At 74.3% G+C, this 230686-nt stretch carries 154 protein-coding genes, 1 tRNA gene, 1 pseudogene and 1 riboswitch (1 of these 157 cut by a window edge); of the genes and pseudogenes, 83 read left to right on the top strand and 73 right to left on the bottom strand.

Annotated elements, in window-relative coordinates; translation table 11 throughout:
* From ABD223_RS23265 to ABD223_RS23235, 7 genes are all read left to right on the top strand, one after another.
* Positions 1-394, top strand: the end of a protein-coding gene (locus ABD223_RS23265; protein ID WP_344038524.1) for a glycosyltransferase. The gene continues 752 nt to the left of window position 1, outside the view; the window shows 394 of its 1146 coding nt (coding positions 753-1146); its start codon lies off the left edge, out of view; the stop codon is at positions 392-394.
* A gap of 234 nt (positions 395-628) precedes the next feature.
* Complete coding sequence (locus tag ABD223_RS23260; protein WP_344038523.1) at positions 629-835, top strand: MbtH family protein; 207 nt, start codon at positions 629-631, stop codon at positions 833-835.
* Between the two features lie 38 nt (positions 836-873).
* Positions 874-15186 (top strand): non-ribosomal peptide synthase/polyketide synthase, encoded by a 14313-nt coding sequence (locus tag ABD223_RS23255; protein ID WP_344038522.1) that lies wholly within the window; start codon positions 874-876, stop codon positions 15184-15186.
* Positions 15183-25214, top strand: a complete 10032-nt coding sequence (locus tag ABD223_RS23250) for a non-ribosomal peptide synthetase (protein ID WP_344038521.1) — start codon at positions 15183-15185, stop codon at positions 25212-25214. Before ABD223_RS23255 ends, ABD223_RS23250 begins: the two co-directional genes overlap by 4 nt.
* Positions 25215-25275: 61 nt before the next feature.
* The gene (locus tag ABD223_RS23245) at positions 25276-25644 is read left to right on the top strand and encodes a nuclear transport factor 2 family protein (RefSeq protein WP_344038520.1); all 369 of its coding nucleotides are present in this window, start codon (positions 25276-25278) and stop codon (positions 25642-25644) included.
* A 32-nt stretch (positions 25645-25676) separates the two neighbouring features.
* A complete protein-coding gene (locus ABD223_RS23240; RefSeq protein WP_344038519.1) occupies positions 25677-26735 on the top strand; it encodes a branched-chain amino acid aminotransferase in 1059 nt (352 codons plus the stop codon).
* 165 nt (positions 26736-26900) lie between these two features.
* Positions 26901-27056 carry a hypothetical protein gene (locus tag ABD223_RS23235; protein ID WP_344038518.1) on the top strand — a complete coding sequence of 52 codons (156 nt, stop codon included), beginning with the start codon at positions 26901-26903 and terminating at the stop codon, positions 27054-27056.
* On the opposite strand, the gene mhpA is transcribed toward ABD223_RS23235, so the two are convergent.
* The 3 genes from mhpA to ABD223_RS23220 all read right to left on the bottom strand — a co-directional run bounded on the left by mhpA (position 27046) and on the right by ABD223_RS23220 (position 30477).
* On the bottom strand, positions 27046-28599 hold the full coding sequence (gene mhpA / locus ABD223_RS23230) for a bifunctional 3-(3-hydroxy-phenyl)propionate/3-hydroxycinnamic acid hydroxylase MhpA (protein ID WP_344038517.1): 1554 nt from the start codon (positions 28597-28599) through the stop codon (positions 27046-27048). The two genes, ABD223_RS23235 and mhpA, sit on opposite strands and share 11 nt — an antisense overlap.
* Positions 28596-29639, bottom strand: a complete 1044-nt coding sequence (locus ABD223_RS23225; RefSeq protein WP_344038516.1) for a type III polyketide synthase — start codon at positions 29637-29639, stop codon at positions 28596-28598. The genes mhpA and ABD223_RS23225 overlap by 4 nt, the downstream gene beginning before the upstream one ends.
* A 67-nt stretch (positions 29640-29706) precedes the next feature.
* Positions 29707-30477 (bottom strand): class I SAM-dependent methyltransferase, encoded by a 771-nt coding sequence (locus ABD223_RS23220; protein ID WP_344038515.1) that lies wholly within the window; start codon positions 30475-30477, stop codon positions 29707-29709.
* Between ABD223_RS23220 and ABD223_RS23215 the strand changes: the two genes are divergently transcribed.
* The gene (locus ABD223_RS23215) at positions 30442-31266 is read left to right on the top strand and encodes a UbiA family prenyltransferase (RefSeq protein WP_344038514.1); all 825 of its coding nucleotides are present in this window, start codon (positions 30442-30444) and stop codon (positions 31264-31266) included. The genes ABD223_RS23220 and ABD223_RS23215 overlap by 36 nt on opposite strands.
* 11 nt (positions 31267-31277) lie before the next feature.
* On the opposite strand, the gene ABD223_RS23210 is transcribed toward ABD223_RS23215, so the two are convergent.
* Together ABD223_RS23210 and ABD223_RS23205 are read right to left on the bottom strand one after the other, a co-directional pair.
* Positions 31278-32096: an SDR family oxidoreductase gene (locus tag ABD223_RS23210; RefSeq protein ID WP_344038513.1), complete on the bottom strand. Its 819-nt coding sequence runs from the start codon at positions 32094-32096 to the stop codon at positions 31278-31280.
* Between the two features lie 136 nt (positions 32097-32232).
* Positions 32233-32775, bottom strand: coding sequence for a hypothetical protein (locus ABD223_RS23205; RefSeq protein ID WP_344038512.1), 543 nt, complete (start codon positions 32773-32775; stop codon positions 32233-32235).
* 328 nt (positions 32776-33103) lie between these two features.
* Between ABD223_RS23205 and ABD223_RS23200 the strand changes: the two genes are divergently transcribed.
* The 4 genes from ABD223_RS23200 to ABD223_RS23185 all read left to right on the top strand — a co-directional run bounded on the left by ABD223_RS23200 (position 33104) and on the right by ABD223_RS23185 (position 36350).
* Positions 33104-33637, top strand: coding sequence for an EF-hand domain-containing protein (locus ABD223_RS23200; protein ID WP_344038511.1), 534 nt, complete (start codon positions 33104-33106; stop codon positions 33635-33637).
* Between the two features lie 29 nt (positions 33638-33666).
* Complete coding sequence (locus ABD223_RS23195) at positions 33667-34581, top strand: SAM-dependent methyltransferase (RefSeq protein WP_344038510.1); 915 nt, start codon at positions 33667-33669, stop codon at positions 34579-34581.
* 165 nt (positions 34582-34746) lie between these two features.
* Positions 34747-35589 carry a glycoside hydrolase family protein gene (locus tag ABD223_RS23190; protein WP_344038509.1) on the top strand — a complete coding sequence of 281 codons (843 nt, stop codon included), beginning with the start codon at positions 34747-34749 and terminating at the stop codon, positions 35587-35589.
* A 20-nt stretch (positions 35590-35609) separates the two neighbouring features.
* Positions 35610-36350 carry a thaumatin family protein gene (locus ABD223_RS23185; protein ID WP_344038508.1) on the top strand — a complete coding sequence of 247 codons (741 nt, stop codon included), beginning with the start codon at positions 35610-35612 and terminating at the stop codon, positions 36348-36350.
* A gap of 48 nt (positions 36351-36398) precedes the next feature.
* Here ABD223_RS23185 and ABD223_RS23180 read toward each other — a convergent pair whose 3' ends face one another.
* Positions 36399-38852: a VIT domain-containing protein gene (locus tag ABD223_RS23180; protein WP_344038507.1), complete on the bottom strand. Its 2454-nt coding sequence runs from the start codon at positions 38850-38852 to the stop codon at positions 36399-36401.
* A complete protein-coding gene (locus ABD223_RS23175) occupies positions 38849-39520 on the bottom strand; it encodes a MerR family transcriptional regulator (RefSeq protein WP_344038505.1) in 672 nt (223 codons plus the stop codon). Before ABD223_RS23175 ends, ABD223_RS23180 begins: the two co-directional genes overlap by 4 nt.
* A 151-nt stretch (positions 39521-39671) precedes the next feature.
* Here ABD223_RS23175 and ABD223_RS23170 point away from each other — a divergent pair, with 151 nt between their 5' ends.
* Complete coding sequence (locus ABD223_RS23170) at positions 39672-41369, top strand: M14 family zinc carboxypeptidase (protein ID WP_344038504.1); 1698 nt, start codon at positions 39672-39674, stop codon at positions 41367-41369.
* Between the two features lie 58 nt (positions 41370-41427).
* Here ABD223_RS23170 and ABD223_RS23165 read toward each other — a convergent pair whose 3' ends face one another.
* Together ABD223_RS23165 and ABD223_RS23160 are read right to left on the bottom strand one after the other, a co-directional pair.
* On the bottom strand, positions 41428-42096 hold the full coding sequence (locus ABD223_RS23165) for a hypothetical protein (protein ID WP_344038503.1): 669 nt from the start codon (positions 42094-42096) through the stop codon (positions 41428-41430).
* A gap of 109 nt (positions 42097-42205) precedes the next feature.
* Positions 42206-43177, bottom strand: coding sequence for a LacI family DNA-binding transcriptional regulator (locus ABD223_RS23160; protein ID WP_344038502.1), 972 nt, complete (start codon positions 43175-43177; stop codon positions 42206-42208).
* Positions 43178-43508: 331 nt separating this feature from the next.
* Between ABD223_RS23160 and ABD223_RS23155 the strand changes: the two genes are divergently transcribed.
* The 4 genes from ABD223_RS23155 to nrfD all read left to right on the top strand — a co-directional run bounded on the left by ABD223_RS23155 (position 43509) and on the right by nrfD (position 50091).
* The gene (locus ABD223_RS23155) at positions 43509-44678 is read left to right on the top strand and encodes an MFS transporter (protein WP_344038501.1); all 1170 of its coding nucleotides are present in this window, start codon (positions 43509-43511) and stop codon (positions 44676-44678) included.
* A gap of 78 nt (positions 44679-44756) precedes the next feature.
* Positions 44757-48032, top strand: coding sequence for a formate dehydrogenase (gene fdh / locus ABD223_RS23150; RefSeq protein WP_344038500.1), 3276 nt, complete (start codon positions 44757-44759; stop codon positions 48030-48032).
* Positions 48029-48979, top strand: a complete 951-nt coding sequence (locus ABD223_RS23145; RefSeq protein WP_380645825.1) for a 4Fe-4S dicluster domain-containing protein — start codon at positions 48029-48031, stop codon at positions 48977-48979. The genes fdh and ABD223_RS23145 overlap by 4 nt, the downstream gene beginning before the upstream one ends.
* Positions 48979-50091: an NrfD/PsrC family molybdoenzyme membrane anchor subunit gene (gene nrfD / locus ABD223_RS23140; RefSeq protein ID WP_380645823.1), complete on the top strand. Its 1113-nt coding sequence runs from the start codon at positions 48979-48981 to the stop codon at positions 50089-50091. Before ABD223_RS23145 ends, nrfD begins: the two co-directional genes overlap by 1 nt.
* A 29-nt stretch (positions 50092-50120) precedes the next feature.
* On the opposite strand, the gene ABD223_RS23135 is transcribed toward nrfD, so the two are convergent.
* From ABD223_RS23135 to ABD223_RS23125, 3 genes are all read right to left on the bottom strand, one after another.
* Positions 50121-51971, bottom strand: coding sequence for a SelB domain-containing protein (locus tag ABD223_RS23135; protein WP_344038498.1), 1851 nt, complete (start codon positions 51969-51971; stop codon positions 50121-50123).
* On the bottom strand, positions 51968-53245 hold the full coding sequence (gene selA / locus ABD223_RS23130; protein ID WP_344038541.1) for an L-seryl-tRNA(Sec) selenium transferase: 1278 nt from the start codon (positions 53243-53245) through the stop codon (positions 51968-51970). The genes ABD223_RS23135 and selA overlap by 4 nt, the downstream gene beginning before the upstream one ends.
* Before the next feature lie 108 nt (positions 53246-53353).
* A tRNA-Sec gene (locus tag ABD223_RS23125) sits at positions 53354-53448 on the bottom strand.
* A 63-nt stretch (positions 53449-53511) separates the two neighbouring features.
* On the opposite strand from ABD223_RS23125, the gene selD reads away from it, so the two are divergent.
* Complete coding sequence (selD, locus tag ABD223_RS23120) at positions 53512-54516, top strand: selenide, water dikinase SelD (RefSeq protein ID WP_380645888.1); 1005 nt, start codon at positions 53512-53514, stop codon at positions 54514-54516.
* Positions 54517-54541: 25 nt separating this feature from the next.
* On the opposite strand, the gene ABD223_RS23115 is transcribed toward selD, so the two are convergent.
* On the bottom strand, positions 54542-55474 hold the full coding sequence (locus tag ABD223_RS23115; RefSeq protein ID WP_344038495.1) for a S1 family peptidase: 933 nt from the start codon (positions 55472-55474) through the stop codon (positions 54542-54544).
* Between the two features lie 157 nt (positions 55475-55631).
* On the opposite strand from ABD223_RS23115, the gene ABD223_RS23110 reads away from it, so the two are divergent.
* The 4 genes from ABD223_RS23110 to ABD223_RS23095 all read left to right on the top strand — a co-directional run bounded on the left by ABD223_RS23110 (position 55632) and on the right by ABD223_RS23095 (position 62383).
* Positions 55632-58892: a GH92 family glycosyl hydrolase gene (locus ABD223_RS23110; RefSeq protein ID WP_344038493.1), complete on the top strand. Its 3261-nt coding sequence runs from the start codon at positions 55632-55634 to the stop codon at positions 58890-58892.
* A gap of 121 nt (positions 58893-59013) precedes the next feature.
* The gene (locus tag ABD223_RS23105; RefSeq protein ID WP_344038491.1) at positions 59014-60549 is read left to right on the top strand and encodes an extracellular solute-binding protein; all 1536 of its coding nucleotides are present in this window, start codon (positions 59014-59016) and stop codon (positions 60547-60549) included.
* Positions 60550-60578: 29 nt separating this feature from the next.
* Positions 60579-60866, top strand: coding sequence for a hypothetical protein (locus ABD223_RS23100; protein ID WP_344038489.1), 288 nt, complete (start codon positions 60579-60581; stop codon positions 60864-60866).
* Between the two features lie 362 nt (positions 60867-61228).
* Positions 61229-62383, top strand: a complete 1155-nt coding sequence (locus ABD223_RS23095; protein WP_344038487.1) for a class I SAM-dependent methyltransferase — start codon at positions 61229-61231, stop codon at positions 62381-62383.
* Here ABD223_RS23095 and ABD223_RS23090 read toward each other — a convergent pair.
* Positions 62374-63867: a twin-arginine translocation signal domain-containing protein gene (locus ABD223_RS23090; RefSeq protein WP_344038486.1), complete on the bottom strand. Its 1494-nt coding sequence runs from the start codon at positions 63865-63867 to the stop codon at positions 62374-62376. The genes ABD223_RS23095 and ABD223_RS23090 overlap by 10 nt on opposite strands.
* 83 nt (positions 63868-63950) lie before the next feature.
* Positions 63951-64370: a hypothetical protein gene (locus ABD223_RS23085; protein ID WP_344038485.1), complete on the bottom strand. Its 420-nt coding sequence runs from the start codon at positions 64368-64370 to the stop codon at positions 63951-63953.
* Positions 64371-64469: 99 nt separating this feature from the next.
* Here ABD223_RS23085 and ABD223_RS23080 point away from each other — a divergent pair, with 99 nt between their 5' ends.
* From ABD223_RS23080 to ABD223_RS23070, 3 genes are all read left to right on the top strand, one after another.
* Positions 64470-65114 carry a permease prefix domain 1-containing protein gene (locus ABD223_RS23080; protein WP_344038484.1) on the top strand — a complete coding sequence of 215 codons (645 nt, stop codon included), beginning with the start codon at positions 64470-64472 and terminating at the stop codon, positions 65112-65114.
* Between the two features lie 79 nt (positions 65115-65193).
* Positions 65194-66651: a peptide MFS transporter gene (locus ABD223_RS23075; protein WP_344038483.1), complete on the top strand. Its 1458-nt coding sequence runs from the start codon at positions 65194-65196 to the stop codon at positions 66649-66651.
* A 752-nt stretch (positions 66652-67403) separates the two neighbouring features.
* Complete coding sequence (locus ABD223_RS23070; protein WP_344038482.1) at positions 67404-69668, top strand: rhamnogalacturonan lyase family protein; 2265 nt, start codon at positions 67404-67406, stop codon at positions 69666-69668.
* Between the two features lie 101 nt (positions 69669-69769).
* Here the strand turns inward: ABD223_RS23070 and ABD223_RS23065 are convergent, their stop codons facing one another.
* Positions 69770-70867, bottom strand: coding sequence for a Clp protease N-terminal domain-containing protein (locus ABD223_RS23065; protein WP_344038481.1), 1098 nt, complete (start codon positions 70865-70867; stop codon positions 69770-69772).
* Between the two features lie 199 nt (positions 70868-71066).
* On the opposite strand from ABD223_RS23065, the gene ABD223_RS23060 reads away from it, so the two are divergent.
* From ABD223_RS23060 to ABD223_RS23045, 4 genes are all read left to right on the top strand, one after another.
* On the top strand, positions 71067-72398 hold the full coding sequence (locus tag ABD223_RS23060; protein ID WP_344038480.1) for a sensor histidine kinase: 1332 nt from the start codon (positions 71067-71069) through the stop codon (positions 72396-72398).
* Positions 72399-72402: 4 nt separating this feature from the next.
* Positions 72403-73062, top strand: a complete 660-nt coding sequence (locus tag ABD223_RS23055) for a response regulator transcription factor (RefSeq protein WP_344038479.1) — start codon at positions 72403-72405, stop codon at positions 73060-73062.
* Between the two features lie 63 nt (positions 73063-73125).
* Positions 73126-74034 (top strand): XRE family transcriptional regulator, encoded by a 909-nt coding sequence (locus ABD223_RS23050; RefSeq protein ID WP_344038478.1) that lies wholly within the window; start codon positions 73126-73128, stop codon positions 74032-74034.
* Between the two features lie 247 nt (positions 74035-74281).
* Positions 74282-75496 (top strand): S8 family peptidase, encoded by a 1215-nt coding sequence (locus tag ABD223_RS23045; protein WP_344038477.1) that lies wholly within the window; start codon positions 74282-74284, stop codon positions 75494-75496.
* A gap of 110 nt (positions 75497-75606) precedes the next feature.
* On the opposite strand, the gene ABD223_RS23040 is transcribed toward ABD223_RS23045, so the two are convergent.
* Genes ABD223_RS23040 through ABD223_RS23030 form a run of 3 tightly spaced genes read right to left on the bottom strand, consistent with a single transcriptional unit; the run spans position 75607 to position 78452 of the window.
* Positions 75607-76335, bottom strand: a complete 729-nt coding sequence (locus tag ABD223_RS23040; RefSeq protein WP_344038476.1) for a sulfotransferase-like domain-containing protein — start codon at positions 76333-76335, stop codon at positions 75607-75609.
* Positions 76332-77315, bottom strand: coding sequence for an aldo/keto reductase (locus tag ABD223_RS23035; RefSeq protein ID WP_344038475.1), 984 nt, complete (start codon positions 77313-77315; stop codon positions 76332-76334). Before ABD223_RS23035 ends, ABD223_RS23040 begins: the two co-directional genes overlap by 4 nt.
* Positions 77316-77333: 18 nt before the next feature.
* On the bottom strand, positions 77334-78452 hold the full coding sequence (locus tag ABD223_RS23030) for an argininosuccinate synthase domain-containing protein (RefSeq protein WP_344038474.1): 1119 nt from the start codon (positions 78450-78452) through the stop codon (positions 77334-77336).
* Positions 78453-78581: 129 nt separating this feature from the next.
* On the opposite strand from ABD223_RS23030, the gene ABD223_RS23025 reads away from it, so the two are divergent.
* The 11 genes from ABD223_RS23025 (at position 78582) to ABD223_RS22975 (ending at position 92309) form a co-directional block, all read left to right on the top strand.
* Positions 78582-78779, top strand: coding sequence for a hypothetical protein (locus ABD223_RS23025; RefSeq protein ID WP_344038472.1), 198 nt, complete (start codon positions 78582-78584; stop codon positions 78777-78779).
* 37 nt (positions 78780-78816) lie between these two features.
* Positions 78817-79035 carry a hypothetical protein gene (locus tag ABD223_RS23020; RefSeq protein ID WP_344038470.1) on the top strand — a complete coding sequence of 73 codons (219 nt, stop codon included), beginning with the start codon at positions 78817-78819 and terminating at the stop codon, positions 79033-79035.
* Between the two features lie 63 nt (positions 79036-79098).
* On the top strand, positions 79099-82176 hold the full coding sequence (locus ABD223_RS23015; protein ID WP_344038469.1) for a non-ribosomal peptide synthetase: 3078 nt from the start codon (positions 79099-79101) through the stop codon (positions 82174-82176).
* A gap of 5 nt (positions 82177-82181) precedes the next feature.
* The gene (locus ABD223_RS23010) at positions 82182-82358 is read left to right on the top strand and encodes an MbtH family protein (protein WP_344038468.1); all 177 of its coding nucleotides are present in this window, start codon (positions 82182-82184) and stop codon (positions 82356-82358) included.
* A 17-nt stretch (positions 82359-82375) separates the two neighbouring features.
* Positions 82376-85672, top strand: coding sequence for a non-ribosomal peptide synthetase (locus ABD223_RS23005; protein WP_344038467.1), 3297 nt, complete (start codon positions 82376-82378; stop codon positions 85670-85672).
* Complete coding sequence (locus tag ABD223_RS23000; protein WP_344038466.1) at positions 85672-86493, top strand: thioesterase domain-containing protein; 822 nt, start codon at positions 85672-85674, stop codon at positions 86491-86493. Before ABD223_RS23005 ends, ABD223_RS23000 begins: the two co-directional genes overlap by 1 nt.
* Positions 86490-87626, top strand: a complete 1137-nt coding sequence (locus ABD223_RS22995; RefSeq protein WP_344038464.1) for an acyl-CoA dehydrogenase family protein — start codon at positions 86490-86492, stop codon at positions 87624-87626. The genes ABD223_RS23000 and ABD223_RS22995 overlap by 4 nt, the downstream gene beginning before the upstream one ends.
* Positions 87623-88573 carry an acyl-CoA dehydrogenase family protein gene (locus tag ABD223_RS22990; protein ID WP_344038463.1) on the top strand — a complete coding sequence of 317 codons (951 nt, stop codon included), beginning with the start codon at positions 87623-87625 and terminating at the stop codon, positions 88571-88573. Before ABD223_RS22995 ends, ABD223_RS22990 begins: the two co-directional genes overlap by 4 nt.
* 70 nt (positions 88574-88643) lie before the next feature.
* Positions 88644-90080: an aspartate kinase gene (locus ABD223_RS22985; protein WP_344038462.1), complete on the top strand. Its 1437-nt coding sequence runs from the start codon at positions 88644-88646 to the stop codon at positions 90078-90080.
* A 96-nt stretch (positions 90081-90176) separates the two neighbouring features.
* On the top strand, positions 90177-91616 hold the full coding sequence (locus ABD223_RS22980) for an MFS transporter (protein WP_344038460.1): 1440 nt from the start codon (positions 90177-90179) through the stop codon (positions 91614-91616).
* An 81-nt stretch (positions 91617-91697) separates the two neighbouring features.
* The gene (locus ABD223_RS22975) at positions 91698-92309 is read left to right on the top strand and encodes a CGNR zinc finger domain-containing protein (RefSeq protein WP_344038459.1); all 612 of its coding nucleotides are present in this window, start codon (positions 91698-91700) and stop codon (positions 92307-92309) included.
* Positions 92310-92357: 48 nt separating this feature from the next.
* On the opposite strand, the gene ABD223_RS22970 is transcribed toward ABD223_RS22975, so the two are convergent.
* On the bottom strand, positions 92358-92963 hold the full coding sequence (locus ABD223_RS22970; RefSeq protein WP_344038458.1) for a GNAT family N-acetyltransferase: 606 nt from the start codon (positions 92961-92963) through the stop codon (positions 92358-92360).
* 289 nt (positions 92964-93252) lie between these two features.
* On the opposite strand from ABD223_RS22970, the gene cysD reads away from it, so the two are divergent.
* Genes cysD through ABD223_RS22955 form a run of 3 tightly spaced genes read left to right on the top strand, consistent with a single transcriptional unit; the run spans position 93253 to position 96751 of the window.
* Positions 93253-94143 carry a sulfate adenylyltransferase subunit CysD gene (gene cysD, locus ABD223_RS22965; protein ID WP_344038457.1) on the top strand — a complete coding sequence of 297 codons (891 nt, stop codon included), beginning with the start codon at positions 93253-93255 and terminating at the stop codon, positions 94141-94143.
* Positions 94143-95987, top strand: coding sequence for an adenylyl-sulfate kinase (gene cysC, locus ABD223_RS22960; protein WP_344038456.1), 1845 nt, complete (start codon positions 94143-94145; stop codon positions 95985-95987). The genes cysD and cysC overlap by 1 nt, the downstream gene beginning before the upstream one ends.
* 17 nt (positions 95988-96004) lie before the next feature.
* A complete protein-coding gene (locus tag ABD223_RS22955) occupies positions 96005-96751 on the top strand; it encodes an inositol monophosphatase family protein (protein ID WP_344038455.1) in 747 nt (248 codons plus the stop codon).
* A gap of 70 nt (positions 96752-96821) precedes the next feature.
* Here the strand turns inward: ABD223_RS22955 and ABD223_RS22950 are convergent, their stop codons facing one another.
* Entirely contained in the window at positions 96822-97949 is a 1128-nt protein-coding gene (locus tag ABD223_RS22950) for a hypothetical protein (protein ID WP_344038454.1), read from the bottom strand.
* A gap of 110 nt (positions 97950-98059) precedes the next feature.
* On the opposite strand from ABD223_RS22950, the gene ABD223_RS22945 reads away from it, so the two are divergent.
* Positions 98060-98935 (top strand): AAA family ATPase, encoded by an 876-nt coding sequence (locus ABD223_RS22945; RefSeq protein WP_344038453.1) that lies wholly within the window; start codon positions 98060-98062, stop codon positions 98933-98935.
* Positions 98936-98995: 60 nt separating this feature from the next.
* Positions 98996-99874 (top strand): DUF4082 domain-containing protein, encoded by an 879-nt coding sequence (locus ABD223_RS22940; RefSeq protein WP_344038452.1) that lies wholly within the window; start codon positions 98996-98998, stop codon positions 99872-99874.
* Positions 99875-100008: 134 nt separating this feature from the next.
* Here the strand turns inward: ABD223_RS22940 and ABD223_RS22935 are convergent, their stop codons facing one another.
* Positions 100009-100539, bottom strand: a complete 531-nt coding sequence (locus ABD223_RS22935; RefSeq protein WP_344038451.1) for an NlpC/P60 family protein — start codon at positions 100537-100539, stop codon at positions 100009-100011.
* A 185-nt stretch (positions 100540-100724) separates the two neighbouring features.
* Here ABD223_RS22935 and ABD223_RS22930 point away from each other — a divergent pair, with 185 nt between their 5' ends.
* Positions 100725-101198: a GNAT family N-acetyltransferase gene (locus ABD223_RS22930; protein WP_344038450.1), complete on the top strand. Its 474-nt coding sequence runs from the start codon at positions 100725-100727 to the stop codon at positions 101196-101198.
* On the opposite strand, the gene lepB is transcribed toward ABD223_RS22930, so the two are convergent.
* The 3 genes from lepB to ABD223_RS22915 form a co-directional block, all read right to left on the bottom strand.
* The gene (gene lepB / locus ABD223_RS22925; protein ID WP_344038448.1) at positions 101185-101730 is read right to left on the bottom strand and encodes a signal peptidase I; all 546 of its coding nucleotides are present in this window, start codon (positions 101728-101730) and stop codon (positions 101185-101187) included. The genes ABD223_RS22930 and lepB overlap by 14 nt on opposite strands.
* Before the next feature lie 355 nt (positions 101731-102085).
* On the bottom strand, positions 102086-103084 hold the full coding sequence (locus ABD223_RS22920) for an alpha/beta hydrolase (protein WP_344038447.1): 999 nt from the start codon (positions 103082-103084) through the stop codon (positions 102086-102088).
* A gap of 43 nt (positions 103085-103127) precedes the next feature.
* Positions 103128-104471, bottom strand: a complete 1344-nt coding sequence (locus tag ABD223_RS22915) for a cytochrome P450 (protein ID WP_344038446.1) — start codon at positions 104469-104471, stop codon at positions 103128-103130.
* A gap of 176 nt (positions 104472-104647) precedes the next feature.
* Between ABD223_RS22915 and ABD223_RS22910 the strand changes: the two genes are divergently transcribed.
* Positions 104648-105475, top strand: coding sequence for an SAM-dependent methyltransferase (locus ABD223_RS22910; protein WP_380645807.1), 828 nt, complete (start codon positions 104648-104650; stop codon positions 105473-105475).
* A gap of 1 nt (position 105476) precedes the next feature.
* Positions 105477-107588, top strand: a complete 2112-nt coding sequence (locus ABD223_RS22905; protein WP_344038444.1) for a putative bifunctional diguanylate cyclase/phosphodiesterase — start codon at positions 105477-105479, stop codon at positions 107586-107588.
* Here the strand turns inward: ABD223_RS22905 and ABD223_RS22900 are convergent.
* Together ABD223_RS22900 and ABD223_RS22895 are read right to left on the bottom strand one after the other, a co-directional pair.
* A complete protein-coding gene (locus ABD223_RS22900; protein ID WP_344038443.1) occupies positions 107578-109659 on the bottom strand; it encodes a glycosyl hydrolase in 2082 nt (693 codons plus the stop codon). The genes ABD223_RS22905 and ABD223_RS22900 overlap by 11 nt on opposite strands.
* A gap of 328 nt (positions 109660-109987) precedes the next feature.
* Positions 109988-110866 carry an SDR family NAD(P)-dependent oxidoreductase gene (locus ABD223_RS22895; protein ID WP_344038442.1) on the bottom strand — a complete coding sequence of 293 codons (879 nt, stop codon included), beginning with the start codon at positions 110864-110866 and terminating at the stop codon, positions 109988-109990.
* Positions 110867-110957: 91 nt separating this feature from the next.
* On the opposite strand from ABD223_RS22895, the gene ABD223_RS22890 reads away from it, so the two are divergent.
* On the top strand, positions 110958-111554 hold the full coding sequence (locus ABD223_RS22890) for a TetR/AcrR family transcriptional regulator (RefSeq protein ID WP_344038441.1): 597 nt from the start codon (positions 110958-110960) through the stop codon (positions 111552-111554).
* Between the two features lie 43 nt (positions 111555-111597).
* Complete coding sequence (locus ABD223_RS22885; protein ID WP_344038440.1) at positions 111598-114666, top strand: ATP-binding protein; 3069 nt, start codon at positions 111598-111600, stop codon at positions 114664-114666.
* Here ABD223_RS22885 and ABD223_RS22880 read toward each other — a convergent pair.
* From ABD223_RS22880 to hisG, 3 genes are all read right to left on the bottom strand, one after another.
* Positions 114651-115493 carry an ABC transporter permease gene (locus ABD223_RS22880; protein WP_380645804.1) on the bottom strand — a complete coding sequence of 281 codons (843 nt, stop codon included), beginning with the start codon at positions 115491-115493 and terminating at the stop codon, positions 114651-114653. The genes ABD223_RS22885 and ABD223_RS22880 overlap by 16 nt on opposite strands.
* Positions 115490-116458, bottom strand: coding sequence for an ATP-binding cassette domain-containing protein (locus ABD223_RS22875; RefSeq protein WP_344038439.1), 969 nt, complete (start codon positions 116456-116458; stop codon positions 115490-115492). Before ABD223_RS22875 ends, ABD223_RS22880 begins: the two co-directional genes overlap by 4 nt.
* 292 nt (positions 116459-116750) lie before the next feature.
* On the bottom strand, positions 116751-117614 hold the full coding sequence (gene hisG, locus ABD223_RS22870; RefSeq protein ID WP_344038438.1) for an ATP phosphoribosyltransferase: 864 nt from the start codon (positions 117612-117614) through the stop codon (positions 116751-116753).
* A gap of 299 nt (positions 117615-117913) precedes the next feature.
* Here hisG and ABD223_RS22865 point away from each other — a divergent pair, with 299 nt between their 5' ends.
* A complete protein-coding gene (locus ABD223_RS22865) occupies positions 117914-119083 on the top strand; it encodes an MFS transporter (RefSeq protein ID WP_344038437.1) in 1170 nt (389 codons plus the stop codon).
* A gap of 19 nt (positions 119084-119102) precedes the next feature.
* On the opposite strand, the gene ABD223_RS22860 is transcribed toward ABD223_RS22865, so the two are convergent.
* From ABD223_RS22860 to ABD223_RS22850, 3 genes are all read right to left on the bottom strand, one after another.
* Complete coding sequence (locus tag ABD223_RS22860; protein WP_344038436.1) at positions 119103-119822, bottom strand: GNAT family N-acetyltransferase; 720 nt, start codon at positions 119820-119822, stop codon at positions 119103-119105.
* Between the two features lie 179 nt (positions 119823-120001).
* Positions 120002-120580: an FMN reductase gene (locus ABD223_RS22855; protein ID WP_344038435.1), complete on the bottom strand. Its 579-nt coding sequence runs from the start codon at positions 120578-120580 to the stop codon at positions 120002-120004.
* Positions 120577-121665: an LLM class flavin-dependent oxidoreductase gene (locus ABD223_RS22850; RefSeq protein ID WP_344038434.1), complete on the bottom strand. Its 1089-nt coding sequence runs from the start codon at positions 121663-121665 to the stop codon at positions 120577-120579. The genes ABD223_RS22855 and ABD223_RS22850 overlap by 4 nt, the downstream gene beginning before the upstream one ends.
* 132 nt (positions 121666-121797) lie before the next feature.
* On the opposite strand from ABD223_RS22850, the gene ABD223_RS22845 reads away from it, so the two are divergent.
* Positions 121798-122838: an acyl-CoA dehydrogenase family protein gene (locus ABD223_RS22845; protein WP_344038433.1), complete on the top strand. Its 1041-nt coding sequence runs from the start codon at positions 121798-121800 to the stop codon at positions 122836-122838.
* A 33-nt stretch (positions 122839-122871) separates the two neighbouring features.
* Here the strand turns inward: ABD223_RS22845 and ABD223_RS22840 are convergent, their stop codons facing one another.
* The 5 genes from ABD223_RS22840 to ABD223_RS22820 form a co-directional block, all read right to left on the bottom strand.
* The gene (locus ABD223_RS22840; RefSeq protein ID WP_344038432.1) at positions 122872-126024 is read right to left on the bottom strand and encodes an NACHT domain-containing protein; all 3153 of its coding nucleotides are present in this window, start codon (positions 126022-126024) and stop codon (positions 122872-122874) included.
* Between the two features lie 102 nt (positions 126025-126126).
* Positions 126127-127134 (bottom strand): serine hydrolase domain-containing protein, encoded by a 1008-nt coding sequence (locus ABD223_RS22835; RefSeq protein WP_344038431.1) that lies wholly within the window; start codon positions 127132-127134, stop codon positions 126127-126129.
* Between the two features lie 23 nt (positions 127135-127157).
* Positions 127158-127829: a hypothetical protein gene (locus ABD223_RS22830; protein ID WP_344038429.1), complete on the bottom strand. Its 672-nt coding sequence runs from the start codon at positions 127827-127829 to the stop codon at positions 127158-127160.
* Positions 127830-127859: 30 nt separating this feature from the next.
* On the bottom strand, positions 127860-131402 hold the full coding sequence (locus ABD223_RS22825) for a DNA topoisomerase (ATP-hydrolyzing) (protein WP_344038428.1): 3543 nt from the start codon (positions 131400-131402) through the stop codon (positions 127860-127862).
* Positions 131403-131421: 19 nt separating this feature from the next.
* Positions 131422-134424 carry an ATP-binding protein gene (locus tag ABD223_RS22820; RefSeq protein ID WP_344038427.1) on the bottom strand — a complete coding sequence of 1001 codons (3003 nt, stop codon included), beginning with the start codon at positions 134422-134424 and terminating at the stop codon, positions 131422-131424.
* 254 nt (positions 134425-134678) lie between these two features.
* On the opposite strand from ABD223_RS22820, the gene ABD223_RS22815 reads away from it, so the two are divergent.
* The gene (locus ABD223_RS22815) at positions 134679-136865 is read left to right on the top strand and encodes a hypothetical protein (RefSeq protein ID WP_344038426.1); all 2187 of its coding nucleotides are present in this window, start codon (positions 134679-134681) and stop codon (positions 136863-136865) included.
* 106 nt (positions 136866-136971) lie between these two features.
* On the opposite strand, the gene ABD223_RS22810 is transcribed toward ABD223_RS22815, so the two are convergent.
* Complete coding sequence (locus ABD223_RS22810; protein ID WP_344038425.1) at positions 136972-138021, bottom strand: polysaccharide deacetylase family protein; 1050 nt, start codon at positions 138019-138021, stop codon at positions 136972-136974.
* Between the two features lie 148 nt (positions 138022-138169).
* On the opposite strand from ABD223_RS22810, the gene ABD223_RS22805 reads away from it, so the two are divergent.
* Together ABD223_RS22805 and ABD223_RS22800 are read left to right on the top strand one after the other, a co-directional pair.
* Complete coding sequence (locus tag ABD223_RS22805) at positions 138170-139726, top strand: putative glycoside hydrolase (RefSeq protein WP_344038424.1); 1557 nt, start codon at positions 138170-138172, stop codon at positions 139724-139726.
* On the top strand, positions 139723-140538 hold the full coding sequence (locus ABD223_RS22800) for a DUF3152 domain-containing protein (RefSeq protein ID WP_344038423.1): 816 nt from the start codon (positions 139723-139725) through the stop codon (positions 140536-140538). The genes ABD223_RS22805 and ABD223_RS22800 overlap by 4 nt, the downstream gene beginning before the upstream one ends.
* Before the next feature lie 39 nt (positions 140539-140577).
* Here the strand turns inward: ABD223_RS22800 and ABD223_RS22795 are convergent, their stop codons facing one another.
* Together ABD223_RS22795 and ABD223_RS22790 are read right to left on the bottom strand one after the other, a co-directional pair.
* The gene (locus ABD223_RS22795) at positions 140578-141084 is read right to left on the bottom strand and encodes a GNAT family N-acetyltransferase (protein WP_344038422.1); all 507 of its coding nucleotides are present in this window, start codon (positions 141082-141084) and stop codon (positions 140578-140580) included.
* Positions 141081-141884, bottom strand: a complete 804-nt coding sequence (locus ABD223_RS22790) for a class I SAM-dependent methyltransferase (RefSeq protein WP_344038421.1) — start codon at positions 141882-141884, stop codon at positions 141081-141083. Before ABD223_RS22790 ends, ABD223_RS22795 begins: the two co-directional genes overlap by 4 nt.
* A 53-nt stretch (positions 141885-141937) precedes the next feature.
* On the opposite strand from ABD223_RS22790, the gene ABD223_RS22785 reads away from it, so the two are divergent.
* A complete protein-coding gene (locus ABD223_RS22785) occupies positions 141938-142525 on the top strand; it encodes a TetR/AcrR family transcriptional regulator (RefSeq protein WP_344038420.1) in 588 nt (195 codons plus the stop codon).
* A gap of 24 nt (positions 142526-142549) precedes the next feature.
* Positions 142550-142630: riboswitch (ZMP/ZTP riboswitch) on the top strand.
* Between the two features lie 22 nt (positions 142631-142652).
* Entirely contained in the window at positions 142653-143501 is an 849-nt protein-coding gene (locus ABD223_RS22780) for a bifunctional 5,10-methylenetetrahydrofolate dehydrogenase/5,10-methenyltetrahydrofolate cyclohydrolase (protein ID WP_344038419.1), read from the top strand.
* A 49-nt stretch (positions 143502-143550) separates the two neighbouring features.
* Here ABD223_RS22780 and ABD223_RS22775 read toward each other — a convergent pair whose 3' ends face one another.
* The 4 genes from ABD223_RS22775 to ABD223_RS22760 are packed head-to-tail and all read right to left on the bottom strand — an operon-like array spanning position 143551 to position 147980.
* Positions 143551-144927, bottom strand: coding sequence for a GH1 family beta-glucosidase (locus ABD223_RS22775; protein ID WP_344038418.1), 1377 nt, complete (start codon positions 144925-144927; stop codon positions 143551-143553).
* Positions 144924-145802 carry a carbohydrate ABC transporter permease gene (locus ABD223_RS22770; RefSeq protein WP_344038417.1) on the bottom strand — a complete coding sequence of 293 codons (879 nt, stop codon included), beginning with the start codon at positions 145800-145802 and terminating at the stop codon, positions 144924-144926. Before ABD223_RS22770 ends, ABD223_RS22775 begins: the two co-directional genes overlap by 4 nt.
* Before the next feature lie 13 nt (positions 145803-145815).
* A complete protein-coding gene (locus ABD223_RS22765; protein WP_344038416.1) occupies positions 145816-146736 on the bottom strand; it encodes a carbohydrate ABC transporter permease in 921 nt (306 codons plus the stop codon).
* Complete coding sequence (locus ABD223_RS22760) at positions 146736-147980, bottom strand: ABC transporter substrate-binding protein (protein ID WP_344038415.1); 1245 nt, start codon at positions 147978-147980, stop codon at positions 146736-146738. Before ABD223_RS22760 ends, ABD223_RS22765 begins: the two co-directional genes overlap by 1 nt.
* A gap of 255 nt (positions 147981-148235) precedes the next feature.
* Between ABD223_RS22760 and ABD223_RS22755 the strand changes: the two genes are divergently transcribed.
* Entirely contained in the window at positions 148236-149270 is a 1035-nt protein-coding gene (locus ABD223_RS22755; protein ID WP_344038414.1) for a LacI family DNA-binding transcriptional regulator, read from the top strand.
* A 254-nt stretch (positions 149271-149524) separates the two neighbouring features.
* On the opposite strand, the gene ABD223_RS22750 is transcribed toward ABD223_RS22755, so the two are convergent.
* The 5 genes from ABD223_RS22750 to ABD223_RS22730 form a co-directional block, all read right to left on the bottom strand.
* The gene (locus tag ABD223_RS22750; RefSeq protein WP_344038413.1) at positions 149525-150028 is read right to left on the bottom strand and encodes a hypothetical protein; all 504 of its coding nucleotides are present in this window, start codon (positions 150026-150028) and stop codon (positions 149525-149527) included.
* A 49-nt stretch (positions 150029-150077) separates the two neighbouring features.
* The gene (ctaD, locus tag ABD223_RS22745; RefSeq protein WP_344038411.1) at positions 150078-151841 is read right to left on the bottom strand and encodes an aa3-type cytochrome oxidase subunit I; all 1764 of its coding nucleotides are present in this window, start codon (positions 151839-151841) and stop codon (positions 150078-150080) included.
* Positions 151842-151926: 85 nt separating this feature from the next.
* Positions 151927-152091 carry a hypothetical protein gene (locus ABD223_RS22740; protein ID WP_344038409.1) on the bottom strand — a complete coding sequence of 55 codons (165 nt, stop codon included), beginning with the start codon at positions 152089-152091 and terminating at the stop codon, positions 151927-151929.
* Positions 152092-152183: 92 nt separating this feature from the next.
* Positions 152184-152402 (bottom strand): hypothetical protein, encoded by a 219-nt coding sequence (locus ABD223_RS22735; RefSeq protein ID WP_344038408.1) that lies wholly within the window; start codon positions 152400-152402, stop codon positions 152184-152186.
* Positions 152399-153115, bottom strand: coding sequence for an AfsR/SARP family transcriptional regulator (locus ABD223_RS22730; RefSeq protein WP_344038406.1), 717 nt, complete (start codon positions 153113-153115; stop codon positions 152399-152401). Before ABD223_RS22730 ends, ABD223_RS22735 begins: the two co-directional genes overlap by 4 nt.
* Before the next feature lie 203 nt (positions 153116-153318).
* Here ABD223_RS22730 and ABD223_RS22725 point away from each other — a divergent pair, with 203 nt between their 5' ends.
* Together ABD223_RS22725 and ABD223_RS22720 are read left to right on the top strand one after the other, a co-directional pair.
* On the top strand, positions 153319-154182 hold the full coding sequence (locus ABD223_RS22725; RefSeq protein WP_344038405.1) for a manganese catalase: 864 nt from the start codon (positions 153319-153321) through the stop codon (positions 154180-154182).
* Between the two features lie 75 nt (positions 154183-154257).
* A complete protein-coding gene (locus ABD223_RS22720; protein WP_344038404.1) occupies positions 154258-155490 on the top strand; it encodes an Nramp family divalent metal transporter in 1233 nt (410 codons plus the stop codon).
* Here the strand turns inward: ABD223_RS22720 and ABD223_RS22715 are convergent.
* The 3 genes from ABD223_RS22715 to ABD223_RS22705 form a co-directional block, all read right to left on the bottom strand.
* Complete coding sequence (locus ABD223_RS22715; RefSeq protein ID WP_344038403.1) at positions 155480-156289, bottom strand: MBL fold metallo-hydrolase; 810 nt, start codon at positions 156287-156289, stop codon at positions 155480-155482. The genes ABD223_RS22720 and ABD223_RS22715 overlap by 11 nt on opposite strands.
* Positions 156290-156323: 34 nt before the next feature.
* On the bottom strand, positions 156324-159563 hold the full coding sequence (icmF, locus tag ABD223_RS22710; RefSeq protein ID WP_344038402.1) for a fused isobutyryl-CoA mutase/GTPase IcmF: 3240 nt from the start codon (positions 159561-159563) through the stop codon (positions 156324-156326).
* Positions 159564-159697: 134 nt separating this feature from the next.
* Positions 159698-160882: an IS701 family transposase gene (locus ABD223_RS22705; protein ID WP_344038401.1), complete on the bottom strand. Its 1185-nt coding sequence runs from the start codon at positions 160880-160882 to the stop codon at positions 159698-159700.
* Between the two features lie 745 nt (positions 160883-161627).
* On the opposite strand from ABD223_RS22705, the gene ABD223_RS22700 reads away from it, so the two are divergent.
* The 5 genes from ABD223_RS22700 to ABD223_RS22680 all read left to right on the top strand — a co-directional run bounded on the left by ABD223_RS22700 (position 161628) and on the right by ABD223_RS22680 (position 165875).
* Positions 161628-161792: a hypothetical protein gene (locus ABD223_RS22700; RefSeq protein ID WP_344038400.1), complete on the top strand. Its 165-nt coding sequence runs from the start codon at positions 161628-161630 to the stop codon at positions 161790-161792.
* A gap of 62 nt (positions 161793-161854) precedes the next feature.
* Positions 161855-162469: an alpha-ketoglutarate-dependent dioxygenase AlkB gene (locus ABD223_RS22695; protein WP_344038399.1), complete on the top strand. Its 615-nt coding sequence runs from the start codon at positions 161855-161857 to the stop codon at positions 162467-162469.
* A 266-nt stretch (positions 162470-162735) separates the two neighbouring features.
* Positions 162736-163416 carry a phosphatase PAP2 family protein gene (locus ABD223_RS22690; RefSeq protein WP_344038398.1) on the top strand — a complete coding sequence of 227 codons (681 nt, stop codon included), beginning with the start codon at positions 162736-162738 and terminating at the stop codon, positions 163414-163416.
* 281 nt (positions 163417-163697) lie between these two features.
* Positions 163698-165206, top strand: coding sequence for a sensor histidine kinase (locus tag ABD223_RS22685; protein ID WP_344038397.1), 1509 nt, complete (start codon positions 163698-163700; stop codon positions 165204-165206).
* A 15-nt stretch (positions 165207-165221) separates the two neighbouring features.
* Positions 165222-165875: a response regulator transcription factor gene (locus ABD223_RS22680; protein WP_344038396.1), complete on the top strand. Its 654-nt coding sequence runs from the start codon at positions 165222-165224 to the stop codon at positions 165873-165875.
* Positions 165876-166032: 157 nt separating this feature from the next.
* On the opposite strand, the gene ABD223_RS22675 is transcribed toward ABD223_RS22680, so the two are convergent.
* Both ABD223_RS22675 and ABD223_RS22670 read right to left on the bottom strand, forming a co-directional pair.
* The gene (locus ABD223_RS22675) at positions 166033-166491 is read right to left on the bottom strand and encodes a winged helix-turn-helix transcriptional regulator (protein ID WP_344038395.1); all 459 of its coding nucleotides are present in this window, start codon (positions 166489-166491) and stop codon (positions 166033-166035) included.
* 833 nt (positions 166492-167324) lie between these two features.
* Positions 167325-167816, bottom strand: coding sequence for a MarR family winged helix-turn-helix transcriptional regulator (locus tag ABD223_RS22670; RefSeq protein ID WP_344038394.1), 492 nt, complete (start codon positions 167814-167816; stop codon positions 167325-167327).
* A gap of 94 nt (positions 167817-167910) precedes the next feature.
* Between ABD223_RS22670 and ABD223_RS22665 the strand changes: the two genes are divergently transcribed.
* Together ABD223_RS22665 and ABD223_RS22660 are read left to right on the top strand one after the other, a co-directional pair.
* Positions 167911-168450 carry a YceI family protein gene (locus ABD223_RS22665; RefSeq protein WP_344038393.1) on the top strand — a complete coding sequence of 180 codons (540 nt, stop codon included), beginning with the start codon at positions 167911-167913 and terminating at the stop codon, positions 168448-168450.
* A 421-nt stretch (positions 168451-168871) separates the two neighbouring features.
* Positions 168872-169369 (top strand): ATP-binding protein, encoded by a 498-nt coding sequence (locus ABD223_RS22660; RefSeq protein WP_344038392.1) that lies wholly within the window; start codon positions 168872-168874, stop codon positions 169367-169369.
* 192 nt (positions 169370-169561) lie between these two features.
* On the opposite strand, the gene ABD223_RS22655 is transcribed toward ABD223_RS22660, so the two are convergent.
* Complete coding sequence (locus ABD223_RS22655; protein WP_344038391.1) at positions 169562-170491, bottom strand: EamA family transporter; 930 nt, start codon at positions 170489-170491, stop codon at positions 169562-169564.
* A 177-nt stretch (positions 170492-170668) separates the two neighbouring features.
* On the opposite strand from ABD223_RS22655, the gene ABD223_RS22650 reads away from it, so the two are divergent.
* The 6 genes from ABD223_RS22650 to ABD223_RS22625 all read left to right on the top strand — a co-directional run bounded on the left by ABD223_RS22650 (position 170669) and on the right by ABD223_RS22625 (position 200930).
* Positions 170669-171286, top strand: a complete 618-nt coding sequence (locus tag ABD223_RS22650) for a GTP pyrophosphokinase (RefSeq protein WP_344038390.1) — start codon at positions 170669-170671, stop codon at positions 171284-171286.
* Between the two features lie 431 nt (positions 171287-171717).
* Positions 171718-172992: a serine hydrolase domain-containing protein gene (locus tag ABD223_RS22645; RefSeq protein ID WP_344038389.1), complete on the top strand. Its 1275-nt coding sequence runs from the start codon at positions 171718-171720 to the stop codon at positions 172990-172992.
* Positions 172993-173090: 98 nt separating this feature from the next.
* A complete protein-coding gene (locus ABD223_RS22640; protein WP_425564008.1) occupies positions 173091-180755 on the top strand; it encodes an amino acid adenylation domain-containing protein in 7665 nt (2554 codons plus the stop codon).
* Between the two features lie 8 nt (positions 180756-180763).
* A complete protein-coding gene (locus tag ABD223_RS22635) occupies positions 180764-199510 on the top strand; it encodes a non-ribosomal peptide synthase/polyketide synthase (protein WP_380645886.1) in 18747 nt (6248 codons plus the stop codon).
* Positions 199507-200742, top strand: a complete 1236-nt coding sequence (locus tag ABD223_RS22630; RefSeq protein WP_344038385.1) for an MFS transporter — start codon at positions 199507-199509, stop codon at positions 200740-200742. The genes ABD223_RS22635 and ABD223_RS22630 overlap by 4 nt, the downstream gene beginning before the upstream one ends.
* A complete protein-coding gene (locus ABD223_RS22625; RefSeq protein WP_033432963.1) occupies positions 200739-200930 on the top strand; it encodes an MbtH family protein in 192 nt (63 codons plus the stop codon). The genes ABD223_RS22630 and ABD223_RS22625 overlap by 4 nt, the downstream gene beginning before the upstream one ends.
* 221 nt (positions 200931-201151) lie before the next feature.
* Here the strand turns inward: ABD223_RS22625 and ABD223_RS22620 are convergent, their stop codons facing one another.
* On the bottom strand, positions 201152-201643 hold the full coding sequence (locus ABD223_RS22620; protein ID WP_344038384.1) for a metallophosphoesterase family protein: 492 nt from the start codon (positions 201641-201643) through the stop codon (positions 201152-201154).
* A gap of 13 nt (positions 201644-201656) precedes the next feature.
* Positions 201657-201899 carry an acyl carrier protein gene (locus ABD223_RS22615; protein ID WP_344038383.1) on the bottom strand — a complete coding sequence of 81 codons (243 nt, stop codon included), beginning with the start codon at positions 201897-201899 and terminating at the stop codon, positions 201657-201659.
* Between the two features lie 180 nt (positions 201900-202079).
* Between ABD223_RS22615 and ABD223_RS22610 the strand changes: the two genes are divergently transcribed.
* Complete coding sequence (locus ABD223_RS22610) at positions 202080-203267, top strand: glycosyltransferase (RefSeq protein ID WP_344038382.1); 1188 nt, start codon at positions 202080-202082, stop codon at positions 203265-203267.
* A 46-nt stretch (positions 203268-203313) separates the two neighbouring features.
* Here the strand turns inward: ABD223_RS22610 and ABD223_RS22605 are convergent, their stop codons facing one another.
* Positions 203314-203730, bottom strand: coding sequence for a DUF6292 family protein (locus ABD223_RS22605; RefSeq protein WP_344038381.1), 417 nt, complete (start codon positions 203728-203730; stop codon positions 203314-203316).
* Positions 203731-203886: 156 nt separating this feature from the next.
* The gene (locus tag ABD223_RS22600; RefSeq protein WP_344038380.1) at positions 203887-204330 is read right to left on the bottom strand and encodes a DUF4383 domain-containing protein; all 444 of its coding nucleotides are present in this window, start codon (positions 204328-204330) and stop codon (positions 203887-203889) included.
* A 143-nt stretch (positions 204331-204473) separates the two neighbouring features.
* Here ABD223_RS22600 and ABD223_RS22595 point away from each other — a divergent pair, with 143 nt between their 5' ends.
* Together ABD223_RS22595 and ABD223_RS22590 are read left to right on the top strand one after the other, a co-directional pair.
* Positions 204474-205148 (top strand): DUF1990 family protein, encoded by a 675-nt coding sequence (locus ABD223_RS22595; RefSeq protein WP_344038379.1) that lies wholly within the window; start codon positions 204474-204476, stop codon positions 205146-205148.
* Position 205149: 1 nt separating this feature from the next.
* Complete coding sequence (locus ABD223_RS22590) at positions 205150-206196, top strand: NAD-dependent epimerase/dehydratase family protein (protein ID WP_344038377.1); 1047 nt, start codon at positions 205150-205152, stop codon at positions 206194-206196.
* 103 nt (positions 206197-206299) lie between these two features.
* Here ABD223_RS22590 and ABD223_RS22585 read toward each other — a convergent pair whose 3' ends face one another.
* A complete protein-coding gene (locus ABD223_RS22585; RefSeq protein ID WP_344038376.1) occupies positions 206300-206821 on the bottom strand; it encodes a MarR family winged helix-turn-helix transcriptional regulator in 522 nt (173 codons plus the stop codon).
* A gap of 39 nt (positions 206822-206860) precedes the next feature.
* On the opposite strand from ABD223_RS22585, the gene ABD223_RS22580 reads away from it, so the two are divergent.
* Entirely contained in the window at positions 206861-207838 is a 978-nt protein-coding gene (locus ABD223_RS22580) for a DMT family transporter (protein ID WP_344038375.1), read from the top strand.
* On the opposite strand, the pseudogene ABD223_RS22575 reads toward ABD223_RS22580, so the two are convergent.
* Positions 207819-209390: pseudogene (locus ABD223_RS22575) on the bottom strand (IclR family transcriptional regulator domain-containing protein); the annotation flags it as partial. The gene ABD223_RS22580 and the pseudogene ABD223_RS22575 sit on opposite strands and share 20 nt — an antisense overlap.
* A 59-nt stretch (positions 209391-209449) precedes the next feature.
* Here ABD223_RS22575 and ABD223_RS22570 point away from each other — a divergent pair.
* The gene (locus tag ABD223_RS22570; RefSeq protein ID WP_344038374.1) at positions 209450-210910 is read left to right on the top strand and encodes an aldehyde dehydrogenase family protein; all 1461 of its coding nucleotides are present in this window, start codon (positions 209450-209452) and stop codon (positions 210908-210910) included.
* Positions 210911-211081: 171 nt separating this feature from the next.
* Here ABD223_RS22570 and ABD223_RS22565 read toward each other — a convergent pair whose 3' ends face one another.
* Positions 211082-211621, bottom strand: a complete 540-nt coding sequence (locus ABD223_RS22565; RefSeq protein WP_344038373.1) for an ArsR/SmtB family transcription factor — start codon at positions 211619-211621, stop codon at positions 211082-211084.
* Between the two features lie 97 nt (positions 211622-211718).
* On the opposite strand from ABD223_RS22565, the gene ABD223_RS22560 reads away from it, so the two are divergent.
* A complete protein-coding gene (locus ABD223_RS22560; protein ID WP_344038372.1) occupies positions 211719-213575 on the top strand; it encodes a S9 family peptidase in 1857 nt (618 codons plus the stop codon).
* Positions 213576-213600: 25 nt separating this feature from the next.
* On the opposite strand, the gene ABD223_RS22555 is transcribed toward ABD223_RS22560, so the two are convergent.
* Together ABD223_RS22555 and ABD223_RS22550 are read right to left on the bottom strand one after the other, a co-directional pair.
* Positions 213601-214599 (bottom strand): YdcF family protein, encoded by a 999-nt coding sequence (locus ABD223_RS22555; RefSeq protein ID WP_344038371.1) that lies wholly within the window; start codon positions 214597-214599, stop codon positions 213601-213603.
* Between the two features lie 10 nt (positions 214600-214609).
* Entirely contained in the window at positions 214610-215929 is a 1320-nt protein-coding gene (locus ABD223_RS22550; RefSeq protein ID WP_344038370.1) for an APC family permease, read from the bottom strand.
* Positions 215930-216044: 115 nt separating this feature from the next.
* Between ABD223_RS22550 and ABD223_RS22545 the strand changes: the two genes are divergently transcribed.
* Positions 216045-216431, top strand: a complete 387-nt coding sequence (locus ABD223_RS22545; RefSeq protein WP_344038369.1) for an ATP-binding protein — start codon at positions 216045-216047, stop codon at positions 216429-216431.
* An 87-nt stretch (positions 216432-216518) separates the two neighbouring features.
* On the opposite strand, the gene ABD223_RS22540 is transcribed toward ABD223_RS22545, so the two are convergent.
* The 7 genes from ABD223_RS22540 to ABD223_RS22510 all read right to left on the bottom strand — a co-directional run bounded on the left by ABD223_RS22540 (position 216519) and on the right by ABD223_RS22510 (position 225569).
* Positions 216519-217046: a YflT domain-containing protein gene (locus tag ABD223_RS22540; RefSeq protein ID WP_344038368.1), complete on the bottom strand. Its 528-nt coding sequence runs from the start codon at positions 217044-217046 to the stop codon at positions 216519-216521.
* 78 nt (positions 217047-217124) lie between these two features.
* Positions 217125-218564, bottom strand: coding sequence for a family 43 glycosylhydrolase (locus tag ABD223_RS22535; RefSeq protein ID WP_344038367.1), 1440 nt, complete (start codon positions 218562-218564; stop codon positions 217125-217127).
* Between the two features lie 14 nt (positions 218565-218578).
* Complete coding sequence (locus ABD223_RS22530) at positions 218579-219061, bottom strand: AbfB domain-containing protein (RefSeq protein ID WP_344038365.1); 483 nt, start codon at positions 219059-219061, stop codon at positions 218579-218581.
* 1 nt (position 219062) lies between these two features.
* Positions 219063-220433 (bottom strand): AbfB domain-containing protein, encoded by a 1371-nt coding sequence (locus tag ABD223_RS22525; RefSeq protein WP_344038363.1) that lies wholly within the window; start codon positions 220431-220433, stop codon positions 219063-219065.
* Between the two features lie 76 nt (positions 220434-220509).
* A complete protein-coding gene (locus ABD223_RS22520; protein WP_344038362.1) occupies positions 220510-221967 on the bottom strand; it encodes a family 43 glycosylhydrolase in 1458 nt (485 codons plus the stop codon).
* A 180-nt stretch (positions 221968-222147) separates the two neighbouring features.
* Complete coding sequence (locus ABD223_RS22515) at positions 222148-223245, bottom strand: acetate/propionate family kinase (RefSeq protein WP_344038361.1); 1098 nt, start codon at positions 223243-223245, stop codon at positions 222148-222150.
* On the bottom strand, positions 223242-225569 hold the full coding sequence (locus ABD223_RS22510; protein ID WP_344038360.1) for a phosphoketolase family protein: 2328 nt from the start codon (positions 225567-225569) through the stop codon (positions 223242-223244). The genes ABD223_RS22515 and ABD223_RS22510 overlap by 4 nt, the downstream gene beginning before the upstream one ends.
* Positions 225570-225822: 253 nt before the next feature.
* Here ABD223_RS22510 and ABD223_RS22505 point away from each other — a divergent pair, with 253 nt between their 5' ends.
* On the top strand, positions 225823-226326 hold the full coding sequence (locus tag ABD223_RS22505; RefSeq protein ID WP_344038359.1) for a SigE family RNA polymerase sigma factor: 504 nt from the start codon (positions 225823-225825) through the stop codon (positions 226324-226326).
* Positions 226323-227369 carry an LCP family protein gene (locus ABD223_RS22500; protein WP_344038358.1) on the top strand — a complete coding sequence of 349 codons (1047 nt, stop codon included), beginning with the start codon at positions 226323-226325 and terminating at the stop codon, positions 227367-227369. Before ABD223_RS22505 ends, ABD223_RS22500 begins: the two co-directional genes overlap by 4 nt.
* 84 nt (positions 227370-227453) lie before the next feature.
* Here the strand turns inward: ABD223_RS22500 and ABD223_RS22495 are convergent, their stop codons facing one another.
* Positions 227454-228467, bottom strand: a complete 1014-nt coding sequence (locus ABD223_RS22495) for a Gfo/Idh/MocA family protein (RefSeq protein ID WP_344038357.1) — start codon at positions 228465-228467, stop codon at positions 227454-227456.
* Between the two features lie 296 nt (positions 228468-228763).
* On the opposite strand from ABD223_RS22495, the gene ABD223_RS22490 reads away from it, so the two are divergent.
* Complete coding sequence (locus ABD223_RS22490; protein ID WP_344038356.1) at positions 228764-230440, top strand: DEAD/DEAH box helicase; 1677 nt, start codon at positions 228764-228766, stop codon at positions 230438-230440.
* The last annotated feature ends 246 nt before the right edge of the window (positions 230441-230686 follow it).

The raw sequence follows: 230686 nt of genomic DNA, 5'->3' as shown, positions 1-230686 counted from the left end.
CACCGGTCCGAGCGTCGCGGTGGGCGAGCTGGGCGAGGTTCCGGACAACGTGGCCGTGCGGTCGTGGCTGCCCCAGGCGGAGCTCCTGGCGCACGTCGACCTCGTGGTGCACCACGGCGGCGCCGGCGGGACCATGGGCACGTTCGCCTCGGGCGTGCCGCAGCTGGTCCTGCCGCAGGGCGCCGACCAGTTCAGCAACGCCGACGTGGTGACCGCCGCCGGGCTCGGTGACCAGGTGTTGGCCGCGGACCTGACCGCCGAGGCCGTCGCGGCCAAGGCCCACCGGCTGCTGACCGACCCGGCCGTGCTCGACGCCGCCAGGGCGATGGCCGCCGAGGTGGCCGCCATGCCCTCACCGCACGACGTGGCCCTCGCGCTCCCCGAGCACGCCTGACGCCCCTCACCCTTCCCGGGCACGCCCGGCGCCTCCCCACCACCCGACCGCGCCCCCCGACCACCCGCCGGGGGCGCGGTCGGTCGTGTTCGGGCCTGACCAGGCACGGCCGAGGCGCGGTGAACCTGCCGCCGAGCTGCCCCTCGCACTGCCGGAAACGCCTCCTCCCCGGGCCTAGCTTCTCCAGTGTCGCTGAACGCGAACCTCTTGTCCCACAAGCGGAGGAGCCCCGACATGACCAACCCCTTCGACGACCAGGACGCCGAGTTCCTGGTGCTGGTGAACGAGGAGCGGCAGCACTCGCTGTGGCCGGCTTCGATCGCCGTGCCCGCGGGGTGGGAGGTGGCGCACGGCCCGGACGCCCGCGCCGCCTGCCTGGAGCACATCGAGACCCACTGGACCGACCTGCGCCCGGCGAGCCTCGCCGCGCTGCGCGGCTGACCCGACCGACGAACGCGACGACTGGGGAGCTGATCGCGGTGACCACGACACACCCGAACGGCGCGGCCCTCCCGGGGGCGCACGAGCTGTTCGCCCGGCAGGCCGAGCGCACGCCCGCCGCGACCGCGCTGGTGTCCGGCGCGTCCCGGACGAGCTACGCCGAGCTGGACGCGCGGGCCAACCGGCTCGCCCACCACCTGGTCGACCTCGGCGTGCGGCCGGGTGAGGTCGTCGGCGTGCGCCTGCCGCGCGGGGTGGAGCTGGTCGTCGCGGTGCTGGCGGTGCTGAAGGCGGGTGGCGCGTACACCGTGCTCGACCCGCGCTTCCCCGCCGCGCGACTGGCCTCGGTGTGCGACCGGGCCGGGGTGCGGGTGGTGGTCCGCGCGGACGACGGCGTCGCCGCGGACGGCCTGCTCACCGCCGACCCGGTCGCCGCCGAGGTCGCCGCGCGGCCCGCGACGCCGCCGGATGTCGCGGTCTCCGCCGAGGACGTCGCGTGCGTCATGTTCACCTCCGGCTCCACCGGCGAACCCAAGGGCGTCCTGGCGCCGCACCGCGCCCTGGTCGGCACCCTGACCGGCCAGGACTACGCGCGGTTCACCGCCGACGAGGTGTGGCTCCAGTGCTCACCCGTGTCGTGGGACGCGTTCGCGCTGGAGCTGTTCGGGCCCCTGCTGCACGGCGCGACCTGCGTGCTCCAGCCGGGTGAGGCCCCCGACCCCGCGGTCATCGCGGACCTGCTCGCCGAGCACGGCGTGACCACCGCGCACGTGTCCGCGAGCCTGCTGAACTTCCTGGTCGACGAGCACCCCGGCGCGTTCGCCGGGCTGCGGGTGCTGATGACCGGCGGCGAGGCGGCCTCGACCCGCCACGTGGCGCGGCTGCTGGACCGGCACCCCGGCCTGCGGCTGGTCAACGGCTACTCCCCCGTCGAGAACATGATCTTCACGCTGTGCCACGACATCCGGCCGGCGGACACCGACCGGCCGATCCCGGTCGGCCTGCCGCTGGCGGGCAAGCGCGTCGCGGTGCTCGGGCCGGACCTGCGGCCGGTGCCGGCCGGCGAGGCGGGCGAGATCTACATGAGCGGCGTCGGCCTGGCCCACGGCTACCTGGGGCAGCCGGGCCTGACCGCGCAGCGGTTCGTGGCCGACCCGGCCACGCCCGGCGGGCGCGCGTACCGCACGGGCGACCTGGGCCGGGTGCGCGAGGACGGCGCGGTGGAGTTCCTGGGCCGCGCCGACGACCAGGTCAAGATCCGCGGTTTCCGGGTGGAGCCCGCCGAGGTGCAGGCCGCGCTGACCGGGCACCCCGGCGTGCGGCAGGCGGCGGTCGTGGTGCGCGAGGACCGGCCCGGTGACCGGCGCCTGGTCGGCTACGTGGTGGGCGAGGCGGAACCCGCGGCGGTGCGGGCGCACGTCGCCGCGCTGCTGCCCGAGCACCTGGTGCCGGCCGCGGTGGTGGTGCTGGGCGCGCTGCCGCTGACCGCCACCGGCAAGCTCGACCGCGCCGCGCTGCCCGCGCCCACCGTCGAGCCCACCTCGGGCGGTGCGCCGCGCACCGCGCAGGAGGAGGTGCTGTGCGGGCTGTTCGCGCGGGTGCTCGGCCTGCCGTCGGTGGGCGCGGAGGACGACTTCCTGGACCTGGGCGGCCACTCGCTGCTGGTCGCGACCCTGGTGAGCCGGGTGCGGGCCGCGCTGGGCGTGGAGCTGCGCGTCGCCGACGTGTTCACCGCCCGCACGCCGCGCGCCCTGGCCGCCGCGCTCGGCACGGCGTCGGCCGCCCGGACCCCGCTGACCGCCGCGGCGCGGCCGGAGGTGCTGCCGCTGTCGTTCGCGCAGTCCCGGCTGTGGTTCCTCGACCAGGTCGAGGGCGGCGCCACCTACACGATCCCGGTCGCGGTGCGGCTGCGCGGCGCGCTGGACGCCGGGGCGCTCCGCGCCGCCCTGGCCGACGTGGTGGGCCGGCACGAGGCGTTGCGCACGGTGTTCCCGGTGGTGGCCGGTGAGCCCGCGCAGCGGGTGCTGGAGGCCGTCACGCCCGCCTGGACCGAGTGCGACACCACCGCCGACGAGCTGGACGCCGTGGTGCGCGAGCTGGCCTCGACGCCCTTCGCGCTGGCCGACGAACCGCCGCTGCGCGCCCACCTGCTGAGGCTCGCCGGACAAGAGCACACCGGGGAAGACCACGCCGCAGAGGACCACGTGCTGCTGCTGGTGCTGCACCACATCGCCGGCGACGGCTGGTCCACCGCGCCGCTGCTGCGCGACCTCGCCACCGCCTACCGCGCCCGGTTGTCCGGGAACGCGCCCGACTGGGCCCCGCTGCCCGTCCAGTACGCCGACTACGCGCTGTGGGAGCGCGAGACCTCGGGCGACCTGGACGCGCGGGTGCGCCACTGGCGGGAGGCGCTGGCGGGCCTGCCCGAGGAGTCCACCCCGCCCGCCGACCGCCCCCGGGCCGCGGCGCGCGGCGCGCACGGCGACACCGTGCCGCTGGTGCTGGACGCCGCGCTGCACCGGGCGCTGCGCGAGCTGGCCGGGCGCACCGGCTCCACGCTGTTCATGGTGCTGCACGCCGGCCTGGCCGCCCTGCTGACCCGGCTGGGCGCGGGCACGGACCTCGCCGTCGGCTCCCCGGTCGCGGGCCGCTCCGACGAGGCCCTGGACGACCTGGTCGGCTTCTTCGTCAACACCCTCGTCCTGCGCACCGACACCTCCGGCGACCCCACCTTCACCGAACTGCTGGAGCGCGTGCGGAAGGCCGACCTCGCCGCCTACGACCACCAGGACCTGCCGTTCGAGCGGCTGGTCGAGGAGCTGAACCCGGCCCGCTCGCTGTCCCGGCACCCCCTGTTCCAGGTCATGCTGGTGCTCCAGAACACCCCGCCGGCCGCGCCGGACTTCGGCGGGCTCGACGCCCGGCACCGGGTCGTGGACCTGGACGTGGCCAAGTTCGACCTCACCGTGGACGTGACCGAGACCGCCGACGGGGTCGCCGGCGCGGTCAAGTACGCCACCGACCTGTTCGACCGGGCCACCGCCGAGCGCTTCGCCACGGGCCTGACCCGGCTGCTGAGCGCGTTCGCCGCCGACCCGGACACCCCGATCACCGCCGCCGACCTGCTCGACGACGCCGAGCGGGAGCGGGTCCTGGTGACCTGGAACGGCGCCGAGGGCCCCGAGGACCGCTGCGCCCACGAGCTGATCGCCGACCAGGCGCGGCGCACGCCGGGCGCGACCGCGCTCGTCTCCGGCGACGCCTCCGTGACCTACGCCGAGCTGGACGCGGCGGCCAACCGCCTGGCGCACGCCCTGGTCGACGCGGGCGTGGAGCCGGGCGACGTGGTCGGCGTGCTGCTCGACCGCGACCCCTCGCTGGTGGTCGCGGTGCTGGCGGCGCTCAAGGCGGGCGCCGCGTACACCGTGCTGGACCCCCGCTTCCCGGCCGGTCGGCTGGCCGCCGTGGCCGCGCGGGCCGGGCTGCGGCACGTGGTGTCGACACCGGGCTGCACGCTCGACGTGACCGTGGTCAACCCCCACACCGCCACCGAGGGCCCCTGCGCCGCGCCGGACGTCGCGGTCGACCCCGCCGACGTGGCGTGCGTGATGTTCACCTCCGGCTCCACCGGCGAGCCCAAGGGCGTCCTGGCGCCGCACCGCGCCCTGGTCGGCACCCTGACCGGCCAGGACTACGTGGACTTCGCGGCCGGCGACGTCTGGTTGCAGTGCTCCCCGGTGTCCTGGGACGCGTTCGCGCTGGAGCTGTTCGGCCCCCTGCTGCACGGCGGCACGTGCGTGCTCCAGCCCGGCCACGTCACCGACCCCGCCGTCATCGCGGACCTGCTCGTCGCGCACGGCGTGACCACCGCGCACCTGTCCGCGAGCCTGCTCAACCACGTCCTCGACGAGCACCCCGGCGCGCTGGCCGGCGTCCGGCAGCTCATGACCGGCGGCGAGCCGGCCTCCGTGGCGCACGTGCGCCGGCTGCTGGAGCTGCGGCCGGACGTGCGGCTGGTCAACGGCTACTCCCCCGTCGAGAACATGATCTTCACGCTGTGCCGGCGGATCACGCGGGCGGACACCGACCTGCCCGCCATCCCGGTCGGCTCGCCCATCGCGGGCAAGCGCGTCTACGTGCTCGACCACCGGCTCCGGCCGGTGCCGGTCGGCGTGCCCGGCGAGGTCTACATGGGCGGCGGCCTGGCGCACGGCTACCTGGGCGCGCCCGGCCCGACCGCCGAGCGGTTCGTGGCCGACCCCTTCCGGGACGGCGAGCGCATGTACCGCACCGGAGACCTGGTGAGGTGGCGCGCCGACGGCTCCCTGGACTTCCTCGGCCGCGCCGACGACCAGGTCAAGATCCGCGGTTTCCGGGTCGAGCCGGCCGAGGTGCGCACCGCCGTGGACCGGCACCCGGCCGTGCGGCAGAGCGCGGTCGTGGTGCGCGAGGACCGGCCCGGCGACCGGCGCCTCGTCGCCTACGTCGTGGGCGACGCCACCGCGGACCAGCTGCGGGCCCACGTCGCCGACCTGCTGCCCGAGCACCTGCGGCCGAGCGCCTGGGTGCCGCTCGACTCGCTGCCCCTGACGCCCAACGGCAAGCTGGACCGCAAGGCGCTGCCCGCGCCGGAGCACACCGCGGGCGCCCGCCGGACCGCGCGCACCGCCCGCGAGGAGATCCTGCGGACCCTGTTCGCGGACGTGCTGGGCCTGCCCGCCGACCGCGTGGGTCCCGACGACGACTTCTTCGCCCTCGGCGGCCACTCGCTGCTGGCCGCGAAGCTGACCGGCCGGGTGCGCGCCGCGCTCGGCGTGGAGCTGGGCGTGCGCGACGTGTTCGCCGCGCCGGTGGTCGCCGACCTGGCCGCCCGGCTGGACGGCGCGGCCGCCGCCCGACCCCCGCTCGTGGCGGGCGAGGTCCCCGCCGAACCGCCGCTGTCGCCCGCCCAGGCGCGGCTGTGGTTCCTCGACCAGGTCGAGCGCGGCGGCGCCGCCTACACCGTGCAGTTCGCGGCCCGGGTCACCGGACCGGTGGACACCGCGGCCCTGGACCTGGCCGTCCGCGACGTGGTGGGCAGGCACGAGGCGCTGCGCACGGTCTACCCGGACGTGGCCGGCACGCCGCACCAGCGGGTGTTGCCCGCCGACGAGGTCGGCCGGGTGTTCGCCGCCGGGGCGACCGGCGACGTGGCCGCCGCGGTGCGCGCCGAGGCCGCGCACGCGTTCGACCTGGCGGCCGAACCGCCGATCCGGGTGCGCCTGCTCACCGAGGCCGCCGAGGACCACGTGCTGCTGGTGACGCTGCACCACATCGCGGGCGACGGCTGGTCGCTGCGCCCCCTGCTGGACGACCTGGCCACCGCCTACCGCGCCCGGCTGTCCGGGAGCGCCCCCGGCTGGGCCCCGCTCCCCGTGCGGTACGTGGACTACGCGCGGTGGCAGCGGGACCTGCTGGACGAGCTGGGCGAAGGGCAGCTGGAGTTCTGGCGCGCCGCGCTGGCGGACCTGCCCGAGGGCCTCGACCTGCCCACCGACCGCCCGCGGCCCGGCCACCCCGGCCACCGCGGCGAGTCGTTGCCGCTGCGGGTGCCCGCCGACGTGCACCGGGCGCTGACCGACCTGGCGCGCGCCAACGGCGTCACGCTGTTCATGGTCCTCCAGGCCGCCTTCGCCACCCTGCTGACCCGCCTGGGCGCGGGCGTCGACGTGCCGCTGGGCACGGCCGTCGCCGGGCGCACCGACGAGGCGCTGGACGACCTGGTCGGGTTCTTCGTCAACACCCTCGTGCTGCGCACCGACACCTCCGGCGACCCCACGTTCCGCGAGCTGCTGGAGCGCGTGCGGGAGACCGACCTGGCCGCGTTCGACCACCAGGACCTGCCGTTCGAGCGGCTGGTCGAGGAGCTGAACCCGGTGCGCAGCCCAGCGCGGCACCCGCTGTTCCAGGTGATGGTGATCCTCCAGAACAACGCCGCCGCGGCGGTGGACCTGGCGGGCGCGGCGTGCGCGCCCGAGCCGGTGCCGAACACCGCGGCCAAGTTCGACCTCACCCTGGCCGCGCACGAGACCCCCGAGGGGCTGGGCGGCTACCTGGAGTACGCCACCGACCTGTTCGACCGCGACACCGCCGAGCTGCTGCTCGACCGCTTCACGTGGCTGCTGGCCGCGGCGGCGGCCGACCCGGACCGGCGCATCGGCGAGTTCGACCTGCTCACCTCCGCCGAACGGCACGACGTGCTGGTCAACTGGAGCGACGGCGGGCCGGCCGCGCCGGCCGCGACCGTGCCCGAGCTGGTCGCCGCGCGGGCCGCCGCCGCGCCGGGCTCCACCGCCCTGGTGTGCGGCGGGACCCGGGTGACCTACGCCGAGCTGGTCGAGCGGGCCAACCGGCTGGCGCACCGCCTGGTGGCCGCCGGGGTGCGGCCGGGCCACGTGGTCGGCGTGCTGCTGGAGCGCGGGCCGGACCTGGCCGCGGCCGTGTTGGCCGCGCTGACCGCCGGCGCCGGCTACACCGTGCTGGACCCGAAGCACCCGGCCGCCCGGATCGCCGACCTGGTGGCGCGCACCGCGCCGCCGGTGGTGCTGACCGGCGGCGACCTCGCCGGGGTGGTCGCGGGCGCGCCCGTCCTGCTGGTGGAGGACGTCACCGGGGGCCCGACGACCGCGCCGGACGTGGCGGTCGGGCCCGAGGACGTGGCGTGCGTGATGTTCACCTCCGGCTCCACCGGCGCGCCCAAGGGCGTCGTCGCGCCGCACCGGGCGCTGGTGGGCACGCTCACCGGCCAGCGGTACGCCGGGTTCGGCCCCGGCGAGGTGTGGTTGCAGATCGCGTCGGTGTCGTGGGACGCGTTCGCCACCCAGCTGCTCGGGCCGCTGCTGCACGGCGGCACGTCGGTGCTGCTGCCCGACCGGGACGTGGACCCGGCGGTCGTCGCGCGGCTCGTGGTCGAGCACGGGGTGACCGTGTTCGACGCCTCCGCCAGCCTGTTCGACCACGTGCTGGACGAGCACCCCGAGGTGTTCGCGACCGTGCGGCGGGCGATGACCGGCGGCGAGCCCGCCTCGCCCGCGCACGTGGGCCGCGCCCTGCGCGAGTTCCCGGGCGTGGCGCTGGTCAACGGCTACGGCCCGGCCGAGAGCATGGGCTTCACCACGGTGCACGAGATCACCGGGGTGGGCGGCGCATCGGTGCCGATCGGCTCGCCGATCGCGGGCAAGCACGCCCACGTGCTGGACGACCGGCTGCGGCCCGTGCCGCCCGGTGTGCCCGGCGAGCTGTACGTGGGCGGCGCGGGCCTGGCGCACGGCTACCTGGGCGCGCCCGGCGCGACCGCCGAGCGGTTCGTCGCCCACCCGTTCCGGGCCGGCGAGCGCGTGTACCGCACCGGCGACCTGGCCCGCTGGCGCGCCGACGGCTCCCTGGAGTACCTGGGCCGCGCCGACGACCAGGTCAAGATCCGCGGCTTCCGGGTCGAGCCGGGCGAGGTGCGCGCCGCGGTGCTCGCCCACGCCGGCGTGGCGGACGCGGCCGTGGTGGTGCGCGAGGACCGGCCGGGCGACAAGCGCCTGGTGGCCTACGTGGTGGGCGCGGTCGCGCCGGCCGAGCTGCGGGCCCACGTGGCGGGCGCGCTGCCCGAGCACCTGCGGCCGAGCGCCTGGGTGCCGCTGGACGCGCTGCCGCTGACCGCGAACGGCAAGCTGGACCGCCGGGCGCTGCCGGCGCCCGACCTGGCCGTGGCGCGCCGCGGCGCCCGCACCCCGCGCGAGCAGATCGTGGTCGGCCTGTTCGCCGACGTGCTGGGCCTGCCCGAGGACCGGGTGGGGCTCGACGACGGCTTCTTCGACCTGGGCGGGCACTCGCTGCTGGCCGCGAAGCTGGTCGGGCGGGTGCGCGGCGCGCTGGGCGTCGAGCTGGGCGTCCGCGACCTGTTCGACGCGCCGACGCCCGCCGGCCTGGTGACCCGCCTGGACTCGGCCGCCGCCGCGCGCACCCCGTTGCGGCCGGTGGCGCGCCCGGAGTGGACGCCGCTGTCGCCGGCGCAGGCGCGGCTGTGGTTCCTGGACCAGTTGCAGGGGCCGAGCGCGACCTACAACGTGGCGCACTCGGTGCGGTTGCGCGGCGCGCTCGACGTGGGCGCGCTGCGCGCGGCGCTGGCGGACGTGGTGGGCAGGCACGAGGCGCTGCGCACGGTGTTCCCGCCGGTCGACGGCGAACCGCGGCAGGTGGTGCTGCCCGCGGGCGGGGCGGACCTGCCCGTGCGGCCGACGCCGGAGTCCGAAGTGGACGACGTGGTGGCGTCGGGCGCGCGCGAGGTCTTCGACCTGACGGCGGAGCCGCCGGTGCGCGCGACACTGCTGCGCGTCGCCGAGGACCACCACGTGCTCCTGCTGGTGCTGCACCACATCGCCGGCGACGGCTGGTCCATGGGACCGCTGCTGACCGACCTCGCCACCGCCTACCGCGCCCGGCTGTCCGGGGACGCGCCCGGCTGGGCGCCGCTGCCCGTCCAGTACGCCGACTACACCCTGTGGCAGCGGGACCTGCTCGACGCGCTGGCCGCGCCGCAGCTGGAGTTCTGGCGGACCGCGCTGGCGGACCTGCCGCACGAGCTGCCGCTGCCCACCGACCGGCCGCGGCAGGTCGGGGCGGGGCGCGGCGACAAGGTCGAGGTCGCGTGGGGCGCGGACCTGCACGCCGCGCTGCTGGACCTGGCCCGCGCCAACGGCGTCACGCTGTTCATGGTCCTCCAGGCCGCCTTCGCCGCCCTGCTCACCCGGTTGGGCGCGGGCACGGACGTGCCGCTGGGCGGGCCGGTGGCCGGGCGCACCGACGAGGCCCTGGACGACCTGGTCGGCTTCTTCGTCAACACCCTGGTGCTGCGCACCGACACCTCCGGCGACCCCACCTTCACCGAACTGCTCGCCCGCGTCCGCGAGTTCGACCTCGCCGCGTTCGACCACCAGGACCTGCCGTTCGAGCGGCTGGTCGAGGAGCTGAACCCGGTGCGCGACCCGGCCCGGCACCCGCTGTTCCAGGTGGCGTTCGTGGTGCAGAACAACACGGGCGCGCGGCCCGTGCTGCCCGGCCTGGAGCTGGAGGTCGCGCCGGTCGACACCGGCACCGCCAAGTTCGACCTGACCCTGAGCCTCGCCGAGGAGTACGACGCGGAGGAGCCCGACGCCGGCGGCATCACCGGCGGTCTGGAGTTCAACGCCGACCTGTTCGACCGGGCCACCGCGACCGCCCTGGTCGAGCGGTTGGGCCTGGTGCTGGCGGCCGTCGCCGCCGATCCCGGGACCCGGGTCGGGGAGCTGGACGTGCTCACCCCGGCGGAGCGGTCGCGACTCACGGCCGGTTCGCCGGGCGGACCGGCACGGGCGGTGGAAGACCGCTGCGCCCACGAGGTCGTGGCCGGTCACGCGGTCGCCGCCCCGGACGCCACCGCGCTGCTGTTCGGGGGTGCGCGGCTGACCTACGCGGAGCTGGACGCGGCGGCCAACCGCCTGGCCCACCACCTGCTCGGCTCGGGCGTGCGCCCCGGCGACCTGGTCGGCGTCCTGCTCGACCGCGGGTTCGACCTGGTGGTGGCCGTGCTCGCGGTGCTCAAGGCGGGCGGCGGGTTCACCCTGCTCGACCCGACCACCCCGGTCAACCGGATGGCCGCGGTCCTGCGCGCCGCCGACGCGGCCGCGGTTGTCACCGACGCGCACGGCGCCGAACGCCTCCGCGACGTGGGCGTGCCGCGGTTCGTCGACATCGCCACCGACGTCGGCGGCCTGCCCGCGCACGCGCCGGACGTGGCCGTGGACCCCGCCGCGCCCGCGTGCGTCATCTTCACCTCCGGCTCCACCGGGCGGCCCAAGGGCGTGCTCGCGCCGCACCGCGCGATCGTGCGCACCCTGATCGGCCAGGACTTCCTGGACGACGCCGCGGGCCAGGTGTGGTTGCAGTCCGCGCCGCTGCCCTGGGACGGGTTCGTGCTGGAGCTGTTCGGCCCGCTGCTGGCCGGCGCGGCGTGCGTGCTGCACCCCGGCCCGACCCCGGAGCCCGCGCGGATCGCGCGGCTGGTCGCCGAGCACGGTGTGACCACCACGTTCCTGTCCGCGAGCCTGCTCAACTTCATGCTCGACGAGCACCCGGCCGTGTTCGACGTGCTGCGACACGTGATGACCGGCGGCGAGGCGGCGTCCGCGCCGCACCTGGCGCGGCTGCTGCGCGACCACCCGGGCGTGCGGGTGGTCAACGGCTACGGCCCCGCCGAGCACATGATCTACACCAGCCACCACGACGTGCGGCCCGAGGACACCGCCGCGGCGGCCGTGCCGATCGGCCTCGCCCTGGCCGACAAGCGCTCCTACGTGCTGGACGACCGGTTGGCGCCGGTGCCGCCGGGCGTGCCGGGCGAGCTGTACGTGACCGGTGTCGGCTCCGCCCTGGGCTACGCGGGCGAGCCGGGCCTGACCGCGGAGCGGTTCGTGGCCTGCCCGTTCGAACCCGGTGCGCGCATGTACCGCACGGGCGACCTGGTGCGGTGGCGATCCGACGGCCGGCTGGAGTTCGTCGGCCGCGCCGACGACCAGGTCAAGATCCGCGGGTTCCGCATCGAGCCCGGCGAGGTGCGGGCCGTCCTGGACGCCCACCCGGACGTGCGGCGCAGCGCGGTCGTGGTGCGCGAGGACCGGCCCGGCGACCGGCGCCTGGTCGCCTACGTGGTCGCCGAGCCGGGGACCGCACCCGACCTGGCCGCCCACGCCGCGGGCCTGCTGCCGACGCACCTGCGGCCCGGCGCGTACGTGCTGCTCGACCGCATCCCGCTCAACGCCAACGGCAAGCTCGACCGCGCCGCGCTGCCCGCGCCGCAGGTGGCGGCCGGCGAGCGCCGTGCGCCGCGCACGGCCCGCGAGCAGATCCTGGTCGGCCTGTTCGCCGACGTGCTGGGCCTGCCCGAGGACCGGGTGGGGCTCGACGACGGCTTCTTCGACCTGGGCGGCCACTCGCTGCTGGCCGCGAAGCTGATCGGCCGGGTGCGGGCGGCGCTGGACGCCGAGGTCGGCGTCCGCGACCTGTTCGACGCGCCGACGCCCGCCGCGCTGAGCGGCCGGCTCGACCGGGTCGCGCAGGGCCGGCCCGCGCTCACCCCGGCGCCGCGGCCGGACGAGGTGCCGCTGTCCTACGCCCAGGCCCGCCTGTGGTTCCTCGACCAGCTCGAAGGGGCGGGCGCCGCCTACAACGTGCCGCACGCGGTGCGGTTGCGCGGCGCGCTCGACGCGGAGGCCCTGCGGGCGGCGCTGACGGACGTGGTGCGCCGGCACGAGGCGCTGCGCACGGTGTTCCCGTCCCTCGACGGCGTGCCGCAGCAGGTGGTCCGCCCGGCCGAGGACGTGCTGATCGGCCTGCCGGTCCGGCACGTCGACGAGTCCGAGGTGGACGGCATCGCGCGGCGGGCGGCGCGGGAGGCGTTCGACCTCACCGCGGAGCTGCCGGTGCGCGCGACCCTGCTGCGCGTCGCCGACGACGACCACGTGCTCCTGCTGGTGCTGCACCACATCGCCGGCGACGGCTGGTCCATGGGACCGCTGCTGACCGACCTGACCACCGCCTACGCGGCCCGCCTCGCGGGCGCCGCGCCCGACTGGGCGCCGCTGCCCGTCCAGTACGCCGACTACACCCTGTGGCAGCGCGAGCTGCTGGGCGACCCCGACGACCCGACCAGCCCGCTGGCCCGCCAGCTGGAGTTCTGGCGGCAGGCGCTGGCCGGCGTGCCCGACGAGCTGCCGCTGCCCGCGGACCGGGCCCGCCCGGTCACCGCGAGCGGCCGGGGCGAGTCGGTGCCGGTCACCCTGGGCGCGGCGCTGCACCGCGACCTGCTCGACCTGGCCCGCGCCGGCGGCGCGACGCTGTTCATGGTGCTCCAGGCGGGTTTCGCGGCCCTGCTGACCCGGCTGGGCGCGGGCACCGACGTGCCCGCGGGCTCCCCGGTCGCCGGGCGGGCCGACGAGGCGCTGGACGAGCTGGTCGGCTTCTTCGTCAACACCCTGGTGCTGCGCACGGACACCGGCGGCGACCCCACGTTCCGCGAGCTGCTGGCCCGGGTCCGCGACACGGACCTGGCCGCCTACGACCACCAGGACGTGCCGTTCGAGCGGCTGGTCGAGGAGCTGAACCCGGTCCGCTCGCTGTCCCGGCACCCGCTGTTCCAGGTCATGCTGGTGCTCCAGAACAACGCCGAGGCGCGCATCGAGGTGCCGGGACTGGCCGTCGAGGTGCACCCCGTGGACACCGGCGCGGCCAAGTTCGACCTCACCCTCGGCCTGCGCGAGGAGCACGACGAGACGGGCGCGCCGGCGGGCATCACCGGCAGCCTGGAGTTCGCCACCGACCTGTTCGACCGGACCACGGCGGCGGCCCTGGCCGCCCGGCTGGGCCGGATGTTCGCCGCGGTGGTGGCCGACCCGGACACCCGGATCAGCCGCCCCGAGCTGCTGGAGGAGCGCGAGCGGCGCGGCCTGCTGGCCGCGTGGACCGACACCGCGGCGGACGCGCCGGTCGACCGCTGCGCCCACGAGCTGGTGGCGGCGCAGGCCCGGCGCACGCCGGACGCGGTGGCCCTGGTGCACGGCGACGCCACCGTCACCTACGGCGAGCTGCTGGAGCGGGTGAACCGGCTGGCCGCCGAGCTGGTGGCCCGGGGCGTGCGCACCGGCCAGGTGGTCGGGGTGCTGCTGGACCGGGACGTCGACCTGGTGGTGTCCGTGCTCGCCGCGCTCACCGCGGGCGCCGGGTACACCACGCTGGACGCGCGGTTCCCGGTGCGGCGGCTGGCCGAGCTGGTGGAGCGCACCGGCGCGCCGCTGGTGATCACGCGGCGGCGCCTGGCCGACCGGCTGGCGGACGTGCCGCGGCTGGTGCTGGACGACCCGGTCGACGCCGGCCTGGTCGCGGCCCGGCCCGCCACCGCGCCGGACGTGCCGGTGGACCCCGCCGACGTGGCCTGCGTGATGTTCACCTCCGGCTCCACCGGCACGCCCAAGGGCGTGGTCGCGCCCCACCGGGCCCTGGTCGGCACCCTGCTCAGCCAGGAGTACGTCGACTTCTCGCCCGAGCAGGTGTGGTTGCAGTGCTCGCCGGTGTCGTGGGACGCGTTCGCGCTGGAGCTGTTCGGCCCGCTGCTGTCCGGCGCGACCTGCGTGCTCCAGCCCGGACCGACCCCGGAGCCCGCGCTGGTCCGCGACCTGGTGGCCCGGCACCGGATCACCACCGTGCACCTGTCCGCGAGCCTGCTCAACCACCTGCTCGACGAGTACCCGGACGCGCTGGTCGGCGTCGAGCAGATCATGACCGGCGGCGAGCCCGCGTCAGTGGCGCACCTGCGCAAGCTGCTGGACCGCCACCCCGGCGTGCGGCTGGTCAACGGCTACTCCCCGGTGGAGAACATGATCTTCACGGTGTGCCACCAGGTGCGCCTGGAGGACACCGAGCTGCCGTCGATCCCGGTCGGCAGGCCGATCAGCAACAAGGGCTTCTACGTGCTCGACGCCCACCTCAACGTCCTGCCGCCGGGTGTGGTCGGCGAGCTGTACATGACCGGCGTCGGCCTGGCGCGCGGCTACCTGCGCGCGCCGGCGCAGACCGCCGAGCGGTTCGTGGCCTGCCCCTTCGCCGCGCCGGGCGAGCGCATGTACCGCACCGGCGACCTGGTGAAGTGGCGCACCGACGGCGTGCTGGAGTTCCTGGGCCGCGCCGACGACCAGGTCAAGGTCCGCGGGTTCCGCGTGGAGCCCGGCGAGGTGGTCAACGCCCTGACGAAGCACCCGCGGGTGCGGCAGGCGGCGGTCGTGGTGCGCGAGGACCGGCCCGGCGACAAGCGCCTGGTCGCCTACGTGGTGCCCGAGCCCGGTGAGACGCCCGAGGCGGCGGCGCTGCGGGCGCACGCCGAGGAGCACCTGCCCGAGCACATGCGGCCCAGCGCCTACGTGCGGCTGGCCGAGCTGCCCCGCAACGCCAACGGCAAGCTCGACCGGGCGGCCCTGCCACCGCCGGACTACCTCGACCGGCCCGCCGGCCGCAAGCCGGGCACGCCCCGGGAAGAGGTGATGTGCGGGTTGTTCGCGGAGGTGCTCGGCCTGGACGGCGAGGTCGGCGCGGACGACGACTTCTTCGCCCTCGGCGGGCACTCGCTGCTGGTGACCCGGCTGATCAGCCGGGTGCGGTCGGCCTTCGGGGCCGAGCTGTCCATCAAGTCGGTGTTCGAGAACCGCACCGTGGCCGCGCTCGTGGAGCGCCTCGGCCAGGCGGAACAGGCTCGTCCCGCGCTGCGGCGCCGGACCCGCTCGGAGGAGGTCCAGTGAGCGAGGCGATCCCCCTGTCGTTCACCCAGCGGCGGTTGTGGTTCCTCAGCCGGGTCGAACCCGGCCCGACCTACAACATCCCGCTGGCGCTGCGGCTGCGCGGCGCGCTGGACGTGCCCGCGCTGCGCGCCGCCCTGGCCGACGTGGTCGACCGGCACGAGGTGCTGCGCACGGCCTACCCCGAGGTGGGCGGCGAGCCGCGCCAGGAGGTCCGGCGGGACGTGCCCGAGCTGCCGGTGGTCCCGGTCCCGCCCGACGGGCTGACCGGCGCGCTGGACGCCGCCGCCCGGCACACCTTCGACCTGACCGCCGCGCCGCCGGTCCTCACGCGACTGTTCGAAGTGGACGAACAGGACCACGTGCTGCTGGTCGTGCTGCACCACGTCGCGGGCGACGGCGGTTCCACCGGCCCGCTGACCCGGGACCTGGCGGCCGCCTACGCCGCGCGGCTCGCCGGTCGCGCGCCGGAGTTCGCCGAGCTGCCGGTGCAGTACGCCGACTACACGTTCTGGCAGCAGGACGTGCTGGGCGACCCGGACGACCCGGGCAGCCGGTTCGGCGCGCAGGTGGCGCACTGGGCGCGGGCCCTGGCCGACCTGCCCGAGGAGGTGGGCTTCCCGGCCGACCGGCCCCGCGCCGCGGTCGCCGGGCACCGGGGCGACTCGGTGCCGGTGGACGTGCCCGCGGCCGTGCACCGGGCGCTGCTGGACCTGGCCGCCGACACCGGCGCGTCGCTGTTCATGGTGGTGCAGGCCGCGGTCGCGGCGCTGCTGACCCGGCACGGCGGCGGCACGGACGTCCCGTTCGGCACGGCCGTCGCCGGGCGCACCGACGAGGCGCTGGAGGACCTGGTCGGGTTCTTCGTCAACACCCTGGTCCTGCGCACCGACACCTCCGGCGACCCCGCGTTCCGCGAGCTGGTGGCGCGGGTCCGGGAGGCCGACCTGACCGCCTTCGCCCACCAGGACGTGCCGTTCGAGCGGGTGGTGGAGGAGCTGAACCCGCCGCGGTCGCTGTCCCGGCACCCGCTGTTCCAGGTCATGCTGGTGCACGCCGCCGAGGGCGACGGCCGGCTCGACCTGCCCGGCCTGGAGGTCGAGGCGGTGCCGCTGGGCACGGGCGCGGTGAAGTTCGACATGACGCTCGGCGTCCGCGAGCGCCCCGCGGCGGGCGGCCTGCGGGTGAACTGGGACTACGCCGCCGACCTGTTCGACCGCGGGACCGTCGCGGCGCTCGGGCGGCGCCTGGTCCGGCTGCTCACGGCGGTGGCGGCCGACCCCGACGCGCCGATCAGCGCGCTGCCCCTGCTCGACCGGGACGAGGTGGCGGAGCTGACCAGGCCGGCCGGGGACCCCGTGCCGGGGTGCGTGCACGAGCTGTTCGCCGCGCGGGCCGCCCGCACGCCCGACGCCACGGCCCTGGTCGGTGACGACGGCCGGGTCACCTACGGCGAGCTGGACCGGTGGGCCAACCGGGTCGCGCACCACCTGCTGGAGCTGGGCGTGCGTCCCGGCGCGGTGGTCGGCGTGCACCTCGACCGCGGGCCGGAGCTGGTCGCCGCGCTGCTCGGCGTGCTCAAGGCCGGCGGCTGCTACACCCTGCTGGACACCGCGTTCCCGGCCGACCGGCTGCGCTCGGCGGCGCGCCGGGCGGGCGTGGGCGTCGTGGTCGGCGCGCCGGTCGACGGCCTGGGCGCGCGGTGCGCGGACGCCGACCCGGCGGGCCCCGACCACGACCCCGGTGTGGCGGTGGACCCGCGCGACCCGGCGGTGGTCATGTTCACCTCAGGCTCGACCGGCGAGCCCAAGGGCGTGCTCGCGCCGCACCGCGCCGTCGTGGCCACGCTCACCGGCCAGGACTACGCGGAGTTCGACGCCGACCAGGTGTGGCTCCAGGCCGCGCCGGTGTCGTGGGACGCCTTCGGCACCGAGCTGTTCGGCCCGCTGCTGCACGGCGGCACGTGCGTGCTGCACCCGGCGGGCCCGCCGGACCCGGACGCGATCGCCCGCCTGGTCGCCGAGCACGGCGTCACCGTGTTCAAGGCGTCGGCCAGCCTGTTCAACCACGTGCTCGACGAGCACCCCGGCGTGTTCGCGACCGTGCGGCGGGCCATGACCGGCGGCGAGCCCGCGTCCGCGGCGCACGCGGCCAAGGCGCTGCGCGAGCACGGGCACGTGCGGCTCACCAACGGCTACGGCCCGGCCGAGAGCATGGGCTACAGCACCGCGCACGAGATCACCGCCGCAGACCTCGACCGCCGGTCCGTGCCGATCGGCCGCCCGGTGGCGGGCAAGCACGGCTACGTGCTCGACGCGCGGCTGCGCCTGGTGCCGCCGGGCGGCGTCGGCGAGCTGCACCTCGCGGGCGCGGGCCTGGCGCTGGGCTACCTGGGCGCGCCGGGCGCGACCGCCGAGCGGTTCGTGGCCGACCCGTTCCGGGCCGGTGAGCGCATGTACCGCACCGGCGACCTGGTGCGGCTGCGGCCGGACGGCGTGCTGGAGTACGCGGGCCGCGCCGACGAGCAGGTCAAGATCCGCGGTTTCCGGGTGGAGCCGGCCGAGGTGCAGGCGGCGGTGCTCGCGCACCGGGGGGTGACCAGCTCCGCGGTCGTGGTGCGCGAGGACCTGCCCGGTGACAAGCGCCTGGTGGCCTACGTGGTGGGCGCGGTCGCGCCGGCCGAGGTGCGGGCGCACGTGGCCGGGCTGCTGCCCGAGCACCTGGTGCCCGCCGCGGTGGTCGTGCTCGACGAGCTGCCCCGCACCCCCAACGGCAAGCTGGACCGCCGGGCGCTGCCCGCGCCGGACTACGCGTCGGTGGGCTCCGGCGACGAGCCGCGCACACCGCGCGAGGAGATCCTGTGCGGCCTGTTCGCGCGGGTGCTCGGCCTGGCCCCGGTGGGTGCCGAGGACGGGTTCTTCGACCTGGGCGGCCACTCGCTGCTGGCCACCCGCCTGATCAGCCGGGTGCGCGCGGCGCTCGGCGTGGAGCTGGGCATCCGCGACCTGTTCACCGCGCCGACGCCGCGCGGCCTGGCCGCGCGGCTGGGGTCCGCGGGCAGCGCCCGGCCCGCGCTGCGCCCGGCGGAGCGGCCCGACCCGCTGCCGCTGTCGCACGCGCAGCAGCGGCTGTGGGTGCTCGACCAGGTGCACCGGGGCTCCACCGCCTACAACTCGCCGTGGGCGCTGCGGCTGCGCGGCGCGCTGGACGTGGACGCCCTGCGCGCCGCCCTGACCGACGTGGTGGACCGGCACGAATCGCTGCGCACGGTGTTCCCCGAGGTCGACGGCGCGCCCGTGCAGCGGGTCCTGGGCGCCGCGCCCGACCTGGTCGTCGCCCCGGTCCCGGCCGACGAGGTGGACGCCGCGGTCGCCGCCGCCTCCGCGCACGCGTTCGACCTGGCCGCCGAACCGCCGCTGCGCGCCCACCTGCTGGCGGTCGCGCCGGGGGAGCACGTGCTGGTGCTGGTGCTGCACCACATCGCCAGCGACGGCTGGTCCAAGGGCCCGCTGCTGCGCGACCTCACCACCGCCTACGCGGCCCGCCTCGCCGGCGCCGCGCCCGACTGGGCGCCGCTGCCCGTCCAGTACGCGGACTACGCGCTGTGGCAACGGGAACTGCTCGGGGTCGAGGACGACCCGGACAGCCTCGTCGCGGGCCAGCTGCGGTTCTGGCGCGAGGCGCTGGCGGGCGCGCCCGACCAGCTCGACCTGCCCACCGACCGGCCCCGGCCCGCGGTGCCGTCCGGGCGCGGCGGCCTGGTGGTCACCGAGTTCGGCGCGGAGGTGCGCGGCGCGGTGCGCGAGCTGGCCGCCGCGACCGGCAGCACGGCGTTCATGGTGCTGCACGCGGGCCTGGCCGCCCTGCTGACCCGCCTGGGCGCGGGCACGGACCTGCCGATCGGCTCACCGGTCGCCGGGCGCACCGACGAGGCCCTGGACGACGCGGTGGGGTTCTTCGTCAACACCCTCGTCCTGCGCACCGACACCTCCGGCGACCCCACCTTCACCGAACTGCTCGCCCGCGTCCGCGACACCGACCTCGCCGCGTTCGACCACCAGGACGTGCCGTTCGAGCGGGTCGTGGAGGAGCTGAACCCGGTCCGCTCGCTGTCCCGGCACCCCCTGTTCCAGGTCACGCTGGTGCTCCAGAACGCGGGCGGCGGCGACGGTCCGGCGCTGCCCGGCCTGGACGTCGACCCGGTGTCGGCGTGGACCGGCACGGCCAAGTTCGACCTCGCGCTGGCGGTCGCCGAGGACGAGGTCCTCACCGCGAACCTGGAGTACTCGGCCGACCTGTTCGACGAGGGCACCGCGCGGTCGCTGCTGGAGCGGCTGGGCCGCCTGCTCACCGCGGCGGCGGCCGACCCTCAGACGAGGTTGGGCGCGCTGGACGTGCACGCCCCCGGCGAGCGGCGCCGGCTGCTGGAGGGCTGGAACGACACCGCCGTCCCGGCGGGCGACTGGGTACCCGTGCCGGACCAGGTGGCGCGCCGCGCGGCCGAGACCCCGGGCGCGTTCGCGGTGGACGAGCTGACCTACGCCGGGCTGGACGCGGCGGCGAACCGGGTCGCGCGACACCTGCTCGACCTCGGCGTGCGGCCGGGCGACCCGGTCGGCGTGTGCCTGCGCCGGTCCCCCACCGGGATCGCGGCGCTGCTCGGCGTGCTCAAGGCCGGCGCGGCGTACCTGCCGCTGGACCCCGACTACCCGGCCGAGCGGCTGGCGTACGTGCTCGCCGACGCCGCCGCGCCGGTGGTGCTGACCGAGCGGGCGCTGCGCGACCGCGTCACCGCGCCCGAGGTGGTGTGCCTGGACGAGCTGCCCACCGCGCCGACCGGGCCGGTGGCGGTCCCGGTGGGCCCCGCCGACGCGGCTTACGTCATCTACACCTCCGGTTCCACCGGCCGCCCCAAGGGCGTGGTGGTCGACCACGGCGGCCTGGCCGACCTGTGCGCCTGGCACGTGCGGGAGTACGCGATCACGCCCGCGGACCGCGCCGCCCAGGTGGCCTCGCAGGGCTTCGACGCCGCAGTGTGGGAAATCTGGCCGTACCTGGTGGCGGGCGCGCGGCTGCACCTGCCCGACGCGCGCACCCTCGCCGACGGCGACGAGCTGGTGCGGTGGATCGCGCGGCGGCGGCTGACCGCGTGCTTCCTGCCGACGCCGCGCCTGGAGCTGGTGCTCGACGACCTGGCCGCCGCCGGCACCTCGCTGCGCGTGGTGCTGACCGGTGGTGACGCGCTGCGCCGCCGCCCGCCGGCCGGCACGCCGTTCCGCCTGGTCAACCACTACGGGCCGACGGAGTTCTCGGTGGTCGCGACCGGGGCGGTGGTGTCCCCGGAGGATCGCGCCGACGTGCCGCCGCCGATCGGCGGGCCGGTGGACAACACGCGCGCCTACGTGCTCGACGCGCGGCTGGAGCCGGTGCCGGTGGGCGTGGTCGGCGAGCTGTACCTCGCGGGCGCGGGCCTGGCCCGCGGCTACCACGGCCGGCCCGGTCTGACCGCGGAGCGGTTCACCGCCTGCCCCTTCGGCGCGCCGGGCGAGCGCATGTACCGGACCGGCGACCTGGTGCGGCGGCGGGTCGACGGCGCGCTGGAGTTCGCGGGCCGCGCCGACCAGCAGGTGAAGGTCCGCGGTTTCCGCATCGAACTCGGCGAGGTGGAGGCGGTGCTCGCCGGTCACCCGGCCGTGGCGCACGCGGCGGTCGTGGTGCGCGAGGACCGGCCGGGGCTCAAGGCCCTGGTGGGCTACGTCGTGCCGCGCGGGCCGCTGGACGTCGCGGAGCTGCGGGCGCACCTGGGCGCCGTGCTGCCCGAGCACATGGTGCCCGCCGCGCTGGTGGTGCTCGACGCGCTGCCGCTGACCGCCAACGGCAAGCTCGACCGCAAGGCCCTGCCCGCGCCGGACCCGACCACCGGCAGCCGCCCGCCGCGCACGCCCCGCGAGGAGATCCTGTGCGGCCTGTTCGCCGAGCTGCTCGGCGTGCCCGGGGTGGGCCTGGACGACGACTTCTTCGACCTGGGCGGCCACTCGCTGCTGGCCACCCGGCTGGTCAGCCGGGTCCGCACCACCCTGGGCGTGGAGCTGGCCGTGGCCGACCTGTTCGCCAACCCCACGGTCGCGGGCCTGGGCTCGTGCCTGGACCGGGGCGTCGCCGCGCGCACCGCGCCCCGCCCGGTCGACCGGCCCGACGCGGTGCCGCTGTCGTTCGCCCAGCGCCGGCTGTGGTTCGTCAACCGGCTCGACGACCGCAACCCCAGCTACGCGGTGCCGGTGGCGCTGCGGTTGCGCGGCGAACTGGACGTGGACGCCCTGCGCGCCGCCCTCGCCGACGTGGTGGACCGGCACGAATCGCTGCGCACGGTGTTCCCCGAGGTCGACGGCGCGCCCGTGCAGCGGGTCCTGGACGTCGTGCCGCCGCTCGCGCTGCTCGACCGCGCGCCGGAGGACCTGGCCGCGGCCCTGCGCCCGCTGGTGGCCACGCCGTTCGACCTGACCTCGGACGTGCCGCTGCGCACCGCGCTGGTGCGGTTGGGCGCGGAGGAGCACGTGCTGGCGCTGGTGCTGCACCACATCGCGGGCGACGGCTGGTCCCTGGGCCCGCTGCTGCGGGACCTGACCACCGCCTACACCGCCCGGGTCGGCGGCGCCGCGCCCGGCTGGGAGCCGCTGCCCCTCCAGTACGCGGACTACGCGCTGTGGCAGCACGAGGAGCTGGGGTCCGAGGACGACCCGGGCAGCCCGCTGGCCCGGCAGCTCGCGTTCTGGACCGGCGCGCTGGCCGGCGCGCCCGACGAGCTGGAGCTGCCCGCCGACCGGCCGCGGCCCTCCTCGTCCGCGCAGACCGCCGGGCACGTGCCGGTGCGGTGGGATGCGGAGCTGCACCGCGGGGTGCTGGCGCTGGCCCGGCGGACCAGGACCACGCCGTTCATGGTGTTCCAGGCCGCGTTCGCCGCCCTGCTCACCCGGTTGGGCGCGGGCACGGACGTGCCGATCGGCACACCGGTCGCGGGCCGCCCGGACGAGGTGCTGGACGACCTGGTCGGGTTCTTCGTCAACACCCTCGTCCTGCGCACCGACACCTCCGGCGACCCCACCTTCACCGAACTGCTCGCCCGCGTCCGCGAGTTCGACCTCGCCGCCTACGCCAACCAGGACGTGCCGTTCGAGCGGCTGGTCGAGCGGCTGAACCCGCCTCGGTCGCTGGCCAGGCACCCGCTGTGCCAGGTGCTGCTGACCGTGCAGAACACCGGGGACGCCGCGCTGGAGCTGCCGGGCGTGGCGGTGGAGCCGACGCCGGTGTCGTCCGGGACGAGCGCGTTCGACCTGAGCCTCGGCCTGCGCGAGACCCGGGACGCCGACGGCGCGCCCGCCGGGCTCGACGGGGCGCTGGCCTACCGCGAGGACCTGTTCGACGAGGCCACCGCGCGGTCGCTGGTCGACCGGCTGGCACGGGTGCTGGCCGCCGCGGTGGCCGATCCCGGTGCGCGGCCGGGCGAGGTGGACGTGCTGGGCGCCGACGAGCGCGGGCACGTGCTGGACACCTGGAACGACACCGCCCGCCCCGTGCCGGACGTGACGCTGCCCGAGCTGTTCGCCGCGCAGGTGCGGCGCACGCCCGACGCGGTCGCCCTGGTCGCCGACGACGGCACGGCGCTGACCTACGCCGAGTTCGACGCCCGGGTGGACCGCCTGGCGCGGGCCCTGCGCGGGCGCGGCGCGGGACCGGAGCGGGTGGTGGCCGTGGTGCTGCCCCGCTCGGTGGACCTGGTGGTGGCGCTGCACGCGGTGCAGCGGGCGGGCGCGGCGTACCTGCCGGTGGACCCGGACTACCCGGCCGACCGGGTGGCGTTCATGCTGGCCGACGCCAAGCCGGTGCTGGTGCTCGACGAGGAGGCGTTGCGCGGCCTGGGCGCCGGGGTGGCCGGCCCGCTGCCGACCGTGCTCGGCGACCACCCGGCCTACGTCATCTACACCTCCGGCTCCACCGGGCGGCCCAAGGGCGTGGTGGTCACGCACCGCGCGATCGTCAACCGGCTGCTGTGGATGCAGGACGAGTACCGGCTGACCCCGGACGACCGGGTGCTCCAGAAGACGCCGTCGAGCTTCGACGTGTCGGTGTGGGAGTTCTTCTGGCCGTTCCAGGTCGGCGCGGCGCTGGTGGTCGCCCGGCCGGACGGGCACCGCGACCCGGCGTACCTGGCGGAGCTGGTGCGGCGGGAGCGGGTCACGACCGCGCACTTCGTGCCGTCGATGCTGGAGGCGTTCACCGCGCACCTGGAGGAGTCGGGCGAGCGCTGCCCCGGCCTGGCGCGGGTGGTGTGCAGCGGCGAGGCCCTGCCGACCGCGCTGGCGCGCCGGTTCGCCGCGGTGTGCGGCGCGGGGCTGCACAACCTCTACGGCCCCACCGAGGCCGCGGTGGACGTGACGGCGCACGCCTTCGCCGGCGCGGAGGCCACCGCGACCGTCCCCATCGGACGTCCGGTGTGGAACACCGCGGTGTACGTGCTCGACGAGCGCCTGCGGCCCGTGCCGCCCGGCGTGCCCGGCGAGCTGTACCTGGCGGGCGTGCAGCTGGCGCGCGGCTACCACGACCGGCCGTCGCTGACCGCGCAGCGGTTCGTGGCCTCGCCGTTCGGCGCGCCCGGCTCGCGGCTCTACCGCACCGGCGACGTGGTGCGGTGGTGCGGCGAGGGGGTGCTGGAGTACCTGTCGCGGGCCGATGACCAGGTCAAGATCCGTGGCCTGCGGATCGAGCCCGACGAGATCGCCGGGGTGCTCCAGGACCACCCGGACGTGGCGCGGGCCGCCGTGGTGGCGCGCCCGTTCGGCCCCGGCGACCTGCGCCTGGTCGCCTACGTCGTGGGCACGGCCGACCCCGCCGCGCTGAAGGCGCACGCGGCGTCCCGGCTGCCCGCGCACATGGTGCCGTGGGCGGTGGTGGAGCTGGACGAGCTGCCGCTGACGCCCAGCGGCAAGCTCGACCGCAAGGCCCTGCCCGCGCCGCCCTCGGTCGCGGCGGCGCCGGGCCGGGAGCCGTCGACGCCCGCCGAACGCGTGCTGGCCGGGCTGTTCGCCGAGGTGCTCGGCGTGCCGGTGGTGGGCGTGGACGACGGGTTCTTCGACCTGGGCGGCCACTCGCTGCTGGCCACCCGGCTGGTGGCGCGGATCGGCGCGGAACTGGGCGTGCGGCCGGCCGTGCGGGTGGTGTTCGAGGCGCCCACGGTCGCCGCGCTCGCCGAGCGGTTGGGCCGCGATCGACCGGGCGCCGGCGACCCGCTCGCCGTGCTGCTGCCGCTGCGCGAGGCGGGCACGCGCCCGCCGCTGTTCTGCGTGCACCCGGCCGCCGGCATCGGCTGGGTCTACACCGGGCTGCTGCGGCACCTGCCCGACCGGCCGGTCCACGCCCTCCAGTCCCGGGGCCTGTTCCAGCCCGACGCGCTGCCCGCGAGCCTGGACGAGGTGGTCAAGGACTACCTGGAGCAGGTCCGCGCGGTGCAGCCGACCGGGCCGTACTCCCTGCTGGGCTGGTCGTTCGGCGCGAACGTCGCGCACGCCATGGCCGCCGCGCTGCGCGAGGAGGGCGAGGAGGTGGCCCTGCTGGCGCTGCTGGACGGCTACCCGACCCGGTCGACCGGCGAGGTGTTCTCCCCGCGCGACCCGGAGGTGCTCGCCGCGCTGCTGCGCTCCCTCGGGCACCGGGCCGAGCCCGCGCCCCGCTCGCCCGCCGAGTTCCGGGACCGCCTGGCGGGCGGACCCCTGGCCGACGCCGACCCCGACCGGTTGGCGGAGGTCTTCGCCGCCAACCTGACCCTGATGACCACGGGCACCACCGCCCGCTTCGACGGTGACGTGCTGTTCTTCACCGCCACCGCCGACAAGGCCGACGGCTCGCCCGTGCCCGCCGACTGGCTGGCGCACGTCACCGGCGGCGTCGAGGAGCACCGCGTCGACTGCCGCCACGGCGAGCTGACCCGCCCCGAACCGCTGGCCGCGGTCGCGGCCGTGCTCGCCGACCGCCTCTGACCCGTTTCACCTGCCGCCCTGTCGCCGACCACCCTCGTTCGTCCACTGTGGAGGAATCGCCATGACCACCGCCCTGACCCGCGAAACCCACCTGGTCCAGGACTTCTACCGATTCGTCGACTCCGGCGACGTGCCCGCGCTGGTCTCGATGTTCACCGAGGACACCGTCTACCACCGCCCCGGCTACCCGCCGGCCGTCGGCCAGGAGGGCGTGGCCCACTTCTACACCAGCGTCCGCGTCATCAAGGAGGGCACGCACCGCGTCGAGTCGGTGGTGCGGGAGGGCGACCAGGTCGCGGTGCGCGGTTCGTTCGAGGGCGTGCTGCGCGACGGCACGCCGACCAGCCTGCGCTACGCCGACTTCTTCACCCTGGCCGCCGACGACCGCTTCCGCCGGCGCGAGACGTTCTTCTTCGCCCCCCTCGCCTGATCCGCCACCCCTGCCGCAAGAAGGAGCCCGTCATGACCTCCGTCCTGGACAAGACCACCGCCGTCAAGGCGCCCGGCCACGGCGACGCGTTCACCAGCCACCTCTACAGCCTGCGCTACTCGCCCGACCTCGGTTGGCACGACGGCGGCCTCCAGCCGCTGGCGGACCTCTCGCTGCACCCCGCGACGCTGGGCCTGCACTACGGCCAGGTGATCTTCGAGGGCATGAAGGCGTTCCGGCAGCAGGACGGCTCGGTCGCGGTGTTCCGGCCGTGGGAGAACGCGCGCCGCTTCAACCGGTCGGGCGCGCGACTGGCCATGCCGGAGCTGCCCGAGCACCTGTACGTCGAGGGCGTGGACGCGGTGGTCGCCGCCGACCACGGCGAGCTGTCCGACGACCCCGACCACAGCCTCTACCTGCGCCCGCTGATGTTCGGCACGGACGCCAACCTGATGCTGCGGCCGTCCGAGGAGTACCTGTTCCTGGTGATGGCGTTCGTCGCGGGCGGTTTCTTCGGCGACGTGGTGCGCCCGGTGTCGGTGCTGGTGTCGCGGGACCAGGCGAGGGCCATGCCCGGCGGCACGGGCGACGTGAAGTGCGCGGCGAACTACGGTCCCTCGTTCGTGGCCCAGCGCCGGGCGCAGCAGGCCGGGTGCCAGCAGGTGGTGTGGCTGGACTCCGCCGAGCGCCGCTGGGTCGAGGAGATGGGCGGCATGAACCTGTTCTTCGTGCGCGGCAACGGCCCGGGCGCCGAGGTCTTCACCACCCCGCTGACCGGCACCCTGCTGCCCGGCGTGACGCGCGACTCCCTCATGCGCGTGGCGGCCCGCCTCGGCTACCGCGTCGCGGAGCGCCCGGTCTCGGTCGACGAGTGGCGGGCCGGGTGCGAGGCCGGTGAGATCACCGAGGTGTTCGCCTGCGGCACCGCGGCGGTGGTCACGCCGGTCGGGCACGTCAAGGACGTCGAAGGCGACTTCACCGTGGGTGACGGCGAGATGGGGCCGGTGACCCGCACCCTGCGCGAGGCTCTCGTCGACCTCCAGCGCGGCCGGGTCGCGGACGTGGACGGGTGGCTGCACCGGGTGTGCTGAGGTCCCGGGCGACGCGGGTCGGGGCCCCGCCCCGACCCGCCCGCTCCTCCGCTTCGCACTTGCTCCCCCACTTCGGAATTGCTTCACGGCAACCGAGGTGTCCGGAGCGCGGCGAACGGGTACCTCCGGTGGGACGAGAGCCACCTGACGAAGCCGGGAGCAGCCATGCCTTGGGTCCAGCGCCACCGCCGCCGCCTGCCGTACAGCTTCTTCCGCACCACCACGGTGCAGAGCCACCACCGCAGGCGTCCCGGCAGCGTGCCGATCGTGCCGATCGCCATCGTCGCCGGCATCATGCTGCTGCTCATCCTCATCTTCTGACGCTCCGCTCGCCGCGGCGCGCGACGGGCAGGGGGCCGGGCAGGTCGGCGCACAGCGCCGCCAGGTCCCGGCCCGCCCGGAGCACCGCGCCGTCGGGGCGGACCACCGCCGCCGTCGCGCGACCACCGCGCAGCCAGGCGTGCAGGTCCTCCCCCGGCCGGGTCGCCACGAGGACCGCACCGCGCCGCTCCACGGCGGCGCGCCGCGCCGGTGTGACGTCGACCGACGTGACGACGGCGAAGCGGTCCGCGACCAAGTCGTCGAAGCGGCGGCCGTCGCCGAGCACCGCGTTCGGGCACAGCCGGCCGGCCAGGCCGCCGCGCAACCGGGACCGCACCACCAGGTCGGACCGGCGCAGCGGCGGCGTTTCGCTGTCCAGCGCGCGATTCCTGAGGCCCGGCAACGATCCCAGCCTCGGCACGACCGCGCCGCGCACCAGGTCGCCCGCCCTGCCGCCGCCGGTCATGGCGATGCCGACGAGCTTGGCCAGGCCGATCATCGCGCGGGCGTGGGGCGCGCGTTCGACCTCGTAGGTGTCCAGCGCGACGCCGGGCAGCGCCCCGCCGAGGACACCGGCGAGCTTCCAGCAGAGGTTGGCCGCGTCGCGCAGCCCCGCGCCCAGGCCCTGCCCGGTGAACGGCGGCATGAGGTGGGCGGCGTCGCCGAGGAGGAACACCCGGCGGTCGCGCCACCGCTCGGCCACCCGCGCGCGGAACTCGTACTCGGCGACGCGGACCAGCTCCAGCTCCTCGACCGGGACGGCCCCGGTCCACGGCGCGATCAGCGGGTGCAGCGCGGCGACGTCGCGGTGCTGCTCCGCGCCCTCGCCGGGCCGGAGCCGGAACTCCCAGCGGTAGCGGTCCCCGCCGATCCGCATGTAGGTCGCGGCGCGGTGGCCGTCGCAGACCTGGTGCACGCCCTCCCACTGGTCCAGTTCGGCCCGCGTGGCGACGTCCACGACCAACCAGCGCTGGGTGAAGCCCAGGTCGCGCACGCCCACGCCGGTGTGGGACCGGACGAGGCTGTTCGCGCCGTCGCAGCCGAGCACGTACCGAGCGCGGACCACGCCCGGCTCGCCGGTGGCGAGGTCGGTGAACGCCACCTCCGCCTCGTCGCCGTCCTGCGCGAGAGCGGTGACCTCGACGCCGCCGCGCACCCGGACGCCCCGGTGCCGCGCCAGGTTCGCGCGGAGGACCCGTTCCAGCTCGGGCTGGTCGAACATGTTCGCCTCGGGGTGGCCGTGCCTGCCCGGCTCGGCGCCCCGCCGGAACTCGGCGAGCACCCGCAGGTCGCGGTCGAGCAGCCGCAGGCCCCGGGCCGGCCGGGAGATGCCGGCGAACCCGTCGCCCGCGCCCAGCCGGACCAGGACCCGGCGCACCTCGTCGTCGAGGTGCACCGCGCGGGGCAGCGGGTGGACCTCGGTCCGGCGCTCCAGCACCAGGCACTCGACGCCGTGGCGGGCCAGCAGCGTCGCGGCGGCGAGCCCGGTGGGCCCGGCGCCGACGACGACCACCGGCAGCACCCGGGTGTCCACGGCGGTCACGTGGCGCGCAGCAGGGCGGCGCACAGGGTCAGGCCGGGGCCGAAGGCCATGGCGACCACGGGGTCGCCGGGTCGCAGGCCGCCGCGGGCGAGCAGGTCGCCGAGCACCAGCAGCACGGTCGCCGAGGAGCAGTTGCCGTGCTCGCGCAGCACCCGCCGGGAGTGTTCCATCGCGGTGGCGGGCAGGTCGAGCTCCCGCGCCACCGTGTCGAGGATGCGCGGCCCGCCGGGGTGCACGGCCCAGCCGCGCACGTCCGCCGGCGCGAGGCCGTGCCCGCCGAGCAGGTCCTCGATGGCGCCGCGCACGTGCTTGCCCAGCACCTCGGGCACGTGCGGCGACAGCTCCATCCGGAACCCGTGGTCGGTGATCCGCCAGGTCATGTGGTCCTGGGTGGTGCTGTCGGTCAGGGTGGTCGTGCCGAGCAGCTCCAGGCCGCCCGGCGCGTCCCCGGGTCTCAGGACGATCGCCGCGGCGGCGTCGCTGAACAGGGCGTGGGACACGATCTGCTGCACGTCGCGGGTCGGCGGCTGCACGTGCAGGGAGGTGAGCTCGACGCACAGCAGCACCGCCGGCCGCTGGTGCGCCGTGACGTAGTCGGCGGTGGCGGCCAGGGCGGGCAGGGCGGCGTGGCAGCCGGTGTGGCCGACGAGCAGGCGCCTCGCGTCGGCGGGCAGGTCGAGCGACGCGGCGAGCCGGACGTCCAGGCCGGGCGCGGTGTAGCCGGTGCAGGAGGCGACGGTGAGCTGGCCGACGTCGGCCGGGGTGAGCCCGGCGTCCTCGACGGCCGCGGCCACCGCGGCGTGCCCGAGCGCGGGGGCGTGCTGCTCGTAGCGCCGCATCCGGACGCCGGTCGACGCGCCGGACAGGTCCTCGTCCAGGGGGCTCACCGCGCCGTGGCGGCGCTCCACCCCGGCCGAGCGGAAGATCCTCTCGGCGGCGCGGCTGCCGCCGAAGTGGGCGCGGAAGTACCGGTCCCACACGTCCCGCTGCTCGAAGGCGCGGGGCAGCGCCGTGCCGATGCCGGTGATGCGCGCGGTCACCACCCGCCCTCCCCCGTCGTGCCGCCGGTCGTTCGGGTCGTCCCGTAGTGCGCAGGAGCGTTCAAGCTCAACCTCTCTCACCGCGGGTCTTGGTGCCGCGGCCCTGGAACAGCACCGCTGTCGTGCGGGTGGGCACCATCGCCACGTCGTCGGTCCGACCGGTCAGCCAGGCCAGCAGCCCGGTCACCGAGGGCCGGATACCCCGCAGCGCGAGCCGGACACCGTGACGTGCGCACTCGCGCACCAATGAGGAGCGGTCGACCAGCAGGGCGGGGTCGTGCACCCCGCGCGGGGCCAGGCCCGGCACGCGTTCGGCCACGCCGATGGCCACCAGCCGGCACGCGGCGGTCGCGGCCAGCGAGTCCAGCACCAGCAGGCCGCCCGGTCGCAGCACGCGGCACGCCTCCGCGACGGCCGTCGGCAGGTCCGGCACGTGTTCCAGCACCTCACCCGCCACCACCACGTCGGCGACGCCGTCCGCCAGGGGCACGGCGAGGACGTCGCCCCGCACCGCCTCGACGCCGTGCTCGCGCGCCTGGCCGAGCGACGAGGGCGAGACGTCCACGCCGACGTGCCGGTAGCCCTTGCCGCGGAGGTGCGGCGCGAGCAGGCCCGCGCCGCAGCCGAGGTCGACCAGCACCGCGCCGGGCCGGGCGGCGGGCGGCACGAGTTCGGCGCGGGCCGCGGCGAGCCAGTGCAGCATCGCGAACGCGCCCCGCGGCCGCCACCACTCGTCGGCCAGCACCTCGTAGAGCCGCCAGTCGTTCAGCGGAAGTTCGCCGGGCCGGCAGAGTGGTGTCCCGTGCTGAGCGTCCCGGCCCTGATCCGTGCGTGCCACCCCCTGCCCGCCCTCGCCGTCACCGCGGTGGCCGCCGCGCTGGCCGTCACCACCGGCCGCGACGGGTGGGGCGTCGTCGCGGTCACCACGGCCGTGCTGGTCGGCCAGCTGTCGGTCGGGTGGCTCAACGACGCCCTCGACGCCCGGCGCGACGCCGCGTCGAACCGGGGTGACAAGCCGGTGGCCACCGGCGCGATCAGCAGGACGGCGGTCGCCGTCGCCGCCGGGGTCGCGATGCCCCTGGCCGTCGTGCTGTCGCTGCTGTCCGGGTTCGTCGCCGGTGCGGCGCACGTGGTCGCGCTCCTCTCCGCCTGGGCCTACGACCTGGGCGTGAAGGGCACCGCGTTCTCGGTGGCCCCCTACGCCGCGTCCTTCGGGCTGCTGCCCGCCTTCGTGGTGCTCGGCGCGCCGGGCCACCCCTGGCCGCCGGTGTGGCTCGTGGCCGCCGGGTCGGTGCTGGGCAGCGCCGCCCACTTCGCGAACGCCATCCCCGACATCGACGACGACCTCGCCACCGGGGTGCGCGGCCTGCCGCACCGCCTGGGCGCGGGCGCGAGCGCCGTCCTGGCCTCGGTGCTGGTGCTGGTCACCTCGGCGATCCTGGTCCTCGGCCCGCCCGGACCGGTCTCGCTCGCCGGGCTGGTGGCCCTGCCGCTGTCCGTCGCTGTCCTCGTGGTCGGCCGGCTGCGCGCCCGCCGCCCCGGCTCGCGGGCGGCGTTCAACGCCCTGCTGGTGGTCGCCGTGATCGACGTGGTCCTGCTGATCGCCACCGGTGCCGTCGTGGTGTGACGCGCGGACCGTCACAGGCGCTTCCCGTACCCGGCGACCGCGCGCGCCAGCGACGGCGCGACCGGCGTCAGCACCGCGTCCAGGACGCGGCTCACCGGCGGCACGGCGGCCAACCGCGTGACGCCCCACCAGCGCGGCACCGCGGCGGTGCGCGACCACCGGCCGGTCAGGCACCGCTCCACCGCGGCGGCGACCCGCTCCGGGGCCGCGCCGAACGACACCTTGCCGGGCGCCTCGGTCTCGCTGGGACGTCCCTGCTGGTCGCGGGCCAGCCACTCGGTGCGCATCGGCGCCGGGCACAGCACGTGCACGCGCACCCCGCGCGGCACCTCGCGGCGCAGCGCCGCCGAAAGCCCGTTCACCCCGGCTTTCGTCGCCGAGTACAGCGACAGCGGCGGCACCGGGGCCCAAGCGCCCACCGAGGAGATCATCACCACGTCGCCGCCCCGGTCCGCCAGGTGCGGCAGGACGAGGCGCGTCACCTCCGCGACCGCGGTGAAGTTGACGGCGACGAGGTCGGCGACGGTCGCGGCGTCCAGGTCGACCAGCCTGCCGACCGCGCCGCGCCCCGCGTTGTTGACCACCGCGTCGACCCGGCCCCAGCGCTCCACCGCGGTGCGCACCAGGCGTTCGCGGTCGTCGGCGTCGGTCACGTCGCACCGGACGGGCAGCATCCCGGGCGCCCCGGCGACCGCGGCGTCGAGCCGGTCCCGGTCGCGTCCGCAGATCACGACGCGAGCCCCGCGGGCGGCCAACCGCCGCGCCGTCACCCGCCCGATGCCGGCCGAACCGCCGGTGACGAGCACGACCCTGTCGTGGAGTGAGCGCATGGTCCCGAGTACCCGGTCCGGCCGGAAGCACACGGGCCGTTGCGCGCCGAGGCGGTTCCCGTCGCAGGTCGCGGGCCGTGGCGAACGCCGCGCCGGTGGTCGTGGCCGGGAGCGGCGCCGGTCCGCGCGGACCGCGTCAGTCCTCCCCCTCGGTCGCGTCGCTGCCCCAGGGGCCGATGACGCCGAGCGAGCCCTCGCCCGCGTCGAACGCCGAGAACAGGTCGGCCTCCCACGCGGGCCCGTCCTGGAACAGCAGGACCAGGGGCTGTTCGTCGCCGTCCTCGGTGGCGGGGTCGAAGTCGGTCACCACCTCCCGGCGCAGCAGGAGCACCCCGTCCTCCACCAGCGGCGCGGCGCGCAGGGACGCGGTGGCGGCGACCAGTTCCCCACCCCTCGCGGACACCGTGTCGTCCAGTAAGCCGGGGGTGGTCAGCAGCAGCACGGCCAGCCGGTCGCCGTCGCGCTCGTAGCGCACGCCCAGGTCGAACGGGAGCAGGTAGAACACGCCCTCCTCGCCCTCGTGGCCGCGGTCCATGAGGACGTCCAGCACCTGCTGGGCCGGGTCGTCCGGGCTCGGGTCGATCGCCAGCACGACCAACTCGGCCTGGTCCTCCTCATCGGTGTCGTCGTCCTCCAGCGCCGGCACGACGGTGATCCACATCTGCTCCGCATCGCCCATGCCGGGATCCAAGCACCACCCCACTACCCGGTGAACCGCGGACCACCACCGGACCACGCCGGTTGCTCCGGGTACCGCCCGCACAGCGCAACAAGACCACCTGTTCGGGCGGACAAGTCCACGTTCGCGGGAACAGCCGCCCACGCACGGGTGCTCCGAGACCGATCAGGCGATTCCCGACAGAGGCCGGACCGCCACCAAGGAGGGAGGCCTGGCGACGCTGCGCTGCGCAGCCCCGTGCCGTATCGATCACCCGAGTGGTCACACGACCGGGGCGTGGCACAGTGGCCCACTTCCCACGACCCACCCGATGGAAGGACCCACCCGCGTGCACACGGAAGCGCAGGCCCGGATCAGGCTCGTCTTCTCGCTCTTCGACGTCAACGGCAACGGCCGGGTCGAGGCCGCCGACTTCGAGGCGATGGCCGACCGCGTCGACGCGGTGGCCACCGGCTCCGACGACGCGGCGCGCGAGAGGATGATCGCCGCTTTCCGCCACTACTGGGAGACCCTGGAAGCCGAGCTGGACGTCGACCGCGACGGCTCGATCTCCGTCGAGGAGTTCGAGGCGTGCACGTTGTCGCCGGAGCGGTTCGGCGACACCGTCGAGGAGTTCGCGGAGTCCCTGGCCGCGCTGGGCGACCCCGACGGCGACGGCCGGATCGAGCGCCCGCTGTTCACCGCCCTGATGACCGCGATCGGCTTCGACCCGGCGAACACCAACGCGCTGTTCGACGCGTTCGGCCCCTCGGCGGCGGACGAGGTCGAGGTGCGCACGTGGGTCGAGGCCATCAAGGACTACTACCGGCCCGACAAGGCCGGGATCTCCGGCGACCTCCTGGTCGGCGGCGACGCCGGCTGAACGCCCCGACGGCAGGAGGAGCGAACCACGTGCCCACCACCGAGGGCGGGATCGACGCCGGGGTCGGCCGGACCGCGTTGATGGTCGCCGCGGCCCGCGCCATCGAGACCCACCGCGCCGACTCCCTGGCCCGGGACGAGTACGCCGAGCACTTCGTGCGGGCGGCGCGCGCCTCGGCCGACTGGCCGGTGCGCCCCGACCAGGTGACCGACGACGACCCGCTGTGGGGCAGGTTGGCCCGCTACTTCGGCCTGCGCACCAGGGTGTTCGACGACTTCCTGCTGGGGTCGGCGCACGCGGGCACGCGCCAGGTCGTGCTGTTCGGCGCGGGGCTGGACTCGCGGGCGCTGCGCCTGGACTGGCCCGCCGGCGTCACGGTCTTCGAACTCGACCGCGAACCGGTGCTGGCGTTCAAGCAGCGGGTGCTCGACGACCTGGGCGCGAGCCACCGCGCCACCCGCGTCCCGGTCGCCGTGGACCTGGGCCACGACTGGTCCCCGGCGCTGGCCGCCGCCGGCTTCGCCCCGGGGCTGCCGACGGCCTGGCTGGCGGAGGGCCTGGTCATGTACCTGACGCCCACCGCCGAACGGCGGCTCGTGGACGCCGTCGACCGGCTCTCGGCCCCCGCCGGCGCCCTGGTCTACGAGACCAAGCAGCGCCCGACTGCGCCGAACATCGTCCACCACCCGCTCTACACCGGGACGAGGACCAGGATCGGCGTGGACCTGATCTCCCTGTTCGACGCCGGTCCCCGCCCCGACTCGGCGGCCGACCTCACCGGGCGCGGCTGGTCCACCACGACCCGCGTGCCGTTCGAGTTCACCACCCGGCACGGTTTCAGGCTCCGGCGGGAGGCGAACGACCCGCTCGACGACAACCGCTGGGTGTTCGCCGAGAAACCGCGGGAGTCGCGGGGGCCGCAGGAGTCGGAGCGGCCGGGGTAGTCGGGGTAGCCGGAGAGACACAGGGGCCGGGCGGGAGCGGGCGGGTGCCCCGCCCGGCCCATTGACACCGGTCCAGACCACCTCCATGCTGATGAGAGCGCTCTCACGTCCGTCGCCGCGCACGTGGTTCCCGCCGGTCGGCACGATCATGGAGGAACGAGGCGCATGCGAGGCCCACGACTGCTCACCCTCGCCCTGGCGGCGCTCACCGCCGCGGGCCTGCTCACCGGACCGGCCGCGGCGGCCACCGCACCGGCCGCGACGACCACCGCACCGGCCGCCGCGACGAAGAAGGGCGTGAGCGTCAACAACCACCCCGGTGTCGCCGCCGCGCTCGCCGACGTGCGGGCCGGTTGGTACTACACCTGGGCGTCCGACACCCAGGGCGTCACCACCCCCGCCGGGGTCGAGTTCGTGCCGATGATCTGGGGCGCGGGCGCGGTCACCGACGCCCAGCTGAACCGGGCCCGCTCGTCGGGCACCACCCTGCTCGGCTTCAACGAGCCCGACATGGCCGGGCAGGCGAACATGTCGGTCGAGCAGGCGCTCTCCCTGTGGCCCCGGCTCCAGGCCACCGGCATGAGGCTCGGCGCGCCCGCCGTCGCGTTCGGCGGCGACCGGGCGGGCGGCTGGCTCGACCGGTTCATGAGCGGGGCCGCCGCGCGCGGCTACCGGGTCGACTTCATCCCGTTGCACTGGTACGGCAGCGATTTCTCGACCGCCGCCACGGGGCACCTCCAGAGCTACGTCCAGGCGGTCCACGACCGGTACCGCAAACCGATCTGGTTGACCGAGTACGGGCTGATCGACTTCACCGGCCCGCAGCCCAGGTACCCCGACCAGGCCCGGCAGTCGGATTTCGTGCGCCGCTCCAGCGCCATGCTCAACGGCCTGCCCCACGTCGAGCGGTTCGCGTGGTTCTCGCTGTCCACGCGCACCAGCCCGACCGGCCTCTACGACGGGACCACGCCCAACACCACCGGCGTGGCCTACCGGTCCGTGCCCTGACCCCGCCCGGAGGAGGAGCGATGCGCAGGTTCCTGTGCGCGGTGATCACCGTGGTCGCCGCCCTCGCCGTCGTCACACCGCCGGTCGCCGCCGCGGCCGACCACACCGTCACCTTCGTCAACCGGTCCGGTCGGCCCGTGTGGGTCGGCAGCACCGTCAACGCCGACGGCTCCCGTCCCCTGACCGGCCTGCCCACCCTGCACAACGGCCAGTCGGCCACCATCACCATCCCGGAGTCGAGCGCCCCGAACCACTGGCGCGGCACGTTCTTCGCCCGCCAGGACTGCACCGGCGCGTCCGGCAGCACGTTCCGCTGCCGGGTCGGCGACTGCGGCCCGCTGTCGGACCGCTGCACCACCGGGGAGCGGCCGGCGAGCCTGGCGGAGTTCAACTTCGACCGCGGGGACTGGCTCGCGCCCTGGTACAACGTCAGCTACGTCAACGCGTTCTCGCTGCCGATCACCATCGAGGCGCGCGACGGCGTGACCCCTCCGGGCTCCGCCGAGTGCACCGCCGTGGGCTGCCCGGAGGACCTGCTGCCGCACTGCCCGCCGGAGAACCTGACCCGCTGGGCGGACGGCAGGCCGATGCTGTGCACCAACCCGAACCGCGACGCGCGGACCGCCTACAGCAACGCCCTGTCCTCCCGCTGCCCCAAGGCCTACGCGTGGTCCCGGCACGACACCGAACCGGGCAACCAGGTCGTCCGGCAGTGCCGCCGGTGCACCGGGTTCACCGTCACGTTCCACCCGGTGGCCTGACGCCGGGGTGGGAGGCGGGCGACGCCTCCCACCCCGGGTCCGCAGGGGTCACCGCTTCCAGAACGGCTTGCGCCGGCGTGGCTCGACCAGCCCCTCCAGGGTCTTGACCGCGAGCCGCAGGCGGCGTTCGACCTCCGCCCGGTCGGTGGTCGGGACGGCCAGCTCGGCGGTCAGGCCGGTCAGCGCCCCGGTCAGCTCGGCGGGCGCGCCGGCCGCCTGCCACGCGGGCAGGTGGCGGGTGATCGCCTCGTGCAGGCGGGTCAGCAGGAGTGCGTGCCCGCGCGAGTCGTCCGCGCCGCGCAGCTTCGCCAGCACGTCGATGAGGAACGCGGCCACGTCCGGGGTGGTCGGGTCCGGGGCGGCCGAACCCGGTGCAGCGGGCGCCGGTGCGACCGGCCTCGGCACAGCGGACCGGGGCACACCAGACTCGGGCACACCGAACTCGGGCGCGGCGAGCTTGGGCGCGCCGGGCCTGGGAGCGGGCGGCGGCGGTCCCGCCGGGGCCCGGCCCGCGCGCTTGCGCGGCATGTCCTGCAACCGGGCGGACATCGGGGCGGGCGCGGCGGCGAAGGCGGCCACCGGCATCCCGGCCGGCGCCCCGAAACCACCCGCCGCCGGGGCGAAGCCGGCGTCCGGCGCGGCCCAGCCGTCGGGCAGCTCGACCGGCTGCGTCACCCGCCGCACCCGACCGCCCTCGTTGACCACCCGCTCGTCCACCGCCACGAACGCGGTGAACCGGGACAGCACGCCGAAGCGCAGCGACGTCTCCACGATCCGCCGCTCCAGCTCGCCCCGGTCGCCCCCGCCCACCACGTACCGGTCCTCCAGGTCGCGCACCCGCGCCCTGGCCCACAGGGCGGCCAGGCCGGCGTTGTCGCTCGCGGCGGCGGGCACCCGCTGCCGCCAACCGCCCGAGCCGGTGACCTCCACCGCGCCGGTCGGCTCGCCCGCGTACCGGCCGGTGACCACGACCGGCGCGCCGGGGAACAGGTCCGGCAGCGGCGCCGGCGCCAGCGACCCGTCCTCCACGGCCAGCCCCGCGGGCCGCACGTCCAGGCCGGTCAGCACGGGCGCGCCGATGCGGTGGTGGATCTGCCTCATGGCCTCGTCCAACCGGTCCTCGGACTCCACCAGCTCGCAGCGGCCGGCGCCGCCGGCGAGCCGCTGGAGGAACGCCGCGTTGACCGCGCGGTCGATGCCCACGGTGTGCACGCGCACGCCCGCCAGGCCGGTCGCGACCTCGCGCAGCAACCGGTCCTCGTCGCCCACCTGCCCGTCGGTCACCAGGACCAGCACGCGCTCCCGCTCGCCCGCGCCGCCGAGCAGCTCCGCCGCCCGCCGCAGCGGTGCGAGCATCTCGGTGCCGCCCCGCGCGTCCAGGCCCGCCAGGAACTCCACCGCGCGGAAGCGGTTGCGGTCGGTCGCCTCGACCAGGCCGTCCGGCAGGGTGGTCGGGCTGTCCAGGTGGTTGTCGAACGCCAGCACGGCGAACCGGTCGCCCGAGCCGAGCGAGTCGACCACGCGGCTCGCGGCCCGGCGCGCCGCGACCACCTTCCAGCCGTGCATGGAGCCCGACCGGTCCAGCACGAGCACCACGTCCCGGCCCTTCGCCGGCCCCGTGCCCGCGGGCGGCAGCACGGTCAGCGCGAACGTGCCACCCCGACCGCCCTCGTCCGGGCGCACCGCCAGCGACGTGCGGACCGCGCCCGCGTCGGCGAACCGCAGGCGCAGCAGGAAGTCCCGGTCCACCCGCGCGCCCGGCTCGACGCGGACCCGGTACCCGGTGGCGGTCTCCTCGGTGACGGTCGCGTGCAGGCTGGCCGACGGCTCGGCGCGCGGCAGGCCCGCCGGGTCCACGTCCACCACCAGGGACAGGCGGACCGGGTTCGGGAAGCCCGGCAGCAGCACCGGCGGGCTGATCCGGGAGGCGTCCGGCACCGCGTCGGTGTCCGGGACCACGCCGTCGCCGACCTGGCCGCCGGGCAGCGGCGTGCCCGGGACGTAGCGGGGCGCGACGACCAGCGGGAGGCGGTACTCGGCGGCGTCGTCCTCGTAGGCGAGCACGCCGGCCAGGGTGAGCCGCACGGTGACCCGCTCACCGGGGACGATGTTGCCGACGCGCGTGGTGAACACGCCTGGCCGCTCCTCCTCGGCGATGGCGGCGCGCTTGCCCTCGGACACGGCCTGGTCGTAGTCGGCCCTGGCCTCGCCGCGCTCCTTGAGCACGCCCTCCACCACGCGGCCGTCGGCCTCCACGCGCAGCGCGGTCACGGCCGCGCGGGCGGGCAGCGGGAAGACGTAGGTGGCTTCGAGCGGTTCGTCGTGCGGGTTGTGGAAGACCTGGGTGACGGTGGTCAGCGAGGCGAGGCCGGTGATGGCCGCGTGCACGTCCACGGCCTCCAGCGGGAGGTTGCCGCGCTCGGTGCGCAGGCAGCCGAGGCCGTCGTCCTCGGTGGGCCGGCGGTCCCCGGTGACTTCGACGACTCCGATGCGGGTGGTCATCCCTTGTCCTCTCCAGTGGTCGGGGCCAGACCCGTGCGGGCGAGCAGGTCGAGCAGTGGCGCCGCGGCGGCTTCGATCGCGGCGAGTTCGGCGGGGGTGGGGGCGCGGTCGGCGCGGTGGAGCACGAGGGTCACGCCGTCCGCGAGGCCCAACGCGGGCGAGACCTTCGCGGCGGGCTCGGCAGCAACGGGCCTGTCGCCAGCAGGCGCAAGACCAAGACCAGCGGCAAGACCAAGACCAGCGGCAGGGGCAGGCGGGACCTCGGGCCGTTCGCGCCAGAACTCCCGGCTCCGCGCGGGTTCCGGCGCACCCCCCGTCACCCGGTCCGGTCCCCCGGCCCCGTCCGCCCCCGGCACACCCGCCAGTTCGGCCAGCCTCCGGTCGGACGCGCCGACCGTCATCGCCTGGATCTCGGCGAGCGCGTGCCCGGCCGCCTGGAGCTTCTTCACCGCGACGACCTGGAGCAGGTGCCGCCGCCCGTACAGCGCGGCGCGCCCCCGGTTCGCCACCGGCCGGTCCACCAGCCCGATGGTCGTGTACCACCGGATGGCACGGCCGTTCGGCAGCTCCCGCACCCGGCCGCTGCGCTGACCGCCGTAGTTGTCGGCCAGCAGCGCGGCGACCCGGTCCGGCAGCTGCCCGATCGTCCACAGCTCCTCGTCGCCCACCCCACCACCCTACCTGACACTGTCAACCTGACACTGTCACATGAGTACTTACAGGCACTCTTCACCTTCCTGTCGTGATCGACAGCTCCCGCGCCGAAGATCGCTGGAAGGGTGATCGCCACCGCCACCTCCCCTGTCGAGGAAGGACTCGATGAACCGCAAGCGATCAGCGATCGCCGTGCTGTGCGCCGGCGCCCTGCTCACCGCGACCGGCCCGACGACGGCGAGCCCCGACGACCGGGCCTACCTCTACGAGGTGCGCGCCCCGCTCGGCGCCGAGCAGGGCCTGTTCACCCGGGGCTTCGACGTGATGGAGCACCGCGAGGGCGACAGCCTCTTCGTGCTGGGCGACTCGACCACGGGCGCCGCGCTCGAACGGGCCGGGTTCGACGCCGCCGTCGACCAGGTGCTGCCCGAGCCGCCCGAGCGGTTCGAGGCCACCGCCGACACCTTCCACGGCGGGTACCGCACCGCCGGCGCCCACCAGCGGCACCTGGACCAGGTCGCCCGCGACCACCCCGACCTGGCCACCGTCGTCGACTACGGCGACTCCTGGCTGAAGACGCAGGGCCGGGGCGGGCACGACCTGCGCGCCATCTGCATCACCCGCAAGCGCCCCGGCGACTGCGCCCTGAGCCCCGACGCGCCCAAACCGCGCTTCTTCGTGATGGGCCAGCTCCACGCCCGCGAGCTGACCACCGGCGAGATCGCCTGGCGCTGGATCGACCACCTCACCGCCGGCGCCGACCCGGAGGTCGCCGCCCTCCTCGACACCACCGAGTTCTGGGTCGTCCCCATCGCCAACCCCGACGGCGTCGACGACGTCCAGCGGGGCGGCGACTCCCCGGTTCCCCACCGCAAGAACGGCAACGACACCGACCACCAGGGCACCACCTGCGGCACGGCGTCCCACAGCCACCACGGGGTCGACCTCAACCGCAACACCGGCTCCAACTGGGGCCTCCAGAACGCCTCCGAGCGGCAGTGCGACCAGACCTTCCGGGGAACCGGGCCCGAGTCGGAGCCGGAGACCCGGGCGCTGGAGGCGCTGTGGCGCTCCCTGTACCGCGACCGCCGCGCGGCCGACCCCGCCCAGCCCGCGCCCACCGACACCACGGGCCTGGTGCTGTCCCTGCACAGCTACGGCAACTACGTGCTGTTCCCCTGGAGCGGCGGCGCGGTCGACCGGCGCACCGGCAACGACGCGGCGCTGCGGGACCTCGCCCAGGAACTCGCGGACATGGCGGGCCCCGGCTGGCAGTACGGTCAGTCCGGCCAGGTGCTCTACGCCGCGTCGGGCACCACCGACGACTGGGTCTACGACGACCTCGGCGTCGCCTCCTTCGTGTGGGAGCTGGGCTCTCCGCCGGAGCAGGCGTGCGGTGGGTTCTTCCCCGCGCACTCCTGCCAGGACGGGTTCTTCTGGCCGAAGGCGCTGCCCATGCTGCTGCACTCGGCGCGCCACGCCGCGAACCCCTACGCGCCGGTCCCCGAACCGCCGACCCCGTGCGCCAGGACCGACGACACCGACACCCCGGTGGTCACCCGCACCCCGCCGGTGACCGTGACCATGGCCGTCGCCGGCTGCGAGGGCAACGCCCGGTCCGCCTCGCGCGTCGAGGTGCGCTTCAAGAACCTCTCGGGCTCCCTCATCTCCCTGGACCTGATCGCCCCGGACGGCACGGCCTACCGCCTCCAGCACCAGCGCGTGAGCACCCTGCCGGACCCGGGTGGCTCCTTCACCGTCGACCTGTCCCGCGAGTCCCGCGCCGGCACCTGGCAGCTCCGGGTGCACAACGTCATCTGGGTGGGCACGGGCGACCTCGACCGGTGGACCCTGGAGCTGTAGCCGGCGACCGGGCCCCGCGACGCGTCACGGAACCAGGCGCGTCACAGGGCCCGGCGCGTCACGGGAGCGCGGCGGGGTCCTCGGCCGGGGCGGCGAAGTCGCGGCCGAGGTACCTCGCCCAGTGCTCCAGGTAGTGCGCGCCCCGCGCCTTCGCGCGGCTGTGCCGTTCGGTCCAGTCGGCCAGCTCCGCCAGGCCGCGCCGCAGCATCTCGCCCTCGTCGCGCGCGATCGCCCGGTCCCACCAGAGGGCGTGCACGCCGACCAGCTCGTGCAGGAGCCCGAGGTCGACGATGCCGGCGACCCGCGCCGCGTTGACGCGGTCGAAGTGCCGCAGCACCACGTTGGCGTCCCGCAGCGGCCTGCCGTGCGCCGGGTCGGTGTAGGCGGCGAACCGCTCGTCGGTGCGCAGCCGGGTCAGCGACACCGGCTCGACCTTCCCGTCCGCGCGGCTGCCCTGGAGGTGCAGGAGCAGGCGGACCCGCGCGGTCTGCACGTCGCCCGTCGTCAGCTCGGCGTGCAGGCCCAGCGCCCGGTCGACCTTGCGGTCCCGGCTGTCGGACAGGAGCGTGCCCGCGCCGAAGACCAGCGCGACGGTGACGCCCAGCGCCTGCACCCCCGTTGCCAGCGCCTGGTACTGGTCCGCGTTCAGGAACCGGATCGGCACGACGAGCAGGACCGCGGTGACGCCGACGAGGACGCCTGCCGCCCACAAGAGGCTGCGCTGCATGGTTCTCGCTTCCGGACGGGGACTCGGGCGGGGACTCGGACAGGTGTTCGGACGGGTGCCCGAACGGGTCGAGTATCGGGGATCGCCCGCGCTCCCGGGCGCGGAACGCTCAGGCGCTGTCGCGCAGCACCAGCGTCGACGGGTACAGCCGCCGGGGATCGCCGCGGTACCGGTCCAGCACCGCCGCGGCGGCGCCGGCGGCGATCTCCTCGACCGGGTTGGTGCTCGTGGTCAGGCGGTTCGGCGACGCCGCGGCGAGGTCGTCGAACCCCGCGACGGCCACGTCACCGGGCACGTCCACGCCCGCCCGCCGCAGGGCCGTCAACGCGCCGAGCGCGCTCAGGTCGCCCAGGGCGTAGACCGCGTCGGTGTCCGGCCAGCGGGCCAGGACCTCCAGCGCCGCCGCCTCGCCCCGGGACGCGGTGAAGTCACCCGGCACCAGCCTGACCGGGCAGCCGGCCGCGCCCACCGCCCGCTCGTAGGCGGTCACCGCGCGCCGGACGCACGGCAGCCACGTAGCACCGGTGACCATCGCGACCCGCCGCCGGCCGGAGGACAGCAGGTGCGCCACCACGCCGGCGGTGCCGCCGCCGTTGTCGACGTCGAACGAGGGCACGTCGCGCGTGCCGACGCCGATCGCCGCGACCCGGCCGCGCGCCGCCCTCGGCACGGCCGCCAGCAGCTCCGCGGTCGGGTTGACCACCACGATGCCGCCGACGCCCCGGTTCTCGCCCAACCGCGCCAGCTCGCCGGGGTCGTGCAGCGGCAGCCAGTGCAGCGACACGCCGGCCTCGTGCGCACCGGCCACCGCGGCCGCCGCGGCGACCACGCGCCCGACGTAGGGGTCGGCCAGCACGTGCGCGGTCCGACCGCCGACGGCGACCGCGACCCGCGGACCGCCCCGGGTGGCCAGGGCGCGGGCGGCGGCGTTCGGCACGTAGCCGAGTTCCCGCGCGACCGAGGCGACCCTCGCCCGCGTGACGGGTGACGCGGAGCCGCGACCGCTCAACGCGCGGGACGCCGTCGCGGCCGACACGCCCGCGACGCGCGCCACGTCCTCCAGCACCACCTTGCGGACCACCGGGCCAGTGTGCCACCTGCGTGGGAGCGCTTCCAGGCTTGAGGTGGCGGGGCCGGGGTGCTCGCCGTGGTCGGCCGGCACAGGCCGGCCCTGGCACTGGTCCCGACCCCGGCACCGGCCCTGGCACCAGTCCTGGCCCTGGCACCGGCCCTGGCTCTAGCACCGGCACCGGCACCGGCACCGGGATGGTCCCGCCGCTCCCCGAGCCGCACCCGCCCGGGACCACCGCTCGCGGTGGAAGCGGCGGCGCCGGGCGAGGCGGCCCGACACCACCACTTGCGGTGGAAGCGCTTCCAGGCGTGGAGTTCCCCTGACCACCGAGAGGAGCGCCATGCCCGTCACCACCCCGGCTCCCCCGCGCCGACTCGTGATCGGCGTGGGCGCCACCTTCGGCCTCAACGGCCTGGCCGTGGCCACGTGGTTCGCCCGCGTGCCCGCCGCCCGGGACGCGCTCGGGCTGGGCGCCGGCGCGCTCGGCCTGGTGCTGCTGGCCCTGTCCGCGGGCTCCGTGCTGGCGATGGTCACCGCCGGCGCGGTCACCCACCGCCTCGGGACCCGCCGGACCGTCCGGCTGTCGACCGGGGTGGTCGCGGCCGGCCTGGTGGTCGCCGGCACGGCCGTGGGCGCGGCGCCGTCGGTCGCGGGCGCCGCGGTCGGACTGTTCGCCCTCGGCTGCGGCACGGGCACGTGCAACGTGGCGATGAACGTGGAGGCGGCCGAGGTGGAACGGCTGCTGGGTCGGGCGATCATGCCGCGCTTCCACGGCCTGTGGAGCCTGGGCACGGTGGTCGCGGCGGGGTTGGCGGCGCTCGCCGCCCACGCGGCCGTGCCGGTCACCGCGCACCTGGCGGGCGTGGCCGCGGTGGTGCTGGCCGGCACGGTGGTCGCGGCCCGGCCGTTCCGGTCCCGGGACGGCAGGTCGGGCGGCAGCGGCGTCCTGGCGGCCTGGCGGGAGCCGCGCACGCTGCTGATCGGGCTGCTGGTGATGGTGCTGGCGCTCACCGAGGGCACCGCGAACGACTGGCTGGCGGTGGCGTTCGTGGACGGGCACGCGTTCGGGCCGGCGGCGGGCGCGGCGGTGTTCGGGGTGTTCGTGGGCGCGATGACGCTGGGCCGCGTGGCCGGCGCCGGCGTCCTGGACCGCTGGGGGCGGGTGCCGGTGGTGCTGGGCGGGATGCTGCTCGCGGTCGTCGGCGTGGTGGCGGCGGTGCTGGGCGGCCCGGCGGTCGCGGTGGCCGGGGTCGCGCTGTGGGGCCTGGGCACGTCGATGGGCTTCCCGGTGGGCGTGAGCGCCGCCGCGGACGACCCGGCGCGGGCGGCGGCGCGGGTGAGCGTGGTGGCGCTCATCGGGTACACCGCGTTCCTGGCCGGCCCCCCGGTCGTGGGCCTGCTGGGCGACCACGTCGGCGTGCTGCGGGCCCTGCTGGTCGTGCCGCTGCTGCTGGTGCCCGCGCTCGCCCTGACGCCGGTCCTGCGCCCCGCCACCTCCCGGCCGGGGTGAGCCGGCGCGCCCGCGCCGACGTGCGCCCACCACCCCGAGGTGCCAGCATGGTTCCCGGGCCGTGGTGAGGAGGTGGGTGTGAACCTCAGGCGGTGGTTGTCGTCGTGGCCGGTGTTCCGGCAGCTCACCGGGTCCGACCCGCTGGGCCGGGGCGAGGCCGCCCGTTCCGGGGTCTCCGCCGGGTTGCGCGCCCGCACCGCCGACGCCGACCGCGTCGCCAAGTCCGTCTGCCCCTACTGCGCGGTGGGCTGCGGCCAGCGGGTCTACGTGGCCGACGAGCGGGTGGTCCAGGTCGAGGGCGACCCGGACAGCCCGATCTCGCGCGGTCGCCTGTGCCCCAAGGGCTCGGCCAGCACCCAGCTGGTCACCGGGCCGCAACGCGCGCAGAAGGTCCTCTACCGCCCGCCCTACGGCGCCGAGTGGCAGGAGCTGGACCTCGACCGGGCCCTGGAGATGGTCGTCGACCGGGTCCTGGACGCCCGCGCCAAGGGCTGGCAGGACGTCGACGAGGACGGCAGGCGCGTCCGCCGCACGCTCGGGTTCGCGAGCCTCGGCGGCGCCACCCTGGACAACGAAGAGAACTACCTGATCAAGAAGCTGTTCACCGCGCTCGGCGCCCTCCAGATCGAGAACCAGGCGCGCATTTGACACTCCGCCACGGTTCCCGGTCTGGGAGCCTCCTTCGGTCGCGGCGGCGCGACGGACTACCAGCAGGACCTGATCAACTCCGACGTCATCGTCATCATGGGCTCCAACATGGCCGAGGCCCACCCGGTGGGCTTCCAGTGGGTGATGGAGGCCAAGGAGCGCGGCGCGAAGGTCCTGCACGTCGACCCGCGCTTCACGCGCACCAGCGCGCACGCCGACCTGCACGTGCCGCTGCGCGCGGGCAGCGACATCGCGTTCCTGGGCGGGGTGATCAACCACGTCCTGACCGAGGAGCCGGACTTCCGCGAGTACCTGGTGGCCTACACGAACGCGTCGTTCCTGCTCAGCGAGGACTACCGGGACACCGAGGACCTGGACGGGCTGTTCAGCGGCTACGACGACGCGACCGCGTCCTACGACCCGGCGTCGTGGCAGTACGAGACCGTCGACCGGGAGGGGTCCGCCGAGCAGCACGCGGGCGCGTCGGCCAAGGAGACGTCGACGCCCCACCAGCACGGCAGCGGCGGGCCGAAGGTCGAGGGCGGCAGCGACCGGATCGCCGCCGACCCCACCCTGCGGCACCCGAGGTGCGTCTACCAGGTCCTCAAGCGGCACTTCAGCCGCTACACGCCGGAGGTCGTGGCGCGCGTCTGCGGCGTGTCCGAGGAGCTGTTCCGGGCGGTCTGCGACCTGTGGACGGCCAACTCCGGCCGCGAGCGCACCGGCGCGCTGGTCTACAGCGTCGGCTGGACCCAGCACAGCACGGGCGCCCAGTGCATCCGCGCGGGCGCGATCATCCAGCTGCTGCTGGGCAACATCGGCCGGCCGGGCGGCGGCGTGTTCGCGCTGCGCGGCCATGCCGGCATCCAGGGCTCCACCGACATCCCGACGCTGTTCAACCTGCTGCCCGGCTACCTGCCGATGCCGACGCCCGAGCACACCGACCTGGAGTCCTACGTGGACTCCATCCGCGCCGACCGCCAGAAGGGCTTCTGGCGCAACGCCGACGCCTACGCCGTCTCGCTGCTCAAGGAGTACTGGGGCGACAACGCCACCGCCGAGAACGACTACTGCTTCGACCACCTGCCGCGCATCACCGGCGACCACGGCACGTACCGCACGGTCATGGACATGGTCGACGGCAAGGTCTTCGGCTACTTCCTGCTCGGCCAGAACCCGGCGGTCGGCTCCGCGCACGGCAGGCTCCAGCGCCTGGGCATGGCCAACCTCGACTGGCTCGTGGTCCGCGACCTGACCATGATCGAGTCGGCGAGCTTCTGGAAGGACTCGCCCGAGGTCGAGACCGGCGAGATCGCGCCGGAGCGGTGCCGCACCGAGGTGTTCTTCTTCCCCGCCGCCTCGCACGTGGAGAAGGAGGGCACGTTCACCCAGACCCAGCGGATGCTCCAGTGGCGCGAGAAGGCCGTGGAGCCGCGGGGCGACCAGCGCTCCGAGCTGTGGTTCTTCTACCACCTGGGCCGGCTGCTCAGGGAGCGGCTGGCCGGCTCGACCGACGAGCGCGACCGGCCGCTGCTGGACCTGTGGTGGGACTACGAGGTCGTCGGGGACGAACCCCAGGCGGACGACGTGCTGCGCCGGATCAACGGCGTCGACCTGACCACCGGCCGCCTCGTCGACGGCTACACCGGGTTGAGGGCCGACGGCACCACCGCCGCGGGCTGCTGGATCTACAGCGGCGTCTACGCCGACGGCGTCAACCAGGCCGCCCGCCGCAAACCCGGCCAGGAGCAGGACCTGTACGCCACCGAGTGGGGCTGGGCGTGGCCGATGAACCGCCGCGTGCTCTACAACCGCGCCTCCGCCGACCTTGAGGGGCGGCCGTGGAGCGAGCGCAAGGCGCTGGTGTGGTGGGACGCCGAGCGCGGCGAGTGGACCGGCCACGACGTGCCGGACTTCGAGCGCACCAAACCCCCGGGCCACGTGCCGCCGCCGGGCGCGGTCGGCCCGGACGCGCTGCGCGGCGACGACCCGTTCATCATGCAGGCCGACGGCAAGGGCTGGCTGTTCGCGCCCAGCGGCCTGTCGGACGGGCCGCTGCCCACCCACTACGAGCCGCACGAGTCGCCGGTGCGCAACGCGCTCTACCTCCAGCAGGGCAACCCGGCGCGCAAGGTCTACGGGCGGCCGGACAACCCGTCGAACCCGGCGCCTCCGGAGGCGCGCGGCGAGGTGTTCCCGTACGTGCTGACCACGGCCCGGCTCACCGAGCACCACACGGCGGGCGGCATGAGCCGGACCCTGTCTCACCTGGCCGAGCTCCAGCCGGAGCTGTTCGTCGAGGTGTCGCCCGAGCTGGCCCGGGAACGCGGGCTGGAGCACCTGGGCTGGGCGCACGTGATCACCAGCCGCGCCGCCGTGGAGGCGCGCGTGGTGGTCACCGACCGGATGCGGTCCCTACCGGTGCACGACCGCCTGGTGCACCAGGTGTGGCTGCCCTACCACTGGGGCGCCACCGGCCTGGTGACCGGCGACTCGCCCAACGACCTGTTCGGCGTGGTGGTCGACCCGAACGTGTTCATCCAGGAGTCCAAGGTCGCGACCTGCGACGTGCGGCGGGGACGCCGGCCGCGCGGGCCCTCGCTGCTGCGGTACCTGGAGGACTACCGGCGGCGGGCCGGGATCACCGCCGAGACCGGCACGCACGTCCGCACCACCGGTCCGGCGCACACCGAGGAGGACCCGTGACCGAGAACCTGCCGACCGGGAACCTGCCGACCGGGAAACAGCTGTTCCGGAACCGGCTGTCCGGTCCGCTGCCCGACGTGGCGGGCGAGGCGGGCCACGAGGCCGACCACCCGCCGCGCGTGGGGTTCTTCACCGACACCTCGGTGTGCATCGGCTGCAAGGCCTGCGAGGTGGCGTGCAAGGAGTGGAACCACGTGCCGGACGCGGGCTTCGACCTGCTCGGCATGTCCTTCGACAACACCGGGCACCTCGGCGCGGACGCGTGGCGGCACGTGGCGTTCATCGAGCAGCAGCGGCCCGCCGCACCGGTCCGAGGGGCGCAGGACCTGGGGATGCCGTCGTTCGACCGGCCGGGCACGCGGACGGGTCCGGAGGCGCGCACCGACTTCCGGTGGCTGATGGCCTCGGACGTGTGCAAGCACTGCACGCACGCGGGCTGCCTGGACGTCTGCCCGACCGGTGCGCTGTTCCGCACCGAGTTCGGCACGGTCGTGGTGCAGCAGGACATCTGCAACGGGTGCGGTTATTGCGTGTCGGGCTGCCCTTACGGGGTGATCCAGCGCCGCGAGGGCGACGGGCGGGCGCAGAAGTGCACGCTCTGCTACGACCGGCTGCGCGTGGGCGAGGAACCCGCGTGCGCCAAGGCGTGCCCGACCGACTCCATCCAGTTCGGCGAGCTGGACGAGCTGCGCGCGCGGGCCGCCGAGCGGGTCGAGCGGCTGCGGGAGCGCGGCGAGGCGGGCGCCCGGCTGTACGGGGCGGACCCGGAGGACGGGGTGGGCGGCAACGGGGCGTTCTTCCTGCTGCTGGACGAACCGGAGGTGTACGGGCTGCCGCCGGACCCGGTGGTGCCGACCCGCGACCTGCCGGCGATGTGGAAGCGGGCGGGGTTGGCGGCGGTGGCGTTCGCCGCCGCGGCGGTGGTCGCGTTCGCGGGAGGCCGCTGATGGGGCGGGGTGGGCGAGACGGCGGGCAGGGCGGGCAGGGCGACGGGCAAGGCGGTGGGCGGGACGGTCGAGGCGGTGGGCGGGACGGCCGAGGCGGTGGGCGGGACGGCCGAGGCGGTGGGCGGAGCGACGGTCGAGGTGGTGGGCGGGGCGACGGGTCGGTGGTGCCGGACGCGGAGTTCCGCTCCTACTACGGCCGGCCGGTGCTCCAGCGACCCGCGTGGGAGTGGCCGGTGCCCGCCTACCTGTTCGCGGGCGGGCTGTCGGCGGGCTCGACGCTGCTCGCGGTGGGCGCGGACCTCACCGACCGCCCCGCGCTGCGCCGGACCGGCAGGCTGGGCGCGTTGGTGTCGCTGGGCGCCGGGCTGGTGTTCCTGGTGATGGACCTGGGGCGGCCGGAGCGGTTCCTGCACATGCTGCGGGTCGCCAAGCCGACCTCGCCGATGAGCGTGGGCACGTGGTTCCTGGTCGCCTACGGCCCCGGCGTCGGCGCGGCGGCGGCAGCCGAGGTGCTGCCCGCGCGGTGGCGGCTCGGCAGGCTGCTGCGGTGGGCGGCGCGACCGGCGGGCATCTCGTCGGCGGCGCTCGCACCCGCCGTGGCGTCCTACACCGCCGTGCTGCTGTCCCAGACGGCCGTGCCCGCGTGGAACGAGGCGCACCCGCACCTGCCGTTCGTGTTCACCGGGTCGGCGGCGGCCGCGTCAGGGGGGTTGGGCATGGTGTGCGCGCCGGTGGCGCAGGCCGGTCCGGCACGGGCGTTCGCCGTGCTGGGCGGTACCGCGGAACTGGTGGCGTCGAGGGTGCTGGAGTCCCGGTTGGGACTGGTGCGCGAGACCTACGAGTCCGGTCGGGCGGGTCGGCTGCGGCGGTGGGCGGAGCTGCTGACCGCCGGTGGCGTGCTGGGTGCGGCGCTGGGCGGGCGGCGCAGCCGGGCGGTGGCCGTGCTGTCGGGGCTGGCGCTGCTCGCGGGCAGCGCGTTGCAGCGGTTCGGGGTGTTCGAGGCCGGGGTGGCGTCGACGGAAGACCCGAGGTACGTGGTGGTGCCGCAGCGGGAACGGGCGGCGCGGCGGGACGCGGACCTGGTTCGGGAGGCCATGGGACGGGTCGAGTAGGGCGGGCAGGGCAGGGCGGGTCCCGGGCGTTACGGCACCACCCGGGTGTGGTCCGGCAGGCGACGGGTGAGGCCCAGCGAGTCCAGCAGCTCCAGCAGCGGCACCGCCACCCTCCGGGTGGTGCCCAGTGCCTGCTTGGCCCGGGCGGCGGTGAACGGCGCGGGCAGCGCGGCCAGCACGTCGGCCGCGCGGTGCGGCGCGTCGGGGGCGAGCACGACGCCGTCGGCCACGCGCAGCAGCCTGCCCACCCGCACCGCCGCCGCGATCTCCCGGCTCCCCAGGCCGAGTTCCGCGAGCCGCGCCGCGTCGGGCGCCTGGAAAGGCTCGCGCGCCAGGTCCGCCTCCACCGCCGCGACGGCCCGTTCCACGCCCGGCGGGAGGTTCGACGCGCCGGGCACGCGGCCGGCCACGACGTTCGGCGCCAACCGCTCGACGACCTCCGGCGGCGCGCCCAGGCGTCGGGCCAGCACGTCCACCGGCACGCCGGGGTCCAACGGGTGCTCGTGCCGCCACTCGGCGACCGCCTCGGGAACGCGCCGCGCCAGTTCGGCCCGGTGAGCGGGGTCGACCCGCCACTCGCCCACCGGCTCGCCCACGTCGCCGAAGCCCAGCACGCGCAGCTCGCGCGCGGCGACCACGCCCCGCGCCCGCAGGTGGGCCGCCGCCACGTCGCCGGCCAGGTCAAGGCCCCGCTGCCGGGCCGCGCCGCGCCTGGTCAGCGCGGGCGGGCGCACGTCGAGGACGACCAGGCCGGCGGTGATCCGGTGGCGGCCCGGGTCGCGCAGCAGGCCCCGGTCACCCGGGCGCAGCGGGAGGGGGCGCGCCAGGACGAGCCGGGCGGTGTCCGGGCCCAGGGGCCGGACGTGCACGGGCACGGCCGCCGAACCGACGTGCAGCACCAGGCGGGCGGGCATCACCCCCGAGAGGCCGGGTCTCGCACCCGCCCCGCCGGCCGCTCGCCCGTCCACCTCGCCGGCCACCGCGCGCCCGCCACGCCGCACCTCCACCCCGCCGCCCGCTGCCCCGCCACCCGCCACACCCTCGCCCGCCACACCCTCGCCCACCCACGCGGCAGCCACCCGCACGTCCACCTCACGGGTCGCGGCCCACTGCCCCGGGGTCAGCAGCGCGTCCCCACGCCCCACCCGGTCCCGCTCCACACCGCGCAGGTTCACCGCGACCCTCGCGACGCCCCGCACCACCTCGACCGGCTCGCCCAACGCCTGCAAGCCCCGCACCGGCACGCGCGCCCCACCCAGGTCCAGCTCGTCGCCGACCCGGATCGTGCCCGCGCCGAGCGTGCCGGTCACCACCGTGCCGGCACCGCGCACGGTGAACGAGCGGTCCACCCACAACCGCACGTCGGCGTCCGGGTCCGGTTCGGGCAGCGCCCGCGCCACCTCGTCCAGCCCGGTCCGCAGCTCCGCCAGCCCCTCCCCGGTGCGCCCGCTGACCGCCAGCGACCGCACGCCGGCCAGCGAGGTGGCCGCCAACCGCCCGCCCGCCTCGGCCAGCGCCGGCCCGGGGTCGGCCAGGTCCGCGCGGGTCACCACGAGCAGGCCGTGGCGCACCCCGAGCGCGTGCAGCGCGGCCAGGTGCTCGGTCGACTGCGCCCGCCACCCCTCGTCCGCGGCCACCACGAACAGCGCGGCGGGCACCGGTCCCACGCCCGCCAGCATGTTGGCGGTGAACCGCTCGTGACCCGGCACGTCCACGAACGCCACCGGCCCGGAGGCCAGGCGCGTCCACGCGAAACCCAGGTCGATGGTCAGCCCGCGCCGGCGCTCCTCGGCCCAGCGGTCCGGTTCCATCCCGGTCAGCGCGCGGATCAGCGTGGACTTGCCGTGGTCCACGTGGCCCGCGGTCGCGACCACCCTCACCCCGGCGCCCCGCACCGCAGCACGGCCTCGCGCAGCCGGTCGTCGTCGGCCGGGTCCACGGTCCGCAGGTCGAGCAGGCACCGGCCGCGCTCGACCCGGCCCACCACGGGCGGCCGTCCGGCGCGCAGGGCCCGCGCGTACCGCTCGGGCAGGCTCACCGCCGCGCTCGGCAGCTCCACGCCCGGCGCTCCCCCGCCGCCGACGGCCGCCGCGCTGGGCGTCGCCTCCGCGTCCACGCCGCGGTCGGCCAGTGCCCGCGCCAGGTCCCGGGCCCGCGCGAGCAGGTCGGCGACGTCGGCGCCCAGGGCGAGCGCGACCGGGGGTGGCGGGCCGAGGAGGGTCGCCTCCAGGGCGGCCAGGGTCAGCTTGTCCACGCGCAGCGCGCGGGCCGCCGGGTGGCGGCGCAACCGGCGCACCACGTCGGCGTCGCCCAGCAGCAGCCCGGCCTGCGGACCGCCCAGCAGCTTGTCGCCGCTGGCCGTCACCACCGCGGCCCCGGCGCGCAGCGCGCCCGCCGCGTCCGGCTCGTCGGGCAGCAGCGGGTGCGGCGCGAGCAGCCCCGAGCCGATGTCCACGACCAGCGGCACGCCGAGGCCGGCCAGCTCGCCGACGTCGGGCGCGCTGGTGAAGCCGGTGACGCGGAAGTTCGAGGGGTGCACCCGCAGGACGAAGCCGGTGTCGGGACCGATCGCGTCGGCGTAGTCGCGCAGGTGGGTGCGGTTGGTGGTGCCGACCTCCCGCAGCCGGGAACCGGTCGACGCCAGCAGGTCGGGGATGCGGAACCCGTCGCCGATCTCCACCAGCTCGCCGCGGCTGACCACGATCTCCCGACCGGGCGCGAGGACCAGCGCGCACAGCAGCAGCGCGGCGGCGTTGTTGTTGACCACGTGCGCGTCACCCGCGTCCGGCACGGCCGCCGCCAACGCGGCCAGCGCACCGCGCCCGCGCCGGGCCCGTTCGCCGCCGACGAGGTCGAACTCCACGTCGGTGCAGCCGGCCGCGTCGGTGATCGCGGCGACCGCGGCGGCCGACAGCGGAGCCCGCCCGAGGTTCGTGTGCACGACGACGCCGGTCGCGTTGACCACCGGCCGCAGCGACGACGCGCCGGAGGGCAGCGCGGTGAGCACGGCGTCGACCACCGAGGCCGGTGCGATCAACCCCTCACGCGCCCGCTGCTGGGCCTCCACCACGGCGGTCTTGACCAGGACCCGCCCCAGGGCCGCCACGGCGGGGGCCAGGCGCGGGTCGGCCAGGACGTGGTCGGTGCGCGGGATCGCACGCCTGGGGTCGGCGGCCGGGCGGGCGGCAGCCGAACCACCGGCAGCCGGGCCGCCGGCCACCGCCCCAGCCCCCACCAGGCGATCGGTCACCGGGCACCGCCCTGGCGGAGGCGGACGGGAATCGAACCCGCCAGCGACAGGTCCTGCCGCTCAACGGTGTTGAAGACCGCGCCGGCCACCAGGCCGGATACGCCTCCTCGTGCCATCGCCCAATCCTGCCGGCGGCCCCCGCGGTGCGCGAGGCGGGTCGGTCGATCAAGCTGACCCGCGTGACTCGACCCAGGCTGACCCAGTACGCCCGCGGCGGCGGGTGCGCGTGCAAGATCCCTCCCGGCGAGCTGGAGGAGGTGGTGCGCGGCCTGACCGGCGCGGTGCCGCGCGACCCGCTCGGCGAGCTGGTCGTCGGCCTCGACCACGGCGACGACGCGGCCGTGGTCACCGTCCGGGACGGCCTGGCGCTCATCGCCACCACCGACTTCTTCACCCCCGTGGTGGACGACCCGTTCGACTGGGGGCGCATCGCCGCGGCGAACGCGCTGTCCGACGTCTACGCCATGGGCGGCCGGCCGGTGCTGGCGGTCAACCTGCTGGCGTGGCCGCGCGAGGTGCTCCCGTTCGAACTGGCGGCCGAGGTGCTGCGCGGCGGGCTGGTGGTGTGCGCGGAGGCCGGCGCCCACCTGGCGGGCGGGCACAGCGTGGACGACGCGGAGCCCAAGTACGGGCTGGCGGTGACCGGGGTCGGCGACCCCGACCGGTTGTTGCGCAACGACGCCGGCCGACCGGGGGTGCCGCTGTCGCTGACCAAGCCGCTGGGCACCGGGGTGCTCAACAGCAGGCACAAGGCGACCGGCGAGGTGTTCCCGGAGGCGGTGGCGACGATGGCGCGGCTCAACCGGGACGCCTCGCTGGCCGCGCTGGGCGCGGGCGCGGTGTGCGCCACGGACGTCACCGGGTTCGGGCTGCTCGGTCACCTGCACAAGCTGGCGCGAGCCAGCGGCGTGACCGCGGTCGTCGACTCCGCCGCCGTGCCCTACCTGGGGGGTGCGCGGGAGGCGTTGCGCGACGGTCACGTCAGCGGCGGCACGCGGCGCAACCTGGACTGGGTGCGCCCGCACGTCGACCTGGGCGCCGTCGACGAGGACGAGGCGCTGCTGCTGGCCGACGCGCAGACCTCGGGCGGGCTGCTGGTCGCGGGCGAGGTGCCCGGCGCGCCGGTGATCGGGGAGCTGGTGCCGCGGGGCGAGCACACGATCATCGTCCGCTGACACCCGCTCCCCGACGCGACGACCCTCAGCGCACCCCGCCGCCCACCACCGACCCCACCCACTCGGCATAGGAGCTGACCAACGTGTAGATCCCGCCGTCCCCGCACGGCCGAACCGAGTTGTCCGTGGCCCGCGACGTCGCCCCGGCCAGCAACCACCCCTCGCCGACGCGCACGTACGCCGGCCCGCCGCTGTCCCCGTTGCAGCTGTCGCGGTCGAGGTTCGGCGCGCCCGCCACGAACTCGGTGCCCGGGTCCGCGCCGTACCCCGGCAGGTTCCCGGCCAGCGGGACATCCACCTCGCGCCTGCGCCCGTACCCCGTCCGGCCCTGGAAGTCGGTGTTGCCGTACCCGACGAGCCGGACGAACGACGCGCCGCCCAGCGCACCGGCCGGCGCGATCGCCCGGGGCGCGGTGCCGAGGGGTTCGGCCAGCAGCAGCACGGCGATGTCGCCGTGCGGCCCGGACGCGCCGTACGAGGGGTGGACCACGGCCTCCCGCACCGCGACGACGCGCCCCGGCGCCCGGACGTCCTCACCCGAGAACACCCGCTGCCCGCACCCGCCCCGCGCGCAGTGCGCCGCGGTCACCACGGCGTCGGGCGCGACGAGCGTGCCCGAGCAGCACCACCCGGTCGCGCTGCCGACGGCCACGCAGTCGGGGAAGTCGGACGTGGGCGTCCCGCCGACGATGCGCTCCCGGTCGGCGACCACCTCGCGGAGGTTCGCCAGGTACGCGGTGTCGGCGTAGAGGTCGGGCACGGGCAGCGGCGCGCCGCGCCCGGTGAGCCGGTCGGCGTACTCCTTGGCCAGCCGCACCGGGTCGTCGGTCGCCGCGAAGCCCGCGGCCTGGTTGAGCAGGGCCTGGAACGCCAGGGCGAACCGGGTGTCGTCGTCGCCCGCGACGGCGCGCGCCAGCTCGGCGGCCGGCCCGCGCAGGGCATCGGCATCGTCGGTCACGGTTGGGCTCCCTCCGTCGAACAACACCCGGTTGAGGTACCCCGTTGGTCGCCAAGCCGCACGCGTTCGGTCGCCGACCCGCACGCGTTGTCCGGTTGACGACAGGAATCGCTCACGCAGTGGGGTTGACCGACCACGCTCAGTACGGTCGTGGACCATGCAGCGAACAAGCGTCCTGGCCCTCGTGGCCACCCTGCTGGCGCTCGGCGCGGTACCCGCCACCGCGCAGCCCGCCGCGCAGGTGGTCCCCGACCCCGCGGCCCACGTCGACCCGCTCATCGGCACCAGCAACCAGGGGAACACCTTCCCCGGCGCGGTCGTGCCGTTCGGCATGTTCTCCTTCAGCCCCGAGGGCACCCGCGGCAACACCCTGCGCGCCGCGGCGCCCGGCGGCTACCGGCACGACGCCACCCGCCTGCGCGGTTTCAGCCTCACCCACATGTCCGGCACGGGCTGCGCGGGCGGCTCGGGCGACGTGCCGATCTTCCCGCACGTCGGCGCGGTCACCACCAGCCCGACCACCGACGCGAAGGACGAGGTCTACGCGAGCGACTTCGCCCACGCCGACGAACTCGCCAAGCCCGGCCGCTACGACGTGGCGCTGAAGTCCGGCGCGAAGGCCGAGCTGTCCGCGACCACGCGCACCGGCGCGGCCCGCTTCACCTTCCCCGCCGGGAAACCGGCGACCGTGCTGGTGCACACCTCCAAGTCGCAGGTGGGCAGCAGCGACGCCGAGACCACCGTCGACCCGGCCGCGCGCACCGTCACCGGCTCGGTGACCAGCGGCAACTTCTGCGGCTACATCAACCAGGAGGGTCGCCGCAGCTACTACACGCTGCACTTCGCCCTGGAGTTCGACCAGCCGTTCACCGAGGTCGGCACGTGGCGCGACGACGTGGTCACCCCCGGGTCGACCACCACGGGCGGCGGCACCACCTACGGGAAGAACGGCTGGCCCGTGCTGGGCAAGGGCTCCGGCGCGTACCTGGGCTTCGCGCCGGGTTCGACGGTCGACGCGCGCGTGGGCATCTCCTACGTCAGCGCGGACAACGCCCGGCTCAACCTGCGCGCCGAGAACGACGGCCTGGCCATCGAGGACGTGCGCGACAACGCCTACCGCGCGTGGCAGGAGCAGTTGCGGCGCATCGAGGTCGGCGGCGGCTCGGACGGTGACCGCACGAAGTTCTACACCGCGCTCTACCACTCGCTGCTGCACCCCAACGTGTTCAGCGACGTCAACGGCGAGTACGCGGGCATGGACGGCAGGACGCACCGCGTGCAACGGCCCCAGCGCGTCCAGTACGGCACGTTCTCCGGCTGGGACGTGTACCGCTCGCAGCTCCAGCTGCTGACCCTGCTGGAGCCCGGGGTCGGTTCGGACATCGCGCAGTCCCTGCTCAACCAGGCCGAGCAGAACGGCGGCGTGTGGGACCGCTGGACGCACGCCAACGGCGGCACCCACGTGATGAACGGCGACCCGTCGCCCCCGGCGCTGGCCGGGATCCTCGCCTTCGGCGGCGAGCGGTTCGACGTGCGGCGGGCGCTGGCGTCGCTGGTGCGCGCGGCGACGGAGCCGACGCCGCTGGACCTGAGCAAGGACGGCTGGGCGGTGATGTCGGTGGGCCAGCGGCCGTCGCTGGACAAGTACCTGCGGCTGCGCCACATGCCCTCGGTGTCCAACGCCTGGGGCGGCGCGGCGGAGACGCTGGAGATGTCCGGCGCGGACTTCGCGATCAGCCAACTCGCCGCGCGGGTCGGCGACCGCCGCACCCGACGCGAGTTCGCCGACCGCGCCCAGTGGTGGCAGCACAACTACGACCCGGTCGCCGACGAGACCGGCGGCTACCTGCGCAACAAGGACGAGGACGGCACGTGGGCGGAGGACTTCGAGCCCGACACCGGCCACGGCTTCGTCGAGGGCAGCAGCGCGCAGTACACGTGGATGGTCCCGCACAACGTGGCCGGCCTGGTCGCCGCGCTGGGCGGCCCGGAGCGGGCGAACGCGCGGCTGGACGACTTCTTCCACCACGAGGACGGCAGCTGGGCGCTGTCGCGGGCGGGCGGCACGAAGTCCGCGCTGGACAACGAGCCCTCGCTGAACGTGCCGTGGCTCTACAACTACACCGGTCAGCCGCACAAGACCCAGCGGACCGTGCGCGAGGTGGTGAACTCGCTGTGGACCACCGGTCCCGGCGGCATCCCCGGCAACGACGACCTGGGCGCCATGTCCTCGTGGTTCGTGTTCGCCTCGATCGGGCTGTACCCGCAGGTGCCGTCGCGGGCCGAGCTGGTGGTCGGCAGCCCGCTGTTCACCTCGGTGCGGATCAACCGCGGCGGCGGCCGGGACATCACGATCACCGCGCCGGGCGCGTCGCCGCGGGCGATGTACGTGCGGGGGCTGGAGGTGAACGGCCGGGCGAGCACGAGGGCGTGGCTGCCGGAGTCCTTCGTGGAGCGCGGCGGCCGACTGGCGTTCACCCTCGGCGAGTCGCCGAACACCGCGTGGGGCTCCGCGCCCGGCGACGCGCCGCCGTCGTTCCGCGAGGGCGAGCGACCGGTCCGGCACGACCAGCCGTACCACCTCAAGGTCGAACCCGGCGACCCCGTGGTGGCGCCCGGCGCGACGCTGGCCGCGCGGGTGGTGCCCACCAAGCTCTACGAGGGCGACCCGGCGGCCACGTACACCGTCACCGGGCCGCCGACGCTGTCGTTCGACCCGCCGTCCGGCGCGGTGCCGGGCGGGTTCTCGATCACCGCCGCGCCCGGCGCGCCGCAGGGCTTCCACCCGGCGTCGGTGGTGGTCGCGGTCGAGGGCGCGGACCCGGTGGAGCTGCCGCTGGTGGTGAAGGTGGCCCCGGAGGGCAGCATGCTGGCCGCGGTCGACAACACCGGCACCTCCGACGACGAGACCGGTGACGGCGACTTCGACGGCGGCGGGTACAGCTACTCGAAGCAGGCGCTCGCCGCGGCGGGCCTCGCGCCCGGCGGCACGGGCGCGGTGGACGGCCTGACCTTCCGCTGGCCCGACTCGCCCGCCGGGCGGCCGGACAACGCGGTGGCCGACGGGCAGCGCCTGGACGTCACCGGGACCCGGCTGGCCTTCATCGGCGCGGCCACCAACGGCGCGCGGGCCGGCGCCGCGACGGTGACGTTCACCGACGGCGGCACGGCCCGGGTCGAGCTGGGTTTCAGCGACTGGACGCTGGGCGGCGGCGGCAGCGCGCCCGCCTACGGCAACGCGGTGGTCGCGACCACGCCGTACCGCAACCAGAGCGGTGGCGGCGCCGAGGAGGTGGCCACGCACATCTTCGCCACGAAGACCTTCACCGCGCCGGAGGGCAAGGTGCTGCGCTCGGTCACCCTGCCCACCGACGACGGCCTGCACGTGTTCGCGATCGCCGCGGAGGGGAATTCCTGACCGGCATTCTTCAATTCCGCAATTTTACGGCCTGAGTAATTCACCGGAATGGGGGGTTGCCGTTGTTTGACACACCCCCCGGCCAGTGTTATCCATGGGATCACACCAACCGGGGGGTGGTATGTCGGATTCGACGGGCCAACGGCGGCCCCCTTATCGAGTTGCGCTCATAATCCTGTTCCTGCTCGTCACCGTCGTGGTCGCCTCGCTGTCCGCGGTGCTGGTCGCGAACGTGACCTCGTGGTGGCGGCCCGACGGGGTCGTCTACCTGGCGGCGACCGCGGTGATGCTGGTCCTGTCCGGTGTGCTGATCAACGCCGTGCCGAAGGTGGTCGGCGACCTCTGGCGGTGGGACGGCCCGGTCGCCAAGGCGGCCTCGCAGTTCACGGCCGTCCTGAACGGCCCGCGGAACCGGATCGGGATCCCCGTCGTGGTCGTCGCCCTGGCCGCGGGCAGCTACTTCCTGGTGCCCGCCGAAGGGCTGGAGCCCGGCGAACTGGTCATCATGGCGGGAGAGGACGTGAGCCCGGATGACCCGCGCAGGACGCTGCTGGACCTGTGGAACGCGACCCACCCCGCCAATCCGGCCAGGTTCGTGACAGCGGTGGGCGAGGCCGAAGAGCAGTTCGAGCACATGGTCAACGACGCGAAGGAGGGCGGTCGGCACGAGGCCGACGTCTACCTGCTCGACGTGGTGTGGATGACGCGGTTCATCGAAGACCGCTACATCCGCCCGCTGGACCGGTCCCGGCTGCCGGACCGCGACCTGGACGACTTCGTGGACAAGGTGCGGAGCACCGGCGAGGGGGACGACGGCGAGCTGTGGGCCCTGCCGCTCAACACCGACGTCGGGCTGATCTACTACCGCACCGACGTCCCCGGCGTCGACGCGCCGACCAGCTGGGACGACCACTCCGGCCCCGGCCCGCGCACCGCGCCGACGCCGCTCCACGCGTTCCAGATGGCCGGCGAGATGGCGACCATCACCTCGCTGGAGGCCGTCTGGGCGGCGAACGGCGCCGTGGTGCAGGAGGACGGCCGCGTCAGCCCCACCACGGACGGCAGGCAGGCGCGCTTCGACGACAAGGACCACTCGGGGCTGCGGAAGCTCAACACCGCGGTGCAGGACCCCGCCCTGTTCCCCGGCGACCCCGAGCCCGAGGACGCGAACTCCGAGGAGGCCGTGGAGCAGTTCATCGACGGGCGCGCGCTCTACATGCGGAACTGGGCGGTGGCGCACGAGCAGCTGACCAGCCGGCAGCGGGAGCTGGACGAGGCGGGCATCGCCTTCCGGGCCGCCCCACCGCCCACGCCGAGCGTGCTGGGCGGGCAGAACCTGGCGATCTCGGCCAAGAACGACGCGCCCCGCGCCGCGCAGGCGCTGATCGAGTTCCTGACCAGCGCGCAGAGCCAGCTGATCCTGTCGGAGATCGGCGGGTTCGCGCCGACCCGCGACTCGGTGTACGAGCGGCTCGGGGGCGAGCAGTTCAGCAGCGTCCGCGACGCCCTCCGGGACGCCCGGCCGCGACCCGCGATCCGGTGCTACACCGAGTGGAGCCGGGATTTCCGCGACGGCGTCAAGGACGTGCTGGACGAGGACGACGAGGTGTCGGACGAGACCGCCGAGAAGCTGATGGGTGATTGCCCGGAGGGGTGAACCGGTCGCGCACCGGGTACGCCAGGGGGGTGACCGAACGAGAGCCGCTGGACCTGGGCGCCACCGAGCTGCCCGCCGAGGAGGAGGCCCGCCTCCGGCGGGACCACGACCTGGACCGACCCGAGGTCTTCGACCGGCGCAACGGCGTGGACGAGCGGGCGGGGACGCGGGCCACCCTGCTGCCCGAGGAGCGGTCGGCGGGCAGCGCCGACCCGGAGGCGCAGGCCCGCGAGGTGCTGCGCGACTCCGACGTGCGCACCGAGATCCCCGAGTCCGCCCCGGACACCGCGTTCGAGCGCCGCGACTCCGACGACTGACCGGACCACCGGGCCACTGACCCGGCCTCCGGGCCACTGGACGGGCCGCCGGGCGACCGACCCGGCGGCTCCCCCGAGCGGACCCCGACCCGTCACATCACTCGAACGTATTACCGCCCTCCGGCTAACGCGGCGACGACCGCGCACGACCTAGGGTCAGCGCGGCTCGGCGCCGCGCCCGGTCGTGCCACCGGTGGAGCGCCCCGCGCCGTCCGGCGGCGGTGGGGCGGCGCCCGCCACCGCGAGCCGGAACGGCGTCGATCGGCGAGGATCGGACCGTCGCGGCCGGGCACCGCGTCGTGCTCCTCGTGCGTGGCGCCGGCCGTGCCGCCCGCTGCCTCCGGCACACGTGAGGGGTCCCCGTGAACGACGTCGCCACCATCAGGCCGATCGCCCGTCGCCACCGCGACTACCGCGCCAAGCGCCCGGCGGCCTCCTTCGCGGTGCGGGTCGCCTCCGGCCGGACCTTCGAGGTCGGGCCGGGCGAGCCCCGCTTCACGCTCGTGGCGCGCGACCACCGCGGCGAGGAGGCGCTGGCCTCGCTGGACCAGTTCCGGGTCGCCATCGCCTACCTGGAGGGTTGGCTCGACGTCGAGGGCGACCTGGTGTCCGCGCTGGCGATGCGCGGGTTCTTCCGCGACTTTCACCCGGTGGTGTGGTTGGGGAAGTTCGCGCCGAGCCTCCTCGGCGCGGGTGAGGCGGACGACCGCAGGACGATCTCCGCCCACTACGACCGGGAGAGCGACTTCTTCCTGACCTTCCTCGACCGGCGGCACCGGTGCTACACGCAGGGTTCGTTCGCCCGCGACGACGAGCCCCTCGAAGACGCCGTGACCCGGAAGCTGGACGTCGCGCTGGCGTCGCTGGACCTGCCGCCGGACGCGCACGTGCTGGAGGTCGGCGGCGGCTGGGGCGCGTTCCTGGAGCACGCCGGCCGGCGCGGCGTCGAGGTCACCGCGCTCACCCTCGCGGCCGAGTCGGAGCGGTACCTCAAGGCCCTGGTGGCGCGCGAGGACCTGCCGGTCTCGGTGGTGCGCAAGCACTTCCACGAGTACCGGCCCGGTCGGCGGTTCGACGCGGTCGTCAACATGGGCGTGACCGAGCACCTGCCCGACTACGGCCGGTCGCTGCGCCGGTACGCGGCACTGCTGCGGCCGGGCGGCCGGGTGTACCTGGACGCGTTCGCGATGCGCTCGCGCCACCGGCTGTCCACGTTCATGACCAGGCTGGTGTACCCGGGGCGCTCGACACCCCTGCTGCTGCACCGCTACCTGGCGCACGTGGCCCGCTCGCCGTTCCGGCTCGTGGAGCTGCACGACGAGCGGCACAACTACTTCCTGACCTGCCGGGAGTGGGCGCGCCGGCTCGACGCCGCGAGGGACGAGGTGGTCGAGCGGTGGGGCGCGGCGCTGCACCGCCGGTTCCGGCTGTTCCTGTGGGCGTCCGCGCTGGGTTTCGACAGCGACCTGCTCCAGGCCTACCGGTGGACCCTGGAGCTGCCCGCCGATCACCGCTGAGGTCGGTGGCGCATCACGATGAAGTCGCCGTGCCCGCCGTAGCCGAGGACGGGTTCGGCGTACTGCGTGCCGTCGAAGGTGAGCAGCCACCACTCGCGGCCGACGGGCAGCAGCACCGGGTGCGGGATGTTGGTGCCGTAGGGCGCGTCCAGGGTGCCGAGCTTGCGCATCGACAGGTCGTAGACGGGGTATTCGCGCGCGTCGCCGTCACTGGCGAACACGTACCAGTCGCGGCCGACGCGCTGGATGATCGTGCCCTCGGTCTGGTCCACGGTCCGGTCGGCCCCGACCAGCTCCAGCGACTCGGCGTAGTCCGCGCCGCGCGGCCCGACCGCGAGCGCCGGGTGGAACACGAACGCGGGCTGCTGCGCCTCGCTCTCCACGAACGCCAAGTGCCACCGGCCGTCGATCCTGGTCAGCGCCGGGTCCCACGAGCTGACCGCGGTCGGCAGCGGCACCCGCTCGGTGCGCAGCACGTGGACGCCGCGCAGGACGTCGGCGGTGGTCGTGGCGTGGCGGATGTGCACGCCGCGGAAGTCGAAGTCGCCCCACGAGCTCATCAGCAGGATGAACCGGCCGGTGCGGTCGTCGTACACGATGTGGCCGGCGTGGTCGCCGAGCACCACGCCGTCGCGCTCGAAGAACAGGACGGCGACCTGCTCCAGCTTCGTCGGGTCGGCCAGGTCGAGGGTCCACACCGCCCAGTGCGCCTGCTGGAAGAACCCGAGGCCGGCGTTGGTCATGGTCAGGTAGAGCTTGCCGCCGCGGGTGAACGGCCGGCCGTCCGCGTGCTGCACCACGTGCGGGTCGCGGACCCCGGCCTGGCCGAAGTACCCGGCCCGCACCCGGCCGAGCCGCACCGACCCGTCGCCGCGCCCGCCGTAGGCGTACTCCAGCGCGCCGAGGACTGCGGGGACCCGCAGGTCGACCAGCGCCCGCACGGCGTCGCGCGCGGTGACCACCGGCTGCCAGCCGGTGCCCGTGCCGGTGGTGTCCACCAGCACCGTGACGGCGTTCTCGTTGACGACCACGCCGACCCGGAACGCGCCGCGGACCTGCACGGGCGCGGACGCGACCACGGTCGTGGCGCCGCCCGCGGTGACCTCGATCGAGGCCCGGCCGGCGGCGGGGTCGACCACGCCGAGCACCGACGTGCCGCCGCCCGCGAGCCCGGCGACCACGGCGCCCGGCCCGTCCACCCCCACCACCTCCACCAGCACCGACGCGAACGGCGCCCGGGGTCGCGCCCCGGTGCCGACCAGGGTGACGAGGGTGGACGTGGGGCGGTCGACGGCGCTGTCGTACTGCACGAAGCGCGGCGCGACCAGGTCGAACGGGCGGAACTTGTGGGCGACCGAGAAGTGCAGGTCGAACGGCGTCGCCACGGGGGTGGCCGCGCTCGCGGGGAGGGGCCCGAGGAGGGCCGACGCCGCCCCGACCGCTCCCGCCGCGCCCACGTGGCGCAACAGCTCCCGTCGCTCCATGCCCGACCTCCCAGTCCACCGTTGGTCACCGAGTAACCACGTGTTACCCGGTCCGGTGGGAAAACGCCAGGGCCGGTCGGCGGTCACGCGCCCGTCGTCGAGCCGGGTCGGACGATCATCAGCACCACGACGACCGCCCAGAGCAGGTTGAACGCGCCGGTGAACCCGGCCAGCCGGGCGGCGAGCCCGTCCCGGCCGGCCAGGACGTCCCGCTGCGCGGGCAGGATGACCAGCGCCAGCAGGCCGGCGGCGACCGAGGTCAGCGCGATCGACACCAGCAGCCACGCGTCGCCGAGGACGCCCATCGACGCGCCGGTGGCCAGCCCGAACACGGGCACGGCGACGCCGACCGCCGCGTACGTGCGGCAGGTGCGGTGCAGGAAGGCCGCGACGCCGTTCGCCGGCCCGCGCGCGACGCGGGGGAACAGCGAGGCGGCCACGGTGATGGGCCCCACGGCCAGGACGGCGGCGAGCACGTGCAGGGAGAGCAGGAACTTGGACACCGGCGTGCCTCCTGGGAACGATCCACATGTAGACAGCCAATGCATACCAGGCGCGTGCGCCTCTTGTGTAGGCTGCCTACCCATGAAGGGGACTGCGACGTGAGCGCCGACCCGGTGGCGGACTACGTCACCGCCCTGGCCGGGGCCCTGCGCGGCCCGGCGCGGGTCAAGTCCGCCATGATGCGCGAGGTCCACGACGGCCTCACCGACGCGGTCGAGGCGCAGACGCGCGCCGGCGTGCCCCGTGCCCACGCGGCCCGGCACGCGCTGCGCGAGTTCGGCGCGACGGACGAGCTGGCGCCGCTGTTCCAGCGGGAGCTGGCCATCGCCCAGGCGCGCCTCACCGCGCGGGTGGTCGGCGTCACCGCGCCCGTGCTGGTCGTGTGCCGGCTCCTCGTGCACACCGCCTCGCCGGGTGCGGACTGGCGGCTGGGCGCCCTGGCCGCGCACCTGGCCGCCGTGGCGACCACCGCCGGGCTGCTCGCCGTCACCGCGCTGGCCGCCACCGGCCCGCTCACCCGCCTGCTGCCCGCGCCGCACCGGCTGCCGCGCGCCGTCGCCTGGACCGCGACCGCCGCCTCCGCCGGCATGGCGCTCGCCGCACTGGCGCTGGCCGTGGTCTCGGCCCTGTCCGCGAACTGGCCGCTGACGTCCCTGGCCTGCGCGCTCGCCGCCGTGTCGCACGGTGCGGTCGCGACGTCCGCCCGCTCCTGCCGAGAGTGCGCGAGGGCCGTCAACCGGTAACACCCGTCAGTGGCACTTACGCCGCGCCCCACCGGGTACCCGCGGTGGTGCGGCCGGACCGAGGCGGGGAGGACCGGACATGAGCGCCGCCCCTGAGCGGAGCGGGGTCGGGGGGTTCTTCGGCCACCCGGGTTCCCTGGCCACCCTCTTCGGCGTCGAGATGTGGGAGCGGTTCTCGTTCTACGGGATGCAGGCCATCCTGACCATCTACCTCTACCACTCGGCGACCGAGGGCGGGCTCGGCCTGTCCGAGACCACCGCGACGAGCATCGTCGGCGCGTACGGCGGCCTGGTCTACCTGTCCACGGTCGTCGGCGCCTGGGCGGCCGACCGCCTCGCCGGACCCGAACGGGTCCTGTTCGCCGGCGCGAGCCTGGTCATGCTCGGCCACGTGGCCCTGGCGCTGCTGCCCGGCTTCCTCGGCGTGGGCGTCGGCCTGGGCGCGGTCGCGCTGGGCAGCGGCTGGCTCAAGGCCAACGCCACCGTGCTGGTCGGCTCGCTGTACGCGGAGGGCGACGAACGCCGCGACGCCGGGTTCTCCCTGTTCTACCTGGGCGTCAACCTGGGCGCGTTCATCGGGCCGCTGCTCACCGGCCTGGCGCAGGTGCGACTGGGCTTCCATTACGGCTTCGGCCTGGCCGCGATCGGCATGGCCGCGGGCCTGACCCAGTACTGGTTCGGCCGCAGGAGGTTCCCGCCGGGGTCCGACGAGGTGCCGAACCCGCTGCCGGCCGCGCGCCGGCCGTTGCTCGCCGCGGGCGTGGTGGCGGCGGCGGCCTTGGTCGTCGTGCTCGTGCTCACCGACGTGGTCCGACCGGACAACCTCGCCGACGTCACCGTGGTGCTCATCACCGCGGTGGCCGTCGCCTACTTCGCGATCATCCTGCGCAGCGGGCGGATCACCGCCGTGGAGCGCAGGCGCGTCTGCTCCTTCATCCCGATGTTCCTGGCGAGCTTCGTGTTCTTCGCCCTGTTCCAGCAGCAGTTCACCGTCGTGGTGATCTACGTGGACCAGCGCCTGGACCGCACGCTGCTCGGCCGGGAGATGCCGGTGGCGTGGGTCAACTCCCTCAACCCCGTCTTCATCATCCTGCTGGCCGGGGCGTTCGCGGCGCTGTGGACGAGGCTGGGGCCGCGCCAGCCGTCGACCCCGACCAAGTTCGCGCTGGGCACCGGGCTCATGGGCGTGGCGTTCCTGATGTTCCTGCCGATGTCGGGCGGCACGGGCAACACCTCGCCCCTGGCGATGATGGCGCTCATCCTGCTGGTGTTCAGCGTGGCCGAGCTGATGCTGTCACCGGTAGGCCTGTCGCTGTCCACCAAGCTGGCCCCGAAGGCGTTCCCGAGCCGGTTGGTGGCGCTGAATTACCTGTCCGTCGCGCTGGGCACGGCCACCGCCGGTTCGCTGGCCGAGCACTACGACGTTCGAAACGAGGCGCCGTACTTCGCGCTGGTCGGCGGCGCGGCCGTCGTGTTCGCCCTGCTGCTGGTCGCGGCCGGGCCGTTCATCCGGAAGCTGATGAGCGGCGTGCGCTGAGGGCGCGTGGCGGGCGCGCGACGGGCACTGAGACCGAGGACACGTCCCTGGGGTGAAACAACAACCCCCTCACCTCCGTTGTAACAGGTGGTCGGCGCGGTCCGTGTCCCCCGGGCCTCAACTACAAAGCCTTCGCGGAAAACCGTTCGGCTGGAGCCGCGTCGTGCCACTCGCCGAGAGGCGACCGCCGCGCCGACCACTGAACTCGCCCCCGGCCGCACCTCCCCCCAGCGCGGCCGGGGGCTGCCACGGTCCCGAGCCGCTCCCCCCGCGCGGCCGGGACCGCCCCTTCTCCCCCCGGCAGCGGTGGCGGTCCTTCGGACCACCCCGCGACCCACGTTCCTGGTAACGCTCCCAGATCACCACCACGATCGCACTAGGCCATTCGGTCGACGGACCACACCTTCACCGCCGGCGCCACCACCCAGGGAGCGCACCGCCCGCCGCCGGCGTCGAAACTTTCCCGAAACAACTGTTGACACCGGCACAGCGGCGTTCGTACGGTCTACCTCACCTGCCGCTGGCGATCGAACATCATGAGCGCCAAAGAGATCCGTTGAAAGCCACAGCACGGCGAACAACCTCATCGACCACGTGACCTCTACTTGGATAGCGCTTTCCGTGGAGACGTCCGCCAGTTATTGAATCGTTTCAATCACACTGGCGAACAGCTCGGCCGACTCCACGACCACAGGACACATCGACCCGCGTCTGGGAGCGCTCCCAGGCGCGGATGAGTGAATGGAGCAACGGTGCCCATCAACTCAAGAGCGCGAATGGCCGCCGCCGCCACGGCGATCAGCGCGCTGACGGGCGGCTTCGTGATCGCGGGGTCGGCGTCGGCCGCCCCCGGTTGCGGGGTCGACTTCACGGTGCAGAACAAGTGGCAGGGCGGGTTCTCCGCCAACGTCACGATCAGGAACCTGGGCGACCCGGTGGACGGCTGGCGACTGGCCTGGACGTTCCCGGGTTCGGAGCGGTTCGGCCAGGGTTGGAACGCGGAGTTCGCCGCGTCGGGCGCGAGTGTGACGGCGTCCAACGTGGACTACAACCGGGTGATCCCGACGGGTGGTTCGGCGACGTTCGGGTTCAACGGCACGATGAGCGGCACCGACGTCGGCACGCCGTCGTCGTTCACGCTCAACGGGACCGCGTGCACGGGTGGCGTCGACCCGACCACCACGACCACCACCACAACCACGACCACGACCACGACCACGACCACCACGAATACGACGACCACGACGACCACCACGGATCAGGGTCCCGGGCCGGGACCCGGTGACCCGACGGGTCGCAAGCAGGTGGAGCGGTTGGACCGCGGTGTGGTGAGCGTGCGGTCGGGCAGCGGGAACCTGGTGAGCTGGCGGTTGTTGGCCGGTGACCCGCAGAACGTGGGGTTCAACGTCTACCGGGGTGGCACGAGGCTGAACTCCTCCCCGATCACCTCGTCGACGAACTACCTCGACGGCGGTGCGGCGGCGGATGCCTCGTACACGGTGCGCGCGGTGGTGAACGGGTCGGAGCAGGCCGCCTCGCCCGCCTCGTTGTCGTTCGGGTCGGGCTACCGGGACGTGCCGATCTCCTCGCCGGGCTCCGGTTACGTCGCCAACGACGCGAGTGTGGGCGACCTGGACGGTGACGGCGATTACGAGTTCGTGCTCAAGTGGGATCCGGACAACGCGAAGGACAACTCCCAGTCCGGTGTGACGGGCAACGTCTTCATCGACGCCTACACCCTTCAGGGCACCCGGTTGTGGCGCATCGACCTGGGTCGCAACATCCGGGCCGGCGCGCACTACACGCAGTTCCAGGTCTACGACTACGACGGTGACGGCAAGGCCGAGGTCGCGATGAAGACCGCGGACGGCACCAGGGACGGTCGGGGCACGGTGATCGGCAACGGTTCCGCGGACCACCGCAACTCCGGCGGCTACATCCTGGCGGGCCCGGAGTTCCTGACCATGTTCAACGGCCAGACCGGCGCGGCGATGTCCACGGTCAACTACGACCCGCCGCGCGGCAACGTCGGCTCCTGGGGCGACACCTACGGCAACCGTGTCGACCGCTTCCTCGCGGGCACCGCCTACCTCGACGGCGCACGACCGTCACTGATCATGGCCCGCGGCTACTACACCCGCGCGGTCATCGCCGCCTGGGACTTCCGCGACGGCCGGCTCACCAAGCGGTGGACGTTCGACTCCAACGCCTCCGGCAACGGCACCTACGCCGGTCAGGGCAACCACTCCCTGACCGTCGGAGACGTCGACGCCGACGGTCGCGACGAGATCGTCTACGGCGCGGCCACCATCGACGACAACGGCCGCGGCCTGTGGAACACCCGGTTCGGCCACGGCGACGCCGGTCACCTGGGCGACCTCGACCCGTCGCGTCCGGGCCTGGAGTACTACAAGATCTCCGAGAACGGCAGCCAGCCCGGCACGTGGTTCGCCGACGCCCGCACCGGCCAGGTGCTGTGGCGGACCTCGCCGGCCGGTGACAACGGCCGCGGCGTGTCGGCCGACATCTACGCCGGCAACCCCGGCGCGGAGTCCTGGTCCAGCGCCGACACCCAGATCCGCGACACCCGCGGCACCGGCGTCGGCCGCAAGCCGTCCTCGGCGAACTTCCTGGCCTGGTGGGACGGCGACCCGTCCCGCGAGCTGCTCGACGGCACCCGCATCGACAAGTACGGCACCGGTGGCGACACCCGACTGCTCACCGGCAGCGGGGTGGCCTCCAACAACGGCAGCAAGTCCACGCCGGCGGTGAGCGCGGACCTGTTCGGCGACTGGCGCGAGGAAGTCGTCTGGCGCACCAGCGACAACCGCGCCCTGCGCATCTACTCCACCCCGCACCAGACCGACCGGCGCATCCCGACGCTGATGCACGACACCCAGTACCGGGCCGCCATCGCCTGGCAGAACACCGCCTACAACCAGCCCCCGCACCCCAGCTTCCACATCGGCGGCGGCATGGCCACCCCGCCCTGGCCGGACGTGCACTACGCCGGCTGATCCCCCTCACCGAAGCGCTCGCGCGTGCCCGTGCCCACCGGCTCGGCCACCCGCGAGCACCCGGCGGTCGCCCCGCAGGCGAGGGGTGTGCGGGGCCGCCGTCACTCCCCCAGCGACGCGCGCAGCCCGGCCGGGTCGACGCCGAGGCCGCGCAGCGCGGGTCCGATCGGGTCGGCGGGGTCGTCGAGCAGGGCCACGAGCAGGTGCTCGGCGCCCACCACGGCGTCACCCCGGCGGGCCGCCACGAGCCTCGCCCCCGCCGAGGCCCGTTCCAGCTCGCCCTCCGCCGGCTGGACGTCCGCGCCCAGCAGCGCCACCGGGTCCACCCCCGCCGCGCGCAGCGCGACCGCTCCCCCGGACTCGTGCTCCGGGCGCAGCCGCAGGCCGGCGGACGCCAGCTGGTCGTCCAGCGCCAGCACCGCCGCCACGAGGTCGATCGCGGCGGGCGCGGACCGGCCGGCCCGCACGGCGTGCCGTTCCGCCTCGTTCCGCACCACCACGAGCACCGGACCGCCGAGACCGTTGCCCCGGGCGAAGACCCGGAACATCCAGCGCACGTGCCCGCGACCGGCCTCACCCCTCAGCGCCCCGCCCTTGCGCAGCAACCCCACGGCGGGCGCGTCCTCCGGTTCCGCCGCCGCGCGCACGGCCGCGACCGCCGCCCCGACGTCCACCCGCCGCACGGTGAACAGCTCGGCGGCCCGCCCGGACGGCGCGCGCAGCAGGGCCGACGCGAGGTGGGCGGTGGTCAGCACGCCACCCCGGGCGTCGGCGATCGCCTGGCCCAGGCACTCGCGCAAGGCCCCGCTCCCGGGCAGGGCGGTCTGCTGACGGGCGCGATGGCGGGCGCTGTGGCGGGCTCGGTGGTGGGCTTCCCGCAGCAGGGCCGTCACGGCGTCGTCCGGCGCACCACCGGGACCAGCGCCGTCCGGCGCGCTACCGGGACCAACGCCGTCCGGCGCACCACCGGAACCGGCGTCGTCGCCGGCCCAGTGGTCCGAGCCCCGGGCCGCCGCCTCCGCCCGCAGCATGCCCCGACCGAGCACGCGACCCGCGCCGTCCGCGTCGATCAGGGCGATCAGCAGGTTCTCGGTGCCCACGAACGGGAAGCCCAGCCGGGCGGCCCGGCGCACGGCGGCCGCCAGGACGTTGACCACCTGCGGCGACGGGGTGGCGGTGCGGGCGGTGCGTCCGGTCACGGGCTCCTCCTCGGTGCGGGGTTGGCGCCGACGCTACGAACGACCACCGGCCCGGCGCTGCTGCCAACCGGCCACCCCCGCCGGCCGACCAGCCACCCCCGCCGGCCGGTCGGCCTGGAACGCCGGCCGACCGGCGCAAGCCGGTGACCGACCGGACCGGGGAGGATGGGCTCGCCGCCGAACCACCCTGGAGAAGCCCGTGCACCCCCGGCTCCACGACACCGCCGCCGCGATCCGGCGCACCCCGCCGCGCGACGTGCTGCTGTCGTCATTGGTCGTCGTGGCGGGTGCGGTGTCGCCGTGGCTGGTCGCCACGCACGTCGTGGTGGCGGTGGCCGCCCCGGTGGTCAGCGCGGCGCTCGTCCTGGCGCGCCACCGCCGGCCCGTGCCCGCGTTCCTCGGCTCCGCCCTGCTCGGCGCCGCGTCGCCGCTGGGCGCGCTGATCGGCGCGGTGGTCACCGCCGTGACGGCCGGTCGGCGGGTCCGCCCGGTCGGGCGGGCCCTGCTCGTCACGGGCGCGGCGGTCGCGGTGTCGACCGGGGCGGGCGTGCTGCTGGACCCCTCCGGGGAGCCCCTGGGCCTGCTGCTCCTGGTGCACGGGGCGGGTTCGGCGGTGCTGCTGGGCCTGCCCGCGCTGGCCGGCGCGCTGCTGGGCGGTCGACGCCCGCTGACCCGGTTGTTGCGCGAGCGCAACGAGTACCTGGAGCGCGCCGCCCTGCTGACCGCCGCGCACGCCCGCGCGCGGGAACGCGCCCGCATCGCCGGGGAGATGCACGACCTGCTCGGTCACCGGCTCAGCCTGATCTCGATGCACGCCGGCGCGCTGGAGTACCGGACCACGACCAGCGCGCCGCAGCTCAGCGCGCAGGCGGAACTGCTGCGCACGACCGCGGGGACCGCGCTGGACGAGCTGCGGCAGATCCTCGCGGTGCTGGGCGTGCCCGGTGGCGGCGGCGCGGAGGACGCCGAGCTGACCGGCACGCGGGCCGACGTGGCGGCGCTGGTGGAGCACTCGCGCGCCGCGGGCGTCGACGTGCGGCTGGTGTGGCGCGGTGACGACCTGTCCGGCGTGGACGCGCGGACCCGCCGGGCGGTGCACCGGGCCGTGCGCGAGGGGCTGACCAACGTGCACCGGCACGCGGCGACGGCGACCGCCGCGGTGGAGGTCGACGCCGGGGGCGACCGGGTCCGGGTGGCCGTGACCAACGGCCCGGCGCGCGCGCCGCGGGCGCTGCCCGGCACCGGGCGCGGGCTCGTCGCGCTCGGCGAGCGGGTGGCGCTGCTGGGCGGCGGGTTCTCGGCGAAGCCCGAGGCGGGCGGGTTCGCGGTGCGGCTGGACCTGCCCCGGCGACCGCCGGACGTGCCCCTGCTGCCGACGCCGGAGGACGTCGGCGAGGAGGTGCCGCCGCCGCGCGGGACCGACGTGCTGACGGTGCCCCGCGTCCTCGGCATCGGCTGCGTCGCGCTGGTGGTGGGGTTGGCGCTGGTGGCGATGATCGGCGGGTTGGCCGTGCTGCTCGCCGTAAGGTGAGCCGGTGATCCGCGTGCTCATCGCCGACGACGAAGCCCTCATGCGCGCCGGGATCGGCCTGATCCTGGCGAACGCGCCCGACGTCGAGGTGGTGGCGGAGGCGGGCGACGGACCGGCCGCGGTGCGCGCGTGCCGGGAGCACGAGGTGGACGTGGCGCTGCTGGACATCCGGATGCCCGGCGGCGACGGCCTCGCCGCGACCGGTGAGATCTCCCGGCTCAGCCCGCGCACGAACGTCGTGGTGCTCACCACGTTCGGCGAGGACCGCTACGTGGCCGAGGCGATGCGCGCGGGCGCGACGGGGTTCCTGCTCAAGGACACCGGGCCCGCCGACCTGGTGCACGCGGTGCGCACGGCGGCGCGGGGCGAGTCCGTGCTCGCGCCGCAGATCACCCGCAGGCTGGTCGAGCGGCACCTCGTGCCCGGTGACGGCGCGGAGGACGCGCGGCGGCGGGTCCGGGAGCTGTCGCCGACCGAGCGGGACGTGCTGCGGCTGGTGGGCACGGGCGCGTCCAACGCGGAGATCGCCGCCGAGCTGTTCCTCGGCGCCGGCACGGTGAAGGCGCACCTGAGCCGCGTGCTGACCCGGTTGGGCTGCGCGAACCGGGTGCAGGCGGCGATCGTCGCGCACGAGGCGGGCCTGCTCGCCGAACCACCCGGCTGACGCCGACCTCCGGGGTTGACCGCGCGGGTTACCTTTGCGGAGGACGGCGGAAGTGGGTACGGGATGGGGGCCGAACGGCGCAGGCTCGACGACCGGGTGGCGGCAGGCCCGTTCCCCGTGGCGCTGCGGGCGGCCATCGACGGCAGCGGGCTGGGGTTGGAGCGGGTCCGCTACCGGCTCGCGCAGCGCGGCACGCCGGTCAGCGTGGCCACCCTGAGCCAGTGGCAGTCCGGGCGCAGCACACCGACCCGGCACGACTCGCTGGTGGCGATCGGCGTGCTGGAGGAAGTGCTCGGCGTCGTGCCGGGTTCGCTGTCCTCGCTGGTCACCCCGGCGCGCAGGCGCGGGGCCGCGGGCCCGTTGACGCGTGAGGCGGTGTGGCCGCAGGAGCCGCTGGTGCCCCGGCTGCTGAGCCGGTTCGACCGCGACGACGAGCACCTGACCCGGATCGGCCAGCACGACCTGGTCCGCCTCGGCCCGGACCACGACGAGCGGTCGTTGCGCGTCCGGCAGGTGCTGCGCGCCGAGCGCGACGGCGTGACCAGGCTCAGCGCGGCCTACCGGTTCGAGCGGCCGCACCCGGTCGCGCCGCGCGTCAAGCCGCTGCGGCACTGCGCGGTCGAGCACGAGCTGTACCGCCCGGAAATCGGCACGCTGATCGCGTCCCTCGTTTTCGACCGGGTCCTCTCGGCGCACGACGCGATCCTCATCGAATACGAGTTCCTGGTGCCGCCGATGACCGGCAGGTCCTTTTTCGTGGAGCGCAAACTGCGTTTCCCGGTGGGCGACTACGTGCTGGAGGCGGCGTTCGACCCGCGGTCGGTGCCGTCGGCGTGCCGGTGGGAGCTGCGCACCGGCCCGGAGGACACCGTGGCCCGCACCGGGCCCGTCCCGCTCGACTCCTCGGGCTGCGCGCAGCTGGTGGTGCCCGGTGCGGAGCCCGGCCGCTACAGCCTTCACTGGGACCGCTGACCCGGCCCGCACACCGCTGAACGGGTGGTCCGCTTCAAGTTGAGCGGACTCCGGCGGGGAAAAACGCCCGACGCCCGACGTCTTGTCACCATCGCGGGGAAAAGGCGAGACTGAATCCGCTCCCGGGGCCTGGGTGGTCACGAGCCATTCCCGGGACGCGCCTCTTCCGGCGGCGCCCACCGAACACGCGAGGGCATCACGTCATTCGGTGAGCGCTGCCCACACCCTGCGAAGTCGAGGAATTCCCATGCGCTTTTCTTCTCGTGGGCTGCGCCGCGGGCTGACGGTGGCCGCGCTGGCCGCCGTGGTCTCGCCGCTGCTCTCCCTGCCCGCCACCGCCCAACCCGGTGGGACCGTCCACGGCGCGGACAGCCCCGACGCCGTGCCCGGCCGCTACATCGTCACGTTCAAGGACGGCACGTCGGCGCCCGACACCGCCGCGGCCCTGGTGCGCCGGCACGGCGGCGGCCTGCGCCACACCTTCGGCGCGGTGATCCAGGGCTTCTCGGCCTCCCTGACCGAGGCCCAGGCCAGGGCGGTCGCCGCGAACCCCGCGGTGGCCCGCGTCCAGCAGGCGCAGTACGTCCGCGCGCTCGACACCCAGACCAACCCGCCCAACTGGGGCGTCGACCGCATCGACCAGCGGGCCCTGCCGCTCGACGGCTCGTTCACGTACCCGGCGAACCCGGGTCGGGGCGTGCGCGTCTACGTGCTGGACAGCGGCATCAACGCCGGGCACGCCGAGTTCACCGGTCGCGTGGCGCCCGGCCGCGACCTCGTGGACAACGACTCCTCCCCGACCGACTGCCACGGCCACGGCACGCACGTCGCCGGCACCGCGGTGGGCGCCCGCTTCGGCGTGGCCAAGAAGGCGACCGTGTCGGCGGTGCGCGTGCTGGACTGCCGGGGCAACGGCGCGGACGACGACATCATCGCGGGCATCGAGTGGGTGCGCGCCAACGCGGTCAAGCCGGCCGTGGTCAACTACAGCATCGGCTGCCGCAGCCGGTGCTCCAGCCCCGCGATCGACACCGCGGTGAAGAACCTGGTCGGCAGCGGGGTGCAGTTCGTGCAGGCGGCGGGCAACTCCGGTGACGACGCCTGCCACTACAGCCCGCAGTACGTCACCGCCGCCATCACCGTCGGCAACAGCACCAGGAACGACCAGCGGCACAGCGGCACCGGCCCGAGCAACTACGGTTCCTGCCTGGACATCTGGGCGCCGGGCACCGGCATCGTCTCGGCCTCCTATTCCAGCAGCACCGGCGCCGCGACGATGACGGGCACGTCCATGGCCTCGCCGCACGTGGCGGGCGCGGCGGCGCTGTACCTGTCGCGGTACCCGTCGGCGACCCCGGCGCAGGTCCGCAACGCCCTGGTGGACAACTCCTCCACGGGTCGGCTGACGGGCATCGGCAGCACGTCGCCCAACGCCCTGCTCAACACCGGCTTCCTCAACTAACCGCCCGGAACCGACCTCTCGGGACCAACCGCCGACGACCAACCGCCCGACGACCCCCGCCCGGCGCCGACTCTCCCCGGCGCCGGGCGGAGCTCCGCGCGGCGACGGGCCTAGACGGCGACGAGGCGGTGTCGCGCGAGCTCGTCGTAGAACGGCTGGTGGTGCTCGGCGACGCGGCGCAGGTGCTCGTTGGTGTCGGGCGTCTCGCGCCGCTCCGGCGCCTTGGCCACCAGCCCGCTGCTCTCGGCCACTTCCGCGTGCCAGCGGCCCGTGCGCCGCCAGTTCTCCTGCTCACCCGGTTTCCAGCTCAGCGCCTCGGGCATGAACTCCAGCCCGACCCGCTCGCAGTACGCCCGGACCACCGCCTCCGGGTTGGCCACGAGGTCGTCGCCGTCGATCACCAGCGGCACCTCCCCGGTGGTCGACCGCACGGCGTCGAAGATGGCGTGCAGGTACTCGAACCCGTACTCGTCCAGGGCGGCGTCCGGGTTCATGGCGTAGTGCGAGGAGATGGCGCCCTTCGGTTCCCGGATCATGAAGGTGTTGATGACGTCGGTGAACAGGCGGTCGTCCTCCAGCAGCGGCGCGTACCGGTAGTCGGAGGTGTCCTTGGCGAACACCCGGCGCTCGGTGGCGTTGACGTCGAGCAGCGCGTCGAGCAGCTCGACCGGCGACGTGGCTCGCCGGCCCGCGAACTCGAAGTGGCCGTCCACCTGGAGGTACGAGAACGGCTCGTGGGCGACTTCGAGGTCGCCGCGTTCGAGCATGATCCGCAGGAACGCGGTGGACCGCGAGCGGGGCACCGCCCACAGCACCACGGGCTTCGGCGCGGCGCTCACTGCGACCACTCCGTCGGCTTGCGGTCCCAGCGGTGTTCGCGCAGTCGGGTCATCAGCTCCTCGCTCAGCGGTTCGGCGTCACTGGTGGCGATGTTCGCCCGGACGTGCGCGGGGTTGCGCATCCCGGGGATCACGGTGGAGACGTCGGGGTTCTGGAGGATGAAGCGCAGCGCGAGCTCGGGCATGGTCATGCCCTCGGGCACGATCCGGGCCAGCTGCTCGGCCCGCTCCACGCTCGCCTCCAGGTTCTCCGGGACGAAGTAGGTGTTGCGCCAGTCGCCCTCGGGCCAGCGGGTCTCGCGGGTGAGGGTGCCGGTGAGCGTGCCCTCGTCGAAGGGCACCCGGGCGATCACCGCGACGTCCAGCTCGCGGCACGCCGGGAACAGCTCGTCCTCGGGCGCCTGGTCGAAGATGTTGTAGATGACCTGCACCGAGTCGATGAGCCCGGTTTCCAGCGTCCGCAGCACGTTCCAGGGCTCCCACCGGTTGACGCTGATGCCGACGCCCTTGACCAGCCCCCGCTCCTTCATCTCGGCGACGGTGTCCTGCCAGGCCGGGTCGTTCGCCCAGGCGTCCTCCCAGACGTGGAACTGGAACAGGTCCACGGACGGCGCGCCGAGCCCTTCGAGGCTGCGGCGCAGGTACTCCCAGAGGTGGTCCGGCGGGTACACGTCGGACAGCCGCGACTCCCGGGTGGACGGCCACCGGCGGTCCTTGGGCGGCGGTTTGGTCGCGGTCCGGAGCCTGCGCTCCGGGTGCCGCCGGACGAGCCTCCCGAGCATCTCCTCGCTGTGCCCGCGGCCGTAGATCCAGGCGGTGTCGAAGAACGTGCACCCCAGCCCCACGGCCTCGTCGAGCGCCGCCTCACCCGTCTCGTCGTCGGCGCCGGTCCACCCGCCCTCCCCGCCCGCGACGCCCCACATGCCGCAGCCGATGTCGCCGACCCGCCAGTCCAGGCGGCCGAATCGTCGCTCACGCATCGGTTCCTCCTCCCACTCCTAGACGGTGGCCACCCGGCTCCAGCGGTTGCCGCCCGAGCCGAACCTGGTCTGCTGCACCACTCCGCCGGCGACCTTCACCCGCTCGACGCGGGCGATGCCCCGGTGGACGGACAGGGTCACGCTGCCGCCGACCTCGTCGAGGAGCCGGTCGACGCCGTCCCGCGCCGCGCGCGCGGCCGGTTCGAGCCACCGCCCCTCGTACATCGCGGCGCCCAGGGCGGCGCCCAGCCGGTCGTAGAGCTCGCGCCCGGCGGCGTCGAGGCAGGCTTGCAGGATGCGGGTCCAGGCGCGTTCGAGCAGTTCCAGGCCCGGCGCCTCGTAGATGCCCCGGCAGACGGTGCCGATGATGCGCCGCTCGACCACGTCGCGCAGCCAGACGCCCTGCCGCGCGCCGACCTCGTTGGCGCGCGCCATCCAGTCGACCGGGTCGGGTCCGCTGCCGTCGACGTCGACGACCCGTCCGTCGCGGAAGGTGATGGTGACGGTCTCGGGCTCGGCCGGGGCCTGCTCGGGCCACCGGCTCCACCGGGGGTCGAGCCGGGTGACCGGCGTGTCGAGGTCCTCCAGCTCGGCCGACTCGTGCGAGGCGCCGGCGAGGTTGGCGTCGGTGGACCGCTCGGTCCCGCTGCCCGGGTCGAGGCGCAGCCCGTGCCGGACGACGGCTTCGGTCATGGCGGCGCGGTCGGGGAACCGCTCCAGCGCCCGCGGGTCCGTCCAGGGTTCGAGGACGGTCAGCTCCGGCGCGACCTGGGCGCTGTAGCGGGCGAAGCGCCGCTGGTCGTTGCCGCCGCCGACGCAGCCGTGGGCGAGCACCCGGCAGCCGTCCTCCCGCATCAGCGGCGCCAGCTCGTTGACGAGCACGAAGCGCGCGGCGCCGGTCGTGTTCCAGTAGCCGCCGTCGTGGCGGGCGCGGTACCGCAGCAGGTCCGACGCCACGGCGGCCATCGACGACCTCAGGTCGACGAGCACGACCTCGGCGCCGAACGCCCGCAGGGAAGAGACGAGCGCGTCCAGTTCCGCGCGATCCGATTGCCCGATGTCGGCGACGTAGTGCTTCGTCGGGGCGGACAGCTCGTGGAGCCAGATCCCGACGGCCAGGGAGGAAAGACCTCCCACTTGAAATAACCCGGTACGTTCGTTTTCACCGGCCCGAAGCACGCGCTCCTCCTCGCGTAGAAGAACAGGGGGATTCGACGATCAATACGTCGACGTCCACCGACCTTAACGCGCGGCCGGCGATCCGACATGTTGATCAGGGCCCACTTCGGCATTACGCAAAGTAATAACACCCTGATCGACGTGATCTACCCCGGCGTGCTTTCAGGTGCATTCTTCCTGGTGGCGGCGGGAGCGCGCGGGCCGATCGGGGCGGCGAACTCGAAGATCATCGTCCACAATGGGCAAAGGAAACTTTACTCTGTTCGAGTGACGGCGGCATGGTGACCAGGACGTCGGGTACCCCTGTGACATGGGATTACAGGTGCAGATGATCGAGCACCCGCTGATCCTCCGCCACCACCCCTGCGGAACCACCACTGGCGGCACGACATTCGGCATTGAGCGGATCAACACCCGACTGCTCGGCACTGGGGCCCCGGAGGATGCGGTGACGAGGGCGTTCGCCCCCGTCACCGATTGGCGCACGCACACCCGCAACACCGGATTTGCACATCGACTTCGGCATTCCACGAATACTTGACCGGATCAGCTGCCGATCCACGTGAAAGAGGCACCTCCCGCCAGTCGAGACTATGGGGACTCGATGCGAAGCCATGAGCACACGCACTCGAACGACCACGACCTGAGCCCTGTCCACTTATCCCTGGGGCCGCGGCACGCGTTCCCGCGGGACAGCACCGTCCTCGACCTGTTCCGCGAGCAGGCGCGCGCCGCGCCGGACCGTCCCGCGATCCGCTACCGGGACGTCACGATGACCTACGCCGACCTCGACGCCGCGTCCGACGTGGTGGCCAACCGGTTGATCGGCCGCGGCGTGGCGGCGCGGCAGCTCGTGCCCGTGCTGGTGGCGGACGGACCCGAGTTCCCGACCGCGCTCTTCGGGGTGATGAAGACGGGCTCGGCGTTCGTGCCGCTGGACCCGGCCTGGCCGCTCGACCGCCTCGGCGCGATCGTGGCCGAGCTGGCGCCGCCCGCCGTCGTGGTGTCGCCCGCGACCGCGGGCACGGCCGCCGAGCTGGGGCCGTCCGTGTCGGCCGTCGTCGTCGACTGCGCGGAGCCGCCACCCGGTCCCGCCGGCTCCGCGCCCCTGCCGCCGGGCCGCGACCCCGGACCCCTCGACCTGATCTACGGGTTCTACACGTCCGGTTCGACCGGTGCGCCCAAGTGCGCGCTCAACCACCACCGCGGCCTGGTCAACAGGCTGACCGCGATGTCGCGCCGGTTCGGCGACGGGTCCGGCCACGTGACGCTCCAGAACAGCCGGTCCACGTTCGACTCCTCGATGTGGCAGGTGCTGTGGCCGCTGGTGTCCGGCGGGCAGGTCGTGCTGCCGCACCGCGACGGCATCCTCGACCTGGAGGAGACCGCGACGACCATCGGCCGCTACGGGGTCACGGTCACCGACTTCGTGCCGTCCGTGCTCGCGGCGTTCGTCGCGCTGCTGGAGCTGCGCGAGGACCTGCGCGACGCGACGTCGAGCCTGCGGCGGATGCTCATCGGCGGCGAGGCGGCCAACGCCGGCGTCGTGCACCGGCTGCGCGCGCTGCTGCCCGGTGTCGAGGTCACCAACACGTTCGGGCCGACGGAGTGCTCGATCGGGTCGGTGTTCCACGACGTCACGGACGCCGACGTGGACCGGATCCCGATCGGGCGCCCCATCGACAACACCGCCGCGATCGTGCTCGACGAGGACCTGCGACCCGTCCCCGTCGGCACGCCCGGCGAGATCCACCTCGGCGGCGAGTGCCTCGGCGCGGGCTACCTCAACGACCCCGAGCGCACCGCGCGGGCGTTCGTGGACAACCCGGTCCCCGGCGTGCCCGGCGACCGGCTCTACCGGACGGGCGACCTGGGACGGGTCGACGAGGACGGGCTGCTGCACTTCATCGGCCGGGGCGACGAGCAGGTCAAGCTCGGCGGCGTGCGGGTGGAGCTGGGCGACGTCGCCTCCGCCCTGTCCGACCACCCGCTCGTGGGCAGCGCGATGGCGGTCGTGCTCGGCGAGGCGCCGGAGTGCGCGCTGGTCGGCTGCGTCACGCCGCGGTCGGCGGACGAGCCGCCGTCGGTCGAGCAGCTCCGCGAGCACGCGGCGGGGAAGCTCCCGGCGGAGCACGTGCCGCAGCGCATCGTCGTGCTCGACGCCTTCCCGCTCAACCGCAACGGCAAGGCCGACCGCAAGGCGCTGACCGCGCTCCTGGCGAACGGGGCCGGGTCGGCGGAGGGCCCGGTGGAGGACGTGGAGCCGCCCGCCGACCCGATGGAGGAGCTGATCTGCTCCGCGTGGTGCGAGGTGCTGGAGCGGGACCGGGTCTCGGTGACCGTGCCGTTCCCCGACTACGGCGGCAACTCGCTGGCCGCGTACCGGCTCACCGTCGCGGTCAGCGAGCGGCTGGGCAGGCCGGTGCGGCCCAGGGACTTCCTCGTCGCCTCGACCGTGCGCGCCCAGGCGCAGCGGCTGACCGGCGACGGCGACGACGACAGCGCCGAGCTGGCCTACATGAGGCACGACCTGGAGTGGAGCCCGCCGCGGTCGCTGCTGCTCACCGGCGTGACCGGGTTCGTCGGCGCGCACGTCCTCGCCGAGCTGCTGGTGCGCTCCAACGCCGACCTGATCTGCCTGGTCCGGTGCTCCGACCCGGCCGACGGCGCCCGGCGGCTGGACGAGGTCCTCGACCGGTACCGGCTGACGTCCGCCCGCCGGCAGCTGCCCGAGGCGATCAGGAGCGGGCGGGCCGAGGTGGTCCCCTGCGACCTGGGCAGCGAGCTGCTCGGCCTGTCGCAGGAGCGGTTCGACGAGCTCGCGTCGACCGTGTCCGGCATCGTCAACGCCGCGGGCGCGGTCAACTTCCTGACCGACTACCTGGACCACCGGCCGACCAACGTGCTCGGCGTGCAGGAGCTGATCAAGCTCGCCGCGGGCGGCGCGCGCGTGCACACCCTGTCCACCCTGAGCATCTTCCCGGCCGCCGGGCCGACCGACCCGCTCATCACCGAGGACCAGGTCCCGGAGCCGGAGCAGGTCGCCGAGGACGGCTACAACCGGTCGAAGTACGTCGCGGAGTGCCTGCTGGCCACCGCGCGCAAGCAGGGCGTCGAGTCGGTGGCGTACCGGCTCGGCGAGGTGTGGCCGCACCGGTCGACGGGCGTGGCGAACCCCGGTTCGCTGGCGCACAACCTGCTGTACGCGTGCGTCCGCACCGGGTGCGTCTTCCCGACCGGGGCGGCGACCGACCTGACGCCGGTGGACGTGGTGAGCCGGTTCGTGGCCCGCGCCGCCACCGGCGACGTCGAGGTGCCCGACGGCGCGGTGCACGTGCTGTGGCCCGTGTCGCTGCGCTTCGCCGAGGCGTTCGAGGCGCTGGCCGAGCGGTGCCGGCTCGACCGGGTCGGCTACGCGGAGTTCCGCGCCCGCCTGGAGGCCGTCGCCGAGCCCGACGAGCGGCTCGTCCGGCTCAGCCTGCTGCTGCCGCCACCGGTCGACGGCAGCGACGAGGCGCCACCCGAGTTCGACGGGATGTTCACCGACAGCTCCCGGCAGTTCGACACCGAGCGGTTCGGCCGCTCGGCCCCGTCGGCGCGGCCGGCGGCCGGGCTCGAAGCGCTCGACCGCTACCTGACCGAGCTGGCCGACGTTCCCGCCCTGGTAGCACAGGAGAGGTAAGCGCTATGGAGGAGAAGTTCGTCGTGGTGGTGAACCACGAGGAGCAGTACTCGATCTGGCCCGCCGGCAGGGACATCCCCGACGGCTGGCGCGAAGCCGGCGCCGAAGGCGACAAGGACGAGTGCCTGGCGCACATCGCGCAGGTGTGGACCGACTTGCGCCCGTTGAGCGTGCGAAGGTGAAGGAGGAGACCGAGACCATGAGCACCACACCAGAGGGCGGCAACGTCGCCGACATCCGGCGCGCCTTGCTGGAGATGAAGGTCCGCCAGCGCGTGGCGGAGAAGGCCGAGCGGGAGCGGATCGTCGCGGTGCCCCGCACCGAGAAGATGGCCATCGCCGAGCAGCAGCGGTTCCTGTGGTTCCTGCACCAGATGGTCGCGGGCGCCCCGGTGTACAACGTGCCGTTCGCGATGCGCCTGCGCGGGCAGCTCGACGTGGACGCGCTGTCCGGCGCGCTGCGCGGGATCGTGTCGCGGCACGAGAGCCTGCGCACCCGGTTCGGCGACGAGCACGGCGTGCCGTTCCAGCGGGTCGACCCGCCGCCCTCGACGTGGGAGCTGCCGGTCGTCGACGGGTCCGAGGAGTCCGTCCAGGACTGGATCGACGAGCACGTGCGCGAGGAGTTCGACCTGCGCAACGAGCCTCCGTACCGGTTCGGCCTGCTGCGCCTCGGCCCCGACGACCACGTGCTGTCCATCGTGTGGCACCACATCGTCATCGACGGCTGGTCGTCGCGCCAGTTCGCCGAGGAGCTGACGGCCCGCTACACCGACCCGGACGGCGCGGAGTTCCCCGAGCTGACCCTCCAGCCCGCCGACTACGCGGCGTGGCAGCGGCTGTGGCTGCTCAGCGAGGAGCCGACCAAGCAGATCGACTACTGGCACTCCGCCGTGGACGGCATGGAGCCGCTGGAGTGGCGCAGCGACCACCAGCGGCCGGCCGCGCCCACCGGTGCGGGGCGCATCCACGAGGCCCGCCTGCCCGACGACCTCGCGCGCGGCATCCGCGAGCTGGCGAAGAGCGAGAACGTCTCGCTGCTCGCCCTGACGATGGCCGCCTACCAGGTCGTGCTGGGCCGCTACACCGGTCAGGAGGACATCGCGCTCGGGTCGGTCCTGTCCGGCCGGACGCGCTCCGAGACCGAGTCCATGATGGGCTTCTTCGCCAACACGGTGATCGTCCGCGGCGACCTCCAGGGCAACCCCACGTTCCGCGACCTGGCGCAGGCCGCCAACAACAACGTCATCGAGGCGATGGCGAACCAGGACGTGCCGTTCGGCCGCCTGGTCGAGGAGCTGAAGCCGGAGCGGGTGCCGGGCCGCAACCCGGTGGTCGCGCACCTGTTCACCCTGCTGCCGGAGTCGATGATCGCGCGCTGGAGCTTCCCCGGCGTCGAGGTCGAGATGCTGACGCCGCAGCCCGAGACGTGCCGGTTCGACTGCACCTTCCAGATCAACGACCTGCCGGACGGCGGGCTGGGCGTGTGGATCGAGTACTCCTCGGAGCTGTTCGAGCACGAGAGCATCGAGCGGCTGGTGCGGCACTTCAGCACGGTCATGGCCGACGCGCTGAGCCGCCCGGACGCCCGGCTGGACGAGCTGGGCATCATGTCCGAGGACGAACAGCGGCGCGTGCTCACCGAGTGGAACCCCGAGCAGGGCGAGGTCGACGGCCGCCTGCTGCACGAGCTGGTCGCGGCGCGCGTCGCCGAGGCGCCCGACGCGGTCGCGATGCGCTTCGGCGGGGAGGACCTGACCTACGCGCAGCTCGACGAGCGGTCCAACCGGCTGGCGAACGCGCTCGTCGAGGACTTCAAGGTGGAGCCGGGGCGCGTGGTCGGCGTGCTGCTGGAGCGCGGGTTCGACCTGCCGGCCGCCGAGCTGGGCGTGCTCAAGGCGGGCGGCGCCTGGCTGGCGCTCGACCCGCAGTACCCGGCGGACCGGCTCGCCTACCAGCTGGGCGACGCCGACGTGGCCGCCGTGGTGACGACGTCGGACCTGGCCGACAAGGTGCCCTCGGAGATCGGACGGGTCCTGCTGGACACGGACGCCCTCGACGGCCGCGAGGTCTCGCCCCCCTCGGTGAGCGTGGGGCAGGAGGACGCGGCCTACGTCATCTACACGTCGGGTTCGACCGGCACCCCCAAGGGCGTCATCGTCCCCCACCGGGCCGTGGTCAACTTCTGCACCACCTTCCAGCGGATGTTCTCCGTGACGCCGGACGACCGCATCGTGCAGTTCTCCAACCCGGCCTTCGACGTGAGCGTGTCGGACGTGTTCTCGACGCTGACCGCCGGCGGCACCATCGTGGGCGCGCCGCGCGCCGAGCTGCTCGACCCGGAGAAGCTCCAGGCGCTGCTGTCGCAGGAGCGGGTGACCATGGTGGACATCCCGCCCGCCGTGCTCGGGCTGCTCGACCCGTCCGAGCTGGACGACCTGCGGGTGTGCTTCATCGGCATGGAGCCGTTCGGCCCGGAGCTGGTCAACCGGTGGAGCAAGCCGGGGCGCGAGTTCCACAACGGGTACGGCCCCACCGAGGTCACCGTCACGTGCGTCGACTACCTGTGCCCGCCGGAGCCGCTGGACGGTCCGCCGCCGATCGGGCGGGCCATGGCCAACCAGCGCGCCTACGTGCTCGACAGCGCGTTGCGGCCGGTGCCGGTCGGCGTGCCCGGCGAGCTGTTCATGGCGGGCGCGGGCCTGGCGACCGGCTACCTCGGCCGCCCCGACCAGACCGCCGCGAAGTTCCTGCCCGACCCGTTCGCCGCGAACCCGGGCGAGCGCATGTACGCCACCGGCGACCTGGTGCGCTGGAACACCGACGGCAACCTGGAGTTCCTGGGTCGAGTCGACCGCCAGGTGAAGCTGCGCGGCCTGCGGGTCGAGCTGGGCGAGGTCGAGCACGCCATCGAGGGCTTCGAGGGCGTGCGGCAGTGCGTCGTGACCGTGCGCGAGGCGGGCACGCCGTCGGCCTGGCTCGCCGCCTACGTCGTCGGCGAGTTCGAGCAGGACGCGCTGCGCGAGCACCTGACCGGGCGACTGCCCCTGCACATGGTGCCGACCGACTTCGTGGAGCTGGAGCAGCTCCCGCTGACCTCGACCGGCAAGGTCGACCACGCGAAGCTGCCCGACCCGCGGCCCGGCGGCGACGAGAAGCCGGTCGAGCTGACCACCGAGACGGAGCGCCGGATCGCCGAGATCTGGACCGGCCTGCTGAGCCTCGAACCGGGCAGCGTCGGCGCGCAGGACAACTTCTTCGTCCTCGGCGGCAACTCGCTCCAGGTGACGCAGATGATCTCGCGGGTGCGCGACGCCTTCCAGGTCACCCTGGACCCGCGGCGGCTGTTCAGCTACCCGCTGCTCAGCCAGTTCGCCGAGAAGGTCGACGACGCGCAGCGCGCGCTGCTGGGCGACGACGAGGTGGCGCAGCTGGAGGCCCAGATCGCCGAGATGTCGGAGGAGGAAGTCGACCGGCTGCTGGGGAAGTCCAGCTGATGGACGCCGCACGGCCGACCACCCTGGAGGAGAAGCGGAGCGCGTTGCTGCGGCTCCGGTTGCGGGACAGGCGGGAGGAGGCCCTCGCGCGAAGCGGGGCCGCCCCCGTCCCCCCGGGACCGGGCTCGCCGCGACGGGCGGTGTCCCCGCTCGTGCCGCTCAAGCCCGAGGGCACGCGGCCCCCGCTGTTCCTCGTGCACGCGGTGGGCGGGTCGGTCGCGCCCTACGTCGCGCTGGCCGCGCTGCTGGGCGACGACCAGCCCGTGCACGCGCTGGAGAGCCCCGGCCTGGACGGCGGCCCGGTCGAGCAGCGGTCGCTGCCCGACACGGCCGCCGCCTACCTGGCCGCGGTGCGCGAGGTCCGGCCCGACGGGCCGCTGGTCCTGGGCGGCTGGTCGGCCGGCGGCGCGGTGGCGCTGGAGATGGCGCGCCAGGACGGTGACGTCGGGGTGGTGCTGGTGCTCGACACCGGCATCCCCGACGCGCCGTCCGCACCCCGCGACGACGAGCTGCGCGCCTGGTTCGACGCCGACGTCGCGGGGATGGGCGTCGAACCGGGCGGGTCCGAGCTGGCGACGCGGTTCGAGGTGTTCTCGGCCAACGTGCGCGCGTTCCTGGCGCACCGGCCGTCGCGCGTCGACGCGCGGGTGGTGCTGCTGTCCTCGGAGGACTCCGGCTCCGCGTACGTCGAGCGGTGGCGGCCCCTCGCCGACGCCGTCCGCGTGGTGTCGGGCGACCACTACACCATGCTCCAACCCCCACACATCGATGCGCTGGCGGAAGCGATGCGCGACGAATTGAGCGAGGTGAGTGCACGATGATGCCGGCCTGCACGCCGGAACAGGAAGAATTCCGACGAGAAGTCTGCAAGCTGCTGTGCGAGGACCCGGTGCGCGACGAGATCGCGCGGTCCCGGCGGATGCCGTTCGGGCAGGAGACCGGTCTGCTCGACGTGCACCGGCGGCTGGGCAAGCTCGGCTGGCTCGCGATCAACTGGCCGGAGCGCTACGGCGGGTCGGGCGGCACGATCGTGGACAAGGCGATCGTCACCGAGGAGATGATCCGCCACGGCGTGCCCGAGAACGTGCACTCGCTGGGCGTGGACATCGTCGGCAACGCCATCAACCTGTTCGGCACCCCGGAGCAGAAGGAGCGGTTCCTGCCGGGCCTCGCGCGCGGTGAGACCACGGCCAACGTGCTGTTCAGCGAGCCGGACGTCGGCTCCGACCTGGCGTCGCTGACCACGCGCGCCGAGCCGGACGGCGACAACTGGCGCCTGCGCGGCCGGAAGATCTACAACATGAAGGCGCAGCACAGCGATTTCGCGCTGTGCGCGGCCCGCACGTCGACCGGTCCGGTGAACTTCTTCGGCATCACGCTGTTCCTGGTGCCGCTCCAGAGCGTCGGCGTGGTCATCGAGCCGGTGTGGAACCTGTCCGAGGAGCGGTTCGACCTGGTGACGCTCGGCGGGATCCGCGTCGGGCCCGAGGACGTGCTCGGCGACGTCGACGACGGGTGGCAGGTGCTCAACAACGTGCTGCCCCTGGAGCGCACCGGGCTCGACCACTCGGCCAAGGCGGAGCGCACGCTGGCCGCGCTGCGCGAGCACGCGCCGCCCGGCTCCGAGGAACGCCTGGTGGAGCTGGAGACGCGGGTGCGCGCGGCCCGGCTGCTGGCCTGGCGGTGCATCGCCAACCTGCACGAGGGGAAGCCCGACGAGGTGCACTCGGCGACCGCCAAGTGGTACACGTCCGAGACGGCCAAGGCGCTGTCGGTGGCGGCGGTCGAGCTGCTCGGGCCGCAGGCGCTGCTGGACGCGCGCGACCCCTCGTCGATCGCCGAGGGCCTGTTCGACTCCTCGCTGCGCGAGGCGCCGGGCCTCACGCTCGCCCAGGGGTCCTCGGAAGTGATGCTCTACTTCGTCGCCACGTCGAAACTGGGGTTGCCGTCATGACGGACAGGGGAACCGCGGCCATCGCGGACTTCTTCGACGAGGAACTGGCGCCGATGGTGCGCCGGATGGCCGACCGGCCGCGCACGGGCGCGGAGGACGGCGAGGACGGCCGCGAGATCCGCTCGATGGTGTGGCAGGGGCTGGTCGGGCTCGGCGCGCTCGACGAGCCCGACGGCACGCGGGTGGCCGAGCTGCTCGGGTCGGTGCTGTACCAGGGGCCGCTGCTGGACACGCTCACCGCGCGGGAGCTGTTCCCGGACGGGGGCGTCGGGCACTCGCCGGTGGCGCTGGCGGTCTCGGACGAGCCGCTGACCGCCGGGGGCGACTCGATCACCGCGCGGCGGTCCTTCGTCGGGTTCGCGACGGAGGTGGACCACTTCGTCGTCGGCGGCGCCGGCGACGACGGCACGAGCCTGGCGCTCGTGCCCGCCGACCACCCGTCCATCCAGGTGCGGCGGCACGAGGAGACCGGCCGGGGCGAGGCGTACGAGGTGGAGTTCGCGGACACGCCCGTGACCGCGTGGGCCGGCTCCGCCGAGTGGGGGCCGGCGCTGGCCACCGCGCGCGTCCGCCAGGCCGCCTACCTGGTGGGGCTGTCGCAGGCCGCGCTCGACCACGCCGTCGAGTACGCCAAGGCGCGCCGCCAGTTCGGCCAGCCCATCGGCAAGTTCCAGGGCGTGGCGTTCCGGCTCAGCGAGCTGTCCATGCACGTCGACGCGACGCGCCTGCTGGTGCACGACCGCGACGCGGTCGCGCACGCGGCGGCCGTCCTCGCCGCGGCGGCGGAGCTGGCGCTCCGCCTGACCGTGCAGACGATGCAGGTCAACGGGGCGGCGGGCATGGTCTCCGACAACGACGCCCAGCTGTACTACCGGCGGGCCGCGGTCGAGTCGGTGCGGCTCGGCACCCCGTCCCGGCTGCGGCGCGACGGTCGGGGGACGCCATGACGGTGGAGCCGACGACGGCCGGCCGGGGGCAGGTGGTTCGCGGGGGGTTACCGGGGGCAGGTGCGGACCGATGAGCCTGGTGGTGCAGAAGTACGGCGGCACCTCGTTGGGCGACGCCGGCAAGATCAGCCGGGCGGCCCGGCGCATCGCCGCCGAGGGCAGGTCCGTGGTGGTCGTGGTGTCCGCGATGGGCGGCACGACCGACACGATGCTCGGCCTGGCGCACAACCTCACCGACGACCCGCACGGCCGGGAGCTCGACCTCCTGCTCAGCACCGGTGAACAGGCCTCCGCGGCGGCGCTCGCCATCGCGCTGCGCGAGCTGGGCGTGCCCGCCCGCTCGTTCAGCGGCCGCGACGGCGGCATCATCACCGACGGGGTGCACGGGTCGGCGCGGATCGTCGACGTCGACCCCGCGCAGGTCCTGGAGTGCGTCCGGGCCGGCCTGGTGCCGGTGGTGACCGGTTTCCAGGGCGTCGCCGCGGACAGCGGCGAGCTGACCACCCTGTGCCGGGGCGGCTCCGACACCACCGCCGTCGCCCTGGCCGCGGCGTTGCGGGCCGAGGTGTGCGAGATCTTCACCGACGTGGAGGGCGTGTTCACCGCCGACCCGCGGCACGTGGCCGAAGCGCGCAAGGTGGACCACCTGTCCTATGCGGACATGGCGGAGCTGGCGGCCCACGGCGCGGCGGTGCTGGCCCACCCCAGCGTGGAGTACGCCCGCGCCCACGGCGTCCGCGTCCACGTCCGGTCCAGCGCGACCGGGGCCTCGGGCACGTGGGTGACCGAGGCCCACCCGGCCGGCCCGCCCGACGACGACCGGTTCTCCGCCCTCGGCATCGCCCACCTGACGGGTCAGCTGCGCTGCCGGCTCGACGGGGTCGACCCCGACGCCCTGACCTCGGTCACCGCCGCGCTGTCCGACCCGGCGCTGCCGGTGGACGTGCTCGACCACCCCGCCGGTGACGTCCCGGTCGCGGGTTCGCTGCGCTTCACCACGTGCGCCGACGACCGCGCGCAGGTCGACGCGGTGCTCGCCGGCCTGCGCGCGGCGGGCGCCTTCACCGGGTTCCGCTGGTCGGGGCCCGTGGGCAAGGTGTCGTTGGTGGGGCGGGGTTTCCGCACCCACCACCCGCTGGTCCTGGACGCGCTCAGGACCCGCCGCGTCGCGGTGCGGGACACGGCCGTCCGCGCCAGGAGGATCTCCGTCACCTGCGCCGAGCACGACGTGCTGGACGCCGTGTCCCACCTCCACCGCGCGTTCCTGGCCCCGAGGTCCCCTCGTCCGCCCGGTCCCGCGCGGGAGGTCGCGTCGCGGGACACCGCGTTGCCGCAGCAGGACTCCGGCGGGGTGGAGCAGCGCAGGGGGCACGGCCACGTCGGCACCAGCGCCAGGTCCACGCCTCCCGGACCGTCACCGGGGGCGGCTCCCCCGCCGCGGTCGACCCCCATCGCTTCGAGTAGCGGGCGGACACGATCCGTGAGTAACCTAATAACGTGTTGTTAAGAGTTACCCATCGGCCCGTGGCGCCGTGCCCCGGGATCACCCGGACCTGTCCGTCGCGCCCCAACTGACGGTCGACAGAAGTGGGAGGAACGCGGAATGACCGAAGCATCGCTCCACCCGGACAAGACGAGCGAGAGCAGATTCCGGTCACGCCAGTTCTGGCAGCTCGCCGTCATCTGCGGGACCCAGTTCCTGGTGGCCCTCGACTACTCGATCATCAACGTCGCCGCGCCGAGCATCCAGGAGGGCATGGACTTCGGCTCCGGGGGCGGCGTCGCCTGGGTCCTCTCGACCTACCCCCTGGCCTTCTGCGGCTTCCTGCTCCTCGGGGGCAGGGTCGCCGACCTCTACGGCCGGAAGCGGGTGTTCATCTGGAGCCTCGTCGGCTTCATGCTCGCCTCGCTCCTCGCGGGCCTGGCCTGGTCGCCCGAGGTCCTCATCGCGGGCCGCGCCCTCCAGGGCATCGCCGCCGCGTTCATCGCGCCGGCGGGCCTGGGCCTCCTCCAGGCGACCATCCCGGAAGGACCGCAGCGCCAACGCGCCCTGGGCATCTACGGCTCGGCGCTGTCGGCGGGTTTCGTCTCCGGCATGGTGCTCGGCGGCGTGCTCACCGAGTTCGCCGGGTGGCGCTCCACCTTCCTGATCAACGTCCCGATCGTGCTGGCCGCCTGCCTGCTCGCGCGGGCGTACCTCGACGAGAGCCGGGACGAGCGCGCCTCGCGCAACCTCGACCTCGCCGGCGCGGCCCTGGCCACCACCGGCATGGTCGCGATCGTGTTCGCCCTCACCGAGGGCGAGAAGTACGGCTGGCTGTCGGCGCCGATCCTCCTGTGCGCCGCGATCGCGGTGCCCGCGGCCATCCTGTTCGTCCGGGTGGAGTCGCGGAAGGAGAACGCCCTCGTGCCGATCTCCATCTTCCGCGTCTCCGCCATCGGCGCGGCCAACCTGGTCAACCTCCTGCTGATCTGCTCCTACGGCGGGATGCTGTTCATCCTCACGCTCTACCTCCAGTCGCACCTCGGCATGAACGCGCTCGCGACCGGCCTGGCGTTCGCGGTCTCGGGCGCGATCGCGATCATCACCGGCATCTACGCGGGCAAGCTCACCGAGCGCTTCGGGCTCTACCGCGTGCTGCTGTGCGCGATCGTCGTCGAGACGGCCGGCCTCCTGGTCATGGTGGGCCTCCCGGCGGACAACGGGCTCACCCTCGTCCTGATCGGCACCTCGGTGAACGCCTTCGGGCACATCGTCGCGCTGATCACGACGAGCATCGCCGGCACGAACGGTGCCGACGAGGGCAGGCAGGCCACGGCCGGCGCCCTGATCAACGTCTCCCAGCAGCTCGGGCTGGCGATGGGCGTGGGCGTCCTGACCTCGGTCGCGGCCCACTTCACCGCCACCGCGGGCGGCTCGGGCGACCCCGCCGCCGTGCTCGTCGGCTGGCGCTGGGCGATGTGGTTCGCGGTCGGGTTCGCGGTGGCGGCGATCATCGCGACCGTCGCGTTCCGCAAGCGCTTCAAGGGAGAGGTCACCTGATCCCGGAGGAGGGGTGGTCGACGGCCGGTGCGCGCGCACCGGCCGTCGACCACCCCCTGAGAACCAGTTAGGATGGTTTCAATGGTTACCCTCACGGCCACCGGGGTGCGTCCGCCCTGGCAGGAAGCCCACTTCATCGGCGGCCACCCCGTCCTCGACCTCTCGAACACCGTGTTCAGCCGGGCTCACCCGGTCGAGGACGGCGAACTGCTGCGAGCGCCCTCCGACGTCCTGACGTGGTGCGCGTCCGCGGGGCTGTTCGAGGAGTCGCCCCACCTGGCGGAGGCGACCGCGAGCGGTCTCGTGCCGGAGGTCCGGGCCGTGCGCGAACGGGCGTGGGCCGTGTTCAGCGCGGTCGCCCGAGGCGAGGCCGCGCCCGCCGAACCCCTCGGCGCGCTCCTCGAACGGGCCGGGACGGGCGTGCGGTCCGGGCGCGTCCGGCAGGTCGACGCCGGCCTCGGCCGCGTCACCGCGGACTGGGCGTCGCCGGGCGCGATCCCCGAGGCGCTGTCGCTGCTGGCGGTGCACGCGCTGTTCACCCTCCCGGTCGAGCGGGTCAGGGCGTGCGGCAGGTGCGGCTGGCTGTTCCTGGACTCGTCGCGGGGCGGGCGTCGCCGCTGGTGCAGCATGAGCACCTGCGGCAATCGCGAGAAGGCCAGCCGGCACCGCCAGGTGGAACGCGCCGCCGACTGACCTCCCGCTGTTCACGCCATCAGCCGAACATCATTCCTTGGCGTGACGTCATTTCTTGGCTCGGAGCTCGCGCCGCATGATCGGGCGATCGCCACGGGGTCGGGCCACCTCGGAGAAACCGGCGTCGAGAAAAGCGCTCGCAATTCCGGTCATCGCCGTGTCCGCACCCGCCCGCTTCCCCTTGCCGGGTTCGATCGGATAACCCTCGGCGATCTTGTAGCCCTGGGAGGCCGCGTGCTTGCAGACTGCGTCGAGAATGTCCGACAACAACCCGTCGCCGCGGTGCTCCTTCTGGACGTAAATGCACGCGATCGAGCAGACGGGCTTGTCGTCGAGCTCCGAGAGCAGGGGTGAGCGCTCCAGTCGCGGGAACTGGTCGCGCGACCCGAGCGAGCACCACGCCACCGGCTCGTCGTCCCGGTAGACGACGACGCCGGGCGCAGGATCTCTCTGGGACAGGCGTTTCATCGTCTTCTTGTTCCCGTCGCCCTTGCCCTCCATCCACTCCGAGGTGGACAGCCGCCAGTGCATGCACCAGCACCCGCGGGCTCCCCCGTTCGTGCCCATGACCGCTTCGAAATCGTTCCAGGTCTCCTTGGACAACTCCTTCACGGCCAGGGAGCCGGACGTTTTTCGACCGCTGCGGGTGGTCATCTCTGCACCGCCAATCGGGTGTCGGGGGTTCGCTGTGCACAGGTCTGGCAACCCGCATCCGCGGGCTTCTTTCCGGGTTGCCGGCAAGGCTGAACCATAAACCCGGTTCTTGTCCCGCGACGGTGCGGGGTGCCGATGATCGTTCCCGCCTGCGCGTTATGCGGTGCTAGCCTGGGCTAACCTGTAAAAAATCGCAGACTGCTCATCGGGGCCATTTGGTCCACTCGGTTCATCATCCCCCTGCGATTCAGTCCATCTGCGACAGACAGTGATGGTGGAGGGCCGACACTTGGCTGAAGAAGGCGTGTTGGACGTGCTGGAAGCCGAGGCGATCCACGTGCTGCGTGAGGTCGCCGGGGCGTTCCGCCGGCCGGTGCTGATGTACTCGATCGGCAAGGACTCCTCGGTGCTGCTGCACCTGGCGTCCAAGGCGTTCGCGCCGGGGCGCATGCCGTTCCCCGTGCTGCACATCGACACCGGCTGGAAGTTCCGCGAGATGATCAGCTTCCGGGACGAGACGGCCGAGAGGCTGGGGCTCGACCTCCGGGTGCACACCAACCCGGAGCGGGTGTCGCCGTTCACCCACGGGCCGCACGAGCACACCCGGATCATGAAGACCGTGGCGCTGCGCCAGGCGCTCGACGACAACGGGTTCGAGGCGGCGATCGGCGGCGCGCGGCGCGACGAGGAGCGGTCCCGCGCCAAGGAGAGGATCTTCTCGCTGCGCGAGCCGGGCCACCGCTGGGAACCGCGCTCGCAGCGGCCGGAGTTCTGGTGGCGGGCGAACACGGAGCTGGCCGACGGCCAGTCGATGCGGGTGTTCCCGCTGTCGAACTGGACCGAGCTGGACGTGTGGCGCTACATCAAGCGCGAGAACATCCCCGTGGTGCCGCTGTACTTCGCCGCGCCGCGCCCGGTCGTCGAGCGGAACGGCTCGTTGGTCATGGTGGACGACGAGCGCTTCCCCCTGGAGCCCGGCGAGCAGCCGGAGCTGCGCCGCGTGCGGTTCCGCACGCTCGGCTGCTACCCGCTCACCGCGGCCATCGAGTCCAAGGCCGAGAACCTCGACGAGATCATCGACGAGATGCGGCTCGACCGGAGGTCCGAGCGCGCCGGCCGGCTCATCGACGGCGAGGGCGGCACGTCCATGGAGAGCAAGAAATCGGAGGGGTACTTCTGATGTCCTCGGTGCTTCGGGTGGTCGCGTGCGGCTCGGTCGACGACGGCAAGTCCACCCTCATCGGTCAGCTGCTCGCCGCGACCGGCGGCGCGACGGACGACCAGCTCGACTACGCGCGGCGGACCAGGCGCGGCGGTTCCACCGTCCCGGCCGGGACGGTGGACTACTCGCTGCTGACCGACGGGTTGGAGGCGGAGCACGAGCAGGGCATCACCATCGACGTCGCCCACCTCTTCCTCGACCTGCCGTCCGGGCGTCGGGTGATCCTCGCCGACGCGCCGGGCCACGAGCAGTACACGCGCAACATGGCGGTGGCGGCGTCCACGGCGGACGTCGCCGTGCTCCTCGTCGACGCCACCAAGGGCGTCCGCGAGCAGACCCACCGGCACCTGTCGATCTGCGCGCTGATGGGCGTGCGGACCGTCATCGCGGTGGTCAACAAGCTCGACGCGGTGGACTACGACCAGGCGGTGTTCGACAGGCTCGCGGACGAGGTGAGGGCGGCGGCGACCGCCCTCGACGTGTCGGCGGGCGTGATACCGGCCAGCGCGCTCGGCGGGGACAACGTCGTCGCGCCGTCGCCGAACCTGCCCTGGTACGACGGTCCGACGCTGCTCGACGCGCTGGTGGCGTGGGAACCACCCGACCAGCCGAGCCAGGAGGGGCACGACGGCTACCGCTTACCGGTCCAGTACGTGATCCGCGCGGACGACCTGCGCGGTTTCGCGGGCACGGTGGTCGGCGGCGAGGTCCGGCCGGGCGACGCCGTCGCGGTCGCGGGCAGCGGCGTGGCGTCGAAGATCGACCGGGTGCTCGGCCCCGGCGGCGGCGAGCTGGACCGGGCCGGTCCCGGCACCCCGGTGACGGTGACGCTGGCCGACGAGGTCGACATCCGCCGCGGCGACCTGCTGACCACGCCGGACGCCCTCGGCAACGGGTTGTCGCCGGCGAGGGCGTGCTCCGCCACGCTGGTCTGGACGACCGAGGAGCCGCTGCGGCACGGCCGCTCCTACCTGCTGCTGGCCGGGTCGCGGACCGTGCCCGCCGTGGTCACCACCGTGCGCGGCAAGCTGGACGTGGTGTCCGGCAAGCAGCTCGCCTCGCGCACCCTCGGCCTCAACGACATCGGCACGGTGGAGCTGACCACCGACACCCCGCTCTGCCTGGACAGCTACCAGGCGCACCGGGACACGGGCAGCTTCCTGCTGGTGGACCGGGTCAGCAAGGAGACCGTGGCGGCGGGCATGGTCCGGTACGCGCTGCGGCGCGGCCGCAACGTCGTCCCGCACGCCTACACCGTCGACCGGGAGGCCCGGCAGCAGCTCAAGGGGCAGCGGGGCAAGGTGCTGTGGCTGACCGGCCTGCCCGGCGCGGGCAAGTCGACGCTCGCCGACGCGCTGGAGCGGCGGCTGCACGCCATGGGGCTGCACACCTACGTCCTCGACGGCGACAACGTCCGGGGCGGGCTGAACAAGGACCTCGGGTTCACCCCGGGCGACCGCGCGGAGAACGTGCGCCGGGTGGCCGAGGTGAGCCGCCTCCTGCTGGACTCCGGCCTGATCGTGATCGTCGCGCTGGTCTCGCCGTTCCGGACGGACCGGGCGGTGGCCAAGGGCCTGTTCCAGCCGGGCGACTTCGCCGAGGTCTGGGTGGACACGCCGGCCGAGGTGTGCGCGACCCGCGACCCGAAGGGCCTGTACGCCAAGGCGAAGGCGGGCGCGCTGCCGAACATGACCGGCGTCGGCCAGGGCTACGAGCCCCCGGAGAACGCCGACCTGGTGGTCGACGGCTCCGGTTCGCTCGACGACGCGACGGCCGAGCTGTGCGCGTTGCTGAACGTGTGAGGCGGAGGGGCGGACCGGTGGACGACCACGTGCTCGCCCGGCGCCTCGCCGGCAGGGCCCGCGACCTGTTGCGGCGCCTGCGGCGGGAGCGGACCGACCTGGAGGGCGCGGACCTGGGGCGGGAGGGCGACCGCCAGGCTCACGCCCTCCTGCTCGACGCGCTGCGCGACGAGCGGCCAGGTGACCCCGTGCTGTCCGAGGAGGGCGGCCGGCCGGAGGAGCGGCGCTCGGGCCGGCTGTGGATCGTGGACCCGCTCGACGGCACGCGCGAGTACTGCGACCGGAACCGCGGGGACTGGGCGGTGCACGTGGCCCTGGCCGACGGCGGGGAGCTGGTGGCGGGCGCCGTCGCGCTGGCCTCGGGCCGCACGCACGACACGGCCGAGCCGGCGCCGCTGCCCGGACCCCGCCGCCGCGACCGCCCCAGGGTGGTGGTGAGCCGCAGCCACCGCCCGGCGCTGGTCGACGCCCTGGCCGAGGTGCTGGACGTGGACCTGGTCCCGATGGGGTCGGCGGGCGTCAAGGCGGTGGAGGTGTGCACGGGCGCGGCGGACGCCTACGTGCACGACGGCGGCCAGTACGAGTGGGACAGCGCCGCGCCGGTGGCGGTGGCGCGGGCGGCCGGTGCGCACGCGTCCCGAGTGGACGGTTCGCCGCTCGTCTACGGCAACCCGGGCGCGAGCATCCCGGACCTGCTGATCTGCCGGCCCGACTTGGCGGAGGCGCTGCTGGCCGCCCTGTCGACCGCCCGCGCCGCCGGGTGATCGGCGGGCGGGGTGGAGGCCTGCCCCGCCTCCACCCCGCCTGCCTCGTCCGCCCCTCACCACCCCGCCGTCACGGCCACAACAACGCGCGTCCCCCTGCCTCACCCACCACCACACCCCGGTCGTTCACGTCCGAGGCGAAGATCGCGCTGCGCGGCGACGGCGGCGACGGGAACGGCAGCGCGGTGACCTCACCGGACGCCGACCAGCGCACCGGCTGCCGCTGGGCGCTGATCGCCACGCCGGCGGTCGCGCCGTGCGCGTTGAGCGCCAGCACCTGACCGCTGCCGTAACCCTCGGGCAGCGCCTGCACGACCACCTCGCCACCGGCCGTCCACCGCGCGGGACGACCGCCCACCATGCCGAACGCGGTGCCCTCCGCGTCCACCTCCGCCAACCTGTTCGTCCCGCCGCCCGGCACCTCGGCGCGCTCCGAGCCGTCCCAGCGCAGCGCGTAGCCGGACCGGTCGACCGGCCGGTGGGTGCCGATGACGTACCGGCCGTTGATCCCCTGCACGGAGGCGTGGGTGTTGCCGGGCACGGTGCCCAGGTCGGTGAGCGCGCCGTCGTCCCAGCGCACGTAGTGCAGGTCGTCGGACAGGTCGTGCTCGACGGTCGAGATGCCCGCGACCGCGCCGCCCTCGTCGATGGCCTGCGCCTCGGTCCACCGCGCGCCCTCGACGCCCGGCAGCGCGGTGGCCGCGCCCGAGGCGTCCCACCGCACCGCCACCTGGCTCTGCCCGACGGTGTAGGCGTGGCCGACGACCGTGCCGCCGTCGTTCACCGCGAGCGCGCGGGTGCGGGTGTGGCCGGGCGGCAGGTCCAGGACGGTGGTCGAGCCGTCCGGGTTCCACCGGACCGCCCTCTCCCAGCCGTCCGGGCCGCCGGTGTTGCCGAACGCCGCGCCGGACGCGTCGACCCCGAAGACGGTCGCGTACCGGGCCTGCGGCGGCAGGGGCAGTTCGGCGATGCGGTGGTCGGCGTCCCAGCGCACGGGCCGCGACAGCCCCTGGGCGTCCTTCGCGCGACCGACCACCACGCCGTCGTCGTTGATCGCGACCGTCGAGCTCTCCGACCCGCCGGGCAGCGTGCCCAGGTCCACCACGGCCGGTTCGGCGTTCACCACGGGCGCACCGGGCGCCACCGAGCCCCACATCACCAGGCCGAGCGCCAGCACGGTGCCAACCGCACGTCGCATCTTCGCGTCCTTCCGGTAGCTCCCGCCCACCACCGAGCCAATCAGCTCCTCCCGCCGCGCGCTGTCGTCCGATCGGCGGGGCCGCCTGCTCCTCCCGCTACCCTCGGCCGGTGGACGACCTCCCCCTGCACCCCTCCGCCGAGGCCGCGATCGGGACCGACGAGGTGGTCCGGGACCTGTTCGCCGCGGTGGCCGGCGCGGGCGGCACCGCGGCGGAGCTGTTGGACCGGCTGGCCCCGGCCTCGTCGGGCGCGGTGGCGCGGGCCGACCTGGTGACGGCGGCGTCGCTGGAGTCGGACCGGCTCGGCGACGTGCTCGTGCGGCCCGAGCACCTGGTGCTGGGCTGGGCGCGGGTGACCGGCTCCGGGCCGGCGCACGTGCGCGAGGAGCTCCAGCTGCTGATGGCCGACCGCGCGCAGGCCCGGTACGAGGCGTTGCGGCCGCTCCCCCGCGACGACGGCGCCCGGCCGCCCAGGGCGGTGCTGCTGGCCGGCGTGCCCGGCACCGGCAAGAGCACCCTCGCCGAGGCGCTGGCGCGGCGGCTGCGGGCCCCGGTGTTCTCCGTGGACTGGCAGCTGGGCGCGCTGGTCCCGTTCGGCGCGCTGCGCTTGGACAACACGATGCCGCTGGCCGAGACGAACCTGGTCGCGTCGTCGGCCCGCCAGCTCCAGCTGGGCCTGGACGTGGTCGTGGACGCGACCGGGCACCGCCGGCAGCTGCGCGACCGGCTGCGGTCGGTCACCGAGCGCCTGGGCGGCGCGTTCGTGGGCGTGGAGTGCGTGTGCTCCGACGAGGAGGTCCAGCGGCGTCGGGTCGAGGGCCGGGAGCGGGGCATCCCGGGCTGGCACGCGACCGTGTCGTGGGAGCACGTGCTGCGCGTGAAGTCGCTGTGGGAGAGCTGGGACGAGCCGCACCTGGTCGTCGACTCGGCCGTCGAGACGCCCGGGAGCGCGCTGCTCAAGGTGGTGGAGGCCGTGGGGGCGTAGCGGGGAGCCGGTTCGGGACGATCTCGTCAGCGGGTTGCCACTACCCCCGGAGGAGAACGCGTGTCCCGTTTGCCGAAGCTGCTCGCGGCGGTCGCCGCCACCACCCTGCTCCTGACCGGCCCGGCGCACGCCCAGGACGAGCCGTCGGCCGCCGTGTTCACGCCGACGACCCGCGCGGGCGTCGAGGTCGGCGTGCCGCTGCTGGTCACCGGCAGCTCGTTCAGCACCACCCCGGAGGCGGTCGTCGCCACCGAGCTGACCTTCGACGGCGGCGCGACGTGGGTGACCACCGAACGGGTCCGCGTGCTGCCGGGGTCCCGCACCGACTGGCGGCACACCCACACGCCGCGGGTGGCCGGTGACCTGACCATCGCGGCACGGGCGGTGACGGCGGCGGGCGCGGGCGCGACCGGCCCGGCGGTGACCGTGCACGTCGGCGGTGCGACCGTGCCGCAGCCGCTGAACTGCCCGGTCCGGTGCGAGTTCGTCTCGCACCACGCGCCGGAGGTCGACGACACCGACACCAGCCCGGTCGAGGTGGGCGTGCGGGTGCGGTTCGACCGGCCCGGCCTGGTGCTGGGCGCGTCCCTGCTGCGCGGCGCGCACCGGGGGCCGATCGCCCTGCGGATGTGGTCGGGCGACGGCGGGCTGCTGGCCGAGCGGGAGTGGGACCACCCCGGCCGGATGGCCGAGATCGACTTCCCGACCCCGGTGCCGGTCGAGCCCGGCCGCGACTACGTGGTCTCGTACTACACGCCGCAGGGCGGCTACGCGACCTCCGAGCACTACTTCACCGGCACGGTGGTGCGCGCGCCGTTCACCGCGCCGCACGACGGCACGCACGGCGCGGGCGTCTACCGCTACGGCGTCGGCGGTGGTTTCCCGATCGACAGCTGGCACGACAGCACCTACTGGGTGCAGCCCGAGTTCCGGGGCTGAGCGCGAGCGCCACGGCACTGCCCGCTCCCCGACCGTTCGGGGGGCGGGCAGTGCCGTGGCGGGCGCCGACCCGGGCGCGCCGCGAACCCGCTCCCGCGTCGCGGGGGCTCGGCGCGCCCGCCGACCGCCCTCCGTCACCCCGCGATCTTGTCGTAGCGGATCGGCGTGTACCCGGCGGCGGTCTCCGGCGACCACGAGCGCTCGACCACCGGCTCGCCGTCGGGGCCGGTGTGCTCGCGCACGACCGGCCGCGTCCGCGCCTGGTCCTCCCAGCGGACGAACAGCGCCACGTGCCCCGCGCTGTTGAGCGCGTCGCCCGGCATCAGCTCCTCGCGCGGTATCTCACGGCTGACCTCGGCGAGGCCGCTCGTGGGGCGGGAGCGGTCCAGGCCCCACGCCAGGGAGACGTACCCGGAGCAGTCGGTGCGGTAGCTGCCGTGCTCGTTCTCGTGGCAGGTCCGCTGGCTGTAACGCACCCGCGAGTCCAGCCAGGTCTGCGTCCTGGAGAGGGTCTCGTCCCGGGACGTCGAGCGGTCCTCGGCGTACGTGCCGCACGCCTGGAGCGCGTCGGCGAGCGCGGTCGGCGCGGTGAGCAGCGCGGCGCAGGCGAGGACGGCGGCTGTGGTGGTGGCCGTGGTGGTGGTGGTGGTGGTGCGGGTGGTCATCGTGCCCTCCGGTCGTGGTGTGCGGCCGCGAACCGGGAGGGTTCGCGGCGCTGCGTGACCAGGGGGCTTCCCGCCACTCGGCCGGGATTGCCCCAAACCACCTGCCCGGGTGCTCGTCCACGGCGGTTCCGGCAGGGGGCGGCGAAGGGCATCCTGGGCACGTCGACCACCGGGGAGGACCTGACATGACGGCGCCGGGCGTGCACCTGCGGGAGATCACCGACGAGAACCGGGACGCCGTGCGCGCCTTGGGCGTGCGCCCCGACCAGGAGCTGTTCGTCGCCTCGGTGGCCGACTCGCTGGAGGAAGCGGCGGCCACGCCCGAGGGCGCGCCGTGGTGCCGCGCGGTGTACGACGGTGACGAGCCGGTGGGGTTCGTGATGCTCAGCTGGGACGTGGAGCCCGCGCCCGGCGTCCTCGGCCCGTATTTCCTGTGGCGGCTGCTGGTCGACGCGCGCCACCAGGGGCGCGGGATCGGCCGCCAGGCGCTGACCCGGGTGGTGGACCTGGTGCGGGCGGACGGCGCGACCGAGCTGCTCACCAGCTACCAGCCGGGGAACGGCGAGCCGTGGCCGTTCTACCGCGCGTTCGGCTTCGAGCCCACCGGCGAGCTGGACGGGGGCGAGGTCGTGCTGCGGCTGCGCCTCACGGACCGCTGACGGCCGTCAGCGAGGGCGAGGCGACGCCGCCGAACTCCGGCAGCGGCCAGACGCGCCGCCACACCACCCCGGTCACGTCCGAGGCGGGCACGAAGCCGTGCTCGCGCGAGTCGGTGGACATGGCCGGGTTGTCGCCGAGCACGAAGAAGCTGTCGGGAGGGACCACCGCGACCGCGTCCGTCCCACCCCGGCCGTCGGCGGCGCAGCACACCCCGGGGTTGCCGTCGGGGGTCATCGCCACCCACTCCCCCGCCGCCGGGCGCACGCGGACCTGCGAGCCGGTGATGCGCACCTCGTCGCCGGGCAACCCGACGACGCGCCGGACCGCTGTGACGCCACCACGGGTACGGAGGGTGACCAGGTCGAGCCGCTCCGGAGTGCCGCCGAAGGCGAGCACCCGGTCCCCGGACCGCAGGCTCGGGTTCATCCCGTCACCGGCGACCGGAGCCGCCAGCACCACCGCCGCCAACACCGCGACCAGCAGGAGTGACACGCCGCCACCGAGCAGCGCGGCCACGGGCCGTCCGCGCACCTGGTGCTCCTCCCGCCGGCCCCGACTGCTGCGCGGGCCACCTTTGCGGAGACCCGAAGTTCACGCAGGGTAACTCACGACAGGGTGAAGCCGCGTGAATGGGGGTATGGCGGGGGCACGGTGGTGGCGGTGGCGATGGAGGAGGGGGCGGGCCGACAGGCGGACCCGGACCCGGGTCGGGCCAAGCGGGCCGGGCCAGGCCGGCTAAGCCGGGTGGGCCCGGCCCGCTAAGCCAGGCCCGCCCGGCCAGGCCGGGCGGTCGATCAGAGCCGTCGACATCAGAGCCGTCGCTCAAGGCAGCCGGCCGGCAGGTGGTGGTGCGGGGCCCGAGGCGCGGCGGACCCCGCACCACCTCTCAACGGCCGACCTCTTCGAGCGCCCACTCGGCGACCGCTGAGTAGTAGTCCCGCGCGTTGGGCGCGAGGTTGATCGAGTGCCCGTACCCCGGCAGCACGAAGGTCCGCAGCGGGGCCGCGTAGTACGGCGCCTCGTCCTCGTGCAGCGCCGCCGCCGACGAGCAGTCCGTGGCCAGCGGGCCGCACACCGCCCCGTCCCGGCTCCCCACCACCGACAGCACCGGCACGTCGATCAGCAGGCTGTACGGCAGCAGCACCGCCACCCCGAGCCCGTCCACCGCCTCGACCGGCGAGAACACGTCCTTCAGCGACTCCTCCAGCTCCGCCACCCGCTTCACGAAGGCGCCGGGCGCGTGAAAGCCGGCATACCGGGTCCCGGGAGCCGTGGTCAGGTAGCCGAGCGGGTGCAGCAGGCCGAACTTGGGGTCCAGGTTCGCGGGCCGGAAGTTGGCGAACGCGCCCACCACCCCGGTGGGGTTCACCCGGTGCGTCATGCCGGTCACCAGCACGCCGTCCACGTCCCGGTAGGTCCCCGCCTCCAGGACGGCGATCGCCGAGCCGAGCGAGTGACCGCCGATGACCACCTTGTCGAACCGCGGCCCGAGCGCGCCGCTCCGCAGGTGCTGCACGACCTGGTGCATCGCCTCGGCCTGGACGAACGCGGTCAGCACCGCCGCCAGGGGCTTGGAGCTGCGCCCGGTGCCCAGCCGGTCGACGGTGAGGGTGGCGAAACCGGCCTCGTTCTGCGCCGACCGGAACGAGTGGCCGGGGAAGTCCCAGTAGGAGCTGTTGTAGGTGGAGCCGGGGATGAGCAGCTGGACGGTGCCCGCGCCGGCGGGCGGGGCGCAGAGGGTGCCGTGGACGACTTCGCCGTGGCCGAGCACGGTCACCGGCACGTCGACGTCACGGCAGGCCGCCGGGCCGGTCGCGGCCGAGGCGGGCGTCAGCGACGACGCCACCAGCAGGGCCACCAGGCCGACGGCGAGTGTGTACCGCAAGGGGGAACGACCTCCATCTTCATCGAGGGGGCGGCGCCGCTCGTCAAGGGCGGGACCGCGCGGTCATCGGCAGCCGGCTGGGGTACAGCAGGCCGAAGACCTTGGGGCGCACCGGTTCGCCCGGCACGGGGACGAGCCGCCAGCGGGCGGCGATGGTGGCGGCCACGATCACGATCTCCTGGCGCGCGAACGCGTGGCCGGGGCAGAGGTGCAGGCCGCCCGCGAACGGCACGTAGGCGCCGTCGGGCAGGGCCGCGGCGCGCTCGGGCAGCCACCGGTCGGGGTCGAACAGGTCGGGCCAGTCGTGGTAGCGCGGGTCGTGGTGCAGGGCGTGCGGGCTGAACCCGACCTCCGTGCCCGCGGGCAGCTCCACGTCGCCCAGCCGGACGGCGGCGCTGGTGCGCCGCAGCGTCAGCCACAGCGGGTACGCGCGCAGCACCTCGTCCACGACGCGCCGGGTGTACGGCAGCGAGCGCAGGTCGTCGACCGTGGCGGCCCGGCCGTCGAGCACGCCGTCCACCTCGGCGTGCAGGCGGTCGGCCACGTCCGGGTTGCGGGCCAGCTCGTGGAACAGCCAGGCCAGCGCGGCGCCGGTGGTCTCGGAGCCCGCGGTGAGCAGGGTGACCACGTGGTCGCGGACCTGCTGCCCGCTCATCGGCTCGCCGGTGTCCTCGTCACGGGCGGCGAGCAGGACCGACAGCAGGTCTTCGCGGTCGCCGCGGGAGGAGCCGACCACCTCGTCCACGACGCGGTGCACGCGCGCGACCGCCTGGTCGAACCGCCGGTTGGCCCGGATCGGCAGCCTCTCCAGCAGCGCCGGCGACAGCGCCCGGACCACGCCGAGCCGGATGAGGGTGGGCGTGTGCTCCCGGATCTCCGCGCTGATCCGCGCGTCGAAATCGGTCGAGAACAGGGTTCTGCCGACCACGGAGATGGCGATGTCCTGCGCCAACCGGTCCACCTGTACCACAAGTCCATCCCGCCAAGAATTCGCGGTCTCGTCGGCGAGCGCGCTCATGGTTTCCGAATAGCGCACGAGGAACCGGCGGTGGAAGGCGGGCTGGATCATCCGGCGCTGCCGGCGGTGGAAATCCCCGTTGGTGCTCACCAGGCCATCGCCGAAGGCCCGGCGGAGTTTGTCGACGAAGATGCCCTTCTCGAACGCTTCGCCGACCAGCACGCCGTGCGCCAATTCCGCCGTGGTGACGAAGTGCAGGGGCAGTCCTCCCAGGTAGACCCGCACGACGGGGCCGTGGTGCCGCAGCCCGGCGGTGAACGCGAGGCGTTGTCGCAACAGGGCCGCGGTGTGGCCCAGCACGGGTAATCGGCCGGGAACCGCAGGAACCTCGCGTTTTCCGGCGCCGCCGGTTTTCGGGCTGGCGGTCATCGCGTGCCGCTCCTCCTCCGACCGGGCATTGCCTCCGGAGCACTCTATGCGCCGTTCGGAGGCCCGCGGGATCGCGCATTCGAGTTAAGTTGTTGACTCCCCTGGTGCCGACGGCCCACAGGCGGTTGGATGTCATGGATCCACCCACACCTCAGCGTGAAAGTCCGGAGTGCGCCGTGAGCGACCTCGATTGGGTCCCGGAAGGCATCGACACGTCAGTGCCGAGCATCGCCCGCACCTACGACTACCTGCTCGGCGGTGCGCACAACCTGGCCGTCGACCGCGCGATGGCGGAGAAGGTCGTCGCGGCGCTGCCCGGCACCCGCGACCTGGTCCGGCTGAACCGGGCGTTCCTGCGCCGCGCGGTGAGCCACCTGGTGGAGAGCGGGGTGCGCCAGTTCCTGGACGTCGGTTCGGGCATCCCGACCGTGGGCAACGTGCACGAGGTGGCCCAGGCCCTGGACCCGCGGTGCCGGGTGGTCTACGTCGACAAGGACCCGGTCGCCGTCGCGCACGGCGAGCTGCTGCTGGCGGGCGACCCGAACTCCACCGCCGTGCAGGCCGACCTGCGCGACCCCGAGGACCTGCTGGGCAGACCCGAGATCACCCGGATGCTCGACTTCGACGAGCCGGTGGCCCTGCTGCTGCTGCTGGTCGTGCACTTCCTGACGCCGGGCGACGAGCCGGGCGCGCTGCTGGCCCGCTACCGCGACCGGATGGCGCCGGGCAGCTGCCTGGTCGTCTCGCACGCCACCGCCGACGGCCGCCCCGGCACCATGCGCCGCGCGGCCGACCAGGTCCGGGAGAGCAGGTCGAGGGACAACCTGGTCTACCGCACGCACGAGGAGGTCACCGCGTTGTTCGACGGCTACGAGCTGGTCGAGCCGGGCGTGGTCGGGTGCGCGCTGTGGCGGCCCGCGGGCGCGGGCGACGTGGCGAACAGGGCCGAGGACAACACCCAGGTCTGGGTGGGCGTCGGTCGCAAGCCCCTCGACGGCGGCTGACGTGACCGCGCCGCTGCCGCGGGACCCGGACGCGCTGCGGGCCCGCACGAAACTGGCCAAGAAGTGGGCCTACCTGCTCAGTTCGAGGACGTTCGTCCCGATGTCGACCGCCGAGCTGGAGCACCGGCTGGCCGGCCTGGTGGACCGGCTGTGCGCCGGCGTGGCCGTCGAGTCCCTGGCGCAGCACGCCGGCCGGGACGTCGGCGAGGCGCTGGTCGCCCTGAACTGCACCACGCCCGAGGGGCTCCAGATCTCGATCGAGGTCGTCAGCAAGGGCCTGCTCGGCATGTCGTCGCTCGCGCCCGACGACCGGCTGCGCAACCGGGTGGTGGACGTGGTCGCCGCGCTGTCGGCGTCGTTCGTCGAACGCGTCCGGCAGGCCACGATGGAGCAGCAGGAGCACCTGGGCCGCTCGCTCTACAAGGCGATGCGCGAGGCCCAGGTGGAGCTGCGGCTGAGCCGGGCGCGGGTCGAGCTGCTGGAGACGCACTCGTCCACCGGCATCGCGACCGTCGAGCCGGACGGCGTGCTGGTGCGCGCGAACGAGGCGCTGGCCCGCATCCTGGACCGGTCGCCCGACGAGCTGACCGGCATGTCGCTGTTCGACCTGGCGCACCCCGACGAGCGGGCCGGGTTGCGCGCCGACGTCGCCGGGCTGGCGGGCGGCGCCGCGCGGGACGGGGCGCGGACCGTCACGCAGCCGTGCCGGCTGCTGCGCGCGGACGGCGAACCGGCCTGGGTGATGCTCACGCTGTCGCCGCTGCACCGGGTCGAGGCGCCGCCGCAGGTGGTCGTGCTCGCCGAGGACGCCACCGACGTCAACCTGCTCCAGGGCCAGCTCAACCACCAGGCGCTGCACGACGTGCTGACCAGGCTGCCGAACCGGCAGTACTTCACCAGCCGCCTGGAGCAGGCCCTGCGCACGGCCGACCCGCGCACCGGGGTCACCGTGTTCCACCTCGACCTGGACGGCTTCTCCCGCTTCACCGGCGGGCTGGGCCGCGAGGTCGGCGACCACGTGCTCAAGGTGGTGGCCGGGAAGCTGGAGGCGGTCGTCGCGGGCGAGAACGCGATGGTGGCCCGGTTCGGCCACGACGAGTTCGCGATCCTGGTGGAGAACTCGCCGGGCACGCCGGACGTGGTCACCACGGTGCGGCGGATCAACGAGGTGCTGTCCGCGCCGTTCACCTCGCACGGCCACCGGGTCGCGGTGTCGGCGACCATCGGCGTGGTGCACCGCCCGCCGCGCGGCTCGTCGCCGCTGGACCTGCTCGACTCGGCGGACCTGGCGCTGCGGCGCGCCAAGGGCGGCGGCCCCCGGCAGTGGGAGCTGGCCGACCCGGAGCAGGACGACCTCGACCGGCGCGCGTTCAGCCTGGCCGCCACCATGGCCGGCGCGTGGGAGGAGGACGAGCTGCTGGTGCGGTACCGGCCGGTGGTGCGGCTGGCCGACGGGTCGGTGGAGTCCGCCGAGGCGCTGCTGCTGTGGGACCACCCGGGGCTGGACGAGCTGCCGCACGAGCAGTGCGTGGCGCTGGCCGAGGACACCGGGTTGGCCGTGCCGCTGGGCTCGTGGGTGCTGCGGGACGCGTGCGGCCAGGCGGTGGCGTGGCGGGAGCGGCTGGGCCGGGACCTGCCAGTGCGCTGGGCGCTGTCGCCGAGCCAGGCCGCGGACCCGGACCTGGTCGGCGTGGTGCGCGGCGCGCTGCGCGACACGGGGCTCGCGCCGTCGTCGCTGCGGCTGGGCGTGACCGGCCGGTCGCTGTTCTCCGGGCGCGGCGAGGTGGCCGACAACCTGGAGGTGCTGGCCGAGGGCGGGGTGGGGCTCGAACTGGAGGGGTCCACCGGCGCGCCCGAGGACCTGCTGCGCGTGGTGGACGGCCCGCCGGTGCGGGCGGTGCGGCTGGGTCAGGCGCCCGCGGCCGGGCCGGGCACCGCCGCGGCCCGCGCGCTGGCGGGCGTGCTGGGCGTGGTGCGTGACGCCGGCATCGGCCTGACCGCGGCCGGCGTCACGACACCCGAGCAAGCCCGGTGGTGGCGGGAGGTGGGTGCGGACACCGCGTCCGGTCCCCTGTTCGCCCCCGCCGGTCCACCGGACGACATCACCCGATAGCGCAAGTCAGCGCAGGCGCTGTCGGGGAGCCACTGGCCAGGAACCCGAACGTGGTGCTGCCGCCGGGCTTCACGGCGCCGTTCCACGGCAGGTTCACGGCCGTCGCCACGGAGCCGCTGGTGGTGATCTTCGCGTTCCACTGGTTCTCGACCCGCTGGCCCTCGCCGAGCTGCCAGCTCACCTTCCAGCCGTTGGACGGCGAGTTCTCCGGGTGGCGGACGGTGATCTCGGCGTGGAACCCGCGGCCCCACCGGGCGACCACGCGCAGGGTGGCTTCGCACCGGCCGGGCGTGGTCTTGAAGTCGGGCAGCTCGTCGAGCGTGACCACCCGGTCGTGGCCGTAGACGCGGCGCACGAAGTCCAGCGGGTTGACCACGCCGTCCTGGATGAACGAGCCGCTCCAGGTGACGAACCAGCTCCAGCGGGCCTCGTACGCGGCCAGCAGGTCGGGGTCCGGGATGGAGCCGACCTCGCCCAGGGCCACGAGCTTGCGGTCCTGGCCGAGCTGCACCAGCCGCTCGTACGGGCCGATCACCGGGCCGTGGTCGCCCTGCGGCGGGTAGGAGTCCATGCTGACCACGTCGACGACGTCGTCACCGGGGTACCACTCGGGCGCGACGGAGTTCCACACCCAGATCAGGTTGTGCAGCCCGTGGTGGCCGACCAGGCGCTGGTGCAGCAGCCGGTACAGCTCCTTGGCGGGCTCGGGACCCTTGGCGCCCCACCAGAACCAGCCGCCCTCGGCCTCGTGCAGCGGGCGCCACAGCACCGGCACCTTCGCGTCGGCCAGGCGCTTGAGCTGCACCGCGATCGCGTCCATGTCGCGGATCAGCAGCCGGTAGTCCTCCGAGGCGGGGTCGGCCAGCGCGGCGGCCAGGTCGAACGTCGTCGCGTCGGTGTAGAAGCCGCGCCACCACTCCTTGCCCGGCTGGTCGATCAGGCCCGACGGCGCGTTCCAGTGCCAGGCCAGGGTGACGATGCCGCCGCGCCGGTCCCAGGCGAGGGCGTGGTCGGTGTCCCGGCCGACGGTGCCGCGCTCGACTCGGCTGGGCGAGTAGTCCATCAGGTCGTAGCCGCCGACGGCGGGCGCCTCGCCGACGTTCTGCTCGACCCAGTCGATGCTGGCCTGGTCCTGCTGGCCGGAGAGGATCGCCTCGCCGTAGTTGGCGGCCAGGTACCGCATGAGGCCCTTGGCCTCCGGCGTGGCGGCCGGGTCGGTGAGCGCGCCGGTGACCTGGTGCGGGCCGCGGGGCGCGCTCGGGGTCACCTTGATCGCGTCGATCAGGTACCAGCCCCAGTTGTTGGTGATGGTCACCGTGTTGTCGCCCTCGACCAGCAGCACCTTGCCCGCGCCGATGGAGGCGAACGCCGGGTTCTCCGGGAACCGGACGTCACCGAGGCCGCTGCCGTTGAGCGACAGGGAGGCGGTCTTCGCCCCGTAAGGGGTGGCGTAGAGGATCGTCAGGTCGTGCAGGCCGCCGGGGCTGTCCGGGATGGTGATGGTGACGCTGTCGGCGCCGGCGTCGAAGCCCGCCACGTAACCGCGGCCGGAGAACCCGGGCACCGCGCTCTCCACGACGGTGCCGTTCAGCTCGCCGTCCTCGGCCTCGTGGACGCCGGGCTCGGGCGGCGCGCTCGGGGTCACGCTGATCGCGTCGACCAGGTACCAGCCCCAGCCGGTGCCGAAGGTGAGGGTGTTGTCGCCCTCGGCCAGCAGCAGCTTGGAGCCGCTCGCCTCGGTGAACGAGGCGTTCTCGGGCAGCGGGACCTCGCCGATCGCGACGCCGTTGAGCGCCAGGGCCGCGTTCTTGGGCCCGTGCGGGGTGGCGTAGCGGATGGTGAGGTCGTGCAGGCCGCCGGGGCTGTCCGGGATGGTGATGGTCAGGGTGTCGCCGGGCTCGTCGAACCCGGCGACGTAGCCCGTGCCGGAGAAGCCCTCGACGCCCGACTCGACCACCGTGCCGGACAGCGCGCCGTCCTCGGCTTCGAGCCAGGGCCCGGGTGCGGCCCCGGCCGTGCCGGGCGCCACCAGGGTGGCCGCTATCAGCGAGACGAGCAGCAACAACCTCACGTCTTCTTGTCCCTTCACCGCCGTTGGCAGGGGCAACAGGCGCGCTCGCCCTTGTTCTGGGAGCGCTCCCAGCGAGCATAGGCGGGCGAATCGCGTTCGACAAAGAGTTGTTCTCCCGCGCTCCTCCCGCCCCTCGGCAGCCCGGCCGCCCGCTCAGCCACCCACACCTGGGCCGCCCACCCCTCGGCCACCCACCTCCTGGCCACCTGACGGCCTCGGCCGCCCACCCTTCAGCCGTCCACCCCCGGGCCACCCACCCCTGGGCCAGCCACCTCCTGGGCCGCCCGACAACCTCACCCGCCGACCTCTCGCCAACGACCCAGCGGCCTCACGCCGTGCGGCGCTCCGCGCCCGTGATGCCGCACAGCTCGTCGGCGGCGGCCCACAGCTCCTCCTCGCGCCGCTCGTCGTAGGACTCCGCCGACGACCGGACCACCTCGCCCCGGTCGACGTACGACCCGCTCGGGCCGGGCCGGGGCCCCGCCATCGCCTCCGCCAGCAACCGCCCCGCCTCCTCGGGCCCGGTGGCGACGGGCGTGGCGCGCAGGAGTCGCCCGACGCCCGCGAACACCGCCCGCGCCACCGGGTTCGCGTCGCGCGCCAGGCCCGTGCCCGGCACGAGGCCGGGGTTGTAGGTGTAGGCGTCCACGCCCTCCGGCAGCCGGCGCGCGAGCGCGTGCACGAGGTAGAGCACCCCGAGCTTGCTGGTGGCGTACGCGCGCCTGCCCTCCTTGCCGCCGCCGTCCGCCGGCCTGGCCAGCTCGTGCGGCGAGGTCCAGCGCGGCGGCGGGATCAGGCCCATGCTGTTGTGCGCCGAGTCGTGCACGTCGCTGCCCACCACCACGATCCGCGCCGGCGCGGCGAAATTCGGCAGCAGCAGGTTCAGCAGCAGGTGGTAGGCGAGCACGTTGACGCCGAAGGTCGCCTCGACGCCGTCGGCGGTGGTCTCGCGGGTGGACTGCATCTGGAGCCCGGCGTTGCCCAGGAACCCGCTCAGCGGCCGGTCCACCTCGGCGGCCGCGCGCCGGACGTCGGCGAAGGACGCCAGGTCGCAGGTGATCTCCGAGACGTTGCGGTTGCCGGTGCCCGCGGCCAGCTCGGCGGCCAGGCCGGGCCTGCGGTTGAGCACCAGCAGGTGGCGGTCGGGGTGGTGGCGCAGCAGGTGCTCGGCGGCGTGGCGGCCCAGGCCCCGGCTCGCTCCCGTCATCAGAATTGTGGACACGGTTCCTCCAGGTACCCGATTCTAAGTGGTACTGAGTACCATACCGAACGCCGTGCCGGCCCGTTATGCTGCCGCCGTGCCCGAACGCCCCCCGCTGCGCCAGCGCAAGCGCCAACGAGCGCGTGAGCAGATCGTGGAGGCGGCGTACGCCCTGTTCGCCGAGCGCGGGTTCGGCGACGTGACCGTGGCCGACATCGCCGAGCGCGCCGAGGTCGGGCGCACCACGTTCTTCCGCTACTTCGGCGACAAGCAGGAGGTCGCGTTCTCCGACGAGCAGCGGATCGTCGAGCGGCTCACCGAGCTGCACCGCGCGCTGCCACCGGTGGACGACCTGGCGGGCGCGCTCGCGCAGATCCGCGAGGTCGTGGTGCTGCTGTGCGGCGAGCTCGCCGCCGACGGGGAGCACTACCGCGCCCACGAGAGGCTCGTGCGGGAGAACCCCGAGCTGCGCGACCGCGCGGCGCGCAAGTTCCACCTCCTCTGCGAGGTGTTCCGGGACAACATGCTGGCTCGCGGCGCACCGCGCGAGGTGGCGGTGCTCGCGCCGCAGCTGGCCCTGGCGTGCTACCGCGCGGGGCAGGAGCTGTCGGACGGCGACCCGGCCGCGCTGACCGGCGCGGTGGACTCGGCGTTCGCACAGGTGAGCGAATCTTTCCGGTCCGAAGTGACCTGAACGCCGGGTTCCTGTCGGTCCCGTGGGCTAAGTTCCACCTGCCATGCGACTCATCGGACGTGACCACCCAGCCGGGGTGCTGCACGCCGAGGTCGACCGCGCCACCCGCAGCCACGGCGGGCTGGTGCTGGTCGCCGGCGAACCCGGGATCGGCAAGACCACCCTGGTGACCGGAGCGGCCGAGCAGGCGCGGCAACGGGGCGCGCTGGTGCTCGCCGGGTCGTGCTGGGACTCCGACAGCGCGCCGGGCTACTGGCCGTGGGTGCAGGTGGTGCGGGCGCTGCGCCGGGCCGCCACCGCCGAGGAGTGGGCCGCGGTCGACCGGGCGCCCCTGGCCGTGCTGCTCGGCGAGGCGCCCGTCGAGCAGCCGCCGGAGAACTTCCCGCTCTACGACGCGGTGACCACCGCGCTGGTCGCCGTGTCGCACCACCGACCGGTGGTGGTCGTGCTGGAGGACCTGCACTGGGCCGACCCGGCTTCGTTGAAGCTGCTGGAGTTCGCCGCCCGGCACACCTGGTTCGAGCGGCTGCTGCTGGTCGGCACCTACCGCGACGCCGAGGTGGACGCCGAGGAGCACCCCGCGCGCCCGCTGCTGACGCCGCTGCTCGGCCGCGCCACCACCCTCGCGCTGACCGGGCTCGACCCCTCCGGGGTCCGCGAGCTGATGACCCGCACGGCGGGCCGGGAGCCGGACCCGGAACTGGTCGCCGAGGTGCACCGGCGCACCGGCGGCAACCCGTTCTTCGTCGAGCAGACCGCCCGCCTCTGGCACGGCGACGGCCCGGTGACCGCGGTCGCGCCGGGCGTGCGGGACGCGGTGCGGCGGCGGCTGTCGCTGCTGCCCGACCCGGTCGGCGAGCTGCTGGCCGCGGCGGCCGTGCTGGGGCGCGAGTTCGACCGGCGGGTGCTGGCCGCGACCGCGGCCCCGCCGACACCCCGGGCCCTGCCGACGCCCGAGGCCCTGCCGACGCCCGGGGCCCTGCCAACACCTACGGCCCCGCCGACACCCGGGGTCGACCGGCTGCTGGAGCAGGCCGTGCGGGCGCGGCTGGTGCACGACGTGGGCGGCGGGCGGTTCGCCTTCGCCCACGACCTGGTGCGCGAGGCGCTGTACGACGCGCTGCCCGACGCGGGCGAGCGGCACGCCGCCGTGGTGCGGGCGCTGGAGGGCGACCTGGCCGAGCTGGTGCTGCCCGCGGACCTGGCCCGGCACGCGCACCTGGCGGGCGACCGGCTGCCCGCCGACCGCGCGGTCGACGTGATCGTGGCGGCGGCCCGGGACGCGGGCAGCCGGTTCGCGTTCGAGGAGGCGGTGGGCCACTACCGACGGGCGTTGGCGCGGGCGCGCGGTCCGCTCCGGCGGATAGCCGTGGCCGTCGAGCTGGGCGCCGAGCTGTGGCACGTGTCCGACCACGCCGTCGCGCACCGCGTCTTCGACGAGGCCGCCGACCTGGCCCGGTCGCTCGCCGACCCGGAGCCCCTGGCCCGCGTGGCGCTGGCCTGCTTCCGGTTCGGCGACCAGCGGGAGGCGAGCGAGCGGCTGCTGCGCGAGGCGTACGGCCGGTTCATCGGACCGCCGCCGGACGTGCCGGTGGAGGAGCTGGCCCGCCGGATGGGCGTGCGCGCCGCGGAGGTGGCCGCCGACGACACCGCGCTCGCCTCGGGCCTGTGGGTGGCGCACGACACCTCCGCCGGCATCGCCGACGCCGAGCAGCGGCTGGCGCTGACCGACGAGCTGATCACCGTGGCGCGCCGCAGCGGCGACCACAACGCCGAGCAGTTCGCGTCCTCGCTGCGCTGGGTGGCGCTGGTGGAGCTGGGCGACCCGCGCTACCTGGACCAGCTGCACGCGTTCGTGGCCCTGGCGGACCGGTTGGGCGCCACCAGGTACAGCTTCTCCTCCGCCATCGACCAGTCGATCATCTGCACCCTGCACGGCCGGTACGCCGAGGCCGAGGCGATGCTGGCCAAGGCCGTCGACCTGGGCGCGCGGGGCCACTCCTGGTTCGCGGTGATGTACCTGCACCTGCGGTGGGCGCTGCTGCTGCCGCAGGGCCGGTTCGCCGAGCTGGACGAGCTGACGGCGGAGTTGGCGGCGGAGTTGGCCGCCAGCACGCACCCGGCCGCCGGGCTGCTGCTCGGCCTCACGGCGCTGGAGCGCGGCGACGTCGAGGCGGCCCGCGTCCACCTGGACCCGCTGGACCCGTCCGCGCCGGACGAGCGGCACCGGCTGGCGCTGGGCTCGCTGCGGCTGCGGTTCCTGGCCCAGTTCGCCGCCGCCGCGGGTGACCGCGCACTGGCGGCGCGGGCGCGCGAGCTGCTGGCGCCGCACCGCGGCAAGTGGCTGGTGTCGCTGTACGGGTGCGACATCAGCGGCCCGGTCGACCTGTGGCTGGGCGTGGCGGACCTGGTGCTGGGCCGGTGCGACGAGGCCGTGGCGGAGCTGACCGCGGCGCGCCGGTCGGCCGAGCGGATGCGGGCCCGGCCGTGGGCCGAGCTGGCGGACCGTCACCTCGCCGCGGCGGCGCGCGTGCGGCACGGCGCGGCGCCCGGGGTCGTGCCGACCCTGGCGCGGCACGCCGACGCCGGACCGGCCGACGAGTTCCGCCGCGACGGCGAGGTGTGGGCGCTGTCGTTCGGCGGGGTGACGGTGCGGGTGCCGGACTCCAAGGGGCTGCGTGATTTACACGTGCTCCTCGGCAAACCCGGCGAGGCGGTGCCCGCGGCGGCGCTGCTCGCGCCGGACGCGGTGGCGTTCGCGCGGCTCGGCGGCGACCCGGTGCTCGACGACGAGGCCAAGGCCCGCTACCGGCGCCGCCTGGCGCTGCTGGACGAGGAGATCGACCGGGCGCCCGACGACGACCGGGCCGCCGCGCTCGACCGGGAGCGGGCGGCCCTGCTGGAGGAGCTGCGCGCCGCGGCCGGGCTGGCCGGGCGCACCAGGAGGCTCGGCGACGAGGCCGAGCGGGCGCGCAAGACCGTCACCGCCCGCATCCGCGACGCGCTGCGCAAGCTCGACGCGCGCCACCCCGGTCTCGCGGCCCACCTGCGGGAGACCGTCTCGACCGGGGCGACGTGCGTCTACTCAGGACGGGTTCACTTCTTGTTGTAGAGGCGCATGGTCAGCGAGCCGAACACCACGGTGAAGGCCACGCAGTAACCCAGCGTCCACAGCATCGCGTCGGCGTTGAACTCGCCCCCCATCAGCGCGCGCACCGCGTCGACCAGCTTGGTGATCGGGTTGACGTTGACGAACGCCTGGAGCCAACCGGGCATCGTGGTGGGCATGACGTAGACGTTGGACAGGAACGTCAGCGGGAACAGCACCAACATGCTCACGCCCATCACGGACTTCTCGCTGCGCATCAGCAGGCCGAACATGGTCCAGACCCAGGAGAACGCGAACGAGAAGGCGACCAGCAGCGCGACGCCGAGCACGACGCCGACGAACCCGCCGCCGGGCCGGAAGCCGAGGATCAGGCCGACGACCACGATCGTGGTGGAGGCGAGCACGTAGCGCAGCAGGTCGCCCAGGATGTAGCCGACCATCGGCGCGGGCCGCCAGATCGGCAGCGTCCGGAACCGGTCGAACACGCCCTTCTCGATGTCGGTGTTCACCGCGAGACCCGTGTACATGGTGATCATGACGACGCTGGTGACCGTGATGCCGGGCAGCAGGTACTGGATGTACTCGCCCGGCGAGCCGGCCAGCGCGCCGCCGAACAGGTACGTGAACATCAGGATCATCATGATCGGGAACGCGGTCACGTCGAACAGCTGCTCGGGCACGTGCTTGATCTTGAGCACGGCGCGCCAGCCGAACGTGAGCGACGCCGACAGCGCGGACGGCCGCGGCGGGCGCTCGGTCTCCAGCAGGACCGCGGCCAGGTCCTCGGTCTTGGGCGCGGACAGCGGTTCCGCGTCCTTGGTGACGGTCACGCCGCCGCCTCCTCGTTCTCGTTCTTGCTCTTCTTCTTGTCGGTCAGGGCGAGGAAGACCTCGTCCAGGCTGGGCTGGCCCAGGGAGAAGTTGTCCACGGTGATGCCCTCGCGGGCGAGCCGGGACAGCACCTCGGCGGCCTGCTCGGTGGCGTGGCCGGACAGCCGGGCGGTGAGCGCGAGCGGGTCGTGGTCGAGCAGCACCTCGGCGCCGAGCACGTCGGCCAGCACGCGCTGGGCCGACGGGCGCTGCTCGGCGTCGCGCAGGCGCAGGTGCACCGCGCCGACGCCCACCGACGCCTTCAGCTCGCCCTTGGTGCCCTCGGCGATGACCCGGCCGTGGTCGATCACCGCGATGCGGGAGGCGAGCTGGTCGGCCTCGTCGAGGTACTGGGTGGTGAGCAGCACGGTGGTGCCGTGGGCGACGACCGCCCGGACGATGTCCCACACCTGGTTGCGGCTGCGCGGGTCGAGGCCCGTGGTGGGCTCGTCCAGGAACAGCAGCTTCGGGGTGTTGAGGATGCTGGCCGCGATGTCCAGCCGGCGGCGCATGCCGCCCGAGTAGTGCTTGACCTGCTTGCCGGCCGCGTCGGTGAGGCCGAACGCCTCCAGCAGCCGCTCCGCGCGGCTGCGCGCGTGCGCCCGGCCGTGGCCGAGGAGCCTGGCGAGCATGACCAGGTTCTCGGTGCCGGTCAGGTCCTCGTCGACCGAGGCGTACTGGCCGGTGAGGCTGACCAGCGAGCGCACGGCGTTCGGGTCGGCGCGCACGTCGTGGCCGAAGACCCGGGCCTCTCCCCCGTCGGGCCGCAGCAACGTGGCCAGCATCCGCACCGTCGTGGTCTTGCCCGCCCCGTTGGGGCCGAGCAGGCCGTACACCGTCCCGGCGGGCACGGTCAGGTCGACGCCGTCCACCGCGCGGGTGTCGCCGAAAACCTTGACCAGGCCCGACGTTTCGATGGCGTTCATCTTGTCCTCTCCAGGATGTCACGGGGCCCAAGACCCCACCCCTCAGTCGCGAGTTCCCCGCTAGACCAGACCTAGCACCGCGTGTCCTCCACTCAGGCATCGCGTGTCCTCCACTCAAGCATCGCGAGTCGAACACTCAGGACCACCGTGTCGCACACTCAGGACCACCGAGTTCTACGTTCGGAAACGACGAACTCCACGTTCGCGCACACCGGGGGCGTGCGTGAACGTGGAGTTCGTGGTGTCCGAGTGGACGACACGCGATGTCCGAGTGGAGGACACGCGGGGGTTTTTAGATGCGGCAGGTGTCCAGGGAGCTGACCAGGATGGCGCGGGCGCCCACGCGCCACAGTTCGTCCATGATGAACGGGGCGTCGTCGCGCGGCACCAGCGAGCGGACCGCGACCCAGCCCTCGCGGGCCAGCGGCGAGACGGTGGGCGACTCGATGCCGGGCACCAGCTTGAACGCCTCCTCCTGCGCCTCCGCCGGGCAGTCGAAGTCGAGGATCACGTAGCGGCGGGCGATCAGCACGCCCTGGAGCCGCCGGTGCAGGATCTCCACCGCGCGCACCGACTCCGGCGTGTCGGCGACGGTGTCGCCCTGGATCAGCACGGCCTCCGACTTGAGGATCGGCGTGCCGAACGTCTCCAGGCCCGAGGTCTTCAGCGTGATGCCGGTCTCCACCACGTCGGCGATCGCGTCGGCCACGCCCAGCTCGACGGCCGTCTCCACCGCGCCGTCCAGCCGCACCAGGTGCGCCTTGATGTTCAGGTCGTCCAGGTGCTGCTCGACCAGGTTCGGGTAGCTGGTCGCGATCCGCTTGCCCTCCAGCCCCGCCGCGTCGTCGATGGTGCCGGGCTTGGACGCGAAGAAGAACTTCGCCCGCCCGAAGCCGAGCGGCAGGATTTCCTTGGCGGACACCGTCGAATCGAGCAGCAAGTCGCGGCCGGTGATACCGACGTCCAACGACCCCTCCCCGACGTACACCGCGATGTCCCGGGGCCGGAGGAAAAAGAACTGCACATCATTTGCCGGGTCCGCCACGATCAGCTCACGGCCGGACCTGTTCACCCGGTAGCCCGCTTCCGCCAGCATTTGCGCCGCGGGAGCACTCAACGAACCCTTGTTGGGCAGGGCGAAGCGAAGAGGAGCCATGGCGCGCAGTCTCCCACACCGGGCACCGCTTCCCCGTCCCGGGCACACCCCGTCGTCCCACGGTGTGGAAACCACGCGGTGTCGTGGCACGATCACCCGTTCGCGGCTCCCACCGGTTGAGCGGGGGTCACCCGGGCGCGCTTTCCGCGCCACCCCGGCCGATTCACCGGGCGACACACCCCGAAAAGCCACGAAACCCGACAGCACGCCCGATCGGAAATGTCCGAATTGCATTATCGCGTGATCGCGCGGGGCTATTCCACTACCCTGTGGCGATCACCCGATCGGGAGGTTCGCCCGTGCGCAGACCCGCGGTGCTCCTCGCCTACGCGGCGTTCGCGCTCATCGGCGCCGGCACCGGCGCGGGCGGCGTGCTGCTGGTCGAGCAGATCGGCGACTACGGCGTGGACCGGGCCACGATCGGCCTCACCTTCTTCACCGGCTCCGCGGGTTTCGTGGCCGCCGGCGCCAGTGCGGGCGCGCTGCTCCACCGGTTCGGCTACCGCGCCACGCTCGTCGCCGGCGGCTCGCTCTACGCCCTCACCGCCCTGGTCACGGCCGCGCGCCCGGCGTTCGCGGTGCTGGTGCTGCTCCAGCTGGCCGTCGGTTACGCCACGGGCCTGCTGGAGTCCGCCCTCAACGCCCAGCTCGCCGCCCTGCCCGGCGCCACCGGGCTGCTCAACCGCCTGCACGCGTTCTTCGGCGTCGGCGCCCTGCTCGGCCCCGTCCTGGCCACCCGGGTGCTGGCGCACGCGCCGTGGCCCGCGGTCTGGCTGGTCCTCGGCCTGGCGAGCGTGCCGCTGGTGGTGGGCTTCCTGCTGGCGCACCCGCGGTCGACGGCGCCGGGCGCGTCCCGGGAACGCGCCCCCGGCGGCCTGGCCACGACCGCGCTGCGGCAGCCGGGGGTGCTGCTGGGCGCGATCCTGCTGACCGTCTACGTAGGACTGGAGCTCGGTGTCGGCAACTGGGCGTTCAGCCACCTGGTCGACTCGCGCGGCCTGTCCGACCAGTTCGCCGGGTACGCGGTCGGCGGCTACTGGCTGGGGCTGACCCTGGGCCGCTTCCTGATCAGCCCGCTGGGCGCGAGGCTGGGGCTGACCGACACCGGCCTGATGACCACCTGCCTGGTCGGCGTCGCCGCGGCCGCGGTCGTCTGGTCGCTGCCCGGCGCCGCGGTGGTCGGCCTGGTGCTGCTGGGTTTCTTCCTCGGCCCGGTGTTCCCGACCACGATGGCGTTCGTGCCGAGGCTGACCACCGAACGGCTCGCGCCCGCCGCCATCGGCGTGGTGAACGCCGGTTCGGTGGTGGGCGGAGCCGCCCTGCCGTGGCTGGCCGGCGCGCTGGCGCAGGGCGCGGGCGCGTGGGCGCTCGTGCCGTTCGCGGCGGCGCTGGCCGTGGTCCAGCTGGTCGTCTGGTGGCCGCTCGCGACCCGTGCCCGTCGAGGGACCGGGTCGGCCCGGCGGTCGTGAGCACCGGGCCGGAGCCGGGTCAGTCGTTGGACCACCAGGTGGCTCGGGCGACGACGGAGAAGCCGAGCGAGTCGTAGAGCGGGCGGCCGGCCGCGGTGGCGGTCAGGGTCATCGGCACGGGGAACTCGTTGAGGACCGCGTGCACCAGGGCGCGGCCGACGCCGCGCGAGCGGTGCGCGGGCAGGGTGGCCACCCAGTACACGCCGCCGACGCCCTCGCCGACGACGGTCAGGCACGCGCCCGCGGGTTCGCCGGCGCGCCGGGCCAGGTGCAGGTGGAACCCGTCGGCGTCGAGGAGGCCGGCGGGCAGCGCCTGGCCGGGAGGGAAGCCGGACATCGGGAACCCGTCGACCACGACCCGCTCCGCCACCGCGAGCTCGGCCGCGGTGCGGACGCGCGTGACCTCGACGGCGGGAGCGGGCAGCGGTCCGGGCTCCCGGACCATGACCGGCAGGTGGCCGGCGGTCAGGCCGAGCGCGGTCAGGCCGAGCGCGGCGCCGTCGACGGCGCCGAAGGAGTCCTCCACCACCACCCGCGCCTCGGCCCGCCCGACCAGCGACCGGATCTCGTCGAGGTCGTCGGCCGCCGGGTCGGGCCGGCGCACCAGCACGCGCGACAGGCTCGGCCCGGTCATCGCCAGGAAACCGGGGCGGGTCACCAGCTCGTGGCCGCGGGTGCGGGCGAGCGCGGTGGTCAGCGCTTCGGCGTTGCGCACCGCGAGGTGGAGCGAGGCTGACATGATCGGCACCCTACGTGCGGCGCGGGCGGGCGGTCAGGCCTGTTTCCGCGGGGCGCGCCCTGCTCTGCTCGGCGGAGCCGGGCGGTCCGCGACACTGCCACCGGTCGCGGACCACACCCGGCACACCTCCGGCGAACGCCCGTCCTCAACCCCGCCGGCAACGCCCGCCCGCGGACGGCTCACCGCTCGGCCAACAACCGGTCGAACGGCACGAAGTCCATCGCGGGCTCGGCCGCGGGCGCGCGGCCGGCCACCAGGTCGGCCAGTTCGCCGCCCGCCCGCTCGATCCGCGCCGGCAACCCCTCCGCGCCCCAGTCCGACGACGCCGCGTACACACCGGTCGGCACGACGACCGCCCGCAGGTAGGCGAACAGGGGCCGGAGGGCGTGGTCGAGGACCAGGGAGTGCCGCTCGGTCCCGCCGGTCGCCCCGAGCAGCACCGGCTTGCCGGCCAGCGACTCCGGCTCCAGCACGTCGACGAACGACTTGAACAGCCCGCTGTAGGACGCGTTGAACGTCGGCGTCACCGCGATCAGCCCGTCGGCGCCGACGACGTCCTCCACCGCCGACCGCAGCCTCGGCCCGGGGAACCCGGTGACGAGGTTGTCGGCCACGTCCCGGGCCAGGTCGCGGAGGTGCACCGTGCGCACCTCCGCACCCGGCAGGCGGGCCGACACCGCGCCGGCCAGCCGACCGGCCAGCAGCTCGGTCGACGACGGCGAGCCGAGGCCCGCGTGCACCACCGCCAGCGTCGTCATCGCGCGTCCGCCTTCCCGGCGCGGGCCTCGACCAGCGAGGCGTGGGTGGGCGCGTCGGGCACGTCGGCGGGCCGCCCGATCGCGAACTCGCGGCGCAGCGCGGGCAGGATCTCGCCCAGCAGGTCCAGCTGCTCCAGCACGGTCTTCAGCGGCAGGCCGGCGTGGTCCATCAGGAACAGCTGCCGCTGGTAGTCGCCGAAGTGGTCGCGGAAGGTCAGGGTCTTCTCGACGACCTCCTGCGGGCTGCCGACGGTCAGCGGGGTCTGCTCGGTGAACTCCTCCAGCGACGGCCCGTGCCCGTACACCGGCGCGTTGTCGAAGTACGGCCGGAACTCGCGCACCGCGTCCTGCGAGTTGCGGCGCATGAACACCTGGCCGCCCAGGCCGACGATCGCCTGGTGCGCGGCGCCGTGCCCGTGGTGCTCGTAGCGCTCCCGGTAGAACGTGATCAGCCGCTGGAAGTGCTCCTTGGGCCAGAAGATGTGGTTGGCGAAGAAGCCGTCGCCGTAGTAGGCGGCCTGCTCGGCGATCTGCGGGCTGCGGATCGAGCCGTGCCACACGAACGGGGGCACGTCGTCGAGCGGGCGCGGTGTGGAGGTGAACGACTGGAGCGGCGTGCGGTGCTTGCCCTCCCAGTCCACGACGTCCTCCCGCCACAGCTTGTGCAGCAACGCGTAGTTCTCGATCGCGAGGTCGATGCCGTCGCGGATGTCGCGACCGAACCACGGGTACACGGGAGCGGTGTTCCCCCGGCCCATCATCAGGTCCACCCGGCCGTCGGCCAGGTGCTGGAGCATCGCGTAGTCCTCGGCGATCTTGACCGGGTCGTTGGTGGTGATGAGGGTGGTGGCGGTGGACAGGAGCAGCCGCTCGGTCCGGGCCGCGATCCAGCCGAGCATGGTGGTCGGCGAGGACGGCACGAACGGCCGGTTGTGGTGCTCGCCGGTCGCGAACACGTCGAGGCCGACCTCCTCGGCCTTGAGCGCGATCGTGACCATCGCCTTGATGCGCTCGGCCTCGGTCGGCGTCCGGCCCGTCGTGGGGTCGGGCGTCACGTCACCGACGGTGAAGACACCGAACTGCATGACCACTCCTCAAGTAGTTGCACTTTCAACTAACTTGCCCAACCGTACCCGACGCCCCGCTATTCCGTGCTTGCCGGGTGGCGTGGCCCACGCCAAGGTGGGAGACCAACGCGAGAACTGGGGGAGGCTGCGGTGGACGAGCTCGTCCGGCGGGCCGCCGCGATCGTCCCGGTGCTGCACGCCCGCGCCGACTGGGGCGAGCGGCACCGCCGCCTGCACGACGAGGCGCTGGAGGCCATGGCCGACGCGGGCGTGCTCCGCCTGCGCGCGCCCGCCGGGCACGGCGGCCACGAGGCCGACCTGGGCACGGTGCTGCGGGTGGTCGCCGAGCTGGCCCGCGGCGACGGGTCGGCGGCCTGGACGGCGGCGGTGTGGGCGGTCTCGACGTGGGTGGCCGGCCGGTTCCCCGACCACGTGCGGGAGGAGGTCTTCGCCAAACCCGACGCGCGGGTCACCGGCATCCTCAGCCCGACCGCGACCGCCGCGCCCGTGCCCGGCGGGGTGCTGGTCAACGGGCGGTGGGCGTTCACCACGGGCGCGCCGCAGTGCGACTGGACCACCAACGCCGCCCTGCTGGCGCCGCACCGGGAGCCGGTGGTGCTGGCCCTGCCGGTGGCCGACCTGGAGGTCGTGGACGACTGGCACACCACCGGCCTGCGCGCCACGGGCAGCGTGACCACGCTGGCCAGGGACGTGTTCGTGCCCGCGGACCGCGTCCTGCCGCTGACGCCGCTGCTGGAGGGCGACCCGACGCGGGCGGAGGCGCTGTTCCGCGCCCCTTACACGCCGGCCGCGTGCGCGACGGTCGGCGGCCCCGCGGTCGGCCTGGTCCGCGCGGCGCTCGGGCTCGCGACCGACGGTCCCCGCACCAGGGAGGCCGCGGTGCTCGCCGACGGCGCGGAGCTGCACGCGAACCGCGCCGCCTCGGTGGTCGACGCGAAGGCGACCGCCCGCGGCACGTGGACGCCCAAGGAGCGGGCGTGGGTGCGGCAGGACCTGATCGAGGCGTGCCTGCGGGCCAAGGACGCGGTCGACGTGCTGACGGGCGACGACCCGGTGCTGCACCGCGTCCGGCGGGACGTGCACGCGCTGAGCCTGCACGCCGTGCTGCACCCCAACGCCAACCTGGAGCGGTACGCGCAGGTCTTCGTCGGCGGACCGGACGGGGGCTGACCGGGGTCGGCCGACGCCGCGCCGGGCGGGCAGCTAGTCGAGGTGGAGGAACAGGTCCGCCCGGCTGCCCTCCGGCGACTTCCTCGGCACGTCCTCGCCCAGGAGCCGGGTGCGCAGCTCGGTCCACCGCCGGAACAGCGCGGGGTCGAGCCGCCCGTCCGCGTAGGCCCAGTCCATGATGAGGTGCAGGTCCTCGCGCCGGCGCCCGTAGAAAGCGGGGTCCTGCCACTGCGGCACCTCCAGGAGGACGGCCGGGTGGAAGTAGACCACCGCCAGCACGGTCTCCACGCTCACCCTGAACGGCTCCGGGTACCGGGCCAGGCTCTGGGCCACCTTGGTGATGAACTCCCTGGGCAGCTCCTTCACGCGCACCCGCAACAACAGGGACAGCGCGCCGCCCACCTCCTCGACGTCCCCGTCGCGGACGCCCCGGGGCGGGTCCTCGACGACCGACGTCGACACCTCCCAGGCCGACACCAGGGCCGGCACGATCCACCTGAGCGCCTCCCCGGCCCAGTTCGAACCCTGTTCGAGGAAGACGTGCCCGTCGACCAACCCCAGGCCCCAGCGGACCCGCGAGGCGTGCACCGGGTCGGCGCCGACGCGGGCCAACCAGTACTCCTCCATCCCCGCCGGCGAGGGGTGCGGGGGTGTCCGCGTCGGGCGCAGGGTGGTCGCGTCGACGGCGCTCAACGAGAACAGCAGGGCCTGCCAGCTGTCGGGGTCGAGGCCGGAGCGCCACAGGAACAGGGCGGACCGCCAGTTCGCCAGCGCCTCCTCCCGGTCGTCGCCGAAGGGGCCGACCAGGCTGAAACCGGTGTCCTGGGCGCCGCACCAGATCGCCAGCGTGGTCAGGTTCGCCGAGTACACCGCCGCCTGGCGGATGAAGTCCACGGGTGTCGGCCGGTAGCCGTCGTACCGGTTGGAGCGCCGCCGCCCCCGGTGGGACCGGAGGAGTTGTTCCAGGGCGCGCCGGACGTCCCGCAGTTCGCCGGCGGGCGCGGTGGTGAGGATCTCCACCGCGAACTGGGCGATCGAGGGGCGGGCGGCCCAGACCTGGTGGCAGAGCAGCGCGAACAGCATCTCGTCGTCCAGCGGGCGGTCGCCGTAACGACCGCCGTACGCCGCGTCCGCCAGCGCGGCCAGCTCGCCCACCACGTGCCGGGCGACCAGGTACTCCCCGAACGTGGAGTGCAGGAACTCGTAGGACCGCTCCTTGCCCCTGAGCACCGCCTCCGGCGCGTGGACGAAGAAGAACTCGCCCAGCAGGCGCGTCCCCGCGTCGTCGGGCAGGTCGCAGCCACCGGCGAGCGCGGCGAGGTCCGCGCGCAGCTCGACCTCCCGCACGTGCTGGACGCCCCGGTTGAACATCGCCAGCGCCGCGACCGACAGGCGGAACACCTGGTCGACCACCCGGCGCTCCACCTCGTCGTCGGGCAGCCGGGCGCCGGCGCGCTTGCGCACCTCGCGCCGCGCGAAGTTGTCGAAGATCCTCTCGTACAGCGCCGACGTCGACAGGCCGGCGTCGAGCTTGGGCGACCGGGGATCGGCCGCGTAGAGCGCGAGCATGAGCAGCAGCAACGGCTGGCGGGCCAGGTGGCGCAGGTGGAGCGCCTCGTCCGCGGTCAACGCGCGCACCGCGCCGACCCGGACCATCATCGCGTTGGTGGTCGACCACTCCTCCAGCCAGGCGCCGACCTGGTCGTCGGTGAACTCCTCCAGCTTGACGACCGGCGAGCCCTCCGGGATGTCGACGCGATCGGAGACGACCGTCCGCGACGTGACGACCACGGCGACCGGGCGGTTCTGCTCCTCCTCGATGCGCTGGAACTCCATGACCTCCTGGAGGTAGCCGCTGCGGCCGAAGGCGGCGGCCTGGAGCAGCTCGTCGAGGCCGTCGAGCAGGACGACCAGCACGGTGTCCACCCCGTGGTCGGTGACGGCCTGCCACTGCACCCGGTTGTTCGTGGCCTGGTCCAAGGCCTGCTGGACCTGGTCGATGATCGGCGCGCCGGCCGCCACGTTGCGCAGCGGCACCCGCACCACCGTGTACTCCTCGGGCGGCAGGCGGGCCGCGAGCACCTTGGTGAGGATCGACTTGCCGGCGCCGGGGTGGCCGAGGACCAGCATCGGCGCCCTGGTGGCGTCGGCGGACGTCAGGTACGCGGCCAGCATCACCTCCAGGTCCCGCGAGACCTCGTGCTCCGACCACCAGTCCTCGTCGGAGGGCCGCGACTCCCTGCCGTGCGCCGCGATCCGGTAGTGCGGTGTGAGGAACGCCCGCTCGATGGTCGGGAACGTGACCTCGGTGTCGTAGCGCTCGGCGTCGCCGGGCACGATCGGCTGGTCCAGCACGCCGGTGTTCACCCTGTGCAGTCCCTCGCGGTGGCGGTCGACGCCCGTTCCGCGTTCGGACACCAGCGACAGCAGGGCCATGACCTGCGACAGCGCCTGCCCCTGGTCGTCCAGCGCGGTCCGCAGGTCCGCGTCCAGGACGTCGATCCGGCGCCGCGAGGCGGCGTGCTCCCCGAGCACGGCCCAGAACACGAACTCCGGCGCCTTCTCGGCCAACCGCAGGTAGTGCGACTCGTAGCGGCCGAGGACCTGCCCGCGGAAGTCGTCGCCGAAGTGCACGGTGAGCCCGCGCTCGACGTCCAGGCCGCCGATGAAGAGGTACAGCCGGTGGGCCATGACGACGAGCCACTCGGCGATGCGCTCCAGGTTCTCGTGGAAGCCGCACGAGGGTGACGGCGCGGGGACCTCCGAGCGGTACAGGTCCTCGTAGAACTGGTGCGCCGTGCGCTTGCTCCGGCCGGTGACGAGGAACCGCCGCTCCTCCTCGGTGATGGCCAGCTCGCGCACCGCCTTGCCCAGCGTCTCGTCCAGCACCTCGAAGAACGCCGCCGCGACGAGGGCGGTGTGCGCGGCCAGGACCGCTTCCCGGCGCTCCAGCCCCCGCACCCCGGCCAACCGGTCCGACAACCCGCCGACGAGCCCGGTCAGCAACCTGACGGCCTCGTTCTTCTGGTCGACCCAGCCCCACAGCGCGACCGGCAGCACCACGCCCGTCCCGGCGGCCAGGATCGCCCCGCCCAACGCCTTGTCGATCTTCGCGACCACCTCGGAGTCGTGCTTGCCGAGGATGCGCAGGGCGCCCGAGAAGGTCAGGGCGGGCTTTCGGTGCACCCGGAAGACCTTAGGCCCACCACGAAAATCGCCGACGGCGCCTCGCCGACCGGCCCCGCACCACCTCGTCTTCGGCACCGGCCACCGCGCAGCACCGCGGCTTCACCGGCCGTGGAAGGCGTCGAACAGGTCGGTCGGCGGCGGTGTGCGCTGCGTCAGCACGATCTCCACATCACCGGTCGCCGGGTAGCAGGAGAACGACGTGCCCAAACCGCCCGACCAGCCGAAACGGTCGCGTTCCACGGCCAGGCCGAAGCCCCAGCCCGCCTCGCCCAGGAAGATCGGCACGTGCGGCGAGGCCGCCCGCAGCTCCGGGGTCAGGTGATCGGTGGTCATGGCCCGCAACGACGCCGCCGACAGCAGGCCACCGCCCACCAGCGCCCGGGCGAACCGCGCGTAGTCGTCCACCGTCGACACCAGGCCGCCGGCCGCGTCGGGGAAGGCCGGCTCGCGCGACCACTGGCTGTCCGCCGGGTCGTCGAAGACCGAGCCGTCGTCGGCGTAGCACGGCGGCAGCCGGTGCAACTCCTCCGGCGGCACGCTGAAGCCGGTGTCCACCATGCCCAGCGGCTCGAAGACCCGTTCCCGCAGCACCGCGCCCAGCGGCCGGCCGCCGGCCCGCGCCACCAGCACGCCCAGCACGGCGAAGCCCGCGTCGTACATCCACCGCTCGCCCGGCGGGCGCATCGGCGGCACGGACGCGAACCGGCGCAGCCACTCGTCCGGCCCGTGCGGGCTCGCGGGCTTGGGCGGCCCCAGCGCCAGGCCGAGCGCGACCGCCCGGTCCCACTCCGGCGACGGCTCGAACGCGAGCCCGAAACCCAGTCGCAGCGTGAGCAGGTGCCGCGCGGTGATCCCGCGGCCCGCCAACTCCGGCAGCAGCCGGTCCACCGGCTCGTCCAGGTCCAGCGCGCCCTCTTCCGCCAGCAGCACCGCGGCGGCGGCCGTGATCGGCTTGGTCATCGAGGCGATGCGGAACAGGGTGTCGCGGCGCATCGGTTCGACGCCGCCGAACGCGGTCGTGCCCACGGCGACCACGCGCCGCCCCACCAGCGCCACCGCACCCGGCACGACCTCGGAGTACCGCTCGAAGACCTCTTCCACGCCCATGAGACGCCCGGGACCGGCGGGAGTCATCGCTCCGGCTCGGTCCACTGCGCCGTCGCGGTGGCCACCAGCACGTCACCCGGCCCGTAGATCGACGTCACCGTGGCCGCCACCGGGCCGACCCGCTGCACCTGGCGCGCCACCACCACGTGCCGCTCGCCCAGGACCGGCGGCGACACCAGGTCGGCCGCCATCCTGGTCAGCGTCATCGGCTCGTCCGTCGCCCAGCTCGCCGGGCAGTCCAGCGCCGCCCACAGCACCTCCGGCGAGGTCTCCACCGGCGTCCACGTGCACGCCACCGCGTTCTCGCCCACCAACCCCGGCGACAGCAGCAACCCGTCCAGGCGGTCGTGGCCGCACGCGAAGCACGTCGGCGACGGGTGCGCGTCGAAACCCGCGTAGGCCTCCGCCGCCCGCTCCGCCTCCAGCAGCCCCACGGGCGGCGCCACCGGCACCGGGTCGGGGCTCGCCACCATCGTGGCCACCACCTGCTCGCCGAACACCAGCACCGCCTGGTCCGCGCTGACCTCCAGGTGCATCGGCTGCTCCACCGGCACCGGCAGCAGCAGCGAGACCACCGGCGTGCCGTCGACCGGCCCCACCGACGACGCCAGGACACCGCACGTGTAACCACCGTGCGCGGTGTCCGGCGCGCCGCTGAAGCGCGCCGGGACCACCACTCCGCTCTCCGCGATCACACCCTCAACAGTGCCCGGGAACGGGCCCGGTCAACCCCGTTCCACCAGATGGCCCACCACGTCCGGACCCGGGTGGGCGTGCCCGGAACCGTCCCGCCGCTCGTCGACCGCCGGCAGCTCCACCGGCGAACCGTTCTCCGCCGCGCCCGCGGGCCTCGGCCCGACCCACGCCAGCGCCAGCGCGTCCTCGCCCTTCAGGAACCGCTGCGCCCGCACACCGCCGGTCGCCCGGCCCTTCGCCGGGTACGCCGAGAACGGCGTCACCTTCACGCTCTGCCCCGTCGACGTCACGACCATCGGCTCGCCGTGCTCGTCGTCGTCCGTGCGCACCGCGCCGAAGAACACCACCCGCGCGCCCGACGTCAGGTTGATGCCCGACATGCCGCCGCCCTTCAGGCCCTGCGGCCGGACCAGCGACACCGGGTAGCGCAGCAGCGAGGCGTCCGACGACACGAACACCAACGACTCGTCGGCGCCGCCCAACCACGTCGCGCCGACCACCTCGTCGCCCTCCTTGAGGGTGATCACCTCGAACTCGTCCGACCGCACCGGCCACTCCGGCGAGCAGACCTTCACCGTGCCCAGCCGCGTGCCCAGCGCCAGCCCCGGCGACCCGCCCGGGTTCAGCGGCGCGATCCCGACCACCCGCTCGCCCGCCACCAGGTCGACCAGCTCACCGGCCGCCATGCCGCCGCTCAACGACACCGTGCCGCTCTGCTCCGGCAGCACCGGCAGCGGCAGCACGTCCGTCTTGAACGCCCGACCCCGGTTCGTCACCAGCAGCACCTGACCGCGCGCGGTCGTGTGCACCACCGCCGCCACCGCGTCGTGCCGGACCCGGCCGCTGCGCTTCCGCGCCTCCGTCGCCTCCTCCGACTCGGCCGCCGTGCGCGCCACCAGGCCCGTCGCCGACAGCACCACCTGGCACGGGTCGTCCGCCACCTCCAGCGGCCCGGCCGGCCTCGACGCCGCCAGGACCTCCTTCAGGTCGCCGTCCAGCAGCACCGTCCGCCGCTCCCGACCCAGGTCCTTGGCCACCCGGCCCAGCTCGGAGGACACCACCCGGCGCAGCACCCGCTCGTCGTCCAGGATCTTGCTCAGCTCCGCGATCTCACCGCGCAGCTTCTCCTGCTCCGCCTCCAGCTCCAGCGCGTCGTAGCGGGTCAACCGGCGCAACGGCGTGTCCAGGATGTAGGTCGCCTGCACCTCCGACAGCGCGAACCGCTTCACCAGGCCGTCCTTGGCCTCCGCCGCGTTCTCGCTGCCCCGGATCAGCCGGATCACCTTGTCGATGTCCAGCAGCGCCTTCAACAGGCCCTCGACCAGGTGCAACCGCTCCTCGCGCCGGCGCCGCCGGTACCGGGTCCGCCGCGTCACCACCTCGTACCGGTGCCGGAGGAACACCTCCAGCAGCGCCTTCAGCCCCAGCGTCCGAGGTTGGCCCTCCACCAGCACCAGGTTGTTGATGCCGAACGACTGCTCCATCGGCGTGAGCCGGTACAGGTCAGCCAGCAGCGCCTGCGGGTTCACGCCGACCTTGCACTCGATGACCACCCGGACGCCGTTCTCCCGGTCGGTCAGGTCCTTCACGTCCGCGATGCCGGTCAGCCGCTTCGACTTCGTCACCTCGTCGGTGATCTTCTCGATGATCTTCTCCGGGCCCACCCCGTACGGCAGCTCGGTGATCGTGATCGCCTGCCGGCCCCGGCTGCCCTCCAGCGGCCCGGTCTCCACCCTGGCGCGCATCCGCACCACGCCGCGCCCGGTCTCGTAGGCCTTGCGCACCTCGTCCAGCCCCAGCAGCACCCCGCCCGTGGGCAGGTCCGGGCCCGGCACGAACCCCATCAGCTCGTCCAACGACGCGTCCGGGTGCGTCACCAGGTGCCGCGCGGCCGCCACGACCTCGCCCAGGTTGTGCGGGATCATGTTCGTCGCCATGCCGACCGCGATCCCCGACGTGCCGTTGACCAGCAGGTTCGGGAAAGCCGCGGGCAGCACCGACGGCTCTTCCAGCGACCCGTCGTAGTTGGGCCGGAAGTCGACCGTCTCCTCGCCCAGCTCCCCGACCAGCAACATCGCGGCGGGCGACATGCGCGCTTCCGTGTAACGCGACGCGGCCGGGCCGTCGTCCGGGCTGCCGAAGTTGCCGTGCCCGTCGACGAGCGGCGTGTTCAGCGAGAAGTCCTGGGCCAACCGCACCATGGCGTCGTAGATGGCGGTGTCGCCGTGCGGGTGGTACTTGCCCATGCAGTTGTGCACCACGAGCCCGCTCACCACGAACGCGTGCTCCTCGGTGTCGACCTGGATGTCGTACGTCGTGTCCGGGGCGACCGGCTCCACCGACTCGACGGTCAGGAACGCCATCCCCCCGGTGTCGCGGGACCGGTCGTCCACGCCGTGGGCGGCGGACGGCTCCTCGACGACCTGCCGCAGGCCGTCCTGCTTGTGGCCGACCTTCGACCAGGGCAGCAGGGCCCGCGCCAGCACCGCCGCGTCGCGGCCCGACACCGACAGGCCCTGCCGGTCGCCCGAGCCCTGCACGTCGCCGCGCCGCCGGGACCAGTGGTAGCCGTGGATGCCGCAGTCGGCGAGCATCGCGCGCACCTGCTCGACCAGCCGCCGGCTCGTGGCGGCGAAGGCGATGTCCCCGCTCGTCCCGCGCACGTCGCCGGCGCCGTCGAACAGGCCCGCCAGGAAGGGCGCCCAGGTCGACCTGTCGCCCAGCACGCCCGCGGGGACCTGCCTGGCGTCGCCGGGCGGTGCGGCGACCTCCGACAGGTCGTCGTGCGGGGCGAACGTGAGGATGTGCTGGTCGCGGTGCCCCGGCCCCTCCGCCTCGCGCTTGCCGCGCGACACCGTCACGCCGTTCACGATCGCCCAGCCGTGCGCCACGTCGAGGGGCTCCACGTCGCACGTGCGGAGCCGGACCCGGCCGTTGGCCTCCCCCGCCGCGGCGAACCCCTCGGCGACCAGGAGCCCGAGCACGTAGGGGTGGAGGTCCCGCCCGGCGTCGAGGAGCTCCGCGTGGCGCGCCGAGCCGAACCCGGCGGTCCGCTTGCCGGCCAGGTCGCGGGCGTCGGTCCACTCGACCGCCAGGTCGTCACCGACCGTGCGGAACCGCTGGCCGGGCGTCACGAGCATGGTCCCGCCGTGGGACCAGGTGACCCTGACCAGCTCCGACACCGGGTTCTCGTACACGGCGCAGACGGCGACCGGCTCACCACCGCCGTCCAGGACCAGGTCGCCCACCTCGACCTCCTCGATCGGGCGCAGCCCGGCCGGGGTCGAGACCAGGGCGCCGCGCACGAAGCAGTCACCGACCACGCGCGACGACTTCACGTAGGGGCTCGTCGGCCGGTGGCCCTGCTCGTTCATCGAGAACAGGATCCGCCGGTGCACCGGCTTCAGGCCGTCCCGCGCGTCGGGCAGGGCGCGGGAGTGGATGACCGAGTACGCGTACTCCAGGTACGAGTCCTCGATCTCGGTGGTCAGCGAGTTGTCGAAGACCTGGGCGCCCGCGCGGTCGAAGGCGGACGGGTCGACCCGGGTGACGGGGGTCTTGCGGCGTGCCATGGCTGGGCGTTCCCTCGTGTCAGACGTCGATCGCGGACTGGTCGACCCGGGCGGCCGACTCGACGAGCCACGCCCGGCGCGGCTCGACCTTCTCACCCATCAGCAGCTCCAACGCGGCCTCCGCGGCCTCCGCGTCGTGCATGGTGATGCGGCGCACCGAGCGGGTGGCCGGGTTCATCGTGGTGTCCCAGAGCTCGTCGGCGTCCATCTCGCCGAGGCCCTTGAACCGGGGCACGGGCTTGACCACGGTCTTGCCCGCCTTCTCCAGCCGGGCGACCTTCTGCTCCATCTCGCGCTGGGTGAAGGTGAAGTGGGTCTCCGGGTTGCGGCCCTTGGTCATCACCTTGTGCAGCGGCGGCATGGCGGCGTAGAGGCGGCCGTCCTCGATCACCGGGCGCATGTACTTGGCGAACAGCGTGATCAGCAGGGTGCGGATGTGGGAGCCGTCGACGTCGGCGTCCGCCATCAGGATGACGCGGCCGTAGCGCATGGCCGGCAGGTCGAACGTGCGGCCGGTGCCCGCGCCGAGGACCTGCACGATCGAGGCGATCTCGGCGTTGCGCAGGGTGTCGGCGAGGCTGGCCTTCTGCACGTTGAGGATCTTGCCGCGCAGCGGGAGCAGCGCCTGGTACTCGGAGACGCGGGCCATGCGCGCGCTGTTGTGGACGAAGACACCGGCTTCCAGGGCGAAGTTGTGGTAGCCGTCCACGGTGAGGTCGTACACGTCGGCCGTCTCGGTCAGCGGTTCGACGGAGGCGACGGTGTGGTTGACCTGGCTCGCGGCTTCGCGGAGGCGGGTGAGGTCGCCGTCGAAGCCGTCGAGCAGCCGGTCGAAGCGCACACCGGTGCGCGCGGTGGCCAGGCGCTCCGCCTCGTACGCGGTGGCGAGTTCGGCGTCGTCGAGCCGGAGGAACGGGCGCAGGCGCTTGAGCGCGGCGAGCCGCCTGCCCCCCAGTTGCCGCGCCACCCGCTCGGACTCGGGGACGCTCTGCTCGGTGGTGGCCCGGGAACGCCAGGCGCGCAGGTCGGCGTCCTGCCATTGTGCGTGGGAGCGTTCGCTCCACTCCTGTCGGCGGGCGGGATCAGCGGAGGAGGCGCGAACCCGCTCGGCGGCTCGGGCTCGGTGCCCGGGGTCGCTCCAGCAGGTCGCCTGCCGCTCGCGCATCCGTTCGGCGTACTCGGCGCTGTCGAGGCCGTGGCGGAGGTTGTGGGCGTCCGCGAGGTAGTGGGTGTGGACCCACTCGGCGCGATCGTTCATCCAGATCCGCTCGTAGCCGTCGAGCTCGTCACCCGAGGACTTGGCCGAGGTCGAGCGGTACAGGGGCATCAGCGAGTCGCCGGACCGGAGCTGGTCGGCCCGGCGGTAGGAGCCGTCGCGCAGCCGGAACAGGTGGTCGGGGGTGCAGCGCACCGACTCGCCGTTGTCGAGGGTGACCCGGACGAGGGGCGCGTCGCGCTTGGTCAGGCGGGGCTCGACGAGCGGGGCGACGACCACGCGACCTGCCTTGTTGGTCGTGTAGCCGAAGTGCGTGACGCCCTTCTGCCAGTCCGCGGCGAGGTCTGCGAAGCCCATCGCACGACCCGAGGCCAGGGCGACCATCGTGTCTCCCGTGAAGCAGCCGAGGGCGCTGTCGCCCTCCACCAGGAACAGCTCGCTGCGCGCGACACCGGTGGTGCGGCAGTCGACGAGCTTGGGCGGCATCGCGGCGCCCTCCAGCGCCGTCTTGCGGCGGGCCGCGTCCTTCTGCTGCTTCTGGGTCAGCCGGACGCGGGCGGCGTCGACGACCTTCTGGAGGACGACCTTGGCCTCGCCCTTGGTGCGGCGGTCCTCGGTCCAGGCCCTGATGTGCTTCTCGACGATGCCCTGGGCGACCTTGGTGATGCCCGAGGTGGACAGCTCGTCCTTGGTCTGGGAGGTGAACTGGGGCTCGGGGATGCGCACGTGGACGACGGCGGTCATGCCTTCGAGCACGTCGTCGAGGGTGGGCGGGTCCTCCTTGGGCTTGAGCAGGCCCCTGGTGCGGCCGATGGCCTCCTGCACCGCTTTGAGCACGGCCCGTTCGAAGCCCCGGCGGTGGGTGCCGCCGTGCACGTTGCGGATGGTGTTGGTGAAGCACTCGACGGTGCGCTCGTAGCCGGTGCCCCAGCGCAGGGCGATCTCGACCTCGGCGTGGCGCTCGACCTTGGCGCGCATCACGCCGTTCTCGTCGGCGGCGTTCTCGTGGTAGACGCCGGTGCCGGTGATGAGGAGGGTGCCGGAGACGGGCTTGTCGTTGGCCGGCGCGAGGAAGTCGACCATGTCGGTGACGCCGCCGGGGAAGTGGAAGGTCTCCTCGTCGACGGAGCCGCCGGTGGCGTCGCGCAGCACGTAGGTGACGCCGGGCACGAGGAACGCGGTGTTGCGGAGCTTGGCGCGGACGGCTTCGACGTCGAGGGCGGCGCCGTTCTCGAAGTAGCGGGCGTCGTGCCAGTAGCGGATGGACGTGCCGGTCTTCCTGGTGCGGCCGGTGACGCGCAGGCCGGTCTGCCTGGTGAAGGCCGCCTCGGGGCCGGGGCCGTCGAAGACGCCGGGCACGCCGTGGGCGAAGGACATCTCGTGGGTCTTGCCCTCGCGGCGGACGACGACGTCGAAGCGGTGGGCGAGGGCGTTGACGGCGGAGGCGCCGACGCCGTGGAGGCCGCCGGAGGTCTTGTAGCCGGAGCCGCCGAACTTGCCGCCGGCGTGGAGCCTGGTGAGGACGAGTTCGACGCCGGAGAGCCCGGACTTGGCGTGGACGCCGGTGGGGATGCCGCGGCCGTCGTCGTCGACCTGGACGCTGCCGTCGGCGTGGAGGGTGACGACGACCTTCGCGGCGTGCCCGGCCACGCCCTCGTCGGTGGAGTTGTCGACGATCTCGGTGAAGAGGTGGTTGACGCCCCTGCTGTCGGTTGACCCGATGTACATGCCGGGGCGCTTGCGAACCGCTTCCAGACCTTCGAGGTGGGTCAGGTCGTCGGCACCGTACAGGATCTCAGCGGTCACCGGGTCGTTCTCCCCAGGTCGTGGCGTACGTCGAGCGGTTCACGGTAGAGGAGCGTAACCAGTGGGTCTGACATTTTTGCGTGGCACCCGACGGGCGACGGGAGTGGCGCGGCACACGTCGGCAGCGCCCGGACCTGCGTTGATCCACTGTGGACGGGCCTTGAGCACGGGCGGAAGGCGCGCCGGCCGCCGGGTGGGCGGGTCCGCGTAGAGTGCGGGCGGTCCCGCGCAGTCCCTGCCTGGAGGGCGTCCTGATGTTCCGACGTGCCGCGCCGAAGAAGGAGGCCGCTCCGCCCGTGGAGCCCGTGGTCGAGCCCGAACCCGTGCCGCAGCCCCCTCCTCCGCCGCCCGCGCCCGAGCGGTTCTCGGCTTCGTTCGCGGGTGCGACGCTGGTGGTGGGGCCGCCCGGCGGGGCCGGTCAGCAGGCGCTGGCGCTGGCCAGGGGCTTGCCGGCGGACCGGGGGCGGACGGTGGTCGTGGTGGACCCGCCGCACGGTGACGAGGTGGCGTTCTGGCCGGTGGTGGCGTCGGCGTTGCAGGGCCGGGGCCCGGTGCGGCTGATGGCGTCGTACTCGGGGTCGATGCGGCCGACCGCGCCGGCGCAGTGGCTGGCGGAGCAGCTCCAGGCCGAGGTGGTGGCGCCGGACGGCGCGGTGACCACGGTGCCGGGTGCGGCGTTCGTGGTCGGCAACGGCGGGTACGGGTGCTGGCTGCGGTTCGTGCCGGGCGCCTCGCCGGTGCCGATGGGCAGGCGGTTCCCGGTGCCGCAGTGGGAGGCGGTGGACCCGAACGCGCCGTGGCCGACGGGCGAGGTGGGCGTGTCCGAGCCGATCCCGGCGGGGTTGTGGCTGCGGGCGCAGCGCGCGCCGTTCGAGCCGCAGGCCCCGGAGTCGCGGGCGGTGCTGGGCCTGCCGTGCCGGGAGAACGTGCTGACCGTGGTGGTCGGCGGACCGGGTCAGCCGCCGATCCCGGTCGAGGAGGTGTGCCGGCTGCTGGGCGGGCTGTCGTCGGCGGCCCGGTCCCGGGTGCGGCTGGTCTGGTACGGCGGCGAGCACCAGGCGCAGGCGGTGGCCGACCAGCTGGGTGAGCCGATCTCGCTGTACACGGGCCTGCCGGTGGGGTCGCTGCGCACCGGCGCGGCCGTGGTGGCGGTGAACCCGCGGGGGCAGCAGACGTGGCGGCCGTACGTGACGGAGGTGCGGCACTCGCCGGGCGGCCCGCCGGTGGTGTCGGGGTACCGGGTGCCGGTCGTGGGGCTGGTGGAGCGCGGTCCGGGGGTGTTCGACCTGGGTGGCGGGGTGTACCTGGAGGTGGTGCCGTCCGGGTTGTGGGTGCGGGACGCGGAGGACATCAGCGCCGAGGTGCGGTCGCTGCCGGTGGACCCGGAGTGGGCGCGGCTGACCGTGGGCACGCCGGGCCGCACGACGGCGGGCGCGGTGGCGGTGGTGGGCGCGTCGCTGGTGGAGCGGCTGGAGCCGGAGGTGCGCCGGTTGCTGAAGGTGGTGTTCTGCGACCCGACGCCGCCGCCGAGGCCGCCGGTGGCGGAGGAGGTCGTCGAGCCGGTGGCCGAGGACCCCGGGCCGGAGTTCCCGGGGCCGGAGGCGCCCGGGCCGGAGGCGCCGGGGCAGGAGACCCTCAGGTTGGAGACCGCCGTGTTGGGGGCGGCGGGGTCGGGCGCCGCCGGGTCGGAGGTGGCCGAGGTCCCGGTGCCGATCAGCGTGGACGGGCCGCTCCAGCCGCCGGTCGCGCCGGTGTGGGGCGAGCGGCCGGGCGACGAGGTGGTGCCCGCGGACCACCGCAGCACCGAGCAGGAGCGGGACGCGCTGCGCCGGATGCTGGGCGAGCGGTACGGGGAGCACGCCGCGGTGGCGTGCCGGCACATCGTGTCGCGGCCGGAGGACCCGGAGGCGTTCGAGGCGGTGGTGACCGACCTGGCCGCCGTGTCGGCGTGCTTCCAGCAGGATGAGGAGATCCTGGTGGAGGCGTTGCGGACGGGGAAGCTGGGCCGGTTGTGGCCGTACGCGGCGGCGGTGGTGTCGGGCCTGCGGCGGCTGCCGGCGCACCAGGGCGTGACGGTGTGCTGGGGCGAGGCGCACCGGTTCCGGACGGGTGACGTGCTGGTCGAGCACGGCCTGCTGGGCACGGTGGCGGGTCCCGCGGTGCCGGTCGACGGGCGGGTGGAGTTCCTGCTGTGGTCGATGACCGGGCGGCGGGTCTCGGTGGTGGACTCGTTCGGCAGCCTGGTGCAGGAGCGGGTGGTGTTCCCGCCGGGCACGGCGTTCAAGGTGCTGGCGGTGGTCGAGGCGGAGGAGTCCGCGCCGATGCAGGTGATGGCGCAGGAGGTGGTGGGCCGCCACCACGAGCTGCCGCCGGGGGTGCTGGGCACCCTGGAGCGGGCCGCGGTGGCGCTGCGCAACCACGCGCGGGCGACGGCGGGCTGAACCGGCCGCCCACGAGCCTGGGGGCCCGAGGACCTGCCGGGTTCCCGCCGCTCGCCCGCGCGTGGGCGGCGGACGGCCGCCCACGCGCCTGAGGACGGGCCGCCGGTCAGTAGGCGTTCGCGCGGTCCGCGAACGCGGGCGCCACGACCGCGCCCCGCGCCGCCGGGTAGGAGATCCGCCCCGGGTCGCCGTCGGAGGTGTAGCGACCGCCCTGGGCCGCGGCCAGCTTGTCCAGCCACGCGGTCGAGCCGTACTCGGCCTCGTGGCCCGTGGCGTCCTGGGAGCGGATCCGGGGTGTGTTGAGCGGGTCGAAGTCGGTCGAGTGGGGTGAGGGCGCCGGGTTGGCGCCGACCAGCAGGACGCACGCGTGGTCGTACGCGGCGTCGCCCTCGCCGCCGCGCCCGGCTAGCGCGCCGTTCACGGGCGCCACGCCGAAGGGCAGCGCCAGGCTGGTCACCCGGTGGCCGGGCAGGGCGCGCTGGATCTCGCGCTGCCCCAGCGCGATCGCCTCCTGCGCCCGCGCGTCGTCCACCGACGCCAGGTTGGTGTGGTCCCGGGTGTGGTTGCCGACCTCGAACCCGTGGTCGCGCAGCCACGGCAGCAGGCCCGAGCCGTCGGCCGAGCCGAACGGGGCGGCGTTGACGTACAGGCTCGCCACCGGGCGGAAGCCGGGGTGGCGGGCGGCGACGTCCAGCAGGATCGCGATGGCGGTGCCCGGCGCCGGTCCCCCGTCCGGGCCGAGCGCGAACTGGGTGGGGTCGCCGTCGTCGAAGGTCAGCACGACCGGGTGCGCGCCGGCGGGGAGGTCGATGCGGCCGGTGGCGTACTCGGTGGCGGTCACCGGCACGTAGCCCTCGGCGGCCAGCCGCTCCAGCTCCGCCCGGAACGCCGCGGGCGTGCGGTCGTAGACCGACTCGGTCCGCTCGACGATCCGGTGGTACATCAGGATCGGCACCAGGCCCAGCTCGTCCGCGCCGACGGCGGCCGGGTCGGGCGGCGGTGGCTCGGACGGCGGTCCCGCGACCGGCCGCGCGGAGGACGCCGGCGCGGCGACGGGCTCGACCGGCGGCTCCGGCCGCCCGGCGCACGCCCAGCAGGCGGCGGCGATCGCGAGCACGGCGGCGGTGGCCCTGACTGACCCGGATGCGCTGTTCACGCCCCGATCGTGACCCGGGACGGGCCCCCGGATGGACCTGTGCACACGTTCGTATGAGGCCGGGTTTGAAGGCCGGTGGGCAGGTTAGTCGCTGGTGGTCCGTGCTGTGCCGAGAGCGGAGCTGCCGATGCCGGATTCACCCCGAAAGATGAAGCGAGTCCTGATACCGGTCGTCGGTGCCGCGGTCCTGCTGCTGGTCGCCGGGGTGATGACGACGATCGCGCACTCCCGGGGCGTCGGCCTGGCGGTCACCGACCTGGACGACGGCGCCGTGATCACCCCTTCGGGTGTCGAGCGCGTGTCCATCACCACCGCGGACCCCGGCGAGCTGCACCGTGTCAGCGTGCAGGTGGACGGGCGGCCCGTTGAGGGGCGACGCGAGGACGGTCGGATGACGCTGGCCGGGGTGGGGCTGGCCGAGGGCGAGCACACGCTGTCGGTGAGCGCGGCCAACCCGCTGCCGTGGCTGCCGGGCACCTCGGTGGAGCGCCGGTTCTCCGTGGACGCCACCCCGCCCGAGCTCACCGTCGAGTCGGCCGGCGCCGAGTCGCTGCGCGGCCCGGTCACGGTCCGCGGCTCCGCCGAGGGCGCGGAGACCGTGACGGTCGGCGACCAGCGGGTCCAGGTGGCCGACGGCAGGTTCGAGGTGACGCTGGCGAGCGTGCCCACGCGGGTGCGGGTCACGGCCGACGACGTCGCGGGCAACAGCCGGCAGCAGGACGTGCCGGTGGAGGTCACCCACCCGGGGATGCGCGCGGTGCACATGAGCGCCGCCGCGTGGGCGACCCCGTCGCTGCGCGACCCGGTGCTGGCGATGGCGCGCGAGGGCCGCGTCGACACCGTGCAGCTCGACGTCAAGGACGAGAGCGGCGAGGTCGGCTACCGGTCGCAGGTGCCGCTGGCCCAGGAGATCGGCGCGACCCGCGACTACTACGACGCCCGCGCGGTGCTCGACGAGCTGCACGGCCTGGGCCTGCGGGTGGTCGGCCGGCTGGTGGCGTTCCGCGACCCGGTCCTGGGCAAGGCGTCGTGGCAGGCGGGGGTGCGCGACCGCGTCGCGCAGGACACCTCCGGCGCGCCCTGGTCGGCGCACTACGGCGAGTACGCGTTCACCAACTTCGCCAACAAGGAGGTCCGCGACTACAACACGGCCATCGCGAAGGAGGCCGCCGAGCTGGGCTTCGACGACGTCCTGTACGACTACGTGCGCCGGCCGGACGGCCCGATCGGGCGGATGTCGTTCCCGGGCCTGACCACCAGCCCCGAGCAGTCCATAGTGGACTTCCTGCGGGACAACCGGGCGGCGCTGCGGCCGCTGGGCACCTACCTGGGGGCGTCGGTGTTCGGCATCGCCGCGAACAGCGGCACCGACATCGCCCAGGACATCCCGGCCATCTCGGCGCAGGTGGACTACGTCGCGCCGATGGTCTACCCGTCGCACTGGGGTCCCGGCGAGTACGGCGTGGACGACCCCGACGCCAGGCCGTACGACATCGTCAGGGCCTCGGTCGAGCACTTCGTGCGGCTCACCGAGGGCACGGGCGCGACCGTCATCCCCTGGCTCCAGGCGTTCTCCCTCGGTCACCGCTACGGTCCGGGCGAGATCCAGGCGCAGGTCGTGGCCTCGCGGGACGTCGGCGCGCCGTCGTTCCTGCTGTGGAACGCGGCCTGCACCTACGGCTCGGCCGGTTTGGAGCCCGCGTGAGGATCCCGCCGTTCGTGCCCTACCTGACCGGGGTGTGCCTGGCCGCGACCGCGCTCGTGGCCCTCGAACTCCACGAGGACGAGCAGCCGACGACCGCGGGCCGGCCGGCGCCGCAGGCGTCGCGAACCCCCGGCGCGCCGTCGACCGCGGGCACGACGTCCAGCGCGCCGTCGAGCACCGCGGCGCCCGACCGGTTCCGGACCGACGCGGACCTGCCCGCCGGGCCGCCCGTGCCCCTGCGCGGCGCGGGCACCTGGCGGGTGGTGCCGGGCGGTTTCGGCGACACCGGGACGCCGTACGCGGTGGAGGTGGAGGACGGGGTCGTGCCGCCGCGGGGTGACGGGCCGTTCGCCGCCGTGGTCGACCACGCGCTGGCCCACCCGCGCGGCTGGCGGGCCGTCGGGCACGCGTTCCGCCGGGTCGACGCCTCCGGCGCGCCGGAGCTGCGCATCCGGCTCGCCTCGCAGGAGACCGCGCGGGCGCTGTGCGGCTTCGAACTGCCCTACGACACCTCGTGCCGGATCGGGCCGATCGTGTACCTGAGCGCGGCGCGGTGGCTGCGCGGCGCGCACGCGTTCGCCGGGAACCTGCGCGGTTACCGCACCTACGCGGTCAACCACGAGGTCGGGCACTTCCTCGGTCGAGGCCACGAGACGTGCCCGGCCGACGGCGCGCTCGCGCCGGTGATGATGCAGCAGACGTTCAGCACGGCCAACGACGACCTGGCGGCGATCACGGTGGGCACGGACCAGGGCGTGCCGATCGCCGCGGACGGTCGGACCTGCGTGCCGAACCCGTGGCCGGCGCCGTGAGCCGGACGCCCACGTCCGCGCGCCGGTCGTGCCCGGGGGTCACGTCCCGAACTCCCGCCGCCACCTGACCTCGCCGTCCTGCCGCTCGCCGGTCGGCGCGAGACCGGCCGCGGCGGCGACGGCGGCCGACGCGAGGTGGTCGGGGTGGACGTGGGCGACGACGGTCCGCACGCCCCGCCCGCCGAGCCAGTCGACGAGGCCCCGGGCCGCCTCGGTCGCGATGCCCCTCCCCTGCCAGGGCGTCCCCACCACCCACGCGACCTCGGCGAGCGGACCGGTGACCGTGGCCTGCACGGTGCCCGTCAGGCGCTCCTCCGCCCGCAGCCGGACCACCCAGTTCAGCCAGGCCACCCCGGGGTCACCGGAACCACCGGCCAACCGCTCGTAGCGCGACCGCAGGGCTCCCGGGGTGGCCGGTGCGCCGCCGGTGAAGGCGTGCAGCGCCGGGTCGGCCAGCACGGCGGCCATCCCGTCGGCGTGCCCGACGCGCAGCGGCACCAGGTCCAGCCGCGCCGTGCCGATGCCCTCGGCCGCGAACCCCCTCACGCGGCGCCGGTCCGCGCGGCGACGACCACGAAGGTGGTGTAGCGCGTCGTGAAGCGGCCGCCGACCTCGTCGATCACGGCCCCGACGCCCTCCAGCACCCGCTCCAGCACCTCGGCCGGCAGCAGGGTGTGCAGGCCGGTCGTGGGCAGCTGGTCCAGGAACTCGTCGCGGGTGGTGGGCCGCTCCCAGTCGAACCGCCACCGCTCCGGCTCGTCGAACGCGCCCGAGGCCCGCACCCCGTCGGCCGCCCGGTCGCACATCACCTCGTAGCCCCCGGCCAGGTCGGACCGGCCGGCGAGGGGCGAGTCCGGCAGCACCCGCCGGTAGACGTCGGTGAACGCCCCCGCCACCTCCGGCGGCAGTTCGGCCGCGTTCCAGAGCACCGCCAGCCTGCCGCCGGGGCGCAGGACCCGGGCCGCCTGCGCCGCGCCGGCGGCGGGGTCGACCCAGTGCCAGGCCTGCGCGGACACCACGGCGTCGAACAGCCGGCCCGCGGGGTCCCAGTCCTCGAACGCCGCGACCTCGACGCGGTGCCCGCGCCGCCGCGCCCACTCGGCCATCCGCGGGTCGACGTCGACGCCGAGCACCCGGCTGCCGGCCGCCTCGAACTGCCTGGCCGCGATGCCGGTGCCGATGCCCACGTCGAGCACGTCGGGTCCGGGCGCGGCGGCGACGATCGCGGCCACCGCCTCGTCGGGGTAGCGGGGCCGGGCGCGGTCGTAGCGGTCGGGGTCCGCGCCGAACGAGCCGGCCACGTCCCTGATCCGGTGCGGTTCGGGTAACGTCCACTCAGTGGGCATGCGCCCACTATGAGTGGGCAAGCGCCCACTCGTCAACCGGCGAAGGGGGCGCGGTGCCGACCGGCGTGGCCATCCGGGACGTGCGCGAGCAGTTGTTCGACGCCGCCGAGCGCATCCTGCTGAGCGCCGGTCCCAGTGCGCTGACCAGCAGGGCCGTCACCGCCGAGGCGGGGTGCGCCAAGGGCGTCCTGCACCGGCACTTCGAGGACTTCGACGCCTTCCTGGCCGACTTCGTGCTCGACCGCGTCAACCGGATGGACGCCCGCGCCACCGCCCTGCTGGCCTCCGCCGGCGCCGGGACCGTCGTCGACAACCTGACGGAGGCGCTGATCGCCCTGTTCCGGTCGGTGGCCGTGGCGATCGTCGCCCTCGTCACCTTCCGGGACGACCTGCGCGACCGGCTGCGGCGGACCTGGCCCGCCGGCGTCCCGGTGCTCACCGAGGCCGTGGACATGGTCGCCGCCTACCTCGCCGCGGAGCGCGACCTGGGCCGCGTCGCCCCCGACGCCGCGATCGACGCGCTCGCGCCCACCCTGATCGGCACCGGTCACCTGCTGTTCGCCGACCGCCGGGGCGACCCGCCGGACCCGGCGGCCGTGCGCGAGGTGGTGGCCTCGGTGACGGCCGGCGCGGTCCGCTGACCCGGGCGCGGGCCGGTGGTAGCTTGGGCTTCGCACGACTGGCGTCGGGTGGGTCACCACCGGGGAGTGCGCGTCGAGGAGGCATCGCCCGCCTGGGTGCCCTCATTCACATGGGTGAGGAGCACGGATGAGCGCGCTGATCATGGACGGCACGTCGGTCGCCACCTCGGCGCTGGCCGAAACGGCGGAGCGGGTCCGGGACTTCACGGCGCGGGTGGGACGCCCGCCGGTGCTGGCGACGGTCCTCGTCGGCGACGACCCCGCCTCGCACACCTACGTCCGGATGAAGCGCTCCCGCTGCGCCCGCGTCGGCATCGGGTCGCGCAGCGTCGAACTGCCCGCCACGACCACCACCGCGGAACTCGTCGGCCTCCTCGCCGAGCTGTCCGGCGACCCCGCCGTGGACGGCATCCTGCTCCAGCACCCCGTGCCCGGCCACGTCGACGAGCGGGCCGCGTTCGAGGCCATCGCGCCGCACAAGGACGTCGACGGCGTGACCACGCGGAGCTTCGCCGCCATGGCCTTCGGCCTGCCCGGCTTCGCCTCCTGCACGCCCGGCGGCATCCTGCGCCTGCTGGACGCCTACGACGTGCCGCTGCCCGGGCGGCGGGCCGTGGTCGTCGGGCGCAGCCCGATCCTGGGCAAGCCGGTCGCCCTGCTCCTGCTCGCCCGGGACGCCACCGTCACGTGCTGCCACTCGAAGACCGCCGACCTGGCCGAGGTCGTGCGCGAGGCCGACGTCGTGGTCGCCGCGGTCGGCCGGCCTGAGCTGGTGCGCGGCGAGTGGGTCAAGCCGGGCGCGGTGGTGGTGGACGCCGGCTACAACCCGGGCAACGTGGGCGACGTCGAGCACGCCACCGCCCGCGAGCGCGCCGGCCTGATCACGCCGGTGCCCGGCGGGGTCGGCCCGATGACCATCGCCCTGCTGCTGGAGCAGACCGCGCGGGCCGCCGAGGCCAACGCCGGGCTCGCGTGAACGCCACCGCCGCGCGGGACACGCCTCCCGCACGGCGGCGGCCCGCCGGTCACCCCGTCGCGCCGCCCGTGCGGGCCCGCTGCTCGGCGACCATGTCCCGGTACCAGTGGAAGCTCGCACGCGGGGTGCGGACCTGCGTCTCGTAGTCCACGTGCACCAGCCCGAACCGGGGCTTGTACCCGTGCGCCCACTCGAAGTTGTCCAGGAACGACCACACGAAGTAGCCGCGCAGGTCGACCCCGGCGTCGAGCGCGGTGCGCGCCGCGGCGAGGTGGTCGCGCACGAAGTCGATGCGCTCCTGGTCGACGAACCCGGGGCGGTCCGGGAACACGCCGCCGTTCTCGGTGATGTAGACCGGCGGCAGGTCCGGGTACCGGTCCTTCAACCCCACCAGCGTCTCGACCAGGCCGGACGGCTCGACCGGCCAGCCCATCGCGCTGCGCGGCACGTCGGGCAGCCGGCTGGTGTCGATGCCGATGTCGATCGACGTCCGGGTGGCCGGGTTCGGGTCCCGGTGCGGCGCGTCGGCCACGTGCTGCCGGTAGTAGTAGTTGATGCCCACGTAGTCCAGCGGCTGGGAGATCACCCCCAGGTCGCCGTCGAGCCGGAACGAGGCGTCGGTGACCCCGGCGAAGGTCTCCAGGTAGTCGTCCGGGTAGCGGGTGGCGAACAGCGGTTCGGTGAACTGCCGCCGCAGCAGCAGGTCGTGCCGGCGCGCCGCCGCCACGTCCGCCGCCGACGAGGTCACCGGCACCGACGGGGACTGGTTGAGCACGATGCCGAACTCGTGGTCCGGGCGGGTCGAGCGCAGTTCCCGCACCGCCAGCCCGTGCGCCACCAGCAGGTGGTGCGCGGCGGCCAGCGAACCGTGGCCCTCGCGGGCTCCCGGCGCGTGCCTGCCCTCGCCGTAACCGACGATCGAGGACACGTACGGCTCGTTGAACGTGGTCCACCGGGACACCCGGTCGCCCAGCGCCTGCTGCACCACCAGCGCGTAGTCGACGAACCGCAGCGCGGTGTCCCGCACCCGCCAGCCGCCCTTCTCCTCCAGCGCCTGCGGCAGGTCCCAGTGGTACAGGGTGAGGAACGGCTCGATGCCGCGCTCCAGCAGCTCGTCGCACAGCCGCCGGTAGAAGTCCAGGCCCCGCTGCTCGACCCGGCCCTCGCCGGTCGGCAGCACCCGCGACCACGCCACGGAGAACCGGTAGGCGTCCACGCCCAGCTCGCCGAGCAGCGCCACGTCCTCGGGCATCCGGTGGTAGTGGTCGCACGCCACCGCGCCGGTGTCGCCACCCGCGACCGCGCCCGGCACCGCGGCGAAGGCGTCCCAGATGGACGGTCCCCTCCCGTCGGCGTCGGCCGCGCCCTCGATCTGGTACGACGACGTGGCCACACCCCAGCGGAAACCCAGGGGGAAGTCGGTCATCCTTTCAGCGCTCCTTGCATGATGCCGCCGACGATCTGCCGGCCGAACAGGAGGAACACCGCGAGCACCGGCAGGGTGCCGATGGTCGCCGCGGTGAGCACGAGGGTGTAGTCGGTGGTGTAGCCGCTGGCCAAGGTGGACAGCGCGGTCTGCACGGTCGGGTTCTCCGGCGTCAGCACCACCAGGGGCCAGAAGAAGTCGTTCCACGCCTGCATGAAGGTGAACAGCCCCAGCACGGCGGCGGCCGGGCGCGCCGCGGGCAGCACGACGTGCCAGTACAGCCTGATCGAGCTGCACCCGTCCATGCGGCCGGCCTCCAGCAGCTCGTCGGGCACGGCCCGCTCGAAGTACTGGCGCATGAAGAACACGCCGAACGCCGTGACCAGGCCGGGCACGATGACCGCGTGGATCTCCCCCGCCCAGCCGAAGTCGCTCATCATCATGTAGAGCGGGATCACGCCCAGCTCGGTCGGCACCGCCTGGGTGGCGACGACCAGGAGCATGAGCGCGGACCGGCCGCGGAAGCGGAGCTTGGCGAAGGCGAACCCGGCGAGCGTGGAGAAGAACACCACGGACAGGGTGATCGTCCCCGACACCACGACCGAGTTCCACAGCGCCAGCGCGAAGTCCGACTGGTCGAACACCCGCGCGATGTTGTCGAACAGGTGGCCGCCGGGCACCAGCACCGGCGGCACGCTGTCCACCTTGTCCGGTGTCTGCGAGGACACCACCAGGGACCAGTACACCGGGAACGCCGATCCGGCGAGCACCGCGATCAGGGCCGCGTAGGTCCACGGTCCGGGCAGCCGCACCGCGCGCCGCCGCCGGGCGGGCGGCGCGCCGACCGGGGCGGGCCGTTCGAGTACGTCGGTCATGTCCTCCGACCCTTCAGTCTGTCCGGATGCGGCGCGCGGCCAGGTAGCTCAGCCCGGTGATCGCCACGGTCGCGATCAGCAGCAGCCAGGCGATGGCGGAGGCGTAGCCGAAGTCGAACTTGGCGAAGCCCTGCTCGTACAGGTACAGCGCGGCGGTCTGGAACTGCCGGTCCGAACCGCCGGTCGCCGCGCCGGAGCCCGGGTTGAACAGCAGCGGCTCGGCCAGCAGCCGCATGTTTCCCGCGGTGGCGATCACCGTGGAGAAGATGATCTGCGGGCGCAGCATCGGCACGGTGATGCGCCAGAACTGTTGCCAGGCGTTCGCCCCGTCCAGCCGGGCCGCCTCGTACACGCTGCTCGGGATGGCCTGCATGGAGGCCAGGAAGATCAGCGCGTGGTAGCCGGTCCAGCGCCACACCACCATCGCGGCGATGGCGGTGTGGGAGCTGGCGGTGCCCGCCTGCCAGTCGATCCGGCCCGCGCCGAACAGCTCCAGCCCCCAGTTGATCAGGCCGAAGTCCCGGCCGAACAGCTGCGCGAAGATGATCGTCACGGCGGCCACCGAGGTGATGTTCGGCAGCAGCACGCCCATCCGGAAGAACGTCCGGCCGCGCAGCCGCCGGTTGAGCAGCTGCGCGATGCCGAGCGCGAACAGGATCTGCGGGACCGTGGTGAACAACCACAGGCTGAGCGTGTTGCCCATCGCGTTCCAGAAGTACGGGTCCGCGGTGAGCAGCTGGACGTAGTTGTCGAGCCCGATGAACGTCGCCGCGTCGCCGTCGAGCAGGTTCCGGTCCTGCAACGACACCCAGGCGGTGTAGAGCAGGGGGAACAGGCCGAACACCGAGAACAGCAGGAAGTACGGCGCGACGTAGGCGTAGGGCGCGTACCGCGTGTCCCAGCGGTGGCGGCGTTCCCGCCAGGTGAGCTCCATCAGCCTTCGAGCTTCTTCACGTCGTCGACGAACTGGTTCCAGGACTCCTCCGCGCCCTGCTTGCCCTGCTCGACGCGGAGCATGGCGTTGCCGAGCTCGGTCTGCACGTCACCGGCCTTCGGGCCCTGGTACTGCGGCTTGAGGGCGCGGGCCGCGGCGGTGAACACCGCGCCGACCGGCGCGTTGTTGAAGAACGGGTCCTGGTACTGGCCGACGGACTGCTCGCTGAGCGCCTTCTCGGTCGAGGGCAGCAGGTTGTTCGAGGCGAACACCCGGGACTGCTGCTCGGGCGCGGTCAGCCAGGCGGCCAGCTCGACGGCCTTGTCGGTGTTCTTGCCCTGCTTGGGCACGGTCAGGTAGGAGCCGCCCCAGTTGCCGCCGCCGCCGGGCACCGCGGCCAGGTCCCACTTGCCCGCCGTGTCGGGGGCCTGGTCCTTGATCTTGGCCATCTGCCACGCCGGGCAGATCACGGTGGCGAACTGGCTCTGCTTGAAGCCGGTGTTCCACTGCGGCGTGCTGTAGAGCAGGCCCGCGGACAGGCCGTCGGCCACGCCCTGCGCGACGAGGTCCCAGCCCTTCCTGATGTCCTCGTTGTCGCCGACGACGATCTTGTCCTCGCGGTCGTAGTACCCGGTGGGCGCCTGGCCGACGATGGCGTTGAGCAGCGACGGGCCGCCGTCGAACCACTTGGTGCCCTGGGGCGCCCGCGCCTGGAACTCGCGGCCCTTGGCCATGAACGACTCCCAGTCGGGCCACATGGCCGACACGGCTTCGCGCTCGGCCGGCAGGCCGGCGGCCTCCAGCAGGTCGCGGCGGTAGCAGATGGCCAGGCCGCCGATGTCGGTGCCGTAGCCGATCTGCTTGCCGTCCTTGGACAGCGACGCCTCCCACTTCCAGTCCAGCCAGCGGTCCTTCAGCTCGGGGCCGAGCTCGACGAACCGGTCCGGGGTGGCCTTGAACTGGTTGATGTAGCCCGAGTCGATGGCCTCGACGTCGGCGGCGCCGTTGTTGGTGGCCAGGTGGGCGGCGAGGTTCTTGTGGTGGTCGGCGTAGGAGGCGGTCCGGTCGGTGATGTCGACGTCCGGGTGCGCCTTCTCGTACTCCTCGAACAGCTGCTGGTAGCCGAAGTTGCCGAACATGCCGATGGTGATCCGCGTCTTGCCGTCTCCCGCGTCCCCGCCGCAGCCCGCGAGCAGCGAGGCGGTGAGCAGGCCGACGCCGACGGCGGTCCCGGTTCGTCTCATGTGGCGGTTCCCTTTCCTTTTTGGGCACGCCGGATACGCGTAGGGTCGATCCGGGGGTTTCCGGCGAATAGCGACCGGGCCTGGGACCCGACCGGTGTGGTCTACATGACAACCGCGGCAAGCGACACCGTCAAGTAACGAAGCGATAACCCACCCGTTTCACCCGTCCGACGTTTCCCCAGGTGATACGGTGTCCAGCCTGGTCAGGGACCGCTCCTGAACACCCTGTAACCGGTTACAAAGAAGGGGCCGGAGATGACCACGATCCGCGAGATAGCCCAGCTCTGCGGGGTGTCGGTGGCGACCGTTTCCCGCGTTTTCAACCAGCCGCTCACGGTCAGCAAGGAAAAACGCGAAGTGGTCGAGCGGGTGGCCCGCGAGCTGGACTACCGGCCCAACGAGTCGGCGCGGGCGCTGGCCACCAAGCGCTCCGGCCTGATCGGGCTCGTGTGGGACACCGACCACCGGCGGCCGGGCTGGCGGCACCCCTACCTCCAGGAGCTGCTGATCGGCCTGAAGTCGGCGCTCAGCGCGCACGGCTACCACCTGCTGATGCTCGCCACCAGCGGCTCGGCGGCGCTGCGGGCGGTCGGCGCGTCCCTGGCCGACCCGGTGGCGTACGTGAACATGACCCGGCGGCACCACCTGGGCGGGCTGGTGCTCATCGACAGCGGCTCCGACGCGCCCGCGTTCACCGCGTTCGCCCAGTCCGGCCTGCCGTGCGTGGCGGTGGACGTGGCCGTGGACGGGCCGCGCGCCACCTACGTGACCTCGGACAACGCCGAGGGGGCGCGGCAGGCGGTGCGGCACCTGGTCGAGGCCGGGCACCGCCGGATCGCCACCATCACCGGGCCGGGCCGGAACCTGCCCGCCGCCGACCGGCTGACCGGTTTCCGCGACGCGGTGGCCGGGGCCGGGCTGGCGCTGCCCGACGGGTACGTGGTGGAGGGCGACTTCTACCGGCCGAGCGGCCAGGCGGCGATGCGGTCGCTGATCGCCCTGCCCGAGCCGCCGACGGCGGTGTTCTGCGCGAGCGACGAGATGGCGGTCGGCGCGCTGCTGGCCGCCCGGCACGCCGGCCTGCGGGTGCCCGAGGAGCTGGCCGTGGTCGGTTTCGACGACATCGAGCTGGCCGCGCTGGTCGACCCGCCGCTGACCACGTTGGCGCAGGACAAGGCGGGCATCGGGGTGGCGGCGGCGCGGGCCGTGCTGACCATGGTGCACGGCGGCGCGACGCCGGAGCCCGCGTTCCTGCCGACCAAGCTCGTGGTGCGCTCCTCCAGCCGCTGACCGGGCCGCCGCGCCCGCGCCACGCGCGCCGGGCCTACAGACCCCTCACGCACGCCCGGCCCGCTCCCCCGTCGCGCACACCCCGGTCTTCACACCCGCCCCGCGCACAACAGGGCCGCCGCTCCCCCGCCGCGCGCGGCGGCACGGGAACGGCGGCCCTCCGGACCCCGCTCGTCAGGGCCGCCCGACGCGGGCCGGGCGGCCTGAGACCCGCTCAGGCCCGGCCGGCGCCGACCGGGCGGCCCGGGACCGGCTCAGGGCCGGCCGTCGTCGGGCATCCGCCCCTCCGGGTCGTCGAGCAGCCGCGCGGCCCCGGTGTCGACCCGCGGGCCGCCCGCCTCGTCCGCGGCCTGGCCCCGCCGCTCGGCCTCGGCCAGCGCCTCGTCGCGGCCGCCGGGCGTCAGGTCGGCCACGTCGTCCAGCCCGACCACGCCCTCCTCGCGGGCGATCGGGTCCTCCTCCAACGGGTCCGGCTCCGGGATCGCGTCCGTGACGTCGGGCCGCTCCTCGCTCAGCCGCTCGTCCAGGGGCCGGGGGGTGCGCATCTCGTGCGGCGTGGTCCCGTACTTGTCCGCCCCGGTCCAGTGCTCCGGCGGGTCCATCCCCGCTTCCAGCGGGTCCTGCCTGAGCCGGTCCTCGTCGAGGTCCTCGGCGCTGTTCAGCGCCGCCGGGTCGGTCTCGACCGCGTCGGGCGAGCCGGTGTCGTGCGGCGGCGTGTACGAGTCCTGCGTGTACTCGTCCTGCTCGTTCGAGGTCATGGGCCCGTGTACCCGTTCCGCCAGGTTCATTCACCTGGCTCGGCGATGGTCACTCGTCGTGCACGGTGTCGCGGTCGGTGGGCGCCAGCACCTTCTCGGTGGTCTTGTCGATGCCGGTGTCCTCCTGGCTGCGGTTGCGGATCGAGTAGTGCGACTCCGCCCGCATCCGCTCGACCATGTGCGGGTAGTGCAGCTCGAACGCGGGCCGCTCGGAGCGCACCCGGGGCAGTTCGGTGAAGTTGTGCCGGGGCGGCGGGCAGGAGGTCGCCCATTCGAGCGAGTTGCCGAAGCCCCAGGGGTCGTCGCGATCGGCCGGGTCGCCGAACCGGTAGCTGCGGAACACGTTCCACACGAACGGCAGCGTGGACAGGCCGAGCACGAACGCCGCGATCGTGGAGATGGTGTTGAGCGCGGTGAACTGGTCGCTGGTCAGATAGTCCGCGTAGCGGCGGGGGAACCCGGCGTTGCCGAGCCAGTGCTGGATCAGGAACGTGCCGTGGAAGCCCAGGAACGTGAGCCAGAAGTGCAGCTTGCCCAGCGGTTCGTTCATCATCCTGCCGGTCCACTTGGGAAACCAGAAGTAGATTCCCCCGTACGTGGCGAACACGATCGTGCCGAACAGGACGTAGTGGAAGTGGGCCACGACGAAGTAGGTGTCGGTGACGTGGAAGTCCAGCGGCGGCGAGGCCAGGATGATGCCGGTCAGCCCGCCGAGCAGGAACGTCACCAGGAAGCCCACCGCGAACAGCATCGGCGTCTCGAAGCTCAGCCGCCCCTTCCACATCGTGCCGATCCAGTTGAAGAACTTGATGCCGGTCGGCACCGCGATGAGGAACGTCGTCAGCGAGAAGAACGGCAGCAGCACCGCGCCGGTGGCGAACATGTGGTGCGCCCACACCACGGCCGACAGCGCGGCGATCGCGATGGTGGCGTAGACGAGTCCCTTGTAGCCGAACAGGGGCTTGCGGCTGAACACCGGGATGATCTCGCTGATGATGCCGAAGAACGGCAGCGCGACGATGTAGACCTCGGGGTGGCCGAAGAACCAGAACAGGTGCTGGTAGAGGATCACGCCGCCGTTGGCCGGGTCGAACACGTGCGCGCCGAGCTGCCGGTCCGCCAGCAGGCCCATCAGCGCCGCGGTCAGGATCGGGAACGCGATGATGACCAGGAGCGAGGTGATGAAGATGTTCCAGGTGAAGATCGGCATCCGGAACATGGTCATGCCGGGCATCCGCAGGCACATCACCGTGGTGATCATGTTGACCGCGCCCAGGATCGTGCCGAGGCCGCTGACCACCAGGCCGACGATCCACAGGTCGCCGCCCGAGCCGGGGCTGTGCGGCTCGCTGGACAGCGGCACGTAGGCGGTCCACCCGAAGTCCGCCGCGCCCGCGGGCGTCACCAGGGAGCCGACCACCATCAGGCCGCCGAACAGGTACAGCCAGTACGACAGGGCGTTGAGCCGCGGGAACGCCACGTCCGGCGAGCCGATCTGGAGCGGCAGGATGAAGTTGGCGAACCCGAACACGACCGGGGTCGCGTAGAGCAGCAGCATGATCGTGCCGTGCAGGGTGAACAGCTGGTTGTACTGCTCGGTGGACAGGAACTGGAGCCCCGGCCGCGCCAGCTCGCCGCGCATCAGCAGCGCCATCAGCCCGCCGACCAGGAAGAACATGAACGACGTCGTCAGGTACATCAGGCCGATCAGCTTGTGGTCCGTCGTGCTGAACAACCGCAGCAGCGCCCGCCCCTTGGGGGCGCGCCGGGCCGCCCGGGTGGGCAGGACCGGCGTCGGCTTGAGCGTCGTCATGGTGGAGCACCCGTTCTTCCAGGTCGGGCGGCCGCCCGCGGGGTGGGAGGGCGGCGGGCGGGTCGCCACCCGCCCGCCGCCCGGGTCAGGTCCGCCGGGGTCCGGTCGACCCGGGCCCGTCCTCCGGCGTGTCGCCGGGCGCGCGCCGGGACAGCTCGCGCTCGGTGTCCGTCAGCGGCGCGCCGGAGCCCTCCTCGGCCGCGCCGCGTTCCACGTCCTCGTTCTCGTTCTCCCTGCGCGGTTCGGTCATGCGCCCCTCCTTCCGCTCACCGGGGCGATGCGCCGTGAGTTGCCCCGCTCGACCGCCCCAAACTCATCACTTCGGGCGATTGCGCAGGTGGCTCAGCCGACCACCAGCAGTCCGGCGCCGGCGACGGCGAGCAGCGAGCTCGCCGCGAGCAGCCAGGGGCCGACGCGCTGCCAGGCGGCGATCCGCCGGGCGTCCCGAAGCCGGTGCGGCTCGGCCGCCGACCACCGGCAGGCCAAGGCGAACACGCCGAACCCGGCCAGCCACAGCAGGCCGGTGCCGGTGAGCACCGCGCCCAGCTCCGCCCCGTTCACCGGTGGCCCAGCAGGGGTCGCACCAGCCGGTGGATCTCCGGCGAGGGTTCCAGCCCCAGCTCGCTCCGCAGCCGCAGCCGGTAGGCCGTGTACTGCCGCAGCGCCTGCGCCGGGTTCCCCTCGGCCAGGTGCAGCTCCACCAGCGTCCGGTGCGCGCTCTCCCGCAGCGGGTCGCTGTGCACCGCCGCCAGCGCCGCCTGGTGCGCCCGGTGCCGGTCGCCGGCCGACCGGAAGCGCCCGCTGAGCACCTCCAGCGCCCGCAACCGCGCCTCGCGCCACCAGTCCTGCTCGGCGAGCAGCCACGGGTGGTCCCAGTCGGGCAGCAGGTCCGCCCTCAGCAGCGCCACCGCGTCCGGGTCGGGCACCCGGTCGGCCACCGCGACCGCGTCCACGAGCCGGCACGCCCGGTGGAAGTCCACGTCCACCCCCGGGCCCAGGCGCAGCGTGTCGTCGGCCGCCTCGACGAGCGGATCACCGGGCTTGGCCAGCCGCCACAACGTGGATCTCAGGCACGCGGCGGCCCGGCGCGCGGTCGCCTCCGGCCACAGCAGGGCGGCCACCGCGGTCCGGCTGACCGGTGCTTCCCGCACCGCCAGCAGGGCGAGCAGCTTGCGCACGCTCGGCAGGACGTGCACCCGCGCCTGATCGCGATCCAGGCCGAAGGCGTCGAGCAGGTGGATGGTGGTCCGGGGTTGCGCCTGGGTTTCGCTCATCGGGCAAGGCCCCATCCGCTTCGGAGGTGTTCCGGGCCGTTCGGGTGCCCCCAGACTGCCCGATCACACCACCCGCAACGACTTTTTCGCCCGCCTTGAGCAGGAGTGGTGCCGTGGCGGTGACGCGGCGGTGCTGCGACGGGGCTCTCCCGGTCACGGCCCGTGCCTAACCTCGCCGCCACTGACCCGATCGAGGAGGCAGGATGTTCCTGCACACCAGCAAGCTCCAGTTCGAAGCCAAGCCCTCCAAGCCGGACGCGCTGTACGCGCGCAAGCTCCAGGAGCTGATCGGCGGTGCTTACGGCGAGATGACCGTGACGATGCAGTACCTGTTCCAGGGCTGGAACTGCCGCGTCGAGGGCAAGTACAAGGACCTGATCATGGACGTGGCCACCGAGGAGATCGGCCACGTGGAGATGCTCGCGACGATGGTGGCCCGACTGCTGGAGGGCGCGCCGTCGGAGGTGACCGCCGAGGCGGTGGGCGACCCCGTGGTGGCGGCCGTGGTCGGCGGCATGGACGTCCAGCAGGCCATCGTGAGCGGCGGCGGTCCCACGCTGTCCGACAGCAACGGCGTGCCGTGGAACGGCCGCTACATCGTGGCCAGCGGCAACCTCATGGCCGACTTCCGGGCCAACGTCGCGGCCGAGGCCCAGGGCAGGCTCCAGACCGCGCGCCTCTACAACATGACCGACGACCCGGGCGTGCGCGACATGCTCAAGTTCAACCTCGCCCGCGACACCGCGCACCAGAACATGTGGCTCGCCGCGATCGAGGAGCTCCAGGAGGACGGCCTGGAGGGCCCGATCAGCCCGAGCGCGCTGTTCGACGAGGAGCACCAGGAGCACGCGGGCACCATCTGGCACAACTCCGACGGCGCGCACGGCCCCGAGGGCCGCTGGGCGTCCGGTCCCGCGCCGGACGGCGCGCACGAGTTCTCCTACCTGATGGCGCCGGAGCCGCTGGGCGGCAAGGCGTCCGCGCCCGCGCCCGACCCGCTCCTGTACTCCACCAGCCCGGCGAACCTGGGCCTGATCGACAAGGCGATCAACAAGCTCACGAAGTGACCGCCGCGGCGGCCACCCCCGCCGGTGGCCGCCGCGCTCCCCTCCCCGTCGATCCCCGTCGAGAAGGAAGGTGAGATGGTCGGCGCCCCCGTCGCCCCACCCCTCGTCCTGCGCCTGCGCTCGGCCGCCGTGGTCATGGGCCCGGCTTTCGTGGTCGCGGTCGCCTACGTCGACCCCGGCAACTTCGCCACCAACATGGCCGGTGGCGCCGCCCACGGCTACCTGCTGCTGTGGGTGATCGTCAACGCGAGCGCGCTGGCGATGTTCATCCAGTACCAGTCGGCCAAGCTGGGCATCGTCACCGGGCGCAACCTGCCCCAGCTGTGCCGGCAGCACTACCCGCGGCCGGTGACCGGCCTGCTGTGGGTGCAGGCGGAGCTGGTGGCGATGGCCACCGACCTCGCCGAGTTCGTCGGCGCGGCGGTGGCGCTGAACCTGCTGTTCGACGTGCCGCTGCTGCCCGCCGCGCTCATCACGGCCGCGGTGTCGATGGGCATCCTCGCGCTCGCGCCGCTGCGCAGGCGCCGGTTCGAATCGGTGATCATCGGGCTGCTGGCGGTCGTGCTCGGCGGGTTCCTCTACCAGGCGCTCCAGCTGGGCCCGCCCACCGGCGCCGCGGCCGGCCTGGTGCCCGGTTTCGCCGGCGCGGACAGCGTGCTGCTGGCCACCGGGATGCTCGGCGCGACCGTCATGCCGCACGTCATCTACCTGCACTCCGCGCTCACCCAGCAGCACCACACCACCGACCCCCTGGCGCGGCGGCGGGCGCTGCGGGCCAGCCGCGCCGACATCGTGGTCGCCCTGGGCGTGGCCGGCGCGGTGAACGCGAGCATGCTCGTGGTGGCCGCGGGCGCGTTCCACGGCACGGGCGCGCCCCGCGAGTCGCTGGAGGACATGCACGGCGGCCTCGGCGACCTGCTCGGACCCGGCGCGGCGCTGGCGTTCGCGCTGGCGCTGCTGGCCTCGGGCCTGGCCGCGTCCAGCGTCGGCACCTACTCCGGCCAGGTCGTCATGGAGGGCTTCCTGCGCCGGCGCATCCCGCTGTGGCTGCGCAGGCTGCTGACCATGGCGCCCGCCCTGGCGGTGCTCGCGCTGGGCGTCGACCCGACGCGGGCGCTCGTGCTCAGCCAGGTGGTGCTGTCGTTCGGCATCCCGTTCGCCCTGGTGCCGCTGGTGCTGCTGACCAGGCGGCGCGACGTCATGGGCGCGGCCGCCAACCGGCGGGCCGCCACGTTGGTCGGCGTGGCGGGCGCGGTGGTGATCTCGGCGCTGAACCTGTTCCTGCTGGTCCGCACGGTCACCGGCTGAACCGCGCCGGCAGGTCCACCGTGCCGCCCCGCTCGACGCGCACCACGGTGGCCGCCGGCTTGCGCCGGTCGACCTCGGCCAGGAAGTCCGACAGGGGCGACTTCATCACGGTGTAGTCGTCGTAGTGCACCGGCACGGCGTACCGGGGCCGCAGCAGTTCCAACAGGTCGACGCCCTGCGCGCCGTCCATGCTGAACAGCACGCCGAGGATCCTGGTGCCACCGAGGTGCACCACGGCCACGTCGATCTCGGGATAGCGCTCGCGGATCCCGCGCAGCTCGTCGTGCACGAGGGTGTCGCCGCTGAGGTACACGCGCAGCGGCCGGGCGTCGGGCGTGGCGCGATACTCGACCATGCTGCCCATCACGGGCGGCAGGAACCGCTGCGCCACGCCCGGCGCGTGCCGGCCGGGCAGCGAGGTGACCGTGACGCTCGCCCCGTCCTTGGTCAGGCTCAGCTCGGTCCAGGTGGGCAGCGCGACCGTCTCCCGGAACCCCCGCCGCTCCAGGTGGCGCGCCGCCTGCGGGGTGGTCAGGACCGGCAGGTCGCGGTTCAGCTCGCGGACCGCGACCCGGTCGAAGTGGTCGCCGTGCATGTGCGACAGCAGCACCGCGTCCAGCGGCGGCAGTTCGTCGATGCGCACGGCCGGGTCCTTCACCCGCCGGGTCACCAGCCCGTTGCCCAGGTAGGTCCACTGGCCCCGCCGGATGAAGTTGGGGTCGGTCAGCAGGGTGAACGGCCCGAGCCCCAGCACCGTCGTGGCGTTGCCGATGAACCGGAGGGTGTTCTGCTCGTCCATGGGGCCGGGGTGCCCCGAGGGGGCGCGCCCAACCTCAGACGTTGCGCCGGTACTGGCCACCCACCTCGAAGAACGCCTCGGTGATCTGGCCCAGCGTGCACACCCGCGCCGCGTCCACCAGCACCTCGAACACGTTCTCCCCGGCCGTGGCGGCCTCCTTCAGCCTGCGCAGCGCGGGCTCGGCCTCCCCGGCGTGCGCGGCGGCGAACGCCCGGGTCCGCTCGACCTGGGACCGCTTCTCGTCCTCGGTGGCGCGGGCCAGCTCGATCGTCACCGGTTCGCGTGAACCGCCCTCGGGCAGGAACGTGTTCACGCCGATCAGCGGCAGCGAACCGTCGTGCTTGCGCTGCTCGTAGAGCATCGACTCGTCCTGGATGCGGCCGCGCTGGTAGCCGGTCTCCATCGCGCCCAGCACGCCGCCGCGCTCCGACAGCCGGTCGAACTCGGCGAGCACCGCCTCCTCGACCAGGTCGGTGAGCTCCTCGACGACGAACGAGCCCTGGAGCGGGTTCTCGTTCATCGACAGGCCCCACTCCTTGTTGATGATGAGCTGGATGGCCATGGCGCGGCGCACCGAGGACTCCGTCGGCGTGGTGATGGCCTCGTCGTAGGCGTTGGTGTGCAACGAGTTCGTGTTGTCGTACAGCGCGCACAGCGCCTGCAACGTGGTGCGGATGTCGTTGAAGTCCATCTCCTGCGCGTGCAGCGACCGCCCGGAGGTCTGCACGTGGTACTTGAACTTCTGCGAACGCTCGTTGGCGCCGTAGCGCTCGCGCATGGCGACCGCCCAGATGCGCCGCGCCACCCGGCCGATCACGCTGTACTCGGCGTCCATCCCGTTGGAGAAGAAGAACGACAGGTTGGGCGCGAAGTCGTCGATGTCCATGCCCCTGGCCAGGTACGACTCGACGTAGGTGAACCCGTTGGCCAGGGTGAAGGCGAGCTGGCTGATGGGGTTCGCCCCGGCCTCGGCGATGTGGTAGCCGGAGATCGACACCGAGTAGAAGTTGCGCACGTCGTTGCGGATGAACCACTCCTGGATGTCGGCCATCATCCGCAGCGAGAACTCGGTGGAGAAGATGCAGGTGTTCTGGCCCTGGTCCTCCTTGAGGATGTCGGCCTGCACGGTGCCGCGCACGGTGGCCAGCGCCCGCGCCCTCAGCTCCCGGGCCTCCGCCTCGGACGGCTCGCGGCCGTGCTCGGCGCGGAACCCGTCGACCCGCTGGTCGACGACGGCGTTGAGGAAGAACGCCAGGATGGTCGGCGCGGGCCCGTTGATGGTCATCGACACCGACGTGGTCGGCGAGGTCAGGTCGAACCCGTCGTAGAGCGCCTTCATGTCGTCCAGGGTCGCGATGGAGACGCCGGACGTGCCGATCTTGCCGTAGACGTCCGGCGGGGTGCCGGGGTCGCGGCCGTAGAGCGTCACCGAGTCGAACGCGGTGGACAGCCGGGTCGCCTCCGAGCCCTGCGAGAGGTACTTGAACCGCCGGTTGGTGCGGAACGCGTCGCCCTCGCCGGCGAACATCCGCGCCGGGTCCTCGCCCTCGCGCTTGAACGGGAACACGCCCGCCGTGTAGGGGAACCGGCCGGGCAGGTTCTCCGAGCGCAGGAACCGCAGCAGCGTGCCCTCGTCCTCGTAGCGGGGCAGCGACACGCGGCGGACCCGGTTGCCCGACAGCGTCTCCCTGGTCAGCCTGGTGCGGATCTCCCGGTCGCGCACGCGGACCACCAGCTCGTCGCCGCTGTAGTCCTCGACCACCCGGGGCCACCGCGCCAGCAGCTCGGCGGCCTCGGCGTCGACGTGCGCCTCGGCCGATTCCAGCAGCGAGGTGATCGCGGTGGTGTCGTGGCCGGCGGACTCCAGCTCGGCGCGCGCCGCGCGCAGGTGCGCGACCCGGCGCACCGCGTCCACGTGCGTCTCGGTCGCCCGGTGGTAGCCGCGCACGGTCTCCGCGATCTCGGCCAGGTAGCGGGCGCGGGAGGCGGGCACCACGGTGGCCGCCGCCGTCGACACCTTGCCGGTCGCCGCGGGCAGCGCGCCCTCACCGGTGGCCAGCCCGCGCTGCGCCAGCCCGTCGCGCAGGTGCTGGTAGAGCGCCGTCACGCCGTCGTCGTTGAACGTCGCCGCGGACGTGCCGAACACCGGCATGTCCTCCCAGGAGGCGCCGAACGCCTCCCGGTTGCGCACCAGCTGGCGGGCGACGTCCCGGCGGGCGTCCTCGGCGCCCCGGCGCTCGAACTTGTTGATCGCCACCGCGTCGGCGTAGTCCAGCATGTCGATCTTCTCCAGCTGCGACGCGGCGCCGAACTCGGGCGTCATCACGTACAGCGAGAGGTCGACGAACGGCACGATCGCCGCGTCGCCCTGGCCGATGCCCGGCGTCTCCACCACGACCAGGTCGAACCCCGCCGCGCGGCAGGCCAGGATCGCGTCGGACAGGCCGTCGGGCACCTCGGAGCCCGCGCGGCGGGTGGCCAGGGACCGGAAGAAGACCCGGTCGCCGTCCAGGCAGTTCATCCGGATGCGGTCGCCGAGCAGGGCGCCGCCGCCCTTGCGTCGCGTCGGGTCGACGGCGAGCACCGCGATGCGCAGCTTGTCCTGCTGGTCGAGCCGGAACCGGCGGACCAGCTCGTCGGTCAGCGAGGACTTGCCGGAGCCGCCGGTGCCGGTGATGCCGAGCACCGGCACGGTCCGCGAGCCGGCCGCCGCGACCATGCGCGCGCGCACGTCGTCGGGCAGCCCGCCCGCCTCGATGAGGGTGATGGCGCGGGCCAGCACGTCGTCGGCGCCGGTGAACAGGGCGTCCCAGGACGAGGGCGGGCGCTCGGCGAGCGGGTGGTCGCACGCCTCGACCATGGTGTTGATCATGCGGGCGAGGCCGAGCCGCTGGCCGTCGGCCGGGGAGAAGATGCGCGTCACGCCCCGCGAGTGCAGCAGCTCGATCTCCTCGGGCACGATGACGCCGCCACCGCCGCCGAAGACCTTGACGTGGCCCGCGCCGCGCTCGTGGAGCAGTTCCACCAGGTAGGTGAAGTACTCGACGTGGCCGCCCTGGTAGGCGCTGATGGCGATGCCCTGCACGTCCTCCTGGACCGCCGCGTCGACGACCTCGCGCACGGACCGGTTGTGGCCCAGGTGCACGACTTCCGCGCCCTGCGACTGGAGGATGCGGCGCATGATGTTGATCGCCGCGTCGTGCCCGTCGAACAGGCTCGCCGCGGTGATGAAGCGGACCGGGTGCTGCGGGGCGTGCAACGGGGTGGCGGTCACGACGGCTCCTCCGGCATCGGCGACTGCCACCAGATTACTAGGACATCCATCTATCGGAAGTAATACCTAAGTGTGGCCCGCGTCACCGCGACCCGGGGAACCGGCACCGCCCCCTCCCCGGGTCGCGGCGGACCTCACGCATGCGGCCGGAGGAGTCGCTCATCCTCGCACCCCCGGCAACCCTCCCCGGTCACCACCCGGTAACCGCGGGCGGCCGACGTCAGCGTCACGTGGTGGTGCCAGCCCCGGAACGAGCGGCCCTCGAAGTGCAGCAGGCCGAACTCCTCGGCCAGCCCGGCCACCTCCGCCCCGACGCGCGCCTCGGCGTTCAGCAGCTCCACCAGGCCCCGGAGCCCGACGGGCCCCGGGTTGGCGATCCAGACCGCCCGCGGCCGGTCCTCGCCGACCGGCCACTCGGCCAGCACGTGCCGGGGCCGCCCGCCACCCGCCCGCGCGTGCCCCGGCAGGGTCGTCGTCACGAAGGCCGACGCGGTGACCGCGCCGGTCGCCCCGTCGCGCCGGGGCAGCGCGGTCCGGCCGCGCCCGGCCGCCGCGGCGACGAGCTGCCCGACGGTGCGGGACCCGTTCGGCGCGCCGACCAGGTTCACCGGCAGCACCGGCGTGGTGGCGGAGACCCGCGCCAGGTACCGCATCCCCCGCTCCTCCAACCCGCCGAGCAGCGGCAACGCGTCCCGGTCACCGCTGAGGTCCACCACGACGGGCGCGACGGGCAACCCCCAGGAGCCCGCCATCTCGTCGAAGCACTCCAGCGGGTACTGCCACGCGCGCCTGGACCGCTCGCCCTCCGGCACCCGGCTCTTGGCGCGCCGCACCACGTCGTCGTCCCACGACTCCGGCAGGAGCAGCCGCCAGTCCACCGGCACCGCGCCCCGGTCGCCGACGAGGAACACGCCGACGGCGCGCTGGCAGTTCAGCACCCGGCGCGCCGAGGGCGCGTACTGCCTGGCCACGCCCACCGAGCTGCCCCCGTTCTTGGGGAACGCCACCTCGCGCACCACCCACGCGCGCGGCCGCACGACCCGGTTCACCAACTCGGCCAGGCGCTGCCGCACCGGGGCCCACGGCCACGGGCTCTGGTTGACGAACTGCTGCAACGACTGGCCGGCGTCGCGGCCGACCACCTCCTCGGAGATGCGCCTGATCGACTTGCGCCCCGGGACGAGGAGCAGCCCCCTGACGTAGACCTCGGCCCAACGGCGCTGGTCGGACCTCCCCAGGGTCTCGAACAGCTCGTCGCAGAACTCGGACAAGCCGGGCGTTCCACGCGGTTCGGCCTCGTTGGTCGCTCGTTCCCCCATGCCTTTCGTCCCCCTCCGGCGATCGGACAGCCGCGAGGCGCGCCCGATCCAGGGCCGCCCCGCGCTCCGTCAGCAAGGCACACTCGCCCCGGGGGACGTTCAAGGCGCCACCGACCCGCCATCGCCGGACCCGGGCTCACCAGCCCGGCGTTCACCAGCCCGGCCGTCACCGCGTCCGACACCGCCGGCCCGATCTCACCTACCCGGCCTCACCTACCCGGCCTCACCGGCCCGGTGCGGCACCGACCCGGTGCGGCCGACCTGGCCTCCACCGACCTGGTCCCGCACGCCGGCGTCAGCCCCGTCGTGATCACCCCGACTCCCCCAGGAGCACCGGCCCTCCCGACCGGTCGCCCGCGAGCCCCATGCTCCACCCGCGGACCATGACACATCTTCGACTTCGACCGCCGGTGAAATGCCCCCAATGGCCTTGACGACACCGGCGCCCCTCCAGGCAGACGCGCACCACCAGCCCGTTCGGCGCCAACTCCCAGGTCGAACGGACCACCCGACCGGCACGTGCCCACCCAGAACGAACATTACCTGGATTCCGCCCCGCGGAAAGTGAATACTCTCGCCAATTCGAACAATATTCGTCTTTCTTCGTGCTACCGGCCAGTAGACGCACCGTCTCACCACCCGGTCCAGCGACCCGTCCACCCCGTTCGGGTCGTTTCGCGACCCTGCTCGAACCTGATTACGATCACGCGTGTAACTTGCGTCCAAAAGGGGTAGAGGGACGTCCATGAGCAGCACACCGATCTACGACGAGCTGGCCGCCATCCTGCTCGCCGACAACCCGGCGGCGGCCGATCCGGCTCCGCAGCACCAGGCCGAGCAGGCCGCGGAGGAACCGGCCAAGCAGGCCCGGCCCGGCGGCCGGCGGCGCAAGCCCGAACCGGAAGCCTGAGCCTACAGCTTCCCGACCTCCCGGGTCGAACAGGCGTTCGACCCTCGCGTTATGCTGCACGCATGCAGGTGTCGCTGTTCGACGACGGCGCCGATCCCGCACTGCGCCCCCTGACCGCCCTCCGGCGGACCGCCCTGGACGACGGCGCGTGGGTCGACGTGCTCCCCGGCTGGCTCACCGGCGCGGACGCGGTGTTCCAGCACCTGGCCGACCAGGTCCCGTGGCGGGCCGAGCGCCGGAAGATGTACGAGCGCGTAGTCGACGTACCCCGCCTGCTCTCCTTCTACGACGAGCAGGCGCCCCTGCCGCACCCGGTCCTGATCGAGGCGCGCACCGCCCTCAGCGACCGGTACCGCGACGAACTGGGCGAACCGTTCCGCACCGCCGGCCTCTGCTACTACCGCGACGGCCGCGACAGCGTCGCGTGGCACGGCGACACGATCGGCCGCGGCGCGACGCACGACACGATGGTGGCAATCCTGTCCGTCGGCACACCGCGAACCCTGGCCCTACGACCACGCGGCGGCGGCACAACCGTGAAGTACGCCCTGGGACACGGCGACCTGATCGTCATGGGCGGCTCCTGCCAGCGCACCTGGGAACACGCGATACCCAAGGCGAACAGGCCGACAGGCCCGCGCATCAGCATCCAATACCGCCCGCGCGGAGTGCGCTGACCCGCTGTTCGTCCACAGTGGAGCGTAACCACAACCGCGAAGCAGCCCCCTGCTCCCACCCCTCCCACACCTTCCCCTTGCCTGCCTTCGTCCTCCCGCCAGCCCTTCCCCTCTCCCCTCTCCTCCCTCTCCCCCTCCCTCGCCAGGTGATCGCCTCCACTCCTGCATGGACCTAAAGGCGTACAACCCTCTATATCCTTCGACAAGGTCAACTCATGGCCTTAGCCAGAAGATCAACCACCGCATCCCTCCGTAACCTCGAAGCCATGACAACACTCCTCATGGCCCAAGCGAATCCAGACATCTCGATACCGGACATCCCCGACCTGAGCGCCGAGTGGTACCTGGACATGGCGACCTGGGCGGCGTCGACCCCCGGTTGGGTGCGATCCCTGATCGCCTTCATGACCGAGGCCCTGATCGTCGTCTTCCTGGTCCTGTTCCTGGTCGTGTGGTGGCGAGCGCGCCGCCGACCACCTGTGGCGTACCGCCGGGCCTTATTGGCACCGGTCGTGATAGGAGCCGCCTACCTGTTGAGCGAGGCGGTGAAACTGGCCTGGCAACAGGATCGCCCGTGCCGGGCGCTGGGCGAAGTCGGCACCATCATCACCTGCCCGGACCTGGGCGACTGGTCGTTCCCCAGCAACCACTCGACGATCGCGGGAGCCTCCGCGATGGCGATCCTGTGGTCGAGCAGGGCGCTGGGCGCGCTGGCCCTCGCGACCGCCGTCCTCGCCGCCGCTTCCAGGGTGCTGGTGGGCGTCCACTACCCGCACGACGTGGTGGTGGGCTTGCTGTTCGGCGCCGCAGTGGCCACCGCCATCCCCCTGCTGGCCCGACTACCACTCCCCGTGCCAGGCAACCGCTTCATGAAGGAGTCCCTCCCGCTCGCACCTCCACCCCCACCCGCGTCCTCTGTGGAGCACACGGTGCGCTTACCACGTTGAGCGATCAAGGCCGGTCGACCCGCTGGTCACCGCCCTCCGCTGCTAGCCGGTCACCGCACCCTCCGGCTGCTAGCCGGTCACCGCGCCTTCCCGCTGCTCGCCGGTCACTGCGCCACAACGCTTTCAGCCATGAAGCGCTTGCCAACGCAGCCCCGGTAAGCTGATCCGCCACTCGCCGGCGGACGCGCGTCGCCCCAGCGCGGGAACGCCACCACACCACACCCGCACGGGGCCGTCCTCCAGGCCGTCCCTCTCACCGGAAGGCGTGAACGATCGACCAGATGTTGACAGTGCGCGCCCTGCTCCTGTGGGCGGTCACGGCCATCCCGGTGCTGTGGGCGGCGGCCACGTCGAGCCCCGAGCGCATCACCTGGTGGCAGGCGGGCGGGTGCCTGGCGGTCTTCACCGGTCTGCTCGTGCTGGTCCGCCACCGGCCCATCACGGCGCTGGCGCTGGCTCTCGCCGCCTGGCAGGTGAGCTTCTTCGCGCACGTGGAGCGGGACACCACGGTCGCCGTGTTCGCGGCGGCGGGTGGGCTGGTCGCGCTCGGGTTCCTCGCCGGCCGCAACGTCGAGGATGAGCGGTGGGGCGTGGTGGCCTTCGCGGCCGCCGTGGTCACGGAGGTGGTCGTGGCGGTGGTGCTGGGCATCGGCCCGGACACGACCGTGGCCGGGGTGGCGTCGCTCGGGGTGCTGGCCGTCGTGCCGTGGTCGTTCGGGCGGTATCGGCGCGGGCTCACCGAGCTGCTCGGCGCAGCGTGGGAGCGGGCCGCGGTGCTGGAGCGGGACGCGGCGGAGGCGCGGACCCAGGAACGGACGCGGCTGGCGGCGGAGATGCACGACCTGGTGGGCCACGAACTGGCGCACGCGGCGTTGCGGGTCGGCGCGCTGGAGGTCGACCAGACCCTGTCGCCGGCGCACCGGGAAGCGGTCCGCGAGGCCCGCGCCGCGGTGACGACGGCGGCCGAGCGGCTGGCCGACGTGGTGAGGTTGCTGCGGTCCGAGCGGAACGCGGCCGAGGAGTCGGTGGAGGAGGTGGTGGAACGGGCCCGGAGGTCCGGGATGCGGGTGGAGTTGGAGGTGCGGGGTGCGGCAACGCCGGACCAGGTCATCACGCGGACCATCCACCGGGTGGTCACCGAGGCGGTCACCAACGCGATGAAGCACGCCGCGGGCGCGGCGGTGGCGGTCGTGCTCGACCATCGCGGCGACTGCACCGAGGTGCGGGTGTCCAACGGGCCGGGCAGGCCGGGTGCGCCCAGGACCGGGGGTGGCGGGCGCGGGCTGCTGGGGTTGAACGAGCGGGTCGCGCTGGTCGGTGGCGAGCTGACCGTGCGGTGGCCCGAGGACGGTGGGTTCGAGCTGGTCGCCCGGGTGCCGGACCGCCCGGCCTCGGCGCGGTCGACGGACGCGATGACGCAGGTCCTGCGGCTGCGGGCGCAGGTGCGGGCTCGGATGGACACGCGTCGCGCCGTGCGGCTCGCGGTCGGGGTGACGTCGGTGGCGGTGCTCGGCGTGCTCGGGTACCGGGTGTACGACGCGGCGGGTTCGACGCTGTCCCCCGAACGGTTCGCCGAGCTGCGGATCGGGCAGGCCGAGGCGGAGGTCGCCGCGCTGCTGCCGGGCCGGACGCGTGCCGAGGACACCGGCGGTGACAGGCCGGGAGGGTCGGTGTGCCGCCTCTACAGCACGCACCCGAACCCGTTCGACGAGCACCGCCACGACCGGTACCGCTTGTGCTTCCGCGACGGCGCGCTGGTGGCCAAGGACCTGCTCATCCGCGACCCGTGAGGCAGGATGCCGGACATGATCAAGGTGGTGCTCGCCGACGACGAGGCGATCGTGCGCGTCGGGGTCCGGGCGGTGCTCGCCTCGGCGGACGACGTGGAGGTGGTGGCGGAGGCCGACAACGGGCGGTCGGCGGTGGACCTCGTGCTGAGGCACCGACCGGACGTCGCGGTCCTGGACATCCGGATGCCGCAACTGTCCGGCCTCGACGCGGCGGCGGAGATCCGGCGGGTCGCCGAGGGCACGGCGACGTTGATCCTCACCACGTTCGCCGAGGACTCCTACATCTCCAGGGCGCTCGGCGAGGGCGCGAGCGGTTTCGTGCTGAAGACCGGCGACCCGCACGAGCTGATCGCGGGCGTGCGGGCGGTGGCCGCCGGCGCGGCCTACCTGTCACCGCTGGTCGCCAGGCGGGTGGTGGACCACCTGTCCGGCGTCGGCCCCCGGCTGCGGGCGGCGGATCGGGTGGCGGTGCTGACCGAGCGGGAGCGGGAGGTGCTGGGCCTGGTCGGGGCGGGGCTGTCCAACAGCGAGATCGCCGTCCGGATCCACGTCGTGGAAGGAACCGTGAAGGTCTACGTCAGCTCGATCCTCAAGCGGCTGGACCTGCGCAACCGCGTCCAGGCGGCGATCGCCGCCCACGAGGCGGGCCTGATCCCGACCGACACCTGACCTCAACCGGCACCTGGAGCCGACTGATCCCTGGGGCCGGCCGACACCTGGAGCCGACCGACACCTGGAGCCGACCGACACCTGGAGCCGACCGACACCTGGAGCCGACCGACACCTGGAGCCGACCGACACCTGGAGCCCTTATCGGCACCGGGGCTCAACCGGTCTGGTGATCACCGGAACGGTGGACGGTCATGTCGGCGCGCTCGACGTCCTGGCCGCAGCAGGCGCACACCAGGCGGACGTCGATGCGACCACCGCAGTCGTTGTGCTCGGCCACGCTCGGCGGCCCCGCTTCACCCGCCAGGTAGTGGTCGCCCCACTCCATCAGCGCCAACAGCACCGGGGCGAGTCGTCGCCCCTTGGCTGTCAGCCGGTACTCGTGGCGCGGTGGCCGGTCCTGGTACGGCACGCGCTCCATCACGCCGTGGTCGACCAGGCCGTTGAGGCGGTCGCTGAGCACGTTGCGCGCGATCGGCAAGCGGTTCAGGAAACCGTCGAACCGGGTCACGCCGTGGAAGGCGTCGCGCACGATCAACAACGTCCACCGCTCGCCGACCACTTCCAGCGAACGGGCAATCGAACAGACCTGGCCGTCGTACGTGCGTCGAAGCATCTGCGCATGATAACCACGAGTTTCGCAAAGAAACTCACTCATCCGATGATCCGATCACGGGCTGTGACTGTCGCGGGAGGGCACCTGCGCGGACCGTGATGGCAAGCCCTCCGCACCGCCGTCGCAACCACGTCGAATTGATCTCGATCATCGTGTGGCGCCCGAGGAAGTCGCGCGAGCAGCGATTCCCACGACGGGGTGGCGCTGCGCACGGCGCCGGCGGCGGTGCTCACGTGGACCCCGCAGTCCGAAGTGGACCTCGACCACAAGATCGCTGCGAGACGAGAGGTCGAGCCCGGACCAACGCCCGAAGCGGAGCAGAGATGAGAGCGGCGGCGCTGTGGCTCGCCGATCCGCGCCGGCAGGCGTCGAGCGCGCGGCGGGCGAGGGTCCCCGGCTTCGGCAACACCCGGCGGGTGCCAATGGGAGGACGTGACGTCCCGGGCTCGACAGGTGGACCTGCTCCGGTCGGCTCATGGACTGCTGGACCGGATGCGTCCACATCGGACGCGGACATCCCCCGGTCGCGGTAGTTCCGGTCACGCGTCGGCAGTTCGGCCACGTCGTGGTTCGATCACGCACGGCAGCCCGGTTCGGAGTTCGACGGGCCGCCTGGTGGCCAGGTTCGACGGTCGGCAGCCCGGTTGACGGCCAGATCCGGCGGTTGGTGGCGTGGTTCGGCGGCCCGGCTCGGCAGTCGGTGCGGCGGTGGCCGTGGTGCGTGCAGCGCAGCACGTGCCGCGCGGCGCATACGGCTCAGCGCATACGCTCCAGCGCATACGGCTCGGCGCATACGGCTCGGCGCGCACCGCTCAGTGGCCGGCCTTCGGCCCCTAGAACTCGGCCAGCTCCTCACGCGCCTTGGCGCACTCGACGGTCAGGCCGGAGTCCACCGCGTGGCTGATCTCGGCCAGCACGCGCAGCTGCTCGGGCGTCAGCACGTCGAACAGGTGCTCGCGCACCGCGGTGACGTGGCCGGGGGCCGCCGACTCCAGTGCGGTGTGGCCGGGGCCGGTGAGGGCGGCGATCGACCCGCGCCGGTCCGACGCGCAGGCCCGCCGCTCGACCCAGCCCTCCTTCTCCAGCCGGGCCACCGCGTGGGACAGCCGCGACCGCGAGGAGTGGCAGACCGCGGCCAGCTCGCTCATGCGCAGGGCGCGGTCCGGCGCCTCGGACAGCGCGACCAGGATCTCGTAGTAGGCCATGGGCATCCCGGAGTCCCGCTGGAGCTGCCGGTCCAGGTGCTCGGTGAACTTGGTCACGGCGGTCATGAAGCCACGCCAGACCTGTTGCTCCTCGGCGCTCAACCACCGCACTTCGCTCATGGTTCCCCATCATAGGTTGTTGTTGAACCCTCAACCAGGATGCGCTATGTTCTGTTGAGAGTTCAACCAAGACAATCGACACAAGGGACCGACCATGACCTCGACCCAGATCCCCGGCTACCTCGTCGGCACGTGGGCCATCGACCCCGTGCACTCCGACGTCTCGTTCGTCGTCCGCCACCTGGGTGTGTCCAAGGTCCGCGGCCACTTCGGCACGTTCGAGGGCACCATCGTGACCGCCGAGAACCCGCTGGAGTCCACGGTCACGGCCAAGATCGACACCAAGTCGATCGACACGCGCAACGAGCAGCGCGACGCCCACGTCAGGGGCGAGGACTTCCTGGACGTCGAGAAGTACCCGGAGCTGACCTTCACCTCCACCGGCGTGCGCGCGCACGGCGAGGGCTTCCTGGTGGACGGCGAGCTGTCCTTCCACGGCGTGACCAAGGCCGTGGCGCTGGAGCTGGAGGTGAACGGCTTCGGCGACGGGTTCGAGGGCGCCAAGGTCGCGGGCTTCTCCGCCTCCACCGAGATCAGCCGCAAGGAGTTCGGCGTGACCGGCGGCCCGGCCGGCGCCGTGGTCGGCGACAAGATCACCATCCTGCTGGAGATCGAGGCCACCAAGCAGGGCTGAACCCCCGCTGAACCCTGCGTGAACCGAGGGCCCGCCGGAGCACCCGGCGGGCCCTCGGCGCAACCGGTTCTGCACGATCGGGGCGCCTCGGCGCAACCGGTTCTGCACGATCGGGGCGCCTCGGCACAGCCGGGTCGGCACGATCAGAGCGCCTCGGCACAGCCGGGTCGGCACGATCAGAGCGCCTTGGCGCACCCAGGTCTGCACGATCGGGGCGCTGTTCCCCCCGCAGAGTCATTTCGATACGGTCCCTCGACGCGACGACCGCACGTGAACCGGGCCACGTGTTCACCCGTAGTAGGTCTTGAAGCCGGAGTTGGACACAGTCCGCTCACAGTCGTAGACCACGTGGGTGACAACGGACGCCGTCATGGCACCATCTGGCGCAACACGCGCCGGACGCAGGCGAGGAGGGACCCGCGTGAACGCCAAAACCGAACAGGTCGACGACCTTCGGCTCGTCGCGCTGCCTACCGCGGTGAACGTCGCGGACATGTTCGTGCGCTTCTCGCTGGGCGAGTGGCGCCTGCGGGCCATGCAGGACGAGGCCGCCCAGACCGTGCGCCGCCTGGTCGGCGCGGCCGTCGAGATCGCCGACCGGCGCGCCCCGGGCTTCCTGCTGATCCGGCTGCGGCTGTCGGGCAGCCACCTGGTGGTGGAGGTCGAGGGCAACCGCGTCGCGCTGCCGCCGGAGCTGGCGAGCGGGCGCGCGGGCCTGGTCGACCTCACCGCGGGCGGCCACCTGGCGTGGTGCGAGCTGCCGCTGCCGTCGGGCATGGACGCCTCGGCCGTGCCGCTGCCGCGCCGCGAGCCGCGCCGCTCCCCCGCCGCCGAGCAGATGGGCGACGAGCCGGACGTGGACCCGGAGGTCATCCAGCGCATCCTCTACGGCCTGGGCGGCGGCGCCCGCACCGACTGACCCCGCGCGAGTCGTACCCACAAGACGCGCGAGTCGTACGTCCAAGACCCGCGTGTCGTACGTCCAGGACAGGTGAGTTGCGCGTTCGGGTCAGGCCACACCACCTGCCGGCGGTGTCGAGCCGAGCCTGAACGTTGAACTCGGGGGTCCTGGACGTACGACGCGGTGGGTCTGGACGTACGACTCGCGGGGTCAGGGGCGGGTTAGGGCTGTCAGGGCCAGGGTTAGGACTGCCAGGCCGCACCAGGAGGCCAGTGGCAGGCGTTCGTGGAGGACCACCACGCCCAGGACGGCCGCCACGGCGGGTTCGGCCAGGGTGAGGGTCGTCGCGGTGGCGGCGCTGGTGTGCCGCAGGCCTAGGCCGAACAGCAGGTAGGCCAGGAACGTGGTGAACAGCGCCAGGTGGGCCGTCACCCCCAGGCCCGCCGGGGTGGCGAGCCAGCCCGTGCCCAGCCACCACAGCAGCGGCGCTGTGAGCAGGGACGCGCCGCCGAACACCGTGCCCACCACGGCCCGGGACGGGTGGCCCAGGCCGATCAGGTGCGCGCAGACCACCGAGTACGCGGCGTAGGACAGGCCCGCCACGAGTGCCAGCGCCACGCCGACCAGGTCTACGTGCGCGCCGCCGCCGCCCAGCACGAGCGCCGCGCAGCCGGCGACGGCGGTCGACGTGAGCAGGGGGCGCGTGCGCACGCCCAGCACGATCGGCGCGGTCGCCAGCGCCACGGTGGTGGCCACCGCCACACCGGTGCGCTCCACCGCCGGGTAGAACGCCAGCACGTAGCCCGCCACGGTCACCGCGCCGAGCAGCAGCAGCCGCCGGTCCGCGGTGCGCAGCACCGATCGCGCGCCGCGCGCGGTCAGGAACAGCAGCAGCCCGCCGAGCACCAGGCCGGCCGCGCCGACGGCCGCGGCGGGCGCCGAGGCCGGTGCGAAGGAACTGGCGGTGCCTGTGGTGCCCCACAGCAGGCACGCCGCCAGGATCGGCAGCGGGCCGGTGGTGAAACGAGGACGTGCTCGTACGGCAAGGGTCGACAACGGGATCTCCGTTCGCGGGAAGACCGGGTAGGTGGGCGCGAACGGGCGCGGCACTGCCGAGCAGGTGCCGGTGGTGAAGACCAACCGGTGGAGACCAACTGGTGAAGATCAGCCGGTAAGGATCAGCCGGTGGTGGTCAGCCGGTGAAGATCAGCCGGTGGTGGCGCGCCCGGTCAGGAGCACGGCGGGGGCAGGACCACATGCCAGTGGGTGTTCACGATCCGCATCTTACCGAACCCGGACGGCGGTACCCTGGGGATCATGGACGTCGGCGTGGCGGACGACTTGCTGCGGCGGTCTCTGGTGGTGCACAAGTTCGCGGTCGAGGAGCTCATGACGAAGCTCCGCATCCTCAGCGAGGAGTTCGACCTCGTCCACCGCCACGACCCCATCGAGCACGTCACCCAGCGCGTCAAGCGGCCCGACGCGATCCTGGACAAGCTCCGGCGCAAGGGCCTGCCCGCCGACCTGGCGCTGGCCGCCGAGCACCTGGACGACGTGGCGGGCGTGCGCGTGGTCTGCCCCTTCGTCTCCGACGTGTACCGGGTGCGCGACATGCTGGCCCGCCAGAGCGACCTGGAGATCCTCAGGACGAAGGACTACGTCGCCGAGCCCAAGCCCAACGGCTACCGCAGCCTGCACCTGATCGTGCGCATCCCGGTGTTCTTGTCCGACCGGGTGGAGCACGTCAAGGTCGAGGTGCAGCTGCGGACCATCGCCATGGACTTCTGGGCCACGCTGGAGCACAAGCTGTACTACAAGTACGACGACCAGGTGCCCGCCGGCTTCGTGGAGGAGCTGACCAACACCGCCGCCATCGCGGCCGAGTTGGACGCCCGCATGGAGGCGCTGCACCTGGAGGTCCAGCGGGACGACTGACGCCCGCGCCCCGTGACGCGCCGGTACATTTCGAACACGCACCGCGACCGACGTGTTCAACGCTACGGGGCGGTAGCCACAAACGACGCTTCCGGGACGTGGTTACGGCCCTCGGGAGAATTTTTTGGAGAAGCAGTCCAATTAGGGCAGAATGAACTTCACGTGCCCGCTGGGTGGACAGCTTACGCCCCCTGCAACCGTTGCCACGCGACTGCGAATAACCCTCGCATACTGGGCTTCCTTTACGAGACTGGCCAGTCCAAACCGACCGATCGAGTGAAACGCACAACACTTCACCGAACGTGCTGTTACCCGGCGGCGAAATTACCCGCGACATTTACGTAAATGCTCCGTTCGGCGGTCGCGACGATCCGGTAACGACAGTCAACGTTGGGTCTGCAGCCGGCCTGGCTCATTCTCAGAGGATCAGGATGGACACCCAGAAGATCTCCGCTCGATTAGCGGCACTCGCCCGTGCCCACGGCGTGCCCGGCCTCCAGTTCGCCGTGCACCGCGCCGGCCGGACCTGGACCCACGAGGTCGGCCTGCCCGGCGACGCGGCGGTTCCCGTCGGCTCCATCACCAAGACGTTCACCGCGACCGTCGCCATGGCCCTGGTCTCCGACGGCGACCTCGACCTCGACGCGCCGCTGTCCGACCACCTCCCCTCGGTGGAGGACGAGCTGACCCTCCGCCACCTCCTCAGCCACACCGGCGGCCTGCCGTCGGACCCGGAGGACGTGCGCACCACCTCGCTGCGCCGCCACGTGGAGCAGGCGGTCCGCGACCTGGACCTGCTGCACCCGCCCGGCGAGGGCTTCTCCTACTCCAACATCGGCTACTCCCTGGTCGGCCACCTCATCGAGGTGGCTACCGGCATGTCCTGGTGGGAGGCCGTGGACGCGGTCCTGCTCCGCCCGCTGGGCATCCGGCCGCGGTTCACCGCCGGCCCGGGCGCCGGCGCCGGCGTCGCCCCCGGCCACGCCGTGAACGCGGGCACGGGTCGCGCGGTCCCGGTCGAGCAGTCGCTGGCCCTGGTCGACGCGCCGGCGGGCGCCCTGGCGGTCAGCGCGACCGACCTGGTGACCTTCGGCCGCATGCTGGGCGGCGCCGCGCCACACCTGATCGACCCCGACGAACTCGAACTGATGCGCGCGCCCGTGCGGCACGCCGAGCCGTTCGGCATGGCCGACGGGTGGGGCCTCGGGCTCGCGCTGTTCCAGCGGGACGGGGTGCGCTGGGTGGGCCACGACGGCACCGCCGACGGCACCTCCTGCCACCTGCGGATCAACCCCGAGGACGGCACCGCGGTGGCCCTGACCACCGACGCGAGCAGCGGCTTCGCCCTGTGGCGCGACCTGGTCCCGGAATTGGCCGACGCCGGTCTGCCGGTGGGCGATTACGACGGAATGCGCAACCTGAACCACCGCATCCCGCCGCCCCGGGGCTGCACGGGCAGCTTCCGCAACGGGGACGTCGAATACGCCGTGCGGGCCGTGGACCGGGAGCGGCTGGCGCTCACCGTGGACGGCGAGCCGTTCGCCGACCTGTCCTTGTTCGACGGCCTGGTGTTCGCCATGCGGGATTCCGACACGGGCGACACCAACCAGACCGGGCGTTTCCTGCGGGACCCCGGCGACGGCAGCATCCAGTGGATCCAGATCGGCGGCCGACTGGCTCGCAAGCACATCTCGGAAATGGTCTGAAAATCACGTTTAGGCCCTCATAGAAGCGGGTACTGCGCGCCCGTTTGACCAGAAAGGCACTTCTCGCGATGACGCACGCCCAAAACCTGCCGGCAATGGTGGCCGCGCAGGCCTTGCGCACACCCGACGCGGCGGCAGTGGTGTCGGCCGAGGGGGCGGTGACCTACCGGGAGCTGGACGAGCGGGCCAACCGGCTCGCCCACCTGCTCATCGCCGAGGGCGCGCGTCGGGAACGGGTCGTGGCGCTGGCCATGCCGCGATCGGTGGAGATCGTGGTGGCGCGGCTGGCCGTGCTGAAGGCGGGCGCGGCCTACCTGCCGATCGACCCGGCCTACCCGGCCGAGCGGATCGCCTTCATGATCGCCGACGCGGACCCGCTGCTGGTGCTGGACGGGCCGCTGGACACCGCCGACCAGCCGAGCACCGCGCCCGAGGTGGACATCCGGCCGGACGACCCGGCGTACGTGATCTACACGTCCGGGTCGACCGGCCGCCCCAAGGGCGTGGTGGTCACCCACCGCGGCCTGCCCGCGTTCGCCGAGGCCGAGATCGGGCACTTCGACGTGCGGCCCGGCGACCGGGTGCTCCAGTTCTCCTCACCGAGCTTCGACGCGTCGGTGCTGGAGCTGTGCATGGCCCTGCCGGCGGGCGCGGCGCTGGTCGTGCCGCCGCCGGGGCCGCTGCTGGGCGAGCAGCTGGCCGAGGTGGTCGACGCGTTCGGCGTCACGCACGCGCTCATCCCGCCGGTGGCCATGGCGACCGTGCCGGACGTGCCGCTGCCGACCTTCCGCACGCTGATCGTCGGCGGCGACGCGTGCTCGCCCGACCTGGTGGAGCGGTGGGCGCCGGGCCGCCGCATGATCAACGCCTACGGGCCGACCGAGTCCACCGTGGTCACCTCGTGGAGCGAGCCGCTGACCCCCGGCGGCACGCCCCCGATCGGCAGGCCCGTCCCGGGCACCGAGGTGCGCGTGCTGGACGACGACCTCAGACCCGCCGCCGAGGGCGAGCTGTACGTCACGGGCCTCGGCCTGGCCCGCGGTTACCTGGGCCGGGCCGGGCTGACCGCGCAGCGGTTCGTGGCCGACCCGTTCGGCGCGCCGGGCGCCCGCATGTACCGGACCGGCGACGTGGTGCGCACCCGCGAGGACGGGCAGCTGGAGTTCGTCGGCCGCGCCGACCACCAGGTCAAGATCCGCGGCTTCCGGGTCGAGCCCGGCGAGATCGAGGCGCTGCTGCGCGAGCACCCGGCCGTCGAGCAGGCGCTGGTGGTCGCCCGGGACGAGCCCAAGCGGCTCGTGGCCTACGTCGTCGGCGCGACGGAGGGGCTGCGCGAGCACCTGGCCGCGAGCCTGCCCGACTACCTGGTGCCGTCCGCGTTCGTCGCGCTGGACGCGTTCCCGATGAGCCCCAACGGCAAGCTGGACCGCGGCGCGCTGCCCGCGCCCGTCGTCGGCGAGGCGCCCGCGGGCCACCCGGGCAGGGGCCACGCCGAGCCGCGCACCCCGGCCGAGCGGCGCGTCGCGGAGGTGTGGTCGGAGGTGCTGGGCGTGCCGCTGGTCGGCGCGCACGACGACTTCTTCGCCCTGGGCGGCGACTCGATCCTGGCCGTGCGCGCGCTGTCGCGGCTGGGCGGGCTGCCGGTGCGGGCGATGTTCGACCACCGCACGGTCGCCGAGCTGGCGCGGGCGCTGCCCGTGGACCGGTGCGCGCCCATCCCCCGGGCGCCGCGCGGCGAACCCCTGCCGCTGTCGCCGGCCCAGCGGCGGCTGTTCTCGCTCGACGGCACCGCCGAGCAGAACACCGCGGTGGGCCTGAGGCTGACCGGGCCGCTGGACGTGCCGCGCCTGGCCGCCGCCCTGGACGCGCTGGTCGACCGGCACGACGCCCTGCGCACCACCTTCGACGTGGTGGGCGACGAGCCGGTGCAGGTCGTCGCGCCCGGCGGCACGATCCCGCTGCGCGTGCTGCCGACCCCGACCGCGGACCCCGACCAGGGCGAACTCGGCCTGGACGAGCCGTTCGACCTGCGCCGCGGGCCCCTCACGCGGGCCGTGCTCGCGCCGCTGGGCCCCGACGAGCACCTGCTGGTCCTGGCGCAGCACCACATCGTCACCGACGGCTGGTCGGTGCAGGTGCTGGTGGAGGAGCTGGCCGAGCTGTACGCGGGCGGGCGGCCCGCGGACCCGGCCGTGCAGTACCCGGACTTCGCGGTGTGGGACCGGGGCAACCCCGACGGCGACGTGGCCTGGTGGCGCGACCGGCTGGCCGGCGTCGAGGCGCTGGACCTGCCCACCGACCGGCCCCGCCCGCCGCTGCGCACCACCCGCGGCGCGGTCGTGCGCCGCCCCCTGGACCGGGAGCTGGTCGACCGCCTCGCGGGCGTCGGCCGGGCCCACGACGCGACGCTGTTCATGACCCTCACCGCCGCGGTGCAGGTGCTGCTGTCCGCGCGCTCCCGGCAGCGGGACATCGCGGTCGGCACGGTCAGCTCCGGCCGGGACCGCGCGGACCTGGAGCGCGCGGTCGGGTTCTTCGTCCGCACCCTGGTGCTGCGCTCGTGGGTGGACCCGGACCTGCCGTTCACCGGGTTCCTGGACCAGGTGCGCGGCACCGCGCTGGACGCGTTCGCGCACGACGACGTGCCCTTCGACCGGGTCGTCGAGGAGCTGCGGCTCGACCCGGACCCCGGCCGCACGCCGCTGGTGCAGGCCGTGGTGGCGCTCCAGCAGCCGCTGGTGCGCGACGGCCGGTTCGGCGAGCTGACCGTCGCCGAGCACGACCTGCCGCGCCCGGTGGCGCGGTTCGACCTGGTGGTGGAGTTCTGGCCGCGCGAGGACGGCTCGCTGGCGCTGACCCTGGAGCACAGCACCGACCTGTTCGACACGGCGACCGTCGAGGCCCTGGGCGCGGACCTGGAGACCCTGCTGCGCCTGGTGGTCGAGGACCCGGACCGCCCGCTGCGCGGCCTGGCCGAGCTGGCCGACCTGGACCTGGACGGCCCGGGGGACGGCTCGGTCCGCGTGCGCGGCCTGCGCGTCGACCTCGGCGAGGTGGAGCGCGTGCTGAGGGAGCACGACGACGTGCTCGACGCGGCCGTGGCCCTGGTCGACCGGCGGCTGGTCGCCTACACCGTGCCCGCGGTGAACCCGGCCGTGCTGCGCGGTTTCCTGGAGCAGGTGCTGCCCGCGCACGCCGTGCCCACCGCGTTCGTCGGGCTCAACCGGCTCGACCGGGACGACCTGCCCGCGCCGCCCGCGGAACGCGCCGAGGTGCGCTACGTCGCGCCGCGCACGCCGGTCGAGGCGGTGCTGGCGGACGTGTTCGCCGAGGTGCTGGGCGCGGCCCGGGTCGGCGTGCGGGACAACTTCTTCGCCCTGGGCGGCGACTCGATCCTGGGCATCCAGGTGGTCACCCGCGCCCGGCGGGCGGGCCTGGTGCTCACCTCGCGGGACATCTTCGCCCACCAGACCATCGCCGCGATCGCGCCGCACGTGACCCGCGACCTGCCGCCCACCGCGGACCAGGGCCCGGTCACCGGCGACGCGCCGCTCACCCCGATCCAGCGCTGGTTCCTGCACGGCCACACCGTGCGGCCCGAGCACTTCGACCAGTCCGTGGTGGTGGACCTCGACGAGCTGCACGTGCCGTCCCTGCGCACGGCGCTCCGGGCGCTGGTCGCGCACCACGACGCGCTGCGCACCGGGTTCGAGGGCGACCTCCAGGTCGTCGCGCCGGTCGGTGACGTCGACCCGCTCGCCCTGGACCGCTTCGACCTCGCCACGGGCCCGCTGCTGCGCGCCGAGGTGGTCGGCGACCGGTCGGTCCGGCTCACCGCGCACCACCTCGTGGTCGACGGCGTGTCCTGGCGGGTGCTGGTGGAGGACCTGGCCACGGCGTACCGCCAGGCCCGCGAGGGCCGCAAGGTCCACCTCGGGCGGAAGACGACCTCCTTCCGCGACTGGGCGGCCAGGCTCGCCGAGCACGCCACGAGCGGGTTCGACGACGAGCTGGCGCACTGGGGCGCGGTGGCGGGGACCCCGACCGCCGTGCCCCGCGACCGGCGGGGGCCCAACACCGTCGGCTCGCAGCGCGAGGTCGCCGTGCGGTTCACCGCCGAGGAGACCGCGGCGCTGCTGCGCGACGTGCCGCCGGTGTACCGGACGCAGGTCAACGACGTGCTGCTGACCGCGCTCGGCCGCGCGCTGGCCGACTGGACCGGCCGCGACCGCGTCGTGCTGGACCTGGAGGGCCACGGCCGCGAGGAGCTGTTCGCCGACGTGGACCTGTCCCGCACGGTCGGTTGGTTCACCACGGTCTTCCCGGTGGCGCTGGACGTGCCCACCAGTGGTTGGGGCGCGGCGCTGAAGTCGGTGAAGGAGCAGCTCCGCGCGGTGCCCCGGCGCGGCATCGGCTACGGCGCGCTGCGCCACCTGGCCCGCACCGCGCCCGCCTGCGACCCGGACGTGAGCTTCAACTACCTGGGTCGGTTCGCCGAGGACCAGCGCGACCTCGAGCTGTCCGCCGACCCGGCCGCGCCGCGCCCGCACCTGCTGGACGTGGTCGGCCAGGTGCGCGGCGACCGCCTGGAGTTCACCTTCTTCTACAGCGACCAGGCCCACGACGAGGCCACCGTCCGGTCCCTGGCCGACGGGTTCGCCGCCGCGCTGCGCGGCATCGCGGCGCACTGCGCCGAGCCGGGCGCGGGCGGTCGCACGCCGAGCGACTTCCCGCTGGCGCGGCTCACCCAGGAGCAGGTGGACCGGATCGACGGCGAGGACGCCTACCCGCTGACCCCGATGCAGGCCGGCATGGTGTTCCACGGCCTCGGCGAGAAGGGCGTCTACTTCCAGCAGACCACGTTCGTGGTGGACGGGGTGACCGACTCGGCCGCGTTCGCCGGCGCCTGGCAGCGGGTGGTCGACCGGACACCGGCGCTGCGGTCGAGCGTGCTGTGGGAGGGCGTGGCCGAACCGCTCCAGGTGGTGCACGAGCGCGCCGAGGTGCCGGTCGCGTTCCTGGACTGGAGCGGCCTCGACGAGGCCGGTCGCGCCGGGCGGCTGCGCGAGCTGCTGGCGGAGGACCGCGAACGGGGCCTCGACCTGGCCGTCGCGCCGCTGATGCGGCTGACCGTCGCCCGGCTGTCGCCGACCACCGTGCAGGTGCTGTGGACCTTCCACCACGTGCTGCTGGACGGCTGGAGCGTCTTCCACGTGCTGTCCGACGTGCTCGACCGGGGCGAGCTGCCCGAGCGCCGCCCGTTCCGCGACTACGTGGCGTGGCTCGCCGAGCAGGACGGCGCGGCGGCCGAGGCGCACTGGCGGCGCGCGCTGGGCGACTTCGACTCGCCGACGCCGCTGCCCGCCGACCGCCCCGCCGAGCACGGCACGTCGTCGCGGCGGCTCCCGTTGGAGCTGACCGTGGAGGAGTCGGCGCGGCTGTACGGGTTCGCCCGCGAGCACCGCGTCACGCCGAGCGCGATCGTGCAGGCCGCGTGGGCGCTGCTGCTGGCCCGCTCCGGCGGGCGGCGCGACGTGTGCTTCGGCGCGACGGTCTCCGGCCGGCCCGCCGACCTGCCCGGCGTGGACGACATCACCGGCATCTTCATCAACACCCTGCCGGTCCGGGTCGTGGTGGACGGCGCGGCCCCCGTCGCGGCGTGGCTGCGCGACCTCCAGGACGCCCAGGTCGAGTCGCGGCGGTTCGAGCACGTGCCGCTGACCTCGCTCCAGGCGTGGAGCGGGGTGGAGCGCGGCACGAACCTGTTCGACAGCGTGGTGGTGTTCGAGAACTACCCGGCCGACCTGGCCGAGGGCATGGGCCTGCGCGAGCTGTCCGCGGTGGAGAGCACCAGCTTCCCGCTCAGCGCCACGGTCTACCCGGAGGAGCGGCTGGGCGTCCTGCTGGGCTACGAGCCGGCGATGTTCGACGTGGCGACCGTCGAGCGGCTGGCGCGGCGGCTGCGGACCCTGCTGGTGGAGCTGGTCGCGGACCCGGACCGGCCGGTGGCCGAGGTGCCGTGGCTGTCCGACGCCGAGGTGCGCCAGGTGCTCGTCGACTGGAACGGCACGGCGGACGGGGCCGTGGACGACACCATCCCGTCGCTGTTCGCCTCCCAGGCCGCGCTCGCGCCCGACGCGCCCGCCGTGACCTGCGCCGGTGAGACGCTGAGCTACCGGGAGCTGGACGAGCGGGCCAACCGGCTCGCCCACCACCTCGTGGCCGCCGGCGCCGGACCGGAAACCCTGGTGGCGCTCAAGTTCCCGCGCTCCCTCGACCTGGTCGTCGCGGTGCTGGGCGTGCTCAAGTCGGGCGCGGCATACCTGCCGATCGACCCCGACTACCCCGCCGACCGCGTCGCCTACGTCATCGAGGACTCGCGGCCGGTCCTGACGCTGGACGCGCTGCCGGACCTCACCGGGCTGCCCGCCACCGCGCCGGACGTGCCGCTGCACCCGGAGAACACCGCCTACGTGATCTACACGTCGGGTTCGACCGGCAAGCCCAAGGGCGTGGTCATCCCCCACGCCAACGTCGTGCGCCTGTTGACCCGGACGGACCAGTGGTTCGGCTTCGGCCCGGACGACGTGTGGACCCTGTTCCACAGCTACGCCTTCGACTTCTCCGTCTGGGAGCTGTGGGGACCGCTGCTCCACGGCGGGCGGCTCGTCGTGGTGCCGTTCGAGGTCACCCGCTCGCCGCGGGACTTCGCGCGCCTGGTCGTCGACGAGGGCGTGACCGTGCTCAACCAGACGCCGTCGGCGTTCTACCAGCTGCTGGCCGAGGCTCCCGAGCTGCCGTCGGTGCGGTACGTGGTCTTCGGCGGCGAGGCGCTGGACGTGCGCAAGGTGGAGTCGTGGCGCGGGCCCGGCGCGTTGATCAACATGTACGGCATCACCGAGACCACCGTCCACGTCACCTGGACCCACGCCGACGGCACCATCGGCGTCCCCATCCCCGACCTCCGCGTCTACGTGCTCGACGAAGACCTGAAACCGGTTCCGCCCGGCGTGGTCGGCGAGATGTACGTGGCCGGCGCGGGCCTGGCCCGGGGCTACCTCAACCGGCCCGGCCTGACCGCCTCGCGGTTCGTCGCCAACCCGTTCGGCGAGCCCGGCGAGCGCATGTACCGCAGCGGCGACCTCGCCCGCTGGGGTGATGGGAAGCTCGACTACCTGGGCCGAGCGGACCAACAGGTGAAGGTTCGCGGGTTCCGGGTCGAACTCGGTGAGGTCGAAGCGGCCCTGCGGGCGCATCCCCACGTGTCCCAGGTCGTTGTAGTGGTGAACGAGCACCGCTTGGTGGCGTACTTCGTGCCGGACAAGCCGACTACGGCAACGGAGCTGCGCGAGCACACGACCAGGGTCCTGCCCGACCACATGGTCCCGGCGGCGTTCGTCGCACTGGAGAAACTGCCGTTGACCGCGAACGGCAAGCTGGACCGCGTCGCGCTCCCCGCGCCCGAGCGCGACGCGGTCACCTCCACCGACTACGTGGCACCCCGCACCGAGACCGAGGTCGCCCTCGCCGACATCTGGGCCGACGTGCTCGGGGTCGAGCGGATCGGCGTGGAGGACAGCTTCTTCGCGCTCGGCGGCGACTCGATCCGCAGCCTGCACATCACCTCCCGCACCAAGGCGGCGTTCGACGTCGACCTGTCCCCTCGTGACGTCCTCACCGCCCGCACCGTGGCCGCCCTCGCCGACCTGGTCGAGGAGCTGGTGCTGGCGGACCTCGAAGCCCTCGCCGACACGGAAGCGTGACCGCCAAGATGACCACGTCCAAGGACGACCGGATCTCCGCCCTGCCCGAGCACCTGCGGGAGAAGCTGCGCCAACGGCTCGCGGGCAAGGTGGCGGCCGCCGCGCCGCGCGCCGACGGGATCCCGCCCGCGCCGCGCGACCGGCCGCTGCCGCTGTCGGCCGGTCAGCAGCGGCTGTGGTTCCTGGCGCAGTTCCAGCCCGACAGCACCGAGTACACCAGCGCGCTGGCGCTGCGGCTCACCGGCGCGCTCGACCTCGACCGGCTGACCGCCGCGCTGCGCGGCCTGGTGCGGCGGCACGAGTCGCTGCGCACGACGTTCGACCAGGTGGACGGGCGTCCGGTCCAGGTCGTGCACGACGGCGTCGAGCTGGACGTCGTGCCGGTGGAGGACCTGAAGGCGGAGCTGGACCGGCCGTTCGACCTGCGCCGGGGACCGCTGTTCCGGGCGGCGCTGGAGCGCGAGGCCGACGACGCCCACCTGCTGCTGCTGACCACGCACCACATCGTGGTGGACGGCTGGTCCCTGGGCCTGCTGGCCGAGGAGCTGGGCGCGCTGTACCGGGGCGAGGAGCTGCCGCCGCCGCGGTTGCAGTACGCCGATTACGCCGTGTGGCAGCAGGGCAGACCGGTGGACGTCGGGTACTGGCGGGAGCAGTTGGCCGGGGTCCAGCCGCTGGAGCTGCCCACCGACCGGCCGCGACCGGCCGAGCGGACCTCCGCGGGCGCCACCCACGAGCTGACCGTGCCGCGCGACCTCGCCGACCGGCTCGCCCGGCTGGCCAGGGACAACGAGACCACGCTGTTCACCACCCTGATGGCGGCCTGCCAGCTGCTGCTGGCCCGCTACTCCGGGCAGGACGACATCGCGGTCGGCACGGTGACCAGCGGCCGGGACCGGTCGGAGTTGGCCGGCGTGGTCGGCTTCCTGGTCGGCACCGTGGTCATCCGGTCCACTGTGGACACCTCACGGTCGTTCGTCGAGCTGCTGGCGCAGGTCAACCGCACCGCGCTGGACGCGTTCGCGCACGACGACGTGCCCTTCGACCGGGTGGTGGAGGCCGTCGGCGCACCGCGCGACCCGAGCCGCACGCCGCTGTTCGACGTCATGGTGGTGCTCCAGAACGCCGGGCGGGCGTTACCCGAGCTGCCCGGACTGCGGGTCGAGGAGCACCCGCTGACCCGCGAGCAGGCGAACTTCGACCTGAGCATCGACTTCACCGCGGGCGGCGAGGGCCTGCACGTCCTGGTGGAGTACAGCACGGAGCTGTTCGACGCGGCCACGGTCGACCGGATGGGCCGGCACCTGCTCACCCTGCTGGCCGCGATCACCGAGGACCCGCACCGGCCCGTGGTCCGGCTGCCGCTGCTGCTCGGCGACGAGCCGGACGGTCGCGGTCGCGAGCTGGACGTGCCCGCCACCACGTTCCCCGAACTGTTCGAGGCGCAGGCCGCTCTCACCCCCGACGCCACCGCGCTGGTGTGCGGCGACGACCGGCTGACCTTCGCCGAGCTGGACCGGCGGGCCAACCGCCTGGCCCACCACCTGGTGGCCGAGGGCGTCGAGCCCGAGCAGGTGGTGGCGCTGTCGCTGCCGCGCGGCGTGGACGCCGTGGTCGGCATCCTGGGCATCCTCAAGGCGGGCGCGGTGTACCTGCCCGTCGACCCGGGCCTGCCCGAGGCGCGCCGGGCGCACCTGCTCGGCGACTCCGGCGCGGTGCTGGTGATCGACGAGCCGGTCGACGCGTCGGCGTGCGCGGCGACCAGGCCGGTGGTGCCGGTGGGCCCGGCCAACGCCGCCTACGTCATCTACACCTCCGGCTCGACCGGCCTGCCCAAGGGCGTCGTGGTCGAGCACCGGCAGCTCGTGCAGCTGTTCCACAACCACGTCACCGACTTCGCCCGCGAGCACATGCGGGTGGCGCTGTCCGCGGTGTTCTCGTTCGACACCTCGTGGGAGGGGCCGCTGCTGATGGCGGCGGGCCACGAGCTGCACGTGCTGGTCGACGAGGTGCGGCTGGAGCCGACCGCGCTGGTGGAGTACGTGCGGGCGCACCGCATCGACTTCCTCGACCTGACGCCCTCCTACGTGCGGCAGCTGCTGCCCGCCGGGCTGCTCGACGGCGAGCACAAGCCGAAGGTGCTGATGCTCGGCGGCGAGGCCCTGGGCGCGGCGCTGTGGCAGGAGCTGGCCGGCGCGGACACGCGGGCCTACAACTTCTACGGCCCCACCGAGACCACGGTCGACGCGGTGTCCACGCCCGTGGTCGGCGACCGGCCGGTCATCGGCCGCCCGCTGGCCAACCTGACCGCGCGGGTGCTGGACGAGGAGCTGCGGCCGCTGCCCGTCGGCGTGCCGGGCGAGCTGTACGTCGCGGGCCCGCAGGTCGCCCGGGGCTACCTCAACCGGCCCGGCCTGACCGCCGACCGGTTCCTGGCCGACCCGTACGGCGAGCCCGGGTCCCGCATGTACAAGACCGGTGACCGGGTGCGCTGGCTGGCCGACGGCACCCTCGACTACCTCGGCCGCAACGACGACCAGGTCAAGATCCGCGGCTACCGGATCGAGCTGGGCGAGGTCGAGACCGCGCTGCTGGGCCACCCGGACGTGCGCGAGGCCGCCGTCGTGGCCCGCACCGACAACGGCCACCCCAGGCTGGTCGCCTACGTGGTGGTCGACGGCCCGGTGAACCTGCGCGAGCACCTGCGCCGGTCGCTGCCGGAGTACCAGGTGCCGTCCGCGTTCGTGGAGCTGGACCGCATCCCGCTGACGCCGAACGGCAAGCTGGACAAGGCCGCGCTGCCCGCGCCGCAGGCCTCCGGGGACGGCGAGTTCGTCGCGCCCCGCACGCCCGTGGAGGCCGAGCTGGCCCGCATCTGGGCCGAGGTGCTCGGCGCGGAGCGGATCGGCGTCGAGGACAACTTCTTCGCGGTGGGCGGCGACTCGATCCTGTCCATCCAGCTGGTGTCCAGGGCCCGGCAGGCCGGGCTGCGCCTGACCTCGCGCGACGTGTTCCGCCACCAGACCGTGGCGGAGCTGGCGCTGGTCGCGGGCACCGCGGCCGAGGCCGAGGCGGAGCGGGTGTTCACCGGTCCCGCGCCGCTGACCCCGATCCAGCGCTGGTTCTTCACCGAGCACGGGCCGCTGGCGCACTACACGATGACGCTGCTGGTGGAGCTGGAGCCGGGCGCGGACGTGGACGCGCTGCGGGCCGCCGTGCAGGCCGTGCTGGCCCACCACGACGCGTTGCGGCTGCGGTTCCGCGAGGTCGACGGCCGGTGGGTGCAGGAGGTCGCGCCCGAGCGGGTCGACGTGTTCCGGGTCGAGGCCGACGCCGACGCGGAGACCGCGGCCCGCGAGGCCCAGCGGGGCCTGGACCCCACCTCCGGGCCGCTGCTGCGCGCCGCGTTCTTCCCCGGCGAGCGGCCGGAACTGCTGCTGACCGCCCACCACCTGGCGATGGACGGCGTGTCGTGGCGCGTCCTGCTCGGCGACCTGGAGCGGGCCTACCGGGGCCTGCCCCTGGAGCCGGTCGGCACGCCGTTCACGCAGTGGGCGCACCTGCTGGACGAGCACGTGCGGTCCGGCGCGCTCGACGGCGCGCGGGCGCACTGGGACGCGCTGCCCGAGCCCGAGTCGCTGCCCGTCGACCGGGACGGGGCGAACACCGAGGGCTCCGTGCGCGCGGTGTCCGTGCGGCTGGACCGGGAGACCACCGAGGCGCTGCTGACCGCCGTGCCGCCGGTCTACCGGACGCAGGTCAACGACGTGCTGCTGAGCGCGCTCGGCCGCGCCCTGGCCGAGTGGACCGGGCGGGACGAGGTGAGCGTGGCGCTGGAGGGCCACGGCCGCGAGGAGCTGCTGCCGGGCGTGGACCTGTCCCGCACGGTCGGCTGGTTCACCACCCAGTTCCCGGTGGTGCTGCCGGTCCGGCCGGACGGGGCGGGCACCGGGTGGGGCGACACGCTCAAGGCGGTCAAGGAAGCGCTGCGCGCGGTGCCGCACAAGGGCCTGAGCCACGAGGCGCTGGGCGGCTCGCGGCTGCCCGAGATCTCGTTCAACTACCACGGCCGGTTCGACGTGGCGGGCGACGGCCTCTACCGGGCGCGGCGCGACGCGGTCGGCGAGGACGTCGACCCCGGCCGGGCGCGCGGCCACCTGATCGACGTGATCGGCCTGGTCGAGCGCGACGAGCTGGAGCTGACCTGGCACTACTCCGCCGAGGTGCACGACGAGGCCACCGTGCGGCGACTGGCCGAACGGGTGCTCGACGGGCTGCGCGAGGTCGTGGCGCACTGCGCCCAACCCGGCGTCGGGGGTCGCACGCCGTCGGACTTCCCGCTGGCGGCGCTCACCCAGGCGCAGGTGGACGCGATCGCCGGGCCGGACGTCGAGGACGTCTACCCGCTCACCCCGCTCCAGGCGGGCATGGTGTTCCACAGCCTGGTCGAGCCCGGCGCGTACGTGGACCGGATGCGGCTGGTGCTCGACGGCGTCGCCGACCCCGCCGCGCTGGAGCGGGCGTGGCAGCGGGTCGTCGACCGCACGCCCGTGCTGCGCTCCAGCGTGGTCTGGGAGGGCCTGGACGAGCCGGTGCAGGTCGTGCACCGGGACGTGCGGCTGCGGTTCGGGCCGGTGGAGGGCGACTTCGACCTGTCGGCCCCGCCGCTGCTGCGGGTCCGGATCACGCCGCTGGGCGGCGACCGGGTCGAGCTGGTGTGGTCGTCGCACCACGTGGTCCTGGACGGCTGGAGCACCGCGCAGGTCTTCGGCGAGGTGCTGGAGCAGTACCGGGCGATCACCACCGGCGAGCCCGCGCGGCTGCCCGCGCGCCGGCCGTTCCGCGACTACCTGCGGTGGCTGGCCGAGCAGGACCGGGCCGAGGCCGAGGCGCACTGGCGCGCCGCGCTGTCCGACGTGGCCGGCCCGACGCCGCTGCCGTTCGACCGGCCGCCGGCGCAGGCGCACCGCGCCGAGGCGACCGAGTCGGTGAAGTTCTCCCTCGACCTCGGCGACGCGGCGCAGCGCGCCGGCCTGACCGTGAACACGGTCGTGCAAGGCGCGTGGGCGCTGCTGCTGGCCCGCGCCTCCGGCGAGGCGGACGTGGTGTTCGGCGCCACGGTGTCCGGCCGGCCGGCCGAGCTGCCCGGCGTCGAGTCGATGGTCGGCATGCTGATCAACACCGTGCCCGCGCGCGTCGCGGTCGACCCGACCGCCGAGGTGGGCGCGTGGCTGCGCGACCTCCAGGCCGCGCAGGGCGAGTCGCGGCGGTTCGACCACGCGTCGCTGGCCGAGATCCAGTCGTGGGTCGGCGCGCGGCTGTTCGACAGCGTCGTGGTGTTCGAGAACTACCCGTTCGAGCGCGGCGGCGAGGCCCCGCACGTGGTCGAGGTGGACGCGGTGGACAACACCACGCTGCCGCTGGCGCTCACCGCGTCGCTGACCGACCGGCTCAACCTGGACCTGGCCTACGACCCCGGGCTGTTCGACGCCGGCACCGCGCGGCGGCTGGCCGGGTGGCTGCGCGACCTGGTGGCCGCGATCGCCGCCGACCCGTCGGCGCGCGTCGCCGACCTGCCGTGGCTGTCCGAGGACGAGCGGCGGCAGGTGCTGGTCGAGTGGAACCGCACCGCGCTGGAGACGCCGACCGCGCTGTACCCGGAGGTGTTCGCCGAGCAGGCCCGCCGCACGCCCGACGCGACCGCGCTGGTGTTCCGCGGCCGGTCGTGGACCTTCGCCGAGGTCGACGCCCGCGCCAACCGGCTGGCGCACCACCTCCTCGCCCACGGCGCGGGCCCGGAGCGGGTCGTCGCGCTGCGGCTGCCCCGCTCGGCCGACCTGGTGGTGGCGGTGCTGGCCGTGCTCAAGGCAGGCGCGGTCCACCTGCCGATCGACCCGCGGCTGCCCGCCGAGCGCGTCGACTTCCTGCTCCGCGACGCCGCGCCCGCGCTGGTGCTCGACGAGCTGCCGGACACCGCCGGCCTGCCGGACGCCGCGCCCGACGTCGTGGTGCGGCCCGAGCAGGCGGCCTACGTCATCTACACCTCGGGTTCGACCGGCACGCCCAAGGGCGTCGTGGTCGAGCACCGGCAGCTGGCGAACCTGTTCCACGCCAACCGGCACGACCTGATGGGCGAGCCGCTGAAGTTCGCGGTCACCGCCACGTTCTCCTTCGACACCTCGTGGGAGGGCCTGCTGTTCCTGGCCGCCGGGAACGAGCTGCACGTCGTGGACGACGAGCTGCGCCTGGACCCGGAAGCCCTGGTGGCGTACGTGGCCGAGCACGGCATCGGGATGCTCGACCTGACCCCGACCTACGCGCGCCAGCTCGTGCGGGCCGGCCTGCTGGGCAGCGGGCTGCGCGCCCTCATGCTCGGCGGCGAGGCCGTGGACGAGGCGCTGTGGCAGGAGGTCGCCGCGTCGCCGGTGCGGGGCTTCAACTACTACGGCCCGACCGAGGTCACCGTCGACTCGGTGGCCACGCCGATCACCGGCGACCGGCCCGTGATCGGACGCCCGCTGCACAACCTCGCCGCGTACGTGCTCGACGCCGACCTGCGGCCGGTGCCGCCGGGCGTGCCGGGCGAGCTGTTCCTCGCGGGCGCCCAAGTGGCGCGCGGCTACCTGGACCGGCCGGGCCTGACCGCGCAGCGGTTCCCGGCCGACCCGTTCGGCGAGCCCGGGTCCCGGATGTACCGGACCGGTGACCGGGTGCGGTGGTCGGCCGACGGGGTCCTGGACTACCTGGGCCGCACCGACGACCAGGTCAAGATCCGCGGGTTCCGCATCGAGCCGGGCGAGGTGGAGTCGGCGCTGGCCGACGTGCCGGGCGTGCGCGAGGCGGCCGTGGTGGTCCGCGGCAACCGGCTGATCGGCTACGTGACCGGCGCGCCGGAGACCGACGCGCGCGACGTGCTGGCCCGCGCGCTGCCCGACTACATGGTGCCCTCGGCCGTGGTGGTGCTGGACGCGCTGCCGCTGTCGCCGAGCGGCAAGCTGGACCGCAAGGCGCTGCCCGAGCCCGACTTCTCCGGCGACCACGTCGCGCCCCGCACCGAGGCGGAGCGCGTCGTCGCCGGGGTGATCGCCGACGTGCTCGGCCTGGAGCGGGTCGGCGCGACGGACGACTTCTTCGCCCTGGGCGGCGACTCGATCCTCAGCATCCGCGTGACCTCGCGGCTGCGCGCGGCGTTCGGCGTGCAGCTGTCGCCGCGCGCCGTGTTCGACCACCCCACGGTTTCCGGGCTCGCCACCGCGGTGTCCGGAGGGGCAGGAGTGGACGCCATCCCGGTGATCCCGCGCGATGGCGTCCACACCCCGCCCGGCCACTCCCCGTTCGGCTACGCCCAGTCGCCCGCGCAGAAGCGGCTGTGGTTCCTGGACCAGTTCGAGCCGAACAGCACCGAGTACGTCACGCCGACGGCCCTGCGCCTGCACGGCCCGCTGGACCTCGACGCGCTGCGCCGCGCGCTCGACGGCCTGGTGGCGCGGCACGAGTCGCTGCGCACCACGTTCGACGACGGCGTGCAGGTGGTGCACGCGCCGCACGAGGTGCCGCTCGTGGTCGAGGACGCGCCGTGGGAGGACGTGCTCCACGAAGAGGTGAGCACGCCGTTCGACCTGCGCCGCGGCCCGCTGCTGCGGGTCCGGCTGGTGCGGGTGGCGGCCGAGGAGCACGTGCTGGTGCTGACCCTGCACCACATCGTCACCGACGGCTGGTCCACCGGCGTGCTGGCCCGCGACCTGGGCGCGCTGTACGCGGGCCGGGAGCTGCCGCCACCGCCGGTGCAGTACGTGGACTACACGGCCTGGCACCAGGCTCCCCCGGTCGACTACTGGGCGGAACGGCTGGCCGGGGTCCAGCCGCTGGAGCTGCCCACCGACCGGCCGCGCGCCGCGGTGCGCGGCACGGCGGGCGCGATGCACGAGTTCACCGTGCCCGCGCCGGTCGCGGAGGCGTTGAGGTCCCTGGTCGCGCGGCGCGGCGACACCCTGTTCACCGCGCTCGTCGCGGCCACCCAGGCGCTGCTGGCCCGCTACACCGGGCAGGACGACATCGCGGTCGGCACCGCGGTGTCCGGGCGCGGCCGGGCCGAGCTGGACGACGTGGTCGGCCTGTTCGTCAACACCGTCGTGCTGCGGTCCACCGTGGACCTGAGGTCGTCCTTCGACGAGTTCCTGTCGCGGGTGCGGACCACCGTGCGGGACGGGTTCGCGCACCAGGACGTGCCGTTCGAGCGGGTGGTCGAGGCGGTGCGCCCCGACCGCGACCCGAGCCGCAACGCCCTGTTCGACGCCATGGTGCTGCTCCAGAACACCGGCGACGAGGTGCCGGAGCTGCCCGGCCTGCGGGTCGAGGAGGTCGGGCTGCCGCTGCTGACCTCGACCTGCGACCTCACCTTCGAGTTCGGCGAGACCGGCGGCGAGCTGCGCGGCGCGGTCGAGTACAGCACCGACCTGTTCGACGCGGGGACCGTCGACCGCATGGCCCGGCACCTGGTGGCGCTGCTGGCGGGCGTCACCGCGGACCCGGGCCGGCCGCTGGCCGAGGCGCCGCTGCTGCTCGGCGACGAGCCCGACGGGCGCGGCGAGCCGATGGAGGTCCCGGACGGCGCGTTCCCGGAGCTGTTCGAGGCGCAGGCCGCCCGCACGCCGGGCGCCACCGCGCTGGTGTGCGGCGCGGAGCGGCTCACCTTCGCCGAGGTGGACGCCCGCGCCAACCGGCTGGCCCACCACCTCCTCGCGCACGGCGCGGGCCCGGAGCGGGTCGTCGCGGTGTCGCTGCCGCGCTCGGCCGACTCCGTGGTCGCGATCCTGGCCGCGCACAAGGCGGGCGCGGCGTACCTGCCGGTCGACCGGGACCTGCCGCGCGAGCGGGTCGAGTACCTGCTGGCCGACGCGAAGCCGGTGCTGGTGCTGGACGAGGTGCCGGACCTGGGCGCGTGCCCGGCGACGAGACCGGACGTGGTGGTGCGGCCCGACCAGGCCGCGTACGTGATCTACACGTCCGGTTCCACCGGCAGGCCCAAGGGCGTGGTGGTGGAGCACCGGCAGCTGGCCAACCTGTTCCACAACCACCGCGACGCGTTCGGCGGGTTCGGCCGCCTGCGGGTCGCGCTCACCGCGGTGTTCTCGTTCGACACCTCGTGGGAGGGTCCGCTGCTGATGGCGGCGGGCCACGAGCTGCACGTGATCGCCGACGACGTGCGGCTGGAGCCGGACGCCCTGGTCGAGTACGTCCGGGCGCGCCGGATCGACTTCATGGACCTGACCCCGTCGTACGCGGGGCAGCTGCTGCCCGCCGGGCTGCTCGACGGCGGGCACCGGCCGAAGGTGCTGTCGCTGGGCGGCGAGGCGCTGCCGCCGGCGCTGTGGCGGGAGCTGGCCGACGCGCCGACCACCGCGTTCAACTACTACGGCCCCACCGAGGTGACCGTCGACTCGGTCGCCACGCGGGTGACCGGTGACCGGGCGCTGATCGGCCGCCCGCTGCGCAACCTCGTGGCGCGCGTGCTGGACGAGGACCTGCGGCCCGTGCCGGTGGGCGTGCCGGGCGAGCTGTTCCTCGCGGGCCCGCAGGTGGCGCGCGGCTACTCGGGCCGACCGGGCCTGACCGCGCAGCGGTTCCTCGCGGACCCGCACGGCGAGCCCGGGTCGCGCATGTACCGGACGGGCGACCGGGTGCGGTGGGTAGCCGTCGGCGGAGCCGACGATCGGGCACCGTCCAGCTCCCTCGAATATCTCGGCCGCACCGACGACCAGGTCAAGATCCGCGGGTTCCGGATCGAGCTGGGCGAGGTCGAGGCCGCGCTGCTGGAGCACCCGGACGTGGCGCAGGCGGTCGTGGTCGCGCACGAGCACAACGGCCACCGGCGGCTCGTGGCCTACGCCACCGGCGCGGCGACCGACCTGGGCGCGTGGCTCAAGGAGCGGCTGCCGGACTACCTGGTGCCGTCCGCGTTCGTGCCGCTGGAGGTCCTGCCGCTGACGCCGAGCGGCAAGGTGGACCGGCGGGCGCTGCCCGCGCCGACGTTCACCGACGACACCGGTCACGTGGAGCCGGAGGCGGGCGTGCCCGCGCGGCTGGCGGGGATCTGGGCCGAGGTGCTGGGCGTCGAGCGGGTCGGCGCGCGCGACAACTTCTTCGCGCTGGGCGGCGACTCGATCCTGTCCATGCAGGTGGTGTCGCGGGCCCGCCAGGCGGGGCTGAAGCTGACCTCCAAGGACATCTTCCTGCGGCAGACGGTCGAGGACCTGGCGCTCGCGGTGACCGAGCACGCCGGGCAGGCGCACGAGGTCGTCACCGGGCCGGTACCGCTGACCCCGATCCAGCGCTGGTTCTTCACCGAGCACGGGCCGCTGGCGCGCTACACCATGTCCGTGGTCGTGGAGCTGGGCGAGGTCGAGCCGGGCGCGGTGCGCGACGCCGTGCGGGCCGTGGTCGCCCACCACGACGCGCTGCGCACCAGGTTCACGCGGGTGGACGGCGTGTGGCAGCAGGAGGTGGCCGGGTTCGACGCAGCGGGGTTCGAGGGCGCCGGGGTGTTCCGGGTCGCGGTCGACGACCTGCGCGCCGAGGCCGAGCGGGCGCGGGCGTCGCTGGACCTGCGGCACGGCCCGCTGCTGCGGGCGGTGCTGTTCGACGACGGGCGGCTGTTCCTCACCGCGCACCACCTCGTGGTGGACGCGGTGTCGTGGCGGATCGTCCTGTCCGACCTGGAGACCCTGCTCGCCGGCGGCGCGCTGCCGCCCAGGACCACCGCGTTCGCCGACTGGGCGCGGCGGCTGGACCGGCACGTGCTGGACGGCCGGTTCGACCACGCCCTGCCGCACTGGGCCGGGCTGCCGGTCGAGGAGCCCGTGCCGACCACCGCGGGCACCGCGCGCAGTGTGTCGGTGCGCCTGGGCCGCGCCGAGACCGAGGCGCTGCTGCGCGACGTGCCCGAGGCGTACCGGACGCAGGTCAACGACGTGCTGCTGACCGCGCTCACGTGGGCGTTCGACGGCCGCGCGCTGGTGGCGCTGGAGGGCCACGGCCGCGAGGAGCTGTTCGACGGCGTGGACCTGTCGCGCACGGTCGGCTGGTTCACCGCCCAGTTCCCGGTGTCGCTGGAGCTCCCCGAGGGCGACTGGGGCGCCGCGCTGAAGGCGGTCAAGGAGCAGTTGCGGGCGGTGCCCGACAAGGGCCTGGGCTACGAGGCCCTGAAGTACGGCGGCCGGGACCTGCCCGGCGCGCTGCCCCGCGTGTGCTTCAACTACCTGGGCCAGTGGGACGCCGAGGTCGCCGAGGCCGACCACGGCGACGAGGTGCCCGGCGACTTCGTCCGCGGCCACCTGCTGGACATCACCGCCGCCGTCTCGGCGGGTGAGCTGGTGCTGGACTGGGAGTACTCCACCGAGGCGCACGACGAGGCCGCGGTGCGGGCGCTCGCCGAGCGGGTGCTCGACGCGCTGCGGGAGATCGCGGCCTTCTGCGCGCGGCCGGACGCGTGGGGCCGCACCCCGTCGGACTTCCCGCTGGCGCGGCTCACCGCCGAGCAGGTCGACCTGCTCGCGGACCGCGACGTGGAGGACGTCTACCCGCTCACCCCGCTCCAGGCGGGCATGCTGTTCCACGCCCTGGTGGACGACGGCACGGCCTACTTCAACCAGATGCGGGTGCGGTTGAGCGGCGTGACCGACCCGCGCCGGCTGGGCGAGGCGTGGCAGCGGGTCGTGGACCGCACCCCGATCCTGCGCTCCGGCGTGGTCTGGGAGGGCCTGGACGAGCCGGTGCAGGTGGTGCGGCGCGGCGTGCGGGTGCCGATCTCCTACGAGGCGGTGACCGAGGAGCTGGTCGCGGCCGACGCCGAGGCCGGTGTGGACCTCGCCGGGCCGTCGCTGATGCGGCTGGTGGTCGGGCGGGTGTCGGACACCGAGGTCGACCTGCTGTGGACCTCGCACCACCTGGTCCTGGACGGCTGGAGCACGGCGCAGGTCTTCGGCGAGGTGCTGGCCGAGTACGCCGGTGACGCGCCGACGCCGCGCCGCCCGTTCCGCGACTACCTGGCGTGGCTGGCCGAGCAGGACCAGGCCGCCGCCGAGGCGCACTGGCGCGGCGTGCTGGCGGGCGTGGAGTCGCCGACGCCCCTGCCGCTCGACCGGGCGCCGGAGCAGGCGCACCGCGCCGAGTCGTCCGCGCAGGTCGTGCTGGACCTGCCGGTCGACCGGCTGGACGCGGTGGCCCGCGGCCACGGCCTGACGGTGAACACCCTGGTGCAGGGCGCGTACGCGCTGCTGCTGGCCCGCACCGCCGGGCAGTGGGACGTGGTGTTCGGCAGCACGGTGTCCGGCCGGCCGGCGGAGCTGCCCGGCGTCGAGTCGATCACCGGCATGTTCATCAACACCGTGCCCTCGCGCGTGGTGGTGGAGCCGGACGCGGTCGCCGTGGACTGGCTGCGCCGCCTCCAGGAGGAGCAGACCGAGTCGCGGCGGTTCGACTTCGTGTCGCTGGCCCAGGTGCAGCAGTGGGCGGGCACGCGGCTGTTCGACAGCCTGCTGGCGTTCGAGAACTACCCGGTGGACAAGGACACGCCGGACGGCGCGCCCGCCATCGGGGAAGTGGACAGCCTGGACACGACCACCTACCCGCTGACCGTGCGGGCGTACGCGGACGACTCGCTGCACGTGGAGCTGACCTACGACCCGAGGCTGTTCGACGAGCGCACCGTCGAGGTGCTGGGCGAGCGGCTGTCGCGGCTGCTGGACGGGCTCGGCGCGGACCCGCTGCGGCGGGTGGCGGAACTGCCGTGGCTGTCGGACGCCGAGCTGGAGCAGGTGCTGGTGTCGTGGAACGGCGCCGCGCCGGCCACGCCGGTGGCCGACACCATCCCGTCGCTGTTCGCCGCGCAGGCGGCGCGCACGCCGGACGCGGTGGCGGTGACCTGCCGGGGCGAGTCGCTGAGCTACCGGGAGCTGGACGAGCGGGCCAACCGGCTCGCCCACCACCTCGTGGCCGCCGGCGCCGGGCCGGAAACCCTGGTGGCGCTCAAGTTCCCGCGCTCCCTCGACCTGGTCGTGGCCGTGCTGGGCGTGCTCAAGTCGGGCGCGGCATACCTGCCGATCGACCCCGACTACCCCGCCGACCGCGTCGCGTACGTGGTCGCGGACGCCTGGCCGGTGCTGACCCTCCAGAAGCTGCCCGACCTGGCCGGCCTGCCGGCGACCGCGCCGGACGTGGTGGTGCGGCCGGGGAGCACGGCGTACGTGATCTACACATCGGGTTCGACCGGCAAGCCCAAGGGCGTGGTCATCCCCCACGCCAACGTCGTGCGGCTGTTGACGCGGACCGAGCAGTGGTTCGGCTTCGGCCCGGACGACGTGTGGACCCTGTTCCACAGCTACGCCTTCGACTTCTCCGTCTGGGAGCTGTGGGGGCCGCTGCTGCACGGCGGGCGGCTCGTGGTGGTGCCGTTCGAGGTGTCGCGGTCGCCGGGCGACTTCGCGCGGTTGATCCACGACGAGGGCGTGACGGTGCTCAACCAGACGCCGTCGGCGTTCTACCAGCTGCTGGCCGAGGCTCCCGAGCTGCCGTCGGTGCGGTACGTGGTCTTCGGCGGCGAGGCGCTGGACGTGCGCAAGGTGGAGTCGTGGCGCGGGCCCGGCGCGTTGATCAACATGTACGGCATCACCGAGACCACCGTCCACGTCACCTGGACCCACGCCGACGGCACCATCGGCGTCCCCATCCCCGACCTCCGCGTCTACGTGCTCGACGAGGACCTGCGGCCGGTCGCGCCGGGCGTGGTCGGTGAGATGTACGTGGCGGGGCCGGGCCTGGCCCGCGGCTACCTCAAGCGGCCCGGCCTGACCGCGCAGCGGTTCCTGGCCAACCCGTTCGGCGAGCCCGGCGAGCGCATGTACCGCAGCGGCGACCTCGCCCGCTGGGTGGACGGGCGGCTGGAGTACTTCGGCCGCGCCGACCAGCAGGTCAAGGTGCGCGGGTTCCGCATCGAGCTGGGCGAGGTCGAGGCGGTGCTGGCCCGGCACGCGGCCGTGGCGCAGGTCGCCGTGGTGGTGCGCGAGGACCGGCTGGTCGCCTACTACGTGCCCGCCCCGGGATCGGACGCCGAGGCGGACGCCGGGTCGGACGCCGCCGGGTTGCGTGCGCACACCGCGCGGTCGCTGCCCGACTACATGGTGCCCACCGCGTTCGTGGCGCTGGAGCGGATCCCGCTCAACGCCAACGGCAAGCTGGACCGGGCCGCGCTGCCCGCGCCCGAGCGGGAGGCGTCGGCGGCGGGCGGGTTCGTCGCGCCGCGCACCGAGGCCGAGCGCCGCGTCGCGGACGTGTGGGCCGAGGTGCTGGGCCTGGACGCGGTCGGCGTGGCGGACAACTTCTTCGCGCTGGGCGGCGACTCGATCTCCAGCATCCGCGTGGTGTCGAAGCTGCGCTCCTCGTTCGACCTGTCGCCGCGCGACGTGTTCGAGCACCCGACCGTCGCGGGGCTGGCGGCCCGCCTGTCCACGGCGGACGGGTCGGTCATCCCGCGCGCCGCGGGACGCCCGCCGCTGTCGTTCGCGCAGCAGCGGCTGTGGTTCCTGGACCAGTTCCAGCCCGGCGGCACCGAGTACGCGACGCCGCTGGCGGTGCGGCTGCGCGGCGGGCTGGACGTGCCGCGGCTGGAGCGGGCGCTGACCGACCTGGTGGCGCGGCACGACCAGCTGCGCACCTCGTTCCCGGCGGTCGACGGCCTGCCGGTCGCCGAGGTCCACCCGCCCGAGCCGGTCGCGCTGCCGGTGCTGGACGCCGCGCCGGACGCGCTGCCCGAGGTCGAGCCGTTCGACCTGACCACCGGGCCGCTGTTCCGGCCGGTGCTGGTGCGGCACGCGGACGACGACCACACGCTGGCGCTGACGATGCACCACATCGTCACCGACGGCTGGTCCGGCGGCGTGCTGATGTCCGACCTCGCCGCGCTCTACGGCGGCGAGGAGCCGCCGCCGCTGCCGATCGCCTACGGCGACTTCGCGGCCTGGCAGCGGGAACAACCGCTCGACACCCAGCTCGGGTACTGGCGCGAGCAGCTGGCGGGCGTGCCCGCGCTGGAGCTGCCGACCGACCGGCCGCGACCGCCGGTGCAGACCACGGCGGGCGCGCAGACCGAGTTCGCGGTGCCCGCCGAGGTGGTGTCCCGGCTGCGCCGGCTGGCCCGCGACGCGGACGGCACGCTGTTCACCGCCCTGGTCGCCGCCTGCCAGGTGCTGTTCCACCGGTGGTCCGGGCAGGACGACTTCGCGATCGGCACGGTGGCCTCGGGGCGCGAGCGGCCGGAGACGCAGGACCTGGTCGGGTTCTTCGTCAACACGCTGGCGCTGCGGGCCCGGATCGACCCGGCGGAGGGCTTCCCCGCGTTCCTGGCCCGCACCCGGCGCACCGTGCTGGACGCGTTCGCCCACCAGGACGTGCCGTTCGAGCGGGTGGTCGACGCGGTGCAGCCCGACCGGGACACCAGCCGCACGCCGCTGTTCCAGGCGGTGGTGGCGCTCCAGAACGCGCCGCAGGCGCAGGGCTTCCCCGGCCTGGCCGCCGAGGACGTGGCGCAGCAGGTGGTCAGCGCCGCGTTCGACGTGACCGTGGAGTTCACCGAGACCGACGACGGCGGGCTGCACGGGTCGGTCGAGCACAACACCGACCTGTTCGACGCGGTGACGGCGGAGCGCCTGGTGGCGCACCTGCTGGTGCTGCTGGACGGGATCGCCGAGGACGCCGACCGGCCGCTGTGGGCGCTGCCCGTGCTGCCCGAGGGCGAGCGGGAGCTGCTGGGGACCTGGGGTTCCGGCGGGCCGGGCGCGGACGGACCCGGGCTGGTGGCGCTGATCGAGGCGCAGGCGGCGCGGGTGCCGGACGCCCTGGCCACGACGGGCGCGGCGGACGTGACCTTCGCCGAGCTGAACGCGCGGGCGAACCGGCTGGCGCACCACCTGATCGACCTGGGCGCGGGACCGGAGCGGGTCGTGGCGCTGCGGCTGCCGCGGTCGGTCGACCTGCTGGTGGCCGAGCTGGCGGTGCTCAAGGCGGGCGCCGCGTTCCTGCCGGTCGACCCGGCGTACCCGGCCGACCGGATCGAGTTCATGCTCGCCGACGCGAAACCGCTGGTCGTGCTGGACGGGCCGGTGGACACCTCGGGCCGGCCCGACGGCAACCCCGTGGTGGCGGTGCGGCCCGAGCACCCCGCGTACGTGATCTACACGTCGGGGTCGACCGGGCGGCCGAAGGGCGTCGTGGTGACGCACGCCGGGCTGGCGACCTTCTCGGCGGCCGAGGTCGCGCACTTCGACGTGCGGCCGGGCGACCGGGTGCTGGAGTTCTCCTCACCCAGCTTCGACGCCTCGGTGCTGGAGCTGTGCATGGCGTGGCCCGCGGGCGCGGCGCTGGTCGTGCCGCCGCCCGGACCGCTGCTGGGCGACCAGCTCGCCGAGGTGGTCGACGGGCACGGGGTGACGCACGCGCTGATCCCGCCGGTGGCGCTGGCCACCGTGCCGGACGGGGTGGAGCTGCCGTCGTTCCGGACGCTCGTGGTCGGCGGCGACGCCTGCTCGGCGGACCTGGTGCGGCGGTGGGCGCCCGGCCGGCGGATGGTCAACGCCTACGGGCCGACCGAGTCGACCGTGGTCACGTCGTGGAGCGGTCCGCTGGAGCCCGGCGCGGGCGCGCCGCCGATCGGGCGGCCGATCCCCGGCACGTCCGTGCACGTGCTGGACGGCGCGCTGCGGCCGGTGCCGGTCGGCGTGCCCGGCGAGCTGTACGTGTCCGGCGTCGGCCTGGCGCGCGGCTACCTGGACCGGCCCGGCCTGACCGCGCAGCGGTTCCTGGCCAACCCCTACGGCGAACCCGGTTCGCGCATGTACCGCACGGGCGACGTGGTGCGGTGGAACCGGGACGGGGCGCTGGAGTTCGTCGGCCGCGCCGACGAGCAGGTGAAGATCCGCGGGTTCCGGGTGGAGCTGGGCGAGATCGAGACGGCGCTGCTGGAGCACCCGGACGTGCGCGAGGCGGTCGTGGTGGCGCGGGCGGACGCGCGCGGCCACAAGCGGCTGGTCGCCTACGTCGTCGGCGAGGTCGCGAAGCTGCGCGAGTTCCTGGGCGAGACGCTGCCGGACTACCTGGTGCCGTCCGCGTTCGTGCCGCTGGACGCGCTGCCGATGAGCCCCAACGGCAAGGTGGACCGGGCGAAGCTGCCCGAGCCCGACCTGTCCGGGATCGGCGGCGCCGAGCACGTGCCGCCGAGCGGGCCGGTGCAGGAGGCGCTGGCCGCGGTGTGGGCCGACGTGCTGGGCGTGCCGCGGGTCGGGGCGGAGGACAACTTCTTCTCCCTGGGCGGCGACTCGATCCTGTCCATGCAGGTGGTGGCGCGGGCCCGGCAGGCCGGCCACCGGTTCACCACGCGGGACCTGTTCACCAACCAGACGATCGCGTCGCTGGCGCCGCACGTGACCGTGGAGGTGTCGTCGGCCGACGACCGGGCCGCGGTGGTGGGCGAGGTGCCGCTGACGCCGATCCAGCACTGGTTCCTGCACTCCGGCCGCCGCAACCCGGACCACTTCAACCAGTCGCACCTGGTGGAGCTGGACCCGGCGGTGGACGTGGACGCGCTGCGGCGGGCCCTGCGCGTGCTGGTGGCGCACCACGACGCGCTGCGGCTGCGGTTCACCCTGGAGGACGGGGTGTGGCGGCAGCGCAACGAGGACGTGGACCCCGACGCGGACGTGCTGACCGTGGTGGGCGGCGACGCGGACCTGGAGGCGGTGGCGGACGGGGTGCACGCCTCGTTCGACATCGGCTCGGGGCCGCTGTTCCGGGCGGTGCTGTTCCAGCGGGAACAGCCGCTGCTGCTGCTGGTCGGGCACCACCTGGTGGTCGACGGCGTGTCGTGGCGGGTGCTGCTGGACGACCTGGAGACGGTCTACGGCGGCGGCGACCTCGGCGCGAAGACCACCTCCTACCAGGACTGGGCGCGCAAGCTGGAGGCCCACGTGCTCGGCGGCGGCCTGGACCGCGAGGTCGGGCACTGGACGGTGGAGTTCCCGGAGTTCGCCCGGCCGGAGGGCGAGGCCGCGGCGGTCACCGTGGAACTGTCCGAAGAGGACACCGAGGCGCTGCTGCGCGGCGCGCCCGCGGCCTACCGGACCCGGATCAACGACGTGCTGCTGGCCGCGCTGGCGTGGGCGCTGTCGCGGTGGACCGGCTCGTCGCGGGTCGCGGTGGACCTGGAGGGCCACGGCCGCGAGGACGTGCTCGACGACGTGGACCTCTCGCGGACCGTCGGCTGGTTCACCACGGTGTTCCCGGTGGCGCTGGACGTCCCGCCCGGCGAAGGGGACGCCGTGAGCTGGCGCGACCGGGTGAAGGCGGTGCGGCGGCAGCTGCGGTCCGTGCCGGGCAACGGGTTCGGCCACGGCGCGCTGCGGCAGCACGGCCTGGTGCCCGACGGCGGGCGGCCCGCGGTGTCGTTCAACTACCTGGGCCAGTTCGGCGAGGGCTCGTCCGAGTCGACCGGCCTGTACCGGGCGGTGCTGCCGTCGGTCGGCCGGGACCACGACCCGGCGGACGCGGGCGACCACCTGGTCGACGTGGTCGGCGAGGCGGGCAAGACCCTCGGGTTCACCTGGTACCACCACCCGTCGGCGCACCCGACCGCCGAGGTGGAGGCGGTCGCGGCCGACTTCGCCGCGGCGCTGCGGGCCATCGCCGAGGACTGCCGGGGTGCGCTGTGACGACACCGGCCCCGGTGCCGCTGACGCGCAACCGCGACTACGCCCTGCTGTGGGGCGGGCAGGCGGTGGCCGAGGTCGGCTTCAGCGCCACCGTCCTGGCCCTGCCGCTGCTGGTGTACGCGATCACCGGGTCCTGGTTCGTGGCGGGCCTGGCGCTGACCGTCGACTCGGCGGCGCAGCTGCTGGTGGGGCTGCCCGCGGGCGCCCTGGTCGACCGCTGGGACCGGCGCCGGATCATGCTGTGCTGCGAGGCGGCGCAGGTGGTCGCGCTGGCCGGCCTGGTGGCCGCGGTGTGGTTCGACTCGGTGACGGTGCCGCACGTCCTGGCGGTGGCGGCGGTGCTGGGCGTGTGCCGGGCGCTGTTCGAGCCGGCCGAGGACGCGTGCCTGCCGCGCCTGGTGCCCGAGTCGCAGCTGGCGACCGCGGTGGCGATGAACACCGCCCGGTCGCAGCTGGGGCAGATGGGCGGCACCGCGCTGGGCGGCGTGCTGTTCGGCGTGGCCCGGTGGCTGCCGTTCCTGCTGGACCTGGTCACGCACGTGCTCGCGTTCGTGGCGCTGCTGTTCCTGCGGGTGCCGCCGACCGAGCGGGTGGTGGAGCGGCAGCACCTGCTGCGCGAGATCGGCGAGGGCCTGCGCTGGGTGTGGGGCCGGGCCGAGGTGCGGGTCACGGCGCTGTGCGCGGTGGTGCTGAACCTGTTCTTCACCGCGTTCTACCTGGTGGTCATCGGGCTCGCGCAGGGCGGCGGCGCGTCGGAGGCCGAGATCGGCGTGATGGCCGCGATGCTCGGCGTCGGCGGGGTGCTCGGCGCGCTGGCCGCGCCGAGGCTGCACCGGTCGCTCGGGCCGTTCCGGTCCATCGCCTCGGTGTTCTGGGCGCTGTGCCTGCTGACCCCGCTGGCGCTGGTGCTGGACTCGCCCTACCTGCTGGGCGGGATGTTCGCCCTGATGACGTTCCTGGCGCCGACCGCCAACACCACCATCGGCACGTACCAGCTGCTGCTCACCCCGGACGAGCTGCGCGGGCGGATGAGCGGGGTGATGGCGGTGGTCGTGGGCACGGCGGGCGCGGTCGGCCCGCTGGTCGGCGGCGCGCTGACCGAACTGCTGTCGGCGCACGCGGCCGTGATCGCGTGCGCGGCGGGGATTTTCTTGATCACGGTGTTCGTCACGGTCAACCCGACCTTGCGCGGGTACGCGAAAGATCCAGTTCAGGAGGAAGAAGAGGCATGAGGGACGACATCACGTATCAGGTGCTGGTGAACGACGAGGGCCAGTACTCGCTGTGGCCCGCGCACCACGACGTGCCCGCCGGGTGGCGGTTCGAGGGCACCCGCGGCACCAAGGACGAGTGCTCGGCCCACGTCGACGAGGTGTGGACCGACATGCGCCCGGCTTCCCTGCGCGCGGCCATGGGCTGACGCCGCGTCCCCGTGCGGCCGGCGGGGCGGCCGCACGGGGTGGCTCACCCTTGCTGAATCGGTTCCAACGGCGGGGCGCTCGTCGTGAGGGGTTCGACGGCCTGATCGAATCCCGCGCGCCCGCTCCCCGGTCCCGTGCGCACCGGACGAGGTGGCGGCCGTGGCGCGCGACCGGGGCGTGGACCGCCTCCCAGCCGGGCGCGCGGGGCTGGTGACCGCGCTCAGGTCACCGGCACGATCCGGGCGTCCAGCAGCACCCCGTCGTCGACGTCGAGCAACCCGATCGTGCCGTGCGGCTGCCGCCGCCGGTCGGTCGGCGAACCGGGGTTGAACACCCGCACGCCGTCACCCGTCAGGTCCACGGGGATGTGGGAGTGCCCGTAGACCACCAGGTCGGCCCCCGGGAACCGCCGGCGCATCCGGGCGGTGCGGCCGGTCGCCTGCCCGCTGTCGTGGACCATGGCCACCCGCAGCCCGGCCAGGTCGAGCGAGACGGTCTCCGGCGCGCCCCACGCCACCACGTCCGGACCGTCGTTGTTGCCGCACACGGCGGTGACCGGCGCGTACTGCGCCAGCTCGTCGAGCACCGGCGCCACGCAGACGTCACCGGCGTGCAGGATGACGTCGGCGTGGCGCAGGTGCTCCGCCACCGCGGGCGGGCAGGTCTTCCACCGCCGGGGCGCATGGGTGTCGGCCAGGACGACGACCCTCATGGTGTCCCGGCTCTCAGGACATCGCCGGACCGGACTCGTCGCTGCCCGAGAGCTGCTTGAGGAACTCGTGGCACTGCTTGGCGCGCGCCGAGTCCTCCTCCATCACGCGGCGGAAGAAGTCGGCGACGTCCTGCCTGCCCGCGTTCTCGGCGTCGCGGACGTACTGGCCGTAGTCGTGCCCCGCCTTGAGCGAGTGGTACTGCACGGAGATCAGGTCGAAGCTGACGTCGTCGAAGCCGGTCTCGCCGGTGGCCATCGGTCCCTCCTCGGTTCTCGGCAGGTCGCCTGTCCCATACCCGGCAGCGGCCCGGCCAACCGCCCCGATCGCGTTGAGTGGCAGCACCCCGGAGTTGCTTGTACGGTCCACCGTGGGTTGAAAACACAGCCTGCCGTGCGCGACCCAGGCTCGATCGGTCGCGCTGTAGGAGGGCAACCCATGAGGATTGCGGTCGTATCGGTCCACGCCAACCCCCTCCCGGTGTTCACCGACCAGGAGGCCGGCGGTCAGGACGTCCAGGTGGCGGACCTGGCGGCGGCGCTGACCGCGCAGGGCCACGACGTCGCGGTCCACACCCGCCGCGACTCCGTCCGACCTCCCGAGGTCGTGCGCGCCAAGCCCGGCTACGACGTGGTGCACGGGCCCGCCGGGCCTCCCGGACCCCTCTCGTCGGAGGAGCTGCCGCCTCACCTGGACGAGTTCATCCGCTTCCTGCGCGACCGCTGGGAGACCAACCCGCCGGACGTGGTGCACGCCCACTCCTGGACCTCGGGCCTGGCGGCCGTGCTGGCCGCGAGCACCCTGGGCGTGCCGGTGGTGCAGACGTTCCACGAGCTGGCCTGCCTGGAGCGGAAGCTGCACGGCACGGTGGCCCTGGCGACGCGCGTGTCCACCGAACGGCTGATCGCACGCGAGGCGAGCCGGGTCGTGGCCACGTCGTCGGACGAGATGTTCGAGCTGGTCCGGATGGGTGTGCCGCGGCAGCGGGTGGCCGTGGTGCCGCCCGCGGTGGACGTCTCGCGGTTCACCCCCGACGGGCCGCGGCTCAACCGGCAGCTGCCGTACCGGCTGGTCACCTTCGACGCCGGCGCGGAGGAGGTCGTCGCCGCGCTGCGCGGCGTGCGGGACGCGGAGCTGGTCGTCGTCGGCGGTGACCAGGAGCGGGTGCGCGCGCTGCGGGAGCTGGCCCACGAGCACGACGTCGCCGATCGCGTGCGGCTGGTCGGCGCGGTGCCGCGGGTGGCGAGGCCCGCGCTGCTGCGCTCCGCCGACGTGGTGGTGTGCACGACGTGGGGCGAGGCGGCCACGGCGCCCCTGGAGGCGATGGCGTGCGGTGTGCCGGTGGTCGCCAGTGCGGTGGCCGGCCTGTCCGAGACGGTCGTGGACGGCGTGACCGGGATGCTCGTGCCGCCGCACGAGCCGAGCGCGCTCGCGCGCGTGCTGCGGCCCCTGCTGGCCGACGAGGCGCGCCGGGACGCCTACGGCACGGCGGCCGCGGACCGGGTGGACGCGCGCTACCGCACCGACCGCATCGCCGCCGAGATCACCCGGGTCTACCGGGACGCGTCCGGGCTGGCGGAGACCGTCGAGGCGGTCGCGCCGACGCCCGAGCCGCAGGACGCGTAGCGGTCCAGCGGGCGCGGCGGTTCAGGACGCGTAGCAGCGCGGCGGTTCAGGACGCGTAGCGGTTCAGGCGGTCGCCGAGGTCGTCGGCGTCGCCGACCGCGCGCAGGCGGACCGGCCGCGGGTCACCGGGGTGCTCCCCGCGCAGGAGCGCCCTGGTGAACGCGGCCACCGCCGCGGCCGGGGGCAGCACCTCGCCACCCAGGTAGGACAGCACCACCAGGTCGTCCTCCTGCTCGATCCCCACCGCCGCCGCCCACCCGTACTCCTCGTCCCACACCAGCACCACGTCCCGGTCGGGGAACGAGGACAGGTGCCCGCGCACGGTGAGGTGGACGGAGGCGGGCGGCCCGCTCTCGGCGCACCCGCACTCCCCCGTCATCCCCAGCTCGGCGGCGACCGCGCACAGGTAGCCGCGGAGCCCGCCGGCCGGGACCCCGTCGTGGCGCGCGTACGGGTTCGTCACGATCGCACGTGCCCGCTCATGGTCCGCCCTCCGGTGCGCAAGACGGGACGACCGGGATCGCACGCGATCCCGGTCGTCCGCGGGTCTTCCGCCGGCCCGCCGTCGGCCTCACCCGGGCCGGCTCCGCTCAAGCCCGCCTCGCTCAGGCCCGCCCCTCTAGGCCCGTCGCGGCAGGGACGAGCGGCCCAGTCCCAGGCCCAGGCCCGCCATGCCGAGGGCCAGGAACAGGTGCAGCCAGTTGTCGGCCGTGTTGAGCGGCACGAAGTTGGCCGCGCTGTCGTGGTCGATGAGCAGGCCGTAGAGCCAGAGCAGGAGGTACACGACCGCGCCGATGACCAGGAACAGGTAGGCGCCACGGGCCGTCCTGGCCAGCGCCAGGCCGATCACGCCGAACGCCAGGTGCACGACGTTGTGCAGCACGGAGACGTTGAACAGGCCGAACAACATCGCTTCGGAGTGGTGCCCCGCGAACCCGAGGGTGTCGTAGTTGGTCGTCAGGCCCGGGATGAACCCGGCGATGCCGACGACCAGGAACACCGCGCTCACCACTGTCGCGGCCAGTTGGACCGGCGTGCGCGTGGCCGTGTTGGTTCTGGACATGTCGACTCCCGTCGATGGGCGATAACGCGCTTCGTGCCGTCCGACTACCCAAGCGCACCGATCACAAACGACCCGATCGACAGCATTTCGCCCGCACGTGGCGTTTCGCGGCGAGCGCCTCGGCAACCCGCCTGTTCGTGCGGTTGAGCAGACCCGGGCGGGTCGACGTCGGCGCCGTGCTGCGCGATCTGCGCGGCCGCGGCCTCAACTACGCGAGGGAGGAGGTGGGGCCGCCGGACTGGGTCTTCGACGTGCACCGGCGGTCGCTCGGGCACGAGGGCGCGGGACCGCCGGAGGAGGGCGGCCTGTGGCAGCGGACGCGCCCGGTGGTCGAGGACTACGACTTCACGCCGCCGGAGACGGTGCGGGCGTACTACGAGCGCGGCTCGGCGCTGATGGGGCGGGACATCCTGCTGGAGGCCAGGCTGCCCGGCCTGCGGTTCCTGATGGGCGTGCGGGTCACCGCGGTGCGGGACGAGTCGGACGACGACCGGACGCTGTGGGGCTGGAGCTACGAGACGTTGCAGGGCCACCTGGAGCGCGGTCGGGTGGACTACGAGCTGGTCAAGGACCACCGGTCCGGCGAGGTCGAGTTCATCGCGCGCAGCTACTCGCAGCTGCACCCCCGCGCGCCATGGTGGATGCGGTTCGGCTGGCGGCTGGTGGGCCGCCGCACGCAGCTCCGGTTCTACCGGCGGGCCGGGGAGCTCCTGTCGCACAGGCGATCGGTCGTCGAAGTGCCTTCGGGCGGCGCCCGCAGGCTCGGGGTGACCGTGCTCGACCCGGTGGTCGGGCGCGGAGGAGAACGGAGCGGATGACGTGAAGATCGTGATCACCGGCGCGTCCGGGAACGTCGGCACCGGGGTGCTGCGCGCCCTGGCCGCCGACCGCGAGGAGCACGAGGTCATCGGCATCTGCCGCCGGCCACCGGAGCACGTGCCGCCGTACGACACGGCCGCGTGGCGCTCGTGCGACCTGGCCGACGCGGGTGCTCGGGACGTGCTGGACGAGGCGTTCGCCGGCGCGGACGCCGTGGTGCACCTGGCGTGGATGTTCCAGCCCCTGCGGCACGGCGGGCAGCTGCACCGCACCAACTACAAGGGCACCGCGGCGGTGCTGGAGGCGGTCGCGCGGGCCGGGGTGCCGCACGTGGTGCAGACCTCGTCCATCGCGGCGTACGCGCCCTCGGCGCGGCCGGTGGACGAGGACTGGCCGACCACCGGCGTGCCCGGCTCGGTGTACGGGCAGGGCAAGGCCGAGGTGGAGGTGCTGCTGCGGCGGTTCGCCGAGGAGAACCCGGAGGTGGCCGTGGCGGTGGTGCGGCCGACGCTGGTGGCGCTGCGGGAGGCGTCGGCGAGCTTCCTGGCGCTGTTCTTCGACCCGATCACACCGCGCTGGCTGCTCCGGCTGGTGGAGCGCGGGCAGCTGCCCGTGCTGCCGCTGCCCGCCGGCCTGGAGGTGCAACTGGTGCACGCCGACGACGTGGGCGACGCCGTGGTGCGGATCCTGCGGCAGCGGGCGCGGGGCGCGTTCAACCTGGCCGCCGACGTGATCACCGCGGCGGACCTGGCCCACCTGGCGGGCGCGCGGCTGCTGCCGGTGCCCGACCGGTTGGTGCGGGCCGCGGTGGACGTGCTGTGGCGGCTGCACGTGATCCGCATGTCGCCGGGCTGGTTCGACGTGGGCACCCGGTCGCCGCTGGTGGACACGGCGAGGGCGCGGGCGGAGCTGTCGTGGGTGGCGAGGACGAGCAGCACCGAGGCGGCGCGCGAGCAACTGGCGGGCCTGGCCGACGGGGCGGAGGGCGGCAGCCCGGCCCTGCGCCGCGACCGCTTGAGCGGGGCGACGGAGCCCGCGCTGACCTAGGCCCCGGCCAGACCTTGTGCCGGCCTGCCTCGCCTGCTCCGCTCCACCGGGCCGGGCCGGGCCGGGCCGGGCCGGGTCTGTCCCACCCCGCCCCCACCCCAGGTCAGTCCTCTTCGGACAGTCCCGCCCCGTGCGGCGGCTCGAACCCCGCCAACCAATCCGCCAGGATCCGCTCCAGCACCACCACGTCCTCCGCGTCGAGCGCGTCGAGCAGCCGGCGTTCGTTGGCCATGTGCTCCGTGAACGCCCGGTCGATCACCCGCCTGCCCGCCTCGGTGAGCGCGACCACCCGCCGCCTGCCGTCGTCCTGACCGGACCGCCGGGTCACCAGGCCGTCGCGCTCCAGGCGGTCGATGCGCTTGGTGATCGCCCCCGTGGTGACCATGGTGTGCTGCGCCAGCTCCCCCGGCGCCCGCTCGTACGGCGGGCCCGCGCGGCGCAGTGCCGCCAGCACGTCGAACTCCCCCTCGCCCAGGCCGTGCCGCCGGTACACGACGTTCAGCTGCTCGGTCAGCACCGCGGCGAGGCGGTGCAGCCGGCCGATGACGCCCTGGGGCGAGACGTCCACGTCCGGTCGTTCGCGCGCCCACTCCGCCTGGATCCGGGCCACTCGGTCAGCGCTCATGCCCCCATCCTATCTTCCACGGAAGCTATATTGCCTTCCATGGAAAACATCCGGTGGTCGCTGATCACCGCCATCGCGCCGGTCGCGTGGGGCTCCACCTACTACGTCACGCACCACTTCCTGCCCGCCGGGAACCCGCTGTGGGGCGCGGTGCTGCGGGCCCTGCCCGCCGGCCTGCTGCTGCTCCTGCTGCGCCGGCGGTTGCCGCGCGGCTCGTGGTGGTGGCGGTCGCTCGTGCTGGGCACGCTGAACATGGGCGCGTTCTTCGCGCTGGTCTACCTGGCGGCCCAACTGCTCCCGACCAGCCTGGCCTCCACGATCATGGCCACGTCGCCGCTGGTCATGATCGCCCTGGCGTGGCCGCTGCTCGGCGAGCGGCCACGGGTGCGCGCGGTGCTGGGCGCGCTCGTCGGCATCCTCGGCGTGGTGCTCGTGCTCGCCTCGGGCCTGGGGCCGGCGAACCCCCTGGGCATGGCCGCGTCGGCGGCGGCGATGGCGATGTCGGCGTTCGGGCACGTGCTGACCAAGCGGTGGGGCGCGGGGGCGGACGTGCTGTCGGTGACGTCGTGGCAGCTGGTCGCGGGCGGACTGGTGCTCGTGCTGCCCGCGGTCGTGGTGGAGGGTGGGCCGCCCTCGCCGACGTGGCGCGCCGTGCTCGGCTTCGCGTTCCTGTCGGTGGTGGCCACGGCGGTCGCGTTCGTCGCGTGGTTCGCCGGCCTGCGCCGCCTGGACGCGGGCGCGGTGGGCGTGATCGGCCTGCTCAACCCGGTGACCGGCGTGCTGCTCGGCGTGCTCCTGGCGGGCGAGCGGCTGACCGCCCACCAGGTGCTGGGGTCGGCGCTGGTGCTGTCGGGCGTGCTGCTGGGCCTTCCCGCCGCTAGTGCACGACGAGCGGCGCCTGGTCGAACGCCAGCGCCAGGTCGGCTTCCACCAGCGCCACCGTGCGCCGCAGCGCGGGCAGCAGCCTCGCCACCGTCTCCTCCGGCTGCGCCCCGCCGACGTGCAGGGCGGTGTTGAGCGCCGCCACGACCCGGCCCGACCGGTCGCGCACCCCGACCGCGAGCGACCTCAGGCCCTCGTGCAGCTCCTCCTCCACCAGGGCCCAGCCGCGCCCGGCGACCTCGTCGAGGGCGGCTTGCAGGGCCGGTTCGCCGACGGTGGTGTGGCGGGTGAGCCGCTCGGCGCGGCGCAGCAGCGGTGCGCGTTCGGCGGCGGGCAGGTCGGCCAGCAGGACGCGGCCCATCGAGGTGGCGTGCGCCGGGAACCGGGTGCCGATCGAGATGTCGACCCGCATGACCCTGGTCGCCGCGGCCCGCGCCACGTACCGGACGTGGTCGCCGTCGAGCACCGCCATGGACACCGACTCGCCCAGCTCGGCGGCCAGGTCGGCCAGGCGCGGCTGGGCGAGGTCCGCCAGGGTGAGCCGGGACAGGCGGGCGTAACCCAGGTCGAGCACGGCCGGCAGCAGGGCGAACCGGCCGCCCCCGTTGGTCGCGTGGCCGGTGTCGCGCAGGACCTGGAGCGCGCGGCCCGCGGTGGCGCGCGGCAGGCCGGTCAGCTCGGCGGCGGCGCTCGCGGTCAGGCCGTCCGGGGCGTGGCGGAACGCCTCGACGACGGCCAGGCCGCGCGCCAGGGTCTCCAGGAAGCCCATGCCGACCTCGTCCTTGGCCGACCGCACCACCTCGGCGGCCGGCGCGCTGCCCGCGGACGTCGCGGCCGGCCGGGGCAGGCGCAGCGCGTCCTCCAGCTCCGGCACGGCCGCGTGCAGCCGGGGCAGCACCGCGCCGGGCACGTCGAGGTCGCGGCTGGTGTGGGTGAGCACGCTGATCGCCGCCACCGACCGGCCCGCGCCGCCGGTCACCGGCGCGGCGACGGCCAGCAGGCCCGGCTCGACCCACTGGTCGTCCAGCGCCCAGCCCCGCGCGCGGGCCGTCGCGACGCGGTCGCGGAACACCGCCTCCCGGTCGGTGAGCGGCGCGGCGAGCGGCGGCACGGCCGGGAAGCCCGCGTCCAGGGGGTCCGCGGTGTGGCGGTGCCGCCAGGACTCGAACCGCTCCTCGTCCCAGTCGGCCGCCAGCGCCACGCCCGCGGCCGTGCGGTCGGCGGGCAGCACGTCGCCGACGTGGAAGGCCAGGTAGACGGCGCGCCGCCGGGTGGACTGGGCGACCAGGCGGGCCCCGTCGGGGTCGGGCACGGCCAGCGTCACCGACTCGTCCAGCTCGTCGGCCAGCCTGGCCAGCACGGGCGCGGCCGGGCCGACCAGCCCGCACGAGGCGAGGTAGGCGTTGCCGAGGGCCATGGCGCGCAACCCGAGCGCCACGTCCGGTCCCTCGGCGCGCAGGTGGCCCAGGCGCAGCAGGGTCGCGGTGATCCGGTCCGCGGTGGCGCGCGGCAGGCCCGTCGCCTTGGCGAGGTCGCCGCGGCGCAGCCGGGAGCCGGGGTCGGCGGCCACGGCCCGCAGGACGGCCAGGCCGCGTTCGAGCGTGCCCCCTTCGGCGGCGTCGGCCAAGTTCGGTTCCCGTCTGGTGATCGTGAAGTCCTCGACATGGTAGGGCTCCGGGTGGTCCACTGTGCTCGCCTTGTCCACTCTGCGAACTGAATTTCGCTGAGCGAACAGATTGGTCAACGATGACGATCCATCGCGAACTCCTCATCGGCGGTCGGGAAGTGGCTGCCCAGACCGGGCGGACCACCGACGACACCACTCCTCTCACGGGCGGGGTCTACGCGACGGTCGCCGCCGCGGGGCCGGCCGACGTCACCCTGGCGGTGGACGCGGCCGATGCGGCGTTCCCGGCGTGGGCGGCGCTGCCACCGGCCCGCAGGCGGCAGGTCCTGTCGGCGGCGGCCGACCTGCTGGAGGCGCGGGCGGGCGAGGCGGCGGCGATCATGACCGCCGAGACGGGCGCCGTGACGGGCTGGGGGCACTTCAACGTCGGGCTGGCCGCGGGCATGTTCCGGGAGGCCGCCGCGTCCGCCACCCTGCCGGTCGGCGAGGTGCTGAGCACGGGGGTCGGCGGCCGGCTCTCGCTCGCGGTCCGCGAGCCGGTCGGCGTGGTGGCGGCGTTCGCGCCGTGGAACGCGCCGCTCATCCTGGGCGCGCGGGCGATCGCGACACCGCTGGTCGTCGGCAACACCGCGGTGCTCAAGCCCAGCGAGGACGCGCCGATCGCGAGCGGCCTGTTCCTGGCGGACGTGCTGCGCGAGGCGGGCCTGCCCGAGGGCGTGCTCAACGTGGTCACCAACGACCGGGCGGACGCCGCGCCGGTCGCCGAGGCGCTCATCGCCGACCCGAGGGTCCGGGTGGTGAACTTCACCGGCTCGACCGCCGTGGGCCGGGTCGTCGGCGAGCTGGCCGCGCGCCACCTCAAGCCCGCCGTGCTGGAGCTGGGCGGCAAGAACGCCGTGCTGGTGCTCGCCGACGCCGACGTGGCGCACGCGGTGGACGCGGTCGCCTTCGGCGCCTTCGGCAACTCCGGCCAAATTTGCATGGCGGTCGATCGAGTCCTGGTGGACCGCTCGATCGCCGAGCAGTTCACCGAGCGCCTGGCCGAGAAGGCCGCTTCCCTGCCGCACGGCGACCCGACCGACCCGGGGACGGTGATCGGCCCGGTCGTCGACGCGCGGGCCGCGCGGCGGGTGGCCGACCTGGTGGCGGAGGCGGTCGCGGCGGGGGCGCGGGTGCGCGCGGGCGGCGGCGAACCGGAGGGCGCGCACCACCCGGCCACCGTGCTGGACCGCGTCACCCCGGACATGCGCCTGCACCACGAGGAGGTCTTCGGCCCGGTCGTCGCGGTGACCGGGGTGGCGGACGAGGACGAGGCCGTGGCGATCGCCAACGACACCCCGTACGGCCTGACGGCAGGTGTGCTGACCGAGGACGCCAGGCGGGGTCTCGCCATCGCGCGGCGGCTGCGGACCGGCATCGTGCACGTGGGCGGGCAGACCGTGGACGACGAGCCGCAGGCGCCCTTCGGCGGCGTCGGCGCCAGCGGCTACGGCCGGTTCGGCGGGCGCTGGGGCGTGGAGTCGTTCACCGCCACGCGCTGGCTGACGGTCGAGGGGGGCCACGGGACGTACCCGTTCTAGCGGTTGCCGGGCGCGGGAGGACGGGGACTCGGCGCGGGACGGGGGGTCTGGCGCGAGGCGCGGGCGTCGCGGCGGGGCGCGGACCCGGCGCGGTGCAGGTGACGTGCGGGGCGGGGCGCGGGTGGAGCGGCGTGGCGGCAAGGCGGCGAAGCGCGAGCGTGGCGGCGGGGATCAGCCGGGCCGGGCCACCAGCGACCACAGGTAGCTCAGCGCCTCCCCGCCCGGCTCGTCGCGCTCGACGAACTCCTCCAGCAGCGCGGCCAGCCGCTCCTTCAGCTCGGCCTGCGACTCCGGGCCGAGGCGCAGCACGCCGCGCGCGGTCTCGCGGCCGGCGTCGGGGCCCGCCTCCAGCGCCTCGGCGCGGTGCGCCGCGATCAGCGCCAGGTCCACCCGCTGGGCCAGGCCCGCGCCCTCGTCGACCAGGCCGAGCCGCCACGTGCGGCCGGTCGCGCGGTAGGGCCTCTCCAGCGCGCCGCGCGTGCCGCTGCGCACCGGCTCGGCGGCCAGGAAGCCGGTCCGGACCAGCGCGCGCACGTGCCGCAGCGCGGTCGCGGGCGCGACGCCCAGCCGTTCGGACAGCTCTTTGTTGGTCCACGCCCTGTCCAGGCACAGCCGCAGGACGCGCCAGCGCAGCGGGTGCGCGAGGGCCTTCAACTCCTCGACGGTGGCGTTGCGCGCCGCGAGGTCGGGCGGTGGGAACTGGTCGGGCACGCGCCGAGGCTAACCCAGCGGCGTTGCCGCGCCCCGCGCTGGTTTGGTTAACTGAAATCGATTGCACGAATCGAAATCACTTGGGGGCGCGGTGGGCGTGGGCAGGTGGACGGACTTCGAGTGGCTGACCGGCGCGGAACCCGGCCCGGACGGCACGGTGGTGGCGTACGTGAGCGACCTGGGCGGACGGCCGCAGCCGTGGCTGCTCCCGTTGGCCGGCGGTCCCGCGCGGCGGCTGGAGGTGCCGGGGTCGGTCGGTCGGTGCGCGTGGCGGCCGGACGGCTCGCGGCTGCTGGTGCTCACCGACCTCGACGGCCGCGAGGACCACCGGCTCGCCGAGGTGGACCCCGCCACCGGGGCGGTGACGTGGCTGGTCGCCGAGGAGGGCGTGCGGTGCGAGGTCGGCACGCCCTACGGCTCCACCGGGCAGCCGTACAGCCCGGACGGCGCCCTGCTCGCCTACGCCTCCAACGCCCGCGACCGCGCCGTGTTCGACGTGCTGGTGCGCGACCTGCGGACCGGCGCGGAGCGGCTCGTGCTGCGCGGCGACGACCGGTACCTGCCGATGGCCTTCTCCCCCGACTCCCGGCTGCTGCTGGTGCTGCGCCTGCACCAGCAGACCGAGCAGGACCTGTTCGTGGTCGACCTGGCCGACGACCGGGTGCGGCGGCTGACCCGCTTCGACGGGCCGACCAAGTGCCACCCGGTGGCGTGGCTGCCCGACTCGTCCGGCGTCTACGCGTGCACGACGGCGGGCCGGGACTTCCTGGGCCTCGCGGTGCTGTCGCCGGACGGCGAGCCGACCTGGCTCGACACCCCGGGGGGCGACGTCGAGGGCGCGGCGCTGTCACCGGACGGGACGCGCCTGGCGTGGGCCGTCAACGAGGACGGGTGGACGCGGCTGCGGTGGGCCGAGGTCGGTGGCGAGCCGGCGGACGTGACGTGCCTGCCGGCCGGGGTGGCGGCGACGGAGTTCGGCGTGGACGGGTACGCGTTGCGGTTCACCGCCTCGGGCGACCTGCTGGTGCAGCTGGGCCGGCCGGACGCGGCCGCGGACCTGTTCCTGGTGGACCTGCCGCGCGGGCGGGCCCGGCGGCTCACCGACTGCGGCGCGCGGCTGCCCGGTCCCCTGGTCGAACCGACCCTCGTGCACGCGGAGAGCGCGGACGGCCTGCGCGTGCCGTGCCTGCTCTACCGGCCGCCGGCGGCCGGCGCGGGTTCGCCCGCGCCCGTGGTGGTGACCGTCCACGGCGGACCCGAGTGGCAGTCGCGGCCGGTGTTCGACCCGCTGGTGCAGGAGCTGCTGTCCCGGGGCATCGGCGTGCTGGCGCCGAACGCCCGCGGCTCGTCCGGGTACGGGATGCGCCACCAGCGGCTGGTCTACCGCGACTGGGGCGGCGGCGACCTGGCCGACTGGGAGGCCGCGGTCCGGCTGCTGGACGGGGTGGCGTGGGCGGACACCGGGCGGCTCGGCGTGCACGGCGCCTCGTACGGCGGGTTCGCGGCGCTGACCTGCCTGACCCGGCTGCCGCACCTGTGGCGGGCCGGGGTGAGCGAGTGCGGGACGTTCGACCTGGTCTCCGACGCGCGGTCGTTCCCGCCGACCTGGCGCGCGCGGGCGGCCGGTTGGCTCGGCGACCCCGACGACCCGGTGGACGCGGCCCGGCTCGCCGAGCACAGCCCGATCACCCACGCCCACCGGTTGACCGCCCCCGTGCTGGTGATGCACGGCGAGAACGACACGCGGACCAGCCCCGAGGACTCCCGGCGGATGCACCGGCGGCTGCGCGAGCTGGGGAAGCCGGCGGAGCTGGTGCTGCACCCCGGCACGGGGCACGGGGTGGACCGGGCCGGGCTGGAGCGGACCGTGGACCTGATCGCCGGGTGGTTCGAGCGGTGGCTGGTGACCGCGGAGGCGACGACCGCGGACCCGTCCTCGACCTCGCCGCGCTGACCGCGCGGGTGTGACCCAACTGGCCTCACACCAGGGTCAGCGCCAGGTACAGGGCCACCAGCAGGCCGCAGGACGCGGTGTGCGCGACCGGGTTCTGCGCCAGCAGGGCCACGAACTCGCGCAGGAACGCGCTGGGCAGGAAGTACCACGCCGTGCGCGCGCCGATGATCTGCATCCGCAGCCGCAGGCCGCGCGCCACCACGGCGGCGCGGAAGACGTGGAAGTTGTTCGTCACCGCGACCGCCCGGCCCGTCCAGCCGCGCTCGGCGAGCAGCTCCGCGCTGTAGGCCAGGTTCTCCTGCGTCGTGGTGGCCCGGTCCTCCAGCACGATCGACCCCGCCGGCACGCCGCGGCGCTCCAGGTACTCGGCCATGGCCACCGCCTCCGGCACGGCCTCGTCCGGGCCCTGGCCGCCGGAGACCACGACCAGCGGCGCGCGCCCCGCGTCGACCTCCCGCCGGTACAGCCGCAGCGCGCGGTCGAGCCTGCTCGCCAGCAGCGGGGGGACGCGGTCGCCGATCAGGCCCGCGCCGAGCACCACGACCGCGTCGAACCCGCTGCGGCGGCCGACGCTGCCGTAGACGACCGAGTAGAGCAGGAGGCTGCCGAACAGGAACGCGACGTAGGCCGCCACCACGAGCAGCGCGCCGATCACGGCGTCGACCAGCGGCCCGGTGCGCGCCGTGGCGAACACGAAGGCGAAGACCACGCCGAGGATCGCCAGCCCGGCCAGCAGCGACAGCAGGTTGGCCGGCTTCAGCCCCTCGCGCTTGAGCATCACCACGCCGTTGGCGAGCAGCGCGACCGGCAGCACGAGCCCCAGCCCGACGGCGGCGGCCGCGAACGCGTACCCGACCGCGACCGCCGCCCACCCCTCGGCCTCGGTGGCGCGGAAGACCAGCCACAGCAGCAGGAGCACGAGGGTCACGCCGAGCCACACGGCGTTGGCGATCCGCCTCCGGTCCCGGACCATGCCGATGACGAAGAACAGGGCGGGGACGACGGCGGCGATCCCGAAGATCATGGGTGCGAACCTAGGCGGTGGGCCCGGGAGCGGCCGAGCCGCCACCCCTGGCCCGCCGGGCGGCGTTCACCACGGCCAGCAGCACGCCCAGGCCGACCAGGGCCAGGCCGCGCAGCCACACCTCGCCGTCGATGCGGGTGAACAGCAGCAGGCACGAGGCGATGCCCAGCACGGGCACGACGACGGGCACCCGGAAGTGGTCCGGCTCGCCGTCGTCGCGCCGGCGCAGCACCAGCAGGGCCGCGTTGACGGCGGTGAACACGATGAGCAGCAGCAGGACCAGCGTCTCGGCGAGCGCGGCCACCTCGCCGGTCAGCGCGAGCACCAGGGACAGCGCCGAGGTGGCGATGACGGCCACCCACGGCGTGCGCCTGGTGGGCAGCACGCGGGTCAGCGGCGCGGGCAGCAGGCCGTCGCGGGCCATGCCGTAGGCCAGCCGGGAGGACATGATGCCGGTGAGCAGCGCGCCGTTGGCGACCGCGACCAGCGCGATGACGCTGAACAGCTCCTCGGGCACGCCGCCCGCCACCCGGACGACCTCCAGCAGCGGGCCGGTGGAGGAGGCGAGCTGGTCGGTCGGCACGGACGCGCTGGTCACCAGCCCCAGCAGCAGGTACACCACGCCGGCGGTGAGCAGCGCGCCGAACAGGGCGATGGGGTAGGACCGGCGAGGGTCCTTCACCTCCTCGGCCAGGTTCACCGACGTCTCGAACCCGACGAACGAGTAGTAGGCCAGCACCGCGCCCGCCAGGGTCGCCGCGACGACGCCCTGCTCACCGGCGCCGACCTCGGAGAGCCGCCCGAGGTCGGCGTCGCCCCGCAGCACCACCCACGTGCCCAGGCCGATGACCAGCGCCAACCCGCCGACCTCGACGAGCGTGGCGGCCACGTTGGCGCTCAGGGACTCCTTGATGCCCCGGATGTTGAGCAGCGCCAGGGCCACCAGGAACACCACGACGACCGCCACCGCCGGCAGCGACACCAGTGCCCGCAGGTAGTCGCCCGCGAACGCCCGCGCCAGCGCGCCGACCGACACGATGCCCGCGGCCAACATGCAGACCCCGACCAGCGAACCCGCCGCGGGGCCGAGCGCCTTGGTCGCGTAGTGGGACGCGCCGCCCGCCCTCGGGTACCTGGTGGCCAGCTCGGCGTAGGAGGCGGCGGTCAGGGAGGCCAGGGCGAGCGCGGTGACCAGGGGCAGCCACACCGCTCCCCCGGACTCGCCGGCGATCGAGCCGATCAGCACGTAGACGCCCGCGCCGAGGGTGTCGCCGAGGATGAAGAAGTACAGCAGGGGGGTGCTGACGGCCCGTTTGAGGGTGGTCTCCATGTCCGTCCCGGTACCCGGTGGACATGCCCGCGAAGCACGGGTTTAGGACCGCCGAGACGCGGGTACACGGGCCCCGGGCCTTGAGCAGACAGGGCCTTTGAGGTGGTGCTTGCAGATGAACGCGACGGGGCTGCCGGACGACGGCCTCGACTCGGCGCAGGCCGAGGTCCCGCCGCCGGTGGACGTCGCCCGCTGGGTCCGCGAGGCAGCCGACGACCTGCCGGGCAAGACCGCGCGGGACTTCGCGCTGGTCGCGGAGGAGCTGATCGCCAACGCGCGCCGGCACGCCGAGGGGCCCCACCTCGTCCGCCTGCGGCGCGAGGACGGCGCGTTGCGCGTGGAGGTGCAGGACCGCAGCCCGAGCCGGCTGCCGGTCCTGGGCAGACCGGGCACGTCGAACCCGGGCACGGGCCTCTTGCTGGTCAACCGCTTGTCGTCGCACTGGGGCTTCCACTGCCACGACCAGCACAAGGTCGTCTGGGCCGAGGTCTGGGCGGCTTGACGCCCCGGGCGGCTTGACGCGCAGCCCGGCCCGACCGAGGCCGGGCACGTGCCGCTCCCTGCCCGGGGCGACCTCGGGTCCCGGGCTTCAGGCGGTCGGGCGCGGCGCGGGCGCGGGGCTGTCCGAGCGCGGTGCGGGCGCGCCGCCCAGCGCCTGGACGGCCTGGTCGGCCAGGTGCGCCGACACCAGGACCTCGTAGCTGTCCGCCCGCATGGCCGCGATCGACGAGAAGTCGCGCCTGCCGCCGGTCATCGCGTGCCCGATCGCGCCGAGCACGAGGCCCAGCACGGCGCCGAACAGCAGGCCGTAGAACGCGAGCAGCAGGCCGGAGATCACCGGGTTGATCCAGTTGAACAGGCCGAAGACCCAGCCGAACAGGGCGCCGAGCACCGCGCCGGACAGCGCCGACTGCCCCGCGGCCCGCAGGGTCGTCAGCCGCCCGGTGACCTGTTCGACGCTGTTGAGGCCGCGGCCCACGATCGCGGTGTGCTCGACCGGGAAGCCGGCGTCGGACAGCCGGTCGACCACCCGCTCCGCGTCCGCGTAGTCGCGGTAGCTGCCGAGCACCACGCGCTGCTCGCGGGCGTCCCCCGCCTGGTCGTGCGGTCGGGACATGGGAACCCACCTGCCTCCGTGTCGTAGTTCCCGGAGTGAGTTCCCACGTCCCGACCGTCCAACCTTCTCCTTTCGGGCCTACTCCAACACGAACGTGGCATCCGCGCGGCCGACGGCGTCACTGATCGCGTCCACGCTGAGGGTGGTGCCGTTGTGCCGGACGTACCGGCCGGGGAAGTTCTGCGACTCGAACGACACGGCCGTGCCGTCGGCCAGGCCGGCGCGGCGGGTGAAGCTCGCGTCGCCCCGGAACACCGACGAGCCGTCGTCGCGCTCCACGTACAGCTGGTAGTCGCGGTGCCGCAGGTAGTAGCCCGGGTGGCTGGTCGACTCCAGCGATACCGTGCCCGAGCCGGCCAGGCCGGTCACCAGGCGGAACTGCGAGTCCGCCAGTGGCCGCACGTTCGCCTCCAGGCGGGCCCTGAAGTCGTAGTGCCGGACGAACCGGTCGGGGTGGTTGTAGGACTTCAACCGCACCGGGGTGGGGCCGTCCGCGACCGGGATGCCGAAGTCGGGCGTGCCGTCGGCGCTCCAGTAGACCTTCTGCACGCGGGTGCGCCGGTTGGGGTCGTTGAGCGGGTCGCCGGAGATGTCCCGGTAGCTGCGGTCGTGGTAGACGAGGATGTCGCTGCGCCCGTCCTCGGACACCGTGAACGAGTTGTGGCCGGGACCGTACTGGCCGGTGGCGGCGTTGCTCTGGAAGACGGGCGTGGACGACTTGCTCCACGACGCGGGGTTGAGCAGGTCCGCCGAGGCCGACGCGGACAGCATCCCCAGGCAGTAGTTGGCGTCGGTGGCGCTGGCCGAGTAGGTCATGAACACCCGCCCGCCGCGCTGGACCACCGCCGGTCCCTCGGCGACCTTGTGGCCCCTGGTCTCCCAGGTCAGCGTGGGCACGACCAGCCGGGCGACGGTCCCCGTGACCTGCCAGGGGTTGGCGCCCATCCGGGCGAGGTAGACGTTGGAGTTGGTGCTGATGCCCGGTTCGGCCTGCGCCCAGGTCAGGTACCGCACGCCGTTGACCACGAAGGTCGACATGTCCAGGGAGAAGGTGTCCCACGGGACGTTGACGCGGCCCCGCTCGGTCCAGCTGCCGGTCAGCGGGTTGGCGGAGGAGTTCTCCAGCACGTAGGGGCGGATGCGCCACACGTCGTCGGTGCGCCCGGCGGCGAAGTAGACGTACCACTTGCCGTTGACGAAGTGGATCTCCGGGGCCCAGATGTGCGCGCCCATCTCGCCGCCGGCGTGCCGCCGCCAGATGACCTGCTCCGACGCGGTGGCCAGGCCCTGGATCGTGGTGGCCCGCCGCAGCACGATCCGGTCGTACTCGGGCGCGGTGGCGGTGAAGTAGTAGTGGCCGTCGGTGTGCTTGAAGATGTGCGGGTCGGCCCGCTGGTGGGCGATCGGGTTGGTGTACTGGACGGCGGGGGTGGCGTGGGCGGGCGCCACCACCAGGCCCGCGAACGCGGTCAGGAACGCGACCACGAGCAGGATCGGTCGTCGGTGTGCGGTTCTCATGGTTGTCGCTCCGGTCAGCCGAGGGGGGCGGTGACGGTGAACGAGGCGTCACCGGCGAAGGCGGCGTCGCCCGACCTCAGGTCGAGCCGGACCTCGTAGCCGTGGTGCCGCAGGTAGCGGCCCGGGAAGTTGACCGCCTGGAACGAGGAGCCGTCGGCGTTGGCCAGGCCCGGCCCGATGGTGAACGTGGCGTCCGCGCGGTCGGTGGCGGTGATCCGGTAGGGCCGGAACTGGCCGGCGGTGCCGGTGGTGGAGGCGGAGGACACCACGTGCACGCTGCCGTCGGAGTCGCGGAACCACTCCGGGGCCCACGTGCTGCCGGTGGAGCCGTTGAGGCTCGCGGTGACGTTGCGGTCGTAGACGTGCATGTTCGACTCGCTGCTGTTGGTGAACGCCGTCATGACGTAGTGCGGCGCGGGGCCCGCGGCGTGCGCGGTCGGGGTCGCCAGGAGCCCGACGAGCAGGGCCGCGACCAGGGCGGCAGGGGATTTTCGCACGTCAGTGGCCGATCTGGAAGGTGGCGTCGGCGCGGTCGGCCGCGGTGGAGATCGGGTCGACGCGCAGCGCGTAGTTCGCGTGGCGCAGGTGCCGGTCGGGGAAGTTGTGCGAGCGGAACGAGGTCCACGCGCCGTCGGCGAGGCCGGCCACGCGGTGGAAGGTGGCGTCGGCGGCGAAGGTCGCGCTGCCGTCGTCGGCGGCCAGGCCCACCACGTACCCGGCGTGCCGCAGGTAGCGGTCCGGGTGGTTGACCGAGCGGAACGAGATCCCGGACGACGAGGCCAGGCCGGGCACGAGCTGCCACAGCGAGTCCTGGTGCGGGTCGAACGGGTAGGGGTCGATGCGGCCGGCGTTGTCCGCGTGCCGGATCAGGTGGTCGGGGTGGCTGTAGGACTTGATCCGGTTCCAGGTCGGCGCGCCCCAGCGGGCCAGCAGCGCGCTGTGCTCGGCGGCGGTGATGCCGCAGATGGTGGGGTGCTTGGCGTTGAGCGGCTGGGTGTACTGCGCCTTGGACAGCGGCGTCCAGGAGTTGCTGTTGACGTCGCCGCTGCGCCACGCGTACAGCTCGCCGTTGACCGGGGAGAACGAGTCGCCCCACAGGAACCACTCGTTGCGGTTGTGCGCCTTGACCACGATGGGCGCCTCGATGCCGCCGCTGACCACGCCGCCGGTGTAGGTGCCGCGGTCGAAGCTGCGGGGGTTGAGGGTGGTGGAGCGCGCGCCGTAGAGGCGGCCGTCGACGAAGCTCTTGTAGTACAGGTAGTTCATCCCGTTGCCCACGTGCACGGTGGCGTCCAGGACGTTGAAGCCGGGGTCGAAGAACAGCTGCGGCGCGGAGACGGTGGCGAAGTCGGTGGTGTAGTTGACGTAGAACGCGTCGCGCCCGCCGCTGTTGGCCGAGTAGAGGATGCCGTACTGGCCGCGCGCGGCGTCCCAGAACGCCTCCGGCGCCCACGTGTGGGTCGGCATGGAGTGCATCCGCAGCCTGCGGTAGTTGGTGAACGACCGCAGGTCGGCCGAGTCCCAGGCGTGGATGTGCTGGTTCTGCTGGGTGAAGTCGGTGCCGTTGAGGTCGGTGGCCAGCACCGCGAACCCGCCGGTCTGCTTGCGCAGGATGAACGGGTCGCGCAGGCCGCGCGTGCCCGCGGTGGGCGTGGCCACCGGGTTGCCCTGGTTCAGCGGCGTCCACTGGAGGCCGTCCGGGCTGACGGCCAGGTGCAGCGAGTAGCGGTTGGCCAGCCGGTTCGGCGACTCGGTGAAGTAGCCCATCACGTAGGCGGAGTCACCGGGCGCCGCGGTGGCGGTCCGACCCGCGGCGGCGAGGGCGGCGGCGGACAACCCGCCGGCCAGGAACGTGCGTCGGTGCAGCATGAGGGGGCTCCTGAGGGCAGGGAGGGGTGGTGGCCGGCGGGGGGAGAGGCCCGCCGGCCACCGGAGGGGCGCTCGGTCAGGCGGCGGGCTCGCCGGAGGGGGCGGCGAGCGTGGTGCCGAGCCGGACCGGGGTGCCGAAGTTCGGCGTGCCGTCGGAGTTCCAGGTGAACTTCTGGGCACGGGTGGAGCGGTTCATGTCGCAGCCGCCGCCCGCGGAGTCGTTGGCGTGGTAGACGATCCAGTCCTCGGTGCCGTCGGGCGACTTGAAGAACCCGTTGTGGCCGGGGGCGAACACGCCGTTGGCGTCGCTGCGCTGGAACACCGGGTTGGGCGACTTGGTCCAGTGCGAGCGGTTGAGCGGGTCGGAGCCGGTGAGGGTGAGCAGGCCCAGCTTGTAGTCGGGGCCCCAGCAGGCGCTGGCCGAGTAGACGATCATCGTGCGGCCGTTGCGGTACAGCGGTTCCGCGCCCTCGTTGACCGGGTGCGTCTGGCGTTCCCAGGACAGGGTGGGCTGGGAGATCGTGCGGCGCGACCCGCTGATCGTCCACGGGTTCGACAGCGGCGTGATGGTCAGGCTCTGGGTGCCGTCCATGGCGCTGCCCATCAGGTACAGCTTCCCGCCGTGCTGGAGGATGCTGGGGTCCAGCTCCCAGGTGTTGCCCAGGTCGGCCTTGAAGCTGTACGGGCCCATCGGGTCGGAGCCGGAGGACTCCAGCACGTGCAGCCGCTGGGTCGGGTTGAAGTCCTGCACGTTCTGCCCGGCCACGTAGTACAGGTACCAGCGGCCGTTGAGCAGGTGGAACTCCGGCGCCCACATGTTGCAGCACCCGTTGGGGCGGCCCGACAGGTTGAAGATCACCTGGTCGGTCGCGGTGGCCAGGCCCGCGAGGGTGCGGGAGCGGCGCATGGTGATCGTGTTGTTCCACGTCGTGGTGGCCAGGTGGTAGTACCCGTTGTGGTGCTGGAGCCAGGGGTCCGGGCCGTTGCGCTTGATCGGGTTCGCGAACGTGCCCGGGGCGGCGGAGCCCAGCCTGACCAGCTGCCACTGCTGGTTCGCGCCGCCGGTGTCGGGCCACTGGATCAGGTCGGCGCCGTCGGCGGCGGAGAAGTCCAGCACGTCGACGGCCTTGCCGCTGGCCCGGTTGACCAGCCGCACGTGACCGCCGTCGGAGTCGGCCAGGCGGAACTGCTGACCGGTGCGGTTGGCGTCGGTGTTCTGCACCAGGCCGGCGCGGTCTGCGGTGGAGGCGAACTCCAGCACCTTGCCGCTGTGCCGCGACTTCACCCGGTAGTAGCCGCCGCCGGAGTCGACGAACTGCCACTGCTGCCACGCGCCGTCGTTGCGGGACCACTGCGTGATCCGCGCACCGTCGTTCGTGGCGAAGTTGTAGAGGTCCAGCGCCTTGCCGCTGTTGCGGTTGACCAGGACGTAGGTGGCGCTGGTGTCCACGGTGGCCGCGGTCGCCTGCGGGGTGGCTGCCAGGCCACCGCCGAGCAGGACCGCCGTCGTGGCGAGGACGAGGGTGGTTCTCATGGCTGCACTCCCTGCGACGCTGCACGGAAGAGGTCAGGTGCCGGCGGGGCGTGTTAACGCTAACAGCGAGGTGTCGTTCAGCTCAACACCGAATTTCGGTTTCATTTCGACTGCTCATGACAACCTTGTCAGGAACCCTCCACCACCGCGTTAACACTTGTTAGCGATAACAGGTGCGGGTCAGCGCTCCAGCGCGGCGAGCGCGTCGCGGCGCAGCTGGAGCTCCTCCCGCGGCCGCACGACCAGCACCGGGACCCGCGCGCCGGGCGGGCTGACCACCCCGTCACCGTCCGGTGTGGACACCAGGTCGCCGGGCACGCCCAGCAGCGACAGCCCGGCCACCACGTCCGCCCGCACCTCCGGCTGGTCCCAGCCGATCTCGCCGGTGAACACCAGCGCGTCGAGCCGGTCCAGCGAGGTGGCCGCGGCGGCCAGCTCGCGCCGCACCCGGTGGGCGAACACGCGCAGCGCCAGCGCCGCCGCCGGGTCGTCGCCCGCCGCCGCGACCAGGTCCCGGGTGTCGCCCGACCGCCCGCCGGACAGGCCGAGCAGGCCGGACTCGTGGTGGAGACCGCGTTCGAGGGCGTCCAGGTCGAGGCCACCGTGCCGCAGCAGCCACAGCAGCATCCCGGGGTCGACGCTGCCCGAGCGCTTGGACATGGGCACGCCCTCCAGCGGCGTGAAGCCCATCGAGGTGTCCGCGCTGCGCCCGTCCCGCACCGCGCACACCGAGCAGCCGCCGCCCAGGTGCGCCAGCAGCGCGCTCAGCCCGCCCGCGGGCCGGTCCAGGATCTCCGCCGCCCGGTCCAGCGCCCACCGGTAGGACAGGCCGTGGAAGCCGTAGCGGCGCAGGCCGTGCCGCTCCCGCCACTCCGCGGGCAGCGGGTAGGTGGCGGCGACCTCGGGCAGGTCGGCGTGGAACGCGGTGTCCGGGCACAGCACGTGCGGCACGTCGGGCAGCCGTTCGCGCAGCACGTCCAGCAGCCGCAGCGCGGGCGGCACGTGCAGCGGCGCCAGCTCCTCGGCGCGGCGGGCGGCGGCGAGGGCCGCGTCGTCCACGGGCGTGGCGGCGCGCAGGTCCGGGCCGCCGTGCACGAGCCGGTGCGCGACCGCGACGAGGTCGCCCCCGACGCGTCCCAGCAGGTCGTCCAGCGCCTGCCGGGCCTCGTCGGAGTCGGGCGGCTGCTCGACCTCGGCGGAGTCGAGGACGCGGTCGTCGGCGACCAGGTGCAGCTTGAGGCTGTTCGACCCGGTGTTGACGGTCAGGACGGCGTTCACGCGCCCCACCGCCAGCCGGTGACGGCCTCGGGGTCGACGCCGTCGCGGTGGGCGGCGGCCCGCAGCCCGTCCCGCTCGGCCAGCACCGCGGTGTCGTCGCGGCCGGTGCGGCGCAGCGCGTCCGCGGCCAGGTCGTGCCTGCTCATGCGGTTGCTCACGAGCAGGTCGTACGGCGTGGTCGTGGTGCCCTCCTCCAGGTAGCCGTGGACGTGGAACCGCTCGGCGCCGCGCCTGCCGTGCAGGGTCTCGTGCACCGCCGAGGGGTAGCCGTGGAAGCCGAACACGACCGGGACGCCGTCGGGGAAGCACGCGGCGAAGTCCTCGTCGGCCAGGCCGTGCGGGTGCCGGTCGGCGGGCGCGAGGGACAGCAGGTCGACGACGTTGACCACGCGCACGGTCAGGTCGGGCGCGCGGTCGCGCAGGACCGTCGCCGCCGCGAGCACCTCGGCGGTGGGGATGCCGCCCGCGCACGCCAGCACCACGTCCGGGTCGCCGTCGCCGTGGCAGGCCCACTCCCACACGCCCGCGCCCGCGGCGCAGTGCCGTTCGGCGGCGTCCAGGTCGAGCCACTGCGCGCCCTCGTTCTTGCCCGCGACCACCAGGTTGATCCGGTCGGTGGAGGCCAGGCAGCGGCGCAGGGTGACCAGCAGGGTGTTGGCGTCCGGCGGCAGGTAGACGCGCGCGGTGGAGGCCTTCTTGGTGAGCAGGTTGTTGATGAAGCCGGGGCCCTGGTGGCTGTAGCCGTTGTGCTCCTGCCGCCAGCCCTCGCTGGTGAGCAGGTAGTTCAGGCTCGCCACCGGCTCGCGCCACGGCACCTCGCCCGCCATCTTGAGGAACTTGGCGTGCTGGTTGACCATGCTGTCCACGATCGAGGCGAACGCCTCGTAGCACGGGAACAGGCCGTGCCGCCCGGTCAGCAGGTAGCCCTGGAGCCAGCCCTGGCACAGGTGCTCCGACAGCACCTCCAGCACCCGGCCGCCCGGCGCGACGTGCTCGGCGGTGTCGGGGACGGGCCAGGTGAACGCCCGGTCGGTGGCCTCCAGCAGCGCGCCGAGCTTGTTGGACTCCAGCTCGTCGGGGCAGACCACGCGGAAGTCCCGGCGGTCCTCGGTGGCCCGCACCAGCTCGGCCAGCCACTCCCCCGCCGTGCCGGTCGGGCTCGCGCTCGCGGAGCCGGGCGCGGGCACGTCCACCGCGAACGGCGCGATGTCGGGCAGCGGCAGGTCGCGGCGCAGCCGGCCGCCGTTGGCCTCGGGCGCCCGCCCCAGCCGCAGCTCCGCCGGCGGCAGCTCGGCGAGCAGGTCGTCGTGCGGGCGGCCGTCGGCGTCGAACAGCTCCTCCGGCCGGTAGGACCGCAGCCACCGCTCCAGCAGCGCGAACTCGGCGTCGTCGTCGTGGACCCCGCCCAGCGGCACCTGGTGGGCGCGGAACGTGCCCTCCAGCGGTTCGCCGGCGGCGTCGTGCGCGGGCACGCCCCAGCCCTTCGGCGAGCGCAGCACCAGCATCGGCCACACCGCCCGCTCACCGGGCTCCCACCGCTCGCGCACCGCGGCGATCCCGGCGTGCGCCAGGTCCAGGGTCTCGGCCAGCAGCGCGTCCGGGTCGTCGGTGCGCGTCACGTCCACCACGTGCGGCGCCCACCCGGCGCCGCGGAAGTACGCGGTCAGCTCCTCGTCGTCCATGCAGCCGTAGACCGTGGGCGAGGAGATCTTGTAACCGTTGAGGTGCAGCACCGGCAGCACCGCGCCGTCGGTGCGCGGGGACAGGAACTTGTTCGCGTGCCACGAGCCGGCCGTGGGACCGGTCTCGGCCTCGCCGTCGCCGACCAGGCACGCCACCAGCAGGTCGGGCTTGTCGAAGGCCGCGCCGAACGCCGTGGCCAGCGCGTAGCCCAGCTCGCCGCCCTCGTGGAGCACCCCGGGCACCTCCGGGGAGAGGTGGCTGGGGAAGCCGCCGGGCCGGGAGAACCGGCGCACCAGCTCGGCCAGGCCCGCGCCGTCCCGGCCCAGCGCCGGGTCCAGCTCCGCGTGCGTGCCCTCCAGCCACAGGTTCGCGTGCACGGCGGGCGCGCCGTGGCCGGGGCCGGTGACCAGCAGCGCCCGCTGCCCGGTCCGCCGCACCAGGCCGTTGAGGCCGCTGTGGAGCAGCGTGATGCCGGGGCACGTGCCCCAGTGGCCGAGGAGCCGCGGCTTGAGGTGCTCGCGCCGCAGCGGTTCGCGCAGGAGCACGTTGTCCTTGAGGTAGATCATCGCCGCCGCGGCGTAGTCGCAGGCCCGCCGGTAGCGGCGCGCGGTGTCGGTCGCCTGGTGCGCCGTGGTCGTCATGCCCGGTGACTACCCGCGCGGGCCGCCGGGGAAAAGCCGCGTGGTCACCCGTGGGGAGGGCGTTCCGCGCACCGGGCCGCTTCCGGGGAGGCTTCCCGGGGCGGCTTTTCGGGGCCGCTTTCCGGTCGGGCTCGCCTCGGGGCGCCCCGAACCGGCAAAGGGTGTGTCGCACGTCATAGCACCGCCGTTCAACGTCGCGCGTCCACCGCGGGGTTTCCCGACCGCAACCGACCCAGCGGCAGAAGGGGGCGACGTGCGGGACGACTTCGACCGGTTCGTCACCGATCGCCTTGACCGGCTCTTGCGCTATGCCACGGCACTGACCTGCGACAAGCACCTGGCGCAGGACATCGTCCAAGAGGTGCTGCTGCGGGCGTCGCGGCGGTGGGACCGGATCGGGGCGATGGACGCGCCCCACCTCTACGTCAAGCGCATGGTCACCAACGACTACCTGTCGTGGCGACGTCGCCGCGCCGCGAAGGAGGTGTCGACCTCGCACGCGGCGCTGGCCGAGCTGGGCCCGACCACGGCCGACCCGGCCGTGCGGCACGCCGAGCGCGACGCGATGCGCGCCCTGATCGCGACGCTGCCGCGCAAGCAGCGGGCCGCGATCGTGCTGCGCTACTACGAGGACAGCACCGACGCCGAGATCGCCGCGGTGCTGGGCTGTACCGAGGGCACCGTGCGCAGCCACGTCTCCCGCGCGCTGCGGGCGCTGCGAGTCAACCGGACCACCCCGACGGAGGTGCTGCGATGACCGACCAGGAAGCCCTCATCCGCGAGGCCGTCACGGCCGAGGCCGACGAAGCCGTCGACCACCGCGCCGTGCTCGCCGCCCTGCGGACCAGGCGGGCGCGGCGGCGACCGCTCGCCCTGCTCGCGGTGGGCGCGCTGACCGCCGTGGCCGCGGTCGTCGCGGTGGCGGTCCCGCTGGTCGTCGACCGGGGCTCACCGCCCGCCGCCACCGAGGTCCCGCCGCCGACCGGGCGGACCGTGCTGCTGGTGGGGCTGGACGACGTGCCGCGACCCGACGCCGTCGTGGTGGCCAGGATCAGCCCGGACGGCGCGGTCAGCACCCTGTCGCTGCCCAGGGACACCCTGGTCGACCTCCCGGACGTCGGTCCGGGCAGGTTGGGCGACGCCTACGCGCGGGCCTACCAGGCGGCGGGGACCGCGGGCCAGGACGCGCACCTGGCGGGCGCGGAGGCGTTGGCGCGGGCGGTGTCGCACCTGACCGGGGTCCGCGTCGACCACCACGCGGCCGTGCGGATGAGCGCCTTCGCCGAGCTGTCCGACGCGCTGGGCGGCGTCGAGGTGTGCCTGCGCGCCCCGGCGGTCGACCCCGCCTCGGGCGTGGACCTGCCCGCCGGGCGGAACACGCTGCGCGGCGCGGACGCGCTGGCGTTCCTGCGCCAGCGGCGGGGCCTGCCGAAGGGCGACGTGGACCGCGCGGTGCGGCACCAGGCGTTCCTGACGGGCGCGCTGTCCCGGGCGGCCGAACTGGCCGCCGACCCGGCCGCGCTCGCCGGCGTGGCGGCGGTGGTGCGGCGCACCGTGCTCACCGACCCGGGCTGGGACCCGATGGAGGTCGCCGGGCTGCTCCGCCCGGCCGGCGCGGTGCGGGGCGCCGTCATCCCGGTCCTCGACCCGACCGAGGTCGGCCAGGACGGGCTGGACCCGGGCCTGGTGCGGCCCGTGAGCCCGGAGGCGGTCCGCGCGTTCGCCACGAGCCACCTGGCCGATCCCGCCCCGGACAGCCCCCCGCCCCCGACCGCCGGCCCCGACAACTGCGTGGGCTGACCGCCCTGGTGGGGTGGTGCGCCCGTCACCCGGCGCACCACCCCACCACGGCTCAACGGGGTGGCAACGGGCCTCGCCACGACGTCACCGGGACGTCAAGTCGACCCAATCACCAACCGCGTTCGCCCTGATCAGCGCCTCCCCCACCCGGGCAACCCGAACCGAGTGGTCGAGCGGCACCACGAGGCTCTCCCGCCTACCCCGAACCGCGTCCGCGAACGCCGCCACCTGCAACTCGTACGCGTCCGCGGCGGGCACGACCTCCTCCCGCACGCCGTCGAGCGTCACGACGGTGATCACGCCGTCCTCGTGCGGGGTGGTCCAGGCGTTGCGCACGGAGATCGAACCGCGCGTGCCCTGGAGCTCGTAGTGGGCGCGCGGCCCGTACTCCAGGCTGTAGTCGAGCACCGCCGAGCGCCCGTCGCCGAAGTCGAGCACGGCCACCGCGCCCAGGTCGACCGGGTCGCCGTGGAACCGCGCCCAGACCCGGCAGGGTTCCACGCCGAACGCCCACAACGGCACGTCGAACGCGTAACAACCGACGTCCCACGTGGCGCCGCCACCGAGCGCGGGGTCGAACCGGATGTTGCCCTCGACCGGGGTCGGATAGGCGAACGCGGCCCGCACCACCCTCAACTCACCAATCCCCCCGCCTTCCCCTTCTCCCCTGCCCTCTGCCTCTCCGCAGCCCTCTTCTCCCCTTCCGAGGAGCTGGACGACCTTCCGCTGCTGCGGGTGGAAGCGGTACATGTACGCCTCCATCACCACCAGGTCGCCGGCGGCCCGCCCGATGCGCAGGCAGTCCTGTTCGGACAGGGCCATCGGCTTCTCGACCAGCACGTGCTTGCCGGCCTCCAACGCCCGCAACGCCCACGTCACGTGCTCGGAATTGGGCAGCGCGACGTAGACGGCGTCCACCTCCGGGTCCCCCAGCAACGCGTCGTACCCGTCGTGGACCCGAGCCCCGAACCGCCGCGCCACCTCACCAGCGGCCGCCACCCGCCCAGGCCGACTGGCCACGGCCTCCACCACGTTCCCGGGCACCCTTCCCACCGCCGGCAACACCCGCCCGGCAATGTGCGAAGTAGCCCCCAACACCCCCCACCGCACCACAGCCACACCCAACCTTAACCGCTTAACCACCACCTCACCCCGCGAGTCGTACGCCCAGCCCGCGCGAGTCGTACGCCCAAGTCACGCGAGTCGTACGCCCAGACCGCGCGAGTCGTACGCCCAGACCGCGCGAGTCGTACGCCCAGCCCGCGCGAGTCGAACGTCCAGGACCACCGTGTCGAACGTTCAGATCCCCCGAGTTCCACACTCGGACCCCTCCCACCCGCGCACGGCGGACCCCTCGCCGCGCGCTTCCGGGGCGATCAGCGAAACTTGACCCCATGAACGACGAGCCCGACGACCGGACCAGCTTCGCCGACCTCGGGTTGCGCCCCGAACTGCTCCGCGCCCTGACCGGCCTCGGTTACGAGGAGCCCACCCCCATCCAGCGCGAGGCCATCGTGCCGCTCACCGCAGGCCAGGACCTGCTCGGCCAGGCTGCCACCGGCACCGGCAAGACAGCCGCGTTCGCGTTGCCCGTGCTGGAGCGCATGGGTGGCGGGGGCAGGGAGGAGCGGGCGCCGTTCGCGCTGGTCCTGGTGCCGACGCGCGAGTTGGCGGTGCAGGTCTCCGAAGCCATCCACCGGTACGGGCGCGAGTTGGGCGCGCGGGTGCTGCCGATCTACGGCGGTCAGCCGATCGGGCGACAGCTGCGGGTGCTGGAGCAGGGTGTCGACGTCGTGGTGGCGACGCCGGGCCGGGCCGTGGACCACCTCAACCGCGGCACGTTGAAGCTGGAGCACCTGAAGGTCGTCGTGCTGGACGAGGCCGACGAGATGCTGGACATGGGGTTCGCCGAGGACCTGGACTCGATCCTCTCCGAGGCCCCGTCCGACCGGCAGACCGTGCTGTTCTCCGCGACGATGCCGCCGCACATCGACCGGTTGGCCCGGCGGCACCTGAAGGACCCGGTCCGCATCACCATCGGCCGCGAGCAGACCGAGCCCGGCGAGGCGCCGCGGGTGCGGCAGAGCGCGTACGTCGTGCCGCGCGCCCACAAGCCGGCCGCGCTGGGCCGGGTGCTCGACGTGGAGGCGCCGACCGCCGCGATCGTGTTCTGCCGCACGCGCGACGAGGTCGACCAGCTCACCGAGACCCTCAACGGCCGCGGCTACCGCGCGGAATCGCTGCACGGCGGCATCAGCCAGGAGCAGCGCGACCGCGTCATGGCGCGCCTGCGCAACGGCACGGCGGACCTGCTGGTGGCCACCGACGTGGCGGCCCGCGGCCTGGACGTCGAGCAGCTGACCCACGTGGTCAACTACAACGTGCCGTCCGCGCCGGAGTCGTACGTGCACCGCATCGGCCGGGTCGGGCGCGCGGGGCGCGAGGGCGTGGCGATCACCCTCGCCGAGCCGCGCGAGCACGGCATGCTCAAGACCATCGAGCGGGTCACCAAGCAGCGCATCCAGGTCGAGAAGGTGCCCACCATCGCCGACCTGCGGGCGCGCCGGTTGGAGCTGACCCGCGCCGCGCTGCACGAGAGCCTGCTGGAGGACGACCTGGAGGGCTTCCGGGTCGTGGTGGAGACGCTGGCCGACGAGTTCGACGTGATGGAGGTGGCGCTGGCGGCGGTCAAGCTGGCGCACGAGGCCACCGGTGCGGCGGCGGACGAGGAGGAGATCCCCGAGTACGTGCCGCGGTCGGGTGAGCGGCGTGGCCGGGAGGCGGGCGGCGACCGGCGGGAGCGCAAGCCCCGGCGGCCTTCGGCGGGCATGACGCGGCTGTTCGTGGGCGCGGGGCGCAGCGCGGGCATCCGGCCGCAGGACCTGGTGGGCGCGATCGCGGGCGAGGCGCGGCTCAACGGTCGCGACATCGGCGCGATCGAGATCGCCGACCGGTTCTCGCTGGTCGAGGTGCCGGAGGCGTCCGCTCAGCAGGTCATCGCGTCGCTGCGGGGCGCCACGATCAAGGGTCGCAAGGTGACCGTTCGCCGGGAGCGCGACGACCAGCGCTGACGCCGCCCGACACCGGCGGCCGGTGCCGGCCCGACGCGGACACCTGGGGCTGACCGCCGACGCCGATTGCCGACGCGGGCGAGCGACGCGGGCAGGCCATCGTGTGCGGGCGGTCCGGGCGAGCCGACGCGGGCAGGCGGCGCGGGCAGGCGGCGCGGGCGGGCAGGCGGCCAGCGCGGGCCGCCGGAAGTCGGAGGCCAAGCGGTCTTAGGAAGACAATCTCACACATCAACTCCTTGGCTCATC

The sequence above is a fragment of the Saccharothrix xinjiangensis genome, from assembly GCF_039527585.1.
Lineage (GTDB): Bacteria > Actinomycetota > Actinomycetes > Mycobacteriales > Pseudonocardiaceae > Actinosynnema > Actinosynnema xinjiangensis.
The sequence above is the reverse complement of the archived record's forward strand: the minus strand, read 5'-3'. Positions and strand labels throughout refer to the sequence as shown.

What these genes read in the sequence shown, in the direction of transcription:
- ABD223_RS22715 (WP_344038403.1), bottom strand. Translation starts at nt 156,289, where the DNA reads ATGGACGAGCAGAACACCCTCCGGTTCATCGGCAACGCCACGACGGTG.
- ABD223_RS22930 (WP_344038450.1), top strand. Translation starts at nt 100,725, where the DNA reads ATGACGGCGCCGGGCGTGCACCTGCGGGAGATCACCGACGAGAACCGG.
- ABD223_RS22915 (WP_344038446.1), bottom strand. Translation starts at nt 104,471, where the DNA reads ATGACCGCCAGCCCGAAAACCGGCGGCGCCGGAAAACGCGAGGTTCCT.
- ABD223_RS22950 (WP_344038454.1), bottom strand. Translation starts at nt 97,949, where the DNA reads ATGCGACGTGCGGTTGGCACCGTGCTGGCGCTCGGCCTGGTGATGTGG.
- ABD223_RS22935 (WP_344038451.1), bottom strand. Translation starts at nt 100,539, where the DNA reads ATGACCACCCGCACCACCACCACCACCACCACGGCCACCACCACAGCC.
- ABD223_RS22705 (WP_344038401.1), bottom strand. Translation starts at nt 160,882, where the DNA reads ATGGGGGAACGAGCGACCAACGAGGCCGAACCGCGTGGAACGCCCGGC.
- ABD223_RS22720 (WP_344038404.1), top strand. Translation starts at nt 154,258, where the DNA reads ATGGTCGGCGCCCCCGTCGCCCCACCCCTCGTCCTGCGCCTGCGCTCG.
- ABD223_RS23240 (WP_344038519.1), top strand. Translation starts at nt 25,677, where the DNA reads ATGACCTCCGTCCTGGACAAGACCACCGCCGTCAAGGCGCCCGGCCAC.
- ABD223_RS23155 (WP_344038501.1), top strand. Translation starts at nt 43,509, where the DNA reads ATGCCCGTCACCACCCCGGCTCCCCCGCGCCGACTCGTGATCGGCGTG.
- ABD223_RS22635 (WP_380645886.1), top strand. Translation starts at nt 180,764, where the DNA reads ATGACCACGTCCAAGGACGACCGGATCTCCGCCCTGCCCGAGCACCTG.
- ABD223_RS23190 (WP_344038509.1), top strand. Translation starts at nt 34,747, where the DNA reads ATGCGAGGCCCACGACTGCTCACCCTCGCCCTGGCGGCGCTCACCGCC.
- ABD223_RS22620 (WP_344038384.1), bottom strand. Translation starts at nt 201,643, where the DNA reads ATGAGGGTCGTCGTCCTGGCCGACACCCATGCGCCCCGGCGGTGGAAG.
- ABD223_RS23185 (WP_344038508.1), top strand. Translation starts at nt 35,610, where the DNA reads ATGCGCAGGTTCCTGTGCGCGGTGATCACCGTGGTCGCCGCCCTCGCC.
- ABD223_RS22490 (WP_344038356.1), top strand. Translation starts at nt 228,764, where the DNA reads ATGAACGACGAGCCCGACGACCGGACCAGCTTCGCCGACCTCGGGTTG.
- ABD223_RS22535 (WP_344038367.1), bottom strand. Translation starts at nt 218,564, where the DNA reads ATGAGAACCGCACACCGACGACCGATCCTGCTCGTGGTCGCGTTCCTG.
- ABD223_RS23165 (WP_344038503.1), bottom strand. Translation starts at nt 42,096, where the DNA reads ATGCAGCGCAGCCTCTTGTGGGCGGCAGGCGTCCTCGTCGGCGTCACC.
- ABD223_RS22805 (WP_344038424.1), top strand. Translation starts at nt 138,170, where the DNA reads ATGAAGCGAGTCCTGATACCGGTCGTCGGTGCCGCGGTCCTGCTGCTG.
- ABD223_RS23075 (WP_344038483.1), top strand. Translation starts at nt 65,194, where the DNA reads ATGAGCGCCGCCCCTGAGCGGAGCGGGGTCGGGGGGTTCTTCGGCCAC.
- ABD223_RS22670 (WP_344038394.1), bottom strand. Translation starts at nt 167,816, where the DNA reads ATGAGCGAAGTGCGGTGGTTGAGCGCCGAGGAGCAACAGGTCTGGCGT.
- ABD223_RS22685 (WP_344038397.1), top strand. Translation starts at nt 163,698, where the DNA reads ATGTTGACAGTGCGCGCCCTGCTCCTGTGGGCGGTCACGGCCATCCCG.
- ABD223_RS22730 (WP_344038406.1), bottom strand. Translation starts at nt 153,115, where the DNA reads ATGAGCGAAACCCAGGCGCAACCCCGGACCACCATCCACCTGCTCGAC.
- ABD223_RS23170 (WP_344038504.1), top strand. Translation starts at nt 39,672, where the DNA reads ATGAACCGCAAGCGATCAGCGATCGCCGTGCTGTGCGCCGGCGCCCTG.
- ABD223_RS22755 (WP_344038414.1), top strand. Translation starts at nt 148,236, where the DNA reads ATGACCACGATCCGCGAGATAGCCCAGCTCTGCGGGGTGTCGGTGGCG.
- ABD223_RS23035 (WP_344038475.1), bottom strand. Translation starts at nt 77,315, where the DNA reads ATGCGTGAGCGACGATTCGGCCGCCTGGACTGGCGGGTCGGCGACATC.
- ABD223_RS23105 (WP_344038491.1), top strand. Translation starts at nt 59,014, where the DNA reads ATGTCGGATTCGACGGGCCAACGGCGGCCCCCTTATCGAGTTGCGCTC.
- ABD223_RS23210 (WP_344038513.1), bottom strand. Translation starts at nt 32,096, where the DNA reads ATGCGCTCACTCCACGACAGGGTCGTGCTCGTCACCGGCGGTTCGGCC.
- ABD223_RS22700 (WP_344038400.1), top strand. Translation starts at nt 161,628, where the DNA reads ATGAGCAGCACACCGATCTACGACGAGCTGGCCGCCATCCTGCTCGCC.
- ABD223_RS22695 (WP_344038399.1), top strand. Translation starts at nt 161,855, where the DNA reads ATGCAGGTGTCGCTGTTCGACGACGGCGCCGATCCCGCACTGCGCCCC.
- ABD223_RS22815 (WP_344038426.1), top strand. Translation starts at nt 134,679, where the DNA reads ATGTTCCGACGTGCCGCGCCGAAGAAGGAGGCCGCTCCGCCCGTGGAG.
- ABD223_RS22650 (WP_344038390.1), top strand. Translation starts at nt 170,669, where the DNA reads ATGGACGTCGGCGTGGCGGACGACTTGCTGCGGCGGTCTCTGGTGGTG.
- ABD223_RS22545 (WP_344038369.1), top strand. Translation starts at nt 216,045, where the DNA reads ATGAACGCGACGGGGCTGCCGGACGACGGCCTCGACTCGGCGCAGGCC.
- ABD223_RS22970 (WP_344038458.1), bottom strand. Translation starts at nt 92,963, where the DNA reads ATGACCACCCGCAGCGGTCGAAAAACGTCCGGCTCCCTGGCCGTGAAG.
- ctaD (WP_344038411.1), bottom strand. Translation starts at nt 151,841, where the DNA reads ATGACGACGCTCAAGCCGACGCCGGTCCTGCCCACCCGGGCGGCCCGG.
- ABD223_RS22550 (WP_344038370.1), bottom strand. Translation starts at nt 215,929, where the DNA reads ATGGAGACCACCCTCAAACGGGCCGTCAGCACCCCCCTGCTGTACTTC.
- ABD223_RS23245 (WP_344038520.1), top strand. Translation starts at nt 25,276, where the DNA reads ATGACCACCGCCCTGACCCGCGAAACCCACCTGGTCCAGGACTTCTAC.
- ABD223_RS22750 (WP_344038413.1), bottom strand. Translation starts at nt 150,028, where the DNA reads ATGACCTCGAACGAGCAGGACGAGTACACGCAGGACTCGTACACGCCG.
- ABD223_RS22860 (WP_344038436.1), bottom strand. Translation starts at nt 119,822, where the DNA reads ATGTCAGCCTCGCTCCACCTCGCGGTGCGCAACGCCGAAGCGCTGACC.
- ABD223_RS22990 (WP_344038463.1), top strand. Translation starts at nt 87,623, where the DNA reads ATGACGGACAGGGGAACCGCGGCCATCGCGGACTTCTTCGACGAGGAA.
- ABD223_RS22825 (WP_344038428.1), bottom strand. Translation starts at nt 131,402, where the DNA reads ATGGCACGCCGCAAGACCCCCGTCACCCGGGTCGACCCGTCCGCCTTC.
- ABD223_RS22600 (WP_344038380.1), bottom strand. Translation starts at nt 204,330, where the DNA reads ATGTCCAGAACCAACACGGCCACGCGCACGCCGGTCCAACTGGCCGCG.
- ABD223_RS22615 (WP_344038383.1), bottom strand. Translation starts at nt 201,899, where the DNA reads ATGGCCACCGGCGAGACCGGCTTCGACGACGTCAGCTTCGACCTGATC.
- ABD223_RS22610 (WP_344038382.1), top strand. Translation starts at nt 202,080, where the DNA reads ATGAGGATTGCGGTCGTATCGGTCCACGCCAACCCCCTCCCGGTGTTC.
- ABD223_RS22675 (WP_344038395.1), bottom strand. Translation starts at nt 166,491, where the DNA reads ATGCTTCGACGCACGTACGACGGCCAGGTCTGTTCGATTGCCCGTTCG.
- ABD223_RS23025 (WP_344038472.1), top strand. Translation starts at nt 78,582, where the DNA reads ATGTTGATCAGGGCCCACTTCGGCATTACGCAAAGTAATAACACCCTG.
- ABD223_RS22645 (WP_344038389.1), top strand. Translation starts at nt 171,718, where the DNA reads ATGGACACCCAGAAGATCTCCGCTCGATTAGCGGCACTCGCCCGTGCC.
- ABD223_RS22665 (WP_344038393.1), top strand. Translation starts at nt 167,911, where the DNA reads ATGACCTCGACCCAGATCCCCGGCTACCTCGTCGGCACGTGGGCCATC.
- ABD223_RS23010 (WP_344038468.1), top strand. Translation starts at nt 82,182, where the DNA reads ATGGAGGAGAAGTTCGTCGTGGTGGTGAACCACGAGGAGCAGTACTCG.
- hisG (WP_344038438.1), bottom strand. Translation starts at nt 117,614, where the DNA reads ATGGCTCCTCTTCGCTTCGCCCTGCCCAACAAGGGTTCGTTGAGTGCT.
- ABD223_RS22975 (WP_344038459.1), top strand. Translation starts at nt 91,698, where the DNA reads ATGGTTACCCTCACGGCCACCGGGGTGCGTCCGCCCTGGCAGGAAGCC.
- ABD223_RS22500 (WP_344038358.1), top strand. Translation starts at nt 226,323, where the DNA reads ATGACCGACCAGGAAGCCCTCATCCGCGAGGCCGTCACGGCCGAGGCC.
- cysC (WP_344038456.1), top strand. Translation starts at nt 94,143, where the DNA reads ATGTCCTCGGTGCTTCGGGTGGTCGCGTGCGGCTCGGTCGACGACGGC.
- ABD223_RS23260 (WP_344038523.1), top strand. Translation starts at nt 629, where the DNA reads ATGACCAACCCCTTCGACGACCAGGACGCCGAGTTCCTGGTGCTGGTG.
- ABD223_RS22775 (WP_344038418.1), bottom strand. Translation starts at nt 144,927, where the DNA reads ATGACCGACTTCCCCCTGGGTTTCCGCTGGGGTGTGGCCACGTCGTCG.
- ABD223_RS22980 (WP_344038460.1), top strand. Translation starts at nt 90,177, where the DNA reads ATGACCGAAGCATCGCTCCACCCGGACAAGACGAGCGAGAGCAGATTC.
- ABD223_RS22625 (WP_033432963.1), top strand. Translation starts at nt 200,739, where the DNA reads ATGAGGGACGACATCACGTATCAGGTGCTGGTGAACGACGAGGGCCAG.
- ABD223_RS23110 (WP_344038493.1), top strand. Translation starts at nt 55,632, where the DNA reads ATGCAGCGAACAAGCGTCCTGGCCCTCGTGGCCACCCTGCTGGCGCTC.
- ABD223_RS22540 (WP_344038368.1), bottom strand. Translation starts at nt 217,046, where the DNA reads ATGTCCCGACCGCACGACCAGGCGGGGGACGCCCGCGAGCAGCGCGTG.
- ABD223_RS23050 (WP_344038478.1), top strand. Translation starts at nt 73,126, where the DNA reads ATGGGGGCCGAACGGCGCAGGCTCGACGACCGGGTGGCGGCAGGCCCG.
- ABD223_RS22680 (WP_344038396.1), top strand. Translation starts at nt 165,222, where the DNA reads ATGATCAAGGTGGTGCTCGCCGACGACGAGGCGATCGTGCGCGTCGGG.
- ABD223_RS22835 (WP_344038431.1), bottom strand. Translation starts at nt 127,134, where the DNA reads ATGGGCGTGGAAGAGGTCTTCGAGCGGTACTCCGAGGTCGTGCCGGGT.
- ABD223_RS22740 (WP_344038409.1), bottom strand. Translation starts at nt 152,091, where the DNA reads ATGACCGAACCGCGCAGGGAGAACGAGAACGAGGACGTGGAACGCGGC.
- ABD223_RS22765 (WP_344038416.1), bottom strand. Translation starts at nt 146,736, where the DNA reads ATGGAGCTCACCTGGCGGGAACGCCGCCACCGCTGGGACACGCGGTAC.
- ABD223_RS23045 (WP_344038477.1), top strand. Translation starts at nt 74,282, where the DNA reads ATGCGCTTTTCTTCTCGTGGGCTGCGCCGCGGGCTGACGGTGGCCGCG.
- ABD223_RS22875 (WP_344038439.1), bottom strand. Translation starts at nt 116,458, where the DNA reads ATGAACGCCATCGAAACGTCGGGCCTGGTCAAGGTTTTCGGCGACACC.
- ABD223_RS23005 (WP_344038467.1), top strand. Translation starts at nt 82,376, where the DNA reads ATGAGCACCACACCAGAGGGCGGCAACGTCGCCGACATCCGGCGCGCC.
- ABD223_RS22725 (WP_344038405.1), top strand. Translation starts at nt 153,319, where the DNA reads ATGTTCCTGCACACCAGCAAGCTCCAGTTCGAAGCCAAGCCCTCCAAG.
- ABD223_RS23015 (WP_344038469.1), top strand. Translation starts at nt 79,099, where the DNA reads ATGCGAAGCCATGAGCACACGCACTCGAACGACCACGACCTGAGCCCT.
- ABD223_RS22555 (WP_344038371.1), bottom strand. Translation starts at nt 214,599, where the DNA reads ATGATCTTCGGGATCGCCGCCGTCGTCCCCGCCCTGTTCTTCGTCATC.
- ABD223_RS22580 (WP_344038375.1), top strand. Translation starts at nt 206,861, where the DNA reads ATGGAAAACATCCGGTGGTCGCTGATCACCGCCATCGCGCCGGTCGCG.
- ABD223_RS22780 (WP_344038419.1), top strand. Translation starts at nt 142,653, where the DNA reads ATGAGCGCGCTGATCATGGACGGCACGTCGGTCGCCACCTCGGCGCTG.
- ABD223_RS22760 (WP_344038415.1), bottom strand. Translation starts at nt 147,980, where the DNA reads ATGAGACGAACCGGGACCGCCGTCGGCGTCGGCCTGCTCACCGCCTCG.
- ABD223_RS22855 (WP_344038435.1), bottom strand. Translation starts at nt 120,580, where the DNA reads ATGACGACGCTGGCGGTGGTGCACGCGGGCCTCGGCTCGCCGTCGTCG.
- ABD223_RS22850 (WP_344038434.1), bottom strand. Translation starts at nt 121,665, where the DNA reads ATGCAGTTCGGTGTCTTCACCGTCGGTGACGTGACGCCCGACCCCACG.
- ABD223_RS23205 (WP_344038512.1), bottom strand. Translation starts at nt 32,775, where the DNA reads ATGGGCGATGCGGAGCAGATGTGGATCACCGTCGTGCCGGCGCTGGAG.
- ABD223_RS22985 (WP_344038462.1), top strand. Translation starts at nt 88,644, where the DNA reads ATGAGCCTGGTGGTGCAGAAGTACGGCGGCACCTCGTTGGGCGACGCC.
- ABD223_RS23090 (WP_344038486.1), bottom strand. Translation starts at nt 63,867, where the DNA reads ATGGAGCGACGGGAGCTGTTGCGCCACGTGGGCGCGGCGGGAGCGGTC.
- ABD223_RS22995 (WP_344038464.1), top strand. Translation starts at nt 86,490, where the DNA reads ATGATGCCGGCCTGCACGCCGGAACAGGAAGAATTCCGACGAGAAGTC.
- ABD223_RS22895 (WP_344038442.1), bottom strand. Translation starts at nt 110,866, where the DNA reads ATGACGGGAGCGAGCCGGGGCCTGGGCCGCCACGCCGCCGAGCACCTG.
- ABD223_RS22525 (WP_344038363.1), bottom strand. Translation starts at nt 220,433, where the DNA reads ATGCTGCACCGACGCACGTTCCTGGCCGGCGGGTTGTCCGCCGCCGCC.
- nrfD (WP_380645823.1), top strand. Translation starts at nt 48,979, where the DNA reads ATGGGGCGGGGTGGGCGAGACGGCGGGCAGGGCGGGCAGGGCGACGGG.
- ABD223_RS23180 (WP_344038507.1), bottom strand. Translation starts at nt 38,852, where the DNA reads ATGACCACCCGCATCGGAGTCGTCGAAGTCACCGGGGACCGCCGGCCC.
- ABD223_RS22690 (WP_344038398.1), top strand. Translation starts at nt 162,736, where the DNA reads ATGACAACACTCCTCATGGCCCAAGCGAATCCAGACATCTCGATACCG.
- ABD223_RS22790 (WP_344038421.1), bottom strand. Translation starts at nt 141,884, where the DNA reads ATGCCCACTGAGTGGACGTTACCCGAACCGCACCGGATCAGGGACGTG.
- ABD223_RS23235 (WP_344038518.1), top strand. Translation starts at nt 26,901, where the DNA reads ATGCCTTGGGTCCAGCGCCACCGCCGCCGCCTGCCGTACAGCTTCTTC.
- ABD223_RS22520 (WP_344038362.1), bottom strand. Translation starts at nt 221,967, where the DNA reads ATGAGAACCACCCTCGTCCTCGCCACGACGGCGGTCCTGCTCGGCGGT.
- ABD223_RS22570 (WP_344038374.1), top strand. Translation starts at nt 209,450, where the DNA reads ATGACGATCCATCGCGAACTCCTCATCGGCGGTCGGGAAGTGGCTGCC.
- ABD223_RS23000 (WP_344038466.1), top strand. Translation starts at nt 85,672, where the DNA reads ATGGACGCCGCACGGCCGACCACCCTGGAGGAGAAGCGGAGCGCGTTG.
- ABD223_RS22510 (WP_344038360.1), bottom strand. Translation starts at nt 225,569, where the DNA reads ATGACGACCACGGCGCACCAGGCGACCGACACCGCGCGCCGCTACCGG.
- ABD223_RS22770 (WP_344038417.1), bottom strand. Translation starts at nt 145,802, where the DNA reads ATGACCGACGTACTCGAACGGCCCGCCCCGGTCGGCGCGCCGCCCGCC.
- ABD223_RS22885 (WP_344038440.1), top strand. Translation starts at nt 111,598, where the DNA reads ATGCGACTCATCGGACGTGACCACCCAGCCGGGGTGCTGCACGCCGAG.
- ABD223_RS22585 (WP_344038376.1), bottom strand. Translation starts at nt 206,821, where the DNA reads ATGAGCGCTGACCGAGTGGCCCGGATCCAGGCGGAGTGGGCGCGCGAA.